At 60.4% G+C, this 224058-nt stretch carries 218 protein-coding genes, 1 tRNA gene and 2 riboswitches (2 of these 221 cut by a window edge); of the genes, 126 read left to right on the top strand and 93 right to left on the bottom strand.

Features of this window, described 5'->3' with window-relative positions:
- Both pyc and DTW90_RS13675 read left to right on the top strand, forming a co-directional pair.
- Positions 1–1458 carry the 3' end of a pyruvate carboxylase gene (pyc, locus tag DTW90_RS13680; protein WP_149338956.1) on the top strand. It extends 2004 nt beyond the left edge of the window, so only the last 1458 of its 3462 coding nucleotides appear in the window; the start codon falls outside the window, past its left edge; the stop codon is at positions 1456–1458.
- Positions 1459–1593: 135 nt separating this feature from the next.
- Positions 1594–2163: an NAD(P)H-dependent oxidoreductase gene (locus DTW90_RS13675; RefSeq protein WP_149338954.1), complete on the top strand. Its 570-nt coding sequence runs from the start codon at positions 1594–1596 to the stop codon at positions 2161–2163.
- Between the two features lie 73 nt (positions 2164–2236).
- Here the strand turns inward: DTW90_RS13675 and DTW90_RS13670 are convergent, their stop codons facing one another.
- The 4 genes from DTW90_RS13670 to DTW90_RS13655 all read right to left on the bottom strand — a co-directional run bounded on the left by DTW90_RS13670 (position 2237) and on the right by DTW90_RS13655 (position 5768).
- Complete coding sequence (locus DTW90_RS13670; protein WP_132522347.1) at positions 2237–2998, bottom strand: amino acid ABC transporter ATP-binding protein; 762 nt, start codon at positions 2996–2998, stop codon at positions 2237–2239.
- The gene (locus tag DTW90_RS13665; protein ID WP_149338952.1) at positions 2995–3675 is read right to left on the bottom strand and encodes an amino acid ABC transporter permease; all 681 of its coding nucleotides are present in this window, start codon (positions 3673–3675) and stop codon (positions 2995–2997) included. Before DTW90_RS13665 ends, DTW90_RS13670 begins: the two co-directional genes overlap by 4 nt.
- Before the next feature lie 215 nt (positions 3676–3890).
- The gene (locus DTW90_RS13660) at positions 3891–4664 is read right to left on the bottom strand and encodes an amino acid ABC transporter substrate-binding protein (RefSeq protein ID WP_132522343.1); all 774 of its coding nucleotides are present in this window, start codon (positions 4662–4664) and stop codon (positions 3891–3893) included.
- A 159-nt stretch (positions 4665–4823) separates the two neighbouring features.
- Positions 4824–5768 carry a DMT family transporter gene (locus DTW90_RS13655; RefSeq protein ID WP_149338950.1) on the bottom strand — a complete coding sequence of 315 codons (945 nt, stop codon included), beginning with the start codon at positions 5766–5768 and terminating at the stop codon, positions 4824–4826.
- Between the two features lie 179 nt (positions 5769–5947).
- On the opposite strand from DTW90_RS13655, the gene DTW90_RS13650 reads away from it, so the two are divergent.
- Complete coding sequence (locus DTW90_RS13650) at positions 5948–7147, top strand: MFS transporter (RefSeq protein ID WP_149338948.1); 1200 nt, start codon at positions 5948–5950, stop codon at positions 7145–7147.
- Positions 7148–7251: 104 nt separating this feature from the next.
- The gene (gene ispG, locus DTW90_RS13645; RefSeq protein WP_132522337.1) at positions 7252–8505 is read left to right on the top strand and encodes a flavodoxin-dependent (E)-4-hydroxy-3-methylbut-2-enyl-diphosphate synthase; all 1254 of its coding nucleotides are present in this window, start codon (positions 7252–7254) and stop codon (positions 8503–8505) included.
- Positions 8506–8648: 143 nt separating this feature from the next.
- Here ispG and DTW90_RS13640 read toward each other — a convergent pair whose 3' ends face one another.
- From DTW90_RS13640 to DTW90_RS13620, 5 genes are all read right to left on the bottom strand, one after another.
- Positions 8649–9287: a LysE family translocator gene (locus DTW90_RS13640; protein WP_149338946.1), complete on the bottom strand. Its 639-nt coding sequence runs from the start codon at positions 9285–9287 to the stop codon at positions 8649–8651.
- Between the two features lie 133 nt (positions 9288–9420).
- Entirely contained in the window at positions 9421–9822 is a 402-nt protein-coding gene (locus DTW90_RS13635; RefSeq protein WP_149338945.1) for a DUF1398 family protein, read from the bottom strand.
- A 25-nt stretch (positions 9823–9847) separates the two neighbouring features.
- Positions 9848–10309, bottom strand: coding sequence for a MarR family transcriptional regulator (locus DTW90_RS13630; RefSeq protein ID WP_149338943.1), 462 nt, complete (start codon positions 10307–10309; stop codon positions 9848–9850).
- A 119-nt stretch (positions 10310–10428) separates the two neighbouring features.
- On the bottom strand, positions 10429–11487 hold the full coding sequence (gene hisC, locus DTW90_RS13625) for a histidinol-phosphate transaminase (RefSeq protein ID WP_149338941.1): 1059 nt from the start codon (positions 11485–11487) through the stop codon (positions 10429–10431).
- 4 nt (positions 11488–11491) lie between these two features.
- Positions 11492–12406, bottom strand: coding sequence for a polyprenyl synthetase family protein (locus tag DTW90_RS13620; protein ID WP_149338939.1), 915 nt, complete (start codon positions 12404–12406; stop codon positions 11492–11494).
- A 137-nt stretch (positions 12407–12543) separates the two neighbouring features.
- Between DTW90_RS13620 and mtgA the strand changes: the two genes are divergently transcribed.
- From mtgA to DTW90_RS13595, 5 genes are all read left to right on the top strand, one after another.
- A complete protein-coding gene (gene mtgA, locus DTW90_RS13615) occupies positions 12544–13290 on the top strand; it encodes a monofunctional biosynthetic peptidoglycan transglycosylase (RefSeq protein WP_149338937.1) in 747 nt (248 codons plus the stop codon).
- A gap of 99 nt (positions 13291–13389) precedes the next feature.
- Positions 13390–14112 (top strand): DUF1868 domain-containing protein, encoded by a 723-nt coding sequence (locus DTW90_RS13610; RefSeq protein WP_149338935.1) that lies wholly within the window; start codon positions 13390–13392, stop codon positions 14110–14112.
- 12 nt (positions 14113–14124) lie between these two features.
- Positions 14125–14772, top strand: a complete 648-nt coding sequence (locus DTW90_RS13605) for a glutathione S-transferase family protein (RefSeq protein ID WP_149338933.1) — start codon at positions 14125–14127, stop codon at positions 14770–14772.
- Positions 14773–14929: 157 nt separating this feature from the next.
- A complete protein-coding gene (rpmF, locus tag DTW90_RS13600; RefSeq protein WP_006724402.1) occupies positions 14930–15115 on the top strand; it encodes a 50S ribosomal protein L32 in 186 nt (61 codons plus the stop codon).
- 139 nt (positions 15116–15254) lie between these two features.
- A complete protein-coding gene (locus DTW90_RS13595) occupies positions 15255–15659 on the top strand; it encodes a hypothetical protein (protein WP_149338931.1) in 405 nt (134 codons plus the stop codon).
- Between the two features lie 45 nt (positions 15660–15704).
- On the opposite strand, the gene phaR is transcribed toward DTW90_RS13595, so the two are convergent.
- Positions 15705–16277, bottom strand: coding sequence for a polyhydroxyalkanoate synthesis repressor PhaR (gene phaR / locus DTW90_RS13590; RefSeq protein WP_132522317.1), 573 nt, complete (start codon positions 16275–16277; stop codon positions 15705–15707).
- A gap of 235 nt (positions 16278–16512) precedes the next feature.
- Here phaR and DTW90_RS13585 point away from each other — a divergent pair, with 235 nt between their 5' ends.
- Both DTW90_RS13585 and DTW90_RS13580 read left to right on the top strand, forming a co-directional pair.
- Positions 16513–17694, top strand: coding sequence for an acetyl-CoA C-acetyltransferase (locus DTW90_RS13585; RefSeq protein ID WP_132522315.1), 1182 nt, complete (start codon positions 16513–16515; stop codon positions 17692–17694).
- A gap of 73 nt (positions 17695–17767) precedes the next feature.
- Complete coding sequence (locus DTW90_RS13580) at positions 17768–18493, top strand: beta-ketoacyl-ACP reductase (protein WP_149338929.1); 726 nt, start codon at positions 17768–17770, stop codon at positions 18491–18493.
- 399 nt (positions 18494–18892) lie between these two features.
- Here the strand turns inward: DTW90_RS13580 and DTW90_RS37120 are convergent, their stop codons facing one another.
- The 3 genes from DTW90_RS37120 to DTW90_RS13570 all read right to left on the bottom strand — a co-directional run bounded on the left by DTW90_RS37120 (position 18893) and on the right by DTW90_RS13570 (position 19727).
- Entirely contained in the window at positions 18893–19054 is a 162-nt protein-coding gene (locus tag DTW90_RS37120) for a hypothetical protein (protein WP_188079941.1), read from the bottom strand.
- Positions 19055–19287: 233 nt separating this feature from the next.
- Entirely contained in the window at positions 19288–19539 is a 252-nt protein-coding gene (locus DTW90_RS13575; protein ID WP_132522311.1) for a YMGG-like glycine zipper-containing protein, read from the bottom strand.
- A gap of 32 nt (positions 19540–19571) precedes the next feature.
- Complete coding sequence (locus DTW90_RS13570) at positions 19572–19727, bottom strand: DUF3309 family protein (protein WP_132522309.1); 156 nt, start codon at positions 19725–19727, stop codon at positions 19572–19574.
- 1211 nt (positions 19728–20938) lie between these two features.
- On the opposite strand from DTW90_RS13570, the gene DTW90_RS13565 reads away from it, so the two are divergent.
- The 5 genes from DTW90_RS13565 (at position 20939) to DTW90_RS13545 (ending at position 27295) form a co-directional block, all read left to right on the top strand.
- Positions 20939–24124 (top strand): helicase-related protein, encoded by a 3186-nt coding sequence (locus DTW90_RS13565; protein WP_149338927.1) that lies wholly within the window; start codon positions 20939–20941, stop codon positions 24122–24124.
- Positions 24125–24126: 2 nt separating this feature from the next.
- Positions 24127–24531, top strand: a complete 405-nt coding sequence (locus tag DTW90_RS13560; protein ID WP_132522305.1) for an RNA-binding S4 domain-containing protein — start codon at positions 24127–24129, stop codon at positions 24529–24531.
- Positions 24532–24739: 208 nt separating this feature from the next.
- Positions 24740–25078 carry a ferredoxin FdxA gene (gene fdxA / locus DTW90_RS13555; protein ID WP_132522303.1) on the top strand — a complete coding sequence of 113 codons (339 nt, stop codon included), beginning with the start codon at positions 24740–24742 and terminating at the stop codon, positions 25076–25078.
- A gap of 405 nt (positions 25079–25483) precedes the next feature.
- A complete protein-coding gene (locus tag DTW90_RS13550; RefSeq protein WP_149338925.1) occupies positions 25484–26056 on the top strand; it encodes a CarD family transcriptional regulator in 573 nt (190 codons plus the stop codon).
- 375 nt (positions 26057–26431) lie between these two features.
- Positions 26432–27295, top strand: coding sequence for an RNA polymerase factor sigma-32 (locus DTW90_RS13545; RefSeq protein WP_149338923.1), 864 nt, complete (start codon positions 26432–26434; stop codon positions 27293–27295).
- Between the two features lie 62 nt (positions 27296–27357).
- On the opposite strand, the gene DTW90_RS13540 is transcribed toward DTW90_RS13545, so the two are convergent.
- Together DTW90_RS13540 and DTW90_RS13535 are read right to left on the bottom strand one after the other, a co-directional pair.
- The gene (locus tag DTW90_RS13540) at positions 27358–28902 is read right to left on the bottom strand and encodes a M48 family metalloprotease (RefSeq protein ID WP_132522297.1); all 1545 of its coding nucleotides are present in this window, start codon (positions 28900–28902) and stop codon (positions 27358–27360) included.
- 430 nt (positions 28903–29332) lie between these two features.
- Positions 29333–30868 (bottom strand): MDR family MFS transporter, encoded by a 1536-nt coding sequence (locus tag DTW90_RS13535; RefSeq protein ID WP_149338921.1) that lies wholly within the window; start codon positions 30866–30868, stop codon positions 29333–29335.
- A gap of 118 nt (positions 30869–30986) precedes the next feature.
- Between DTW90_RS13535 and DTW90_RS13530 the strand changes: the two genes are divergently transcribed.
- From DTW90_RS13530 to DTW90_RS13505, 7 genes are all read left to right on the top strand, one after another.
- Positions 30987–31511, top strand: a complete 525-nt coding sequence (locus DTW90_RS13530) for a MarR family winged helix-turn-helix transcriptional regulator (protein WP_149338919.1) — start codon at positions 30987–30989, stop codon at positions 31509–31511.
- A 62-nt stretch (positions 31512–31573) separates the two neighbouring features.
- Entirely contained in the window at positions 31574–32224 is a 651-nt protein-coding gene (locus DTW90_RS13525; protein ID WP_149338917.1) for a thiamine diphosphokinase, read from the top strand.
- A gap of 3 nt (positions 32225–32227) precedes the next feature.
- Positions 32228–34057 (top strand): ABC-F family ATP-binding cassette domain-containing protein, encoded by a 1830-nt coding sequence (locus DTW90_RS13520; RefSeq protein WP_149338915.1) that lies wholly within the window; start codon positions 32228–32230, stop codon positions 34055–34057.
- Positions 34058–34194: 137 nt separating this feature from the next.
- A complete protein-coding gene (locus DTW90_RS13515) occupies positions 34195–34635 on the top strand; it encodes a response regulator (RefSeq protein ID WP_149338913.1) in 441 nt (146 codons plus the stop codon).
- A gap of 72 nt (positions 34636–34707) precedes the next feature.
- Positions 34708–34863: a hypothetical protein gene (locus tag DTW90_RS37115; RefSeq protein WP_165927799.1), complete on the top strand. Its 156-nt coding sequence runs from the start codon at positions 34708–34710 to the stop codon at positions 34861–34863.
- Between the two features lie 60 nt (positions 34864–34923).
- Positions 34924–36108, top strand: a complete 1185-nt coding sequence (locus tag DTW90_RS13510) for an efflux RND transporter periplasmic adaptor subunit (protein ID WP_132522287.1) — start codon at positions 34924–34926, stop codon at positions 36106–36108.
- A complete protein-coding gene (locus DTW90_RS13505; RefSeq protein ID WP_149338911.1) occupies positions 36105–39275 on the top strand; it encodes a multidrug efflux RND transporter permease subunit in 3171 nt (1056 codons plus the stop codon). Before DTW90_RS13510 ends, DTW90_RS13505 begins: the two co-directional genes overlap by 4 nt.
- Before the next feature lie 91 nt (positions 39276–39366).
- On the opposite strand, the gene DTW90_RS13500 is transcribed toward DTW90_RS13505, so the two are convergent.
- The 5 genes from DTW90_RS13500 to DTW90_RS13480 form a co-directional block, all read right to left on the bottom strand.
- Entirely contained in the window at positions 39367–40095 is a 729-nt protein-coding gene (locus DTW90_RS13500) for an SIS domain-containing protein (protein ID WP_132522283.1), read from the bottom strand.
- 37 nt (positions 40096–40132) lie between these two features.
- Positions 40133–41290, bottom strand: coding sequence for an N-acetylglucosamine-6-phosphate deacetylase (nagA, locus tag DTW90_RS13495; protein WP_149338909.1), 1158 nt, complete (start codon positions 41288–41290; stop codon positions 40133–40135).
- Complete coding sequence (locus DTW90_RS13490) at positions 41290–42315, bottom strand: SIS domain-containing protein (RefSeq protein ID WP_149338907.1); 1026 nt, start codon at positions 42313–42315, stop codon at positions 41290–41292. The genes nagA and DTW90_RS13490 overlap by 1 nt, the downstream gene beginning before the upstream one ends.
- Positions 42312–43085, bottom strand: a complete 774-nt coding sequence (locus DTW90_RS13485) for a GntR family transcriptional regulator (protein WP_149338905.1) — start codon at positions 43083–43085, stop codon at positions 42312–42314. The genes DTW90_RS13490 and DTW90_RS13485 overlap by 4 nt, the downstream gene beginning before the upstream one ends.
- Positions 43086–43200: 115 nt before the next feature.
- Entirely contained in the window at positions 43201–44229 is a 1029-nt protein-coding gene (locus DTW90_RS13480) for an aldose epimerase family protein (RefSeq protein ID WP_149338903.1), read from the bottom strand.
- A 190-nt stretch (positions 44230–44419) separates the two neighbouring features.
- Between DTW90_RS13480 and DTW90_RS13475 the strand changes: the two genes are divergently transcribed.
- Entirely contained in the window at positions 44420–45070 is a 651-nt protein-coding gene (locus tag DTW90_RS13475; RefSeq protein WP_149338901.1) for an HD domain-containing protein, read from the top strand.
- 37 nt (positions 45071–45107) lie between these two features.
- Here the strand turns inward: DTW90_RS13475 and metA are convergent, their stop codons facing one another.
- Positions 45108–46034, bottom strand: coding sequence for a homoserine O-succinyltransferase (gene metA / locus DTW90_RS13470; protein ID WP_149338899.1), 927 nt, complete (start codon positions 46032–46034; stop codon positions 45108–45110).
- 50 nt (positions 46035–46084) lie between these two features.
- Positions 46085–46162, bottom strand: a riboswitch (SAM riboswitch).
- A gap of 456 nt (positions 46163–46618) precedes the next feature.
- On the opposite strand from metA, the gene DTW90_RS13465 reads away from it, so the two are divergent.
- A complete protein-coding gene (locus tag DTW90_RS13465; protein WP_132522269.1) occupies positions 46619–48511 on the top strand; it encodes an ABC transporter ATP-binding protein/permease in 1893 nt (630 codons plus the stop codon).
- Positions 48512–48603: 92 nt separating this feature from the next.
- Here the strand turns inward: DTW90_RS13465 and efp are convergent, their stop codons facing one another.
- The gene (gene efp, locus DTW90_RS13460; RefSeq protein ID WP_132522267.1) at positions 48604–49173 is read right to left on the bottom strand and encodes an elongation factor P; all 570 of its coding nucleotides are present in this window, start codon (positions 49171–49173) and stop codon (positions 48604–48606) included.
- A 151-nt stretch (positions 49174–49324) separates the two neighbouring features.
- Between efp and epmA the strand changes: the two genes are divergently transcribed.
- The 7 genes from epmA (at position 49325) to DTW90_RS13425 (ending at position 57614) form a co-directional block, all read left to right on the top strand.
- Positions 49325–50389 carry an EF-P lysine aminoacylase EpmA gene (epmA, locus tag DTW90_RS13455; RefSeq protein WP_149338897.1) on the top strand — a complete coding sequence of 355 codons (1065 nt, stop codon included), beginning with the start codon at positions 49325–49327 and terminating at the stop codon, positions 50387–50389.
- The gene (locus tag DTW90_RS13450; RefSeq protein WP_149338895.1) at positions 50386–51438 is read left to right on the top strand and encodes a lysine-2,3-aminomutase-like protein; all 1053 of its coding nucleotides are present in this window, start codon (positions 50386–50388) and stop codon (positions 51436–51438) included. Before epmA ends, DTW90_RS13450 begins: the two co-directional genes overlap by 4 nt.
- Positions 51439–51792: 354 nt before the next feature.
- Positions 51793–52044 carry an acyl carrier protein gene (locus DTW90_RS13445; protein ID WP_132522262.1) on the top strand — a complete coding sequence of 84 codons (252 nt, stop codon included), beginning with the start codon at positions 51793–51795 and terminating at the stop codon, positions 52042–52044.
- The gene (locus DTW90_RS13440; protein ID WP_149338893.1) at positions 52044–53243 is read left to right on the top strand and encodes an acyl-CoA dehydrogenase family protein; all 1200 of its coding nucleotides are present in this window, start codon (positions 52044–52046) and stop codon (positions 53241–53243) included. Before DTW90_RS13445 ends, DTW90_RS13440 begins: the two co-directional genes overlap by 1 nt.
- Before the next feature lie 5 nt (positions 53244–53248).
- Positions 53249–54157: an amino acid--[acyl-carrier-protein] ligase gene (locus DTW90_RS13435; protein ID WP_149338892.1), complete on the top strand. Its 909-nt coding sequence runs from the start codon at positions 53249–53251 to the stop codon at positions 54155–54157.
- Between the two features lie 7 nt (positions 54158–54164).
- Positions 54165–55124 (top strand): DUF1839 family protein, encoded by a 960-nt coding sequence (locus DTW90_RS13430; protein ID WP_149338890.1) that lies wholly within the window; start codon positions 54165–54167, stop codon positions 55122–55124.
- Positions 55125–55139: 15 nt separating this feature from the next.
- A complete protein-coding gene (locus tag DTW90_RS13425) occupies positions 55140–57614 on the top strand; it encodes a glycoside hydrolase family 2 protein (protein ID WP_149338888.1) in 2475 nt (824 codons plus the stop codon).
- Here the strand turns inward: DTW90_RS13425 and DTW90_RS13420 are convergent.
- Positions 57577–59469 (bottom strand): alpha/beta fold hydrolase, encoded by a 1893-nt coding sequence (locus tag DTW90_RS13420; RefSeq protein WP_188079940.1) that lies wholly within the window; start codon positions 59467–59469, stop codon positions 57577–57579. The genes DTW90_RS13425 and DTW90_RS13420 overlap by 38 nt on opposite strands.
- Before the next feature lie 10 nt (positions 59470–59479).
- Positions 59480–60994 (bottom strand): polysaccharide biosynthesis C-terminal domain-containing protein, encoded by a 1515-nt coding sequence (locus tag DTW90_RS13415; RefSeq protein WP_149338887.1) that lies wholly within the window; start codon positions 60992–60994, stop codon positions 59480–59482.
- Positions 60995–61178: 184 nt separating this feature from the next.
- Here DTW90_RS13415 and DTW90_RS13410 point away from each other — a divergent pair, with 184 nt between their 5' ends.
- Positions 61179–62033 carry a glycosyltransferase gene (locus tag DTW90_RS13410; protein WP_149338885.1) on the top strand — a complete coding sequence of 285 codons (855 nt, stop codon included), beginning with the start codon at positions 61179–61181 and terminating at the stop codon, positions 62031–62033.
- Here the strand turns inward: DTW90_RS13410 and DTW90_RS13405 are convergent.
- The gene (locus DTW90_RS13405; RefSeq protein ID WP_246664941.1) at positions 62000–63211 is read right to left on the bottom strand and encodes a glycosyltransferase family 4 protein; all 1212 of its coding nucleotides are present in this window, start codon (positions 63209–63211) and stop codon (positions 62000–62002) included. The genes DTW90_RS13410 and DTW90_RS13405 overlap by 34 nt on opposite strands.
- A 207-nt stretch (positions 63212–63418) precedes the next feature.
- On the bottom strand, positions 63419–63655 hold the full coding sequence (locus DTW90_RS13400) for an Lrp/AsnC ligand binding domain-containing protein (protein WP_132522248.1): 237 nt from the start codon (positions 63653–63655) through the stop codon (positions 63419–63421).
- A gap of 184 nt (positions 63656–63839) precedes the next feature.
- Between DTW90_RS13400 and DTW90_RS13395 the strand changes: the two genes are divergently transcribed.
- Together DTW90_RS13395 and DTW90_RS13390 are read left to right on the top strand one after the other, a co-directional pair.
- Complete coding sequence (locus DTW90_RS13395) at positions 63840–65123, top strand: FAD-binding oxidoreductase (RefSeq protein WP_149338883.1); 1284 nt, start codon at positions 63840–63842, stop codon at positions 65121–65123.
- 42 nt (positions 65124–65165) lie between these two features.
- Positions 65166–66698, top strand: coding sequence for an aldehyde dehydrogenase family protein (locus DTW90_RS13390; protein WP_149338881.1), 1533 nt, complete (start codon positions 65166–65168; stop codon positions 66696–66698).
- Positions 66699–66788: 90 nt separating this feature from the next.
- Here the strand turns inward: DTW90_RS13390 and DTW90_RS13385 are convergent, their stop codons facing one another.
- Positions 66789–68108: a glucoamylase family protein gene (locus tag DTW90_RS13385; RefSeq protein WP_149339122.1), complete on the bottom strand. Its 1320-nt coding sequence runs from the start codon at positions 68106–68108 to the stop codon at positions 66789–66791.
- A gap of 1044 nt (positions 68109–69152) precedes the next feature.
- On the opposite strand from DTW90_RS13385, the gene DTW90_RS13380 reads away from it, so the two are divergent.
- The 3 genes from DTW90_RS13380 (at position 69153) to DTW90_RS13370 (ending at position 72191) form a co-directional block, all read left to right on the top strand.
- Positions 69153–70499: a pilus assembly protein TadG-related protein gene (locus DTW90_RS13380; protein WP_149338879.1), complete on the top strand. Its 1347-nt coding sequence runs from the start codon at positions 69153–69155 to the stop codon at positions 70497–70499.
- 136 nt (positions 70500–70635) lie between these two features.
- Complete coding sequence (locus DTW90_RS13375) at positions 70636–71490, top strand: SDR family NAD(P)-dependent oxidoreductase (RefSeq protein ID WP_149338877.1); 855 nt, start codon at positions 70636–70638, stop codon at positions 71488–71490.
- 59 nt (positions 71491–71549) lie between these two features.
- A complete protein-coding gene (locus DTW90_RS13370; protein WP_149338875.1) occupies positions 71550–72191 on the top strand; it encodes a LysE family translocator in 642 nt (213 codons plus the stop codon).
- A gap of 7 nt (positions 72192–72198) precedes the next feature.
- Here DTW90_RS13370 and DTW90_RS13365 read toward each other — a convergent pair whose 3' ends face one another.
- The 3 genes from DTW90_RS13365 to DTW90_RS13355 all read right to left on the bottom strand — a co-directional run bounded on the left by DTW90_RS13365 (position 72199) and on the right by DTW90_RS13355 (position 74684).
- A complete protein-coding gene (locus DTW90_RS13365) occupies positions 72199–72627 on the bottom strand; it encodes a hypothetical protein (RefSeq protein WP_149338873.1) in 429 nt (142 codons plus the stop codon).
- A gap of 2 nt (positions 72628–72629) precedes the next feature.
- A complete protein-coding gene (gene rlmN, locus DTW90_RS13360) occupies positions 72630–73865 on the bottom strand; it encodes a 23S rRNA (adenine(2503)-C(2))-methyltransferase RlmN (protein WP_149339120.1) in 1236 nt (411 codons plus the stop codon).
- Positions 73866–74111: 246 nt separating this feature from the next.
- Positions 74112–74684 carry an invasion associated locus B family protein gene (locus tag DTW90_RS13355; protein ID WP_132522234.1) on the bottom strand — a complete coding sequence of 191 codons (573 nt, stop codon included), beginning with the start codon at positions 74682–74684 and terminating at the stop codon, positions 74112–74114.
- Between the two features lie 349 nt (positions 74685–75033).
- On the opposite strand from DTW90_RS13355, the gene DTW90_RS13350 reads away from it, so the two are divergent.
- On the top strand, positions 75034–75594 hold the full coding sequence (locus DTW90_RS13350; RefSeq protein WP_149338871.1) for a sigma-70 family RNA polymerase sigma factor: 561 nt from the start codon (positions 75034–75036) through the stop codon (positions 75592–75594).
- A gap of 16 nt (positions 75595–75610) precedes the next feature.
- Here DTW90_RS13350 and DTW90_RS13345 read toward each other — a convergent pair whose 3' ends face one another.
- Both DTW90_RS13345 and DTW90_RS13340 read right to left on the bottom strand, forming a co-directional pair.
- Complete coding sequence (locus DTW90_RS13345) at positions 75611–76000, bottom strand: YkvA family protein (protein ID WP_132522230.1); 390 nt, start codon at positions 75998–76000, stop codon at positions 75611–75613.
- 88 nt (positions 76001–76088) lie between these two features.
- Positions 76089–76394, bottom strand: a complete 306-nt coding sequence (locus tag DTW90_RS13340; RefSeq protein ID WP_149338869.1) for a 4a-hydroxytetrahydrobiopterin dehydratase — start codon at positions 76392–76394, stop codon at positions 76089–76091.
- Between the two features lie 35 nt (positions 76395–76429).
- Here DTW90_RS13340 and DTW90_RS13335 point away from each other — a divergent pair, with 35 nt between their 5' ends.
- The gene (locus DTW90_RS13335; RefSeq protein WP_149338867.1) at positions 76430–76909 is read left to right on the top strand and encodes a low molecular weight protein-tyrosine-phosphatase; all 480 of its coding nucleotides are present in this window, start codon (positions 76430–76432) and stop codon (positions 76907–76909) included.
- Here the strand turns inward: DTW90_RS13335 and thpR are convergent.
- Both thpR and DTW90_RS13325 read right to left on the bottom strand, forming a co-directional pair.
- Positions 76843–77436 (bottom strand): RNA 2',3'-cyclic phosphodiesterase, encoded by a 594-nt coding sequence (gene thpR, locus DTW90_RS13330; protein WP_132522224.1) that lies wholly within the window; start codon positions 77434–77436, stop codon positions 76843–76845. The genes DTW90_RS13335 and thpR overlap by 67 nt on opposite strands.
- Positions 77437–77503: 67 nt before the next feature.
- Positions 77504–78157: an arylesterase gene (locus tag DTW90_RS13325; RefSeq protein ID WP_149338866.1), complete on the bottom strand. Its 654-nt coding sequence runs from the start codon at positions 78155–78157 to the stop codon at positions 77504–77506.
- A gap of 73 nt (positions 78158–78230) precedes the next feature.
- Between DTW90_RS13325 and DTW90_RS13320 the strand changes: the two genes are divergently transcribed.
- The 4 genes from DTW90_RS13320 to DTW90_RS13305 all read left to right on the top strand — a co-directional run bounded on the left by DTW90_RS13320 (position 78231) and on the right by DTW90_RS13305 (position 83080).
- Entirely contained in the window at positions 78231–78941 is a 711-nt protein-coding gene (locus DTW90_RS13320; RefSeq protein ID WP_149338865.1) for an ABC transporter ATP-binding protein, read from the top strand.
- A complete protein-coding gene (locus DTW90_RS13315; protein ID WP_149338863.1) occupies positions 78938–81478 on the top strand; it encodes an ABC transporter permease in 2541 nt (846 codons plus the stop codon). The genes DTW90_RS13320 and DTW90_RS13315 overlap by 4 nt, the downstream gene beginning before the upstream one ends.
- A gap of 193 nt (positions 81479–81671) precedes the next feature.
- On the top strand, positions 81672–82412 hold the full coding sequence (locus DTW90_RS13310) for a Bax inhibitor-1/YccA family protein (protein WP_149338861.1): 741 nt from the start codon (positions 81672–81674) through the stop codon (positions 82410–82412).
- Between the two features lie 110 nt (positions 82413–82522).
- Positions 82523–83080, top strand: coding sequence for a GNAT family N-acetyltransferase (locus tag DTW90_RS13305; protein ID WP_149338859.1), 558 nt, complete (start codon positions 82523–82525; stop codon positions 83078–83080).
- An 11-nt stretch (positions 83081–83091) separates the two neighbouring features.
- Here DTW90_RS13305 and DTW90_RS13300 read toward each other — a convergent pair whose 3' ends face one another.
- The 3 genes from DTW90_RS13300 to acnA all read right to left on the bottom strand — a co-directional run bounded on the left by DTW90_RS13300 (position 83092) and on the right by acnA (position 87429).
- Positions 83092–83490 carry a DUF2794 domain-containing protein gene (locus DTW90_RS13300; protein ID WP_132522212.1) on the bottom strand — a complete coding sequence of 133 codons (399 nt, stop codon included), beginning with the start codon at positions 83488–83490 and terminating at the stop codon, positions 83092–83094.
- Between the two features lie 285 nt (positions 83491–83775).
- Positions 83776–84519: a thioredoxin family protein gene (locus DTW90_RS13295; protein ID WP_149338857.1), complete on the bottom strand. Its 744-nt coding sequence runs from the start codon at positions 84517–84519 to the stop codon at positions 83776–83778.
- A gap of 219 nt (positions 84520–84738) precedes the next feature.
- A complete protein-coding gene (gene acnA / locus DTW90_RS13290) occupies positions 84739–87429 on the bottom strand; it encodes an aconitate hydratase AcnA (protein ID WP_149338855.1) in 2691 nt (896 codons plus the stop codon).
- A 263-nt stretch (positions 87430–87692) separates the two neighbouring features.
- Here acnA and ccmA point away from each other — a divergent pair, with 263 nt between their 5' ends.
- The 5 genes from ccmA to DTW90_RS13265 all read left to right on the top strand — a co-directional run bounded on the left by ccmA (position 87693) and on the right by DTW90_RS13265 (position 90818).
- Positions 87693–88340, top strand: a complete 648-nt coding sequence (gene ccmA, locus DTW90_RS13285) for a heme ABC exporter ATP-binding protein CcmA (RefSeq protein WP_149338853.1) — start codon at positions 87693–87695, stop codon at positions 88338–88340.
- 217 nt (positions 88341–88557) lie between these two features.
- Positions 88558–89217 (top strand): heme exporter protein CcmB, encoded by a 660-nt coding sequence (ccmB, locus tag DTW90_RS13280; protein WP_149338851.1) that lies wholly within the window; start codon positions 88558–88560, stop codon positions 89215–89217.
- 57 nt (positions 89218–89274) lie between these two features.
- Positions 89275–90036, top strand: a complete 762-nt coding sequence (locus tag DTW90_RS13275; RefSeq protein WP_132522202.1) for a heme ABC transporter permease — start codon at positions 89275–89277, stop codon at positions 90034–90036.
- Between the two features lie 3 nt (positions 90037–90039).
- On the top strand, positions 90040–90213 hold the full coding sequence (ccmD, locus tag DTW90_RS13270; protein ID WP_132522200.1) for a heme exporter protein CcmD: 174 nt from the start codon (positions 90040–90042) through the stop codon (positions 90211–90213).
- Positions 90210–90818, top strand: a complete 609-nt coding sequence (locus DTW90_RS13265) for a DsbE family thiol:disulfide interchange protein (RefSeq protein WP_149338849.1) — start codon at positions 90210–90212, stop codon at positions 90816–90818. The genes ccmD and DTW90_RS13265 overlap by 4 nt, the downstream gene beginning before the upstream one ends.
- Here the strand turns inward: DTW90_RS13265 and DTW90_RS13260 are convergent.
- From DTW90_RS13260 to DTW90_RS13235, 6 genes are all read right to left on the bottom strand, one after another.
- The gene (locus DTW90_RS13260; RefSeq protein WP_149338847.1) at positions 90815–91402 is read right to left on the bottom strand and encodes a DUF2585 domain-containing protein; all 588 of its coding nucleotides are present in this window, start codon (positions 91400–91402) and stop codon (positions 90815–90817) included. The genes DTW90_RS13265 and DTW90_RS13260 overlap by 4 nt on opposite strands.
- Complete coding sequence (locus tag DTW90_RS13255; RefSeq protein WP_149338845.1) at positions 91399–92046, bottom strand: septation protein A; 648 nt, start codon at positions 92044–92046, stop codon at positions 91399–91401. The genes DTW90_RS13260 and DTW90_RS13255 overlap by 4 nt, the downstream gene beginning before the upstream one ends.
- Before the next feature lie 78 nt (positions 92047–92124).
- Positions 92125–93702 (bottom strand): signal recognition particle-docking protein FtsY, encoded by a 1578-nt coding sequence (gene ftsY / locus DTW90_RS13250; RefSeq protein WP_132522192.1) that lies wholly within the window; start codon positions 93700–93702, stop codon positions 92125–92127.
- 13 nt (positions 93703–93715) lie between these two features.
- Positions 93716–94990: a tRNA (N(6)-L-threonylcarbamoyladenosine(37)-C(2))-methylthiotransferase MtaB gene (gene mtaB / locus DTW90_RS13245; RefSeq protein ID WP_149338843.1), complete on the bottom strand. Its 1275-nt coding sequence runs from the start codon at positions 94988–94990 to the stop codon at positions 93716–93718.
- On the bottom strand, positions 94987–95892 hold the full coding sequence (gene dapF / locus DTW90_RS13240; RefSeq protein ID WP_149338841.1) for a diaminopimelate epimerase: 906 nt from the start codon (positions 95890–95892) through the stop codon (positions 94987–94989). The genes mtaB and dapF overlap by 4 nt, the downstream gene beginning before the upstream one ends.
- 93 nt (positions 95893–95985) lie before the next feature.
- Entirely contained in the window at positions 95986–96192 is a 207-nt protein-coding gene (locus DTW90_RS13235) for a hypothetical protein (protein ID WP_149338839.1), read from the bottom strand.
- Here DTW90_RS13235 and DTW90_RS13230 point away from each other — a divergent pair.
- Entirely contained in the window at positions 96179–97783 is a 1605-nt protein-coding gene (locus tag DTW90_RS13230) for an ABC-F family ATP-binding cassette domain-containing protein (RefSeq protein ID WP_149338837.1), read from the top strand. The two genes, DTW90_RS13235 and DTW90_RS13230, sit on opposite strands and share 14 nt — an antisense overlap.
- Before the next feature lie 18 nt (positions 97784–97801).
- On the opposite strand, the gene DTW90_RS13225 is transcribed toward DTW90_RS13230, so the two are convergent.
- Positions 97802–98032 carry a hypothetical protein gene (locus DTW90_RS13225; RefSeq protein WP_132522184.1) on the bottom strand — a complete coding sequence of 77 codons (231 nt, stop codon included), beginning with the start codon at positions 98030–98032 and terminating at the stop codon, positions 97802–97804.
- A gap of 358 nt (positions 98033–98390) precedes the next feature.
- Between DTW90_RS13225 and DTW90_RS13220 the strand changes: the two genes are divergently transcribed.
- Positions 98391–100349, top strand: a complete 1959-nt coding sequence (locus tag DTW90_RS13220) for an elongation factor G (protein WP_149338835.1) — start codon at positions 98391–98393, stop codon at positions 100347–100349.
- An 8-nt stretch (positions 100350–100357) separates the two neighbouring features.
- Here DTW90_RS13220 and DTW90_RS13215 read toward each other — a convergent pair whose 3' ends face one another.
- Entirely contained in the window at positions 100358–101377 is a 1020-nt protein-coding gene (locus tag DTW90_RS13215; protein ID WP_149338833.1) for an MBL fold metallo-hydrolase, read from the bottom strand.
- 313 nt (positions 101378–101690) lie between these two features.
- Here DTW90_RS13215 and ffh point away from each other — a divergent pair, with 313 nt between their 5' ends.
- The 11 genes from ffh to leuC all read left to right on the top strand — a co-directional run bounded on the left by ffh (position 101691) and on the right by leuC (position 110548).
- Positions 101691–103283 (top strand): signal recognition particle protein, encoded by a 1593-nt coding sequence (gene ffh / locus DTW90_RS13205; protein ID WP_149338829.1) that lies wholly within the window; start codon positions 101691–101693, stop codon positions 103281–103283.
- Positions 103284–103300: 17 nt separating this feature from the next.
- Entirely contained in the window at positions 103301–103609 is a 309-nt protein-coding gene (locus DTW90_RS13200; protein ID WP_132522174.1) for a chorismate mutase, read from the top strand.
- A gap of 49 nt (positions 103610–103658) precedes the next feature.
- Positions 103659–104024, top strand: coding sequence for a 30S ribosomal protein S16 (gene rpsP / locus DTW90_RS13195; protein ID WP_132522172.1), 366 nt, complete (start codon positions 103659–103661; stop codon positions 104022–104024).
- A gap of 121 nt (positions 104025–104145) precedes the next feature.
- The gene (rimM, locus tag DTW90_RS13190; RefSeq protein WP_132522615.1) at positions 104146–104724 is read left to right on the top strand and encodes a ribosome maturation factor RimM; all 579 of its coding nucleotides are present in this window, start codon (positions 104146–104148) and stop codon (positions 104722–104724) included.
- A 3-nt stretch (positions 104725–104727) separates the two neighbouring features.
- Positions 104728–105438, top strand: coding sequence for a tRNA (guanosine(37)-N1)-methyltransferase TrmD (gene trmD / locus DTW90_RS13185; RefSeq protein ID WP_149338827.1), 711 nt, complete (start codon positions 104728–104730; stop codon positions 105436–105438).
- Between the two features lie 247 nt (positions 105439–105685).
- The gene (rplS, locus tag DTW90_RS13180) at positions 105686–106249 is read left to right on the top strand and encodes a 50S ribosomal protein L19 (protein ID WP_149338825.1); all 564 of its coding nucleotides are present in this window, start codon (positions 105686–105688) and stop codon (positions 106247–106249) included.
- A 145-nt stretch (positions 106250–106394) separates the two neighbouring features.
- Complete coding sequence (locus DTW90_RS13175; RefSeq protein ID WP_149338823.1) at positions 106395–107192, top strand: basic amino acid ABC transporter substrate-binding protein; 798 nt, start codon at positions 106395–106397, stop codon at positions 107190–107192.
- Positions 107193–107226: 34 nt separating this feature from the next.
- The gene (locus DTW90_RS13170) at positions 107227–108045 is read left to right on the top strand and encodes an amino acid ABC transporter permease (RefSeq protein WP_149338821.1); all 819 of its coding nucleotides are present in this window, start codon (positions 107227–107229) and stop codon (positions 108043–108045) included.
- 79 nt (positions 108046–108124) lie between these two features.
- Entirely contained in the window at positions 108125–108490 is a 366-nt protein-coding gene (locus DTW90_RS13165; RefSeq protein ID WP_149338819.1) for a hypothetical protein, read from the top strand.
- Entirely contained in the window at positions 108487–108843 is a 357-nt protein-coding gene (locus tag DTW90_RS13160; protein WP_132522161.1) for a hypothetical protein, read from the top strand. The genes DTW90_RS13165 and DTW90_RS13160 overlap by 4 nt, the downstream gene beginning before the upstream one ends.
- Positions 108844–109138: 295 nt before the next feature.
- Entirely contained in the window at positions 109139–110548 is a 1410-nt protein-coding gene (gene leuC / locus DTW90_RS13150) for a 3-isopropylmalate dehydratase large subunit (RefSeq protein ID WP_149338818.1), read from the top strand.
- 195 nt (positions 110549–110743) lie between these two features.
- Here leuC and DTW90_RS13145 read toward each other — a convergent pair whose 3' ends face one another.
- Together DTW90_RS13145 and DTW90_RS13140 are read right to left on the bottom strand one after the other, a co-directional pair.
- On the bottom strand, positions 110744–111574 hold the full coding sequence (locus DTW90_RS13145; RefSeq protein ID WP_149338816.1) for an aldo/keto reductase: 831 nt from the start codon (positions 111572–111574) through the stop codon (positions 110744–110746).
- Between the two features lie 153 nt (positions 111575–111727).
- Entirely contained in the window at positions 111728–112249 is a 522-nt protein-coding gene (locus tag DTW90_RS13140; RefSeq protein ID WP_188079947.1) for a L,D-transpeptidase, read from the bottom strand.
- Between the two features lie 176 nt (positions 112250–112425).
- Between DTW90_RS13140 and DTW90_RS13135 the strand changes: the two genes are divergently transcribed.
- Both DTW90_RS13135 and DTW90_RS13130 read left to right on the top strand, forming a co-directional pair.
- A complete protein-coding gene (locus tag DTW90_RS13135) occupies positions 112426–113109 on the top strand; it encodes a response regulator transcription factor (protein ID WP_132522151.1) in 684 nt (227 codons plus the stop codon).
- 15 nt (positions 113110–113124) lie between these two features.
- Entirely contained in the window at positions 113125–113580 is a 456-nt protein-coding gene (locus tag DTW90_RS13130) for a cyclic nucleotide-binding domain-containing protein (protein ID WP_132522149.1), read from the top strand.
- A 9-nt stretch (positions 113581–113589) separates the two neighbouring features.
- Here DTW90_RS13130 and DTW90_RS13125 read toward each other — a convergent pair whose 3' ends face one another.
- The 3 genes from DTW90_RS13125 to DTW90_RS13115 form a co-directional block, all read right to left on the bottom strand.
- Positions 113590–114393, bottom strand: a complete 804-nt coding sequence (locus tag DTW90_RS13125; RefSeq protein ID WP_149338813.1) for an exodeoxyribonuclease III — start codon at positions 114391–114393, stop codon at positions 113590–113592.
- 108 nt (positions 114394–114501) lie between these two features.
- Positions 114502–115137 (bottom strand): NrsF family protein, encoded by a 636-nt coding sequence (locus DTW90_RS13120; protein ID WP_132522145.1) that lies wholly within the window; start codon positions 115135–115137, stop codon positions 114502–114504.
- Positions 115134–115691 carry a sigma-70 family RNA polymerase sigma factor gene (locus DTW90_RS13115; RefSeq protein WP_149338811.1) on the bottom strand — a complete coding sequence of 186 codons (558 nt, stop codon included), beginning with the start codon at positions 115689–115691 and terminating at the stop codon, positions 115134–115136. Before DTW90_RS13115 ends, DTW90_RS13120 begins: the two co-directional genes overlap by 4 nt.
- A gap of 229 nt (positions 115692–115920) precedes the next feature.
- Between DTW90_RS13115 and DTW90_RS13110 the strand changes: the two genes are divergently transcribed.
- The 5 genes from DTW90_RS13110 (at position 115921) to DTW90_RS13090 (ending at position 118770) form a co-directional block, all read left to right on the top strand.
- A complete protein-coding gene (locus tag DTW90_RS13110) occupies positions 115921–116193 on the top strand; it encodes a DUF2282 domain-containing protein (RefSeq protein ID WP_132522141.1) in 273 nt (90 codons plus the stop codon).
- Between the two features lie 46 nt (positions 116194–116239).
- Positions 116240–116518 carry a DUF2282 domain-containing protein gene (locus DTW90_RS13105; protein WP_132522139.1) on the top strand — a complete coding sequence of 93 codons (279 nt, stop codon included), beginning with the start codon at positions 116240–116242 and terminating at the stop codon, positions 116516–116518.
- Between the two features lie 112 nt (positions 116519–116630).
- The gene (locus DTW90_RS13100) at positions 116631–117485 is read left to right on the top strand and encodes a DUF692 domain-containing protein (RefSeq protein ID WP_132522137.1); all 855 of its coding nucleotides are present in this window, start codon (positions 116631–116633) and stop codon (positions 117483–117485) included.
- Between the two features lie 9 nt (positions 117486–117494).
- Positions 117495–118265 carry a DNA-binding domain-containing protein gene (locus DTW90_RS13095; RefSeq protein ID WP_149338809.1) on the top strand — a complete coding sequence of 257 codons (771 nt, stop codon included), beginning with the start codon at positions 117495–117497 and terminating at the stop codon, positions 118263–118265.
- Between the two features lie 4 nt (positions 118266–118269).
- Positions 118270–118770, top strand: a complete 501-nt coding sequence (locus DTW90_RS13090; RefSeq protein ID WP_188079937.1) for a DoxX family protein — start codon at positions 118270–118272, stop codon at positions 118768–118770.
- A gap of 80 nt (positions 118771–118850) precedes the next feature.
- Here DTW90_RS13090 and DTW90_RS13085 read toward each other — a convergent pair whose 3' ends face one another.
- From DTW90_RS13085 to tesB, 5 genes are all read right to left on the bottom strand, one after another.
- Positions 118851–119525 (bottom strand): outer membrane lipoprotein carrier protein LolA, encoded by a 675-nt coding sequence (locus tag DTW90_RS13085; RefSeq protein ID WP_132522133.1) that lies wholly within the window; start codon positions 119523–119525, stop codon positions 118851–118853.
- Between the two features lie 230 nt (positions 119526–119755).
- Complete coding sequence (locus DTW90_RS13080) at positions 119756–122413, bottom strand: DNA translocase FtsK (RefSeq protein WP_132522131.1); 2658 nt, start codon at positions 122411–122413, stop codon at positions 119756–119758.
- Between the two features lie 273 nt (positions 122414–122686).
- Positions 122687–124129 carry an ammonium transporter gene (locus tag DTW90_RS13075; RefSeq protein WP_132522129.1) on the bottom strand — a complete coding sequence of 481 codons (1443 nt, stop codon included), beginning with the start codon at positions 124127–124129 and terminating at the stop codon, positions 122687–122689.
- Between the two features lie 24 nt (positions 124130–124153).
- Positions 124154–124504: a P-II family nitrogen regulator gene (locus DTW90_RS13070; RefSeq protein WP_165927798.1), complete on the bottom strand. Its 351-nt coding sequence runs from the start codon at positions 124502–124504 to the stop codon at positions 124154–124156.
- Between the two features lie 214 nt (positions 124505–124718).
- Complete coding sequence (tesB, locus tag DTW90_RS13065) at positions 124719–125603, bottom strand: acyl-CoA thioesterase II (protein ID WP_132522125.1); 885 nt, start codon at positions 125601–125603, stop codon at positions 124719–124721.
- A 56-nt stretch (positions 125604–125659) separates the two neighbouring features.
- On the opposite strand from tesB, the gene DTW90_RS13060 reads away from it, so the two are divergent.
- A complete protein-coding gene (locus DTW90_RS13060; protein WP_281025464.1) occupies positions 125660–126901 on the top strand; it encodes a ubiquinone biosynthesis hydroxylase in 1242 nt (413 codons plus the stop codon).
- A 26-nt stretch (positions 126902–126927) separates the two neighbouring features.
- On the opposite strand, the gene DTW90_RS13055 is transcribed toward DTW90_RS13060, so the two are convergent.
- Entirely contained in the window at positions 126928–127797 is an 870-nt protein-coding gene (locus DTW90_RS13055) for a LysR family transcriptional regulator (RefSeq protein WP_132522121.1), read from the bottom strand.
- 121 nt (positions 127798–127918) lie between these two features.
- On the opposite strand from DTW90_RS13055, the gene ampC reads away from it, so the two are divergent.
- Complete coding sequence (ampC, locus tag DTW90_RS13050) at positions 127919–129076, top strand: class C beta-lactamase (protein WP_149338807.1); 1158 nt, start codon at positions 127919–127921, stop codon at positions 129074–129076.
- A gap of 19 nt (positions 129077–129095) precedes the next feature.
- Here ampC and DTW90_RS13045 read toward each other — a convergent pair whose 3' ends face one another.
- From DTW90_RS13045 to DTW90_RS13030, 4 genes are all read right to left on the bottom strand, one after another.
- Complete coding sequence (locus DTW90_RS13045; RefSeq protein WP_132522117.1) at positions 129096–129284, bottom strand: Trm112 family protein; 189 nt, start codon at positions 129282–129284, stop codon at positions 129096–129098.
- Between the two features lie 10 nt (positions 129285–129294).
- A complete protein-coding gene (locus DTW90_RS13040) occupies positions 129295–129957 on the bottom strand; it encodes an LON peptidase substrate-binding domain-containing protein (protein WP_132522115.1) in 663 nt (220 codons plus the stop codon).
- 113 nt (positions 129958–130070) lie between these two features.
- Positions 130071–131042: a thioredoxin gene (trxA, locus tag DTW90_RS13035; RefSeq protein WP_149338805.1), complete on the bottom strand. Its 972-nt coding sequence runs from the start codon at positions 131040–131042 to the stop codon at positions 130071–130073.
- Positions 131043–131097: 55 nt separating this feature from the next.
- The gene (locus DTW90_RS13030; protein WP_149338804.1) at positions 131098–131622 is read right to left on the bottom strand and encodes a prolyl-tRNA synthetase associated domain-containing protein; all 525 of its coding nucleotides are present in this window, start codon (positions 131620–131622) and stop codon (positions 131098–131100) included.
- Positions 131623–131882: 260 nt separating this feature from the next.
- Between DTW90_RS13030 and DTW90_RS13020 the strand changes: the two genes are divergently transcribed.
- Both DTW90_RS13020 and DTW90_RS13015 read left to right on the top strand, forming a co-directional pair.
- Positions 131883–131957: transfer RNA gene (locus tag DTW90_RS13020), tRNA-Gly, on the top strand.
- Positions 131958–132189: 232 nt separating this feature from the next.
- Positions 132190–133413 carry an argininosuccinate synthase gene (locus DTW90_RS13015; RefSeq protein WP_149338802.1) on the top strand — a complete coding sequence of 408 codons (1224 nt, stop codon included), beginning with the start codon at positions 132190–132192 and terminating at the stop codon, positions 133411–133413.
- Positions 133414–133488: 75 nt separating this feature from the next.
- Here DTW90_RS13015 and DTW90_RS13010 read toward each other — a convergent pair whose 3' ends face one another.
- The gene (locus DTW90_RS13010; protein ID WP_281407570.1) at positions 133489–133917 is read right to left on the bottom strand and encodes a MarR family winged helix-turn-helix transcriptional regulator; all 429 of its coding nucleotides are present in this window, start codon (positions 133915–133917) and stop codon (positions 133489–133491) included.
- A 217-nt stretch (positions 133918–134134) separates the two neighbouring features.
- On the opposite strand from DTW90_RS13010, the gene DTW90_RS13005 reads away from it, so the two are divergent.
- Positions 134135–134776, top strand: coding sequence for a LysE family translocator (locus tag DTW90_RS13005; RefSeq protein ID WP_149338798.1), 642 nt, complete (start codon positions 134135–134137; stop codon positions 134774–134776).
- Positions 134777–134783: 7 nt separating this feature from the next.
- On the opposite strand, the gene DTW90_RS13000 is transcribed toward DTW90_RS13005, so the two are convergent.
- Positions 134784–135212: a hypothetical protein gene (locus DTW90_RS13000; protein WP_149338796.1), complete on the bottom strand. Its 429-nt coding sequence runs from the start codon at positions 135210–135212 to the stop codon at positions 134784–134786.
- 222 nt (positions 135213–135434) lie between these two features.
- Between DTW90_RS13000 and DTW90_RS12995 the strand changes: the two genes are divergently transcribed.
- The 3 genes from DTW90_RS12995 (at position 135435) to DTW90_RS12985 (ending at position 140211) form a co-directional block, all read left to right on the top strand.
- A complete protein-coding gene (locus DTW90_RS12995; protein ID WP_149338794.1) occupies positions 135435–137525 on the top strand; it encodes a M3 family metallopeptidase in 2091 nt (696 codons plus the stop codon).
- 158 nt (positions 137526–137683) lie between these two features.
- Entirely contained in the window at positions 137684–139504 is a 1821-nt protein-coding gene (gene typA, locus DTW90_RS12990; RefSeq protein WP_132522099.1) for a translational GTPase TypA, read from the top strand.
- 200 nt (positions 139505–139704) lie between these two features.
- Positions 139705–140211 (top strand): GNAT family N-acetyltransferase, encoded by a 507-nt coding sequence (locus DTW90_RS12985; RefSeq protein ID WP_132522097.1) that lies wholly within the window; start codon positions 139705–139707, stop codon positions 140209–140211.
- Positions 140212–140215: 4 nt separating this feature from the next.
- Here the strand turns inward: DTW90_RS12985 and DTW90_RS12980 are convergent, their stop codons facing one another.
- Positions 140216–140665, bottom strand: a complete 450-nt coding sequence (locus DTW90_RS12980; RefSeq protein ID WP_149338792.1) for an MEKHLA domain-containing protein — start codon at positions 140663–140665, stop codon at positions 140216–140218.
- Positions 140666–140867: 202 nt separating this feature from the next.
- On the opposite strand from DTW90_RS12980, the gene ppa reads away from it, so the two are divergent.
- Positions 140868–141404, top strand: a complete 537-nt coding sequence (gene ppa / locus DTW90_RS12975) for an inorganic diphosphatase (RefSeq protein ID WP_132522093.1) — start codon at positions 140868–140870, stop codon at positions 141402–141404.
- Here ppa and DTW90_RS12970 read toward each other — a convergent pair whose 3' ends face one another.
- Together DTW90_RS12970 and DTW90_RS12965 are read right to left on the bottom strand one after the other, a co-directional pair.
- Positions 141405–141719, bottom strand: coding sequence for a DUF167 domain-containing protein (locus DTW90_RS12970; protein WP_149338790.1), 315 nt, complete (start codon positions 141717–141719; stop codon positions 141405–141407). It abuts the gene before it with no gap.
- Complete coding sequence (locus DTW90_RS12965) at positions 141716–142006, bottom strand: YggT family protein (protein WP_245512658.1); 291 nt, start codon at positions 142004–142006, stop codon at positions 141716–141718. Before DTW90_RS12965 ends, DTW90_RS12970 begins: the two co-directional genes overlap by 4 nt.
- 142 nt (positions 142007–142148) lie before the next feature.
- On the opposite strand from DTW90_RS12965, the gene DTW90_RS12960 reads away from it, so the two are divergent.
- Positions 142149–143405 carry an MFS transporter gene (locus tag DTW90_RS12960; RefSeq protein WP_149338788.1) on the top strand — a complete coding sequence of 419 codons (1257 nt, stop codon included), beginning with the start codon at positions 142149–142151 and terminating at the stop codon, positions 143403–143405.
- An 18-nt stretch (positions 143406–143423) separates the two neighbouring features.
- Here the strand turns inward: DTW90_RS12960 and DTW90_RS12955 are convergent, their stop codons facing one another.
- The 6 genes from DTW90_RS12955 to hemC all read right to left on the bottom strand — a co-directional run bounded on the left by DTW90_RS12955 (position 143424) and on the right by hemC (position 149274).
- A complete protein-coding gene (locus tag DTW90_RS12955) occupies positions 143424–144155 on the bottom strand; it encodes a glutamine amidotransferase (protein ID WP_149338786.1) in 732 nt (243 codons plus the stop codon).
- A complete protein-coding gene (locus tag DTW90_RS12950) occupies positions 144145–144630 on the bottom strand; it encodes a TerB family tellurite resistance protein (RefSeq protein WP_132522083.1) in 486 nt (161 codons plus the stop codon). Before DTW90_RS12950 ends, DTW90_RS12955 begins: the two co-directional genes overlap by 11 nt.
- A gap of 12 nt (positions 144631–144642) precedes the next feature.
- Complete coding sequence (locus DTW90_RS12945) at positions 144643–146229, bottom strand: heme biosynthesis protein HemY (RefSeq protein ID WP_149338784.1); 1587 nt, start codon at positions 146227–146229, stop codon at positions 144643–144645.
- A gap of 14 nt (positions 146230–146243) precedes the next feature.
- On the bottom strand, positions 146244–147530 hold the full coding sequence (locus DTW90_RS12940; RefSeq protein WP_149338782.1) for a mitofilin family membrane protein: 1287 nt from the start codon (positions 147528–147530) through the stop codon (positions 146244–146246).
- An 80-nt stretch (positions 147531–147610) separates the two neighbouring features.
- On the bottom strand, positions 147611–148339 hold the full coding sequence (locus DTW90_RS12935) for a uroporphyrinogen-III synthase (RefSeq protein ID WP_149338780.1): 729 nt from the start codon (positions 148337–148339) through the stop codon (positions 147611–147613).
- 5 nt (positions 148340–148344) lie between these two features.
- Positions 148345–149274 (bottom strand): hydroxymethylbilane synthase, encoded by a 930-nt coding sequence (gene hemC, locus DTW90_RS12930; protein WP_149338779.1) that lies wholly within the window; start codon positions 149272–149274, stop codon positions 148345–148347.
- Positions 149275–149347: 73 nt separating this feature from the next.
- On the opposite strand from hemC, the gene tsaD reads away from it, so the two are divergent.
- The 5 genes from tsaD to DTW90_RS12905 all read left to right on the top strand — a co-directional run bounded on the left by tsaD (position 149348) and on the right by DTW90_RS12905 (position 152910).
- Positions 149348–150445 carry a tRNA (adenosine(37)-N6)-threonylcarbamoyltransferase complex transferase subunit TsaD gene (gene tsaD, locus DTW90_RS12925; RefSeq protein ID WP_149338777.1) on the top strand — a complete coding sequence of 366 codons (1098 nt, stop codon included), beginning with the start codon at positions 149348–149350 and terminating at the stop codon, positions 150443–150445.
- The gene (locus DTW90_RS12920; RefSeq protein ID WP_149338775.1) at positions 150442–151431 is read left to right on the top strand and encodes an NAD(P)H-dependent glycerol-3-phosphate dehydrogenase; all 990 of its coding nucleotides are present in this window, start codon (positions 150442–150444) and stop codon (positions 151429–151431) included. The genes tsaD and DTW90_RS12920 overlap by 4 nt, the downstream gene beginning before the upstream one ends.
- A gap of 29 nt (positions 151432–151460) precedes the next feature.
- Positions 151461–151754, top strand: coding sequence for a YciI-like protein (locus tag DTW90_RS12915; protein ID WP_149338773.1), 294 nt, complete (start codon positions 151461–151463; stop codon positions 151752–151754).
- Between the two features lie 2 nt (positions 151755–151756).
- A complete protein-coding gene (locus tag DTW90_RS12910) occupies positions 151757–152188 on the top strand; it encodes an EVE domain-containing protein (protein ID WP_149338771.1) in 432 nt (143 codons plus the stop codon).
- A gap of 71 nt (positions 152189–152259) precedes the next feature.
- On the top strand, positions 152260–152910 hold the full coding sequence (locus DTW90_RS12905) for a methyltransferase (protein ID WP_149338769.1): 651 nt from the start codon (positions 152260–152262) through the stop codon (positions 152908–152910).
- Here DTW90_RS12905 and DTW90_RS12900 read toward each other — a convergent pair whose 3' ends face one another.
- Positions 152911–153591, bottom strand: coding sequence for a hypothetical protein (locus tag DTW90_RS12900; RefSeq protein WP_149338768.1), 681 nt, complete (start codon positions 153589–153591; stop codon positions 152911–152913). It lies immediately after the preceding gene.
- Between the two features lie 305 nt (positions 153592–153896).
- Here DTW90_RS12900 and sdhC point away from each other — a divergent pair, with 305 nt between their 5' ends.
- From sdhC to DTW90_RS12815, 17 genes are all read left to right on the top strand, one after another.
- Positions 153897–154292, top strand: coding sequence for a succinate dehydrogenase, cytochrome b556 subunit (gene sdhC, locus DTW90_RS12895; RefSeq protein ID WP_132522061.1), 396 nt, complete (start codon positions 153897–153899; stop codon positions 154290–154292).
- A 13-nt stretch (positions 154293–154305) separates the two neighbouring features.
- Positions 154306–154686 (top strand): succinate dehydrogenase, hydrophobic membrane anchor protein, encoded by a 381-nt coding sequence (gene sdhD, locus DTW90_RS12890; protein ID WP_132522059.1) that lies wholly within the window; start codon positions 154306–154308, stop codon positions 154684–154686.
- 7 nt (positions 154687–154693) lie between these two features.
- On the top strand, positions 154694–156550 hold the full coding sequence (sdhA, locus tag DTW90_RS12885) for a succinate dehydrogenase flavoprotein subunit (RefSeq protein WP_149338766.1): 1857 nt from the start codon (positions 154694–154696) through the stop codon (positions 156548–156550).
- Positions 156551–156568: 18 nt separating this feature from the next.
- Entirely contained in the window at positions 156569–157348 is a 780-nt protein-coding gene (locus tag DTW90_RS12880) for a succinate dehydrogenase iron-sulfur subunit (RefSeq protein WP_149338764.1), read from the top strand.
- A 17-nt stretch (positions 157349–157365) separates the two neighbouring features.
- The gene (locus DTW90_RS12875; protein ID WP_132522053.1) at positions 157366–158190 is read left to right on the top strand and encodes a nucleotidyltransferase domain-containing protein; all 825 of its coding nucleotides are present in this window, start codon (positions 157366–157368) and stop codon (positions 158188–158190) included.
- Positions 158191–158375: 185 nt separating this feature from the next.
- Positions 158376–158897: a protease inhibitor Inh/omp19 family protein gene (locus DTW90_RS12870; protein WP_132522051.1), complete on the top strand. Its 522-nt coding sequence runs from the start codon at positions 158376–158378 to the stop codon at positions 158895–158897.
- A 58-nt stretch (positions 158898–158955) separates the two neighbouring features.
- Positions 158956–160119 carry a cell division protein ZapE gene (gene zapE / locus DTW90_RS12865; RefSeq protein WP_149338762.1) on the top strand — a complete coding sequence of 388 codons (1164 nt, stop codon included), beginning with the start codon at positions 158956–158958 and terminating at the stop codon, positions 160117–160119.
- Positions 160120–160294: 175 nt separating this feature from the next.
- Positions 160295–161257: a malate dehydrogenase gene (gene mdh / locus DTW90_RS12860; RefSeq protein ID WP_132522047.1), complete on the top strand. Its 963-nt coding sequence runs from the start codon at positions 160295–160297 to the stop codon at positions 161255–161257.
- A 37-nt stretch (positions 161258–161294) separates the two neighbouring features.
- Complete coding sequence (gene sucC, locus DTW90_RS12855) at positions 161295–162488, top strand: ADP-forming succinate--CoA ligase subunit beta (RefSeq protein ID WP_132522045.1); 1194 nt, start codon at positions 161295–161297, stop codon at positions 162486–162488.
- 18 nt (positions 162489–162506) lie between these two features.
- Positions 162507–163409, top strand: coding sequence for a succinate--CoA ligase subunit alpha (gene sucD, locus DTW90_RS12850; RefSeq protein WP_149338760.1), 903 nt, complete (start codon positions 162507–162509; stop codon positions 163407–163409).
- A gap of 260 nt (positions 163410–163669) precedes the next feature.
- A complete protein-coding gene (locus DTW90_RS12845; RefSeq protein ID WP_149338758.1) occupies positions 163670–166654 on the top strand; it encodes a 2-oxoglutarate dehydrogenase E1 component in 2985 nt (994 codons plus the stop codon).
- 12 nt (positions 166655–166666) lie between these two features.
- A complete protein-coding gene (locus DTW90_RS12840; RefSeq protein WP_132522039.1) occupies positions 166667–166993 on the top strand; it encodes a YciI family protein in 327 nt (108 codons plus the stop codon).
- Positions 166994–167019: 26 nt separating this feature from the next.
- Positions 167020–168279 carry a 2-oxoglutarate dehydrogenase complex dihydrolipoyllysine-residue succinyltransferase gene (gene odhB, locus DTW90_RS12835; protein ID WP_132522037.1) on the top strand — a complete coding sequence of 420 codons (1260 nt, stop codon included), beginning with the start codon at positions 167020–167022 and terminating at the stop codon, positions 168277–168279.
- Positions 168280–168333: 54 nt separating this feature from the next.
- Positions 168334–168723: an MAPEG family protein gene (locus DTW90_RS12830; protein ID WP_132522035.1), complete on the top strand. Its 390-nt coding sequence runs from the start codon at positions 168334–168336 to the stop codon at positions 168721–168723.
- A gap of 9 nt (positions 168724–168732) precedes the next feature.
- The gene (locus tag DTW90_RS12825) at positions 168733–169488 is read left to right on the top strand and encodes an SDR family oxidoreductase (protein WP_149338756.1); all 756 of its coding nucleotides are present in this window, start codon (positions 168733–168735) and stop codon (positions 169486–169488) included.
- A 177-nt stretch (positions 169489–169665) separates the two neighbouring features.
- Positions 169666–171072, top strand: a complete 1407-nt coding sequence (gene lpdA / locus DTW90_RS12820) for a dihydrolipoyl dehydrogenase (RefSeq protein ID WP_149338754.1) — start codon at positions 169666–169668, stop codon at positions 171070–171072.
- A 141-nt stretch (positions 171073–171213) separates the two neighbouring features.
- Positions 171214–171717 carry a DUF2867 domain-containing protein gene (locus DTW90_RS12815; RefSeq protein ID WP_149338753.1) on the top strand — a complete coding sequence of 168 codons (504 nt, stop codon included), beginning with the start codon at positions 171214–171216 and terminating at the stop codon, positions 171715–171717.
- Here the strand turns inward: DTW90_RS12815 and DTW90_RS12810 are convergent.
- From DTW90_RS12810 to DTW90_RS12800, 3 genes are all read right to left on the bottom strand, one after another.
- The gene (locus DTW90_RS12810) at positions 171701–172759 is read right to left on the bottom strand and encodes a TraB/GumN family protein (RefSeq protein ID WP_149338751.1); all 1059 of its coding nucleotides are present in this window, start codon (positions 172757–172759) and stop codon (positions 171701–171703) included. The two genes, DTW90_RS12815 and DTW90_RS12810, sit on opposite strands and share 17 nt — an antisense overlap.
- A gap of 63 nt (positions 172760–172822) precedes the next feature.
- Positions 172823–173908 carry a TraB/GumN family protein gene (locus DTW90_RS12805; RefSeq protein ID WP_149338749.1) on the bottom strand — a complete coding sequence of 362 codons (1086 nt, stop codon included), beginning with the start codon at positions 173906–173908 and terminating at the stop codon, positions 172823–172825.
- Between the two features lie 85 nt (positions 173909–173993).
- Positions 173994–174929 carry a tyrosine recombinase XerC gene (locus DTW90_RS12800; RefSeq protein WP_149339118.1) on the bottom strand — a complete coding sequence of 312 codons (936 nt, stop codon included), beginning with the start codon at positions 174927–174929 and terminating at the stop codon, positions 173994–173996.
- Between the two features lie 152 nt (positions 174930–175081).
- Here DTW90_RS12800 and DTW90_RS12795 point away from each other — a divergent pair, with 152 nt between their 5' ends.
- From DTW90_RS12795 to DTW90_RS12780, 4 genes are all read left to right on the top strand, one after another.
- Positions 175082–176032, top strand: a complete 951-nt coding sequence (locus DTW90_RS12795; RefSeq protein ID WP_149338747.1) for a 1-acyl-sn-glycerol-3-phosphate acyltransferase — start codon at positions 175082–175084, stop codon at positions 176030–176032.
- Positions 176033–176037: 5 nt separating this feature from the next.
- Positions 176038–176475 (top strand): GNAT family N-acetyltransferase, encoded by a 438-nt coding sequence (locus DTW90_RS12790; RefSeq protein ID WP_149338745.1) that lies wholly within the window; start codon positions 176038–176040, stop codon positions 176473–176475.
- 41 nt (positions 176476–176516) lie between these two features.
- Positions 176517–177668 (top strand): AAA family ATPase, encoded by a 1152-nt coding sequence (locus tag DTW90_RS12785; protein ID WP_149338744.1) that lies wholly within the window; start codon positions 176517–176519, stop codon positions 177666–177668.
- Between the two features lie 69 nt (positions 177669–177737).
- A complete protein-coding gene (locus DTW90_RS12780; protein ID WP_149338742.1) occupies positions 177738–179957 on the top strand; it encodes a primosomal protein N' in 2220 nt (739 codons plus the stop codon).
- Between the two features lie 65 nt (positions 179958–180022).
- On the opposite strand, the gene DTW90_RS12775 is transcribed toward DTW90_RS12780, so the two are convergent.
- On the bottom strand, positions 180023–180955 hold the full coding sequence (locus DTW90_RS12775) for a nucleotidyltransferase domain-containing protein (RefSeq protein WP_246664939.1): 933 nt from the start codon (positions 180953–180955) through the stop codon (positions 180023–180025).
- Between the two features lie 349 nt (positions 180956–181304).
- Between DTW90_RS12775 and DTW90_RS12770 the strand changes: the two genes are divergently transcribed.
- The 7 genes from DTW90_RS12770 (at position 181305) to DTW90_RS12740 (ending at position 187074) form a co-directional block, all read left to right on the top strand.
- A complete protein-coding gene (locus DTW90_RS12770; protein ID WP_132522017.1) occupies positions 181305–181691 on the top strand; it encodes a DUF4345 domain-containing protein in 387 nt (128 codons plus the stop codon).
- 261 nt (positions 181692–181952) lie between these two features.
- Entirely contained in the window at positions 181953–182519 is a 567-nt protein-coding gene (locus tag DTW90_RS12765; protein WP_149338740.1) for a F0F1 ATP synthase subunit delta, read from the top strand.
- The gene (atpA, locus tag DTW90_RS12760; protein WP_132522013.1) at positions 182519–184048 is read left to right on the top strand and encodes a F0F1 ATP synthase subunit alpha; all 1530 of its coding nucleotides are present in this window, start codon (positions 182519–182521) and stop codon (positions 184046–184048) included. Before DTW90_RS12765 ends, atpA begins: the two co-directional genes overlap by 1 nt.
- Positions 184049–184077: 29 nt before the next feature.
- Positions 184078–184962, top strand: a complete 885-nt coding sequence (locus DTW90_RS12755; protein ID WP_132522011.1) for a F0F1 ATP synthase subunit gamma — start codon at positions 184078–184080, stop codon at positions 184960–184962.
- Positions 184963–184985: 23 nt separating this feature from the next.
- Positions 184986–186425, top strand: coding sequence for a F0F1 ATP synthase subunit beta (gene atpD / locus DTW90_RS12750; protein WP_132522009.1), 1440 nt, complete (start codon positions 184986–184988; stop codon positions 186423–186425).
- Positions 186425–186667 carry a hypothetical protein gene (locus tag DTW90_RS12745; protein ID WP_132522007.1) on the top strand — a complete coding sequence of 81 codons (243 nt, stop codon included), beginning with the start codon at positions 186425–186427 and terminating at the stop codon, positions 186665–186667. The genes atpD and DTW90_RS12745 overlap by 1 nt, the downstream gene beginning before the upstream one ends.
- Complete coding sequence (locus tag DTW90_RS12740) at positions 186667–187074, top strand: F0F1 ATP synthase subunit epsilon (protein ID WP_132522005.1); 408 nt, start codon at positions 186667–186669, stop codon at positions 187072–187074. Before DTW90_RS12745 ends, DTW90_RS12740 begins: the two co-directional genes overlap by 1 nt.
- A gap of 100 nt (positions 187075–187174) precedes the next feature.
- On the opposite strand, the gene DTW90_RS12735 is transcribed toward DTW90_RS12740, so the two are convergent.
- Together DTW90_RS12735 and DTW90_RS12730 are read right to left on the bottom strand one after the other, a co-directional pair.
- The gene (locus tag DTW90_RS12735) at positions 187175–187915 is read right to left on the bottom strand and encodes a sugar transferase (RefSeq protein WP_132522003.1); all 741 of its coding nucleotides are present in this window, start codon (positions 187913–187915) and stop codon (positions 187175–187177) included.
- A gap of 133 nt (positions 187916–188048) precedes the next feature.
- Positions 188049–188960: a LysR substrate-binding domain-containing protein gene (locus DTW90_RS12730; protein WP_132522001.1), complete on the bottom strand. Its 912-nt coding sequence runs from the start codon at positions 188958–188960 to the stop codon at positions 188049–188051.
- Positions 188961–189076: 116 nt separating this feature from the next.
- Between DTW90_RS12730 and DTW90_RS12725 the strand changes: the two genes are divergently transcribed.
- The 3 genes from DTW90_RS12725 (at position 189077) to DTW90_RS12715 (ending at position 193074) form a co-directional block, all read left to right on the top strand.
- Positions 189077–190222: an iron-containing alcohol dehydrogenase gene (locus tag DTW90_RS12725; protein WP_149338738.1), complete on the top strand. Its 1146-nt coding sequence runs from the start codon at positions 189077–189079 to the stop codon at positions 190220–190222.
- Position 190223: 1 nt separating this feature from the next.
- Complete coding sequence (locus tag DTW90_RS12720; RefSeq protein ID WP_149338737.1) at positions 190224–191723, top strand: aldehyde dehydrogenase family protein; 1500 nt, start codon at positions 190224–190226, stop codon at positions 191721–191723.
- 229 nt (positions 191724–191952) lie between these two features.
- The gene (locus DTW90_RS12715) at positions 191953–193074 is read left to right on the top strand and encodes a mandelate racemase/muconate lactonizing enzyme family protein (RefSeq protein ID WP_149338735.1); all 1122 of its coding nucleotides are present in this window, start codon (positions 191953–191955) and stop codon (positions 193072–193074) included.
- A gap of 87 nt (positions 193075–193161) precedes the next feature.
- On the opposite strand, the gene tet is transcribed toward DTW90_RS12715, so the two are convergent.
- Positions 193162–194358: a Tet(A)/Tet(B)/Tet(C) family tetracycline efflux MFS transporter gene (gene tet, locus DTW90_RS12710; protein ID WP_149338734.1), complete on the bottom strand. Its 1197-nt coding sequence runs from the start codon at positions 194356–194358 to the stop codon at positions 193162–193164.
- Positions 194359–194452: 94 nt separating this feature from the next.
- Between tet and DTW90_RS12705 the strand changes: the two genes are divergently transcribed.
- Entirely contained in the window at positions 194453–195076 is a 624-nt protein-coding gene (locus DTW90_RS12705) for a TetR/AcrR family transcriptional regulator C-terminal domain-containing protein (RefSeq protein WP_149338732.1), read from the top strand.
- 15 nt (positions 195077–195091) lie between these two features.
- Here the strand turns inward: DTW90_RS12705 and DTW90_RS12700 are convergent, their stop codons facing one another.
- The 5 genes from DTW90_RS12700 to DTW90_RS12680 all read right to left on the bottom strand — a co-directional run bounded on the left by DTW90_RS12700 (position 195092) and on the right by DTW90_RS12680 (position 199612).
- Complete coding sequence (locus DTW90_RS12700; protein WP_149338731.1) at positions 195092–196309, bottom strand: acyltransferase; 1218 nt, start codon at positions 196307–196309, stop codon at positions 195092–195094.
- A gap of 86 nt (positions 196310–196395) precedes the next feature.
- Positions 196396–197409: an ABC transporter substrate-binding protein gene (locus DTW90_RS12695; protein WP_149338729.1), complete on the bottom strand. Its 1014-nt coding sequence runs from the start codon at positions 197407–197409 to the stop codon at positions 196396–196398.
- Between the two features lie 12 nt (positions 197410–197421).
- Entirely contained in the window at positions 197422–198180 is a 759-nt protein-coding gene (locus tag DTW90_RS12690; RefSeq protein ID WP_132521987.1) for an ABC transporter ATP-binding protein, read from the bottom strand.
- Positions 198177–198983, bottom strand: coding sequence for an ABC transporter permease (locus DTW90_RS12685; RefSeq protein ID WP_132521985.1), 807 nt, complete (start codon positions 198981–198983; stop codon positions 198177–198179). Before DTW90_RS12685 ends, DTW90_RS12690 begins: the two co-directional genes overlap by 4 nt.
- Before the next feature lie 17 nt (positions 198984–199000).
- Entirely contained in the window at positions 199001–199612 is a 612-nt protein-coding gene (locus tag DTW90_RS12680; RefSeq protein WP_132521983.1) for a YkoF family thiamine/hydroxymethylpyrimidine-binding protein, read from the bottom strand.
- Positions 199603–199717: riboswitch (TPP riboswitch) on the bottom strand. (Overlaps the previous gene by 10 nt.)
- Positions 199718–199981: 264 nt before the next feature.
- Here DTW90_RS12680 and soxR point away from each other — a divergent pair.
- A complete protein-coding gene (soxR, locus tag DTW90_RS12675) occupies positions 199982–200446 on the top strand; it encodes a redox-sensitive transcriptional activator SoxR (RefSeq protein ID WP_149338728.1) in 465 nt (154 codons plus the stop codon).
- Positions 200447–200451: 5 nt separating this feature from the next.
- Here soxR and glpD read toward each other — a convergent pair whose 3' ends face one another.
- Both glpD and DTW90_RS12665 read right to left on the bottom strand, forming a co-directional pair.
- Entirely contained in the window at positions 200452–201972 is a 1521-nt protein-coding gene (glpD, locus tag DTW90_RS12670) for a glycerol-3-phosphate dehydrogenase (protein ID WP_149338726.1), read from the bottom strand.
- Positions 201973–202077: 105 nt separating this feature from the next.
- Complete coding sequence (locus DTW90_RS12665) at positions 202078–202854, bottom strand: DeoR/GlpR family DNA-binding transcription regulator (protein WP_149338725.1); 777 nt, start codon at positions 202852–202854, stop codon at positions 202078–202080.
- Positions 202855–202945: 91 nt separating this feature from the next.
- Between DTW90_RS12665 and DTW90_RS12660 the strand changes: the two genes are divergently transcribed.
- The 7 genes from DTW90_RS12660 to DTW90_RS12625 all read left to right on the top strand — a co-directional run bounded on the left by DTW90_RS12660 (position 202946) and on the right by DTW90_RS12625 (position 210977).
- On the top strand, positions 202946–203716 hold the full coding sequence (locus DTW90_RS12660) for an SDR family oxidoreductase (protein ID WP_132521975.1): 771 nt from the start codon (positions 202946–202948) through the stop codon (positions 203714–203716).
- A 28-nt stretch (positions 203717–203744) separates the two neighbouring features.
- Positions 203745–204641: a LysR family transcriptional regulator gene (locus DTW90_RS12655; protein WP_132521973.1), complete on the top strand. Its 897-nt coding sequence runs from the start codon at positions 203745–203747 to the stop codon at positions 204639–204641.
- Between the two features lie 154 nt (positions 204642–204795).
- Complete coding sequence (locus tag DTW90_RS12650; protein WP_132521971.1) at positions 204796–205275, top strand: formate dehydrogenase subunit gamma; 480 nt, start codon at positions 204796–204798, stop codon at positions 205273–205275.
- A complete protein-coding gene (locus DTW90_RS12645; protein WP_132521969.1) occupies positions 205272–206828 on the top strand; it encodes an NADH-quinone oxidoreductase subunit NuoF in 1557 nt (518 codons plus the stop codon). The genes DTW90_RS12650 and DTW90_RS12645 overlap by 4 nt, the downstream gene beginning before the upstream one ends.
- 4 nt (positions 206829–206832) lie before the next feature.
- On the top strand, positions 206833–209712 hold the full coding sequence (gene fdhF, locus DTW90_RS12640) for a formate dehydrogenase subunit alpha (protein WP_149338724.1): 2880 nt from the start codon (positions 206833–206835) through the stop codon (positions 209710–209712).
- 202 nt (positions 209713–209914) lie between these two features.
- Complete coding sequence (gene fdhD, locus DTW90_RS12630) at positions 209915–210742, top strand: formate dehydrogenase accessory sulfurtransferase FdhD (protein ID WP_149338722.1); 828 nt, start codon at positions 209915–209917, stop codon at positions 210740–210742.
- Entirely contained in the window at positions 210732–210977 is a 246-nt protein-coding gene (locus DTW90_RS12625; protein ID WP_149338721.1) for a formate dehydrogenase subunit delta, read from the top strand. Before fdhD ends, DTW90_RS12625 begins: the two co-directional genes overlap by 11 nt.
- A 71-nt stretch (positions 210978–211048) precedes the next feature.
- Here DTW90_RS12625 and DTW90_RS12620 read toward each other — a convergent pair whose 3' ends face one another.
- The 3 genes from DTW90_RS12620 to DTW90_RS12610 all read right to left on the bottom strand — a co-directional run bounded on the left by DTW90_RS12620 (position 211049) and on the right by DTW90_RS12610 (position 215487).
- Positions 211049–212827 (bottom strand): methyl-accepting chemotaxis protein, encoded by a 1779-nt coding sequence (locus tag DTW90_RS12620; RefSeq protein ID WP_149338720.1) that lies wholly within the window; start codon positions 212825–212827, stop codon positions 211049–211051.
- Between the two features lie 393 nt (positions 212828–213220).
- A complete protein-coding gene (locus tag DTW90_RS12615) occupies positions 213221–213697 on the bottom strand; it encodes a chemotaxis protein CheW (protein WP_132521959.1) in 477 nt (158 codons plus the stop codon).
- Positions 213697–215487: a PAS domain-containing methyl-accepting chemotaxis protein gene (locus DTW90_RS12610; RefSeq protein WP_149338718.1), complete on the bottom strand. Its 1791-nt coding sequence runs from the start codon at positions 215485–215487 to the stop codon at positions 213697–213699. The genes DTW90_RS12615 and DTW90_RS12610 overlap by 1 nt, the downstream gene beginning before the upstream one ends.
- Between DTW90_RS12610 and DTW90_RS12605 the strand changes: the two genes are divergently transcribed.
- Positions 215486–215674, top strand: coding sequence for a hypothetical protein (locus DTW90_RS12605; RefSeq protein WP_132521955.1), 189 nt, complete (start codon positions 215486–215488; stop codon positions 215672–215674). The two genes, DTW90_RS12610 and DTW90_RS12605, sit on opposite strands and share 2 nt — an antisense overlap.
- A 163-nt stretch (positions 215675–215837) precedes the next feature.
- Here the strand turns inward: DTW90_RS12605 and rocD are convergent, their stop codons facing one another.
- Both rocD and rocF read right to left on the bottom strand, forming a co-directional pair.
- Complete coding sequence (gene rocD / locus DTW90_RS12600; RefSeq protein ID WP_149338717.1) at positions 215838–217037, bottom strand: ornithine--oxo-acid transaminase; 1200 nt, start codon at positions 217035–217037, stop codon at positions 215838–215840.
- A 27-nt stretch (positions 217038–217064) separates the two neighbouring features.
- Positions 217065–218000: an arginase gene (rocF, locus tag DTW90_RS12595; protein ID WP_132521951.1), complete on the bottom strand. Its 936-nt coding sequence runs from the start codon at positions 217998–218000 to the stop codon at positions 217065–217067.
- Positions 218001–218134: 134 nt separating this feature from the next.
- On the opposite strand from rocF, the gene DTW90_RS12590 reads away from it, so the two are divergent.
- Positions 218135–218563, top strand: a complete 429-nt coding sequence (locus DTW90_RS12590) for an Lrp/AsnC family transcriptional regulator (RefSeq protein ID WP_132521949.1) — start codon at positions 218135–218137, stop codon at positions 218561–218563.
- Here the strand turns inward: DTW90_RS12590 and DTW90_RS12585 are convergent, their stop codons facing one another.
- Complete coding sequence (locus DTW90_RS12585) at positions 218564–222751, bottom strand: translocation/assembly module TamB domain-containing protein (protein WP_149338716.1); 4188 nt, start codon at positions 222749–222751, stop codon at positions 218564–218566. It abuts the gene before it with no gap.
- Positions 222752–222808: 57 nt separating this feature from the next.
- Positions 222809–224058: the 3' portion of an autotransporter assembly complex family protein gene (locus DTW90_RS12580; RefSeq protein WP_149338714.1), read on the bottom strand. 679 nt of this gene lie beyond the right edge of the window; 1250 of the gene's 1929 nt are visible here — the last part of the coding sequence; its start codon lies beyond the right edge, outside the window; its stop codon occupies positions 222809–222811.

The following is a 224058-nucleotide window of genomic DNA, read 5'->3' as shown; positions in this document are numbered from 1 at the left end:
GTCATCGAGGAGAACAAGCTCTGCGAAGCGGCGATCTGCTACACCGGCGACATCCTGAATTCGGCCCGGCCGAAATATGACCTGAAATATTATACCGATCTCGCCGTCGAGCTGGAAAAGGCCGGCGCACATATCATCGCGCTGAAGGACATGGCCGGGCTGCTGAAGCCGGCTGCCGCCAAGATCCTGTTCAAGGCGCTGCGCGAGGCAACCAGCCTGCCGATCCATTTCCACACGCATGACACATCGGGCATTTCGGCGGCGACCGTGCTTGCGGCCGTGGATGCCGGCGTCGATGCCGTCGATGCGGCGATGGATGCGCTGTCGGGCAACACCTCGCAGCCATGCCTCGGCTCCATCGTCGCAGCCTTGGCTGGCGGCGAGCGCGACCCAGGTCTGAACTCCGAATGGATCAGAAAAATCTCCTTCTATTGGGAAGCCGTGCGCGGCCAGTACGCGGCCTTCGAAAGCGACCTGAAGGGGCCGGCTTCGGAAGTCTACCTGCATGAAATGCCGGGCGGACAGTTCACCAACCTCAAGGAGCAGGCCCGTTCGCTCGGTCTCGAGACCCGCTGGCACCAGGTCGCCCAGGCCTATGCCGATGCCAACCAGATGTTCGGCGATATCGTCAAGGTGACGCCCTCCTCCAAGGTGGTCGGCGACATGGCGCTGATGATGGTCAGCCAGGATTTGTCGGTCGCTGATGTCGTTAGTCCGGACAAGGAAGTGTCCTTCCCGGAATCCGTGGTCTCGATGCTGAAGGGCGACCTGGGTCAGCCTCCGAGCGGCTGGCCGAAGGCGCTGCAGAAAAAGGCGCTGAAGGGCGACAAGCCCTATACGGTTCGGCCGGGCTCCCTGCTTGCCGCAGCCGACCTCGATGCCGAGCGCAAGACCATTGAAAAGAAGCTGGAGCGCAAGGTCAACGATTTCGAGTTTGCCTCCTACCTGATGTATCCGAAGGTGTTCACCGATTTCGCGCTGGCATCGGACACCTATGGTCCGGTCTCCTCGCTGCCGACGCCTGCCTATTTCTACGGTCTGCCTGAGGGCGAAGAGCTCTTTGCGGAGATCGAAAAGGGCAAGACGCTTGTCGTCGTCAACCAAGCGATGACCGGCACCGACGACAAGGGCATGGTCACCGTGTTCTTCGAGCTCAACGGCCAGCCGCGCCGCATCAAGGTGCCGGATCGTGCCCATGGTGCTGCGGGTGGTGCCGCGCGTCGCAAGGCCGAGACCGGAAACGCGGCCCAGGTCGGCGCGCCGATGCCAGGCGTCATCTCACGCGTCTTCGTCTCCGTCGGCCAGGCGATCAAGGCCGGCGATGTTCTCGTTTCCATCGAGGCGATGAAGATGGAAACGGCGCTGCATGCGGAGAAGGACGGCACGATTGCCGAAGTCCTCGTCCATGCCGGCGACCAGATCGATGCCAAGGATCTCCTGGTCGTCTATGCGGCCTGAGATCCGGAATGTTCACCGGATCGTGACCTCATTGGAGGTTGACGCCTGATTTTTCGGCCATTTTAGTGGTTGTCTCCTGACGGAGGCGACCTCTAGATTGAGCCGGGCAAGCGGGCAACTCATAGGATATTTCATATGAACAAGTTGAAAATCGCAGTCATCGTCGGCAGCACGCGCATTGGCCGGTTCGCCGAACATCCAGCAAAATGGATCGCGGACATCGCCGGCAGCCGCTCGGAGTTCGATGTCGAGGTGCTCGATCTTCTCGACTACCCCATGCATTTCTTCGGCGAAGAGCGCACGACGGAAGCGCAGAGCGAAACCGCGGAACGCTGGAAGAAGAAGCTGCGCGAATTCGACGCCTATATCTTCACCGCCGCCGAATACAATCATGGACCGACGGCCGTTCTGAAGAACGCCATCGACCTTGGCGAGTTTATCCAGAAGCCGGTTGCCTTCGTCGGCTACGGCGGCGTTGGTGGCGCACGGGCGGTTGAGCAGCTTCGCCTGATCTTCGTCGAAATGGGCGCTGCCTCTGTCAAGACAGGGGTTCACATCGCCTTCAGCGAATATCTTGCCGTGCTGAAGGAGGGCAAGAGCCTCAGCGACTATCCGCATCTGGTGGAAGCAGCCAAGAACCAGCTCGATCAGCTGGTCTGGTGGGGCAATGCCCTCAAGACGGCGCGGGCGGTCATTACGGCCTGATCCGATTATCGATAACAGAAATGAGAGGCCGCCCGGTAAACTCCGGAGCGGCCTTTGCTTTGTCTGCCTGCCCTCAGATATCGTAGCTGTGGCCGGCGTTCAGGGTCGAAATGAAGCGCTTGGTGCGCTCCTGTGCCGGTGCACCGAAGATGGTGCGGGCAGCACCCGTCTCGACGATGCTGCCAGCTTCGAGAAACACGACATCGTTGGCGATCTTGGAGGCAAGACGCAGGTCATGCGTCGCCATCACCATCGTCGTACCCTCGTTGGCGAGGCGGGCGAGAACGTCAACCACTTCGGAGGCAAGTTCCGGATCGAGCGCCGAGGTCGGCTCGTCGCAGAGCAGCACGCGCGGCGAGGGGGCAAGCGCCCGGGCAATCGCCACGCGCTGCTGCTGGCCGCCCGACAGGGTTGCCGGCCACGCATCAGCCTTATGCGCCATGCCGACCTTGGTCAGCAATTCCATGGCGCGTTCCCGTGCCCTGGAGGCCGGCCACTTCAGGACGGTGGTCAGACCCTCCATGACGTTTTCGATTGCCGTGCGATGCGGGAAAAGCTGGAAATTTTGGAAGACCATGCCGGTCTGGCGGCGGATTTTCTGGATCGCCTGCCAGCTGGGCTTCTGGTTTGGCGAAAAGCTCAGCGTATCCTCGCCGAGCCGGATCGTGCCGGCGCTTGGAACTTCAAGCAGGTTGATGCAGCGCAGTAGGGTGCTCTTGCCGCCGCCGGATGGGCCAACGAGCGCGGTCACGTTGCCCTCGGGGATCCTCAGGCTGATGTCCTTCAGGATGACGGCGTCGCCGAAGCGCTTTTCGATATGGGAAAGTTCGATCATGAGCGGGCCTCCAGCATACCGCCATAGCGGGCGAAGCGCGTTTCGAGCCGGACCTGCAGTTGGGAGAGGACGGAGCTGAGGGCGAGGTAGATCAGGGCGGCTTCGATATAGAGGATCAATGGCTCATAGGTGGTGGCGACGATACGCTGGGCGGCCTGGAAAAGCTCCGGCACGGTGATCGCCGCTGCAAGCGAGGTGTCCTTGACCAGCGAGATAAAGGTGTTCGACAGCGGCGGCACTGCGACGCGCGCCGCCTGCGGCAGGATGGTGCGGCTCATCGCCTGCCGCCAGCTCATGCCGATCGAATATGCGGCTTCCCATTGGCCCTTCGGCACGGACGAAATGACGGCGCGGATGATTTCCGACGTATAGGCGCCGACGCTGAGCGTGAAGCCGATCAATGCCGCCGGAAAGGCGTCCAGCAGGATGCCGATGCTCGGCAGGCCGTAGAAGATCACGAAAAGCTGCACCAGCAGCGGCGTGCCGCGGATGACCCAGACGTAAAAGCGCGCGATCGCTGAGACAGGCGCCGGTCCGAAGAGGCGGGCGATTGCGGTCATCAGGCCGAGCGTCAGGCCGAACACAAAGGAAAGGAGCGTCAGCGGAATGGTGAAGACGAGCCCCGCCCAGAGCAGGGAACTCAAGGAATCCGCCATCAGTTGGAGCCAATGCGGCAAGGGCGTTCTTTCTCGAAAGTTGGTGCGTTTAGAAAGTGCAATACCCCTCCCCAACCCCTCCCCACAAGAGGGAGGGACTTAAAGGAGGCGCCGGCGGCACCAAATATCGACCGTACTGCTGGCTGAAAGGCTGTTTTGAGAAGAAAACAGCGCGGCATAGAAACCCATCCCCCTTGTGGGCAGGGGATGGGGAGGGGGCTTTGTGCAGGCAGGACTTACTTCGAAACGTCCTGGCCGAAATACTTGTCGGAAATCTTGGCGTAGGTGCCATCAGCCTTGATGTCGGCGAGCGCTTTGTTGATCGCTGCCAGCAGTTCCGGCTCGTTCTTGCGGATGATCGCGCCGGAATAGTCGGCATTCGACTGCTGGGCGACGATCTTCACCGGTGCATCCGGCTTGTGCTTCTTGAAATCGAGGAAGGAGAGGCTGTCGTTGATCGTCGCATCGGCGCGGCCGGTGAGCACCAGCTGGATGGACTGATCGAAGCCGTCAGTGCCGACGAGTTCGGCGCCGGACTGTTCGGCAAGCTTGCCGAAGTTGCTGGTCAGCGATTGTGCGGACTTCTTGCCCTTGAGATCGGGGAAATCCTTGATGTCGCTGTTGCTGTCCTTGACGATCAGAACGGCCTTGGAAGCAATGTAGGGCTCGGAGAAGTCGTACTTCTGCTTGCGCGCATCGGTGATGCCGACTTCGTTGATGACGGTGTCATAGCGGTTGGCGTCGAGGCCGGCGATCAGGCCGTCCCACTTGCCTTCGAGGAACTGGGCCTTGACGCCGAGCTTCTGCGCGATCGCTTCGGCGATCTCGATGTCGAAGCCGACCAGCTTGCCGCTGCCGTCATGATAGGTGAATGGCGCATAGGTCCCCTCGGTGCCGACCTTCAGGACGCCAGCGGACTTGATGGCATTCAGGTTTTCGCCGGCATGGGCGGGAAGGATGATTGCGGCCTGGACGAGGGCTGCAGCGGCAATGGCTTTGAACCAGTTCATTGTCTTTTCCGTTTCGAGAGTTCGATGCTGCATAGATCGCAGAAAATCATATCTCGTGTAGCGTAGAAAACTGCAAAAGAAATGGGCAAGTGCGAATATTTTTCTCAAATTGCGGCGAACGGCGGTTTTCGCACGTCGCTACAGGAGTTTGAGAGAATCTCAGGCCGCCGCGCGGCTGCGTTTCCAGCGCTCGCTGAGGATGATGATCCCGCCTGCGCTGAGGATGAGGACGGCGCCGACGAAGACGTTTGTCTTCGGAATGTCGCCCCAGATCGCATAGCCGAGGATAAAGGCCCAGACGAGCGAGGTATATTCGAAGGGCGCGAGCACGGAGACCGGCGCCTGGCGCATGCCTTCGAAAAGCGCGAACTGGCCGACGCCTGCGATGAGGCCGGTCAGGCAGAGCAGGATCATCTCATGCATGGTCGGCGTTTTCCAATGCAGGACCATCATGATGACTGTCATCAGGATGAACATCACGTTGGAAATCGCCATCTGGATCAGGCTCTTCTCGTGCAGCGCGGTCTTGCGCAGCAGCACCATGGCCGAGGCCCAGATGACCGCGGCCTGAAGAGCGAGATAGACCGGCCAGGAAATCGTCAGGCCGATCGGGTTGGAGGCGATGACGACGCCGCAGAAGCCGAGGCCGACTGCCGTCCAGCGCGGCCAGGTCACGCGCTCGTGCAGGATGATTGTCGCAAGGATCGTGCCGACCACGGGGGCCGCGTAATAGAGCGTCGTCACTTCAGCGAGCTGCAGGTAGCTCGCCGCAGAATAATAGGAGATCCAGGCGACCAGCAGCAGGATGCTGCGGACGATCATCGGCTTGATGATCGGCGAGCGGATCGTCTTTGAGACCAGAGACGGGCCTTCGAAGATGAAGCAGCCGGCAAGGATGGTGACGCTTCGGAAAAACAGGATCTGCCAGACAGGAATGGTGACCACCAGCAGCTTGATGGTCGCGTCATGCGCGGTGAACATCGCATAGGCAAAGATGGTGAGCAGTATGCCGTAGCTGACTTGATTTTTCACGGGATGCACCGAGGCGAATGGGAAGAGAATCGAACGGAAAGCCGGGGAATGGCAAAGCGATAGGAGCCTCATATTTCGCCGTCAATACACCTTCTGTAGCCGGCATTCACGATGCGTTTTTATTTCGCGGTTGTGGCTTTGTTGCCTCCAGTTTAACAAGCGGTGACGAAACGTGACTGATGAGAGGCTTCAGCATTGTTGCAAATCTAATCGATTTAAATAATGGTGCGCCGGCATTTGGAGGACAGTTCATGGACGGAATCAGCAAAAATAACGCCGCGGAGACCTCAAGAAGCGGGTTCTTCACGAAATCGCGTGCGGCGGTTTCGTTGCTGTTTCTGGTCAACGGCTTTGCCGTCGGGAGCTGGGCCCCGAAAATTCCAGAGTTTGCCGAGCGGCTACAACTGTCCAAGTTCGAGCTCGGCCTGATGATCCTGGTCTTCGGTCTCGGCTCGCTGCTGATGATGCCGCTGGCCGGTGCCCAGATCACGGGGCGAGGCTCGAAAGTCGTCTGCAAGGTCATGGCCGTCCTGCTGCTGCCGATGCTGCTGATCCTGACGGTTGTCCAGAATGTCTGGACCGCGGCGCCCGCAATCTTCCTCTTCGGCGGGTTCATCGGGGCGATGGATGTGGCGATGAATGCCAATGCCGTTGCGGCCGAAAAGTCCATGCGCCGCGCCATCATGTCGTCCTGCCATGCCTTCTGGAGCCTTGGTGGCCTCATCGGTTCGGCGATCGGTGGCTATCTCATCTCGCATTGGGGCGTGCTTGGCCATGCCGAAGTGGCGACTGTTCTGTCGATCGTCTTCCTGGTGATCGCATGGCCGATGATCCTTAGCGATCAGCCACACCCGGACGAGGAAAAGCCGAAGGCCAAGCTGCCCATGATCCCGCTGCCCTGGCTGCTCGGCATGATGGCGCTCTTCTGCATGATCCCGGAAGGCGCTGTGCTCGATTGGGGCGCGCTCTATCTCCGCCAGGATCTCAGCGCCTCGGTGACGCTCTCCGGCCTCGGCTTTGCGGCTTTCTCGCTGACCATGGCGACCATGCGATTTGCGGGCGACTTCGTGCGCGACAAGCTCGGCGCGGTCATGACGCTCAGGGTCTGTACGGCTTTCGCGATAACGGGCATGGTGCTCGCCAGCCTCGCCCCGAATGCGGAACTGGCCATTCTCGGTTTTGCGTTTTGCGGTATCGGGATTTCCAACATGGTGCCGATCGCCTTCTCGGCTGCCGGCAACGTGCCGGGGCTGCAGCCGGGCATCGGGATTTCGGTCGTGACGACTATGGGTTATTCCGGCATGCTGGTGGCGCCGTCAGCGATCGGCTTTGCCGCCGAGCATGTCGGCTTCTCCGCTGTCTTCCTGGCCTTACCGGTGCTTCTGCTGGTCGTTCTTTGCTTCTCTAGCCTTGCGCGCTATGCCGACGGCATCGGCGGCGGAGGGCACTGAAGTCCTGCCCCGAGCAAAAGTTGATGCTTGGGGCGGTTGACAAGCCTTTCGCCTTGATCCACCTGAAAGGCACCGAATTTCCGAGGCTAGGCCAGAGAGTTTCCATGTCCTCAGCGACCGATTTTGATCCCAAGCCCCGCCGTTCCTCCGTCGCCGTCGATGTCGGCGGCGTCATCGTGGGTGGTGGCGCGCCCGTCGTCGTGCAGTCGATGACCAACACCGATACGGCTGATATCGACGCGACCGTTGCCCAGGTGGCCGCCCTGTTCAAGGCAGGGTCGGAACTGGTGCGCATCACCGTCGATCGCGACGAAAGTGCTGCAGCCGTGCCGAAGATCCGCGAGCGCCTGTTGCGCCTCGGTATGGACGTGCCGCTGGTCGGCGATTTCCACTATATCGGCCACAAGCTGCTTGCGGATCATCCAGCCTGCGCCGAGGCGCTGGCGAAATACCGCATCAATCCCGGCAATGTCGGCTTCAAGGACAAGAAGGACAAGCAGTTCGCCGAGATCGTCGAAATGGCGATCCGATACGACAAGCCTGTCCGCATCGGCGTCAACTGGGGGTCGCTCGACCAGGATCTGCTGACTGCGCTGATGGACCAGAACAAGGCCAATGGTTTCCCGCTCTCGGCCCGGCAGGTGACGCGCGAGGCGATCGTGCAGTCGGCGCTGATCTCGGCCAATCTGGCGGAAGAAATCGGCCTGCCGCGCAATCGGATCATCCTGTCGGCCAAGGTCAGCCAGGTGCAGGACCTGATCGCCGTCTATTCCATGCTGTCGGAGCGTTCCGACCATGCACTGCATCTCGGTCTCACCGAGGCCGGTATGGGCACCAAGGGCATCGTCGCCTCGTCGGCTGCCATGGGCTATGTGCTGCAGCATGGCATCGGCGATACGATCCGCGTCTCACTGACGCCGGAGCCGAATGGCGACCGCACCCGCGAAGTGCAGGTGGCACAGGAGCTGCTGCAGGTCATGGGCTTCCGCCAGTTCATCCCCGTCGTCGCCGCCTGTCCGGGCTGCGGTCGCACCACCTCCACGGTCTTCCAGGAGCTGGCGCAGAACATCCAGAACGACATCCGCAAGAACATGCCGGTCTGGCGTGAGAAATATCCTGGAGTCGAGGCGCTGAACGTCGCGGTCATGGGCTGCATCGTCAACGGTCCGGGCGAAAGCAAGCATGCCGATATCGGTATCTCGCTGCCGGGCACCGGCGAAACGCCGGCGGCCCCCGTCTTCATCGACGGTCAGAAGGCGATGACACTGCGCGGACCGAATATCGCCTCGGATTTCGAGGCGCTGGTCGCGGATTATATCGAGAAGCGTTTCGGCCAGAAGAGCGCGGCTGCCGAATAAACGGCCGCTGCGACTGTCCCGGTTTCACGTGAATCCGGTTCTTAGAGCGTTTCCGCTTTTCTTCGAACCGCAAAAGCGCGCTATCTGTTTGGTTTTTCGCAATTCCAAACGCGAAACCGCTGCGCACTTTTGCTGGAATTGCTCTAGATCTGGCTCGTCAGCAGCTTGACGCCGGCAAAGCCGTAGAAGGCGGCCATGGCGCCTTCGATCCAGCGGCGCATTCCCCTGTAGATATTGACGGCGTGCTGGGTCGAGAACAGCACGGCGTAGCCCATGAAAACGAGGAAGCCCGTCGTCGTGCAGATGCCGATGATGAGCACGGCGACTGAGGCGGGCGCGCCCTGCGGCATGCCGAGCGCGATGATGGCGAGCCAGGCGAAGATCGCTTTCGGGTTGGTGACGTGGATGCCGTAGCCGCGCAGCACGAGCGACTTGAAGGTCGGGGCCTTCACCGTCTTTGCCGTCGGGAGATCATGATCCGAACGGACGGCGCGGAAAGCCTTGTAGGCCAGATAGAGCAGGTAGAAGCCGCCGAAGACTTTCAATATTTCCAGTGCGATGGCGTAGGTGTGGAGCAGCGTCGCCAGGCCAAGCGCGGCGGCGCAGGCCCAGGTGAGCGACCCCGCGAAGATGCCGAGCGAAATCGTCATGCCGGCCTTGCGCCCCTGCACCATCGAGGTCGAGACGATTGCCATGATCGCCGGGCCGGGGCTGACGACGGCGATGATATAGGCGATATAGGCGGGAAGAATTTGCGGCAGATAGGCGAGCGCCTCATGCATGGCATGCTCCGGACGGAATGTCGGTCAAAGGAGCGATCGCCGCGCTGACGACCGCCGAGATGGCGAAATTGTCACAATTTCGCCTCGCCGTCATCTGCCTTGCCCGATATTTCCGCCAAGGCGCGGAAATCAGTCAGTTGGCGCCGGGAAACGGCTCGACATGGGCTTCGCCCGTCCGCCCCAGATAGACTACACGGCGACCGCTGAGAGAGACGATGTAGTTGACACAGCCGGCGGCCATGATCTGCCGGCAGAATTCGTGATAGGTGATCTTTTTCGCCTGGATGGCCCGGATGGCCGCCTCGACACCTGCGGGATCGAATTCATTAGCCGGCTTGATGTCGATAGGGCGTGCTGCGACCGTGATATTGTCGCCGTCGGGCATATAGTAGATTTTCTCCGAGCGGGTGAGGTCGGCATAGTAGCGCTCTACACCCGCCTTCATCAGCGTCCCCACCACTTCCGGAAAGCTCATCCGGCTTTCGTCCGAGGCATGCGTGCATTCGGTTGCGATATCCTGCAACTGGCTGTTCATATCCGTCTTCCCTTGGCTTGGGTGTTCATTCAACCGGGACTGCCGACAGGCCGCGCCGGCGGACGATGTCCTTCATGACGCGGGTGACCAGCTCGCGCTCGTCCGGCGCAAGGTGATCGAAGAATTCAGCGTCGTTTTCATCCGCCAGCCTCGCGATTTCAGGCACCAGCGCGCTGCCGGCTTGTGTCAGAGAGAGGCTCTGGAAGCGGCGGTCTTCGTCGCTGAGGCTCTTTGTGATCAATGACTTGGCGATCAGCCGGTCCGCCAGCTTCGAGATCGCGCCGCGGGTCATGCCGAGTTCGTCGGCAAGCGCGCTGGGGATCGTTCCTTCGCGCCCATAGAGCTGACGGAGCATCACCCATTCCGCGACCGTCACGCCCTTGCCTTCGACCTTGCGGCTGAAGGCGTGCGAGACATGGTTCGAGACGTAACGCAGCCAATAACCAAGATGCGTTTCGAGATCGGAGAGTTCTGCGTGGTTCGCCATGGCATCCTCATCGGTTGACTAGGAAACTAATTCGTTATAGTTTCCTAGTCAACTGATTTGAGCGCAATGGGTTCTTCCAAGGAAAGTTTATAAATTGCTGGCAGATCCGATGCGCGGCGCTAGCCGCAAATCTCATCCAGGGCGGCAATCAGCCGGTCGCATTCCGCCGGCGTTCCGATCGTAATGCGCAGGAAGTCGGAAATGCGCGGCTTGGCGAAGTGCCGCACCAGCACGGCGCGTTCGCGCAGGCCTTTGGCGAGATCGGCGCCATCATGGCGGGGATGGCGGGCGAAGACAAAGTTTGCCTGCGACGGCAGCACGTCGAAACCGCGGCTGCGCAGGGCCTGCGTCAGGTGCTCCCGCGTCTGCATGATTTTTTGCCGTGTCTCGTCGAACCAGACGGCATCCTCGATTGCGGCTGCTGCGCCGGCCTGAGCAACGCGGTCGAGCGGATAAGAATTGAAGCTGTCCTTCACCCGTTCCAGCGCGTCGATGAGAGGCCGCTGGCCGATCGCATAGCCGACCCGCATGCCGGCGAGCGAACGCGATTTCGACAGCGTATGGATGACGAGCAGGTTGTCATAGCGACGCGTCAGCGGGGCCGCGCTCTCGCCGCCAAAGTCGATATAGGCCTCGTCGATGACGACCGGCTGGTCGGGGTGCTCTTGGAGGAGCGTTTCGATCGCCGAAAGCGGCAGGCCGATCCCCGTCGGCGCATTCGGGTTCGGCAGGATGATTGCGCCGCAAGGCCCGTTGTAATCGGCAATGTCGATCGAGAAATCCTGCGTCAACGGCACCTGTGTCGCCTCGATGCCGAATAGGGCGCAATAGGTCGGATAGAAGCTGTAGGTAATGTCAGGGAAGAGCAGCGGCAGGTCGTGCTTCAGGAGTGCCACGAACGTATGCGCCAGCACCTCATCGGAACCGTTGCCGACAAAGACTTCGTCTGCGTCCACCCCATAGGTCCGGGCGATCATCTGCCTGAGAGTAAGCGCGCTCGGATCAGGATAGAGCCTCAGGCTGTCTGCCGTGGCGGCCTGTATTGCCAGGATCGCCTTCGGCGAGGGGCCGTAGGGGTTTTCGTTGGTGTTGAGCTTGACTAGGTTCTCGATCCGCGGCTGTTCGCCGGCGACATAGGGCTTCAGGGTCGAGACGACGGGCGACCAGAACCGGCTCATGCGATCAATTCCTGCGGTTTGCGACGAAGCGCGCGGTGTCGATCAGAACGGCCGCCTTTTCGCCGTAGGGTGCCAGCAGCGCGCCGGCCTCGTCGATCAGTTGGGCGAGCCTGGATTCGGCCCATTCCTGGCCATGCAGCGCGACCAGCGTGCCCTTGCCATGGGCGGCATCCTTGCCTGTCGCCTTGCCCATCGTCGCCGCATCGGCGGTGATATCCAGGAGGTCGTCGGCGATCTGGAAGGCGAGGCCGATCTTCTCGCCGAACTGGCGGAGCCGCAAACGGTCTTCTGCCGTGGCGCCGGCAATGATCGCACCGGCTTCGCAGGCAAAGCGGATGAGGGCGCCCGTCTTCATCGACTGGAGGGTGAGGATGCCCTGCTCGTCAGGCGTCTTCTTTTCCGCAGCGAGGTCGAGCGCCTGGCCGCCGGCCATGCCGCCGATGCCGGCGGCGCGCGACAGCGCCAGCACGAGATCGACCTTGCGGTCCGCCGCAATATCGGTTTCGGGCGCAGCAATGATGTCGAAGGCGTAGGTCAGCAGGCTGTCGCCGGCGAGAATGGCCGAAGCTTCGTCGAAGGCAATGTGGACGGTGGGCTGGCCGCGCCTGAGGTCATCGTCGTCCATGGCGGGCAGGTCGTCATGGACCAGCGAATAACAGTGGACGCATTCCAGCGCGCCACCAATGCGCAGGGCCGCTTCGTGGTTGCCGCCGAGGAGGGCGGCGCTTTCGATCACGAGAAAGGGTCTCAGGCGCTTTCCGCCGTTCAGGACGCCGTGCCGCATCGCAGCAAGGAGATTTGCGGGTCGGACAACCTCGCTCTCCTGGCAGGAATCGGCAAGGAGACGGCCGAGCAAAGCCTCGACCTCTGTGGCATTCTCTTTGAGACGGTTTTCGAACGAAATGGTCTTGCTATCCATGGGGCGCTGTTTGGCATGGGCACCGGCGGCTGGCAATGGGATTGTCAGGCAGCGGTACGGGAATCTTGCCGCACTCTGGTCATCCCCCGATGTAGACGGTATGACAGCCCTGGTGGACAAAGCGCGGGCTTGGGGACTTGGACATATCGACGGAGAATGAAGAGGAAGTCGAGGTGCCGTCTCGCCGCAGCAGGCTGGGCTGGTTCCGGCGTCGAGCGATCCTCCGGCGCATTGCTTTTGCGATCGCAGCACTTCTTGTCCTGCCCTATCTGCTCATTCCCTTCTATGCCCTGCCTTTCATTCACCCCATCTCGACATTGATGCTTCGCGACCTCGTGACCTTTCGCGGCTACGACCGCCATTGGGTGTCGCTCGACCAGATTGCGCCGGTCTTGGTGAAATCGGTCATGGTGTCGGAAGACGGCCAGTTCTGCTTCCATGGGGGCGTTGACTGGGGCGAGATGGGCATGCTCGTCAAGGAGACCCTCGGCGGGGAATCGACGCGCGGCGGCAGCACGATCCCGATGCAGACGTCGAAGAACCTGTTCCTGTGGAACGGCCGCTCCTTCGTGCGCAAGGCGCTGGAACTGCCGCTTGCCGTCACGTCCTCCTTCGTCTGGTCGAAGCGGCGGATGATGGAGCTCTATCTCAACATTGCCGAATGGGGGCCGGGGATCTACGGGATCGAGGCGGCGGCGCGCTATCATTTCAAGATACCGGCGTCGAAGCTTTCGGCGCGGCAGGCAGCCCTTCTGGCGGTCTCGCTGCCCAACCCGATCGATCGCAACGCCAGCAAGCCCGGACCGGGGCTGCGGCAGCTCGCCTCGCTGATCCAGCGGCGGGCGGCCAATTCCGGCGACTACATCAAGTGCCTTTATAACTGATATCAGAACTTCTCGTTCGATATGCCTGGTGTCATCTGGCATTCTTGCTTGTGACGTAAGGGCGGATGATCTGCCAACCAACCATTGGAATCATCCGCGATGAGCCTCGCTTCCTTTTCTCCGGAATTGTTGACCTGTTCCAAGACCCATAATCCAGCGCCGCCGCAACATCTGGGAACGCGCTACCGTAAGGTCGGGGGCTTCCTGCCGGAGCCCGGCAACACCATCATCTGCCATGTCACGAAGGAATCTGAGACGCAGGAGGTGCTGATCCAGGCGCGCGAGAAATTCCTCTCCATGCCGGAAGCGCCGCAATTCCTGTTCACGCCGATCACCAGCCTGCACATGACGCTTTTCCAGGGTATCATCGAATATCGCCGCAAGCCCGGTTTTTGGCCAGCCGATCTTGCGCTCGACACGCCGATCGAGGACATAACCGAGATCATGGCCGAGCGTCTTGAAGGCTTTTCGGTATTCGAACCCTTCAATGTGGCAGTCACCAAGGCGCGGCCCGCCGGCCTCCTGGTCGAAGGCGCGACGGTGCATGACCGGAAGGTGATGCGTGACTGGCGCAATGCGTTTGCGGAACTGCTCGGCTATCGCCATCCCGACCATGAGGAATATCCGTTCCACATCACGTTCTCCTATGTGATCGATCGGCTGGAAGACGAGGCTCTGCCGCGCTGGCAGGCAATGCTTGACGAGGTGGCTGCCGATATCCGCGAGCAGATGCCGGTCCTCGAGCTCGACCCGCCGGCCTTCTGCTACTTCGAGGACATGAACCATTTCAGCGAATTGCTTATCTTCGACTTCGAGGCCTGACAGGACAATGCAATGGACAAACTGACCCTCTACATCGGCAACAAGAACTATTCGTCATGGTCGTTTCGGCCATGGCTGGCGATGGAGGGGTGCGGTGTTCCCTTCGACGACGTGGTCATCCCCTTCGACTTTCCGGCCGGCAATCCGCGTTTTCGCGATATTTCGCCGACCGGGCGGGTGCCGGTCTTGCATCACGGCGACTTCCGCGTCTGGGAGTCGCTGGCGATCATAGAATATATCGCCGAGCTTTTCCCTGATGCGGGGATATGGCCGGAAGATCCCAGGGCGCGGGCGCAGGCGCGCGCCATCTCATGCGAAATGGTGTCCGGCTTCCGGGCGCTTCGCAATGCATGCCCGATGAATATCCGCCGGGCGAAGGGAAAAATCGATCTGCCCGATGGAGTGATGGCTGACGTCGTCCGGATCGAGACGATCTGGCGCGAGACGCGGGAACGTTCCGGCGGGCCATTCCTTTTAGGCGCCTTCAGTGCGGCCGACGCCATGTATGCGCCTGTAGTCAACCGGTTCGAAATCTACGATCTGGTGAGCTCCGCCGATACGCTGAGCTACATGGCTGCGATGAAGGCGCATCCCGCCTGGCAGAAGTGGCAGACGGCGGCGCTGGCCGAAACCTGGATCGTGCCCGAGGACGAAGCCTGAGCCTAGGAATCATCCCCGTCACAAAAAATATAGATGGGGACTGGTCAAGGGGCTGATTGGCATGTATAAGCGCGCCAAATTTCCGATATCGATGCATGTCGTTTCGGCCGCCTAGCTGGCCGATAGCATGCCTTGTCCGCAAAGTGGAGTAACGAAAATGGCTGTACCGAAGAGAAAAACGAGCCCGTCCAAGCGCGGTATGCGCCGTTCGGCTGACGCCCTGAAGGCATCGACCTACGTCGAAGACAAGAATTCCGGCGAACTGCGCCGCCCGCACCACATCGACCTGAAGACGGGCATGTATCGCGGTCGCCAGGTTCTGACGCCGAAGGAAAGCGCATAATTCTTGGCGCTTCCAAGAGTTTGAGCATATAGGCCGGCTCACTGCCGGCCTTTTGCGTTTGGAGGCATGCGTTCAAAGTACGTTGAATTATTTCGGCTATGACTTACCTAGGTCATTCCTACCAGGAGACATGCCGACGATGCTTGCTGCCTTTCCGCTGCTGATCATTCCCTTCATTCTTTATAACATCGCAATGGTCGGTCCGATGGCCGGGGGCGTTGATGCGCTCAACGACACCGTCATCTCGCTTTCGATGCTGTCGGGCGCAACATGGACGCTGTCGCTCGGCGACCTCTTCATCGTCATTGCGCTGGCGTTGCTGTTTTTCGAGATATTGAAGGCGACCCGCAACGGTTCGGGTTCGCTGATCAATCACATGCTTTCGATGCTGGTCTTCATCGCCTTCCTGGTGGAATTTCTTCTCATCCAGAAAGCCGCGACGCAGACTTTCTTCATCCTCATGACCGTGGCATTTCTCGACGTCATCGGCGGCTTCACGATCTCGATCCGCACGGCAGGGCGGGATGTCTCGATCGGGCTTTAGGCGGTAACCGCGACTGATGTCGCGGTTACTGGTCGGCCGAGAATTTCAGAGGCTGTCGAGCTTGGTCTGGAGCGCGCGAAGCTGCTCCTTCAGTTCGTCTATGTCTTTGGCTTCGGCCTTGCGGCTCTCCTTGACCGGAGGCTTCATGAAGGGCGAAAACATCTGCATGGCCTGCTGGAACATCTCGGTGTTGCGGCGGACCTGCTCTTCGACCATCTGTATCGGTAGTTGCAAATTCTTGCCGAGCGGCGTCTCTCCAAAAGCGCGATTGATTTGCTCGCGCATCTGAACCTGCTGCTCGGTGAAAGCCTTCATGGAGTGTTCCAAGAAGCTCGGCACGACCATTTGCATCTGGTCGCCATAGTAGCCGATCAACTGCCGAAGGAACGAGATCGGCAGCAATGTATTTCCGGTCTTCGATTCCTGCTCGAAAATGATCTGCGTCAGGACCGAATGGGTTATATCCTCGCCACTCTTTGCGTCCTGGACGGTAAATTCCTCCCCCTTCTTCACCATTTCTGCAAGGTCATCCAGCGTTACATAAGTGCTGGTGCCGGTATTGTAGAGGCGGCGATTGGCATACTTCTTGATTACAATCTGGCCCTCATTTTTCGCCATTATCAGTCTCCTAACCCCGTCTGATTATATGGATTCTCCTCCACTCGTGAGTGTAGACGCAAAGGAAGGCTGGTGACAATCGCTTTGTGCGATGCGGCAAACCCTTTTGAAGAATTGGGTTTTTGCCGGTTATGACGACAGGATGAAATCGACGCGACTGGAATTCTTGTCGTTTGACTTGCGCGGCAAGCTTTGTCAGTTTCGTCTCATATGACCAGCAAATGAGGAGGCTTCCATGAGCAATCCATCCATCGTCGTTGCAAGCGCTGCGCGCACCGCCGTCGGTTCCTTTAACGGCGCATTCGCAGCCGTCCCGGCCCATGAACTCGGGGCTGCGGCGATCAAAGGGGCGCTGGAGCGCGCCGGCGTGGACGCCAAGGAAGTTGACGAGGTCATTCTCGGCCAGGTCCTGCAGGCGGGCGAAGGCCAGAACCCCGCTCGCCAGGCGGCGATGAAGGCCGGACTGCCGCAAGAGGCGACCGCATGGAGCGTCAACCAGCTCTGCGGTTCGGGCCTGCGCGCCGTTGCACTCGGCATGCAGCAGATCGCAACCGGCGATGCCAAGATCATCGTTGCCGGCGGCCAGGAATCCATGTCCATGGCGCCCCACGCCGCCCATCTGCGGGCCGGCACCAAGATGGGCGACATGAAGATGATCGACACCATGATCAAGGATGGCCTGACGGATGCCTTCTACGGCTACCATATGGGCATCACCGCGGAAAATGTTGCCCGTCAGTGGCAGCTTACCCGCGAGGATCAGGACCGGTTCGCGGTTGCATCGCAAAACAAGGCTGAAGCCGCCCAGACCGCGGGCCGTTTCAAGGATGAGATCGTGCCTTTCGTGATCACCGGCCGCAAGGGCGACATCACGGTGGATGCCGACGAATATATCCGCCATGGCGCGACGCTCGACGCCATGACGAAGCTGCGTCCGGCCTTCGACAAGGACGGCACGGTGACTGCAGCCAATGCGTCCGGCATCAACGATGGTGCTGCCGCCGCACTTCTCATGACCGAGGCGGAAGCCTCGCGCCGGGGCATCCAGCCGTTGGCCCGCATCGTCTCCTGGGCAACTGCCGGCGTCGATCCGCAGATCATGGGAACAGGCCCCATCCCTGCATCGCGCAAGGCCCTGGAAAAGGCTGGCTGGTCGGCCGGCGATCTGGATCTGGTCGAGGCCAACGAGGCTTTTGCCGCGCAGGCATGTGCCGTCAACAAGGATCTCGGCTGGGATCCCTCAATCGTCAACGTCAATGGCGGCGCGATTGCCATCGGCCATCCGATCGGTGCGTCCGGGGCCCGCATCCTCAACACGCTGCTCTTCGAGATGAAGCGCCGCGGTGCCAAAAAAGGCCTCGCAACCCTCTGCATCGGTGGTGGTATGGGAGTCGCCATGTGTTTTGAAGCGCTTTAAATAGCCGGCAACCTATGCTTCAATAAGCATCATCAAATGCGCGCATGTGTTACAAAAGGCAAGGGGACGATACATGAGCAGAGTGGCTTTGGTTACGGGTGGCACCCGCGGTATCGGTGCCGCAATCTCGATGGCGCTGAAGAATGCGGGTTACAGGGTTGCGGCGACCTATGCCGGCAACGAGGAAAAGGCGCGTGCGTTCCACGAAGAGACCGGTATCGCCGTCTACAGATGGGACGTGACCGACTACGACGCCTGCGGCGCCGGCATCTCGAAGGTCGAGAATGACATCGGTCCGGTCGAAATCCTCGTCAACAATGCCGGCATCACGCGCGACGCCATGTTTCACAAGATGACGGCGCAGCAATGGCATGAGGTGGTGAGCACCAACCTGACCGGCCTTTTCAACATGACGCATCAGGTCTGGTCAGGCATGCGCGACCGGAACTTCGGCCGCGTGATCAACATCTCCTCGATCAACGGTCAGAAGGGACAGATGGGTCAGGCCAACTATTCCGCGGCCAAGGCCGGCGATATCGGCTTCACCAAGGCGCTTGCACAGGAAGGCGCGATAAGGAACATTACCGTCAACGCCATCTGCCCAGGCTATATCGGCACCGAAATGGTTCTGGCGGTTCCGGAAAAGGTCCTGAACGAGAAGATCATTCCGCAGATCCCCGTCGGGCGGCTTGGTCAGCCGGATGAAGTTGCGCGTTGCGTCGTGTTTCTTGCGGCCGATGATGCAGGTTTCATTACCGGCTCGACGATTACGGCCAATGGCGGACAGTTTTTCGTCTAGGGCGCAGTGGCGGCCGGATTTCTATTGTTGTTCTGCCGCCACCGGCCTTTGATTGGCTTCGCAGGGATTTCCTGTGTGTGCCCTGCACCGCGCGGCGTCTGTGCTTGGGATGCTTTTGGTTATGGTATCCCGGTCAACGCGGCAGTGTTTGGCGGCGTCGCGCTGCAAGTCGAAATCCGGTAGCCACGGAATTTCGAAACCAGTCGCAAAGCTGCTGGTGGCGAAGAGGCAAACGAAAACTGCACCCAGAACTATCCTGCTCATGGGCTGTCCTTAAACGGATCGCTGTTCGGCATCCCCTCTTCCAGGGGATGCGCGATCATAAGCCGATAGCAATATTCGGAAAAGAATTAGTGGGAAGTAGCCCGCGATGGGGCTATTGCCGGCTGGCGTCTTGGCTCAATACTCGCGGCGAGGGCGGCGCGATCTTGCTTCCACGGGTATCGGACGCAGGACCATGCTGCGCTCCCGCGCGTTGGCAACGACTGCCGCGAGGGCCGTTGCGGTGAATGCGGCGGCGATAAGAGCGACCACTGCGATGTTTGCGACTGTCTCGGCCATGATGCCGGTCCTTTCAACAAATTGACCCGATCTCTTGGAAATCGGCGCGGGCTTAATTGCTCGTGTTGCAACAAAGATGGTCATGGCAATGGTGGATGTGAAGACTTTACTGAATGACCAATTGTCAACGCAGTGTTGACGAGCGAGCATATCCGATCGCCAGAGACTGAAACGGGCGCACCGGTGCGCCCGCTCCACATTTCCATATTGGCGATAGCATGGCTGCTATGCGTTTAGCGGCAACGCGCTTCGTAGCGACGGCCATTGCGATCTCGGTAGATGCAATAGCCCTGACGCGAAGAATGTCCGATCAAATAGCCAACGGCGCCGCCTGCGACCGCGCCGATAGCAGCGCCGCCCCAGCTGTTGCTCACAGCACCGCCGATAATAGCGCCGGTACCGGCACCAATGGTCGTTCCGCGCTCTTCGGGCGTGCAGGACGCCAAGGTTCCAATCAACGCAACTGCAACAATAATTTTCTTCACGGTGCTTTACTCCCCATGTTGGATTTAACCAGTCAGATTCGACCCATTAGAACAAGAATGAGAATGATGACGACAACAAGCCCCAGTCCTCCGGAAGGACCATAGCCCCAACCGCTGCTATAACCCCAGTTCGGCAGCGCGCCGATCAGGAGAAGTATTAGAATCACAAGCAGTATCGTACCGAGCATGGTCCTGCTTCCTCTACTTTTCAATCGTCTATTCGTACGAGGACATAAACGGCCTTCGCGAAAAATTGTTCCGGCTAATGTTCGAGGAAATGTTGAAGACTCATGCCTTTTGCCGTTTCGACCTGCTGATCCTGCGGTTTTCTCCCTCTTTTTGAGAGTGTGCCGTCGCCCGGGCGGCAACGGCGACCCTGCGAAGTTGTTTCTATGGTTAAAAAATTCTTTAAATACAATAGCTTGCGCTGAACGAAACGGGAAAATTTCGATGTCAGCGATTCGTCGCCGATTCGTTCCTTGTTTGACCCGGCTCGCCGATATCGCCAACAAGGATGACCTCTTTAGGATTACTCCCTGGAGTGAGAGGGCTGGTCAATCACCGCAAAGTGGTAGGCAGCGGCTATAATTGGTTAAAGAGCACGCTATCTAGGAGTATTAGACCCGCCCAGCCCTCCCCCATATGGGTAGTTACCATCGCCGATAGGCCATATCTTGTGGTGAACGCAAAGGGAACATGCATGAATCAGCGATTCGTCGTCGATTCGTTCCGGTTTTGGTCAGAAAGTTAACGATCTCAATTTATGCGGGAAATCACAGCCGTGTTTGGATCGGTATCTGGCAAAGGTTAATCGCAATCACCGATTCAGCCCGATTCGCCGGCACAATTACGCCGAGTCATGTGGCCCGAAGCAGAAAACACACCAAATGTTGTGGTGAACAAACGGGGAATTGCCCGACGTCAGCGATTCGTCGCCGATTCGTTCAGGCTTTGGCCTGAGTGTTAATGCCGCGTCCCCTGGAGCTGATTTCCGAGAGATTTCATCGCGTTTACAAATGATTAAGGTGATTTGACCGGCACACGTCAGGATTTTGGCGAATCGCCGCTTGACTCATCGCGGGCATGCTCAGCCGGATTCAGGATTTTGTGCGAATCCGAATATTCCGATCCATATATTGTGGTGAACAAATCGGGAATGTTGAGGAGTCAGCGATTCGTCTCCGATTCGTTCCTAAGCTGTTCCCGCGTTTGATGGATTCCTTAGCGGCATAGGACGGGTGCACTTTAAAATTGTTGGTATTCCGTGGAAAATGCGATGTTTTCGCCAGGCTTTTTTCATTCAGGTCTTGCCTTTGTCACGTTGGATCGTCATCTGTTCTCCGCTTCACGGAGGAGCTTGTTGACCCGAGGGCAGCCGCGCCTCATCCTTGCAGGACACATGACCCTGACTTCGCAGCCCATGATCTTGAGTGGTCGCGGCGTGACCGCGGTGCTCGGACCGACCAACACCGGCAAAACCCATTATGCGATCGAGCGTATGGTGGCGCACGGCACGGGTGTTATCGGCCTGCCGCTGAGGCTTCTTGCCCGTGAAGTCTATACGCGTGTGGTCGAAAAGGTCGGCGCCCACAATGTCGCCCTTGTCACGGGCGAGGAAAAGATTTCTCCGCCGAACGCCCGCTTTTCCGTCTGCACCGTCGAGGCCATGCCTCGTGAGAGCAAGGCCTCCTTCGTCGCGATCGACGAGGTGCAGCTTGCCGGCGATCTCGAGCGCGGCCATATTTTTACCGACCGTATTCTGCATCTGCGCGGCCGGGACGAGACCCTGCTTCTCGGGGCGGCAACCATGCGGCCCATCCTCGAACATCTCCTGCCGGGCATCACCGTTGTCGAGCGACCCCGTCTCTCGCATCTCTTCTATGCCGGGCAGAAAAAGATCACGCGCCTGCCGCAACGATCGGCAATCGTCGCGTTCTCCGCCGATGAGGTATACGCGATCGCCGAACTTATCCGCAGACAGCGTGGCGGCGCGGCGGTTGTTCTGGGCGCTCTCAGCCCGCGGACCCGCAATGCGCAGGTGGCGCTCTATCAGGAGGGCGACGTCGAATATCTTGTCGCAACCGATGCTATCGGCATGGGTCTCAATCTCGACGTCGACCATGTAGCCTTTGCGCAGGATCGCAAGTTCGACGGTTATCAGTTCCGCAATCTCAATCCCGGCGAGCTTGGCCAAATCGCCGGCCGCGCCGGCCGACACCTGAAGGATGGCACCTTCGGGGTCACCGGCCATGTTGATCCGTTTGACGACGAGCTCGTTCGGCGGATAGAGGCGCATGAATTCGACAATGTCAAGGTGCTGCAGTGGCGTACCAAGGAGCTGGATTTCTCGACGATCGCCGCCTTGCGCCATAGCCTCGACGCTGCCCCGAAGGTTTCCGGCCTGACCCGCGCGCTTCCTGCCGTCGATCAGCAGGCGCTCGAGCATCTGTCGAGGTATCCGGAAATTATCGATCGCGCGAGCAGCCCTGCCCGCGTCGAAAAGTTGTGGGAGGCTTGCGCGCTGCCGGATTATCGCCGCATTGCGCCTGCTCAGCATGCCGATCTTATCGCAACCCTCTTTTCCGATCTCGTGCGCTATGGCACGGTGAAAGAGGATTTTCTTGCCGAACAAGTGCATCGCGCCGACCGAACGGATGGCGAGATTGACACTCTTTCGGCACGAATCGCGCAGATAAGGACATGGACCTATGTGTCGAATCGGCCCGGTTGGCTTGCCGATCCGACACACTGGCAAGAAAAGACACGGGAAATCGAAGATCGATTGTCCGATGCGTTACATGAACGGTTGACGAAACGCTTTGTTGATCGCAGGACATCTGTGCTCATGAAGCGCCTGAGAGAGAATGCAATGCTGGAAGCTGAAATCAGTGTGAATGGGGATGTCTTCGTAGAGGGGCATCATGTGGGACAGTTGGCTGGATTCCGGTTCACGCCGGTCTCAGGCGCCGAGGGGCCGGACGCCAAGGCTGTCCAGGCTGCTTCGCAGAAGGCGCTCGCGCTGGAGTTCGAGGCGCGCGCCGCGCGTCTTCATGCTGCCGGCAACAGCGATCTGGCGATCAGCGCCGATGGCCTCGTGCGCTGGCTTGGCGATCCCGTGGCGCGGCTTTCGGGCAGCGATCACATCATGCGTCCGCGCGTCCTGCTTCTGGCCGACGAACAGTTGACCGGCAATGCGCGTGATCACGTGGCTGCTCGTATCGAGCGCTTCGTCAACCATCATGTCAGCACTATCCTGAAGCCGCTCGACGATCTGTCGCGCGCCGAAGACCTGCAGGGCCTCGCAAAGGGGCTGGCTTTCCAACTGGTCGAGAACCTCGGCGTGCTGTTCCGCCGCGATGTGACCGAAGAGGTCAAGTCGCTCGATCAGGACGCGCGCGCCTCCATGCGCCGCTACGGCGTCCGTTTCGGCGCCTACCATATCTTCGTTCCGGCTCTGCTGAAGCCGGCTCCGGCCGAGCTCATCACGCTGCTCTGGGCGCTGAAGAACGACGGGCTCGACAAGCCGGGCTATGGCGACCTCATTCCGGTTCTCGCCGCTGGCCGCACGTCCGTCGTGACGGACCCGACCTATGAGCGTATGTTCTACAAGCTGGCCGGCTTCCGTTTCCTCGGCAAGCGCGCCGTGCGCATCGATATCCTGGAGCGGCTTGCGGATATCATCCGTCCGCTCCTGCAGTGGAAGCCGGGCCAGGCCTCGCGTCCTGACGGCGCCTATGACGGCCGCCGCTTCACCACGACCACGGCGATGCTTTCGATCCTTGGCGCGACGCTGGAGGACATGGAAGAAATTCTGAAGGGCCTCGGCTACCGCGCCGATGCCGTCAAGCCGGAAGAGGCTGCCGCGCATCTTTCTGCCCAGGACGCGTCCGCAGCCCCTGTGACGCCGGCTGTCGCCTCGACCGAGGAGCCAGCCGAAAAATCGGATGACGACGATGCCGACGCTGCTGGCGAAGAGCCGGCGCAGGAACAGGCAGCAGAAACCGTTTCTGCAGTACCGGCCGTCGAAGAGCCTGCCGCGGAGGAAGTTGCCGCGCCCATGGCTGTTGAAGCTTCAGCGGATCTGCCGGGCGCTGACGCGGTTTCCGCAGAGCCCGTCGAGCCGAAGCCGGTCTTGCTCTGGCGTCTCGGCGGTCGTGGCGATAACAACCAGCGCCAGGCTCGTGGACACGGCGACCGCCGTGGCCATCAGGGCCAAGGCCAGGGACAGGGTCAGCAGGAGCAGCGCCAGGGGCATAACGGCAACCGCCGCGGCGGCGAACGGAACGAGGCGGGCGGCCGCGAAAACCGGGAAGGCCGCGACAATCGCGGACCGCGCAGCAACGACAATCGCGAAGGCGGACGTCCTCAGCCGCATGGCAATCGCTCGGAGAGAAACGACCGCAACGAGCGCCAGGATCGCGGCGACCGCAAGGATCGCAATGACCGGAACGATCGCAACAACAATCGCAACGGTTCTTCGCAGCCCCTGCGCTTCGAAGCCAAGCCGCCGCGCAAGGAAAAGCCGATCGATCCGGATTCACCCTTCGCCAAGCTCGCTGCCCTGAAGGAGCAGATGAAGAAATAGCCATGACGGACGAAAGGCAGCCATCTTCCGGTTCGCGCCAGCGCATCGACAAGTGGCTGTTCTTTGCCCGAATGGTGAAGTCCCGCTCGCTTGCACAAGCCTGCGTCCAGGGCGGCCATGTGCGCATCAATGGCGAGCGGATCGTCCAGTCGAGCTACGGTGTCAAGGTTGGCGATCGCATCGAGCTTTCGCTCGAGCGTCGCGACATTGTCCTTATCGTGCGCCAGCCCGGCACGCGGCGCGGGCCCTTCGAGGAAGCCAAGCTGCTCTACGAGGACCTGACGCCGCCGCCCGATGAGGCAAAACGCCTCACGCCTTTCGAGCAGGCCTTGCGCGCGCCGGGCGCCGGACGCCCCACCAAACGGGAGCGGCGTGCCATCGATCGGCTGATGTCCGACGACGATTAGAAAAGTCTGTCGTGCCCGATCGGATTTCGGGATTGTTTGTCCTTGAAATTCGCCGACAAAGCCGATACCTCACGGGCAACCTGCTGACAATCTGCCGGCTGGCATTGACCATGCATCCCAGCATCGCCATGCCCGCTTCGGCTCCCGGGAAAAAGGCGTGACGTTCCAGGTTGCCCGTTCCCGGAAAACCACGATCCTGGAGTGCCTCATGACATATGTCGTGACTGACAATTGCGTTCGCTGCAAATATACCGACTGCGTCGAAGTCTGCCCGGTCGACTGCTTCTACGAAGGCGAGAATTTCCTCGTCATCCATCCCGATGAATGCATCGATTGCGGCGTTTGCGAGCCGGAATGTCCTGCCGAGGCGATCAAGCCGGATACGGAGCCGGGTCTCGACAAGTGGCTCAAGGTCAATGCCGAATATGCCTCCATCTGGCCGAACATCACCGTCAAGCGCGAGCCGCTGCCGGAAGCCAAAGAACTAGATGGCGAAGAGGGTAAGTTCGAGAAGTACTTCTCTGCAAAGCCCGGTACCGGCGACTGATTAGCCCGCTAAGGCGAGGCTCTGAGCCTTGTTGGAGCGGCTTCAGATCAATATATAAAGCTCCATGATCGGGAAACGCGGCAGCGTGGCCGCGGTGGCTCATTGGGCATGGGGAAAGCAAATTATTGATTTCCTCAGTTTTTTGTGATAGCCTCCTCATACTGATCCAAATGCGGCAACGAATGCCCCAAGTCATCACGAAAGCAAATAACCAATCCGCACGCGGTTTCCTTGACATATCAGCCCTTTGAGTTGTCGGGTCTCTGATCACGATGGATAGTTTTCTTTTTGCGTGCGTCTGGCTGGACCAGAATGAAGTTACCCGACGGTATTACCGTCTCATCCGGGCCTGACTGACCCGGCCCCGGATTTTTCCGGGTGCGTAACAGGGAGTTTTTGAAAAGAATGACGACCCAGCAGAAAAAACCAGCAGCAGTACGCCATGGCTTCAAGATGGGCGAAGCGATCGTATATCCGGCCCATGGTGTCGGCACGATCACCGCTATCGAAGAGCAGGAAGTCGCGGGCATGAAGCTTGAACTCTTCGTGATCGACTTCGAAAAGGACAAGATGCGGTTGAAGGTCCCGGTTGCCAAGGCCATGAGCATTGGCATGCGCAAGCTTTCCGAGACCGATTTCGTTGAGCGTGCGTTGAAGGTTGTACAGGGCAAGGCTCGCGTGAAGCGGACCATGTGGTCCCGCCGTGCGCAGGAATATGATGCAAAGATCAATTCCGGCGATCTGATCTCGATCGCTGAAGTCGTTCGCGACCTCTATCGTGCCGAGAACCAGCCGGAGCAGTCCTATTCCGAACGCCAGCTCTATGAAGCTGCGCTTGATCGCATGGCGCGTGAAATCGCTGCTGTGAACAAGATGTCGGAAACCGAAGCTGTCCGTATCGTCGAGACCAACCTCAACAAGGGTCCGAAGCGCGGCAAGACGATCGAGGAAGACGATTCCCAGGAAGAAGCTGCATAAGCTTCACTCGCATTTCTTTCTTCAAAAAACCCGGCCTTGAGCCGGGTTTTTTATTGGAACTTTTTTCTGGGAGCCGCGTTAACACATCGTAACTGCGACTGGTTGCAGGGTTTCGCTGCGATCAGAAGAATTCAGTCGATATGCGAGAGGACGGTTCATGCGTTTTCACCTGAAGCCTCCCAGCGGTCTGGAGATACATGGTTCGAAAGATCGCTTCGGCAAGGCCGATTTGAAAACATAGTCGATCCGGGGTCTCGAAAGAGGCCCCCGTAGCATTCCAACTCAGAGCTTTTTCACCCGGCCAGCGATGTTCGGGACGGGTTTTTGTTGCCTTACCGCCGGAAGGGCGGAAGCCGAATTTCAGGGAGATGCATTATGAAGGCCATGTCTGCAGATCGGCGCATGATCAAGATTGCAATGGCTGCCCCTTACCTTGGCCGCGACGAGGAACATGATCTCGCGATCCGCTGGAAGGATCATGAAGACCGGAGCGCCCGCAACAAGATCGCCACGGCGCATATGCGCCTTGTCATTTCGATGGCGGGCAAGTTCCGCAATTTCGGCCTGCCCATGAGCGATCTCGTTCAGGAAGGCTATGTCGGGCTCCTCGAGGCTGCCGCACGCTTCGAGCCGGAGCGGGAGGTCCGCTTCTCCACTTACGCGAGCTGGTGGATCCGCGCGTCGATACAGGACTATATCCTCCGGAACTGGTCGATCGTGCGCGGTGGCACGAGTTCGGCGCAGAAGGCACTGTTCTTCAATCTGCGTCGGCTGAGGGCCAAGCTCGCCAGGGGCGACACACATCTCACCGTTCAATCCATCCATCAGGAAATCGCGGCAGCACTCGGCGTCAGCCTTGCCGACGTTCAGGTGATGGATGCGCGGCTTTCTAGCAACGACGCTTCCCTGCAGGCGCCGTCGATATCAAGTGATGCTGAGAGCGCGGAGCGCATGGATTTCCTCGTCAGCGATGAGCCGCTTCCCGATGAGCAGGTTTCCAACATGATCGATGGAGAGCGTCGCCGCGTATGGCTTGCATCGGCGCTCAAGCATCTCAACGAACGCGAGATGCGCATCATCAGCGCCCGACGCCTGGCCGAAGACGGCGCAACGCTCGAGGAACTGGGCGCCGACCTCGGCATTTCCAAGGAACGTGTCCGCCAGATCGAGAGCCGGGCCATGGAAAAGCTGCGCAGCGCGCTGGTCAACGCCGACCCGCGCATGGCCGCATACGCCTGAGCATCCAATTTACTTAAAATGTCAGCACGATGCCTTGAGGTCCGGTTCTGCCGGACCTCTTTTTATTCCGAAATGATCTTTACACGGTCGCCCGGCGCGACGTTCGCACCTGTCGGCAAGGCGTTGATCAGCTTGAAGAGATCGAGCTTGCGATCGGTACCCATCATGCGGGCGGCGAGCGTGGTGATGGAATCGCCGGGACGCACTGTCACAACCCTTATGCGCAGCGGCTTCAGGGAGGCCGCTTCATCGGGCGTCATATGGCGGAAGCTCGCGCGCAAGACATCGGCCGTCTGCTCCAGCGCCGGGCTTCCCTTCGGCACGGCCGTCAGGAAACGGAAGATCTGTGCCTTGTCACGGATAACGGTGACGTCGAAATCCCAGCGGTCGGCGGAAGCATGTGCGGTCACCGCCTCCATGCCGTTGACCGTCAAAGGCTTGATCGTCGAAGGGTCGAGGCCGGTGACCCAGCCGCTCGAGATATAATTGGTGAGGGTCTGGTTGTCGGTGTCTGCGACGCCGTCGAAACGGATCGCTATGTCGCCGGGGCCGGTCGCCAGGACAGCCTCGACCTTGTTGTCGATGCGGAAGTCAGGCGGGACGTCGAAACGGATGCCGAGGCCGCCATGCAGGAAGGTCTGGCCGCGGACATAGCCTTCTTCCGGGCTGTCGCCATAGAGAAGGCCGTCGATGCCGTCGAGGAAGTAGTTGCGGCCGGTATCGCCGACCTTGCCCTGTTCGCCGAATTCATGGGCATGCTGGCGCGCGAGATCGATGCGTTGCGGCGTGCTCGGATGGCTCGAAAGGAAGTCGAGGCTCTGGTCGGCATCCGAATTGGCAGACATGAAACGGCTGTAGGCTTCCATCGAATCCAGGAAGCGCGCCGCCGCATAGGGATCGTAGCCGGCTTCGCCGAGCGTGCGGATGCCTATCTCATCGGCCTGCAGTTCCTGCTGGCGGGAGAATGCGGCAAGCCGCAGCTTGCCGCGCGCGAGCGCCTCCTTGCCGGCGAGATCGCTCGAGAGGACCTCGGCAACGACGCGGCTCGCAATGACTTCGGCTTCTTCGCGCTTCTGCCGCTCGATACCGTGGTTCGCGGTCACGTGCGCCATTTCATGCGAAAGGACAGCGGCGACTTCGGACGCATCGTTTGCCAGTGCCAGCAGGCCGCGGGTCACATAGAGATAGCCGCCAGGCAGCGCGAATGCGTTGATCGCGGGGGAATTGAGGATCGTGATGCGGTAGGATTGCTGCGGATTTTCAGAGACGCTGGTCAATGCACCGGCAATACGGGCAACGAGCCGTTCGGTCTTGGTATCCTTATATTCGCCACCGTAGCTGGCGAGAATGCGGGGGTGCTCGCGGGCTCCCATCTGGGCGCGCGGGTCGTTCTTCTGGACTTCGGATACGATCTGCGGCGTCGAGGAGGGTGAAACGTTCGGCTGGTAGGACTGGTCCACCAGCGACTGGCAGCTGTTGAGAATGCCGCCTGCGACAAGCACGATGGCAAGACGTCGCGCGAATACCGTGCGTAAGCGTTGCCGCGCGAAGCCGGATGATCGCGATAGGGTAGGCTTCGTCTGCGTCAGTGCCTGTTTGCCACTCATCTCGTATTCACACCGACAGAGCGCCGGGTCGTGCCGATCGTCGCCGCGCTTCGTCAAAGATTCAATCCACCTCGGCTATCGTTCCGCCCTCCGGGTGGTATCGGTCCTCTTGCTCTAGCTGATTTCAGCATCGGTTGCATAGCGAGACTCTGTTTAAATGTGGCGCCGTTGTATTTTGGCAAGCATGTCGTTCTGGATCCCGCTCCCTCGCAACAATGAAATTATGGCGAAAATCGAGGCAGCTTGCCGCATTGGCTTCAATCTGGACAAAAACGATAGGCCAGTGATGTGGATGGGTGCTGAGGAGGCGGAGCGATGGGGATCATGCCGCTGGCTTAGTAATCGAGCCGCAACGGCGTTTCTGTCTCCCGACTGGCATGGGCAAACAGCAAGGGGCGCAAGTGCGCCCCTCCGGCAGGAATCGCAGCCTTTATTCTGCCGCGTGTGCGGCCGCGGCCGGGTCCAGCTTCTTCGAAGCGCCCGGGAGCTGTACATTCTTGAGCGAGATTGCGGTCACCAGGCCGATCAGGCAGGTGGCGGCAGCCGTCATGAACAGCGGGCTGAAGGCTGCGGCATAGGCGTTGGCAACCGCCTCGCGTGTCGCATCCGGCAGAGCGGCCATCATCTTCGGCGTCAGTTCCTCGATATTGCTGACGCCAGGGATCGACAGGCCGATATCGCCGAGCTTTGCGGCGATGATCGCGCCATAGATCGAGATGGCGATGGAGGCACCGCCCATGCGCGACAGTGTCACGGCGCCTGTTGCGGCCCCCACGTCGCGGTTGGCCGCAGCATTCTGCACGCCGATAACCGGAACCTGCTGGGCAAGGCCGATGCCGATGCCATGAAGCAGCATGAGAGCGCCGATCAGGAAAATCGGCGTGCCGGCATGCACCTGGGACATGAAGGCAAAGGCAATCATGCTGCAGCTGGCGCTGGCGATGGCGAAGGGCTTGTAGCGGCCGGCTGCCGCAATCATGCGCCCGGCGGAAAGCGAGCCGCAGACGATGCCGCCGGTCAACAGGATGAAGAGCAGGCCGGCCATGGAGGGCGAGAGGCCCGTCGTCGTCTGCAGGAAGAGGGCGAAATAGTTGACCATGCCGATTGCGACCGCACCGCTGGTGACAGAAATGATCAGCAGCAGGCTGAAGGTCGGGTTGCGGAAGAGCGACATCGGGACGATCGGCTCCGGAGCCCGCCTTTCGACGAGGACCCAGGCGATGGCACAGATGACGCCGCCGGCGATGATGGCAAGTGTGGGGGCAGAGAAGAGGGAGCCGAAGAGTTCGCTGCCGTCGGCGGCAAGCACGATGCTTGTCGTGGTCAGGGCAAGCAGGATAGCGCCGGCATAGTCGATCTTCGGCTTGCGGGCCGGCTTGCGGAAGGGAAGCATGGTGATCAGGCCGGCGAGGCAGATGAAGCCGATCGGCACGTTGACGAGGAAGATCGAACGCCAGCCGAAGAGGTCGCTCATGGTGCCGCCGAGAACGGGGCCGATTGCGCCAGAGGCCATAAGAACAAGGCTGGAATAGCTCTGGTAGCGAGCGCGCTCGCGCGGCTCGAAGAGATCGGCATTGATCGAGAAGATCGAGACGAGAATGCCGCCGCCGCCGAGGCCCTGCAGGACGCGCGACGCGATCAGCGTGTTCATGGAGACGGAAAGACCGCAGACCGCGGAGCCGACCGTGAAGATGGTGATCGCCGTGATCATCACATATTTGCGGCCGAAGAGATCGCCGAGCTTACCATAGACCGGCATGACGGCGCTCAGCGAAAGCAGATAGGCCGATCCGATCCAGCCGAAGCGCTCGAGGTGCCCGAACTCGCCGACGATCGTCGGCAACGCGGTGGAGACGATCTGGTTGTCCAGCGTCGCCATGAACATCGCGGTCATCAGGAAGAAAAAGAGAATGAGCCGCCGACGGGGATCCGCCACGAGCGGCGCGGGCGCAGTCTGCATATCCATGGGAGCAATTATCCGATCTGAAGTCGCTTATATATGTGCTAATAGCATATAAGTGTCAATGACACTTTAATGCGAATTGCATGTTTTCATCCTCGCACAGCTCTGGTATGGTCGAATTATGACAGCAGCGGCGAGCACACGAGAAATTGATGAAAACCAGCCGGTCGAGGAGGATATCCTTCGGATCGGCGAGGTGATGACGCGGATGCGCCTGATGACGGGACGCCGCATGATCGGCCGTCTTGCCATCCAGAATGTCGCGCCGGGCCTGGAGCTTTCCAATCTGGACGTACTTGACGCCGTCCGGCGGGCCGAGACAAATGGCGAGGTCACGGTCGGCACCATCGCCGAGGTGTTGCGCATCGATCCGTCGCGCGCCAGCCGCATAGTCGCCGACATGGTGAGCCGTGGCGTTTTGCGCCGCAAGGCATCCCAGGCCGATGCCCGGCGCATCGTGGTCGTCATGACGGCGCTTGGGCAGCGATTGCTCTCAGAAATCCAGGCGCAGAAAATGTCGGTCATCGAAGGCGTCGTCGCTGATTGGCCGGCAGAGGACATTGAGGCGTTCTCAAAGCTCTTCAACCGGTTCGTCGGCGGCTATGAGGAAGCTTTTCGTGGTCGGATCAAGGAAAGTGACGACTGATCCCGTCCTTTGCGCGGCTGGCTCTTCCCTGAGGGGCTGACTTTGAGCTATGGGCTTGGCGCATGAGCCAATCCACCTTCACAATCCTGCTCGGCGGCGAATTGCGGTTGACCGACCGCTTGCGCGCAGCCATTTCGGGCAGCCGCTTCATCGCTGCCGACGGCGGCATGAGGCATGCGGCGGCGCTCGGCATTACGCCGGAACTGTGGGTCGGCGATTTCGACTCGACCTCGCCTGATCTCGATAGTGCTTTTCCCGAGGTTCTAAAGCAGCCCTATCCTGCGGCGAAGGCGGCTACGGATGGCGAGATCGCCGTTTCGGAGGCGATCGATCGCGGTGCGAAGCGGCTCATCCTTGCCGGCGCGCTTGGCGGCCCGCGCTCCGATCATGCGCTGCAGCACCTGCTTTATGCTGTCAGCCTCGCCGAGCTGGGTTTCGACATGCTGCTGACGTCGGGCGAAGAGGAGGCGGTGCCGCTACTTGCGGGCGAAATCGAGCTCGACCTGCCGGCCGGGAGCCTGTTTTCCGTTCCGGGTTTCAGCGAGCTCAAAGGCCTCTTCATTCACAATGCGCGCTATCCGCTCATGGATTTCCATTTGCCCTTCGGCTCGTCGCGCACCATTTCCAATGTGGCGGAGGGCCCCGTGCGCTTTTCGCTGGCAAGCGGCAGGGCAATCATCCTTGCGCGCCCCTATGATCTTTCCGGAGTCTGATTTTTGGCCCCCCCCATTCTGAAACTCGATGATGTTTTCCTGAGCTTCGGCGGTGCGCCGCTGCTGGCCGGCGCCAACCTGCAGGTGGAACCGGGCGACAGGATCTGCCTCGTCGGCCGCAACGGTTCCGGCAAATCGACGCTTCTCAAAATCGCCGCAGGCCTTGTCGAAGCCCAGTCGGGCGAAGTCTTCCGCCATCCTTCCTCGACGGTGCGCTATCTTGAGCAGGCACCCGATTTTTCCGGTCACAAGACGGTCGCCGCCTATGCCGAGGCCGGGCTCGGCCCGAGTGACGATCCCTATCGCGTCACCTACCTTCTGTCTCATCTCGGCCTGACGGGCGAGGAAGACCCGACGATGCTATCGGGCGGCGAGGCGCGCCGGGCGGCCCTGGCACGCGTCATGGCGCCGGAGCCGGATATCCTTTTGCTGGACGAGCCGACCAACCATCTCGACCTGCCGACTATCGAATGGCTGGAAGGCGAGCTACAGAAGACGCGTAGCGCTCTCGTGCTCATCTCACACGACCGCCGTTTTCTGGAAAAGGTTTCGACCGCGACCGTCTGGCTGGATCGCGGCACGTCACGGCGGCTCGACCGGGGATTTGCTTTCTTCGAGGCCTGGCGCGACGAAGTGCTGGAGGCCGAGGAGCTGGAACAGCACAAGCTCGGCAAGGCGATAGAGCGCGAGGAACATTGGCTGCGCTACGGCGTGACGGCCCGGCGCAAACGCAACATGCGCCGCCTCGGTGAGCTGCAGGGCATGCGGGCGCAGTATCGCGGGCACAAGGGGCCGCAAGGCTCGGTGCAGGCCTCGGCCTCGGATGCGCAGGAATCCGGCAAGCTGGTCATCGAGGCGGAGAAGATCGTCAAGAGCTATGGCGACCGGACGATCGTCGCGCCCTTCTCGATCCGCGTCCACCGAGGGGATTGCATCGGTCTGGTGGGGCCGAACGGTGCGGGAAAGACGACGCTTCTCAAGATGCTGACCGGCCAGCTCACGCCTGACAGCGGGACGGTCAAGCTCGGCACCAATCTTGAAATCGCGACGCTCGATCAGAAGCGCGAGGATCTGAATCCGAACGATACGCTTGCCAATTACCTGACGGACGGGCGCGGCGAAAACCTGCTGGTCAATGGCGAACAGCGCCATGTGACCGGCTACATGAAGGAATTTCTCTTCCAGCCAGAACAGGCACGCACGCCGATCAAGAACCTTTCCGGCGGCGAGCGGGCGCGTCTCATGCTGGCACGCATCCTGTCGCGGCCGACGAACCTTCTGATCCTCGACGAGCCGACCAACGATCTCGATATCGAGACGCTGGATCTGCTGCAGGAAATCGTTGCCGGTTTCAGCGGCACTGTCATCCTCGTCAGCCACGATCGCGATTTTCTCGATCGCACCGTGACCTCGACCATTGCGCCGGCCAATCCCGACGCGCCCGATGGACGCTGGATCGAATATGCCGGCGGCTATACCGACATGCTGGCGCAGCGCAAGGGTGCCGCCGACGAGCGAAGGAAGGCCGAGAAGGCCGCCGAAAAGCCCAAGGCATCCGACACGACGGCGCCGGTAGCCGACGCTTCCAAGGGTAAGGGAAAGCTCTCGTTCAAGCAGAAATTCGCGCTCGAAAACCTGCCGAAGGAGATGGCCAAGGCGGAGGCGGAGATTGCCGCGCGCGAGAAAAAGATGGCCGATCCTGCCCTTTTCACCAAGGATCCCACGACCTTCAACAGGCTTGCAGCCGAGATGGAGAAGTTTCGCGACAGCCTGATCAAAATGGAGGAAGAATGGCTGGAGCTGGAGATGCTCAGGGAAGAGCTCGAAGGCTGAAATCCCGATTCTTCATAGTTAACAGGCGGTTAATCAACGAAAATATGTTTCCCGATGGAACATTTTCCGCTATATCAGATTACGCTGCATAGCCATATGGACCTCTAGGCAGGTCATTTCCGAAGCGAATTTGCCTCATGTCGGCAGAGGTCGTGCGTCGCCGGCGGAAGGATGTAGTTGTGAATCAGAAAGTACTAATCGTCGAAGACGAATTTTTGATCGCGCTCGATCTTGAAGATGTTGTCACGAGCTGCGGCCTCGATGTCGTCGGGATCGCCAACAGCGCGGACCGGGCGCTGGCAGCGGCACCGCTGGCCGATATAGCCCTCGTAGATATCAATCTGTCCGATGGCGCTACCGGTCCCGAAATCGGCCGAAAGCTCGCGGAAAAAGGCATCGCCGTCATCTTCATGACCGCCAATCCCGAAGCCGTGTCAGGGGGCGTGGAGGGGACCCTCGGCGTCGTGCATAAGCCCATCACGCCGCGCGTTGTCCGCGAAACACTGAAATATGCCGCCAGCCGCAGGACCGGACAGCTTGCCGCCGTGCCCTCGGAATTGCGGGTTTTTCAGGCTTAGACACCAGCGGATCACCGAGGCCGGTGCCGGCAATCGGCTCGCTTTCCTATTTACTTCGGTCAAAGAATGCGCATGATCGCAGATGCGATCGAGGCGTTTGCTTCTTGGGGGTCAGGAAGCAAAATACATAATTTTCAAGAATTTGATTTTCAGCCGCTAACACCATTGACGTTTGAACTGGTGCTGACGCTGGCCTTACGTGCGTTGATTGTCCTCGGATCGAAATAGACTGCATGTCGTCGATGGTGCCGGGAATTATGCTCCCGGCTGCTTGCAAAGGGGATACGCATGAAGCCTGATGTCTTGAGATCTACGCTGCTTGGTTTTTCTACCGCCCTTATCCTGAATTCGGCCGTTCTTGCCCAGAATGCCCCACCTCCTCCCGTCACCGTTGCCAAGCCTGTCGTTCGCGACGTGGTCGACAATGACGAGTTCATTGGTCGCTTCCAGGCACGGGAAGAGGTCTCGGTCCGCTCGCGGGTGGGGGGCTATCTACAGGAGATTCACTTCAGCGATGGTGCGCTGGTCAAGCAGGGCGACCTACTCTTCGTCATCGACCAGCGGCCCTTTTTAACGGCGCTCAATCAAGCAAAGGCGACGCTGGAAATAGCCAATACGGCACTGACCTACGCCCAGGCGCAGTTTTCCCGTACAGAGTCCCTGTCGCAGACCGGTAGCCAATCGGCTTCCACCCTTGATGACCGCCGGCGTGACCTGCTCTCAAGCCAGGCGAATGTTCGTGGATCGCAAGCGGCTTTGGAGCGTGCCCAGCTCGATCTCGACTACAGCAAGATCACCGCGCCGCTCAGCGGGCGCATCGATCGTCATCTGATTTCGACCGGCAATCTCGTCGAGGCCGATCAAACGGTGCTGACGACCATTGTCGCGCTCGACCCGATCGACTTCTACTTCGATGTCGATGAACGTCGCATGCTGAACTATGCGGCAACCGCGCGCTCTCGCGGCAGCGACCTTCAACAGGGTGGCGGCGGCCTCGATGTTACCGTGCGCATCGGCGATGCAGCTGGAACGACCTTCAAGGGGAAGCTGGACTTTGCCGAAAACCGCGTCGATTCGGAGTCCGGCACGATGCGTGTCCGCGCCAGCTTCGCCAATCCGGATTTCGTATTGCAGCCGGGTCTTTTCGGTCGCGTGGATATTTCCGGGTCAAATACCTACCGCGCGGTCCTCGTTCCTGATGAGTCGATCGGTTCGGACCAGAATGAACGTGTGGTCTTCGTCGTCGGTCAGGACGGCACTGTTAGCACGAAGTCCGTCCGTCTCGGGCCGAGGCTTTATGGATATCGTGTCATCCGTTCCGGTCTGACCGGCGATGAGACCATTATCGTCAACGGCATTCTTCGCGCCCGTCCGGGTGGCAAGGTAACGCCGACAATGACCGATCTGCCGAAGGAACGCACCAACGCGCCGCCGGAATCGGCTGCAGCGGAAGATACGGGAGCGGCGCAATGAGATTCGCTCACTTCTTTGTCGACCGACCGATCTTCGCGTCGGTCATCGCCATTATTTTGCTGGTGGTTGGCACGATTGCCTACACGCAGCTTCCGGTCTCGCAATATCCCGAGATCGCGCCGCCGACCATCGTCGTGCGCACGTCCTATCCGGGCGCGGACTCCCAGACCATCGCCGATACGGTCGCAACGCCGCTGGAGCAGCAGATCAACGGCGTGGAAGACATGCTCTACATGTCCTCCTACTCGACGTCAGACGGGTCCATGTCGCTGACGCTGACCTTCAAGCTCGGAACCGATCTCGACAAGGCGCAGGTGCTTGTCCAGAACCGCGTCTCGATCGCGTTGCCACGCTTGCCCGAAGAGGTCCAGCGCCTCGGCGTGACGACGGACAAGAGTTCGCCCGACCTGATGATGGTCATCCATCTCCTGTCGCCGAATGACCGTTACGACCAGCTCTACGTCTCCAATTATGCGCGTAACCGCATCCGCGACCAGCTCGTGCGCCTCGAAGGCGTCGGTGACGTGCAGATCTTCGGCGAGCGGCAATATTCGATGCGTATCTGGCTCGATCCGGAAAAGCTTTCCGCCTATCAGATGACGTCGTCTGACGTCGTGCAATCGCTGCGGGACCAGAACGTGCAGGTCTCCGGCGGCTCGATCGGCGCTCCGCCGGCAACCGAGGCCAATGCCTTCGAATATACGGTGCGAACGGAAGGGCGTTTTTCCGACGCGCGGCAATTCCGCTATGTCATTGTGAAGTCGACGGCATCGGGGCGGCTGGTGCAACTGCAGGATATTGCTCGCATCGAACTCGGCGCGCAGGATTACGTCACCAACAGCTATCTCGACAATAAACCGGCCGTCGCGCTCGGCATTTTCGCTCGCCCGGGCACAAACGCGCTCGATACCGCCAAACAGATCAAGGGGATGATTGGCGATTTGTCGAAAGATTTTCCGCCAGGGCTGGAATATCGCATCGTCTACGATACGACAGAGTTCATCTCCGACTCGATCTTCGAAGTCTATCGGACCATTGGTGAAGCGGCCATTCTCGTCGCCATCGTGGTGCTGGTCTTCCTGCAATCCTGGCGTACCGCCCTCATTCCGATCATCGCGATCCCCGTATCCCTGATCGGCACCTTCGCATTCCTGCTCGCCTTCGGCTTTTCGCTCAACATGTTGACGCTGTTCGGCCTAGTGCTTGCGATTGGTATCGTGGTGGACGACGCAATCGTCGTGGTGGAAAACGTCGAGCGAAATCTGGAAAAGGGGATGACGCCGAAGGAAGCGGCGCATGTGACCATGAACGAGGTGGGAACGGCCGTCATCGCCATTTCGCTCGTGCTCATCGCCGTCTTCGTTCCGACAGCTTTTATCCCTGGCATCACTGGGCAGTTCTACAGGCAGTTCGCGGTGACGATCTCGATCGCGACCGCGATTTCGGCGCTGAATTCGCTGACGCTCTCGCCGGCACTGGCATCGATCCTGCTGCGAGCGCATGATCATCACCGGCTGCGTCAGGATCCGTTCTCCCGCTTCGGCCGGGCGCTCGCCAACGGTTTCAACAGCGGTTTCGATCGGATGAGCCGGGGTTATTCCTGGATCGTGCGTCGCATGGTGAGCAGCTTCCTCGGCCTCGCCTGCTCGTTCCTCGTCTTCCTGTGCCTGCTTGGCGCGACATGGTTCATGGGCACGAAGGTGCCTTCGGGCTTCATTCCGACCATGGACCAGGGCTATGCGATCGTCGTCGTGCAATTGCCCGACGGTGCATCGCTGGAACGCACGGATGCCGTGGTCAAACGCGTCGCCGATATCGTCAAGGCAACGCCTGGCGTCGGCAATGCCGTCGAATTCGCAGGGTTCAGCGGCGCGACCTTCACCAATGCTTCGAATGCCGGTGTCGTCTTCGCTCCGTTCAAGCCCTTCTCGGAACGCCTAAAGGACGGCGATACGGCGACGAAGATCATCGGCGAACTCTATGGAAAGCTGCAGAGTATCCAGGAAGCCTTCATCATCGCCATTCCACCGCCCTCGGTGCGTGGCGTCGGCAATTCCGGCGGCTTCAAGATGCAGATCGAGGATCTCGATAATTCCAACATGACGCGCGCGCTCGGCTTAGCGCGGCAGCTGATGGTGACGGCGAACCAGACGCCGGGTCTAACGGGCGTCTTCACCACCTTCTCCGATTCGAGCCCGCAATATTACCTGGCGATCGATCGCGACAAGGCGCGGCTGCTCAACGTGCCGATCCCGAACATCTTCGATACGCTCTCGATCAACCTCGGCGTTTCCTATGTCAACGACTTCAACGCCTTTGGCCGTGTCTATCAGGTGCGCGCCCAGGCGGACAAACAGTTCCGCATGGATCCCAACGATGTGCTGACGCTGAAAGTACGCTCGGCGACCGGTGCGCTGGTTCCGCTCGGCACGCTTGTCGACATCCAGGATTCCAGCGGTCCGGCCTTGGTGCAGCGCTACAACATGTATGTCTCGGTCCCGTTGCAGGGCAATCCGGCGCCCGGTGTCGCGACCGGCACGGCGATTGCCAAGATGGAGGAACTGGCGCGCAACATCTTGCCGCCGGGAACGACCTTCGAATGGACGGAGCTTGCCTATCAGGAAACCCATACCGGCAACACGGCGATCTATATCTTTGCGCTGTCGGTCATCTTCGTCTTCCTGGCGCTGGCGGCGCAGTATGAAAGCTGGGTCTTGCCGCTGGCGATCATCCTGATCGTGCCGCTTGCCGTCTTGGCGGCGCTGATCGGCGTCTACCTGCGCGGGATGGACAATAACGTGCTGACGCAGATCGGCCTGATCGTGCTGATCGGCCTTGCGGCGAAGAACGCGATCCTGATCGTGGAATTCGCGCGTCAGGCGCAGGAAGAGGGCAAGGATGCGGTGGAGGCCGCCGTCGAAGCCAGCCATCTGCGCTTGCGGCCGATCCTGATGACGGCGTTCGCCTTCATTTTCGGCGTCTTGCCGCTGGCGATCGCGACTGGCCCCGGCGCGGAAATGCGTCAGTCACTAGGCACGGCGGTGTTCTCCGGCATGCTGGGCGTAACCCTGTTCGGCCTGTTCTTGACCCCGGTCTTCTACGTGATCCTGAGAAGGGGGCGAAAGCCGGTCGAGAAGAAGGCCGAAGCCGAAGAGGCTGCGGCCTGACCTGGGCACTGACCTGGGCGCGGTGGAACGTCGCAAGCTTGATTTGGACGAGGCCGGCCTTGCGCCGGCCTTTTCAATATCAGAGCAACTCTCAAAGATGCGGGTTGCGCGGTCGGTACTTCTTGACCAGTGCCTGATTGATTTCCTTGGCGCCGGGCATGTTGGCGCTAAGGTAGATCGGCGGGTTTCCGTCGCTGGAAAGCTGGGCTGCAACTTCGGCGAAGACGGCGTTGAGCACGGTCACGCCGATTGCGGTCGAGACCGGCCCGACCTTCAGATCGCTTCCCGGCAAATCGATCACGGCATCGCCGGGTGGAAGCCCGTTGTCGAAGACTATGTCGGCAATGTCGGCGAGCCTGCGCCGGCCGTTGGCGATTGCGCTCGAATAGGCAACCGAGGTGATGCCGATGACCTTGGCGCCGATTTCGCGACCATAGTCCGCAGCCTCGATCGGCGCGGCGTTGACGCCGGAATTGGAGGCGATGATCAGCACATCGCCCGGCTGCATGCCGTATCGCTCCAGAACCGGGCGCACCAATCCCTCCGTCCGCTCGTAGACGGAGCTTATGACGGCGCCCTCGTGCAGCATTGCCGACCCCACCAGAACGGGGATGGTGAAGGCAAGGCCGCCCGCCCGGTAGTGTACTTCCTCGGCCAGCATATGCGAATGGCCGGTGCCGAAGACGTAAACGCGCCGGTCGGCACGGGCAGCGTCGCAGATCGCGGCAGCCGCCTTTGCCATCGGCTCGGCCAATGTCTCGCGAAGTACACCCAGCCGGTCTACGAGATTGGCGAAATAGGCATCGGTGATTGCGGTCATTCCGTCATCTCCTGGTTTCGAACGGCTCGGGCTGGGATCAGGCGGAGGCTTCGCCGGCCATCCATGTCGCCGTTACCTCGATCGCATCGTTCAGATGGGCAAGGTCGGCCCTTGCGCCTGGGGACAGATGGCCGCGATCCTTCAATTGCAGGAAGCGGGCAGGGTAGGACGTCGCCATGCGCAGCGCTTCGGCGAGCGGCAATTCAAGGATGCTGACGCCGTAGCGAATGGTGGACGCCATGTCGACATCGGAGCCGGCAAGCGTGCCATCGGCGAGCACGACCTTGGAGCAGAATCCTCCGGCCTTGCGATAGACGGTTCGACCGTTCAGCGTGAAGCTGTCCTTGTCTGAGCCGACCAGTGACATGGCGTCGGTGACGAAGAACAGCCGGCCTTCGCCGCGCTTGCCGCGCAGGGCGGTGCGCAATGCGCGCGGATCGACGTGATGGCCGTCGGCGATGATGCCGCACCAAGTTGACGGATGGTCGATCGCCGCGCCGACGAGCCCGGGGGTGCGATGCCCGAGCTGGCTCATGGCGTTGAAGAGATGCGTGACGCCGCGGGCGCCGGCATCGAAGCGGGCATCGGCCTCGTCGGCTGTGCAATCCGAATGGCCGATGCTGATGATGACGCCGGCTTCGCTCAATGCCTGCACCTGGCGGGGTGTTACCTGCTCTGCGGCCATGGTGACCATCAGCGTGCCGATCGCCTCCCGGACGCGAATGAAGGCCTTGACGTCGCTGTCTTCTACCGGGCGCATCAGTTCGGCAAGATGGGCGCCCTTGCGCGCTGGCGACAGATGCGGTCCCTCGAGATGCAGGCCGACCACGCCGCGATCGGCCTTGACGGCTTCGATGGCACCCTCGATTGCCGCCGTCGTTGCGGCTGCGACATCGGTGATCAGCGTCGGCAGCAGGGCGGTCGTGCCGTAGCGCCGATGGCCGTCGGCGATGATATACATGGATTCGGCTGATGGTTCGTCGTTCAGCATGCGGCCGCCGCCGCCGTTGACCTGGGCGTCGATGAAGCCCGGCGAGAGCACGCCGCCTTCGAGCGCTACGATCTCAGCGCCTTCCGGCGCATTGCCGGGTGCGGTGATCGCCTGCACCCGTCCGTTTGCCGTCACAAGGACGCTGTCCTCATGGAAGCGCTCGCCGTCGAAAATGCGAGCGCCGCTAAAGACCTTGTATTGCATCACATGGTCTCCGTGACTTTCAGAAGATTAGCCGGCTTATCCGGATCGAAGCCCTTGCGGCGCGTGACCTGTTCGATGAGGCGATAGTAGCAGAGCAGGGATACCAGCGGATCGATAAGGCCGTTGCCGGTCGACGGCATCGAAAGATTGATGCCAGGAAGCGGGGTGCTGGAGAAGGAGACAGTCGTGGCGCCAAGGCTCTTCAGTCGCTCCAGCGCCTGGGCATTGTGCGCGAAGGCGGCGTCGTCGGGCGCAAAGGCGATGATGGGGAAGCCCGGCTGCACGAGGCGCATCGGGCCATGCATCAGTTCCGCCAACGAGAAGGCTTCGGCGTGCAGCCCGGAGGTCTCCTTGGCCTTGAGAGCGGATTCGAGCGCGATTGCGAACGCAGGTCCGCGGCCACCGGTGTAGAGCGAGCTTGCGTTGAAGAGCACCTCTTCGACGGCCGCGCCATCGATGCTGGCCGTGCCGGCGAGCGCCTGGGGCAGTCGTACAAGACCGTCGCTCAATTCCTTCGAGCCCGAAATCGCAGCCGTCACGCCGGAAAGAGCGGCGACCGAAGCGATGAAGGATTTCGTGGCGGCAACGCTCTTTTCAGGCCCGGCATTCATGTCGAGCACGATGTCGGCTTCCCTTGCGAGCGGGCTGTCGGTCACGTTGACGACCGCGATGGTCGTTGCGCCGCCGCGCTTGGCAGCGGCCTGCAGCGCGATGATGTCAGGGCTGCCGCCGGACTGCGAGACGGTGAAGTGGATACCGCCCTTCAGGTGCAATTGCGAACCATAAACCGAGGCGATCGACGGCCCGACGGATGCGACGGGAACGCCGCAGGAGATTTCGAAGAGATATTTGAAAAAGGTGGCGGCATGGTCGGAGGAACCGCGGGCCGCGGTCGTGACGACCGACGGTCTGGCGGAGGAAAACAGTCTGGCAATCTCGGCGAAAGCCGGCCTTTCCTTCTCCAGGAGGGTTGCGACCACTTCGGGCGATTGGCCGGCTTCCTTCAGCATCAGGGACTGGGTCATAGGTCTTCTCCAATTCTCAATTCTGCAACGAAATCATAAGCATCGCCGCGATAATGCGAGCGGGTGTATTCAACGACGCGCTGGTCTTCCAGGCGGGATACGCGTTCGATGAGCAGCGCCGGCGCGCCCGGCTGAACATCCAGAATGGCGGCGGACGACGGATCGAGCGTCACCGCGGTCAGCCTCTGCTGGGCGCGAACGGGGCGAAAACCCTTCTCGCTCAGCGTATCATAGAGCGAACCTTCGCCTGCCGCATCCTCACCCAGAAACTTGACCGGAATGACGGCTCTTTCAATGGCGAGCGGCAGGCCGTCGGCCAGGCGCAAACGGTCGAGACGCAGAACCGGTTCGTCGATGCCGATGCCGAGAAGGAAGATTTCCTCCGGCGCCGGCTTGCCGATTACGCGCGACAGGATCTTTGCGGCCGGCGAGCGTCCGCGGGAGCGCATGTCGGCCGAAAAGGACGAAAGCCGCCAGAGTGGTTGTTCGAAGCGTTCGACCTTCTGCGACACGAAGGTGCCGCTGCCGTGGCGGCTTTCCAGCGCGCCCGACGACATCAGATCGCGATAGGCGGTCCGAACGGTGACGCGGCCGAGCTGCAGCGCTTCCGCCATATCCCGTTCGCCCGGCAGGGAGGCGCCCGGCTTCAGGAGACCTTCCTGGATGAGACCCGTCAGCGCCATAGCCAACCGCTTGTAGAGCGGACCGGTCATGGTCTCGTCCCGCAAGCCACGGCTGTTCAACTCCGCTATCAAACTGGTTCTATCCATGGGTTAATAATGGAACCTATTTAGAACCAATTCGCAAGCGAATTTTTGATGACAGCGGAAAACGAAACGGCCGGACGCTGGGCATCCGGCCGGAGTATTTCGTGACTTTTGGGGATCAGTTCTTGCTGAAGATGTAGTCCGTCTCCTGCCGCAGCACTTCGCCGGGGCGCAGGACGGCATTGGGGAAGCCTTCGTGATTGATGGCGTCGGGCCAGATCTGGGTTTCCAGGCAGAAGCCGGCAAAAGGCCCGATCCTGCGGCCGCCATGGCCCGGTACCGGAACGTTCAGCTTGAAGCCGGCATAGAATTGCACGCCCGGCTCCGTCGTACGCACTTCCAGCGAAACGCCGGAATTGTTGCTGCGCGCCAGAATAACCGAACGCTTGGCAGTGCGCTTTTCGGAGAAGCAGAAATTGTGGTCGTAAAGGACCTGTTCGCCGTCCTGGAAGCGCTGCTTCATCGGCGACATTTCGCGGAAGTCGAAGGGCGTGCCTGCGACTGAGGGGATGTCGCCGGTCGGGATCTGCCTTTCGTCGGTCGGCAGATAGTGATCCGCGGCAATCATGATGTCATGGTCCAGCGCATCGTCGCGGCCGTCGAGGTTGAAGTAGGCGTGCTGGCAGAGATTGGCGAGCGTTGGCTTATCCGTCGTGCTTTCGTAGGTGATGGAGAATTCGCCGTTGCCGTGAACCCAATAGGTTGCCTGGATCGTGCAATTGCCGGGATAGCCGCCGCGGCCGTCGGCATCGACGATCTTGAGGACGACGCGGTCGGCGGCGTGTTCGACGATGGTCCAGTTCCGCTTGGCGGTGTTGTCGTGCCCGCCGTGCAGGTGGGTAACGCCGTTTTCGTTGAGGTCCAGCTGATAGGTGTGTCCATCAAGCGTGAAGCGACCTTCGGCAATACGGTTGGCGCAACGGCCCGGCGTCGCGCTGAAATAGGCCGAGTGGGCCGGATAGTCGTCGAAATTGTCGAAGCCGAGGAGAAGTGGCGCGTCGTGACCGTCCAGGCGCAGGTCCTGAATGACGGCGCCCCAGGTGATGATATGCGCCGTCAGGCCGCCGCCTGATATCTTGACGCGATAGACGGTTTCTCCCTGCGCAGCTTTCCCGAAGACTTCTCGTTCCAAAGTGTTTTCCGTCATGGTCGTGTTCCATTCCTGGCTGAATTCGTGTTCGGACCCTGCCTCTATTTGCCGTTTTTCGCAATTGTCTCGTCGTCAAGAATACGGCCTTGCCCGGAACGAGCAAACTGCGCCGGTAATGTGCAATCGGAGTGACGCTGTCGGCGATTATTCTTAAGTCCAACAGCAAGCGTGCCTTGGAGGGATTGCGATGAATACCGTGCCGACAAAAGTCCTCGCCGGAGTTGTCGTGCCCGACACGCCGCTGGTTGCGCAGTCCATGGATTATGCCCGGACGATTTCCGCGCCCTATCTCTTCAATCACGCGGTCCGCTCGTGGCTGTTTGCGGCACAACTCGGACAATTGCGGGATGTCGACCATGATGCGGAGGTGGTTGCCGTCGGGACATTGCTGCATGATATCGGCCTGACCGACAGCGTGACCGGGCCGAGGCGTTTCGAGATCGAGGGTGCCGACGTCGCCAGGACCTTCGTTCGCGAACGCGGCTTCGACGAGAGGCGAGCCCAACTGATCTGGGACAGCGTGGCGCTCAATTCGACTCCGTCGATCGGTCTGTTCAAGGAGGCGGAAGTCGCGCTCTGCACGGCGGGAATAGGGCTGGATTTCGGTGGGCGGGCGTTCGATGAAATCCCGACATCTACGATGAAGGCAATCCTCGACGCATTTCCGAGACTGCAAATGAAGAAGCGGATCACAGACTGCTTCTGCTGCATTATCGAGACGAAGCCGGAAACGACATATGACAATTTCGCCCGCGATTTCGGCGAAAAATTCGTGGCCGATTACCGCAGGCCGTCATCGGTTGTCGATTTCCTGATGAATTCGCCTTTCGAGGAGTAGCGGCTGTTTGCGCTACCCCTGGGGTCGCCTGATAGCATCAGGACCGGTCGTTGCCGATTTTCTCGAGATCATACGAGGTCGTCTGGTAGATCTCGTTGATCCAGTTGCCGAAGAGCAGGTGGGCATGGCTGCGCCAACGGTTCTGCGGTGCGATCTCCGGATCGTTGTGCGGAAAATAGTTGTGCGGCATCTTGATCGGCACGCCGGCGTTGACGTCGCGGAAATATTCGTCGGCCAGCGAGGTCGAGTCATATTCGACATGGTTGAACATGTAGAGCCGGTTGCAGGCCTGCTCCTGAACGAGACAGACGCCCATTTCGGGCGACTCCATCAGGATCTGAAGGCCAGGCACCTTCTCGATATCGGCGCGGCGAACCTCCGTCCAGCGCGAGACCGGAACGGCGAAATCATCGGAAAAGCCGTTGAGATAGACGGAGGACGGCTTCAGGTTCTGGTGGCGATAGACCCCGAAGGCCTTTTCCTTCAGCGTATATTTCGGCACCTTGTGGAAGTGGTAGATCGCGGCCATCGCGCCCCAGCAGACGTTCATGGTCGAATGGACGTTTGTCTCGGTCCATTCGAAAATCTGCTGCATCTCGTTCCAATAGGTCACGTCTTCATAGTCCAACAGCTCGATCGGTGCGCCGGTTATGATGAAGCCGTCGAATTTGCGGTGCTTCACCTCTTCCCAGGTCTGGTAAAAGGCGAGCAGGTGTTCTTCCGAGGTATTCTTTGCCTTGTGGGCGCCGACGCGGATCAGCGACAGCTCGACCTGCAGCGGCGAGGCGCCGACGAGGCGCGCCATCTGAACCTCGGTCTTGATCTTGTTCGGCATGAGATTGAGCAGCCCGATCTGCAACGGGCGAATGTCCTGACGGAACGCCACCGTTTCAGTCATTACCCTGACGCCCTCGTTCTGGAGCGTTTCGAAAGCGGGCAGCGTATCGGGGATCTTTATGGGCATTGTGCAACACTCGACAAAATAAAAAACCGGCGGCGATCAAGAATCGCTACCGGTCCGCACGCGCGGCCCTTTAGCGAATTTTTTAACGTGGCTGCAAGCCGGCCGGCCAAATCACCACGGAAAACAATAGATAACGCCGACTGGGCCACGAATCAACAGGGGATTCGCTGGCTCATGTAACCTGTTTCCCGGTCGGCTGGAGAAAGAGGCTAGTGCTTTCCCTTACGGGAGTAAGCATTTTTGAGGGGAGAGAAAGTCTCCCATCGCCAAGCTTTTCGGTTATAGTAGCAGGTGTTGTTGGTTCGCGATCGGTAAAATACCCTTCGCGTATTCGAGGAAGGCTTTGGGCCAAAGTCGGGGGGCGACCTTGACCTGGAACGGATGAAGCCAAAGACCGGCGAAAGTGCCGGCCTGTGTCCTGAACCGGTTTGGAAGACTTCCTAAAGGTTTGAGGCGCACATTTGATGAAGGAGGAGGCGGTCAAGGGCTGGATCGCTGGCGCTACGAGCGTTCCTGTGTCGCATGGATGGACATGCGTGACGGCCATGACTATCTGAGGGGATGAGTATTGCAGGGAAGTGTTGATGGCCGTTGATACCCAAGCCAAGCCAAGTATCCAGGGGGATGATCGCGTCGGATATGAGTTGAGCACCCTCGATCGACTGAGGATGATGTTTTCCGCCTTCTGGAGTTCCAGTGTGCGGGTCAAGCTTATACTGATCGTCGTTGCCCTGTTTGCCGTCATTTTCATCACTGCCTACGTTCAGGTCATGCTGAACGAGTGGAATGCCCCGTTCTACGATTCCCTTGCCCGGCGCGACCTGCCGGCATTCTTCCACCAGCTCGGTGTTTTCGGCATAATTGCCGGCTCGCTGCTGGTTCTCAACGTTATTCAAGCCTGGTTCAACTTGATGGCCGCGCTCTACATGCGCGAGGGCCTTGCCCGCGACCTCGTCGACCAGTGGCTCCAGAAGAAGCGCGCGCTGCGTTTGAGTTCGTCCGGGCTGATCGGTGTCAACCCCGACCAGCGGCTGCATGAAGATGCGCGCAATCTCGCCGAAAGCTCGACGAGCCTGGCGATCGGGCTGGTGCAGTCCACCATTCTCCTCATCAGCTTCATCGGCGTCCTCTGGCAGCTCTCTTCCGGTTTCATCTTCCATTTCGGCAAGAGCAGCTTCTCCATCCCGGGCTACATGGTCTGGGCGGCAATCCTCTACGCCGCTTCGGCCTCCTTCCTGAGCCAGGTCGTCGGCCGCAAGTTGGTGAGGCTCAATGCCGAACGCTATTCCAAAGAGGCCGAGCTTCGTTTTTCGCTGATGCATGCCAGCGAGCACATGTCGGCGATCACGATCGCAGGCGGTGAGGAAAACGAGCGCCGGCGCATCAATGTCGATATTTCCGCGGTCCTAGCGATCATCCGCCAGTTGGCGATTGCCAACACGAACCTGACCTGGGTTTCGGCGAGCTATGGCTGGATGGTTCTCGTCATCCCGATCCTGGTGGCTGCACCCGCCTATTTCTCCGGCGGCCTTACGCTCGGCCAGCTGATGGTTGCTGTCGGCGCCTTCAACCAGGTCAATACGGCATTGCGCTGGTATGTCGCAAACTTCGGTCCGATCGCAGAATGGCGGGCGACGCTGATGCGTGTCACGGATTTCCGGCAGGCCGTGCTCGATATGGATCAGGGCAATGCCAATATGCCGAACACGATCGCCATCCAGCAGTCGTCGGACAATTCGCTGACGCTCAAGGATCTGGAGATTTCCACGAAGACAACAGACGATCTCGTGGAAAACGGCTTCCGCATCCGGGAAGGCACAGTCACCATTGCGGCGGGCGAGCGCGTCATGGTCAACGGTGATCACGGCGTGAACCGCAAGCTGCTGTTCCAGTCGCTTGCAGGGGAATGGCATTGCGGCAAGGGCGAGATCGACCTGCCGCCCATGGAGAAGATGCTGTTCATTCCGCATACAGCCTATGTGGCGGGCAGCACCTTGAGAGAAGCCCTGTCCTTCCCCGAAGATGCCACCCTCTATAAGGATGAGGAGCTCGAAGCAGCACTTGATAAGGTGGGCCTCGGACGATTGAAGGGAAAGCTCGATACCAAGGCGCGCTGGGATCGGATGCTAGATACCGACGAGCAGAAAGCCGTTGGCTTCGCCCATGCCATGCTTGCAAAACCGAGCTGGATCGTGCTGGACGAAACGCTGGAAGGGCTTGAGCCCGATATCCAGGAAAGGCTGGTTAAGGGACTGGCTGACCTGAAGGATACGACCATGGTCTATATCGGCCGGTCCGAAGCCTATCTGGAAGTGCTGTCCCCGCGGGTCCTGCATCTGCAGGCGCTGGTGCCACCGGTTGTGGGCGCTGCCGCTCGTAGCAGGCCCTCGGCCGCGATCACGCCCACTGCGGCGGCGAGGAGAAGAAGTTTCCACGAGCCCGTCGCCATTGGCGGTGCGAAGATGCCGCGGCGATAGCGATCGACAGAAACGCCTGTCAGAGATTGCAAAAGAAAACGCCCCGGGTGGCAACATCCGAGGCGTTTTGATTTTATCGGCTGGGACCGCACTCAGTCCTTGGCGCGCTCGACGTAGGAATTGTCTTCCGTTGCGATGACGACGCGCACACCGGCGCTAACATGCGGCGGAACCATGGTGCGGACGCCGTTCGACAGGATCGCCGGCTTGTACGAAGACGATGCCGTCTGACCCTTCACGACCGGCTCGGTCTCCATGATCTCGAGAGTCACATGGCGCGGCAGTTCGAGCGCCAGCGGGATGCCTTCGTGGATCGAAAGGATGCAGGACATGCCTTCCTGCAGGTAGGCCTTCTGGTCGCCCATGGTTTCCACGTCGACGACGACCTGATCGTAGGTGGCAGGGTTCATGAAGTGGAAGCCTTCGCCGTCTTCATAGAGGTACTGGAAGCTGACGTCTTCGACGAAGGCGCGCTCGACCTGCTCTGTCGTGCGCCAGCGCTCGGAAACCTTCACGCCATCGACGATGCGGCGCATGTCGACCTGTGTCACCGGGGTGCCCTTGCCGGGATGGAAGTTTGCGGCGGTAAGAACGACGTAGAGCTTGCCGTCCACGTCGAGAACGTTGCCCTTGCGGACGGAAGAGGCGATGACCTTGACCATAAGACTTCCTTGTAACTCTGCTTCTTGCGTCGTAGAGGACTGTCGAAAATATTCCTCAAGACGTCTGTGATGTTTTCTTGGGGGCGCAACTAACCTAAAATCGGGGAAATAGCCACCCCCATCCCGGCCGATCCCTCGAAGAAAGGTTGCAATGAAGGCAACGAGCGCAGGCGCCTCACCCTGGTGGACCCCATCTGTCCATGCGGATCGGCGCCCCTTCCTCATCGGGCGCAATGCGATCCAGGCGGCGCTGCGCGGTTATTTCGCGCGCGAGGACTTCATCGAGGTGGATACGGCGACGCTGCAGGTCTCTCCCGGCAACGAGGCGCATTTGCATGCTTTTGCGACCGAGGCGCTGACGACGGATGGACAGGCCGCACCCTTCTATCTGCACACATCGCCGGAATTCGCCTGCAAGAAGCTGCTGGCCGCCGGCGAGCAGCGCATCGCCTGCTTTGCCCATGTCTATCGTAATCGCGAGCGCGGGCCGCTGCACCATCCGGAGTTCACCATGCTCGAATGGTATCGCGCCGGCGAGAGCTACGAGAGCCTGATGATGGATTGCATGCGCATCCTGGCCCTGGCTGTGGAAACGATGAAGGCGAAGGTGCTGACCTATCGCGGCCACCTCGTCGATCCGTTTTCAGGTATCGACCGGATCAGTGTCGCCGAGGCTTTCGATCGCTATGCCAGTATCGACCTGCTTGCATCGGTCGCCGCGGATGGCTCGACGGATCGCGCGCATCTCGCCTTGGAAATGAAACGCGCGGGCCTGCGCGTTGCGGAGGACGATCATTGGGCCGATCTCTTCAGCCGTGTGCTGGTGGAAAAGATCGAGCCCAATCTCGGCTTCGGGAAGGCGACGATCCTCGATGAATATCCGGTATCGGAGGCGGCGCTTGCCCGTCCCTCGGCGCGCGATCCGCGCGTGGCCGAGCGCTTCGAGCTCTATGCCTGCGGGGTCGAGCTTGCCAATGGTTTCGGCGAACTCACCAATCCCGCCGAACAGCGTCGTCGCTTCGAGATCGAGATGGCGGAGAAAGCCCGAATCTACGGCGAGACCTATCCGATCGACGAGGATTTCCTGAAGGCGCTTGAGATCATGCCCGAGGCCAGCGGTATCGCGCTCGGCTTCGACCGGCTTGTCATGCTGGCGACAGGCGCCTCCCGGATCGACCAGGTGCTGTGGGCGCCCGTTACGGAGTATGGTTCGTGAACGTCATCCGTCCGATCAAATCCGTCGACGATCTTGACAAGGCCGGCCTGCTCGAGGGGCGCGACGTTGCCGCACTGGAGGCCGTCGCATCGCGCTACGCGGTTGCGCTGACGCCCACGGTTTCAAAACTGATCGATCGGGCCGATCCGGAAGACCCGATCGCCCGGCAATTCGTGCCCGACGCGGCCGAACTCGTTTTGACGCCGGAAGAGCGGGCCGATCCGATCGGCGATCATGCGCATAGCCCGGTCGAGGGGATTGTGCATCGCTACCCCGATCGCGTCTTGCTCAAGGCCGTCCATGTCTGCCCGGTCTATTGTCGGTTTTGCTTTCGCCGCGAGATGGTCGGGCCGCAGGGGCTGGGCACGCTCGATGCGGATTCATTGGACGGCGCGCTCGACTATATCCGCGCTCACACCGAAATATGGGAAGTCATCCTCACAGGCGGCGATCCGCTGATCCTGTCGCCGCGGCGGCTCGAAGAGATCATGCTAAGGCTGGCTGCGATCGATCATGTGAAGATCGTCCGTTTCCACACGCGCGTGCCGGTCGTTGATCCGCAGAAGATCGATACCGCGCTGATCGCGGCTTTGAAGGCGAGCGGCAAGTCGGTCTATGTGGCGCTGCATGCCAATCATCCGCGCGAGCTGACCGACGAGGCACGCTCCGCCTGCGGCAGATTGGTGGATGCCGGCATCGTCATGCTCAGCCAGTCGGTATTGCTCAAGGGCGTCAATGACGATGTCGATGTGCTGGCAGCACTGATGCGGGCCTTCGTCGAGGCGCGGATCAAGCCCTATTACCTGCATCATCCAGATCTCGCACCGGGAACCAGCCATTTCCGCCTGACGATTGCGGAGGGCCAGGCACTCGTCGCAAGCTTGCGCGGCCGCATCTCAGGCCTGTGCCAGCCCGCCTATATCCTCGATATCCCTGGCGGCCACGGCAAGGCCGTCATCGGCGAGAGCGCCGTCCGCGAGGTTGCCGAAGGCTGCTATTCCGTTTCCGATTATCGCGGCGCTGAGCATATCTATCCCCCGCACGAATAATCGACGAGCGCTTTCCTTAGACAACCTATGGCTTTAGGTCGCTCCGGAATAAAACTAAGCTCTGCTTATATTTTTTCGACCGGGCCGCGAATGGGGTGGTCTCCCCTTCTGCCGCGCAGCTTGCAAAAGCCTCGGCGCATATTCTAAAAACAAAGCTCTTTCAGTATATTATTGAAAGTTCTAATGCTTCCTCATGGTACGCATTGCTAAAATTAGCCCTGAATCTCTTATCCATATTTAACTAAGACATTTAGCGGAATTTTCTGTTTTCGTCGCTAAAAGACAACTCAGAATATGGCGGGCTGTTACGCCCTTTGTGAGATTTCCTGCCTTGGATTGTCGGAGGATGACGGGATGAATGAGACCATTCGCGAACTGTTGGTAAAGTTTGGCGGCCTGCCTGTCGCGGTCGACCAGATCGCTGACGATGCGGATCTTTATGCAACCGGACTTTCCTCCTTTGCGTCCGTCCAGCTGATGCTCGGCATCGAGGAAGCCTTCGACATCGAGTTTCCGGACAATCTGCTGAACCGCAAATCCTTTGCCAGCATCGCTGCCATCGAAAAAACGGTGGACCTGATCCTGAATTCCAGAAAGGTCGCCTGATGAGCGTCGCGATGACGATGGCCGAGGACAACGGGTCGTCCAGGGACGACTTGTCGACCCGTGCCGCGCGCGTCGCAGCGATCGCGGCCAAACATGCTGACGCCGTCGATGCCGACGGTCGGTTTCCGCGCGAGGCGGTCGACGCCATGCGCGCGGAAAGGCTCCTGTCGATCCAGATCGCATCGGAATTGGGCGGCGAGGGAACCTCGATCACCGAGATCGCCGAGCTCTGCTCGATCCTCGGCCAGGCCTGCGCAGCAAGCGCCATGGTCTTTGCCATGCATCACATCAAGCTGACGAGCCTTGTCGAACATGGCGCGGCGAGCGACTGGCATCGCGAATTCATGCGCCGCGTTGCCCGCGACCAGCTGCTGCTTGCCTCCTCCACGACGGAAGGCGGCATCGGCGGCAATCTGCGCAACAGCATCTGCGCCATCCGCGTCGAGGACAGCCGCTGCTTCCTGGAAAAGGACGCGACCGTCATCTCCTACGGCGCACACGCCGATGCCATCCTGATCACTTCGCGCGCCCATGCTGACGCGGCATCGTCCGACCAGGTTCTGACCGTTTTCCTGAAGGACCAGTACACGATCGATCGCACCGTCGAGTGGAACACTCTCGGCATGCGCGGCACCTGTTCCGACGGCTTCCTGTTCAAAGGCGAAGCGCCGGCCGAACAGATCCTACCAAAACCCTTTGCCGAGATCGCGGCACAGTCGATGCTGGCCAGCTCGCACCTGCTTTGGAGCGGCGTATGGTACGGGATCGCGGCCGACGCCGTTGCCCGCGCCCAGGCTTTCGTTCGGGCCGCGGCCCGCAAGTCGCCCGGCCAGCAGCCGCCCGGCGCGTTGCGCCTGGCTGAGGTCTCCAGCCTGCTGCAGATGGTCAAGTCGAATGTCGTGGCCGGCCTGAAGGTCTATGAGGAAGCCAAGGCGGATGCCGACCGGCTGTCTTCGATGGCCTTTGCCGTCGCCATGAACAACGTCAAGATCGCATCGTCGGAGATGATCCTGCCGATCATCAACCACGCCATGCTGATCTGCGGCATTATGGGCTACAAGAACGGTACACCCTACAGCCTCGGTCGCCACCTGCGCGACGCACATTCCGCTCAACTGATGATCTCGAACGACCGCATTCTCGGCAACACGTCGACCATGCTGCTCGTCCATAAGCAAGACACTAGCCTTCTGGGATAATCGCCATGGATATGCAGAATTCGTTTCTCGACCGCCTCTTCGAATCCGGTCTTCTCATCGAGACGGGCGTTGACGGTCTCTATGGCCGCAGCGGCCAGTTCGAAGATGTCATCGTTGCCTTCGAGCGGCTGATCGACAAGTTCGGCGGCGCCGACGGCGCGGAAGCCATTCGCTTTCCCCCGGGTATGAACCGCGAGATCTTCGAGAAGAGCGGCTACATGAAGAGCTTTCCGCAGCTCGCCGGCACGGTGCACAGCTTCTGCGGCAGTGAAATGGATCATATGAGCCTGCTGAAATGCATGGAAGTCGGCGACGACTGGACGAAGGGCCAGGAAGCGACCGAAATCGTGCTGACGCCGGCCGCCTGCTATCCGCTCTATCCGACGGTTGCCAAGCGCGGCAAGCTGCCGGCGGGCGGTGGTCTCTACGACCTGCAGTCCTATTGCTTCCGCCATGAGCCGTCCAAGGATCCGGCTCGCCAGCAGCTGTTCCGCATGCGCGAATATGTCTGCATGGGTACCGAGCAGCATGTCACCGAATTCCGCCAAAGCTGGATGGATCGCGGCGTCGAGATGATGAAGTCGGTCGGCCTTGAAGTCGAAATCGATGTCGCGAACGACCCGTTCTTCGGTCGCGCCGGCAAAATGCTGGTCAACAACCAGCGCGACCAGAACCTGAAGTTCGAGCTGCTGATCCCGATCACCTCGACCGCCAAGCCGACCGCCTGCATGAGCTTCAACTACCATCAGGACAGTTTCGGCCTGAAGTGGGGCCTGAACCTCGAAGACGGCAGCGTCGCCCATACGGCCTGCGTCGGCTTCGGCCTCGAGCGCATTGCCTTGGCGCTGTTCCATCATCACGGCCTCGACGTGAAGGCATGGCCGAAGAGCGTCCGCAAGGCGCTCTGGGGCTGATCTGCCGATGGCTTCCGTCTTTGCAGGGCTTGCGCCCGACGCCTATTCGCCACATGCGCTGCACGACAGCGAGCGCATGTGGCCGGAAACCAATTGCTATATCGATCTTTGGATCGAGGTGCTGAACAGCTTGAGACTGCCGCCGGAAGCCATGCTCGGCTTCACGATGGGGCAGGATTTCGAAGGCGATCAGTTCACCTTCTTCAAGGTGTCCCTGGACGATCTCGAAGCGCTTTACGGTATCCGCTGCACCGAGCTTGCCATTTACGATCGCATCGAGCGGCATGTCGCCGAACAGATCCGTCGCGGCCGGCTCTGCCTCATCGAGATGGATTCCTATTTCATGCCCGATACGCAGGGCGTCGGCTATCGCCGCGAGCACGGCAAGACGACGGTCGCCATCAACCGGCTGGACATGGAGAAGCGCGAGCTCGACTATTTCCACAATGGCGGTTTCTTCCATCTCTCGGGCGAGGATTTCGACGGTCTTTTCCAGCTGCACTTGACCGCGGAAGACCTGCCGTTCCTGCCCTATACGGAATTTGCGAAGTTCCCGGATGCAAGCCCAAGCGAAGACGATATCCGCCAGACCGCGCGCCGGCTGCTTCCCTTCCATTTTGCTCGCCGTCCTGCCGCCAATCCGATCCGCGCCTTCGCTGCCGTCTTTCCGGGCCAGGTCGAGGCAGTTGCGGAACGGCCTTTCGGCTTCTTCCATAAATATGCCTTCAACACGCTTCGCCAGCTCGGCGCCAATTTCGAGCTTGCCGGCACCCATCTCGACTGGCTGTCGCGCGAGTTCGGCGATGCGGCGGAGCAGGCACGGCGGATTTCCGAAGTGGCGAAATCCGTCCAATTCCAGCTGGCGCGCGCCGTGACCCGCAAGAAGTTCGATCCGCTGCAGACGGCTCTTGATCCGGCGGCCGATGCGTGGGATGCGATAATGGGGTTACTCGAAAAGCGAGTCTGAGCCGGGGACATCGAGATGCAGGGGCGTTTGGCTGGGATTGGCGCTGACGAAAGGCCGCTCAGCGAGGGATGGAATCTGGTGCTGACGGAGGAGGGCGTTTGCGCGCTGCCCTCAGATGTGCCGATGTCTTCGCAGTTCATCCCCGCACCCGTTCCCGGAACCGTCGCCCAGGCGCTGGAAGTGGCCGGTCGGTTCGACCGGGAACATCCCTATCCGCTTAATACCAGGGATGCCTGGTATCTGTGTCGGCTGTTCGACGAGCAGCCGGGAGATGTCGTGCTGCGGTTCAAGGGATTGGCGACGCTCTGCGACGTCTTTCTCAACGGCGACAAGATCCTGTCATCCGAGAGCATGTTCGAGACCTATGATGTCCCTGTAACCCTGCAGGGTGGCGACGAGCTGGCACTCTGCTTCCGCGCGCTGGAGCCGCGATTGGCAGAGCCCGGACCGCGGGCGCGCTGGCGACCGCAAATGATCGCGCCGCAGGGCCTGCGGAACGTCCGCACGACATTGCTCGGCTATATGCCCGGCTGGTGTCCGGAAATTCACCCTGCCGGCCCCTGGCGGCCGGTCTCGATCCTGCGCCCGGGACCCGTCATCATTCGCGATCTTTCCCTAAGGCCGCATCTCTCGGAGGATGGCGAAGGGCGGCTCTATGCCTCGATGTTCGTCGAGGGTGAAATTGCGGAAGCTGTGCTTCGCTGCGGCGATTTCGAGCAGGCTTTTGTTCAGAACGGCGGCGGCCACTATGTCGCGACGCTGAGGATTGCCGACGTCGAGGCGTGGTGGCCGCATACGCATGGCACGCCGCGCCTCCATGACGTGTCCATCGCGATCGATGGCGTGAGCCACGATCTCGGTCGAACCGGCTTCCGCCGCATCGAAGTGGATCGTGGTACCGACGGCAGCGATTTTGCATTGATCGTCAACGGTATCAGGATTTTCTGCCGCGGCGCCGTCTGGACGACGGAGGACATTGTCAGGCTCGGCGGAAGCCGCGAAATCTACGCGCCCTGGATCGCTTCGGCGGCGGCGGCCGACATGAACATGATCCGCATCGGCGGAACCATGGCCTATGAGACTCCGGACTTTTTCCGCCTTTGCGATGAGCTCGGCATTCTGGTCTGGCAGGACTGCATGCTTGCCAATTTCGACTATCCGAAGAACGACAAGACGCTCCTCGGGCATGTCGAGGCCGAAGTCAGGCAGCTGCTTCTCGACACGCGCCTGTCGCCCTCGTTGGCGGTTCTATGCGGTGGCAGCGAAATGTACCAGCAGGCAGCCATGTTCGGATTGCCCGAGCGCTACTGGGCAAGCCCGATCACCGAGGAGGTCATTCCCGCAGTCGTCGCCGAGGTGCGTCCGGATGTGCCCTATGTGGTGAATTCCCCGTCCGGGGGGGCGATGCCCTTTTCGCCTGACGCCGGCGTGACGCATTATTATGGGGTCGGCGCCTATATGCGGCCGCTCGACGACGCCCGCCGCGCCGATGTCCGCTTTGCCGCCGAGAGCCTCGCCTTCGCGCATGTGCCGCAGACGCGTGTGCTGGAGCGCTATCTCGCTGTTCCCGCAGTGCATAGCCCGCAATGGAAATCTCGCGTTCCCCGGGATCGAAGCGCGTCCTGGGATTTCGAGGACGTTCGCGATCACTATCTGAATGCGCTTTACGGATTTGAGCCCGGCATGCTTCGCCGGGAGGACCCTGAGCTTTATCTCGACCTCTCACGCGCCGTCACGGGGGAGGTTGCCGAGGCGGCCTATGCGGAATGGCGGCGAGCCGGCTCGGGCTGCAATGGCGCACTCGTCTGGACGTTGCAGGATCTGCTGCCCGGTCCCGGTTGGGGCGTGATTGATTCTACCGGCGAGCCCAAGCCCGTCTGGTACGGGTTGCGACGTGCCTTCCGGCCGGTGCAGGTGCTGTTGACGGATGAGGGCACCAATGGCCTCGACCTTCACGTCATCAACGAATTGGGCAGCGCGCTGGATCTCGATCTGAGCGTCGCCTGCCTGCGCGACGGTCAGCAAACCGTGGTCAGTGGACGTCGTGAATTGTCGATCGATGCCAGAGCCAAGGAGAATATCGCTTGCACCGATCTCTTTGGCGCCTTCTTCGACACCACCTATGCCTTCCGCTTCGGTCCGCCCTCGCATGACGTCACGGTCGCAAGGCTGCATTCCCGCGCAACCGGCGCCCTCGTCGCCGAGGCATTTCACTTTCCGCTCGGCAGGGTGAAGGCATTCCATGTTGCCGAGATCGCGGCAAAGGCCGCTCAAATCGAGAATGACTGGTTTCTGGATCTGCAGACCGACCGGTTTGCCCAGTCGGTGCATATCGACCTGCCGGGTTATCGCGCGGAGGATGACTGGTTTCATCTTGCACCCGGCGCCCTTCGCCGGGTGAGGCTCTTTGCCAGGATAGACACGCCGCTCGATGCGGAGCCGACCGGTCAGGTCAGGGCGCTTGGTAGCCGACGTATTTTTGAGATTTGACCTGAGCCGCCGTGCCGGTTGCCGCCTGCGCGGATCCCCGGCGTGCGCCGAGCCGTAGCGCCATAGTCTGGATTTCCCTGACATAAATGGCGCGTGCCGGAGCAGGCGTCAGATTGTGATCCGCGTCCGGAATGACCGTCAGCCGGGCATTGCCGAATTTCTGAAGGCCCTGGCCGGAGCGGCCGAAATGAAGGCTGAAATGCTCGAGCCCGATGTCCTGCGCGCTATAGATCAGCGATATCTCGACACCCCGATTTTTCAGGACGTTGAAGCCCTTCAGGACGGTGGCGTGCTCGCGCGACAGGAAGGAAAACTTATCGAGCAAAGGCTGCCGCAGCTGCGCAACACGGCGCAATAGCGATGTCAGGATATTGCGCACCGCGCTGCCGGTATCGACCGAGCCGTTGAGGAGGCGCTTCAGAGTCTCGACCTGCAGGAACTTTTGGCCATAGGTTTCGAGTGATCGCGGCACGAAGCGCAGCGCTTCATCCACCGAGTTGTTCTGATCCCAATGGAAGGCGTAGGGGTTGACGGTAATGAGCCCGCTGCAGCGCTGGTCATGGACCGCCGCCTGGAAGCCCAGATAGCCGCCGCTGCATCGCCCCACCACGAATGCGGGCAAGAGCTTGCGCGCCTCGATGAGGTTAAAGGCATCGGCCACGTCGCGATACTGCGCCTCGGAGTAGAGAACCTGCTCCGGCGCGCCTGGCTGAGGCGGGCTGTCCGCCACGTTCGCCGTATCGAAGCGCAGCGAGGGAATGCCGCTGCGGGCAAGGTTGCGTGCCATGGCAACCGTCGTCCGGCCCCAGCCGGCGTGACGGTCATAGGCTGTCGTCAGGAGTATCGCGGTCGCGCCGGTGCGCACGCCCGTCGGTTCGCAAAGGATGCCGAACATGCGGTCGCCGTCGCCGAGGCGAAGCGGTGTCTCACGGAAATCGTCGCCGACCAATGGCTCGGCGCGGGCGGGGCGGGTCGCCTTGCGGGAGGTCTTTGCCGGAAGGGTTGCCGCGACCGAGCGCACCCAATTCACCACCCGCCGACCGGCGCCGAGCGGCATGGTGGCGATGGTCGGATTGGAAACGAGTTCGTCGTAGCCTTCATAAGCTGCCTGTTCGATGCGGCCGCCAAGCTCCTTCAGATGGTTGGCAAATTCGGCATCGCTGGGCCGGCCGGGGCGGGTGAGAACCAGGCCTGCCGGTGCCGGAAATTTTGATAGGCTTGCCAGGTTGAGCTTGCGGATATCGGCAGCGATCTGCTCCGGCATCTTCAGGCCGGCAACCCATATGCCGTCGCTCTGCTCCCTCTGGCCTTCGCTGAGGCCCATGCTCTCGTCGATCATCTTCGACCAGACGGAGAGTTCGCGCAGATAGAAACGGCCGGAGATGGTCGGTGCAAGGAAGGCGATGCCTTCGACCGCATGCAGGCGCTCGGCAATATCGAGTGCGATGGCGCTGCCGAGCCCTTGGCTGACAAGGATCACACGTTCGCAACCGGAGAGGGACTTCAGCGTTGCTGCCGCAGCCAAGGCCGTTTCGCTCCAGATGGAGAGGCCTTTGTCATCGGAAACATCCAACGCATCGCCAGTTCCGGCATAGTCGAAGCGAAGGCTTGCAATTCCCGCCGCTGACAGGTCTTCCGCCAGGATGCGCCAGAATTTGCGCGTGCACATTTCTTCAAAGCCCCAAGGGCTGAGGAAGAGGACGGCCACAGGGGCGGTCGGTTTTACGGCCGGCGTGAAAAGGCCGACAGTGCCGGAAAAGGTGACCGGCATCGCTGCGCCGGAGAAAGAGAGTGTTTCCACAGGGCCTTCCTCCACGGTTTCGTAGTGATTCTTGATGGCTTCCCGAGCAGCCATGACTTTCTCCTCAAGCTCTCCTCGGCGCAAGAAGCGCCAGCGCATGATTGGCAAAGGGATGTGCGCGACGGGGCAGACGCGCGGCGATTTGCTGCAGGATCTCGATATCTTCCTGGGGAACGGCGTTCAGCAGCCGAAGTACCAGGAAGTAGATCAGAGCGCCTGCAGCGATAGCGATGACCAGACCGGGCATGGTCGGCATCGCATGGATGAAGCCGTAGGCGACCACGGCGCATAGAACAGAGGCAGCAGTTACCTTGACGATCGTCATGAACATCGCCTGCATGGACCCTTCGAATTCCATGCGGCGAACCATGAGCACGCACATGACGGTGAAGGCGACGAGACGCACCAGTGCCGCGCCGTCCCCACCCCACGAAGGAACGGCAGCCAGGCAACCCAGCACCATGACGACGCTGGCGACGATGCCGATGATCGTGCGCTCCCTCATGCGATCCATGGAATAGAAATATTGCGTGCAGATCTGCATGAAGACGTAAGGCGTCGCTGTGAGCGCCAGCAGGGCGACCATGTCGCCGCTCGGCTCGAAGGGCTTGCCGAAGACGGCAACAACCAGGGCCGGCGCGATGGCGGCAAGGCCGAAGCTCATCGGCAGGGTGATATAGGAGATGCTGCGCACCACGCCGTCGAAGACGCTGATCGGGAGCTTGGCCGATCCCTGAGAATGGATTTTTTCCGAATAATAGGGCAGCAGGCTGCCGCTGAGCTGTACGGGAAGCTGGAGCGCCAGATTGGCAACCGACAGGCCGACCGCATAAAAGCCGACGGCCTCGATGCCCCAGTATTTCTGGAGAAAGACCAGTTCGATGCGGTTGAGGAAGACCGAGCTGTTGATGAACTCGACGGACAGGATCAGCGAGGAATTTACGAGATAGCCAAGGCCGATGCCGCAGGCATTCTTGCGGGCGGCGGCGACCCTCAGCGTGTAGAAGAACATCGGAAGCGCGCCCGCCACATAGCCCGCCAGAGCACCGCCGATGCCGAAGAATATCGCGCCGATCAGGACAGTTGCCAGCTGCAGCACCGAGCTCCATATCGTCAGGCGGAAGAAGCCGGTGAGCTGCTGCTCGCCGATCAGGTAGTTCTTGGTATAGGCGCCGAGCGACTGCGTCAGGAACAGCACGCCGGTCACGACGATGACGGACGGTTCGTCGGTTGCCCAATGCTGATCTTCGGCAGCCAGTTGGAAAAGCGTATAGCCGACCAGCAGGATCAGGGTCGAGACGATCGTCGGCTGCATGAGATAGGCGGCAAAGCCGCGCCGTTCTTCTGCCGAGTATCCCTGCACTTTCAGCTGCGGCAGCAATCGCAGCAGCGTGATGCCGGTACCGAGCTCGGCAACCAGCGCACCTGTCGTGACCAGCCACAGGGAGAAGGCGATGACGCCATTGGCTTGCGGGCCAAGCAGGCGGGCTGCAATGATCGAGCAGGCAAAGCCGGTGGCAAGCAGGGTCAGGCCCGCCGCCGCGTTCAATGCCGAATTTGCCATGATGCTCTTCGTCATGAAGGCGATCGTCTCCGCACTCTTCAATCGTTTTTAAACGAGATGATCTTTGAATAGCGCGGCCGCTATTTCAGATACCTTAATGTTTACCTCCTACTCTTTAGCGAATTGTTGTTTTACTGCCCCAGAGCCCCATGTTTCGCCTGACATTATCTGCCGGAACCTTTGCCGCGGAGAGTATCCGTTGTTCAGCCTGATCGTTTGTACGGTTGATCGGTCTGATCAGCTCGAGAGGCTGTTCGCGTCGCTGAAGGTCCAGCGATACACCGATTTCGAAGTGATCCTTGTCGACCAGAACCTGGACGACCGTCTCGTCGGTCTGGTGGAGGGCTATTCGCCCTTCTTCACCATTCGCCATATCCGGTCCGAACGGGGTATTTCGCGCGCGCGCAACAACGGGATGGCGATTGCGACCGGCACCTATATCTGCTTTCCCGACGACGATTGCTGGTACGAGCCCGATACGCTCGAAGTCGCGAACCGGCTTTTTGCGGCAAATTCCGCGTTGTCTATCATCACCGGCCGGACGCTCGATGCGGTCGGTCAGTCCTCCGTCAGCCCCACCGGTGACGAGAAGCTCGCGATCACGCGCCGGAACTATCTGAAGTGCGGCAATTCCAACAGTATCTTCGTGCGCCATGCGGCGCTTGGCGTGATCGGCGGTTTCGACGAGGATCTGGGCGTCGGCGCGTCATCGCCGTTTCAGAGCGGCGAGGAGGCCGATTTTCTGCTGAGAGCGATCGCAGGTGGATTGTCGCTGATGTATTTTCCCACTCTCATCGTCCACCACGATCAGGTGACGAGTGAGATGGGGCCGAAGCAGATCGAGCGAGCCCGCAAGTATGGCCGCGGCTTCGGGGCGCTGATGCGCAAGCAGCGCTTTCCCTTCCCCTATTTCCTCTATCGGCTGACGCGGCCCTTCGGCAGCTGGCTGATCGCGGCACTGCGCAGCGACAGGGCGGCCGCGCAATACAAGCGCGCCTGGCTGACCGGCATCATAGAGGGTTATGCGACCTGGCCGCGTTGGCGCAAGAGCTGAGGCTTCGCCTTGGTGGAGCTGAGCGCTTCTTCATAGAGGTCGATATAGCGTTGCGCGACACGGTCCCAGGCATATTCCGCAGCGCCTCTGGTCAATTGCTCGCGAACCGCGAGACCATCGATCTGCAGGCGCTCGAACGCGATCTCCAATGCCTGAGCCGCCGTCTGAGGCTCTGAAAAATCCGCCAGCATGAGATGGGGATGCCGCTCGGAGAGCGCCTTGAAAGCTTCGTTCGGATTGAGGACCGGCAGCAGGCCGGCGCTCATGGCCTCGATCGCAACAAGGCCGAAGCCTTCATAGTCTGAAGCGGAGGCAAAGAGCGAGGCGCGTGCGATCGTGTTGCGGATGGCGCAATTGTCGATCGCCACATGCAGCGAGACATGGCGGCCGAGATTGCGTTCGGCGATCTCCCGTTCCAGCGTCGGCTGATCCAGATCGGAGACAGCGCCTATCATGTCGAGGTGCCAGTCCGGATGGCGGTCGGCCAGCACCCGCATGACGTCGAGCAGGCGTTCAAGCCGCTTGTTCACCGAGAAACGGCCGATCGTGACGATGCGCCGGCGGGCTTCGAGTGCTGCGCAGTTGGCGAATTTGGACACATCCGCGCCGTTTTCGATCAGCCTCGTGCGGCTTGCGGCAATGCCGGAAAACAGTCGCTCGTCGGATTGGCTGCAGCAGATCAGCCGCTCATAGGCCGAAGCGGACATTCTTGTCAGTGTCCTGAACCACACCTTCTTGATTGCCGCGTATTTCGGCGTGTGGAAGAAGCCGCCGTGGGTGGTCGCGACCATCGGTCGGCCGTGGAGCAGCTTGCCCCAGGCGAGCGCGTCGAAGAAGAAATCGACGGCATGGACATGGACGAGGTCCGCGTCGGCCAGATGCTTGAACACCTGCGGCGCAAGGGGATAGCGGCTGCTGCCGGACCAGGGAATCCGAACGACCTCGATGCCGTCGATGGTTTCGCTGGCGGGAAGCTCCAGTTCCGGATTGGAAAAGAGCGAGTTGCAGGTCACCACGCGCACGCGATAGCCGCGGGTCAGCAATTGGCGGCAAAGATTGGCAACGACGTCTTCCAGGCCGCCCTTGTTGGGCAGGAATTGCCGGACGACGTGGACGATCAGCGGATGAGCGTGATCCTCGATCGTCACGTCGGATGTGTGCATCTCAGCCAAAGCCATCGAATCCTCGCAACGCCGGATTCACGTGAAATAAAGGCGGGCAGCCAAAATCGCTGCCCATCATGCCAGCGTTGCAGGAGGAAATCATCGCGTCGGTTAAGAAAGTCTAAAAATGACCATTTCTGGGACCATCCTTGATGCAGGAAGGTTAACGCAGGTGCTCAGTATCAGAGCAGACCGTCATTTTAGTCTTGGTCGGGGGCCCGTTTAGAATGCGCGGAAGGTCAGTGTCGTCAGCGAGCGGATAATACCCGGAATATTGGCGATATGGTCGTTGATGAACTTACCGATATCCTGTTCTTCCTTGATGTAGACCTTGAGCAGCAGGTCGTACTCGCCGCTCGTCGAATAGAGCTCCGAGACCAGTTCCGTCTGGTAGATGGCGTCGGCGACATCGTAGGTCTTGCCGGGGGCGCATTGGAGCTGGACGAAAATGGGCTTCATGGAATTGTCCTGGATTGTTGCCGGCGTTCGGGCCGTTGGTTTGGGTGCATAATGGTCGAAAGCGGCCCTTCCATGCAAGTTATTCCGTTGACGCGTCAAGCCTGTGGCGTGTCGGTATTGCCGCTTTCGTGACGGCATCGGGAGCGCTAAAGTACCCGGATTATCAGACCAACTGGACCGATCCATGCTTAATGATCCGCGTTCCCACGGCCTATGGGAAAAGACTGCTCCGCCACCGCCGAAGACCGGCCCGCTCGCAGGCGCCGTTACTGCCGACGTGGTGATCGTCGGCGGCGGCTATACAGGGCTGTCCTCGGCGCTGCATCTGGCGGAAGCCGGGACCAAGGTGGTTCTGCTCGAGGCCAACGAGATCGGTTTTGGCGGGGCCGGCCGAAATGTCGGGCTGATCAATGCCGGCATGTGGGTGATGCCGGATGATCTGCCGGGCGTGCTAGGCCCCGTCTACGGCGAGCGATTGCTCGATATGCTCGGCAATGCGCCTGTTCTCGTGAAGATGCTGATCGAAAAGCACGGGATTGCCTGCGAACTGGAGAAGAACGGCACGCTGCATTGTGCCGTCGGCCCTGACGGGCTGAAGGAAATCGAGGCGCGGGCGGAACAATGGGGGCGCCGCGGCGCACCTGTCAGCATCCTTGACGCTGTGGAAACCGCTCGCCGGGTTGGCAGCTCAGCCTATGCGGGCGCCTTGCTCGATATGCGGGCGGGTACGCTGCAGCCGCTTGCCTATGCGCGCGGACTTGCCGATGCGGCCATCAAGGCCGGCGTCACGATCCATACGGGCAGCCGCGTTGCCGTGACCGAGCGCAATGGCGACCGCTGGATGGTGAAGACCGCAACGGGGAGCGTTACGGCGGACTGGATCATCGTATCGACGGATGCCTATAGCACCGGGCCTTGGGAGCAGGTTCGATCCGAGCAAGTGCATCTGCCCTATTTCAATTTCGCCACCGTGCCGCTCGGCGACAACCTGCGCAAATCCGTCCTGCCCAATCGAGAAGGCGTATGGGACACGAAGGAGATCCTCTCCTCCTTCCGCATGGACCAGGCGGGTCGCCTCGTCTTCGGCAGCGTCGGCGCCCTGCGCAATACCGGGCTTTCGGTTCACAAGAGCTGGGCGAAGCGCTCGCTGAAGAAGCTGTTTCCGCAAATAGGCGATATCGAGTTCGAATGCGAATGGTACGGCAAGATCGGCATGACCGAGGATGCGCTGCCGCGCTTTCACAAGTTTGCGCCGAATGTCATCGGCTTTTCCGGCTATAATGGCCGCGGGATCGCGCCTGGCACGGTCTTCGGCAAGACGCTCGCCAGCCTTATTCTGGGGGAGCTTGCCGAAGCGGATCTACCGCTGCCGTTGACCGACCCACGCGAGCCCAGCTTCCGTGCCGTCAAGGAAATGTGGTACGAAGCCGGCGCCCAGGTGGCGCACTTTGCAGATGCCCGCTTTTGAGAGCGGCGATACGATCGATCAAAACAAGAAATGGATAAAGACATGGCACTCGATCTCGCTCAGGAAACCAAATCCGTCCTCGCCGAACTCGGCGTAGCTTCCGACCGCTATATCGGCGGTACGCTTTCGGTCACGTCGCCGATCACGGGCGCCGAGATCGGCCGGCTGAAGGAACATAGCGCTGCCGACGCGAAGGCTGCGATCGACAAGGCGCATGAGGCGTTCCTGGCGTGGCGAGCCGTTCCGGCACCGAAGCGCGGCGAGTTGGTCCGCTTGCTTGGCGAAGAACTGCGCGCTGCAAAGTCTGCACTCGGCCGGCTCGTGTCGATCGAGGTCGGCAAGATCACGTCGGAAGGCCTCGGTGAAGTGCAGGAGATGATCGATATCTGCGATTTCGCCGTCGGTCTTTCTCGCCAGCTTTATGGTTTGACGATCGCGACCGAGCGTTCCGAGCATCGCATGATGGAAAGCTGGCATCCGCTCGGCGCCATCGGCATTATTTCTGCTTTCAACTTCCCCGTTGCCGTCTGGTCATGGAATGCGGCTCTCGCCCTCGTCTGCGGCAATTCCACGGTCTGGAAGCCGTCGGAGAAGACGCCGCTGACGGCGCTTGCCGTGCAGGCGCTGTTCGAGAAAGCCCTCAAGCGCTATGTCGCGGAAGGCGGCTCGGCACCGGCCAATCTTTCTACGCTTCTGATCGGTGGCCGCGATGTCGGCGAAGTGCTGGTCGATCATCCCAAGATCCCGCTCGTATCCGCCACCGGTTCGACCGCCATGGGCCGCGCCGTCGGTCCGCGGCTTGCCAATCGCTTTGCCCGCGCCGTTCTGGAGCTCGGCGGCAACAATGCGGCGATCGTCTGCCCGACAGCCGACCTGGACCTGACGCTGCGCGGCGTCGCCTTCTCGGCCATGGGCACGGCGGGCCAGCGCTGCACGACGCTGCGCCGTCTCTTTGTCCATGAAAGCGTTTATGACAAGCTCGTGCCGCGGCTCCAGAAGGCCTATGGTTCCGTGACGATCGGCAACCCGCTGGAGAACGGCACGCTCGTCGGCCCGCTGATCGACAAGCCCGCTTTCGACAAGATGCAGCATGCGCTTTCCTCGGCAAAATCCGAGGGCGGAAGCGTGACGGGCGGCGATCGCGTCGAGGTTGGAAATGCGGCCGGTGCCTATTATGTGCGCCCGGCGCTGGTCGAGATGCCTGCTCAGACCGGCCCTGTTGTCGACGAGACCTTTGCGCCGATCCTCTACGTGATCAAGTACAGCGATTTCGACAAGGTTCTCGAACTGCACAATGCCGTGCCGCAAGGCCTGTCGTCGTCGATCTTCACCAACGACATGCGCGAAGCAGAAACCTTCGTTTCCTCGCGTGGCTCGGATTGCGGCATTGCCAACGTCAATATCGGCCCGTCCGGTGCCGAAATCGGCGGCGCCTTCGGCGGCGAGAAGGAGACCGGCGGCGGCCGTGAATCCGGCTCGGATGCCTGGAAGGCCTATATGCGCCGGGCGACCAACACCGTGAACTACGGCAAGACCTTGCCGCTTGCCCAGGGTGTCAAGTTCGACGTCGAATGATTGCCGGATTGCAGAAAGGGGTGAGGGCGTAAAACGCTCTCACCCCTTTTCATATCTGCTTCAAGCTTTGTTTGCGCCGGGCGATCCGGATCACGCGATTGTCGGCTCGTCGTCGAGCCAGCCGCCGGTGAAGCCGGCCTTTTTAAGGCCGGTGCGAAGGATCGGCGATTTGCGCATGAGGTTCCACAGGAGGCCCGTCCGCTCGTTTTCGATCATCATCACGAGCAGGCCTTGGTCGATGGCGACGGAGCGATCGTCGACCCAGCCTTCGGGTCCCTTGCCTGCGATGGTCGGGTTGAAGCCGCCCGGGAAACGGCCGTCCAGCAGCAGGTTCGGATAGGCGTCGAGAATGGCGCGGGTGCCTTCGATTGCGGCCTGCTTGTCGAAAGGCAGGCAGGCGAGCGGCGCCCAGGGCGCAATCGTGCCGTCATCCGGACCCAGCGGGGCGCCACGGGCAGCGTAACCCAGGACCTTCGGCCGGCTGTTGCTGCTGTGGCGACGATGGACGGTCGGGATAGGGCCGTCGCAAGCCGTCAGGCCCCATACATTGCGGCCGTAGCCGACGAAATGCCCGGGGTTGCGATCGGCATAATCGCGCTGAACGTCGATGGCGACCTGCGTATTGCGGAAATAATCCGTACCCTTGTCGGCCATATGCTTGTCGTTAATACCGCGGAAGTCGATCCAGGCATGCGAGAAGAGGTGGATGAAGAGCGGGCCGGCATAGAGATAGGGGTCGTCCTTGGCCATCATCCAGGTGTAGGTCGACGCGAACGCGTCGAAGCTTTCCGCCGGTGCCGGATGTGTCGGCGAGGCGATCGCCAGCAGATAGAGGAAGACGGCCTCGTCATAGCCCTGATAGCGCCAGCGCAGGAAACCGCTGGAGGGCTTCCAGCCCATGCTCATCGTCAGGCCCTTGTTCATCGCCCAGCGCCAGTCGCAGCGCTCATAGAGCAACTTCGTCAGGTCGCGAATTTCCGTTTCGGTTTCGCTCTCGCCGGTGAAATAGGCGGCCGCGCCGAGGGCGCCGATGATGAACAGGCCACTGTCGATCGTCGAAAGCTCGCTGTTCCAGGCGCGATGCCCGGTCTTCATGTCGAGGAAGTGATAGTAGAAACCGCGATAGCCGGTGGCGCGGCGTTCTTCGCCCTGCCGGCTCTCCGCAAAGAAACGCAGCGACGTGGCCACACGCTCGGCTGCCTCTGATCGCTCGATCCAGCCGCGCTCGACGGCGACAGGATAGCTCGACAGCGCAAAGCCGACGGCGGCAATGCTGCAGTGGCTGGTCTTGATCGACGTATCGGCGACGAGACCGTTTTCGGGATTGGTGTGACGGAGAAAATATTCGAACGCCGCCTTCTGCAGGCGGTCGATCAGCACAGTATCCGTTTCCTGAGCGCGTTGAAGCATTGCGAATCCATCCATGCGGCGTCCCCTTGTTTTTGCTTCAACATGCCACTGCGTCAACAGCAAATCGAACACGATTTATGCTGACATGTTTTGATGGATGATTGCTTAATATAGCGGCACGCGCCGAATTCTCAGGCAATTTATACTTTCGCGCACGAAGCCGCTTTCAAATTAATCCGATGATATCCGGCAATATCAACGAGTTAGGTGTCATCTCATGAGCCGGCTCGCGCATTTTGTCTTGCGACGGCGCGATTCAATATCGGCTGGCAAGCTTGTGCTCACCGATCGCGCCTTGGTGAGAAAGTGAGATGGGAAAAGGGACGCCGCAGCTCGTACGCTTAACAAACCGAGCCCGGCGTCTTGCACAGCCCCAGCCGCGCACCATGAACGGTACAGCAGCATTCCGTTACGTCAATTAGCCCGTAGGGCTTACGCCGGATCGCACTTGATCCTGTATTCGGGGCGTTTCTAACGGGAACGGGTTATTGTTTCGATTGTTCCCAAAGTATATCAGTTTTCTGGGTGAGGTTTTTCTGTCGTTATTCTAGGAATTTTGCGATGAACTTGAAAATAAGCTGCCATAACGTAAATATTATTATATTTCTTCTTGTTACATTTCTTGACTATCCGGCCCGTGCTGACTGTATCGACCCGTTCCATCTTCACGTAAGGGGAAGCATAGAAGCGGGATCTTATAAATTGAACACGCATGCCGAAGGATCGGTACTTTGCATCATGACGACGGCTCCTTACTGCAGGGACTGCAAAGTAGGCTCCGCCTACGAATGTCGAGAAGATCGGTGGCGGTTGAATCCCGAAAATGAATGCGGCCTCAAGAAGACATCGCGAATTGCCCGTATGATACAGTAATCTTCCAAATACGGGAATGATTTGCGCCGGAAATAAACTTCAGGCTGCACCCTCCAAGCTTTTTCACGGAAATGTCAGAACTTCCGAAAAACTTCGGCAGATTTTACTACGCAAAATTAATTCCCGTCGGCGATTGTCTGGGAAATTTATATTATAGCCCTTGGAAATAGTATGTTTGTCCTAAAGAGATTGCTAAAAAGCCGCGGTGGCAACTTTGGTGTGATAACGGCTTTGCTTATAGTGCCGATTGCCGTTTGCGCAGGATTGGCGGTCGATTTCACCGACGCTTATGAGGTCAAAACGCAATTGATGGACGCCGCCGATGCAGCTGCCCTTGGTGCGATCTCAGACTCGTCTCCTGCATTGGCGCAGGCACAGCAGATGACGCAGGACGGCGAGATCACGGTCGGCAATCAGGACGGACTTGCTCTGTTCCTTTCCCAGCGCAATTTCGAACTCAAGCAATTGCCCCTGAATGTGTCGGTGAAGGTTACCAAGACAGGTGGCAGCATCGCGTCGTCAGTTACCTTCTCGGCGCAGGTCCCGACGGCGTTCATGCAAATTCTGGGCAACAACTCCGTGCCGGTATCCGGCACGGCAACGGCGGTCTACAAGAGCGAAAGCTATAGCGACTTCTATATGCTGCTCGATAATTCGCCTTCGATGGGGATCGGCGCGACGCAGCAGGATATCAATATATTGAAGGCTGCCACCGCCAATTCCGGCGATGCAGCCGGAAGGAACTGCGCCTTCGCCTGCCACATGGGCAGCATCGACAATAACGGCAAATTCCAGGAGGACGCGAACAGCGACTATCTGATTGCGCGCGCCAACAATGTTACGCTGCGTATCGACGAGGTCACGAACGCGGTAAATACGCTGCTGAGCACGCTCAGTACATCGAGCTCGCCCGGGCAGTTCCGGGTGGCGGCCTATACACTGGGCAGCATGGCCTCGGAGTCTGGTTATTCCGTGCAGAAAGTCGTTGGGCTGACATCGGACCTTGGAGCTGCCAGTTCCGCCGCCGGTCAGATCCAGCTGATGGTCACGCCGCATCACAGCTATAATGACGATGCGCTGACGAGCTTCGATACTGCCATGACCGATGTAGGCAAGGATATGCCGTTGACCGGGGGAACCGGCACTAGCGCCGGCAGCCGACAACAGGTTCTGTTTTTCGTGACCGACGGCGTCAGCGACGCCCTGCAAACGACGGCCTGCGGCGGAGGCTGGGCCGATTCAAACCGTTGCATCGAGCCGATCAACCTTGCGCAATGCAGCGCGCTGAAGGCCCGCAACATCAAGATCGCAATTCTCTATACGACCTATGTGCCGCTGACCGGCGACCATCTCTGGGACACTTATATCAAGCCCTTCGCGCCTCAGATCGGCACGCAGCTCAAGCAATGCGCATCCGACAATCTCTATTTCGAAGTGTCGCCTTCGGGTGATTTGCAAAGTGCGCTGAAGGCGCTCTTCATCAAGGCGGCCAATACCAATCTGCGTCTGTCGAGCTAGCGTAGTCGAGCCGATGCCGGGCTCACTCGGCGCGCGCATCTGCGATGCCTGGAGTCGCCTTCTCTCAATTTGACTTGAGAGTCGATTTTCCCATATTCGACCATGTTCGAGCAACGCCGCAGCAGGAGTGAATTCCGTGGCCGCTATTCAAGATATTTTCAAGACATCCAATGTTGCCGTCATCACCGGGGGCGCCTCCGGCATCGGGCTGGCCGCCGCGAAACATTTTGCCAAGGCAGGCATGAACGTCGTCATCGCCGATCTCGGCGGCGAGAAGCTGGCTGCCGCCCGTGCCGCACTGGAAGAGATTTCCGGCGAGGAACATGTGCTTGCAGTTGAAACCGACGTCAGCAAGAAGGAGGAGCTGGAGGCTCTGGAGCGCACCGTGATCCAGCGTTTCGGCCGCGTCCACGTGCTGATGAACAATGCCGGTATCGGACCGGAGACCTCGATCTTCGGCCCTCAGTCGAGTTGGGACAACATTCTCGGCGTGAACCTTCTGGGCGTGATCAACGGCACCGAGACCTTCGGGCCGCAGATGGTCGCTCACGGCGAGCCCGGCCTGATCATCAATACCGGCTCGAAGCAAGGCATTACCACCCCGCCCGGTAATCCGGCCTACAACGTCTCGAAAGCCGGCGTGAAGGTGTTTACCGAGGCGCTTCAACACGAGCTGCGCAATACTGTCGGCAATGGGATCTCCGCCCACCTGCTGATCCCGGGATTCGTCTTCACCGGTCTGACCAAGGGCGACCGCCGCGAAAAGCCGGCCGCCGCCTGGACCGCGGAACAGACGATCGATTTCATGATCGAGAGCCTGGAACGCGACGACTTCTACATCCTCTGCCCGGACAATGATGTCGCCCGGCCAACCGATGAACGCCGCATGCTCTGGTCCATCGGCGACATCGTCGAAAATCGTCCGCCGCTGTCGCGCTGGCATCCTGACTATGCCGACAAGTTCAAGGCGTTTCTGGAAAAGAAGGACTGATTGGCATTTCCTCGAAAGCCGGATAGAAAGCTTTTTTCCTCCGGCTTTCAGAGTGTGCCATGGATTTTCTTCCCAGCCTTCCGACCCTTCTTGCCTTCAGTGCGGCGAGCCTGCTTCTTGCGATGACGCCGGGGCCGGACATGACACTTTCGATCAGCCGCGCGCTGGCGCAGGGCAAGGGTCCGGCGCTCTATGTCGTCCTCGGCACGAGCGTCGGCATCGTGGTTCATACGATGCTGGTCGCCTTCGGCATATCGGCGCTGATCACCGCCTCGCCATTTGCCTTCACGATCCTGAAGACCGGTGGTGCGGCCTATCTGCTCTGGCTTGCCATCCAGGCGATCCGTTTCGGCTCGAGCCTGTCGGTCAAGCGTGTCGATGACGTAAAGGGCACGCCGCTCGCCAATATCTCGACCGGCTTCTGGGTCAATCTCTTGAACCCGAAGGTCATCATTTTCTTTATGACGTTCCTGCCGCAGTTCGTCTCCGCCGGGGATCCCGCCGTCACGCACAAGCTGCTGTTTCTCGGCTTCTTCTTCATCCTGATCGGGATGCCGGTGAATGCGCTCGTGGTGCTCGCCTCGGATTGGCTTGCATCCTGGCTGCAGAAGAACCGCAACGTCATGCGCGGCCTCGACTACACTTTTGCCGGCGTCTTCTCGGTCTTCGCGGTCAAGATTTTCCTGACGCAGAGCCGCTGACGCTCGCCTAGTCGGATCGATCTGCGCCCGCCAGACGTCCGCCGATCCACCAATAGGCGGTAGCGCTTACGAGGCCGAGCAAGAGCGAGCCACCGATCGTGACGAGCAGGTTTGCGGTCCGTGGCTCAATCAGCGCATCCGAGATAATGAGCGCCGCGACAACCGCGAGGATGGCGCCGAAGGCTCCATAGATCACCCAGCGCCGCTCGGCGCGCCATTCCAGTATGGCGATCATGATCGCCGAGGGAACAAGCGCGACGATGCCTGAAATCCTCGCCATGGCAATCGTGGCGCCGAAGAGATCGGGCAGGACCTCGCGGGCGCTCGCATCCGGCAGTTTCGTGACGATGACAGTAGCTAGCATCACTCCCGAGACCAGGCACGCGCCAACATAGGCAGTGACGATCCGCAGCGGTCTGCGCAAGCGCAGAAGCATGATCAGTCCTCGCCGTGATTGGCGATCATCATGGCCTCGAACGCGAGGCGTTCGGTCTTGCGCATGCGCTCGGATTCCGACTTCAGCTGGCCGCAGGCAGCCAGGATATCGCGGCCGCGCGGCGTGCGGATCGGTGAGGCATAGCCGGCCGCGTTGATGAAATCGGCAAACTTCTCGATCTGCTCCCAGTCGGAACACTGATAATTTGTGCCCGGCCAGGGATTGAACGGAATGAGGTTGATCTTGGCGGGAACGCCCTTCAGCAGCTGGATCAGGCCCTTGGCATCTTCCAGGCTGTCGTTGACGCCCTTCAGCATCACATATTCGAAGGTGATGCGGCGTGCGTTGGAGAGGCCGGGATAGGCGCGGCAGGCGTCCATCAGTTCCTTCAGCGGATATTTCTTGTTGATCGGAACCAGCATGTCGCGCAGATCGTCGCGGACGGCATGCAGCGAGATTGCCAGCATGACGCCGATCTCGTCGCCAGTTCGATAGATTTCCGGGACTACGCCCGAGGTCGAGAGCGTGACACGACGCTTCGACAGCGACAGGCCGTCGCCGTCGGTTGCGATCAGCAGCGCCTGCTTAACGCTGTCAAAATTGTAGAGCGGCTCGCCCATGCCCATCATGACGATGTTGCTAACCTTGCGGCCTTCCGCCGGCATGATGGTCCCCTGCGGTGCCTCGCGATCCGGGAAATCACCCAGCCGGTCGCGCGCCAGCAGCAGCTGCGAGAGGATTTCCTCGGCCGTTAGGTTGCGTACGAGGCGCTGCGTGCCGGTGTGGCAGAAGGAACAGGTGAGCGAACAGCCGACCTGGCTCGAGATGCAGAGCGTGCCGCGGCCTTCTTCGGGGATATAGACGGTCTCGACCTCCACCGGCCGGCCGGCGCCGCGGGGTGGAAAGCGCAGCAGCCACTTGCGGGTGCCGTCATTGGACACCTGTTCCTCGACGATCTCGGGACGGGCAATGGTGAAATGCTGCTTCAGCATTTCGCGCATGTCCTTCGAGACATTGACCATGAAGTCGAAATCGGAGACGCCGCGGACATAGAGCCAGTTCCACAGCTGGCTCACGCGCATCTTGAGCTGCTTTTCCGGAACGCCCTTTTCCTTCAGCGCAGCCGCCATTTCCTCGCGCGTCAGCCCGATCAGCGAGGGCTTGGGGGACAGCTCGATCGCGGAAGGGACGGGACCCGGCTTCGGCTTGGCAATGGTCGTGGCATCGATCGTGGACATCAGCTCATCCAAACGGTTCATGCCTACTTCTCCCGAAGTCCGGACGACGAGCGGGCGAGGCAGGCGCGTAAGCGGAGAATTGGCACGCGGAGAGACGAAGGTTCGCAGGGCTCATCCGCAATCTGCGCGGCCTTTAGCATTAATTTTGCCGCGCGTCATCCCTCTTTGAAAAGCCAAAGGCCGGCGTCGCCGCCGGCCTTTCGATATAATTGCAGTTCGCCACGCAGATCAAATCTGCGTGATGGCTTACTTGCAGCTTTCGATCTGCTTCAGTGCGGCAGAAATGCCTGCGAGCGAATATGTATAGGACGTGCCGGTGCCGCGCTTGGAGGTCGCAGCGATGCCCAGCGAATGACCGGTCTTCATGGCAGCGACCAGTGCCGGCTCCTGCGCGGCGTTCTCGACCCAGGCGGCCTTGTCCTTGGTGAACATGACGAAGGTCTTGTTGTCGATCGTGACGTTGACCTTCGAATTTTCCTTGAGCGGATAGCCCATCATCGCCTGCGGCTCATAGGAGATATTCTGTCCCGGGCGCTGGGTGACGATGAAGAAGTTGTCGCCATGGTCGATGCCGGTTGGCGGCGCCTTGGTCTTTGCGACAGACAGGACGTAGCAGACCTTGCCGCCCGCCGCCTGGTAGGAATACGCACCCCAATCACCGAACTGCTTGATCAGTTCCGGCTTCGGAGCAGCCGGTGCCGCAGCCGCCGCCTGGCCCTTTGCTGCCGTGGGCTTTGTTTTAGCCTGCGACTGGGCGGATGCAATGCCGGCGCTGGCCAGAATGACGGTCAGAGCGATTGCGAAACTTTTAACAAACATGATTTCCTGCCGGTTTCTTGCGATCGAAAACCCGATGCGATCACGAACTACCTCGGGTCTTGCGTGTTCACGAGTTGCTTTATTTTGACTTAATTCCGGTTACCAAACCGTCAACGTGGCGATACTTGCGCTCCCGGTTGCACCATTTCAAGGCAAGAACGGTCATTCGGGAGCGAAAGGTACCTCGGACAAACTGAAGAGCCGGAATGGCAAAGAGGCCACTCGGTCAAAGAAAGTTAAGACATAAAGATTCGGGCAAGAGTTTGACCTATCGCGAATCCGCTGTACCTCAGTAAGGTATAGGAATTAACGGCGGAATTGGCGATGGCGGGAGGCCTCAGGCGCGCAAATGGATGCTGAGGAAAGGCAGCACTTCGCTGCCCTTGCAAAAGCCGTCGCCGAGCGTCGCGACCATTCGGCTTTTTCAGAACTCTACGACTATTTCGCCCCGCGGCTGAAATCATGGCTTGTGCGGCAAAGAATGCCGAGTAGCGAGGCCGAGGAACTGGTGCAGGAGGTCATGATCATCCTCTGGCACAAGGCCGACCTTTATGATCCTGCCCGCTCGTCATTGTCGACCTGGATCTTTCGCATCGCGCGCAATCGCCGGATTGATGCACGGCGGCGCCTCACGACCCGGATTTTCGACGATACCGATCCAACCCTGCAGCCGGAGGCGGAGAAGGGTGCAGACATCATCGTCGAAAGCGAGAATCGCGACGCCTTGGTGCGGGCCGCGCTGGCAGAGTTACCGGCAGACCAGCAGGCGCTGCTTAGGTTTTCATTCTTCCTTGGCCAGTCTCATTCCGAAATTGCAGCGGAGACCGGCTTGCCGCTCGGGACGGTCAAATCCCGGATCAGGCTTGCATTCGGCAGGCTGCGGAAATCCTTGGAATCCGAGAGACAATAGGCGGTCTCACGATCCGTCAGATCGTCTTCATCCCGTCCGGCTCGTCGGCAAGGGCTCTGTCCGCCGCTTCGTAGTGCTGGACCCGGATATGGCCGTTGATAAGGGTGAAGGCGGCGGCAAGCACCGCAACGTCATCCGTAAAGCCGATGACTGCGAAGAAATCGGGGATGATATCGATAGGCATCACGAAATAGGCAAGGGCCGCAAGCAATATGCCGCGGACCCGCATCGGGGTCTGCGGGTCGAGCGCGCAGTAAAAGGCGGCGACGACATCGCGTGAAAACGGGATATAGCGCACGGCTTTACGAAAAGTGGGCCAAAATTTCTTGCGAACGGATTTCTCTCGCCTGCTCTGGGTGTCTTCGTCACCGGGCAGCAATATCTCGCCGAACTTGATGTCTTCCATGCCGGGCGGTTCCTTTCGCCGCTCGGCACGACCGCCGAGCGCATCAACATATGGTGATCGCGATTTCCGATTCAATCGGCCGCTTTGTTCAACCGGTCCTTCTTGCCGCGGCCTTTTCCATTGCCTTGGCAAGACGGATGTCATGGTCCGTTAGCCCCCCGGCATCATGGGTCGTCAATGTCACATCGACGCGGGAATAGACGTTGAACCATTCCGGATGGTGATTGAGCTTTTCGGCCGCCAGCGCGCTTTCCGCCATGAAACCGAAGGCCTCGACGAAATTTCCGAACTTGAAAGTCTTCGATATGGAGATGCCATTCTCGTTCAAATGCCAGTCGGGCAATCCGGCGAGATTTTCATCGATGGCGGCTCTTTCCAGCTTCTCGTATTTCATGCGATGGTCACTCCTCTCAACAGGCAAGACATAGCATGGACCGCTTCAGCATTCTCTTCGTTTGTGCGGGCAATATCTGCCGCTCGCCCCTTGCCGAAGGCATTTTCAGACATCTCGTAGAGAACGCCGGACGAGCCGATCGGTTCGAAATCGATTCGGCTGGAACCGGCGGATGGCACCAGGGAGATGCGCCGGACCGTCGCTCCATCGCGGTCGCAGCCGCAAACGGGATCGATATTTCGCGCCAGCGTGCCCGGCGCATCTCGGCGGAGGATTTCGATCGCTTCGATCTCATCCTCGCAATGGATCACGACAATTTGAAAAACCTTCGGAAGTTCGCGCCGACGGCCGCTTCAGACAAAATCCATCTGTTTGCGAGCTTTACGCTCGGGACGACGGAGGACGTGCCTGATCCCTATTATGGCCGGCGCGAAGATTTCGAGGCGGTTTACACCATGCTCTTTTCAGGCTGCAGCATGCTGCCGGAAAAGGCGGGGGCCGTGTGGACCTCGTGAAGCGGGAAGATCTCTTCCGTTAGGTAGGGACCGCCGCCGACGGACTCACGCGACGACAAAAGCACGAAGCGCGAGACGGTGAACGGCGACGTCTGGAAATTGCCGCGGCCTGAGAGGTAGTGGACCACGTCGTCGACGCGGGACGCCTTGAGGCGGGCAAGCGTTACATGCGGGGTAAATTTCCGCGGATCCGGCGGAAGGCCGATGCGCTGGCAGATGCGCTCGATCTCTCCCTGGAGGGCGAACATATCGGGTGTCGGGGTCACGCCTGCCCAGACCGAATGCGGCTTCTTCGATCCGAAGGAGCCGATGCTGTCCAGCCGTATCTGAAACTCGGGGCGATCGATCCGGTCCAACCGATCAACCACTTCGTCGGCCGTCCTGTTATCGACGTCGCCGATGAAGCGCAGTGTGATGTGGTAATTCTCTACGTCGATCCACCGGGCTCCGGGAAGACCACCGCGCAACAATGACAGGCTCATTGCCGCATTGCGCGGAATTTCGAGGGCGGTAAACAGTCTCGGCATACGAGCTCTCCCCGAATCTTTTGCAGATGCTAACAGCGAATCACGCAATTGACCTCGGCGCAAGCCCCTATTTTAGCTTTGAAGAAATCGTGCCGATGAAATCCTGCGCAGCCGGCTCAAAACGCTGCACCATGATATTCACGCCCTCTGGATTGGGATGCATTCCATCCTGAAGTTGCAGATTCTCCTGAGCTGCCACCCCATCGAGAAAAAATGGATAGAGTTTTACCTGATACTTGTCGGCGAGACGCTTGTAGATCGGGTTGAAGCGGGCGGCATAATCGCCGCCCATGTTCGGCGGCGCCAGCATGCCAGCGAGCAATACGGCAATTCCACGATCTTTAAGCCGGCTAATTATCGCGTCGAGATTTTTCTCCGTATCCTCGGGCGGAATGCCGCGCAGCGCATCATTGGCCCCGAGTTCGAGGATCACGCCGTCGGTTCCATCGGGCACCGACCAATCGACCCGGGAAAGCCCGCCCGAGCTCGTATCGCCGGAAACGCCGGCATCGGTGACGACGACATCCAGCCCCTTTGCCTTCAGCGCCGCTTCGAGTTTTGCCGGAAATCCGTCGCCGGGCGGAAGCTGGTATCCGGCCATCAGGCTGTCGCCAAGGCCCACCAGCTGGATCGTTCTTGCGTTTGCCGGACCGGCCATGAGGCCGAAAATCAGGCCGCCGGCGATGACAGCGAATTGAAGCGCGGCAACTTTAAATCTCATGTTCCATTCCCTAAATTGCCTCAAAGGCTGTCCACGCCAATGACTTTCATGAACTTATATAGGCGGTTTCCCATTGGCAAAAACCATCATCGAATTGAAGAAGGCGGATTTGACGCTGGGAAATGCCGCCGCTTCCGTCCATGTGCTCAAGGGGATCGACCTTGAGATCGAGGAGGGTGAGTCGGTCGGTATCGTGGGCCCTTCCGGCTCCGGCAAGTCGACGCTGCTGATGGTTCTGGCCGGTCTGGAAACGCTCGACAGCGGCGAGATCATCATCAAGGACACGCCGCTTCATCGCCTCAGCGAGGATCGCATCGCCGATTTCCGTGGCCGAAACATCGGCATCGTCTTCCAGTCATTCCATCTCATCGCCAACATGACGGCGCTCGAAAATGTCGCGGTGCCGCTGGAATTGGCCAATGTGAAGGACGCCTTTGCGATTGCCCGCCGCGAGCTTGAGGCTGTCGGCCTCGGCGAGCGCCTCAACCATTATCCAGGCCAGCTATCCGGCGGCGAGCAGCAGCGCGTGGCCATTGCCCGAGCCCTGGCGCCCTCGCCGGCGCTGCTCATCGCCGACGAGCCGACCGGCAACCTCGATACCGATACCGGCCGCCAGATCGCCGATCTTCTTTTCGCCCAGCGGGTCGAGCGCGGCACGACGCTGCTGCTGGTCACCCACGATCCGGCGCTCGCCGCCCGCTGCTCCCGCCAGATCCGCGTCCGTTCCGGCCAGATCGAGGGCGACAGCGCGCATGAGCGGCAAAGCCGGGCGGCCATCGCATGATGGCGGCGCGTCTGTCTCTCGCCTTTCGCCTGGCCCTTCGCGAACTGCGCGGTGGCCTCAGGGGCTTTTATATTTTTCTCGCCTGCATTGCGCTCGGCACGGGTGCGATTGCCGCCGTCAACTCCGTTTCCCGCTCGATCACCGACGCGATCTCGACGCAGGGGCAGTCGCTGCTTGCCGGCGACGTTCGTTTCGAGCTGACCAATCGCCAGGCGACGCCCGAGGAGCTTGCCTATCTGAGCGGTCTCGGCAAGGTGTCCGCCGCGACTGATTTGCGCTCGATGGCGCGCCTGCCAGATGGCTCCGATCAGTCGCTGGTCGAGGTCAAGGCCGTCGACGGTGCCTATCCGCTCTACGGCACTTTCGAAGCCGATCCCGATCAACCGCTGAGCACGCTTCTGGAGCAGAAGGATGGAAGCTATGGCGCTGTCGTTGCGCCGCTGCTTCTCGATCGGCTCAATCTACATGTCGGTAGCGAGCTGTTGCTCGGCAACGCGAAGCTCCGGATTACCGGCACGATCAAGACGGAGCCGGATGCCGTCTCGGAAGGGTTCGGGTTCGCGCCCCGCCTTTTGACGAGCCGTGACGGCCTTATCGCTTCCGGGCTGATTACGACCGGCAGCCTCGTTGCCAATGTCTACAAGATCCGCATGGACAGTCCGACGGTTGGGCTGAAGAACATCGCCGACCGTTCCAACAAGGCTTTCCCGCAAGCCGGCTGGTCCATCCGCACAAGCGACAGGGCCGCACCCTCGCTTGCCGACAACATCACCCGCTTCTCGCAATTTCTGACGCTGGTCGGGCTGACGGCACTGATCGTCGGCGGCGTCGGCGTTGCCAATGCGGTGCGTGCGTTTCTGGATTCCAAGCGCACGACGATTGCGACCTTCAAGTGCCTAGGTGCCCCCGCCTTCGTCGTTGTCATGATCTATCTGATCCAGATCGCGATCCTGGCGCTCATCGGCATTGCGATCGGGCTCGTCATCGGCGCCGTGGCGCCGCTCTTTGCCGCGCAATTCATGGCGCAGTTCCTGCCGATTTCGACGGCGCCGACGCTCTATCCGGGCGCGTTGTTGCTTGCGACCCTCTTCGGTCTCCTGACCACGCTCGGCTTTGCCATCCTGCCGCTTGGCCATGCCCGCGAAGTGCCTGCGACAGCACTTTTCCGCGAGCAGGGCTTCGAGGCGCGACGCCTGCCGTCCTGGCCCTATCTGCTTGCGGCCGCCATCCTGATTGCGGCTCTTGCCGCACTCGCCATCGTCACCGCCTATGATCGCTTCATCGCTGTCGTCTTCGTCGTTGCAATCGTCGTCTCCTTCATCGTGCTGCGCGCGGTGGCCTCGGGTGTCGCGTGGCTGGCGCGGCGCAGCCCGCATGTCAATTCGCCAGCGCTGAGGCTGGCGATCGGGAATATTCATCGGCCGGGGGCGCTGACCGCGTCGGTCGTCCTGTCGCTCGGGCTCGGTCTTGCGCTTCTGGTGACGCTGACGCTGATCGACGGCAATATGCGCCGCGAATTGACCGGCCGCATGACCGAGCAGGCGCCGAACTTCTTCTTCGTCGATATCCAGGGTTCGGAGCTCGATGGTTTTCGCAAACTGGTCGAGGGTCAGGCGCCCGCTGGCAAGCTGATCGAAGTGCCGATGATGCGCGGCCGCATCGTCGCCTTCAACGGACAGGACGTGACCAAGATGAAGGTGCCGGCTGCCGGGCGATGGGTGCTGCGCGGCGACCGTGGCATCACCTATTCGGAAACGCTGCCGGAAAACGCGTCGATGACCGACGGCAAGTGGTGGGACAAGGATTATTCCGGAGAGCCATTGGTCTCCTTCTCGAACGACGAGGGCAAGGCGCTTGGCCTCAAGATAGGCGACAAGGTCACGGTCAACGTGCTCGGGCGCAACGTGACGGCGAAGATCGCCAATTTCCGGAAAATCGACTGGCAATCCCTGTCGATCAATTTCGTCATGGTCTTTTCGCCCAATACGTTCAAGGGCGCACCGCATGCCTGGCTCGCGACACTGACCGATGCTTCAGCGTCTCCCCAGCAGGAGGCGGCTATCCTGAAGACCGTCACCAATGCCTATCCGACGATTACCAGCGTGCGGGTGAAGGATGCGCTCGACGTCATCAACACGCTGGTCGGTCAGCTTGCAACGGCGATCAGGGCTGCAGCCTCGGTGGCGCTGATTGCCTCGGTACTGGTGCTATCAGGCGCGCTTGCGGCCGGAAACCGCGCGAGAACGCATGATGCGGTCGTCCTCAAGACGCTCGGCGCCACGCGCGCCATGCTGATCCGCGCTTTCAGCTACGAATATCTGATTCTCGGGGCGGCAACCGCGATCTTCGCCCTTCTCGCAGGTTCGGTCGCCGCCTGGTATATTGTCAGCCGGATCATGCACCTGCCATCGGCTTTCTTGCCGGATGTTGCGTTCTCGACGCTGGCGATAGCGCTGGTGCTGACTGTTGGCATCGGTCTTATCGGCACCTGGCGGGTGCTGGGCCAGAAGGCAGCACCCGTCCTGCGGGAGCTCTGAGGTCTCCTCCGTTAACCGAAGCCGGTGAAATCACTCCATATTACGCCGATTTAACCCAATCGGGGATCGCAAGGCTCTTGTTTGCAACGGACGAAAGCCTCATATTCTTGTCAGGCATGCTGGAGCTCCGCAGCGGCGCCCGGGACGAACGCGCCCGACACCGTAATCACATCGGAGCTTAAAAGAGGAAAACATGGCTGACTTTCGCAATTACCAAAACCGGACGGGTGCAGGCGCACAGTCCGGTGCGATGATAGATGAGGGCCTTCGCGCGTATATGCTGAAGGTTTACAACCTGATGGCGCTGGGTCTGGCGATCACGGGTGTGGCTGCCTATCTCGGTTTCAATCTCGCCGTCCAGGACGGTCATCTGACGCAGTTCGGCGTAGCTCTGTTCCAGACGCCTCTGCGCTGGGTCGTTATCTTCGCTCCGGTCGCGGCTGTCTTCTTCCTGAGCTTCCGCATCAACCGAATGAGCGTGGGTGCTGCGCAGCTGACCTTCTGGATCTATGCCGCGCTGGTGGGTCTGTCGCTGTCTTCGCTGTTCCTGGTGTACACGCAGACCAGCATCGTGCAGACCTTCTTCGTGACGGCAGCCGCTTTTGGTGCCCTGTCGCTCTATGGCTACACCACGCGTCGTGACCTTTCGGGCTTCGGCTCGTTCCTGATCATGGGCGTTTTCGGCCTGATCATCGCGTCAGTGGTCAACATCTTCCTGCAGTCCTCTGCCCTGCAGTTTGCGATCTCCGTCATCGGCGTCCTCGCCTTTGCCGGCCTGACCGCCTACGACACGCAGCGGATCAAGGAAATGTACTACGCTGCCGACGATGCCGTGATGGCTGGCCGCAAGGCAATCATGGGCGCCCTGACGCTCTACCTCGACTTCATCAACCTGTTCATGTTCCTCCTGCAGTTCATGGGCGACCGCAAGTAACAGGAATGACAGGATATCTTTGGGAAAGGCGGCTTCGGCCGCCTTTTTTATTGTCTTCCGCGTCGGCTGATGTTTGATATCGCGATCTCCTTTCAGCTTGGCGGTCATCCATGTCCATCCGTCTTCGCGACGCCACACCGGCGGATATGCCGCTCATTACCGAAATTTATCGCGATTCCGTGCTGAACGGCACGGCGAGCTACGAGATCGTCCCGCCTGACGAGGCCGAGATGGCCAGCCGTTTCCTCGGTATCGCGGAAAAGGGCTATCCCTATATCGTGGCCGAAGACGAGAATGGTGTCTTTCTCGGGTATGCCTATGCTTCCGCCTTCCGCACCCGGCCAGCCTACCGCTGGATGGTCGAGGATTCGATTTACCTGGCGCCTGACGCGCGCGGGCGTGGCGTCGGCAAACTGCTCCTGGATGAACTGCTGCGGCGATGCGAGAGCCTTGGCTTCCGCCAGATGATCGCCGTCATCGGCGGCGCGCATCCGGCCTCGATCGCCTTGCATCGGGCAACTGGATTTTCAGAAACGGGATTGCTGAAAGGCACCGGCTACAAGCATGGCCGCTGGCTGGACACGATGCTGATGCAAAAGGTGTTGGGGGAGGGAGCCGAAACCGCCCCGGATCTAGCCGTCTATCCTGGCACGCTTTTCAGGGGATAGGCCCGGGACGCTTATTTCTCAACGAGCTTCAGCGTCTTGTCGAAGACCTTCAGGACCTGGCTGATCTCGTGGCCACGCTTCAGGATCATGCCATTCACGTTGATCACAGAGAACGCGCCCTGCTTGGCGGCGAGCTTGGGGTTTTTCTCGATCCGGAAGAGCGGCATTTCGCCCGAGCGCTTGAACACAGAAAAGACCGCCTTGTCCTTCAGGTGGTCGATGGCGTAGTCCCGCCATTCGCCTTCGCCGACCATGCGTCCGTAAATCCACAGAATCGCATCAAGCTCCCTGCGGTGGAAGGTGACCGGCAGCGGATCCTTGCTTTGCTTGTATTCCCTGAGATCAACGACACTAGGGGTGTTTTCGGCAGAACGGCTTTCGCCGTGCCGCAAATCCGGCTGATCAGTCATTAAACTCCCAAGGCCTCCGCTCATGACAGCAGGGTGACAGTTTGCCTTAGCCACGCCAAATTGCAAGACCAGCCGCTATTCCGATTTGCCCGAGGACATATGCATTCTCTGCAGTGCCGTATTTCAGTCAAAACAGCGCCTCATTTAAAGGCGACCAATATAGAAGTGAAGTTTGGCGTCAGCACGCCAAAGGGCCCGGCGAAGTGCATCGACCTAACCCCAGCCCCGAATGCGCCTAGCCGGGCCGCCTTCTTGAAACGTCCCGCAAGCAAATAGGTTCGATATTCACTCGCCGCTGCCGACAGTCATGACTGCCGCTCCGACGATTGCCGCGGGATCACCGGCAGGCGTGGCCGATTGCAGCAGGACCGCCAGGCCCTTGCGCCCCGCCTTGTCCATCACGCTCGATGGCAGAACGACGCTCATCGGCTTGCCGTCCCACATGCCGACTGTCTCGACGTCGGAGACGCTGTGCATGTAGGCGATCTTGTGGCCGGTGTTCTCGCCCTTGTCGACCGAGACGACCTGTTCCCTGTCGAAATAGGCGACGACCACATTGGCCTTGCCATTGCCCGCGCCGATCTTGATTTCCAGCTCATCGCCGTTCAGGGCGGCGCTAACAGGCACGGTCAGGCCCTTGCCGTTGTGGTCGAACTGGTCAAGCTTCACGTTGATGGCGTTGAGATCGGCGCCGTTCAGATGGTCGCGCCCGTTGACGATCGCCTGCGGCGTATAGACGTTGCTGCGGCCGAGCGTACGCGCATAGGCGTATTGCCGCGCGGTATTGTCCTTGGAGCTCATCGTGTCGTCCCAGCCCATGTAGTTCCAGTAGTCCACATGGTAGGCGAGTGCCACGACATCGCCCTGGGCAATCAGTTTCTGCAGTGCTGCGTCGGCAGGCGGGCAGGAAGAGCAGCCCTGGGATGTGAAGAGTTCGACCACACCCTTGAGCTTTTTCAGCTCTTGCGCATGCGCCGACACCGCAAGGGCGACACCTGCCAGAAGTGGAATGACGAACCGGAGTGACATGCGACAATACCTCTTACCCAGGTCTTGATAGCCATATTCCCTGGCGCCTATCAAGCCTGACAAATCTGAAACAAGAGATAATGGTTCGCGGCGGTCCCTGGAAGTCACGAAGGGGTGAGACCCCTGTCGGTGCCGATCACCCGCATACACTTCAGCGTGAAAAACAAGACGCCGCCGGGAAGCTTTCCCGGCGGCGTCCAAAACGATCAGTCTGTCAGATCAGGCGGCGAGGTCGCGCAGAACCGTCTGCAGGATGCCGCCGTTGTTGAGGTAGGTCACTTCGTCGAGCGTATCGACGCGCGACAGAAGCGGAACTTCCTTCACCGTGCCGTCGCCGTAGGTGATCTTGGCGATCTTCTTCTCGCGCGGCTTGATGTTTTCCAGGCCCTCGATGGTGACGAGTTCGTCGCCCTTGAGGTTCAAGCTTGCCCAGGTCGTACCATCTTCGAAGACGAAGGGGATGACGCCCATGCCGACCAGGTTCGAGCGATGGATGCGCTCGAAGGACTGGGCGACGACGGCCTTGACGCCGAGGAGGTTGGTGCCCTTGGCAGCCCAGTCGCGCGAGGAGCCGTTACCGTATTCAACACCGGCGAAGATGACGAGCGGAACGCCCTCGGCCTTGTACTGCATGGCCGCGTCGTAGATCGATTCCTCTTCCTTCGACGGATAGTGGATGGTGAAGCCACCTTCCTTGCCGTTCGGGCCGAGCATGTGGTTGCGAAGGCGGATGTTGGCAAAGGTGCCGCGCATCATGACTTCGTGGTTACCACGGCGCGTACCGTACTGGTTGAAGTCGGCAACGCCGACGCCATGGCCAGTGAGGTAAGCGCCTGCCGGGGAAGCAGCCTTGATCGAACCGGCCGGGGAAATGTGGTCGGTGGTGATCTTGTCGCCGAAGAGACCGAGAACGCGGGCGTTCTTGATGTCCGACGTGCCAGATCCCGTCTTGCCCATGCCGACGAAGTAGGGCGGGTTTTGGACGTAGGTCGAGTTGTCATCCCAGGTATAGGTCTGGCCCGGAGGAACCTGAACGGCCTGCCAGTTGGCGTCGCCCTTGAAGACGTCGGCGTACTTGGATTCGTAGAGTTCGCGGGTGACGTATTTCTGGATGAATTCCTGCACTTCGTGCGAGGTCGGCCAGATGTCCTTGAGGAAGACCGGCTTGCCATCCTTGTCTTCGCCGATCGGCTCTGACGTCAGGTCCTTCTGGACCGTGCCGGCAAGGGCGTAGGCGACGACGAGCGGCGGCGAGGCGAGGTAGTTCGCCTGGACGTCCGGCGAGATACGGCCTTCGAAGTTACGGTTGCCGGACAGAACGCCCGATACGATCAGGCCCTTGTCGTTGATCGTCTTCGAGATCGGCGCCGGCAGCGGGCCGGAGTTGCCGATGCAGGTCGTGCAGCCGAAGCCGACGAGGTTGAAGCCGAGCGCGTCGAGGTCCTTCTGCAGGCCCGACTTGGCGAGATATTCGCCGACGACCTGGGATCCCGGTGCAAGCGAGGTCTTGACCCACGGCTTGGTCTTCAGGCCCTTGGCAACGGCGTTGCGGGCGAGGAGGCCGGCTGCAATCAGCACCGACGGGTTGGACGTGTTGGTGCACGACGTGATGGCGGCAATGGCGACATCGCCGTGGCCGAGATCGAAGTCGGTGCCTTCAACCGCATAGCGGTTTGAAAGCTGGCCGGGCTTCTTGTATTCGGTGTCAAGCGAGCCGGCGAAGCCAGATGCGATGTTTTCCAGCGCGATGCGGCCTTCCGGGCGCTTCGGGCCGGCCATCGACGGCACGACGTCGCCGAGATCGAGTTCCAGCGTATCGGTGAAGACGATATCGGAGCCGTCACCCTCGCGCCACATGCCCTGAGCCTTCGAATAGGCTTCGACCAGTGCGATGCGGTCCTTGGTACGGCCAGAGGTGTTCAGGTAGTTCAGCGTTTCGCTGTCGACCGGGAAGAAGCCGCAGGTCGCGCCGTATTCCGGGCCCATGTTGCCGATGGTCGCACGGTCTGCGAGCGGCATGTTGTCGAGGCCGGGGCCGAAGAATTCGACGAACTTCGAAACGACGCCCTTCTTGCGCAGCATCTGCACAACGGTCAGTACGAGGTCGGTCGCGGTTACGCCTTCCTTCAGCTTGCCGGTCAGCTTGAAGCCGATGACTTCAGGCAGGAGCATGGAAACCGGCTGGCCGAGCATGGCGGCTTCGGCTTCGATACCGCCCACACCCCAGCCGAGAACGCCGAGACCGTTGATCATCGTCGTGTGGCTGTCCGTGCCGACGCAGGTGTCGGGATAAGCGATCGTTTCGCCATCCTCTTCCTTCGTCCAGACGGTCTGGCCGAGATATTCGAGGTTGACCTGGTGACAGATGCCGGTGCCGGGAGGAACAACGCGGAAGTTCTGGAAGGCCTGCTGGCCCCACTTCAGGAAGCGGTAACGCTCGCCGTTGCGCTGATATTCCAGCTCGACGTTCTTGGCGAAAGCCGTCGGCGTGCCGAATTCGTCGACGATGACGGAGTGGTCGATGACGAGGTCGACGGGAACAAGCGGGTTGATCTTCTCAGGGTCGCCACCGAGGGAGACCATGGCGTCGCGCATGGCGGCGAGGTCAACGACAGCAGGAACGCCGGTGAAGTCCTGCATCAGGACGCGGGCCGGGCGATAGGCGATTTCGTTTTCGACGGTGCCCTTGTTCACGAGCCACTCAGCGATGCCCTGGATATGTTCCTTGGTCACCGACTGGCCGTCTTCGAAGCGCAGCAGGTTTTCCAGCAGCACCTTCATCGAGTAGGGGAGCTTGGAAACGCCGGCAAGGCCGTTTGCCTCAGCCTTGGGCAGGCTGTAATAGACATAGTCCTTACCATTCACACTGAGCGTGGAACGACAATTGAAACTGTCAAGAGATTTAGACACGAGATACCCCGTTTCTGATAGCCAACACAGTCGTGCGAACGCCTATGCACTTGATGCACATCAGGATGCGGGTACGGCCATTTCCGCTGTCCGCACGTAAGGCAGAAAACCTTATGTTCGGCGCAAGGATGATATTCACGCCGACCGCTGGCGTGGTTGCAGGTCTTATAGATAATTTCTAAACGGGTGGCCAGAGCAACAAAGCTCAAAATTGGACATTTTTTTATGCCTGCGACAATGGGGAATGGGAGTGTCGGCAATAGATGTATTTGGGCGCTGAAAACCTTGCCGCGCGACGCGGCGAAGATCTGATTTTCGTTAACATTTCCTTTAACTTGGCAGGTGGCGACGCCCTTATTTTGACCGGGCGAAACGGGTCTGGAAAATCGACGCTTCTAAGGGTTGTGGCGGGTCTCCTGAGACCGGAAAAAGGGCATGTCATATTCACCGATTCGCGCGGCAAAACCGAGCGTCCGGCATGTGAAGCAAGCCACTATCTCGGGCATCGCAACGCAATGAAGAATGAACTCACGGTTGTAGAAAACCTTTCTTTCTGGCGCGATTTTCTCAGCGACGCGGATGGCGGCGCCGGCGTTTCGATCGAGGAGGCGGCCGAAGCCGTCGGTCTGGCCGGCATCACGCATCTGCCCTTCGGCTATCTCTCCGCCGGCCAGCAGCGGCGGCTGGCCTTCGCGAAGCTCCTTGTCGCCTACCGGCCGATCTGGATTCTGGACGAGCCGACCGCAGCACTTGATTCGGCGGCCGACCAGCTCTTTGCGAAGCTGATCGGCGATCATCAGAAGAGCGGCGGGATCGTGCTTGCGGCGACGCACCAGCCGCTCGGTCTGGAGCGGGCGCAGGAATTGCGGATGACGGGATTTGCCGGAGTGGATCAGGGGGTGTGGGGGTGATGGTGGTGTTGTCGATCTACAAAGAAACCCCTTTCCAACCCCTTCCCACAAGAAGGAGGGGCTCCTCTCGGCGTCTCGTTTCCCCCTCAATCGAGAATGAGGTGGCAAGCGGCCGGGTTAGCCCCTCCCCCTCGTGGGGAGGGGTTGGGGAGGGGACTTATTCCACTCGCAAAGTTGGAGAGGGGCTTTATCCCTCCGAATCGGAAGAGCTCATCGCATGACCGCCCTCTTCCTCCGAGACCTCAAGCTCTCGGTACGCGCCGGCGGCGGCGCGCTGATCGGCATCCTCTTCTTCCTGACGGTGGTCGCCATCATTCCCTTCGGTGTCGGCCCGGACCTGAAGCTGCTGTCGCGCATCGGGCCGGCCATCGTCTGGATCGGCGCTCTCCTTTCAGCGCTTCTCGGCCTCGATCGCCTTTTTCAAGCGGAGCGGGACGACGGATCGCTCGACCTTCTCGTCATGCAGGAAACGCCGCTCGTCGTGACGGTGCTCGTCAAATGCGCCGCTCATTGGGTCGCGACGGGCCTGCCGCTGATGATCGCCTCACCACTGCTCGGGCTTTTCATGAACATGAACGAGACGGCGATCGGAACGACCGCGTTGACACTCCTTGTCGGCTCTCCGGCAATCACCTTCATCGGCGCGGTTGGGGCCGCCGTTGCCGTTGCCCTGCCGCGCGGCGGGTTGCTCGTCTCCATTCTCGTTCTGCCCTTGACGATCCCGGTGCTCATTTTTGGCGTCAGCGCCACCTATGCCGCCGTCGAGGGACCGCAGCCCTTCCTGCCGCCATTCCTGATCCTGATCGCGCTCACGCTGTTCTTCGCCGTCCTCGGCCCGGCAGCAGCGGCACTCGCGCTGCGCAACACAACGGATTGATCATATGACCGGCAAGGGCGAATTGCGGCTGTTGCAATATCGGGTTAAACAAGCGGCATGAGCGATATCAGTCCGGCGATCACCCGATTTTCAGACCTTGCCAATCCGACACGGTTTCTGGCCTTCGCGGCGCGTCTGATCCCTTGGCTTGCCGGCATCACGGCCATTCTCTTTGCCGTCGGGCTTTATCTGAGCTTCTCGACCGAAGGCGACTACCAGCAGGGCGAGACCGTGCGCATCATGTATATCCATGTGCCAGCGGCCTGGCTGTCGATGATGTGCTATACGATCATGAGCATATCGGCGATCGGCACGCTGGTCTGGCGTCACCCGCTAGCCGATGTCGCCGCCAAGTCCGCGGCACCGCTGGGTGCAGCCTTTACCCTTCTTGCGCTCGTCACCGGCTCCCTCTGGGGCAAGCCGATGTGGGGCACCTATTGGGTCTGGGATGCGCGGCTGACCTCCGTCTTCATTCTCTTCCTGATGTATCTCGGCCTGATCGCGCTTGGCCGCGCCATGGACGATCCATCCAAGGCGGCGAGGGTAACGGCGGTGCTGATCCTCGTCGGCTTCGTCAATATTCCGATCATCAAGTTCTCGGTCGACTGGTGGAACACGCTGCATCAGCAGGAAAGCATCCTGCGTCTCGATGGCCCGACCATCGATCCCGAATTCCTTTGGCCGCTCTTCACCATGGCGCTCGCTTTCACGCTACTGTTCTTCACGCTGCATCTGATGGCGATCCGCAATGAAATCTGGCGGCGCCGCATCGCCGCCCAGCGCCGTCTCGCCGCCCGCATGGCAAGCCGGGAGGAATAGGCGATGTCGCATGCCTTCTACGTCTATACGTCCTACGGTTTCGCCGGCCTGCTGACATCAGGCGTCATCGCCTGGACGTGGATCGACGGCCGGCTGCGGCAGAAGGAGCTGGCGGCGCTCGAGGCATCGGGCATCCGCCGGCGTTCACAGCGCAAGCCGGAAGGCGAGGCGAAATGAGCACCGATACCTCGCCGAAGGGGCAGCCCAAGTCACGCGGATACGGCCGCTATGTGCTGGCGCTGCTGCCGCTTATCGTTTTTGCCGGTATAGCCGCGACCGCCGCGAAAATGCTCTACGAGCAGGATCACGGCAAGGACATCTCGGCAATACCCTCTGCGCTGATCGGCACCAAGGCGCCTTCGCTCACGCTGGCGCCTCTCGATGGCGCCAATCTTCCGGCGCTGACCGATGCCGCCGTCAAGGGCAAGCTGACACTGGTGAACGTCTTTGCCTCCTGGTGCCTTCCCTGCCGGGAGGAGCATCCTGTGCTCAGGGAGCTCGCCAAAGATGATAGGCTGAACATTGTCGCCATCAACTACAAGGATCAGCCGGAAAACGCCCTGCGCTTCCTTGGCGAGCTCGGCAATCCCTATAAGGCAATCGGCGTCGATCCCAAGGGTTCTGCCGCCATAGACTGGGGCGTCTACGGCATCCCGGAATCCTATCTCGTGAGCCCCGACGGCACGATCCTCTATAAGCGCGTTGGTCCTTTCGATGCGGCAAGTATCAAGGGCGAGCTCGATCCGGCGATCGAGAAGGCTTTGGGGAAGGCGGGGTCCTAAAGCGCACCCTGCCACTGCTTGATCGCGTCCACCGGCCAGATCAGCATCAGCACATTCAGCGTCAGATTGTCCCGGATCATCCAGCCGGTGAAGATCTCGAAGAAGATGGCGATAACGATCGTCAGCGCCACGGGCGCTCGCCAGGCGAAGAGGAAGCCGACCACCATGAAGACGGCGTCCATCGCCGAATTCAGGATGCTGTCGCCGACATAGTCGAGCGAGATGGTCGCCGCGCGGTAGCGATTGATGATGATGGGCGAATTTTCCAGAAGCTCCCAGCCGGACTCGATCAACATGGCCACGAACAGCCGCATGGAAAGCGGCTTTCGGCGCATGATCAGATGGGTGAGTCCGAAGAACAGGAAGCCGTGGATGATATGCGAAGGGGTGTACCAGTCGGCGATATGCTGCGAATTGCCGCTGGAATTGACCGCGCCTTCCCAGAGCTTGACGTAGCCGCATGTGCAGATCGGCACGCGTCCCATCATATATTCGCCCACGATCTGCACGATCAGAACGGCGGCGCAGGCGATCAGCCAGAAGCTCTGGCTGCCATTGTCCTTAGCGGCTTCGCCCGCTGTCAATTTTCGCCTTCCGCCTTCGGCGTCACGGTATGCTTCATGATCAGCGGCATCTGCGACAGCGTGAAGAGGATGGTGATGGGCATGGTGCCCCAGACCTTGAAGGCGACCCAGAAGTCGTCGGAAAAATTGCGCCAGACCACTTCGTTGAGGACAGCGAGGAAGAGGAAGAAGACGCCCCAGCGGACGGTCAGCTTGCGCCAGCCCTCTTCGTCAAGCTGAAAGGCGGCGTTGAAGACATAGCCGAGCAGCGACTTGCCGAACAGCAATCCGCCGAGCAGGGCAACGCCGAACATGGTGTTGATGATGGTCGGCTTCATCTTGATGAAGGTCTCGTCCTGCAGCCAGATCGACAGCGAGCCGAAGATGACGACGACGATGCCCGAGATGAAGGGCATGACCGGCAGGTGGCCGAGAATGATTTTGGAGGCGACGAGAGAGGCGACGGTCGCCGCCATGAACAGCGCGGTTGCGACAAAGAGCGGGCCGCCGAGCGTTGCAAGGGCTGGAAAATGCGCTACCAGCCAGGCGCCGCGCAGATTACCGAAGAAGAAGACCAGGAGCGGCCCGAGTTCGAGCGCCATCTTCAGCATCGGATGATGCCGGTCCGCAGCACTCGGGGTGATATCGCTTTCGCTCGTCGTCATCTTTCGTCCTGACCTTCGAGAACTCTTGTACATGTCGCCCATGATGGGCTTCGATGGCTTATATAAGGCTTTTCTTGCTTATGACGGTGTAATTCCTGCAATCGCCTGGGCAAATTCCTCCGCCTCGAACGGTTCCAGGTCATCCACGCCTTCGCCGACGCCGATGAAATAGACCGGCAGTTTGTGCTTGGCTGATATGGCGACAAGAATGCCGCCGCGGGCCGTGCCGTCAAGCTTCGTCATGATGAGACCGTTAACGCCGGCGACATTGCGGAAGATTTCCACCTGGCTGAGCGCATTCTGCCCTGTGGTCGCATCAAGGGTCTGCAGGACCGTGTGCGGGGCATCCGGGTCCAGCTTGCCGAGAACGCGGACGATCTTTTCGAGTTCCGCCATCAGCTCGGCCTTGTTCTGCAGCCGGCCGGCGGTGTCGATGATCAGCACATCGCTCTTCTTCGCCTTGGCCTGCTGGAAGGCATCGAAGGCAAGGCCGGCGGCGTCAGCGCCAAGCTTGGTGCCGATGAATTCGGATTTCGTGCGGTCGGCCCAGATCTTCAGCTGCTCGATTGCGGCGGCACGGAAGGTGTCGCCGGCCGCGACCATGACCTTCAGGCCGGCGCCGGAGAGCTTTGCGGCCAGCTTGCCGATCGTCGTCGTCTTGCCGGTGCCGTTGACGCCGACGACCAGGATGACATGCGGCTTGTGGCTGAGATCGAGCTGCAGCGGCTTTGCGACCGGCTTCAGCACCTTGGCGATTTCAGTCGCCATGATGCGGCTGACGTCTTCGCCCGACACATCCTTGCCATAGCGCTCGGAGGCGAGCGTATCGGTGACGCGCATGGCGGTCTCGACGCCAAGATCGGCCTGGATCAGGAGGTCTTCGAGATCCTGCAGCGTCTGGTCGTCGAGCTTGCGCTTGGTGAAGAGAGCGGCGATCTGGCCGGTGAGCTGCGACGAGGTACGGGCCAGGCCGGCGCGCAGGCGCTGGAACCAGGTGCGCTTGGGTTGGGCAATGACTTCTACCGGCTCCGGGGCGGCGGGGCCTGTCGCGAAGCCCTTGGGAAGGGTGGGGGTGGCGGGCACCTCGGTGGGGCTGTCACCCCCCTCTGTCCTGCCGGACATCTCCCCCACAAGGGGGGAGATCGGCTCGGGGTTGGCCCCTTGGCCCCCATCGTCGGTTTCGGGTGGATTCAGTGCTGCTTCAGCCGCCTCGGTGAGGGTGGCGTCATCCTCCAGATGATCTCCCCCCTTGTGGGGGAGATATCCCGAAGGGACAGAGGGGGGTATTTCCGCAGTTTCTGGGATGTCCGCTTCAGCTTCTGCCTCCAGCAGCGACAGCGGCACGACCCCCATGTCACCGATCTGGTCGACAAGAGGCAGAAGCGGTGGTTCCTCTTCCTCGGTCGGGGCAACAACCTCGGCATCGTCCTCGCCAATATCCGCAGCCGGCCCGCCAGCCGTGTCGATCTCCTCGGCGAGGACAGGATCGGCCGTCGCAACCGGCAGATCCTCATCGCGCGATTTCGGCTCAAGCTCGGCCTCGACGGCTTCAGGCACTTTCGTCTTCAGCGCTTCGTCGGCGATTTCAGGCGCCGGCTCTTCCGCCGGCTTGTCCCTGCCGAAGGTGAAGACTTTTTTGATGAAACCGAGGGCCATGAAAATTCCGGGATCAGGCCGCGTCGGCGGCCGCAAGTTGCATTTCTAGATGTTTGCCATTGTGGCCGGTGATCGTCACCGGCACAAGGTCGCGGGGCCGCAAACCGGGCGTGGCGACGAGGGTAAAGTTTTCCGTATGCGCCAGGCCGTTGTTTTCGACCAGCAGCCACTGCCGTGTTCCGACCATGCCGTCAAGATGGGCCAGATGCAGCGTCTGTCCAGTGGCGCGCAGGCGGGCGGCACGCTCCTTGACCAGCGCGCGGTCAAGCTGCGGCATCCGGGCTGCCGACGTGCCCGGACGCGGGCTATAGGGGAAGACGTGGAGATGTGCGATGCCAGCCTTTTCGGCGAGCCCAACGGCGTTTGCAAACATCTCCTCGGTTTCCGTTGGAAAGCCGGCGATCATGTCGGCGCCGAAGCTCGTCTGCGGCCGCAAGCGGCGCACATCCTTGACGAAGCGTAGCGCATCGGCGCGCGAATGCCGCCGCTTCATCCGCTTCAGGATCATGTCGTCGCCATGCTGCAGCGACAGATGCAGATGCGGCATAAAACGTGGCTCGTCGGCGATCAGGTCCATCAGATGCCGGTCCGCTTCGATGCTGTCGATCGAGGAGAGCCGCAGCCGGCGGATATCGGGCACCTGCTTCAGCAGGGCTTTTGCGAGCAAGCCGAGCGTCGGCTCGCCCGGCAGATCGGCACCGTAGCTCGTGGCGTCGACGCCTGTCAGCACGATCTCTGAGTAGCCGCTCTCGGTGAGCCGCCGGGCCTGATCGACCACCGCGCCCATCGGCACGGAGCGGGAATTGCCCCGGCCATAGGGGATGATGCAGAAGGTGCAGCGATGGTCGCAGCCGTTCTGAACCTGGATGAAGGCGCGCACGTGCCCGTCAATGTGCTTGATCATTTGCGGCGCGGTGCCGCGGACGCTCATGATGTCGTTGACGCGCAGCTTCTCTTCGGCCGACACGCCGAAATCGGGAAGGGCGCGGTAGGAATGGCTCGAAAGCTTCTCTTCGTTGCCAAGCACGGCATCGACCTCAGCCATCTCGGCAAAGGTTGCCTTCTCGGTCTGGGCGGCGCAGCCGGTCACGATGATGCGGGCATGCGGATTTTCGCGCCGTGCGCGACGGATCGCCTGCCGCGCCTGGCGCACGGCTTCGCCGGTCACGGCGCAGGTGTTGACGAGGATGGCGTTGTTGAGCCCGGCCTTTTCCGCCTGGGCTCTCATCACTTCGGATTCGTAGGTATTTAGCCGGCAGCCGAAGGTGATGACTTCGACGCCGCTCACCGCGCCTGAACCTCCTGCTCGGCGTCTCGCGTCCATTTGCCCGTTGAGGGATCGACCACGCCTGACCATTCCCATTCAGCCGGGCCTGTCATGACGACATGGTCGTCGCGCTCGCGCCATTCGATGGAAAGCGATCCCCGGTTGGGGCTGCTCGCCACTGTTATCGTGACCTTGCGGTCCGTACGGCCGGTGCGTGCGGCGCTGACGGCGGTTGCACAGGCGGCTGAACCGCAGGCAAGCGTAAGGCCTGCGCCGCGCTCCCAGGTTCGCGTTCTGACCGATGTCGGAGACGTGACCTGCGCCAGCGTGATGTTGGCGCGTTCTGGAAACATCGGATGGTTTTCGAGCAGCGGGCCGAAGCGGCCGAGATCGTAGGACATTACATCCTTGTCGACCCAGAAGATCGCATGCGGATTGCCCATCGACATGACCGACGGCGAATGCAGGATCGGATCGTCGATCGGCCCGATCTGCAACTCGATACGGCTGGTATCGTAAAATTCCTCGGCGAGCGGAATCCTGTTCCATTCGAAGACCGGCTTGCCCATGTCGACCGAAATCGTGCCGTCTTCATGCTCGACGGCGTTGAGGATACCGGCGACAGTCTGGAAGGTGAAGACCTTCTTGCCGGTCTCGGCGGCGAGCGCCTGGACGACGCAGCGCGTGCCATTGCCGCAGGATTGCGCCTTCGAGCCGTCGGAATTGAGGATGTCGATCCAGGCGTCCGTGCCATTCGCCTTCGGGTCATGGATCGCCATGATCTGGTCGAACTGCGTATCGGGATCGGCATTGAGCGCAATCGCGGCTGCTGGCGTCACCACATCCTTGCGGCCGCGCATGTCGACTACCAGGATCTTGTTTCCAAGCCCGTTCATCCGTGCGAATTCGACCGTATTGCTCATGGCATCATTCCGTTGCGTTTGCGCTGTATATGGCGGAAATGCGGGAGAATTACCAGTGGCGCGCCCGGTTTCGTGCGGAAGAAGTCCGCGCATTTATAATTCAAAAGGTGCAGGCAGGATGCCGGCCAATTCCTGCAAAGCCGATTGATCTACGGCCTCGCCTTGAAGGATCTGCCGTTTTCCCATAAATAACCGTCCATCCGCAATTTCAACAGGATGTGTGCAGCAATGGATTTCCGCCCGATCGCAACGCCGAAAAGCCTTGTCACCGGGAAAGTCTGTATCCATGCCTGCATCCATTGCGCTCTCCAATCTTTCATGGTCCACGCCTGACGGCCGGACGCTTTTTTCAAACCTCGATCTGAGTTTCGGGTCTGACCGCACCGGCCTTGTCGGCCGGAACGGTGTCGGCAAGTCGACGCTGCTGAAACTTGTGGCCGGCGATTTGCCCGCTGCGTCGGGCACCGTCTCCGTCAACGGCAGCGTCGGTATGCTTCGCCAGATCGTCCAGGTGCAGCCGGAGGAGACGGTCGCCGATCTCTTCGGCGCATCCGGTGCGCTGGAAATACTTCGCCATGCCGAGGCCGGCGAGGCGACGGCGGAGGAAGTTGCGTCAGCGGACTGGACGCTTGAGGCCCGCATTGCCTCCGCTCTTGCCCGGGCAGGGCTCGAGGCGCTGCCAGACACGCGTCTTGCCGCGTTATCCGGTGGGCAGCGGACGCGCGCGGCGCTGGCGGCGCTGATTTTCCGCGAGCCAGATTTCCTGTTGCTGGACGAGCCGACCAACAATCTCGATCGCGACGGCCGCATGGCTGTCATCGATTTTCTGGCGGATTGGCGGGCGGGGGCAATCGTGGTCAGCCATGACCGGGAATTGCTCGAAACCATGGATGTGATCGTCGAACTGACCTCGCTTGGCGCCGTCAGCTACGGTGGCAACTGGAGCCATTATCGCCAACGCAAGGCGCTGGAGCTTGCCGCGGCCGAACATGATCTTGCCGATGCGGAGCGGCGGGTCGCCGAGGTTGCCCGCAACGCGCAGGTGACAGTGGAGCGAAAGGCGCGTCGGGATCACGCGGGAAGGAAAAAAGCAGCCAAGGGAGACATGCCGCGCATCGTGGCCGGCGGATTGAAGCAACGGAGCGAAATGACCAGCGGTGAGAACGCTCGGTTGGCCGAAAGCCGACACGTCCAGGCGCTGGCAGATGCTGCCGCTGCGCGTGACAGGATCGAAATCCTGCAATCGCTCTCGGTCATGCTGCCGCCCACGGGGCTTCCGGCAAACAAGACGGTTTTGCGGATGGATGCGGTCGCGGCCGGCTATCAGCAGATGAAGCCGGTCATAAGGGATTTGTCTTTTGCGATCATCGGCCCTGAACGCATTGCTGTGACGGGGCCGAACGGTTCGGGCAAGACGACGCTTCTGGCGTTGATCGCTGGTCTCGTCGAACCATGGGCCGGCAAAGTCTCCGTCATGACGACGATGTCGATGCTCGACCAGAGGGTCAACCTTCTTGATCCGTCGCTGTCGATTAGAGACAATTTCAGAAGCATCAATCCGAGTTCGGACGAGAATACGTGCCGGGCAGCGCTTGCCCGCTTCATGTTCAGGGCCGATGCCGCGCTTCAGTCCGTCTCGACGCTCAGCGGAGGACAGCTGCTGCGCGCCGGGCTCGCCTGCGTCCTCGGGGCCACGCCACCTGCGCTACTCATCCTCGACGAACCGACGAACCATCTGGATATCGATTCCATCGCTGCCGTCGAGGCGGGGTTACGGGCCTATGACGGCGCGCTTCTCGTCGTCAGCCACGACGAGACGTTTCTCGGGAATATCGGCATATCGCGACGGTTGGAGCTGAGCCCTCCGCTGCCGGATGCGCCGCCAACCTGAGTAACTCCCAGCTCGCTATCAGTTTTCGGATTGAATATTGCCGGGATCGAAGGAACCGGCATGAGCCTCAAGAATAGCCGCGGTTATGACTTTGCGCAGTTCATAGACCAAAGATCTCGATTTCTTTCGATCGAGGTCCTGGGCGGCTTTTGCAAGGCTTAGTCCTTCGTTTAGAACTATCTGGTGCGCCCGCGCCAGTGCCCATGTTTCCACATCAGCTTGTAACATTTGAAATCTCCGCCGAATCATTCAGCATCACAGATATTCGCGAATCATTTTTCAGAATCATCTTATGAAGCAAGTAGAATCATAAGCGGATTCTTTTGCAAATGGTGTTTTGCAATTGCCTCGGCTCGGAACAGAAATTTTTCTAACATCAAGTCTCAGAAGATACAGTTGGCGGACAAGGCCAACATGTATTGCCGAAGAATAAGTTGGTTCTGGTTGCAGATGAGGCGCCGCGGAAGGTAGTGGCTGATAAAACCCCTTCTTGCCGACCGGGATGCACCTTCATATTTAAGAGATAATGCAAATATCTGGTGTTTTTCGCCGGGTGCAGGCATTCTTTGCTTTCGGATGCGTGCTTTTGGCTATGGGAGGATTGCCGATGCGATGCTTCACGGTACTTGGACCTTCGCAAACCGGAAAATCAACGCTTGTTGCGAAGCTGGCCTCACTTGACGGCCCACCCCGAAAATCCGTCTCTCCATATGGATCGAGCACAACGGAATTCGAATTCGCAGGCGAAACGTGGTGCGCGCTTGATACGCCAGGCACCAACGAGTCGCTGGCGCTGGCGCAGGACGCGCTCCTGGCAAGCGATGCCTGTATCCTTTGCGTGTCGCCGGCGCCGGACGAGGCCGTTCTGGCCGCTCCCTATCTCAGGGTCGTCGAGGCCTCGGGAATCCCCTGCATCCTGTTCGTTAATCGTATCGACGAGCCGCGAGGACGTATTCGCGACGTCATCGCTTCGCTGCAGGCCTATTCCGGCCATTCGCTCGTTCTCAGGCAGGTGCCGATCCGCGAGGGAGAGAAGATCGTCGGCAGCTGCGACCTGATCTCGGAGCGTGCCTGGCGTTACCGCGAGGGACAGCCATCCGCGCTGATCCAGCTTCCGGAAAGCGTCGCCGAGCGCGAACACGAAGCGCGGTCGGAGTTGCTGGAACAGTTGTCTGAATTCGACGACTGGCTTCTGGAGGAAATCGTCGAGGATCGGGAGCCGGCAAGCGATGCGCTCTTTTCGATCGCCTCGCGTGTCTTAAGGGAAAACCGGATCATTCCCGTGCTCTTCGGCGCGGCGTCCCACGCCAATGGCGTCAAGCGCCTGATGAAGGCGCTGCGCCACGAGGCGCCGCCGGTAGCAGCGCTCCGCGGGCGTCTCGCCGCGGCCGGTGGTGTCGAAGAAAGCGCACTGACCGCCGTCAGCTTTCATGCATATTATCGCGCCAATATCGGCAAGACGGTCCTGGTCCGTGCGCTCGCCGATGGGCTGAAACAGGGTGCTGCCCTGGGAGGCGCAGGTCTGGGCGCCGTGCAGGAAGCGGGAGCCGCCCGCCCGATCGCCGGAAGCATGTCCCCCGGTCATGTCTTTGCCGCTATCAAATCGGATCACCTGCCGGCACCGGCGCTGCTGACGGCGACTGCCGCCAAGGCTCCGCCCGAATGGACCGAACCGCCGACGCCGATGCTTGAGCGCATTCTCATGCCGGGCAGTGAACGCGACGAGACCAAGCTCTCGGCGACGCTTGCAAAGCTCGCCGAAACCGATCGCGGCTTGCGGGTGATGCAGGAGGAGGGCACCGGCGCAGCACTGATCTGTGCCCAGGGCCCGATGCATCTACGCGACCTCCGCAAGACCTTGTCGGAGGTTTTTCGTGTCGAGGTGACGGATCGATCGCCGAACCCCGTCTATCGGGAAACGATATCGAAGTCCTCGAACATCCATTACCGCCATCGCAAGCAGACCGGCGGTGCGGGGCAATTCGCCGACGTGCAGCTCAGCGTGCGTCCCAACGAACGCGGCCAGGGCTTTACCTTCGCCGAGACAGTGAAGGGCGGCACGGTTCCGCGAAACTACATACCCGCTGTCGAGGCCGGTGCTCGCGAGGCCATGGAGAAAGGGCCGCTCGGCTTTCGGGTGATCGATGTCGACGTGACCCTGACCGACGGCCAGTACCATGCGGTCGACAGCTCCGAATTCGCGTTCCGTGCAGCGGCGAAAATGGGCGTCAAGCAGGCCTTGTCACAGGCGTCAGCCGTTTTGATGCAGCCTGTCGCCCGGGTCGAAATCCATATCCCGTCGGTCTTTTCCGGCGGCGTGGTGGCGATCGTGTCGTCCCTGCGGGGGCAGGTGCTCGGCTTCGACCGCGATGAGAGCGCAAAGGGATGGGACATTTTCCGCGCGCTCGTTCCGGCCGGCGCGCTCGAGGAGTTGACGCGTGCGCTGCGCTCAGCAACGCAAGGCATCGGTTACTTCTCCAAAACCTTCGACCATTTCGAGGAGCTCTACGGCAAGGAAGCGGAGGCTATCGTCAACGCCCACGGCGCGGGGTCGCATCCAGGCTGACCCAAGCGTTACGGCTTTGGTACGTCGAACACTTCGCCTGCCCGCAGCGGACGAAAGCGCTCCGGCGCGATTTTCTGTTCTTGAAGCGCGACCTTAAGGGCCGTGACCGGCGCATCGATTGCCTCGTCGGTCAGCTGGAAGGTCGCGAAGTGATGCCCGGCCACATAGGCCGCATCGCAGAGCTGCATGCCGGTCACCGCCTCTTCCGGATTCTGGTGTTGCCCCTTCATGAACCAGCGCGGCTCATAGGCACCGAAAGGCAGGATCGCGAGGCGAAAGCCGCCATGCTTTTCCTTTGCCGCACCGTAGTTGATACCATCATGAAAGCCGGTATCGCCGACATGATAGATCTTGCCCGCCGGCGTGGAGATGACGAAAGCCGCCCAGAGCGCCATGCGGCGATCGCCAGTACCGCGTGCCGACCAATGGTGCGCAGGCTCGGCATCGATCAGGATATCGTTAGAAATTGCGATGCGGTCGCCCCAATCCATCACATCGATGCGCGCATCCGGCGTTGCGCGGCGAATGATCGTGTCGTTGCCGAGCGGCGTGACGATATGGGGCTCGTGTACTTTCTGCAGGCGCTTCAGTGTCGCCAGATCGAGATGGTCGTAATGATTGTGGGAGACCAGCACGAGATCGATCGGCGGCAGGTCCTCGAAACGGATGCCCGGTGGTACGACGCGCCTCGGGCCGATGAAGGAGAGAGGGCTGACGCGCTCGGACCAGACCGGATCCGTCAATATGTTAAGGCCCGCGACCTGGATCAGCATCGAGGCATGGCCGATCATGGTGATGCGCAGTCCGTCGCCATCGATTTTGCGCTCGGGCCTTGCGGGCGAAAAGGGGCTGGCAACGCTTTTCGGCCAGCGTGACCTGTTGCCGCTGAACTGCCATTTGAGCAGCGACCGGGTCGTGCCCGGTCCAACGCCATCGGGATTGAAGAAACGCGTGCCGTCGAAATGGTCTGATATCGGTCCCTGGTAATAGGGATTGCGCTTTTGTCCGCGAGCGGATTTGTCGGTCATGCCTTGCCGTTTCTTCAGTTCAAGTCGATGTGATCTGGGGTGAGGTCGACCGTTTTGAAAGCCCGGCAGGCGGCAAATCCCGCATTTTCGCCGCATTGGGTTGACTTTGGGGTCACTTTCCTGTTTATCGCGCCAATCTGCGACGAGCTTCAAGACTCCGAGCCGCCGACCGGGACTGCGATCCCGGAGGTCAACATCCGACAGCGCGATGCGCCCTCGGGTGGTTTTTGGCTTTGCGTCTTGTTTTCGTCAAGGAAAAGCACGACGTTTCGGGAACTCCAAAAACCTCCCCGAACGTATCAAGGAAGAGCCGATGTTTGAAAACCTCCAGGACCGTCTTGGATCCATTCTCAATGGACTGACAGGCCGTGGCGCGCTTTCGGAAGCCGATGTTTCCGCAGCGCTGCGTGAGGTTCGCCGCGCGTTGCTGGAAGCCGACGTCGCGCTCGATGTCGTGCGCTCCTTTACGGACAAGGTTCGCGAAAAAGCCGTCGGCGCCGAAATCCTGAAATCGATCAAGCCCGGCCAGATGGTCGTCAAGATCGTCCATGACGAGTTGATCGAGATGCTCGGTGGCGAGGGCGTGGGCGTTGATCTGCATGCGGTCGCCCCCGTCGTCATCATGATGGTCGGTCTGCAGGGCTCGGGCAAGACGACGACCTCGGCAAAGATCGCAAAGCGGCTCACCGACCGCGAAAAGAAAAAGGTGCTGATGGCGTCGCTCGATACGCGCCGTCCGGCCGCGCAGGAGCAGCTTCGCCAGCTCGGCGTCCAGGTAAATGTCGATACGCTTCCCGTCATCGCCGGCCAGTCGCCGACCGATATCGCCGCGCGCGCCGTTCAGGCAGCCAAGCTCGGCGGCCATGACGTCGTCATCCTCGACACCGCCGGCCGTACGCATATCGACGAGCCCTTGATGGTCGAAATGGCCGACATCAAGAAGAAGTCGAACCCGCATGAAATCCTGCTGGTCGCCGATAGCTTGACCGGTCAGGACGCCGTCAATCTCGCCCGCAATTTCGACGAGCGCGTCGGCATCACCGGCCTCGTGCTCACCCGCATGGACGGCGATGGCCGCGGCGGTGCTGCCCTTTCGATGCGCGCAGTGACCGGCAAGCCGATCAAGCTGATCGGCGTCGGCGAGCGCATGGGCGAGCTGGAAGAATTCCATCCCCGCCGTATCGCCGACCGCATCCTCGGCATGGGCGACATCGTCTCGCTCGTCGAGAGGGCGGCCGAAAACATCGATGCCGAGAAGGCGGCCGCCATGGCCGCCAAGATGGCCAAGGGCAAGTTCGATCTGAACGACCTCGCCGACCAGCTGCGCCAGATGCAGAAGATGGGTGGCATGGGCGGCATCATGGGCCTGATGCCAGGCATGGCCGGCATGAAGGACAAGATGGCTGCCGCCGGCCTCGACGACAAGCTGTTTGGCCGCCAGATCGCCATCATCCAGTCGATGACCAAGGCTGAGCGCGCCAATCCCGATATTCTCAAGCATTCCCGCAAGAAGCGCATCGCCGCCGGCTCCGGCACCGACGCTGCCGCCATCAACAAGCTTCTGAAGATGCACCGCCAGATGGCGGACATGATGAAGATGATGGGCGGCAAGGGTAAGGGCGGCCTGATGAAGCAGATGATGGGCGGCCTTGCCGGCAAGATGGGTCTTGGTGGCATGGGTGGCCTTGGGGGCGGAATGGGCGGCATGCCCGATCTGTCCAGCCTCGACCCGAAGCAGCTTGAAGCGCTGCAGAAGCAGGCGGAAGCCGCGGGGCTTGGAAAGCCCGGTGGCGGTCTGCCCGGTCTCGGCGGCGGCATGGGTGGATTGCCGGGTCTGGGCGGCGCCAAGCTGCCGGGCCTCGGTGGTGGTTTCCCGGGACTTCCCGGTTTGCCGAAGAAGAAGTGAAGAGGATCTACTGCCCCATGATTGATCCAGACATAAAAGCGCAGCTGGTGAACTATCGCCAGTCGATCGACAATATCGATGCTGCTCTCTTGCATATCCTGGCTGAACGGTTTCGCTGCACCAAAGCGGTCGGCGTTCTCAAGGCCAAGTACGACCTGCCGCCCGCCGATCCGGCGCGCGAGGAATACCAGATCGAACGCCTGCGCCGCCTGGCAAAGGACGCCGATATGGACCCGGATTTCGCCGAGAAGTTCCTGAACTTCATCATCAAGGAAGTCATCCGGCATCATGAACAGATCGCAGCGGACCACGCCGCGGCAAAGTGAACCATACCGCCTCACGAAGCGGTCAAAAAAAGCCTAAGGAGTAAAGAACATGGCACTGAAAATTCGTCTCGCCCGCGGTGGCTCCAAGAAGCGTCCGTACTACCACGTTGTTCTCGCCGATGCGCGCAGCCCGCGCGACGGCCGTTTCCTGGAGAACCTCGGTTCCTGGAACCCGATGCTCGCCAAGGACAGCGAAGGCCGCGTTCAGCTGAATGCCGACCGCATCAAGCACTGGCTCGAGCAGGGCGCCCAGCCGACCGACCGCGTTCTGCGCTTCCTCAACGAGGCAGGCCTTGCAAAGCGCGAAGCCAAGAACAACCCGGAAAAGGCAAAGCCGGGCAAGCGCGCTCAGGAGCGTGCTGCTGAAAAGGCACAGAAGGCCGCCGACGCAGCTGCTGCAGCTTCGGCCGAATAATATACGCCAGCAATGGCAAGGGGACGGGTGGCATGGCGACATGCCGCCCGTTTTTTGTTTGCCATTGGCACATGTCTATGAGACAGACGTCATTCACGACAACCAGTCCTCGGCCAAGACCATGACGAAGCTTGAAAATCCGGTATTGATGGCGACCATTGGCGCAGCCCAGGGCCTCAGGGGCGAAGTGCGCGCCCGTGCCTATACGTCCGATCCGACGGCGCTCGGCGATTACGGCAATCTTCATACGCTCGACGGTCGCACCTTCGAAGTTCTCGAAATCCGTGAAGCCAAGAACATGGTGGTCGTCCGTTTTCGCGGCATCAACGACCGCAATGCCGCCGAAGCGCTGAACGGGCTGGAGCTTTACGTCGACCGCGACAACCTGCCGGACGAAGAGCTTGATGACGACGAGTTCTTCTATGCCGATCTGGAAGGGTTAGAGGCCGTCGATGAGAAGGGCACGAGCTACGGGACGATCAGCGGCGTCTATGATTTCGGCGCCGGCGACCTGCTGGAGCTCAAGGGGCCGGGCAAGCGTCCGGTGCTCATTCCTTTTTCCGAAGCGGCTGTACTGGAAATCGATCTCGAAGGCGGCACGATTCTGATCGATCCGCTTGCCGCCGGCCTGGTTGACGCCCCCGAGGATATTGCCGGCATGAAGCCCAAGACGCCGAAGCCGGGCAAGTCGAAGAAGTAGGCCATGGCTTTCCGGGCAACCATCCTGACACTTTATCCGGAAATGTTTCCGGGGCATCTCGGCTTTTCGCTCGCTGGTCGCGCGATGGAGCGCGGGCAATGGTCGCTCGACACGCTGCAGATCCGCGATTTTACCACCGACAAGCATCGCACCGTCGACGACACGCCGGCAGGCGGCGGCGCCGGAATGGTGCTGAAACCGGATGTGCTTGCCCGCGCCATCGACCATGCGTCGGAGGGTGACAACCGCCCCCGGCTGCTGATGAGCCCGCGCGGCAAGCCGCTGACCCAGAAACGGGTGCGGGAACTGGCTGACGGAGAGGGCGTCATTATCGTCTGTGGCCGCTTCGAAGGCGTCGACCAACGGGTGATCGATGCGCGCGGGCTCGAGGAAGTGTCGATCGGCGACTACATTCTCTCCGGCGGCGAGCCGGCGGCGCTGACACTGCTCGACGCGATCGTTCGCATCCTGCCCGGCGTCATGGGTAATGATCTTTCCGGCCTGCACGAGAGTTTTGAAGGCGGGCTCTTGGAGCATCCGCACTATACTAGGCCGCAGGAATGGGAAGGCCGAGAAATCCCGGCTATTCTGACGTCAGGCAATCACGGCGCCATCGCCAAGTGGCAGCGTGAGGAGGCATTGAAACTGACGGCGGAGCGCCGGCCGGATTTGCTCGACAAGCCGGTGGCGCCTACCAAGTCCCCGAAGGATTGAAGCCGGACCCGATCGGCGTCTCTTCTCGAAGAATCCGGCCTGCCGCGTCACAAAAATGTCAGGCAAGGGATGACAAGCCCGGGGCTTTCGTGTAGTAGCGCACGCGGAAATGGGTAATAGCCCGTCTGCCAGCAAACAAAGAATGGCGAATTCGCTCCCGGCTGCAAGGCCAAATCCAGAGGCATGGACCAAAGGATGATCGTTGAGCGCTCTGGCTGTTTCAGAAGAACTTGAAAAGGTTAGACCGATGAACATCATTCAGCAGCTTGAGGCCGAACAGGTCGCCAAGATCGAAGCCAAGCGCACGCTTCCCGAATTCTCCCCGGGCGACACCGTCCGCGTCAACGTGAAGGTTACGGAAGGTTCCCGTACCCGCGTTCAGGCCTATGAAGGCGTCTGCATCGCTCGCTCCGGCGGCGGCCTGCAGGAAAACTTCACCGTCCGCAAGATCTCCTACGGCGAAGGCGTCGAGCGCGTATTCCCGGTTTACTCGCCGATGATCGAAAGCGTCGAAGTCGTTCGTCGCGGTAAGGTCCGTCGCGCCAAGCTCTACTACCTGCGCGACCGTCGCGGTAAGTCTGCCCGTATCGTTGAAGACACCGGCGTTCGCGCCCGCAAGCTCAACGACGCCGAGCGCGCCGCAGTTGCTGAAGAAAAGGCACGTATCGAAGCCGAGAAGGTTGCAGCAGCCCAGGCTCTCGCAGCCGAGAAGGCAGCAGCCGAAGCCGCAGAAGCGAAGGCAGCAGCTGAAGCTGCCGCTGCCAAGGCTGCCGAAGAGGCTGCTGCAGCAGCCGAGCCGGCCGCTGAATAAGCTTCGAAGCCAGCAAAAATCTTTGCTTGGGAAGGCGGCCGATGGGCCGCCTTTTCTGTTTTTGGCGCTTGCGCGGCGGCATTGATCTTGCCATTGCAATCGCAACTGTGACAGGTTTCTGACGCGCTCATTAGGGGAGATTTTCATGCTGTTCCGCCGCTTTGTTCTCGTAGGGCTTGCAGCCCTTGCTCTTACGCCAATCGCCACCTTTGCCGCCGATCTGCCAAATCTCAACGGCAAGACCGTCGTCGTCGTCACGGAAAATGCCTATCCGCCGCTGCAGTTCATCGACCCCAAGTCCGGCAAGCAGATCGGCTGGGAATATGATGCGATGAACGAGATCGCCAAGCGGCTGAATTTCAATGTCCAGTACCAGAACACCAGCTGGGATGCGATGATCCAGGCGGTTTCGGACGGCCAGTACAACATCGGCATGACCTGCATCACCATCAAGGACGACCGCAAGCAGAAGGTCGATTTCTCCGATCCCTACATGCGCTCCGAGCAGTTCATGCTGGTGCGCGGCGACGAGAAGCGTTTCACCGACGCCAAAACCTTCAGCGCTTTCAAGGATGGCCTGATCGGCGCGCAGCCGGGCACCACGCCTTTCTATACCGCCGTCTACGAAGTGCTTGACGGTAACGAGCAGAACCCGCGCATCAAGCTCTTCGAAACTTTCGGCGCGACCGTGCAGGCGTTGAAGACCGGCGACGTCGACGTGGTCCTGACGGATGGCACTGCCGGCAAAGGCTATGTCGACGCATCCAACGGCGGCCTGAAGCTGATCGGCGGCCCGCTCGGCTCCGAGGATTTCGGCTTCATCTTCCCGAAGGGTTCGGATCTCGTGGCGCCCGTCAATGCGGCTATCGCCTCGCTGAAGGCCGACGGCACATTCGACGCGCTGAACAAGAAGTGGTTCCTCGACTACAAGATGGGTCAGTGAGATCGATGTCGGTGCATGAAGCAGGTCCGCTCTGATGGCGCAACCATCGCAAGGCGGGCACCATATCAAGGGCGACTATCCCTGGTGGCTGGTCGCCCTTATTCTGTCGGCGCTCGGCATTGCCACCGTCATCGTGACCAGCGATCTCTACGCGCAGGTCTTCCGGACGGTCGTACAGGGCGCCTGGATCACGATCTTCGTGACGCTCGTCGCTTTTGCGCTGGCAACGGCGCTCGGTCTCGGGATCGCGCTTCTGGGTCTCTCTGACAACGTCGTGCTTCGCCAGATCGCGCGCTTCTATATCGAGGTGATCCGCGGCATCCCGATGCTCGTGCTGCTGTTCTACGTCGCCTTCGTCGGCGCACCGGCGATCGTGGCGCTATACAACTGGGTGACGGCGCCTCTTGCCGCGAAGGGCTGGACGCAGCCTATGCTGGTGCGGGACCTGTCCCTGATGTGGCGGGCGATCATCGCGCTGATGATCGGCTATGCCTCCTTCATCGCCGAAATCTTCCGCGCCGGCTTCCAATCGGTTGACCAGGGGCAGATCGAGGCTTCCAAGGCACTCGGCCTATCCCGTTTCAACCGCTTTCGCTTCGTCGTCTTTCCGCAAGCGATCCGGGTCATCTTCCCACCGCTCTCCAACGATTTCGTCTCCATGGTGAAGGACAGCTCGCTGGTCTCAGTGCTCGGCGTCGCCGACATCACGCAGATGGGCAAGGTCTATGCGTCAGGCTCATTTCGCTTTTTTGAAACCTATTCGATCGTTACCTACATCTATCTTCTCCTGACGATCGGGCTGTCGCTTCTGTTGCGGCAGTTTGAGCGGCGGACGAAACTGCCGCGAAAATGAAGACATCAAGCGAAAATGTCCTATTGCTTTCGGCCTCTGCGCCTTTTTAAGTTGAATAAAATGCGCATGGAGTTGTGGAATGGGATCGGGCGCAGGTCGAATTTTGGCTGCCGCGGGTATTTTGATCAGTTTATGGCCGGCTGCCGCCAGGCCGGCTGAGCTTCCCGTTTTCCAGGGCTATTGCGAAGAGATGTCGCAGCGAGCGCTAAATCCTGCTCAGGGCTTCCTCGCTTACATCCAATGCACGACTCAAGAAAATCGCGCGAAAGCGCAACTGGCGCGGCACTGGTCATTGGCGACGGACAGCGACATGAAGATCTGCTCGAAATATAAAGGTACGAAGAATGAAATTCGCTCTTACCTTGATCTGATGGGTTGCGTAGCCAGATTGGTCGGGCAGCGATGCTATTCCGGCGAAGTGAGCTGCGGCGGAATACCTCTATGATGACCCCGCTGGCGAGAATCCTGACTTCTGCGGTGGCGATCACCGTATTTTCGGTTTCGGTTTCCAACGCAGGGTATGGCGCGACCTTGCCGAACTATACCGACGCTTTCTGCCGTCGCCTCACGTCGAAGATGCTTGATCCCGACGAGAAGAGGATCGAGACCAACGGTTGCCTGCAAGATGAGGCAAAGGCGCAGAAGCGGCTGACGGATCATTGGTCGATTACGACCGATGCGGCTCTTGCTCGTTGCCAGATCACAAGCAGCAACTCTTACAGAGTACTCGAGGGTTGCCTCTCTCAAGATGCCGGATGGAGATGCTTTCGCGGTGAGCTCGATTGCCAGTGGAATTGAGTAGAAGGATTCCTATTTATTTCGGAGAGACTGGCGATTACGGCACGCCAAGCAGAGCACAAGGTCGTTGTTGCCGTTCTTTCGAAAAATTGGTAAGAGCACCGATCATGGAATCGAAGTTCAGATGCATCGGCGGGGGAACTTTCGTGCTGCAGGACCATAAGCGCCTGCCGGCCCGTTTCTTTGCGATGATTTCGGGTGCGCTCAACAGCCGACTTAGCTGATCACTCCCGAGGCCGGCGGGCCTATCCGCCATTTTTCCCATTTTTCAGACAGCCAATATGGATGATTAGCCATGAGCGCACCGCGTACCCTCTATGACAAGATCTGGGACGACCATCTGGTCGATCAACAGGATGACGGCACCTGTCTTCTCTATATCGACCGTCACCTCGTTCACGAAGTGACGTCGCCGCAGGCCTTCGAAGGCCTGCGCATGTCGGGCCGCAAGGTCCATGCGCCGCAGAAGACGCTTGCCGTCGTCGACCATAACGTTCCGACCTCGGCCGACCGCCATCTCGGCATCAAGAACGAGGAAAGCCGGATCCAGGTCGAGACGCTGGCGCACAATGCCGCCGAATTCGGCGTCGAATATTACTCGGAGAGCGACAAGCGCCAGGGCATCGTCCACATCATCGGGCCGGAGCAGGGCTTTACCCTGCCGGGCATGACGATCGTCTGCGGCGACAGCCACACTTCGACGCATGGCGCCTTCGGCTCGCTGGCACACGGCATCGGCACGTCTGAAGTGGAGCACGTCCTGGCGACCCAGACGCTGATCCAGAAGAAGGCGAAGAACATGCTGGTGCAGGTCGACGGCCAGCTGCCGCCCGGCGTCACCGCCAAGGACATCGTACTCGCCATCATCGGCGAAATCGGCACGGCCGGCGGCACCGGCTACGTCATCGAATATGCCGGCGAAGCCATTCGCTCGCTTTCGATGGAAGGCCGCATGACGATCTGCAACATGTCGATCGAAGGCGGCGCCCGCGCCGGCCTGATCGCCCCTGATGAGACGACCTTCGAATATATCAAGGGCAAGCCGCGTTCGCCCAAGGGCGAAGCGCTGGAGCAGGCGATTTCCTACTGGAAGACGCTGAAGACCGACGAAGGCGCTCATTATGATCGCGTCGTCACGCTCAACGCTGCCGAACTGCCGCCGATCGTATCCTGGGGCTCCTCGCCGGAAGACGTCATCTCGGTTCAGGGCATCGTTCCGAATCCGGACGAGATCCAGGACGAAACCAAGCGCACCTCCAAGTGGCGTGCGCTCGACTATATGGGCCTGAAGCCGGGCACGAAGATCACCGACATCGCCGTCGATCGCGTCTTCATCGGCTCATGCACCAACGGTCGTATCGAAGACCTGCGGGCTGCCGCCAAGGTCGTCGAGGGCAAGACGGTTGCCTCGACCGTCGACGCCATGATCGTTCCGGGCTCCGGCCTAGTCAAGGAGCAGGCGGAAGCCGAAGGCCTCGACAAGATCTTCAAGGCAGCCGGTTTCGACTGGCGCGAGCCGGGCTGTTCCATGTGCCTTGCCATGAACGACGACCGCCTGAAGCCGGGCGAGCGCTGCGCCTCGACCTCGAACCGCAATTTCGAGGGCCGCCAAGGCTTCAAGGGCCGCACCCATCTGGTCTCGCCGGCCATGGCTGCAGCAGCGGCGATTGCGGGTCACTTTGTTGACATTCGTGAGTGGAAGTGAGTGATTGAAACGGTGTCCCCTTCTCCCCTTGGGGAGAAGGTGGCCCGAAGGGCCGGATGAGGGGTTCTCGAACGCTGCATCCGGCGTTTAAATTCGCGCGGCCAAAATCCCATTCGCCGCTTGCGCTCTGGGAACCCCTCATCTGCCTGCCGGCATCTTCTCCCCAAGGGGAGAAGACACGCGCGGCTCCGCTCCTCAAAAAGTTGCCGTATACGGATCCGGCCCCATGCGAGCGCCGGCCGAATCTAGCTTGGCAATCGCAGCCATGTCGTCGGCGTCGAGCTTGAAATCGAAGACCTGGAAATTCTCCTCGATGCGCGAGGGTGTGATCGACTTGGGGATGACGACGAGGCCGGTGTCGATGTGCCAGCGGATGATGACCTGGGCCGGTGTCTTGCCGTGCTTTTTGGCAATATCGCCGATAACGGCGTTCGAGATGAATTTGCCCTGGCCGAGCGGGCTCCAGGATTCCGTGACGATCTTGAGCTTCTTGTGGGCTTCTTGTGCCGTCTTCTGCTGGAAGTCGGGGTGAAGCTCGATCTGGTTGATGACGGGTACGACGCCGGTGTCGCCGATGATGTGGTCGAGATGATCCGGATAGAAGTTGGAGACGCCGATCGACTTCGCCCTTCCTTCTTCCTTGATGCGCACGAAGGCTTTCCAGGTCTCGCGGTAGAGACCACGATGCGGCGACGGCCAGTGGATGAGATAGAGGTCGACATAATCCATGCCGAGCTTCTTCAGGCTGCCGTCGAAAGCGCGCAGCGTGCTGTCGTAGCCCTGGTCGGGATTGCGCAGCTTCGTCGTGATGAAAATATCGCCGCGAGCGATGCCGGATGCGCGCACGCCTTCGCCCACGCCCTGCTCGTTGTCGTAGCCGGAGGCGGTGTCGATATGGCGATAGCCTGATGCAATCGCCGCCTTAACGGTGGGGGCGGCGATATCTTGCGGGGTCTGCCAGACACCCAGGCCAACCTGCGGGATCGTGTTGCCGTCGTGGAACGTGATGGAAGATTGCTCGGTCACAATATTTCTCCGAATGACTGATATGCAATGAAATGCTGGTGGTCCGAAGGTTTGAGGCTCCGGCACGTGCCTGCGGGCGAGGGCTGCCCGCCTTGTTATATAGGCGCCGTACCGGATTTATTACCTTAGTCGATCAAGAGGCGCGATCCATTCTCAAATTACCCTGACGAGATCTCCCTTGCGCATGTGGCGGATCAGCCGCTTCATGTCGGGGAGGCTGACCGCGATGCAGCCCGCCGTCGGCTCAAAACAGGGGCGGATGAGATGGAAGAAGATCGCGGAGCCGCGGTTGCGGCAGCGCGAGCTGACGTTCCAGTCGAGCACGAGGCAGATGTCGTAAAGGCCGTCGCTGCGCATCATCTCCTCATGGCTGGGGTTGAAGGGCGCCTTGACTGGTCTGTTGTAATTTGCGTCATCAGGCTGATCGCACCAGAGCATGTTTTCGGCGGTCCGTTTCATCGGCAGCGGCGTCTCAAGGAAGCGGATCCGGTCGCCACGGGTGAAGCCGTACAGCAGCTTCATCGCGGCAATCGGGGTTGCTCCGTCGCCCTCGCGCTTGATCACTGTCCGACCCGAGCGGCCGATCGCTGCCGGCACGGTCAGTTGACCGAATTGCACGATTGCGCGGTTGCCGTGGCCGGGTGCCTTGCGCACCATGATCGTCCGCGGCCCTATCTTTAAGCCCCGCCTTGTTTTTTCCATTTTTCTCACATGTTTTTGCTTTGCCTGTGATTTGTTTTGAAATCATAGCAGTTTCAATCGGGTGCCAAAGGCACAACCTTGGCCCGGCTTGTCAAAAGCGCAATTTGGCGTAGGACTGAGTAGATAGAACCCACGAGGATCAGAACCGCATGACCGCACGCACCATTCTGCTGGTGGATGATGATAACGACCTGCGCGAGATGCTGGTCGAGCAATTGTCGCTTTATGAAGAGTTCTCCGTCCTGCAGGAAGCAACCGCCGGCAAGGGTGTCCAGGCAGCACGCGCGACCCCCGTCGACCTGCTGATCATGGATGTCGGCTTGCCCGATATGGATGGCCGCGAAGCAGTGAAACTGCTGCGCAAGAACGGTTTCAAGGCACCCATCATCATGCTGACCGGCCACGACACCGATTCCGACACGATTCTCGGCCTGGAGGCCGGAGCGAACGATTACGTCACCAAGCCCTTCCGTTTCGCCGTGCTTCTGGCGCGTATTCGCGCGCAGCTGCGCCAGCATGAGCAGAGCGAGGATGCGACCTTCACCGTCGGTCCCTATCTCTTCAAGCCCAGCCAGAAGCTGCTGACGACGGATGACGGCCAGAAGATCAGGCTCACCGAGAAGGAAGCGGCGATCATCCGCTATCTCTATCGCGCCGATCAGAAGGTGGTTACCCGCGACGTGCTTCTGGAGGAAGTCTGGGGCTATAATTCCGGCGTCACCACGCACACGCTGGAAACCCATGTTTACCGTCTGCGCCAGAAGATCGAGCGCGATCCGTCGAATGCCGAAATCCTCGTCACTGAGAATGGCGGCTACAAGATCATTCCGTAAGCAGAAGCATTTACAATGGCGTTGATCGATGACATCCGGCTGCTGGAGCGCGTGCCCCTGTTTCAAGGCATGGGCGAGGAGCCGCTGCGCCTGATCGCCTTCGGCGCCGACCGGCGGCAGATCGGGGCCGGGCATGCGCTGTTTCGCGAGAAATCACCGGCCGAATGCGCCTATGTGGTGACGCGCGGCAGTTTCGAGCTTTCGACGGTGGCAAAGGACGGCACGTCCAAGGTGGAGGCAGTCGCCGGTGCCGGCACGCTGCTGTCGGAACTTGCCCTGGTGACGCTTGTGGAGCGCAAGTTCACGGCGGTGGCTGCGGAGGATTCGGATGTCATCCGCATCACCCGGTCGCTGTTTCATCGCCTGATCGAAGAGTATCCCGAAGCGGCGCAGCTGATCGAGAACCGCATTCGCGAAAATATCGCCAACATGGCGCGCCAGGCGGCCGCCATGCTGCATCGGTTCTCTTAGGTCCGGATATCAGAGATTGAAGTGCGCGATCACGGGCACGTGGTCGGAGGGGCGATCCCAGCCGCGCGCTGCCTTCAGGATATCGATCCGCTGCAAGAGCGGCCCGAGATCGGATGACGACCAGATATGATCCAGGCGGCGGCCCTTGTCGGCGGCTTCCCAATCCTTGGCGCGGTAGCTCCACCAGGTATAGAGCTTTTCGCTCGCAGGAACGTGCTGGCGCATCAGGTCCAGCCATGAACCGCGCTTCATGACGTCGATCAGTCCGTCGGTTTCAACAGGCGTGTGGCTGACGATCTTCAGAAGCTGCTTGTGCGACCAGACATCGTGTTCCAGCGGCGCGATGTTGAGATCGCCGACGAGAATGGCTGAGGTGTTCGGCTCGGCATTGGCGTGCAGCCGCTTCATCTCTTCGATGAAATCAAGCTTGTGGCCGAATTTCGGATTGATCGCGCGATCCGGCTCGTCACCGCCTGCCGGCACATAGAAATTGTGCAGCCGGATGCGCCGTCCGCCGCGCTCGAAGATTGCTGAGATATGCCGAGCATCGCCGACGCCGCAGTAGTCCTGCCGGTGATCCTCGGTCAGCGGGATGCGCGAGGCGATCGCGACGCCGTGGTAGCCTTTCTGGCCATGGATGATGATATGTTCGTAGCCCATGGCCCGAAGCGGCGACAGCGGAAACAGATCGTTCGGAACCTTGGTTTCCTGCAGGCAGAGGATATCCGGCCGATGCTGCATGACAAGCTGCTGGACGATCGGCATTCTCAGCCGGACCGAGTTGATATTCCACGTCGCTATCGAAAAGCTCATATGCCGAGGCCCCTTATCCCAACCCGACAAGGGGTTTAGACCGGGACGCCGGCAAAGAAAATGGAGATGTTGAAATTATCCTTTGGTCCGGCGGCTATTCCACTGCCGTCACCAGCGAAGAAGGCGGCGGCCGAGGAAATAGCCCACTGTCGTGACGATCGTTATCGCCAGCGTGTACCAGGTACCGAGGAAAAGCGGGCTGTCATCCGGGCAGTGCCAAGCGTAAATCGCGGCCGCAATGCCGCCCGCTGCAAGGCCGGCGACGGCGCCCGCAAGGCCGGGCTTCTCGGGCGCTCCTTCTCTCAGGGCCAATAGAAAGCCGGCTAAAGGTGCGATCGAGAGAATGGGGATAAACATGACGCAGAAGGCGGCATATCTGCCTACTAGGCGGGTTTGCCAGCTTCCCGACGGAATGACGGTGATTTCGGCGATGACGGCGGCCAACAGCAAAACAAGGGGAAGCAGCAGCGACCAGCTTCTGAGCTTCAGCGGCGCGGCCGGCCGGCCGATCTGGAAGACGAGGCGTCCGGCGACAACGGCGAGGATGAAGGTTTCGCTGACCTTGAACAGAACGCGTACCGTCTCGATCGCGCTTCCCATGTCGCGGCGGATGCCGATCGTCGAGAGTAGGATGACCACCGACAGGACGACACCGATCAGCAGCGCATAGCTCAGCGCGCGGCCGAGGCGCATGCGCACCGGCGCATCTTCCGTCAAAAGGCTGATCAGATCATCGGTCTTCACTCGTTTTCACTCCGGTACAAGGTGGCCAGCGACTTCAACGCGCGATGAAGTGCGACACGAACCGCACCCTCCGTCATCTTAAGCCTCTCGGCCGTTTCGCGCACGCCCGCTCCCTGGATGGAAATGGAGCGGACGATATCGCGCTGCGGGTCTCCCAGTCTCTGCAACAGGTTTTCGGCATCGAGCCGATCCAGATTGTCGGTCTGCTCTTCCGCCTCCAATATATTCACCACATCCTCGATCGGCACATTCACATGCCGGCCGCGGCGTCGCAGGCTGTCGATGAGCTTGTTGCGCACGATCGTCGACAGCCATGGTCCGATCGGGCGTCCGGGATCCCAGGTCCCGCGCTTCAGATGAACGGCAAGCAGCACTTCCTGGACGACGTCCTCGGCCTCGCTCATCGGTGCGCCGAATTGATCGCATCGTCGGCGGGCCATGGAACGCAGGTGCGGCGTCACGGCGGACAGAAAACGGCTATAGGCCTGGGTGTCGCCCGCCATTGCGGCACGCATCCAGTCCGCCCATTCCTTTTCACGCGCCGAATAATTCACCCGACATTATCCTCTACGAACGGGCACACGCTTTTGTTACCGATAGTCCCAAATTAATTTCCGGAACGTTGAAAACCCTTGGCCGCCAAGCCTTTTCTCCTGTGATTGCGAGAACGACAAGGCAATTTGCAGAAAAAAATGCGTGAGCCGCTGTAACACCGTCTCCGATGCCTCCGTAGACCCCAATGCAAGCCGATGACGGCTCGCCTTTGTAAACGGAGACAGATCCATGAAAAACAGCATCATTACCCTCGCAATCGCCGGTTCGCTGGCCTCTGCGCTTGCTTCCGTCGCTGTTCCCGCTTCGGCAGCCGACAGCTCCGCCAAGGAAAAGTGCTACGGCGTTGCCATGAAGGGCCAGAACGACTGCGCCGCCGGCAAGCATGATTGCGCCGGCAAGTCGACCATGAGCTACGACAAGATGTCCTTCAAGCTCGTTCCGACCGGCACCTGCATGTCGATCAAGACCCCGAAGGGTCACGGCTCGCTGACCCCGGCCTGATCTGCAGCCCCATCGCCCCCGAACCATTTATTATCCGGAGTTTGTCATGACAAAAGTTCCCGCAGTTGCCCTCGCAGCCTCCGTTGCTGCTGCACTCACGCTGCTCGGCAGCGTTCCGGCTTCCGCCGCGCCGAAGGAAAAGTGCTACGGCGTCGCCCTCAAGGGCGATAACGATTGCGCCGCCGGACCGGGCACCACCTGCGCCGGTACCGCGAAGGTCGACTACCAGCAGAATTCCTGGAAGCTCGTACCGGGCGGAACCTGCGAAACGACGAAGACGCCGAACGGCCACGGAACCCTTACCCAAGGACCGGCTCCCGTCTGATCCGCTTTCCTCCGATTACGGCCTCTGCTCAAGGCCAGATCTGAAATCCGCAAAGACGGGCGGCGCCGTTTCGGCCGCGCCGCCGTCCCTCGAGCACCGAAGGAGATTGGTCATGAAATCATCCCAGCTTCCCCGCCGCGCCGGGGTGGGCTTCAAGCCCGAACATTTCCCCAACATCAATGCCGCGCCGCAGCCGGTCGGCTTTTTCGAGGTGCATGCCGAGAACTACATGGGTGCCGGCGGTCCGCCGCACGCCCGGCTCGGCAAGCTGCGCGAAGACTATGCGCTGTCGATCCACGGCGTCGGTCTCTCGATCGGCTCGATGCAGCCACTCGACAAGGACCATCTCGCTCGCCTGAAGGTCGTTTGCGACCGCTACGAGCCTGAAAGCTTTTCCGAGCATCTCGCCTGGTCGACACATGACACTCTATTCCTGAACGATCTGCTACCGCTTCCATATACCGAGGCGACGCTTGCCCGTGTCTGCGAGCATATCGACGAGGTCCAGACGCTGCTGTGCCGTCAGATGCTGCTCGAAAATCCGGCCACGTATCTTCTCTTCGAGGAGAGCACCATCGACGAAACGGATTTCCTGGCGGAAGCTGTTCGGCGCACCGGCTGCGGCCTGCTGCTCGACGTCAACAATGTCTTCGTCGCTTCGACCAATCACCGGATGGATCCGCGAGACTATCTCTCTCGCTTCCCGGTGCAGTCGGTCCGCGAGATACATCTGAGCGGCCATTCGGAAACGGTCGACGACGCAGGCGCAACGCTTTTGATCGACAGCCACGACACGCCGGTCAAGGATCCGGTCTGGGCGCTCTATGAAGAGCTGATTGCCCGAACTGGCCCGATCGCAAGCCTCGTCGAATGGGACAATGACGTTCCCGAGTGGCCGATACTACGCGCAGAAACGGAAGCGGCCAACGCCATCCTCGAACGCGCTGCCAAGCGCCACGCCGCGTGAGGATCAGCGATGTCCGTTGCTACCCAGACAAATTTTGCGGCTGCCCTGATGGATGTGGGCAGCTCTGTTCCTGACGGGCTGACTGCCTGGAACGGACCGCGCCCCGAGCGCCGGTTCGGCGTTTATCGCAACAATGTCGCCGTCGGGCTGATGGGCGCCATCGCGTCGCGTTTCCCGATGGCCGAGAAGATCGTCGGCAAGGAGTTCTTTGCTGGAATGGCGCATGAATTCATTCGCCTGCACCCGCCGCGCTCGCCGCTGCTTCTTGCCTATGGCAACGATTTCGCCGATTTCGTCGAGACTTTCGAGCCGGCGCGCGAAGTCGCCTATCTGCCCGATGTGATCCGGCTCGAGGCTGCGCGCAGTCGTGCCTATCATGCCGTCGACGCCACGCCTCTCGACATGGCACTCCTTGCCGCGGTCGAGCCCGAGCGGCTGGCAGGCCTGCGGTTCGACATGCATCCGTCCATCACCATTTTTCGCTCGATGTACCCGGCTTTGACCATCTGGGCGATGAATGCCGGTGAGACGGAGCTGGCCCCCGTCGAAGATTGGATGGGCGAAGATGCGCTTGTCGTCCGGCCCTTCATGATCGTGGAGGTGCTTCGCCTGCCGCCCGGCGGAGCCGCTTTCCTTCAGTCGCTCGAATCAGGATCGGACCTTGCTGCCGCCGTTGAAGCCGCGACCACTGAGGCTGCCGATTTCGACCTTTCCGCCAACCTTGCCGGCGCCCTTCAAGCCGGCGCCTTCGCTTCCATTCGCCAGGAACCACTGGAGTAGCCCCATGAAGAACGAGATTATGATGTCGCCTACAGCGCCGATGGCTGGGCAGAGCATGCCGCAGAAGCTCTACGGCATGCTCAGATTGCTCGACCGGATTCCGCATGATCTGATCGCGCTGATTTCGCGCCTGTCGATCAGCGCCGTCTTCTGGCAGTCAGGCCAGACCAAAGTCGACGGCTGGCATGTCACGGACAATGCGGTCTATCTGTTCGAGACCGAATACAAGCTTCCCTTCATCGATCCCTGGATCGCTGCGCATATTTCCGCTTTCGCGGAGCATTTCTTTCCGCTGCTTTTGGTGCTTGGTTTTGCCAGCCGGCTTTCGGCGCTCGCGCTGCTCGGCATGACCCTCGTCATCGAGATCTTCGTTTATCCCGACGCCTGGCCGACGCATGGCACCTGGGCCGTATGCTTCCTGGTCATCATCGCAGGCGGCCCGGGCCGGGTGTCGATCGATCATTTCATCGCAAGGCATTTTGGACGGATAGCGGGCGGTCGCTGATCGAAACAGGGACCGATAATGATTGAAGCCCGCTTCGGATGAGGCGGGCTTCAATCTATAAAGATCTATTGGAACGGCGCTTATCGGCTGCGCGAATTCAGGTCGCCATAGGGAATGCGAAAGACGCTTTCGTCGAACGAGACGTTGGACTTGACGTTGTTGATGACAACTGACGTGTCCTTGCCCTGATTGTCCGTCACCGTCCACTGGCGCAGATCGTAGCTCTTGGAATCGAACATCATCGTGATCGTCGAATCGCCGAAGATGGTGCGGCTGCCGAGTACGATCGTTGTAAGCGCCGGCTCCGCCTTGACGCTCCGAACCATGTCCGCCGAAAGATCGATCTTGCTTGCGAGCAGGAGGCTGAGCGGCGTTTTCGACAGCGGATAGGTATCCCAGGTCTTCAGCTGGACATTGCCGACAACGACGTTGCTGCCGTCGGCTATCACACGCATCGGCGAGGGGCTATCATAGTTGAAACGCAGCTTGCCGGGACGCTCGATGAAGAACTTGCCGCTCGTCTGGTCTCCGCGCGGTCCGAACTGGACGAACTCGCCCTGCATCGTTTTCACGGCGGAAAAGTGATCGGCGATCGCCTGCGCCAGCCCGGGGCTGACGGCGGCGGCTGCGGACGCCTGGGCAAATGCATGAAGGGGAAGGGTCGCCACGACAATGGATGCGCCCAGCAAATGGCGGCGCGTCATCGTTAGGCTCTTCGAGAAGCCTGCTGCGTGGCGGGCATCGGTCTTTTTCATTAGAGTCTCCTTTATGCACTTCCCATGGCGCCGAATCCCGGCGTCTTCATGGCGCGCCATTACCCCAGATATAGGGCGTCTTGTGACGATGCCGAGATATGCGGGGGTCCATGACGCGCAATTTCGGTTTCTAGAGCGTTTTCGCTTTTCTTCGAATCGCAAAACCGCTCCATCTTTTGGTTTCACGCAATTCCGAACGCAAAACCGCAAGCACTTTTGCTGGAATTGCTCTAGCGGTCGAGAATGTCCGATTCCGTCGGCACGAGGATTTCGCGTTTTCCGGCATGGTTGGCCGGGCCGATCAGACCTTCCTGCTCCATGCGCTCGATCAGCGATGCGGCCCTGTTATAGCCGATGCCGAGACGGCGCTGGATGTAGGAGGTCGAGGCCTTTCCATCGCGCAGTACGATCGCCACGGCCTGGTCGTAAGGGTCTTCCGAATCCGACAGGGTGGCGGTGCCGGCGGGTCCGCCGCCTTCGTCGTCATCGTCGTCATCCGCCGTGATGGCATCGAGATATTGCGGCGAGCCCTGCGTCTTCAGATAGGAGACGATGTCCTCGACCTCGCCATCGGCGACGAAGGGGCCATGGACGCGCTGGATGCGTCCGCCGCCGGCCATATAGAGCATGTCGCCCATGCCGAGTAGCTGCTCGGCGCCCTGTTCGCCAAGGATGGTGCGGCTGTCGATCTTCGACGTCACCTGGAAGGAGATGCGGGTCGGGAAGTTGGCCTTGATCGTGCCTGTTATAACGTCGACCGAGGGGCGCTGGGTTGCCATGATGACGTGGATGCCGGCCGCACGGGCCATCTGTGCCAGGCGCTGAACCGCACCTTCGATATCCTTGCCGGCGACCATCATCAGGTCGGCCATTTCGTCGATAATGACGACGATATAGGGCATGGGCTTCAGGTCAAACTCTTCCGTCTCGTAGAGCGCCTCGCCGGTATTGCGGTCGAAGCCGACCTGCACTGTGCGGGAAATCGCCTCGCCCCTGGCAAGGGCCTGTTCGACGCGGGTGTTGAAGCCGTCGATGTTGCGCACACCGATCTTCGACATCTTCTTGTAGCGCTCTTCCATCTCGCGCACGGTCCATTTCAGCGCGACGACGGCCTTCTTCGGATCGGTGACGACGGGCGAGAGCAGGTGCGGGATGCCGTCATAGACGGAAAGCTCCAGCATCTTTGGGTCGATCATGATCAGGCGGCACTGCTCCGGCGTCATCCGGTAGAGCAGCGACAGGATCATCGTGTTGATCGCGACCGACTTACCGGAACCGGTCGTACCGGCGACCAGCAAATGCGGCATCTTGGCGAGATCGGCAACAACAGGCTCACCGCCGATAGTCTTGCCGAGCGCCATGGCGAGCTTCGCTTTGGAATTCTCGAAATCGCGGGAAGCAATCATTTCGCGCAGATAGACGGTCTCGCGAGTGGCATTCGGCAGCTCGATGCCGATCGCGTTGCGGCCTGGGACCACGGCGACGCGGGCGGCGATCGCGCTCATGGAGCGGGCGATATCGTCGGCAAGACCGATGACGCGGGAGGACTTGATGCCGGGCGCCGGTTCCAGCTCGTAGAGCGTCACGACCGGGCCGGGGCGGACGTGGATGATTTCGCCGCGAACGCCGAAATCTTCCAGCACGCCTTCCAGCATGCGGGCATTCTGCTCGAGCGCGTCCGCCGAAAGCGTCGAATCGCGGACGATCGTCTTCGGCTCGGCCAACAGATGGACCGCCGGCAGCTGGAACCCCTGGGGACGGATAAAGGATGTCTGCGCTTCGCGTTCGGCCCGGATTCCCGGCTTCGGTCGTGGCGCTGCCGGGATAACTCGATGGCCGGCATGGGGATCCGGAGGGCCCTTGCCGGGCGCCGGGCTGATTGCCCACTCGTCATCGTCATCGGGCAAAATATCTGCCGGGCGGGGCGGATCCCGATCGAAAGGCGGATCGTCATCCTCGTCTTCGTCGTCGAGGCTGATCGAAGGGGCCGAAACGACGCGGCGAGACGGGCCATCCATCGACGGCTCCATGCGTTCGCCGCGGGAAATCGGCGCCTTGGCGCGTACCGGCTCGTTCAGGGTGCCGAATTCGTCGTCGTTGAAGTCGTAAGGGGCATCGAAGGCATGGTCACGACGCTTGCGCGGGCCCATGCCGAAGACGCGACGCATCCGTGCCTGCATATTGTACCAGGAATGCATGAGCGCGCCGAAGGCGAGGAAGCCGCCGCCATCTTCCTCATCATCCTCGTCGCCGACTGTGCGGGCACGGCTGGGCAGATCGTCGAAATCCTCGTCCTCATCCTCTTCCGGCTCTGTCCGGCCGACGATGCCGGCGGCAAACAACATGAGCCAGGCGGTCGGCACGGCAAAGATGCAGCCGAGGATGGTTGCGAAAATACCGCTCGGATAGGCGCCGACGAAGAGCGCGGGAAACCGGAGGATCATGTCGCCGATCACGCCGCCGATACCGTTCGGGATCGGCCATGTCAGCGGCGCAGGGAAGCAACCGACGCAGGCAGCCGAGACGACCGTACCCAATCCCCAGGCGCCTAGGCGCGCCGGAATGCGATAGATTCTGCGGCCGGAGATGAGAGCAAGCGCCCAGGCAACGATGGGCAGCATGGCGATCACGCTTGCAAGGCCCAGTGCTTGCATCACGATATCTGCGAAGGCGGCGCCGCTGCGGCCGAGGATATTCGTCGGCGCGTTGCTGGTTGCGTAGGAGTAGCTCGGGTCCATCACGTTCCACGTTGCCAGCGCGGCTACCGCCAGCGCCAGCAGGAAGAACATGGCAAAACCGGCAAGGCCGGTAACCTGCCGCCAAACGAATGCCGAGAGCGAGAAGCGGTCGGGACGACCGCCCATCGCTACCGAATTTCCTCTGCTCATATTGTCCAGCCCGCCTAAAGTCGAAGGAACGCGAATCGGCGAATGCCGATCGCCTGATACGTCAGCTCTACCTAATCAGAGGAGGGTTAATGGCATGTTAACCATCCAATCCCGCTTGCTGCGGCGTGGAAAAAATGGCGTTTGCTGAAGGTGTGGACAATAAAAAAGGCCCGAACCTTTGGGAGTTCGGGCCAAAAGCGGCTTATCTTCATAAGACCGCGACGGGAGGTTCAGCGAGGCCGGGGTCGTTGCCCCGGCATCGCAAGCTCTCAATTAGGAAGCGTGGTAAGCGGCTTCGCCATGCGAGGCGAGGTCGAGGCCTTCGCGCTCGGCTTCGACAGGCACGCGCAGGCCGACGATGACGTCGACGACCTTGTAGAGGATCGCCGAACCAATACCCGACCACAGAAGCGTGGTCAGAACACCCTTGGCTTGGGCGAGGAGCTGGGTCGCGGTGCCCGGGTAGCTGGCTGCGAAGTCAGCCGTCGAATAGTCGACGATGCCGGTGCCGTTAAGGGCAGGATTGACCAGGATGCCGGTTGCCAGAGCGCCGAAGATACCACCGATGCAGTGTACGCCGAAGACGTCGAGGCTGTCGTCGTAGTTGAACTTGTTCTTCACGACATCGACGAAGAAGTAGCAGATCGGCGAGACGAGCAGACCGAGGACGATGGAGCCCATCGGACCGGCGAAGCCGGCAGCCGGGGTAACGGCGACGAGACCAGCGACGGCGCCCGAAGCAGCACCCAGCATCGAAGCCTTGCCGCGGGTGAAGGTTTCGACGATGCACCAGGAAACGGCTGCTGCTGCCGTGGCAACGAAGGTGTTGATCATTGCGAGCGAAGCGTAGCTGTTGGCTTCCAGGTTGGAACCAGCGTTGAAGCCGAACCAGCCGACCCAGAGCAGCGATGCGCCGACCATGGTGAGCGTCATCGAGTGAGGAGCCATGATCTCCTTCTTATAGCCGGTGCGCTTGCCGAGCATGATCGCGCCAACCAGACCGGCAATGCCGGCGTTGATGTGAACGACCGTGCCGCCTGCGAAGTCGATCGCGCCGAAGCCGAAGACCATGCCCGACGGAGCCGTATAGGCGCTCGGACCACCCCAGAACCAGACCATGTGAGCGATCGGGAAGTAGATGAAGGTGACCCACAGGATAACGAACAGCATGACTGCCGAGAACTTCATGCGCTCGGCGAAAGCGCCGACGATCAGGCCGGGCGTGATGGCGGCAAAGGTCATCTGGAAGCAGACATAGGTCAGTTCCGGAATGCCGACGCCCTTGGTGAAGGTCTCGACGAGATCCTTCGGATCGGTGCCGACGCCTGCCAGGAAGGCCTTTGAGAAGCCGCCGACGAACATGTTCATCGAGCCGCCGTCCGTGAAGGCGAGCGAGTAGCCATAGACGCACCAGATGATCATCACGACAGCCGTGATCATGAAGACCTGCATGAGAACGGACAGCATGTTCTTGGCGCGAACAAGGCCGCCGTAGAACAGGGCAAGGCCGGGAACGGTCATGAGGAGAACGAGGACGGTGGAGACCAACATCCAGGTGTTGTCACCCTTGTCCATGGTAATGGCCGGTGCTGCTGCCGCGGCGGCCGGTGCAGCGGCTGGAGCCGCCTGCTGCGCGAGCGCGATCGCCGGCGCAAGGAGAGCTGCGGAAACCGCGCTCACCCGAGCAAGAGTGGAAGAAAGCTTAGGAAATGACATGCAAATAACTCCCTGATGGCCGTATTACAGCGCTTCTGAATCGGTTTCGCCCGTACGGATGCGCACGGCATGGTCAATCGAGTAGACGAAAATCTTCCCGTCGCCGATCTGCCCGGTCTTGGCAGAGGACGCGATGGCTTCGACCGCCTTGTCGACAGTTTCGGAGGCGACTGCGACTTCGATCTTGAGCTTCGGCAGGAAGCTGACCGCATATTCGGTGCCGCGATAGATTTCGGTATGCCCCTTCTGGCGTCCGTAGCCCTTCACTTCGGTCACGGTCAGGCCCTGAATGCCGACAGCGGTGAGGGCTTCGCGGACCTCATCCAGCTTGAACGGCTTGATAATGGCCATCACAATTTTCATCTGGTTTCCCATCCTTTGTTTATCCTCGGCGCGGAGCCGACTCTCCTTGACGCTGGTGATCAATTGAACAGCGACCGGCGATAGACATTCAAAGGGCGTGCCAGATTCGAAGTGGCATTATAAGTTATTGAAAAGTAAAGAAATTAAAGTATGGATCCATTTTACATGCAATTGATCGGTCAATAAGCGCACAAATAATGCGCAAATTTATAAACAAGCATTTTATTTAGGCATTTGCCTTTTTCCGGATCAGGCCCTCCTGGGCCACGGACGCAATCAGGACACCGGATCGCGTAAAAAGGCTACCTCTCGTCATTCCGCGTGCGCCCGAGGCGCTTGGACTATCTTGCGTATAGAGCAGCCAGTCGTCGAGCTTGCAGGGACGATGGAACCACATGGCGTGATCCAAGCTTGCGACTTGAAGGCTTTGGTCGAAGATCGATGTTCCGTGGGCAAAGAGGGCCGCATCCAGAAGCGTCATGTCGGAGAGATAGGCAAGAATTGCGGCCTGATACGTCCTGTCCTCCGGGACCGGACCTGTTGCCCGCACCCAGACATCCTGTCTGGGATCAAGCTTGGTGTTGGAAAAATAATGGGTAAGCGAAACCGGTCGGATCTCGATCGGGCGCTCCCGCTCCCAATAACGGCGGATCGGTTCCGGCGCGTGCGCAAGATAGCGCTCCTTGATCTCCTTTTCGCCGAGCAGCGTCTCGGGTGGCGGGACATCCGGCATAGAGATCTGATGGTCGAAACCCTCCTCCTCGATCTGAAAGGAGACAGACATGGCGAAGATCCCCTTGCCGTGCTGAATGGCAAGCACTCGCCGTGTGTTGAAGCCCGATCCGTCGCGCAGACGCTCGACCTGATAGACGATCGGCACGGAGGGATCACCGGGTCGCATGAAATAGGCATGCAGCGAATGCACGAAGCGATCAGCCTCCACGGTCCGCTGCGCCGCGATCAACGCCTGGCCGATGACCTGGCCGCCGAAGACGCGTTGCCAGCCGACCTGCGGGCTGTTGCCGCGAAACAGATTGACCTCGATAGGCTCCAGATCGAGCGTCGCAATCAATTGCTCCATGGCGGTCGATTTTGCAGGTTCGCGCGGCATTTTGGACCCACTCCGATGGTAGGAAGGAATGAACTGATGCTCTATATAGGCCATTGATCGATCACAAGGAACGGGAGCGCGCGATGTTGGACATGCTGGTGGTTGGCGGAGGCTACGTGGGTCTTGCGGCTGCGGTTGCGGTCAAGCAGGCGGCGCCGCACCTTGATGTCCAGGTCGTGGAAAGCGCGCCGGAAGAGGCCTGGAAAAAGGATGCCCGGGCCTCCGCGATCATCGTCGCCGCCTCGAAGATGCTCGACGTCTTCGGCGTCTGGGACGAGATCAGGCCGGAAGCCGAGCCGATAACGCGGATGATCGTGACCGATTCGCGCGCTTCCGATCCCGTCCGTCCGGTTTTCCTTACCTTTGACGGCGATATCGAGGAAGGGCAGCCCTTCGCCCATATGGTCCCCAATGTCGCCATGGTCGGCGCATTGCGCGGCGCCTGCGAACGCCTGGGTATCACCATCCGTCACGGATTGTCCGCCACGGATTTCAAGACCGGCGACGCTTCCGTCGCGCTGTCGCTCTCGGATGGCAGCGTGCTGGAAACGCGTCTTCTGGTCGCTTGCGACGGCGTTCGCTCGAAGCTTCGCGATATGGCAGGCATCAAGACGGTCAGCTGGGATTACGGACAGTCGGGCATTGTGACCACCGTCGAACATGAGCGGCCCCATAATGGCTGCGCCGAAGAGCACTTCCTGCCCGCCGGCCCCTTCGCCATTCTGCCGCTCAAAAACAACCGCTCCTCGCTGGTCTGGACGGAGCGGACGCCCGATGCCGATAGATTGGTCGCCTCCGACGATCTCATATTCGAGGAGGAACTGGAGCGTCGCTTCGGCCACAAGCTCGGCGCGCTGCGCGCCGTCGGCAACCGCCGCGCCTTCCCGCTTGGGCTTACGCTCGCGCGCTCCTTCGTTGCCCCCCGGTTCGCGCTCGCCGGCGATGCCGCCCATGGCATCCATCCGATTTCCGGTCAGGGCCTGAACCTCGGCTTCAAGGATGTTGCAGCGCTGGCGGAAACCGTCGTCGAGGCTGATCGCCTGGGGCTGGATATCGGTTCGATCAATATTCTCGAGCGCTACCAGACGTGGCGGCGGTTCGACACGTTCCGCATGGGCGTGACCACCGATGTGCTGAACCGGCTTTTTTCCAACGACGTTGGGCCTGTTCGCATCGCCCGCGATTTCGGCCTCGGCATCGTCGACCGCCTGCCCGGCCTCAAGTCCTATTTCATAGGCCAGGCCGCCGGCACCACAGCCAAGGGAAATCCGCGGCTTCTGGCGGGGCAGACGATCTGAGGGTTTTCGGTCGATTCAATCCGCCGTCAGATCTTCGAGAATATCCAATCCGAGAAAGCGGTCATGGCTGCCGTCGGCTGCTTTGATTCGAGTCGCGTCAGCCAGTAGCTTCCGAGCGATATACTGGTGGGAAAGGGTTGTCTGATCCTGCCAGAGGACAGATGTTCCTCGAACATCAACGGCGGCGCGAGAGCAACACCAATGCCCTGCTGGGCGGCTTCCATCATGGCGAGGGACGAGTCGAAAATGACACCCGCGTTCGGCTGGGCCGTTGTGGCAATACCGGCCGCCTTGAACCAGGTCGTCCACTCGTCGGCCCGATAGCTGCGGAGCAACGTCGCGTCTGCGAGATCAGCCGGTGATCTAAGGCGTTCGGCGAGCCTGGGGATGCACAAAGGGGAGAGCGGTGCCTCGAACAGGCGAACCGCTTCGGTGCCGTGCCATAGGCCGCTGCCGAAGCGAATGGCGAAGTCCAGTCCTTCGGCCGCCAGATCCACCCGGTTATTGTTGGTGGAAAGCCGCACGTCGATGAAGGGATGCCGCTCCCGGAAGTCCGCCAGCCTCGGCAGCAGCCACCCGACGGCAAAGGTTCCGACCGCACCGAGGAAGAGCAGTTCCCGCACCTGCCCGGCCTCGACCCGATCCAGCGCGGTTGCCATCTGATCGAAGGAATGGGTAACCGTCGGCAGGAGCGCCTCGCCCTCCGCAGTGATTTTCAGGCCCCGTGGCAGCCGCTGGAAGAGGGCGACGCCAAGCCGCTGCTCGAGGCTCTTGACCTGCTGGCTGACGGCGGCCTGCGTGACGCAGAGCTCGATTGCGGCGCGCGTGAAGCTCAGGTGTCTGGCGGAGGCTTCGAAGGCCCTGAGGTTGTTCAGGGGAAGGAAGGGGCGAACCATGGATGGCCTAGAATTTCTTATGCTTGCTCCGAGATATCATCGTTTGTAACGGCAAAACAGTCCGCCTAAACCCTGTTTCAGCGTCCCAAGGCGCTGAACCTGTTGAATTTGGGTGGAAACAATGAAGTCTCACTGGATAAAAATTCTATCGGCTGCTCTCGTTTCGATGTCGGCATCGACAAACGCATTTTCCGCGGACGAGACCAAGCTGCAGGCGATTTCCGATGCGGCGATCAAGCCGATCATGGAGAAATACGGCATTCCCGGCATTGCTGTCGGCATTTCGGTCGATGGCAAGGACCACGTCTTCAACTATGGCGTCGAGTCCAAGGATACGGGCAAGCCGATCAAATCCTCTACCCTTTTCGAGCTGGGATCCATCAGCAAGACTTTCACCGGCACGCTCGCCTCCTATGCCGAGGTAAACGGGCAGCTTTCGCTAACCGACAAGGTTAGCAAATATCTGCCGTCGATGAAGAGCAAGCCGTTCGGCGAGGTTCAGCTGATGAATTTGGGGACGCACACGGCGGGCGGATTTCCGCTGCAGGTGCCCGACGATGTGAAGACCGACAAGCAGCTCATCAACTATCTCCAGGGATGGAAGCCGTCCTATGAGATGGGAACGCACAGGACCTACGCCAATCCGAGCATCGGCATGCTCGGCTATGTGACAGCGAAGGCCATGCATGAGGATTTTACGGCCCTGATGCAGGGTAAGCTGTTCCCCGGCCTCGGATTGAAGAACACCTATATCACGGTGCCAAAATCGAGGGCGGCGGACTATGCTCAGGGCTATAAGCGAAGCGGCGAGCCGGCACGATTGACGCCAGCCATCCTCTCGTCCGAGGCTTATGGCGTAAAATCAACCGCGAGCGATATGATCCGCTTCGTCGACGCGAATATGGGTCTTGCGAAAGTCGACGGAAAATTGGCGCAGTCTATCTCCAAGACTCATACCGGCTATTTCAACGTCGGCGACATGACCCAGGACTTCATCTGGGAGCAATATGCCTATCCGACCGCACAAGACGTATTGCTGAAAGGGAATTCGAACGCGATGCTGGATACGATCCCGGTCTCGGCGCTGACGCCGCCCATGTCGCCGCACGAGGATGCCTGGATCAACAAGACCGGTTCCACCAACGGATTCGGGGCCTATATCGCCTTCATCCCGAAGAAACATCTGGGCATCGTGATCCTGGCCAACAAGAACTATCCCAATGAGGACCGCGTCTTGGCCGCCTATCAGATCCTAACGGCACTGGATGCCGCCGACTGACCCAAATTCGAGGCGCCGCCTAATCGTCCAGCCGTCGCGCCTCTGACACCAGCATGATCGGGATGCCATCGCGGATGGGATAGGCAAGTCGCGCCTTTTCGGAAACGAGCTCGTTCCTCTCCCGATCATAGCTGAGCCTGCCCTTGGTCAGCGGGCAGACGAGCAGGTCGAGGAGCTTGGTGTCGACTTTGCTGACGGTATCGTCCATCTCGCCTCGATTATTGCATCAGTGAATCGGAATCGCCGAAGGTGCGTGCCAGCACGATTGCGGTGATGGCGACGAAGGTTTCCGCCCGGGTCTTGAGGTCAGGTGCTTCCAGAAGCGCCTGTTTTTCGGCCGGTTCGAAGGGCGCCATCATCGCCAGGGAATTGACCAGTGTCATGTTGCTGGCGCGCTCGACGCTGTCCCAATCCGCCTCCAGCTTGTTGGCCTCGAGATAGGCCTTGAACGCCGTCAGCAGAGCTGGGCGATCGACGGTATCCTCTTCGTCCCGGGACTTTAGATCAGCGACGAATGGTGCAATTCGGAAGCTGCGATAGGGCTGGTGGCCGGTCGTTTCGTTGATCAGGCGGAAGCGGCAGATGCCGGTGAGGGAGACGATATAGCGGCCGTCGCCGGTCTCCGTGAAGGAGGTGATCCGGCCAAGGCAGCCGACCTGCGCAAGATGGGTCGTGTCGGCCGGTTCATTCAATGCCGGCTGTGCCATGCCGATCAATCGGTTGCCTGATATCGCGGCATCGAACATCGTCAAATAGCGCGGTTCGAAAATATTCAGCGGCAATTGCCCGCCCGGCAGCAAAAGCGCCCCCGTAAGCGGGAATACGGCTACGGAATCCGGCAGGTCGCCGGGCTTAAGATATCTGGCATTGCCAACTTGCATGTGAGGATTCCCGCCTTGGCCGCATTTACTGCGGCCATTCCTGTCATACGCGCCATCCCTGACCGAAATGTGGTGGACTCAAGCGAAAACGCAAGGGCACTCGTTACGATAGGTCAGGAAAACAGGATCGAGGACAGCCGCCGGCGTGCCGCGATTGTTGCCGGATCCTTCGGTCCCCAGACCTCGAAGAATTGAAGAAGCTGCCGACGGGCGCCATCGTCGTCGAAGGTACGGTCGCGGCGCATGATCGTCAGCAGATGCTCGGCCGCCTCGTCATGCTTGCCCTGTACGTTCAGGATCTTGGCGAGGTTCATGCGGGCTTCGTGATCGTCGGGGTTCCGCGCCAGCTCGTGCTCCAGAGCGGTGGGATCGCCGAGCTTGCGGGCTTCGTCGATCTGGTCGAGCTTTTTCAGCACGCCCTGGATGCCTGCATCTTTCGACAGCGTTTCCGGCAACTCCGACAGAGCCTGGCGCGCCCGGTCATTCTGACCTGCGGCGATCATGCATTCGGCCATACCGGCGAGTGCCTTTGCATTTTCCGGATCAGCCTGAAGAACCGCGCCGAACAGCTCGGCTGCACCATTGATATCGCCCTCGGCAAGCAGCGTTGCCGCCTCTTCGAGGATACCGGCAATCTGCGCGGCCTCATCGTCCGCACCGCCGCCTGCGCCGCCGAGACGATCGATGAATTGGCGGACCTGGCTTTCAGGAACGGCGCCCATGAAACCGTCGGCCGGGCGTCCATTGACGAAGGCGATGACGGCGGGAATCGACTGGATGCCGAGCTGGCCGGCGATCGAGGGATGGTCGTCGATGTTCATCTTGACCAGCTTGACCTTGCCGCGGCCCTCATTGACGACCTTTTCAAGGACAGGCGTCAACTGCTTGCACGGGCCGCACCAGGGCGCCCAGAAATCGACCAGCACCGGCTGATTGCGCGATTCCTCGATGACGTCCTTGGCGAAGTTCGCCGTGGTCGTATCCTTGATATGCGAACCGCCGTCGGCGGGCGCTGCGCCATAGTGCGCCTGCGCCGACATCTGGCCGCCGAAAGAAGCGTTGTAGGGATTGTCTGAGCCGCTCATTGATGTCTCCCGCCTGCGAGGCTTACCCGACTTATTGTAGCGCTAAAATCGTATGTCAGGACGTAACTTTCAAGACAAGCGGTGTGTGGCCTGTTGCTTCCATAAATCGGATGAGATCGCCATTGGCGATCGATGTCGTGGCGTCGTTCGATAGCGGATGGCAATTGACGATGTCATGGGTCATAAGCTCTGCGTCGAGCACGAAGGTCACGTTCTTTCCAGTGTCATTGATCGCGCCGAAGGCGGTGACGGAGCCCGGAACGACGCCCAGATATTCCATCAGTTTTTCCGGCTTGCCGAAGGAGACCTTGCTGGCGGCGCCGATCAGCGTGTGCACGGTCTTCAGGTCGACCGCGGCGTTTTCCTCGACGGTCAGAAGGAAGAAATTATCCTTCTTGTCCTTCACGAACAGGTTCTTGGTGTGACCGCCCGGGATCTCGTCCCGCAGCGAGACCGATTCGGCCACCGTGAAGACGGGCGGATGGTCTTTCGTCGAATGTTTGATGCCGAGCCAGTCAAGGAAGCTGAAAAGATCCTCTCTGGTCTTGGGTGCGTCGTGATTAGGAGCGGCATCGGTCATATCTGGTCTCTCGATGAATGCGGAGAAGGCTCTGCCATTCCTCTACGACCGGCGGTTGGCTTTGGCAATCGCAGCGGCGCCACCTGGCTGCCTCATAGCGAAGCCCCGCCTTTCCAGGGCTTTGCGCGATGCCCGAAATTTTTTCTCGCGCTTCCGTCATTTCCCTGTTGCATTTGAAAATCGCTTGGGCCATATAGCGCCCGTCGCCGCAAGACGGTTGACCCGCCGCCCAGCGATCTACCCCGGGCAGCGTGATTTGAGCGGGTGTAGCTCAGGGGTAGAGCACAACCTTGCCAAGGTTGGGGTCGAGGGTTCGAATCCCTTCGCCCGCTCCAATTCTCCTTCTGATATCATTTGATGCGATATTTCTAGCTCTCGGGCTGGCTCGGGCGCTTGTTGTCGCTTCCGGCGAGGTAATGTCGGTGATGAAGCCGATGGTGTCGGAATGAAGCCGAGTGCCGTCCTTCTCATGCGCTTGCCCTTGCACGTCGCATTAATCTCGCTAAAAGTGCCGCGATACCGGATTTGCGGCTGAAGCCGCGCACTGATCTAACGGACCTCATCATCATGGCATCTTACAAAGACGTAAAGAAAGTCGTCCTCGCCTATTCCGGCGGTCTCGACACCTCGATCATCCTCAAGTGGCTGCAGACGGAGCTTGGCGCCGAAGTGGTCACCTTCACCGCCGATCTCGGCCAGGGCGAAGAGCTCGAGCCGGCGCGCAAGAAGGCCGAGATGCTTGGCATCAAGGAGATCTATATCGAGGACGTGCGCGAAGAATTCGTGCGCGATTTCGTCTTCCCGATGTTCCGTGCCAATGCCGTCTACGAAGGCGTCTACCTCCTCGGCACCTCGATCGCCCGCCCGCTGATCTCCAAGCACCTGATCGACATTGCGCGGAAGACCGGCGCAGATGCAATCGCTCACGGCGCGACCGGCAAGGGCAACGATCAGGTTCGCTTCGAGCTTTCGGCCTATGCGCTGAACCCTGACATCAAGATCATCGCTCCCTGGCGCGATTGGGCGTTCAAGAGCCGCACCGACTTGCTGGCTTTTGCCGAGCAGCATCAGATTCCAGTCGCCAAGGACAAGAAGGGCGAGGCGCCGTTCTCCGTCGATGCCAATCTTCTGCATTCCTCTTCCGAGGGCAAGGTTCTGGAAGACCCGGCGCAGGAAGCGCCTGAATATGTGCATATGCGCACCATCTCGCCGGAAGCAGCACCCGATAAGGCGACCGTGATCAAGGTCGGTTTCGAAAAGGGCGATGCCGTCTCGATCAACGGCGTTCGCATGAGCCCGGCGACGCTGCTTGCCACGCTCAACACCTACGGCCGCGACAACGGCATCGGCCGTCTCGATCTGGTCGAGAACCGCTATGTCGGCATGAAGTCGCGCGGTGTCTACGAGACCCCCGGCGGCACCATCCTCCTTGCGGCGCATCGCGCCGTCGAATCGATCACGCTCGACCGGGGTGCGGCGCATCTCAAGGACGAGCTGATGCCGAAATATGCCGAGCTCATCTATTACGGCTTCTGGTTCTCGCCGGAGCGCGAGATGCTGCAGGCGCTGATCGACAAGAGCCAGGAACATGTCGAAGGCGAAGTGACGCTGAAGCTCTACAAGGGCAATGTCATGGTGACGGGCCGCGAAAGCAACAAGTCGCTTTATTCCGACAAGCTGGTTACCTTCGAGGACGACCAGGGTGCCTACGACCAGAAGGATGCGGCAGGCTTCATCAAGCTCAACGCCCTGCGCCTGCGCACGCTCGGAAAGCGCAACCTGACGAAGTGAATTGGCCGAGAGGTCGAAATCAAGCCCGTTGCCAGCAATGGCGGCGGGCTTTTATCTTGGCAGCCTGGCAGTCGTCTAATCGTTGTTGGCGGAAGCCAGTTCTGATGCCTTGGACTCTGCCGGGTCTGCCTTTTGCAGGTTCCGTCGAAAGCATTTCAGCGCCTGGCGGACACTGTCCTGGATTTCCGGATCGAGGCCTTGCGTGGCTTCCCGCTGGACGGCGGCGATTTCCGCGCTGATTGCCTTCAGCATCTCGTCGGCAGCGTCCGAAAGAACGATGCGCTTGGCGCGACGGTCCACCGGATCAGGCTGCCGCTCTATCAGCCCGCGAGCCTGCAGCTTGTCAAGGAAGACGCTGACCGTCATCGGCTCGAGGCCCATGCGGTTGGCAATGTCCAATTGACGGCTCTTGTGGACGGCTGCAACCTGAATGAGAGTGCGCGCCTCTCCCGTGGTCAATTCTAGCCCGGCAGATAAAATTCGACGTTCAAAGGCAGCGCGCATAAGCCTGGCGCAGTCGGAGACTAAAAAGTTGAGTGAATCCGTATCAATCTGAAAACTCATAGGCGTTTAACGATCCGGGCTGGAGGGTTCGACGTCAATTTTTTCATATTGATTTTACGGCCCGAACACAATTGAAACTTTAAGTTTCTGCTCTTGTGAGGCTTGACCGGCCGTCAGGTGCCCATAATCTGCTCCAAGCTCTTTCGGGGAAGGCATCATGACCCATTCGGTAGTTCTCGGCGCGTTTCTGGCCGCACTTTTCTACGTGCTCATTCCAGGCCCCGCCTTTCTTGCGCTTCTCGGCATCGGCGCCGGGCAGGGGCGCAAAGCCGGCGCTTTCTTCATCAGCGGACATCTTGTCGGAGATCTTGTCTGGTCTTCGCTGGCGCTGGTAGCGATCGTCGGCGCGCGAACGATCGGGACGTTCGTTTTCGATCTTCTCGGGCTGCTCTGCGGCCTCTATCTGGCATGGATCGGCTGGAGCGCATGGACCGCGAAGCCGAAGGCGGATGGCAAGGCCTTGATGGTCGTCGAGCGGCCGTTTCGTCGTGGCCTCGTTTTCGGCGTCACCAATCCCAAGGGATATCCGGTGGCGCTTGCGACCTTCACGGCGCTGGTGGCGGGTTCCGCGGGCTCATTGCAGTTCAGCGCGCTGCCGTTGCTGCTCAGCGTTTCCTTTGTCGGTTTCGTGACGGCCGATATCATCCTCATCAGCATCATTGGGGCAGGGGCCGTCCGGCGCTTCTACCGCGCTCATGAGCGGATGATCGTTCGCTGCTCGGGTGTGCTGTTCATGGGATTTGCTGCGCAGGCGCTCTGGCATGCAACGCCCGGCCTGCTTGGATGGCGGAAAGCCTGATGAGATCTCAGGCTTTCAGATAGTCCACGACCGATTTCATCGTCTCGGCCGTCTGCGGATCTCCGATCGATGCCGCAACATCAAGCTGATGCTGATAGTAGTCGACGAAATTGAAACTGGTGTTCTCGCCGACGTCGCTGAGATCAAGGACGTTACCCATCGCATCTATGGCATGGGTGGGCAGCGGGGACGCCAGCTCCGAATAGGTATCGCCATCGATTACGCCGGCCTGATAGCTCTGCAGCGCGTGGCTACGCAGTTCGCTCGGTGTAATGGACGTGAAATCCGGTCCGGAACCCACGTCAGCGACCTTGAAGACAGGCAAGCTACCCGTGGGCTTATCAATTGAAAAATCAGTGGCCTTCGTAGTCTTTGCGTGTTCTGAACTATTCTTATAATGCAAATTCTGAGAAGACCGCACAGAATAAATTTCCATACGCATGTCTCCCGTGAAGAGATGGGGAGAATTAGCCTTTACTGGCGCTTTAGGTCAATCATAAATAAATCGTTAATTCTTGCCCGCAAGAAATTACCCACAATTTCTGTGACACTCGTATGTCGCCCGCGTTTTTCCTTTGATCCCCCATTTTCATACCATTCGCCGCAATGAGGCCTTATATAGTCTTCTCAATATGTTGCTGCCGAAAGGATATTGCGAATGTCTTCCCAATCCTCTGTCAATCCTGCCTTGACCGAATGGACCGGACACCAGGGTTTGCCGCGGTTCGATGCCGTGGCAGATTCCGATTTCGGCCCCGCCTTCGATGCGGCGCTCGATCTGCATGATGCCGAGATAGACGCGATTGCCAAAAATCCAGATGAGCCGACATTTGCCAACACGATCGTTGCACTGGAGCTTGCGGGCGATGAGCTGTCGCGGGTTTCCGCCCTCTTCTGGAACCGGGCCGGGGCGCACACGAATGAGGTGATCCAGGCATTGGAGCGCGAGATCGCGCCGAAGATGTCGCGGCATTATTCCAAGATCGGGATGAACGCGGCCCTGTTTGCCCGCATCGATGCCCTGTGGGAGGCAAGGGAGAAACTCGGTCTGACGGTCGAGGAGACCCGCGTGCTCGAGCGGCATTGGAAGGGTTTTGTGAAATCCGGTGCCAAGCTTGATAAGCCGGAGCAGGAGCAGCTGGCCGGCATCAACGAGAAACTCGCCGGTCTCGGCGCCCATTTCGGCCAGAACGTTCTTGCCGACGAAAAAAGCTGGGCGCTGATCCTGTCTGCAGATGATGAGCTTGCAGGCGTTCCCGCCTTTCTGCGGGACGCAATGGCGGCGGCTGCGCGCGAACGGGGCGAAGACGGCAGGTATGCGGTTACGCTGTCGCGCTCGATCATCGAACCCTTCCTCACCTTCTCCGAACGGCGCGACCTCAGGGAACAGGCTTTCAAGGCCTGGGTGGCGCGCGGTGAAAATGGCGGCGAGACCGACAATCGCGCGCTTATCCGTGAAACCTTGGGGCTCAGGGCCGAGAAGGCCTCGCTGCTCGGCTACCGCAATTACGCCGAGCTGAAACTCGACAACACCATGGCCAAGACTCCCGAGGCCGTGAATGGGCTGCTGAAATCCGTCTGGGTGAAGGCTGCTGCCCGCGCGAAGGAAGAGGAAGACGATATCGCAGCCCTGATCGCCGAGGAGGGCCGAAACCACGAGGTCATGCCCTGGGACTGGCGTCATTACGCCGAAAAGATCCGCGCACGGCGGTTTGATTTTTCCGAAGCGGAACTGAAGCCCTATCTGCAGATCGAAAAGATCATCGCGGCCTGCTTCGATGTTGCCGGGCGTCTGTTCGGCATTCATGCGGTCGAGAAGAAGGGTATTCCGGCCTATCATCCCGATGTCCGCGTCTTCGAGATCCGCGACCGGTCCGACAAGCTCGTTGCACTCTTCCTCGGCGATTATTTTGCTCGCGGTTCGAAGCGATCAGGTGCGTGGATGAGTTCCTTCCAGTCGCAGCACAAGCTGGCCCTGAAGAACGGACAGGTTGGCGAATTGCCGATCATCTACAATGTCTGCAATTTCGCGAAGCCTGCGGAAGGCAAGCCGGCGCTGCTCTCGCTCGACGATGCCCGCACGCTGTTCCATGAATTCGGCCATGCGCTGCACGGCATGCTGTCCAACGTCACCTATCCCTCGGTCTCGGGTACCGGCGTCTCGCGCGATTTCGTCGAGCTGCCGTCGCAGCTCTACGAGCACTGGCTGACCGTTCCTGAAATCCTCAAGGAATATGCCGTGCATTATGAAACCGGCGAGCCGATGCCGCAGGCGCTGCTCGACAAGGTGCTGGCTGCGCGGACATTCAATTCCGGCTTCAATACCGTCGAGTTCACCTCCTCGGCGCTTGTCGACATGGCGTTCCATACCCGCGGCGCAGTCGATGATCCGATGGCCGTTCAGGCCGAAGTCCTGGCTGAAATCGATATGCCGAAATCCATCGTCATGCGGCATGCAACCCCACACTTCCAGCATGTGTTTGCGGGCGACGGCTATTCGGCGGGCTATTATTCCTACATGTGGTCCGAAGTGCTGGATGCCGATGCGTTCGACGCTTTCGAGGAGACGGGTGACGCCTTTAATTCCAATATGGCGGCCAAGCTGAAGGCGAATATCTATTCCGTCGGCGGCTCGATCGATCCCGAGGAAACCTACAAGGCGTTCCGCGGGAAGCTGCCGAGCCCCCGCGCGATGCTTGTCAAAAAGGGATTGTTGACCTTCGAGGAATTGACAGGCAGCGACGCATAAGACAGTTTGATGACGAGCCACGACGCGGCCTGGCAGCAGCCAAGCCGCGCCTTTTCCGCTTCCCCCCTTTCGCAAAAGCGAAAAACACTGTAAGAGCCCGCCAAATGCAATTGGCGCGCCCTCTCAGTATCGCGCCCCAGCCTCAGAGATTTGACACAATGGCACTCCGCAACATCGCGATCATCGCGCACGTTGACCATGGCAAGACCACCCTGGTGGACGAGCTCCTGAAGCAGTCCGGTTCGTTCCGCGAAAATCAGCGCGTTGCTGAACGCGTCATGGACAGCAACGATCTCGAAAAAGAACGCGGCATCACCATTCTCGCCAAGGCGACCTCGGTCGAGTGGAAGGGTGTTCGCGTCAACATCGTCGATACCCCCGGCCACGCCGACTTCGGCGGTGAAGTCGAACGCATTCTCTCGATGGTGGATGGCGCGATTGTTCTCGTCGACAGCTCTGAAGGACCGATGCCGCAGACCAAGTTCGTCGTCGGCAAGGCTCTCAAGGTCGGCCTTCGCCCGATCGTTGCGATCAACAAGATCGACCGTCCGGACGGCCGCCACGAAGAAGTCATCAACGAAGTCTTCGACCTCTTCGCGAACCTTGACGCAACCGACGAGCAGCTCGACTTCCCGATCCTCTACGGTTCGGGCCGCGAAGGCTGGATGAACGTCAATCCGGAAGGTCCGAAGGATCAGGGCCTCGCTCCGCTGCTCGATCTCGTGCTGAAGCATGTTCCCGAGCCGACCGTCCATGAAGGTCCGTTCACGATGATCGGCACCATCCTGGAGGCCAACCCTTTCCTTGGCCGTATCATCACCGGCCGCATCAATTCCGGTTCCATCAAGCCGAACCAGGCCGTGAAGGTTCTTCACGCCGACGGCAAGACGATCGAAACCGGCCGTATCTCCAAGATCCTCGCTTTCCGTGGCATCGAGCGTCAGCCGATCGAGGAAGCGCATGCGGGCGACATCGTCGCAATCGCCGGCCTCTCCAAGGGCACCGTCGCCGATACCTTCTGCGATCCCGCAATCACTGAGCCACTGCAGGCGCAGCCGATCGATCCGCCGACCGTCACCATGTCCTTCATCGTCAACGACAGCCCCTATGCGGGCACCGAAGGCGACAAGGTCACCTCGCGCGTCATCCGCGATCGCCTGTTCAAGGAAGCCGAAGGCAACGTCGCGCTGAAGATCGAAGAATCCTCCGAGAAGGACTCCTTCTTCGTGTCCGGCCGCGGCGAATTGCAGCTCGCGGTTCTGATCGAAACGATGCGTCGCGAAGGTTTCGAACTGGCCGTCTCGCGCCCCCGCGTCGTCATGCACAAGGACGAAGCGACCGGCGAGATGATGGAGCCGATCGAAGAAGTTGTCATCGACGTCGATGAGGAGCATTCGGGTATCGTCGTTCAGAAGATGTCGGAACGTAAGGCCGAAATGGTCGAGCTGCGTCCCTCGGGCGGCGCTCGCGTTCGCCTGAAGTTCTTCGCTCCGACCCGCGGCCTGATCGGCTACCAGTCGGAACTGCTGACGGATACGCGCGGCACGGCCGTGATGAACCGTCTGTTCCACGACTACCAGCCGTACAAGGGTGAAATCGGTGGTCGCGTCAACGGCGTGCTGCTGTCGAACGACAATGGTGAAGCCGTTGCTTACGCTCTGTTCAACCTTGAAGACCGCGGCCCGATGATCATCGACGCCGGCGAAAAGGTCTATGCCGGTATGATCATCGGCATCCACTCCCGCGACAACGACCTCGAAGTCAACGTGCTCAAGGGCAAGAAGCTCACCAACATCCGCGCCGCCGGCAAGGATGAAGCCGTGAAGCTGACGCCACCGATCCGCATGACGCTCGACCGCGCTCTGTCCTGGATCCAGGACGACGAGCTGGTCGAAGTCACGCCGAAGTCGATCCGTCTTCGCAAGATGTATCTCGATCCGAACGAGCGCAAGCGCTTCGAAAAGGCCAAGTACGCCTGATCCGATCATAGATCGAAAATGCAAAAACCCCGGCCCCGTGCCGGGGTTTTATTTTGTGCGTTCGATTTTTGAGCCCTTGTGACAAAGGTTAAAAAAGCGTTAACGTGGCGACATCGTCCACATATAAAGCCTGTGGGCAAAGCGGTCGCCGCGATTTTTGCGGATGGTTAATTTGCCCTTGCAAAGCCAGAGTACGCGTTATGAAGACGTTGTCGATCGATGTTCGGCGGGCTGAACCGCAAGATGCTCCGGCCATTTCGGAGGTCCACCGCGTTGCCTGGCGGCATGCCTATACGGGCATTATTCCGCACCGCGCGCTGACGAAGATGATCGAGCGGCGCGACGAGGCCTGGTGGCGTCGGGCGACCCGCGGTCCGGCAACGCTGCTGGTTCTCGATGTTGCGGGAACTGTGGCGGGCTATGCGACGCTCGGGCTCAACCGTGCACGCGCCCTTCCACAGGAAGGCGAAATCTACGAGCTCTACCTGCGCCCGGAATATCAGGGCGTCGGCCTTGGCCGGATGCTGTTCGGCGAGGCTCGCCGCCTGCTGAAATCGCTCGGCTGCAAGGGAATGGTCGTCTGGTGCCTTGAAGAAAACGAGAATGCCGACCGCTTCTATCGCGGTCACGGCGGCATCGATTTCTGCGAAGGGATCGAAACCTTCGACGACAAGCAGATCAAGAAAATCGGCTTCGTCTGGGGCTGAGGCTTCAGCCGAGCGGAAGCAGGGCTGCCTGACCGTGGCGATTGCCATTGTCGTCGAGCAACTGCCACACCGTAACGCCTTCGATCCAGAAGCGCTCACCTGACTTCGTCACCCGCATTCCACGATAGCCCTCGACAAAGCCGTCACGGGAAACACGCTCGAGAAAATCCGCGCGTTCCTGCCGGTCAGGCGCTTCCGCCGATAGCCGCGAGGGAAGTGCGGTCAGCTCTTCCCAGCTATATCCGAAACGTTTCTGCGCTGCCCGGTTGCCGTAGACGAAGATCGGATCGGCCTGCGTATCATGCGCGAGGATGCCGAAGGGTGCCGCCTCATAAAGCCAGCGCGGCCCTTCGCCGGATGTAAGATCGGTGCCGACCAAGGGGCGGCCGAGCAGCTTCTGGTAGCTGCGGCTCAGGAGATCGAAGAAACTCTGGCTTTCATAAAGGGGCGTCATATCGGTGCTTTCGCGAAAGATAGGGACAGGATGCGGTGTTCCGTTCGGCTGGAAATCCCAATTTCGCCCAGAACATAACCATAGTGAGGCGTCGTAAATTTGGCCGTTAATCAAAAATCCCGAATCGCTTCAAAGGCTTGTTGCGTTGCGGGATGATTATGATTATCTGGCTGCCGGAAAACCATCCTTTTTGGGGGCACTCATGCGTATCGACGCAGTTTCAATTGGCAAAAATCCGCCGGAAGACGTCAACGTCATCGTCGAAGTTCCGGTCGGCGGCCATCCGATCAAGTACGAAATGGACAAGGAAGCCGGCACGCTCGTCGTCGACCGTTTCCTCTACACGCCGATGACCTATCCGGGCAATTACGGTTTCGTGCCGCATACGCTTTCGGAAGACGGCGACCCGATCGACGTTCTGATCGCAAGCACCCGCCCGCTGGTGCCTGGCTGCGTCATCAACGTTCGCCCGATCGGCGTGCTGATGATGGAAGACAATTCCGGCAAGGACGAGAAGATCATCGCCGTTCCGTCGCCGAAGCTGACGATGCGATACGACAAGGTGAAGGAATATACCGATCTTCCTGAGATCACCGTCAAGCAGATCGAGCATTTCTTCGAACACTACAAGGATCTGGAGCCCGGCAAGTGGGTGAAGATCTTCGGTTGGAAGGGTTCCAAGGAAGCCGGCGAACTCATCATCGAAGCGATTGCCCGCGCCAAGGCCGAGAAGGCCTGATCAGGCTTTCAGAAGCGCTTCCAGCTTGTTTGACAAATCCTCCGGGTCGCCATCGATCCGGAGGATTTTTTTACGTGCTGTATCCCCGGATAGCAGGCTCACCGAGGATTTCGGGATGCCGAGCGCCTTGGCGATCAGGACGATCAGCGCCTTGTTCGCCTTGCCTTTTTCAGGAACGGCGCTGACGCGAGCCTTCAGGTAGGCGTCGCTGTCCGCGCCGGTCTCTATCCCATCGATGGTGTCGCGTCCGCCATTGGGCGTCAGGCGCACCGAAAGGCGGATATGGTCCGGAAATATCTGCCAGGCTTGGTTCAAGCGACCAGCGGATAAAGCGTGTTCCACATCAGCGAACGCAGGAAGAAGATGATGAGCAACAGGATGATCGGCGAGATATCGATGCCGCCGAGATCCGGCAGGACGCGACGGATCGGGCGCAACACCGGTTCTGTCACGTTATAGAGGAAGCGACCGACCGAATTGACAAACTGGTTGCTCGAATTGATGACGTTGAAAGCATAAAGCCATGAAAAGATGGCGCTGGCGATCAGCACCCAGGTATAAAGATTCAAAGCCAGATCAATGGTTTGAAATAAGGCGAGCATGTTTGTCTCCATTTCGCGATTGACAGACATGTAGACATTGGCGACTTAACGGGCAAGTACTATGCCCAAGCGTACGATGAATCATGTTTAACAGGCGTTCTGCGGTTGCCGCCGACACCTGATTTTCACCGGAAAGTCTATTATGTCCTTGTCCGCTACGGGAGACCGTTTCGCCGCGTTCCGGCACGTGGCCTATATCCGCTTCTTCTTCGCCCGATTTCTGGTCGCCTTTGCAACACAGATCATCAGCGTTTCTGTCGGCTGGCAGATGTATGACCATACCGGCAGCGCCATTTATCTCGGCCTGATCGGCCTCGTGCAGTTCCTGCCCTCCCTGCTGCTCATTCTTGTGACCGGAAGCGTTGCCGACCGCTACAACAGGCGCGTCGTCTCGGCGATCTGTATTTTTGTCGGCACGCTTTGTGCGGCGGCACTGCTGTTCCTGACGGTGACTGGGCTGTTCTCGCCATTGCCGGTTTTCCTCATCCTTGCCGTCTTCGGCATCGAGCGCGCCTTCATGACGCCAGCGACCCAGTCGCTTGCGCCGAACCTGATCCCGCCTGAGGATTTGTCGAATGCGATTGCCTGGAATTCGATGTCCTGGGATGCGGCGGCAATCCTCGGGCCTGTTGCCGGCGGCCTCCTTTACGGTGTCGGTGCGGGCACGGCCTATTCGGTTGCCGTGGTCTTTTCCGCAGCTGGCGCATTGCTTGTCTATCTGATCCCTAAGCCGCCGCAGCGCGCGTCCGCGGAGGCGAAGAGCTGGAATACGCTTCTTGCCGGCTTTCATTTCATCTGGTCGGAGAAAGTGGTGCTCGGCGCGGTATCGCTCGATCTGTTCGCCGTCCTCCTTGGAGGTGCGGTGGCGCTGATGCCGATCTATGCCCGCGACATCCTGATGCTCGGCCCCTGGGGACTGGGCATGCTGCGCGGTGCGCCGGGCGTTGGAGCCATCCTGATGGCCCTGTTCCTGACGACCTATCCAATCAAGCATCGTGCAGGTCTCTGCATGTTCATCGGGGTCGCCATGTTCGGTGTCGGCACGCTGATCTTCGGCGTGTCGCATACCGCCTGGCTATCGATCCTGGCATTGGTTCTGATGGGCGCTTCGGACCTGATCTCGGTCTATGTTCGCGAAACGCTGATCGTGCTCTGGACGCCGGATCACCTGCGCGGCCGCGTCAACGCCGTCAACATGGTCTTCGTCGGTGCCTCGAACGAGCTTGGAGAGTTCCGCGCCGGCACGATGGCATCGATCTTCGGCGCGGTGCCGGCCGTTGTCATCGGCGGCATCGGTACGCTTGCGGTTGCGATCATCTGGGCCACCGGCTTCTCGAAACTGCGCAAGATCGACACCTTGGACGCGCCCACGACTGAAGGCGAAGCGCAGCCGGCGTGACGGCAGCCCACGACGTCTTCAGGCGGCGAGCGCCTGTTTGCCTTCGAAGACGATATCGAGGAATTGCGACAGCCAGGCCTTGAGCGCGGCGTCGAAGAGCATCCGCCCTTCGAGGTGCTCGCGTCCCTTCTGGGCATTCGGCATGATGAAGCGGTGTTCGCCGTGGACCACCCAGCGCTGCATCATCGCGCGGGTCAGCTCGGCGTGGAACTGCAGCCCCCAGGCGTTCTCGCCATAGCGGAAAGCTTGGTTGGGATAGGTATCCCCTTTAGCGAGCAGATCGGCTCCGTGCGGTAGATCGAAGCCCTCGCGGTGAAAATGATAGACCATTTGCGGCCAGTGCATCAGCAGCCGGCCCTTTTCGGTCGGTCGGAGAGGATACCAGCCGATCTCCGTCTGCCCATCCTTGCGTGCCTGCACCTTGCCGCCGAGCTGGCGGACCAGCATCTGCGCTCCGAGGCAAATGCCGAGATAGGGGCGATTCTCTTTAAGCGGTACGTTTAGCCAGTCGATCTCGGTCTTGACGAAATCATCCGGATCGTTGGCGCTCATCGGCCCGCCGAAGACAACGGCGCCGGCATGTCCGGCAAGCGTTTCCGGCAGTTTTTCCCCAAGGGCTGGACGACGAATGTCGAGCGCGTGGCCTTTGTTGATCAGCATCTGGCCGACGCGGCCGGCGCTGGAGCGCTCCTGATGCAAGACGACGAGAACGGGACGTTTCCCGCCGCGGCTCTCACCCTCAATCGGCATCCTTGCTCTCCAGCTTGGGTCCCGGAACGCGGGCCGCCGCTTCCTGCCGTTTCATGATCCGCTCGCGGCCGGAAACGCCGAGGAGATCGGCGATGCGCCATATGGCATGGTCTTCCATCTCGCTGCGTTCGCCGTCGGCATAGACGATATCCCAGAGGATGCCGATCAGTTCGACTCGCTGGTCGTTGTTGAGATGCCGCTTCAGGTCGGATGTGAAGCGGAAATAATCGACCGCCTCGTTTTCGGCCTCTTCGCCTGCGGCGATCAGCGCTTCGAGCTGTTTGCCGTCGAGACCGTACTGGTCATGCAGGAGTTTGCGCAGCTTCTTCTGCTCGGTCGCCTCAACCTTTCCGTCTGCTTCCATGACCTGGATGCAGAGAGCAGCAACCGCGATGCGAGGATCGTCGGGTGCGAACTCGGATTTGGGATGCTCAGCAGTCAGATTTTGGAAGAATTCCTGAAAGCGTTCAAACATTCGGGTCCGTTCTTAGAATAGTCGAAGCCGCGTCTTGGGTTCGGGCTCGATCTTGGTGTCACGTACGCCCGGATCGTCAGGCAGGCCGCCGAAGAAGGGCCTGGGCTCCGGTTTCTTCGAGGCTTCTGTGGCCGAAGCTGCCGCTGTCGCGGCTGCCTGCTTTGCCACGACGGGCTTGATTTCTATAACAGATGTATCGGCAGCCGGCGAAGCAACTGTCGGTGAAGCTGGTCTCGCCTCGCGCACCGGCGGGAGGGTCCTCAGCGCCGTGTCGACCGTGGCGGTCGAACCTTCCTCGACAGGGCCTTCCAATTGGCCGAAGGGCGATTTCCATTCGAACGCGTCGAGCTTGCCGGTAACAGGAGATATAGGCAGCCACTTATCGGAAACAAAGCCGTCGGCAACCCAGGCCGGGTCGCGCGGCGCACGAAGCGCCTGCGCCATCCAGTGGCGAATGCGTCCCTGGTCGCCGGTCTCTGCTTCCTCGATGTCCGCCATCAGCAGGAACGCGCCTTCGCGAGGATCCGCGCGGGCGGCCGCCTCCGCCTTGGTCCGCGCCTTGCCGTAGTCGCCAGCGTCCAGCGAGGCCTGGGCGCTGATCAGCAGCGCTTCGACATTGTTGGGGCGCATGGCCTCCAGCCGCTCGGCACGCTTCAGCCGATCGAGGACCGTGTCGCCGCTGCGGGCGCGAACATAGGCCTTGCCGACTTCCGGGTGCGGGATGGCTTTCCAGCTCTGCTCGAGAGTGGAGGCCGCCTTGCGGACCTTGTCTTCGCGGAAGAGGGCCTTGGCGGCGATCAGCGCGGCCGGCACGAAATCGTCGGAAAGCTTCAGCGCGTTCAGGGCGTCGTCACGCGCGCCTGCCGGATCGCTTTCCAGCTTGTCGCCGGCGCGGGCTGTGAGCAGCACGGCGCGGAGCCGATTGGCCTCGTCCTTTTCGATGACGCGTGCGGCCTTCTGCTGGTCGAGAAGCCGGATCGCGTCGTCCCACCGGCCTTCCCGGCTGCGGTTTTCCAGCGTCGCCTGCGCCGCCCAGGGAAGATAGGGCGCCTTGTCGGCGGCCTTTTCGGCATATTGCTGTGCCGCTTCGGTTGCGCCGAGACGCTTGGCTTCGAGATAGAGGCCGCGCAGGCCGAGTTCGCGGGTCTCGGGATCGTTCGCCATCTCTTCGAATTTGGCGCGGGCCTCGTCATGCTTGCCTTCGATCAGGGCTGCCTGTGCTTCCAGCAGATTGATCAGCGGCTCCTGGTCGCCGCGGATGAGACCGCGCGTGCGCGCCGCCATCTTGCGGGCGAGCAAGGCGTTGCCGGCGCCGGCCGCGATCAGGCCGGTCGAAAGGGCCTGGTAGCCCCGATCCCGCTTGCGGGCGCGGAAATACCGGGTGACGGAGTGGGGTGAGGTCCAGATCAGGCGGATCAGCCCCCAGGCGAGCATGACGGCGACCACGATCGCGATCAGGATGCTCGCGGCAACAATCAGCTTGGTCTGGTAGAGTTCACCCTCCCACACCAGCGACAGGTCGCCGGGGCGATCGGCCAGCCAGGAGAATCCGTAGCCGAGAGCCAGGACGACAAGGGCGAAAATGATAAGCCTGACCATGTTCGCTCCCGTCCTCAGCTCTGTTTTCCGGCGCCGGCGATCGCCTTGGACAGCGCTTCGCCAACGAGATCCTCGACACGGATGCGCGCATCCAGCGACTGCTTGAATGCGGCAGAGGCGGATTTTGCCGCATCCGGCAGGGTGTTCCATTCGTTGACCGCACCGGGCAGGTCGCCGTTCTTTACCTTGTTTTCAAAGCGTGCGGCGATCGCATCGACGCCATCACCCTGTACGTCACCGACGGGGCGCACCGTTACCAGCGATTTTGCGCTCGACATCAACCGGTTGCTCCAGCTCTCGTCCGGCTCGGCCTGTTCCGAGGTGGCGACGATCGCGGTTGCAACGTCAGGCACCTGGCGAATGAGATCCGCGCGCGATGGAATGCCGGTTTCGGCGAAATTGCGCAAATCGGCGATTGCGGGATCATCGGGTGCGACGCTCGCAAAGGTATCGAGTTCCGGGCGGAACGGACCGCCGCGATCGATCGCTGCCTTCAGTCCGGCAGCTGCGATCGCGCGTGCAACGGCCGCACCTTCGCCCGGCTCGTTCAATTTCTTCTCGGCGTCATCCAGTCGCTTGGTGATGTCGGCTCCGGTCGACGCCTGGTCCTGCGTCGCCTGCGCCATGCTGGACTTCAGTTGATCTAGCTGGGAGCCGAGATCGGCAATCTTCTGATTGGCGGCATTAAGTGCTGACGCGTCCGTCGTGCCGCTTCCGTCGGCCGCGGGTGCAGCCGGGGCATTCTTGACGACGGTCTCCAATGCGGCGACGCGATCGGTCAAGCCTGTGTCCGGCTTCGCCGTGGGGGCGGCAGCAAGATTGGCGACGGTTTGCTTCAGCCCGTCAATCTCGGCATTGAGCGCATTTATCTCCGCAGAGTTGCTTTTCGCCGCAGAGCCACCGCCGGGCAGCAGGCCAGCGTATTGGATGGCGCCCACTCCGATCAGCGCAATCAGTCCGCCGACAATGCCGGCTGCAACGAGGCTGGCGATTGCCGCTTCCCTCTGCTTTGGCGACGCGGCATTTTCGGTCGGTTCGGAATAGGCCGCAGCCCGTTCAGCTGCGGTGGGGCTTGTGAATGCGCCTTCGTCGGCGCGGGCACGCTCCTGCTCGGGCGACGCCTCGGTTTCGGATTTGAGCAGGGCTTCCGCCTCCTCGACCGATAAACCTCCCGGCGTGCTGCTGTCGCGCTCTGTCATCTTCTCGGAATCCGCTGCATGAGCTGCGGCCTCGGCCTCCAAGTCAATCGTGACCGGCTCATCGGTGGCTTTCGAATGGCGCGGCGGGTTTCCCGAAACCATGGACATCCTCATTTTATGCACTGCAACGAAGTTAGACAGTGAAGCCCATTATGGAAAGAGGTTAGATGAAAATTGGGCAATCAGCGGCGGCGGAGTAGTTCCAAAAGGCTGTCCTCATCGGGATTTGCGGCAATTTTCGTGTTTCCGCGCAAGAGATCGGGAACGGCGTCTGCAATCGCGGCACTCAGGCAGAGGAACCTTGTCCCGGTCAGTGAGTTTCCCTGTGCCTGGAGGAAGGGAAGAGCGAAGAAGCGCTCGGCGCTGTGGCGGGAATAAAGAAGGATCGCGTCTGCGCCGTCATCGAGAAAGATGCTGCGGAGCTTGGCGTCTTCGGGCTCCTCGTCCTCCATCACGTAGCATTCGGCCGTGTGGAACGGGATGGCAAGTTCCATCAGCCTTGTCTCGAAGCCCGGTGCACGGGGAGATCCGGCCATGTAGAGAAGAGGTCTGTTCGACAGAACGGAGCGATGCGCTGAAATCAGTTCGGCAAGTTCAGCGCCGCTCGCTTCCGAATGATAGACATCGGTGAAGCCTGCGTTTCGCGCTTCCTCAGCCGTCGCCTTGCCGACCGCAAAAAGCGGGCGCGAAAGATGGAGCGAGATAGCCGGGCCTAGCTTTTCCATCGCTCGGATCGCTTCGGCGCTGGTGACAGCAATCGCACCTTGCGATCTCGTCAGCGCATCGGCAATGGCCGCGACCTGATGGACCGGCCGGGTCAGCGGCAGAAGAACGGGCTCATGTCCGAGCTCTTTTAGTCGTGCTGCCGTGCGCTCGGCGGAATGCGCGGGACGGATGACGACCACGCGCATGCCGCTCAGCTCCAGTCTGAGAAGAAGGTGCTGCCCGCCTGTTCGCGGATCGCCTGGCCGGCATTGGTGCCGAGCGCTTCGGCATCGCGGCAGTGGCCCTCGATCGTGATCGTGTGCACCTTGCTGCCATCGGGCGTCAGGATCATGCCGAAGAAGCGGATATGGTCACCCTCGCAGACGGCATAACCGGCAATCGGGGTGCGGCAGGAACCGTCCAGTGCGGCAAGGAAGCCGCGTTCGCAGGAAACGGTGTGATGGGTCGGCACGTCATTGATGGCAGACAGAAGCGCGTCGGTGCGCTCGTCGCCGGCACGGCTTTCGATGGCGATTGCGCCCTGCGCCGGAGCCGGCGGGAACTCGTCAGGATCGAGGATATCTGTCAGCACTTCGACCTTGCCGAGCCGCTTCAGACCGGCGAGAGCCAGCAGTGTCGCATCGACCTGGCCTTCGTTCAGCTTGCGCAGCCGCGTCTCGACGGCGCCGCGGAAAGTGACGACCTTGATATCGGGTCGCAGGCGGCGGATCAGCGCCTGCCGGCGCAAGGAGGCGGAACCGACGGTGGCTCGATGCGGCAGTTCGAGCAGCTTTGGCGCCGTGCGTCCGATGACCACGTCGCGAATATCCTCGCGGGGCAGAAAGGCGGAGAGATAGAGGCCTTCCGGCAGTTTTGTCGCCATGTCCTTGGCGGAGTGGACGGCAAGGTCGAGATCTCCAGAGAGAAGCTTCAACTCCAGCTCTTGTGTGAAGAGACCCTTGCCCCCAATTTCTGCGAGCGAGCGATCGGTGATCCGGTCGCCCGTCGTTGTCATGACGACGATTTCGAACATTTCTTCCGGCAGGTCGTGGGCCGCCATCAGCCGATCGCGGGCCTCGTGCGCCTGCGCCAGCGCCAGGGGGCTGCCGCGCGTACCGATCCGGAAAGGTTTTGTTTGCATCCGCTTTGATCCGTTGTTACCGACAGTTCTCGTAAACAGGTTTCCATATCACCGCAATCAACGAACAGGCTCCATGGCTCCCTTTCTTCGCATACTCGGCATCGAAACAAGCTGCGACGAGACCGCCGCTGCCGTGGTCGAGCGTGGGCAGGATGGAAGCTCCATCGTACTCTCCGACGTTGTTCTGAGCCAGCTTGACGAACATAGTGCGTATGGCGGCGTCGTGCCCGAGATTGCGGCGCGGGCCCATGTCGAGGCGCTTGATACGCTGATCGAAGAAGCACTGAAACGTGCCAATGTGTCGCTTGCCGATGTGGATGCGATCGCCGCAACATCAGGCCCCGGCCTGATCGGCGGGCTGCTCGTCGGCTTGATGACCGGGAAGGCGATCGCGCGGGCGGCCGGCAAGCCGCTCTACGCCGTCAATCATCTGGAAGGTCATGCGCTGACCGCGCGGCTGACGGACGGTCTCTCTTTTCCCTACCTGATGTTGCTCGTGTCAGGCGGCCATACACAGCTCATCCTCGTGCGCGGCGTCGGCGATTATGAGCGCTGGGGCACGACCATCGACGATGCGTTGGGCGAAGCCTTCGACAAGACGGCGAAGCTGCTTGGGCTGCCCTATCCCGGCGGGCCTGCCGTCGAGGAGGCCGCAAAGACCGGCAACCCTGACCGCTTCGATTTTCCGCGGCCGCTGGTGGGCGAGGCGCGGCTTGATTTTTCCTTTTCCGGCCTGAAGACAGCTGTGCGACAGGCGGCGACCGAGATTGCACCTTTGACGCAGCAGGATATCGCCGACATCTGCGCCTCCTTCCAGAAAGCAGTGTCGCGCACGCTGAAGGACCGGATCGGCCGCGGGCTTCAGCGCTTCAAACGAGAATTCCCGCATCTGGACGAGATGCCGGCGCTGGTCGTCGCCGGCGGCGTTGCGGCCAATCTCGAATTGCGGGCGACGCTGCAGGATCTCTGCAGCGTCAACGGTTTCCGCTTCATCGCCCCGCCGCTTCGCCTTTGCACGGACAATGCGGTGATGATCGCCTGGGCCGGGCTCGAGCGCATGGCCAAGGGCGCTGCCGCCGACGATCTCGACGTACAGCCACGGTCGCGCTGGCCGCTCGATTCCAAGGCCGAGACGCTGCTGGGCCACGGCAAACGAGGTGCGAAGGCATGAGCGAAGGTGAACGCATTGCCGTCATCGGCGCCGGTGCCTTCGGTACGGCGCTTGCGGCCGTTATTGCGCTGACCGGCCGCCATTCCGTGACGCTGATCGGCCGCGATCCCGAACTGATCGCCGATCTTAGGGCGGAAGGCCTGCACGAGGCGGCGCTACCGGGCATTCAATTGCCGGATTCGCTCAATTATTCGGCCGAGCCGGATGTGCTCCAGGATGCCAGCATCGTGCTTTTCGTCATGCCTTCCCAGGCTCAGGCGGACGCTGCACGGCATTATGGTCCTTATCTTCACAAGGACGCGATCGTCGTCACCTGCGCCAAGGGGATCGACCGCGTCTCCGGCGATATATTGACCGATATGCTGGAACGGGAATTGCCCGACCATGACATCGCCGTCCTTTCCGGTCCCGGCTTTGCGACCGATATCGCCAGGGGATTGCCGACGGCGATGGCGATCGCTGCGGCGGATATGGCGGTCGCTGAGCGTCTCGCGCAGGCGATCTCGGGTCGCACCTTCCGTCTTTATGCCTCGTCCGACCGGATCGGGGTGCAGCTCGGCGGAGCGCTCAAGAATGTGCTGGCGATTGCCTGCGGCATCGTCGAGGGCGGCGGCATCGGCGATTCGGCCCGCGCGGCGCTGATCAGTCGGGGGCTTGCGGAAATGTCCCGCTTCATCGTTGCCAAGGGCGGCAAGGCCGAAACTGCGCGCGGCCTCTCGGGGCTTGGCGATCTGGTGCTCACGGCAACCAGCCACCAGTCGCGCAATCTGCGTTTCGGCATGGCGCTTGGTCGCGGCGAGACGGTCGACCCCGCGCATGGGACGCTTGTCGAGGGTGCGCTTGCGGCTTCCGTGGCCTCGCGGCTTGCGGAAAAGCTTGATGTCAGCATGCCGATAACAGATGCGGTCACTGCGATTATCGAAGGCTCGCTCGCCATTCCTGACGCCATCGAGCAGCTGATGACACGGCCGATCACCACGGAATGAATTTTTGATTTCGGAAGGAGAATGACGAAATGCTTTTTGCCTTTGTCTGCAAGGATAAGCCCGGCCACCTTCAAGTGCGCATGGACACACGCCCCGCGCATGTCGAGCACCTGAACAAGCTCAACGCCGAGGGTACGCTCAAGATGGCGGGTCCGTTCCTGGATGCAGAGGGCAAACCGAACGGCAGCCTCGTCATCGTCAATGCCCATTCGATCGAGGCCGCCAAGGCGCTCGCCGATGCCGACCCCTATACCAAGGCCGGGCTTTTCGAGAGCGTGGAGATCAAGCCATTCAACTGGGTCTTCAACAATCCGGAGGCGTGACCATGGCGCATTGGCTCTATAAATCCGAGCCCTCTTCGTGGTCCTGGCAGCAGCAGAAGGACGCTGGCGAGAAGGGGACCGAGTGGACCGGTGTTCGCAACTATCTCGCCCGCAACAACATGCGAGCGATGAAGATCGGCGACAAGGGTTTCTTCTATCATTCCAACGATGGGCTAGAGATCGTCGGCATTGTCGAGGTCTGCGCGCTGTCGCATCCCGATTCGAGTGCCAAGGGCGATCCCAAGTGGGACTGCGTCGATATCCGCGCCGTGCGCGACATGCCGCAGCCGGTGACGCTCAAGGACGTTAAGGCAAATCCGAAGCTTGAGAAAATGGCGCTGGTCACCTCCATGCGCCTTTCGGTGCAGCCTGTGACAGACGAGGAATGGGCCGAGGTCTGCCGCATGGGCGGACTGGATAATCCACCGCTTTAGCCTTTTGATTGAACGCAATTCGGGACGGAGAGCGGCTTTGCACTGTTCCCGGATTTGCAATCGAGGATGATTTGAAAACCGATCCGGAGAGCTTCATCCGCGCAAATACCAGCCTGATGGCTCCGCCACATGTGCCGGAGATCAGGCTCTATCTGGCGAGCGAAGCGCATGATCTCTGGCTGAAGACGGAAGACGAGCTTCAGGAAATCGGTCTGCCGCCGCCGTTCTGGGCTTTCGCCTGGGCCGGCGGGCAGGGGCTTGCCCGCTATATCCTCGATCACCCTGATATGGTGAGGGGCAGGCGGGTTCTCGATTTTGCCAGCGGTTCCGGTCTGGTCGCGATCGCCGCCCGGCTTTCGGGCGCGGCTGAGGTCATCGCCGCTGATATCGACCCCTGGGCCGAAACCGCCGTGCGCCTGAATGCCGCCGCAAATGGCGTGGCGATCGAATTTACCTCGGACGATCTCCTCGGCGGGCGCGTCGATGCCGATATCGTGCTGGCCGGCGACGTCTTCTACGACCGAGATTTCGCGGATCGAATCATTCCGTGGTTCAGGACGCTTGCGCAACAGGGCAAGCCTGTTCTGGTTGGCGATCCCGGAAGGGCCTATCTTCCGAAAGATCGCCTGGAAGCCTGCGCAACCTACGCGGTGCCTGTCACCCGCGCGCTCGAAGACAGCGAGGTCAAGAAGACCACGGTCTGGCGTTTTTTAGCCGAGTAATTACCTCGCCCTGATCACGCAGACGCCGTTTTCATGCGAGCAGGGATCGCCGGCTCTCGCCGTATCGATGATCTTTGCTCCCGGATGCGGGTCGGTCACCTGGTCCGGCCCGCCGCCGGCATAGCCGTAGCCGGTGACGTAAGTGCCGCCATCAGCGCGGTAGACATCGGTCGAGCCTGCGTAGTTGTTGCTGATCAGATCGGTGTCGGCGCGGTCGCTCAATATGACGGTCACGCCGCTGCCGCGGTTGGTGATGACGCCTGACGACGACGAAAGCGTCAGCAGGCGATTGGGACCGAAGCGGCGGTTGCCCCAAGAGCCGCGATTGTTCCAGCCAAAGCCTTTGTTCCAGCCACGGTTATTCCAGCCAAAGCCGTTGTTCCAGGCAAAACCGTTATTGCGGAAAACACCGCGATTGCGGAAACCGTCGCGCCGGTCATGAAAGCCGCCGCGCCCGAAGCGGCCGCGGTCGGCAAACTGGAACCGGCGGCCCGGATCGAAGTTGCGATGAAATCCATTGCGATTGCCCGCAAAGGGACCATGGAAGGAACCGGGGAAGACGCGCGAGTGGAAACCGCGACCACCTCCGCGCCAATCGGCGGCTGAAACCGGCAGAGCGAACGAAAATGCAGCGACCATCGCAAGCACGAGCAGGCCTGCCTTCAAAATACGCGCAAACATCGCCTCACACTCCTTACTCTTAACAAATCATTAAGAGAGTGCCGCAAAGGGGGCGCCAAGTCCATGTGAAGATGGTGGAAATCGGCGGAATAGTTAACGCGTTTAACCTTACCCGAACTGATCGCGGATAAGCTCCTGTAAACTCGAATCGATTAAATTCCGAGCAGGCATCAATTGTGCTTGTAGATGGGCGCTTGGGTCATTAAACGTCGCAATTGATGCAACGCACACAGAAATTTGTCATTCGTGTGTTGCCCCCGGGTTCGCCCGAGATTGAAATCGCATCGTAACGCCGCGAGGTTCTGATGGCGAACGTCACACAAAACCGGCCCCTGTCGCCGCACCTACAAATCTACAAACCCATTCCCACCATGGTTATGTCGATCGTTCACCGAATCACCGGTGGCGCTCTTTATTTCGGCACTGTGCTGGTTGCCTGGTGGCTGATTGCCGCCGCCACGGGGCAGGCCTATTTCGACCTGGTCAACTGGATCATGGGCTCGATCATCGGCCGCCTGGTCCTGCTCGGCTATACCTGGGCGCTGCTGCACCACATGCTCGGCGGCTTCCGCCACTTCATGTGGGATCTCGGCTATGGCTTCGAGAAGGAATTCTCCACGAAAATGGCCAAGGCTACGATCATCGGTTCGCTCTGTCTTACCGTCCTCGTCTGGGCTATCGGCCTCGCTGTCCGCTTCTGAAGGTTAGATTTCCATGGATATGCGCACCCCTTTGGGTAAAGTCCGCGGCCTTGGCTCCGCCAAGGAAGGCACGGACCATTTCTGGCGCCAGCGGCTGACTGCAGTCGCCAACGTGCCGCTCATCATTTTCTTCGTCATTTTCCTCATGATCTACGCCGGCGCACCCTATGCCGACGTGGTCCACGCGCTGTCGAACCCGTTCGTGTCGGTCATCATGGGTCTGATGGTCATTTCCGGCGTCATTCACATGAAGCTCGGCATGCAGGTCATCATCGAAGACTATGTGCATGGCGAATTCGGCAAGATCGCTCTCCTGATGCTCAACACGTTCTTTGCGATCATCGTCGCTGGGCTCTGTCTCTTCGCCATTCTGAAGATCGCATTCGTAGGATAACAGCATCATGGCTCCGAATTCATCCGCTCAGAATGGGCCCGCTCAAAACGGGAAAGCCTATCAGTACGTCGATCACTCCTATGACGTGATCGTCGTCGGCGCCGGCGGCGCCGGGCTTCGCGCCACGCTCGGCATGGCCGAACAGGGCTTCCGCACCGCCTGCATCACCAAGGTTTTCCCGACCCGCTCGCACACGGTTGCGGCACAGGGCGGTATCGCCGCCTCGCTGCGCAACATGACGCCCGACAGCTGGCAGTGGCACCTCTACGACACCGTCAAGGGTTCCGACTGGCTCGGCGACGTCGATGCCATGCAGTACCTGACCATGGAAGCGCCGAAGGCCGTTTACGAGCTGGAACATTACGGCGTTCCCTTCTCTCGTAACGAGGAAGGCAAGATCTACCAGCGCCCGTTCGGCGGCCATATGCAGAACTATGGCGAAGGCCCGCCGGTACAGCGCACCTGCGCCGTTGCCGACCGTACCGGCCATGCCATCCTGCACACGCTCTATGGCCAGTCGCTGCGCAACAATGCCGAATTCTTCATTGAGTATTTCGCGCTCGACCTGATCATGTCGGAAGACGGCAGCCGCTGCACCGGCGTTGTTGCCTGGTGCCTCGATGACGGCACGATCCATCGCTTCGCCGCCAAGATGGTGGTGTTGGCGACCGGCGGTTACGGCCGCGCCTATTTCTCCGCCACCTCGGCCCATACCTGCACCGGCGACGGCGGCGGCATGGTTGCCCGCGCAGGCCTGCCGCTCCAGGACATGGAATTCGTGCAGTTCCATCCGACCGGCATCTACGGCTCCGGCTGTCTGATCACGGAAGGCGCGCGCGGCGAAGGCGGCTATCTCGTCAACTCCGAGGGCGAGCGCTTCATGGAGCGTTATGCGCCGTCGGCCAAGGACCTTGCTTCGCGCGACGTCGTCTCGCGCTGCATGACGCTGGAAATCCGCGAGGGCCGCGGCGTCGGCAAGAACAAGGACCACATCTTCCTGCATCTCGACCATCTCGATCCTGCTGTTCTGCATGAGCGTCTGCCGGGCATTTCCGAGAGCGCCAAGATCTTCGCCGGCGTCGACGTGACCCGCGAGCCGATCCCGGTTCTGCCGACCGTCCACTACAATATGGGTGGCATTCCGACGAACTATTGGGGCGAAGTGCTGAACGCCGACAGCTCCAATCCGGAGCGGATCATTCCGGGCCTGATGGCCGTCGGCGAAGCCGGCTGTGCCTCGGTGCACGGCGCAAACCGCCTCGGCTCAAACTCGCTGATCGATCTCGTGGTCTTCGGCCGCGCCGCCGCCATCCGCGCCGGCGAAGTCATCGATCGCGCCGCTCCTGTGCCGCATCTCAACGTTGCCGCCTGCGACAAGATCATGGACCGCTTCGATGGCCTGCGTCACGCCAGTGGCGGTACGCCGACGGCTGTGCTGCGCGAGAAGATGCAGCGGGCGATGCAGGAAGACGCAGCCGTCTTCCGCACCCAGGAATCGCTGGAATCGGGTTGCCGTCGCCTGTCGGAAATCTGGGGCGAGATGAAGGACATCAAGGTCACCGACCGCTCGATGATCTGGAACTCCGACCTCGTTGAGACGCTCGAGCTTCAGAACCTGATGGCGAACGCGATCACGACGATCTACGGCGCCGAAGCCCGCAAGGAAAGCCGCGGCTCGCACGCTCGCGAGGACTATACCGAAGGCAAGTTCGCCGGACGCGACGACGAAAACTGGCGCAAGCACACGCTTGCCTGGGTCAACGACGCCGGCGACGTGAAGCTCGACTATCGCCCGGTTCATACCGAACTGATCGCCGAAGGCATCGATCCGCACAAGATCGAGCCCAAGGCTCGCGTCTATTGATCGCTAGAGGAACCGGACATGGTTGAACTCGCTCTTCCCAAGAACTCTCAGATCCGCCCGGGCAAGGTCTGGCCGAAGCCGCAGGGTGCCAAGAACACCCGCGAATTTCGCGTCTATCGCTGGAGCCCGGATGACGGCCAGAACCCGTCGATCGACACTTTCTACATCGATGTCGACGATTGCGGCCCGATGGTGCTCGACGGTCTGCTCTACATCAAGAACAAGATCGATCCGACGCTGACGCTGCGCCGCTCCTGCCGCGAAGGCATTTGCGGCTCCTGCGCGATGAATATCGACGGCACCAACACGCTCGCCTGCACCAAAGGTTTGGACGAGATCAAGGGTGCCGTGAAGATCTATCCGCTGCCGCATATGCCTGTCGTCAAGGACCTCGTGCCTGACCTCACCAACTTCTACGCCCAGCATCGCTCGATCGAGCCCTGGCTGAAGACGGTATCGCCGACGCCGGCCAAGGAATGGAAGCAGAGCCATGATGACCGTGCGAAGCTCGACGGTCTCTACGAGTGCATCCTATGCGCCTGCTGCTCGACCTCCTGTCCGAGCTACTGGTGGAACGGCGACCGCTACCTCGGCCCGGCCGTTCTGCTGCAGGCCTATCGCTGGCTGATCGACAGCCGCGACGAAGCAACGGGCGAGCGCCTCGACAATCTCGAGGATCCCTTCCGCCTCTATCGCTGCCACACGATCATGAACTGCGCGCAGACCTGCCCCAAGGGCCTCAACCCGGCAAAGGCGATCGCGGAGATCAAGAAGATGATGGTCGAGCGCCGCGTTTAAGCAAGATGTACCAAGAGATGAATGGGATTTCGGCGACGGGGCTTGACAGTTTCGATCCGCAAGCCGTCGCCGAGATCCGAACCCGGCTCGATTCCGTTCGCGCCGAAGGCGTTCGTATCGGCTTTGCCATTGAAAGTGGCAGCCGGGCATGGGGTTTTCCCTCGCCCGACAGCGACTATGACTGCCGGTTCGTTTACATCCGCCCGACGCGGGATCACCTGCATCTTGTTTCGTACCGTGATGTCATCGAATTTCCGATCGTCGGCGATATCGATACGGGCGGCTGGGATCTACGCAAGGCGTTGCTTCTGGCGTTGAAGGGCAATGCAGTTTTGGTCGAATGGATTAAATCTCCCATCGTCTACGAGGAGGAGCCGGGATTTCGGGCGCGTCTTTCTGTATTGCTGGGTGAGATCATGCTGCCGAGCAAGGTTGCGGAGCACTATATCGGCCTGCTGCGCCAGCAATGGCAGCCGGTGGATCCCGCAGGCGCTAAGCTGAAGAAGCTTCTCTATGCGGTAAGACCGGCTGTCGCGCTGGAGTGGATGCGTCAAACCGGGTTTTCGCGACTGCCGCCGATGAACCTCATCGAGTGTCTGGCAGAGACCGATATCGAGCCCTCGCTTAAGACCGCCATTCTCGATCTCATCGAAGTCAAGAAGCTTACCCGGGAGATGGGTGAAGGCGCCGTGCCTGATGGAATTGCACTTTTCGTCGGACGGACGATGGAGCGTTTCGCGAAGCATCCCATGAAAGCCGAGAGGGATGTGGCGAGGGAGGAAACCGCTCATCAGCTTGCCGATGCGTTCTATCAGGAGGAAATCCTGCAGGTGAAACAGTAATGTTCGGATCGAAAAGTCTTGATTTGTGCAAAAATGCGCCAAATTTGTCCCATGCTTTTCCGATTATCCTGCCTTGGTACAAATTCTCCTAGCGTCGACTTGATTCAATTGGGCCTTTCACGATAATTCGGCCGTGATTGCGCGCCAGCTTCAGCTCAAGGCCAGGAAATCTCAGGAGTGTGATGATGCAATTGAAATATGCTGCGGTGGCTGCGGTCGTCGGTCTCTCGCTCGCTGGGTGCCAACGCACCGAATATAGTTCTTCCAATTATTCGCCACCTCCTCTCCAGGCTGCACCCGTTCCTTCCGTTCAAGCCGGTCAGCTCCCGGATCCCAGCGCCTCGCAGTTCCCGGCAGCGCCGACGACGACTGCGCCAGCGCCCGGCGGCGTGCAGCAGCAGAACACGCAGCTTGCCTCGGCAGCGCAGGATGTCACGAAGGAATCCATGGTCGGCAGCTGGAAGGTCAGCAACGGCGGTTCCAGCTGTGACATGTTCCTGACCCTCACCAATCTCGGCAGCGGTTCGCGCGGCGGCACGCGTGGCTGTGTCGGTCCGCTGACGGCTATGGGCTCCTGGGAAGTCTCCGGCAAGCAGGTCCTGCTGAAGGACCGCGACGGCAACACGCTCGGCACGCTCTATAAGACTGCGGATTCCCGCTTCGACGGCTCGACGTCCGCCGGCCAGACGATAAGCCTCAGCCGATAAACGGGCAGGCGGCCGAACGGCCGCCCCTTACTTACGACAGACAGGCGGATGTTTCCCCATGCAGCCCATGCCTGATTATTCCATCAGCGTCAGCGAACAATTGAAGTCGCTGACGGCGTCCGGCTCGCTCCAGGTCGACTCGGCGCAGATGGATGTGGCGAAATCCCTGGATCGCGTTCTCTCCCATCTCAAGCAGAAGCGACCGGCGGCGAAATCCAGCGCTCTCGGCTGGCTTTTCGCGGCAAAGAAGAAGCCGGCGGAGGTGGCGAAGGGCCTCTACATCCATGGCAGCGTCGGGCGCGGCAAGACCATGTTGATGGACATGTTCTTTTCAATGGCGCCCTGCGCCAAGAAACGCCGGGCTCATTTCCATGAGTTCATGGCCGATGTGCACAACCGTATCGCGGGGCACCGCCTGAAGTTCAAGAACGGCGAGACGAAGCAGGCCGACCCCGTGCCGCCCGTCGCCGCCGATCTGTTCGCCCAGGCGGAATTGCTGTGCTTCGATGAATTCTCGGTCACCGACATCGCCGATGCGATGATCCTGTCGCGGCTGTTTTCGGAGCTCTTTTCGCTGGGCTGCGTCCTTGTCGCGACCTCGAACGTCGAGCCTGACAATCTCTACAAGGATGGCCTGAACCGTGGCCTCTTCCTGCCGTTCATCGACCTCCTGAAGCGGTATGTCGACATCGTTTCCCTGGATTCTCCGACGGATTACCGGATGGAGAAGCTCAACAGCCAGCCGGTCTATCTGGTGCCGCTCAACCGGCGCAACGACATGGCGATGGATGCGACCTGGGCGCATGCGCTTGCCGGCCGCAAGGCTTCGCCAACAGAGATACCGATGAAGGGCCGCTCGATCCACGTGCCTCTTGCCGTCGATCGGATGGCGCGGTTCTCGTTTGAGGACCTATGCGACAAGCCGCTCGGCGCTGCCGACTTCCTGGCGATCTCCGACCGTTTCGACACGATCTTTGTCGATCGCGTGCCGAAGATGGGGGCGGATAAGCGTAATCAGATCAAGCGCTTCATCATTCTTGTCGACACGCTCTACGATCATTCCGTTCGCCTCTATATATCGGCGGAGGCAATGCCGGAGGAGCTTCTGATCGAGCGGCGCGGCACCGAAGGCTTTGAATTCGATCGCACCGCTTCACGGCTTTTTGAAATGCGCAGCGCCGAATATTTGTCACAGACTCATGCTAGACGAGCAGCTGAGTAACGATTTGTTGAGACTTTGTCTTACGTTTACGTAAGAATTTTGATATCTAACCGATTGAATTTGCTCGCTCAAAAATAATCAATTGCCATTTTTTGACTTTGGGTCTATGCGATTGGCGGCAGTGATCGAGGCTAAAACTGTCGATCATGGATTTGACCGCAAAGGATTTACCGAAATGGCGCGCAATAAGATCGCTCTCATTGGTTCTGGCATGATTGGTGGCACGCTGGCGCATCTCGCCGGCCTGAAGGAGCTCGGCGACATCGTCCTGTTCGACATCGCTGACGGCATTCCCCAGGGCAAGGGCCTCGATATCGCTCAGTCTTCGCCGGTCGAAGGTTTCGACGCGAACCTCACCGGTGCCAGCGACTATTCCGCCATCGAAGGCGCTGACGTCTGCATCGTCACTGCAGGTGTTGCCCGCAAGCCCGGCATGAGCCGCGACGACCTTCTCGGTATCAACCTCAAAGTCATGGAGCAGGTCGGCGCCGGCATCAAGAAGTATGCCCCGAACGCTTTCGTCATCTGCATCACCAACCCGCTCGACGCCATGGTCTGGGCGCTGCAGAAGTTCTCGGGCCTCCCGGCCAACAAGGTCGTCGGCATGGCTGGCGTTCTCGACAGCTCGCGCTTCCGCCTCTTCCTCTCGCAAGAATTCAACGTTTCCGTCCAGGACGTCACGGCATTCGTTCTCGGCGGCCACGGCGACACGATGGTTCCGCTTGCGCGCTACTCGACCGTTGGCGGCATTCCGCTGACCGACCTCGTCACCATGGGCTGGGTCACCAAGGAACGCCTCGAAGAAATCATCCAGCGCACCCGTGATGGCGGCGCCGAAATCGTCGGCCTGCTGAAGACCGGCTCGGCCTACTACGCACCGGCTGCTTCCGCGATCGAAATGGCCGAATCCTACCTCAAGGACAAGAAGCGCGTTCTGCCCTGCGCCGCTCACCTCGACGGCCAGTACGGCGTCAAGGATATGTATGTCGGTGTTCCGACCGTCATCGGTGCCGGCGGTATCGAGCGCATCATCGAGATCGACCTGAACAAGACCGAGAAGGAAGCCTTCGACAAGTCCGTCGCTGCTGTCGCCGGTCTTTGCGAAGCCTGCATCAACATCGCGCCGTCCCTCAAGTAATCTGGCGCTCAAGTAATCGAAACAGGGATCTTCCCAAATGAACATTCACGAATATCAGGCCAAGGCCCTGCTCAAGGGTTACGGCGCACCGGTCGCTGAAGGCGTGGCTATCCTCAAGGTCGAGGAAGCCGAAGCTGCAGCCAAGTCGCTCCCAGGTCCGCTTTACGTGGTCAAGAGCCAGATCCATGCCGGTGGTCGCGGCAAGGGCAAGTTCAAGGAACTCGGCCCTGATGCCAAGGGCGGCGTTCGTCTCGCCAAGTCGATCGACGAAGTCGTGGCCCATGCCAAGGAGATGCTCGGCAACACGCTGGTAACTGCCCAGACCGGCCCTGCCGGCAAGCAGGTCAACCGCCTCTACATCGAAGACGGTGCTGACATCGAGCGTGAGCTTTACTGCTCGCTCCTGGTCGACCGTTCGGTTGGCAAGGTTGCCTTCGTCGTTTCGACCGAAGGCGGCATGGACATCGAAGCTGTCGCTCACGACACGCCGGAGAAGATCCACACGATCGCCATCAACCCGGAAGCCGGTGTAACCGCTGACGACGTTGCCAAGATCGCCAAGGCTCTGGAACTAACCGGTGCAGCAGCCGAAGATGCGAAGTCGCTCTTCCCGGCGCTTTACAAGGCGTTCGGCGAAAAGGACATGGCTCTCCTCGAAGTCAACCCGCTGATCGTCATGAAGAACGGCCATCTGCGTGTCCTCGACGCCAAGATGTCCTTCGACGGCAACGCGCTCTTCCGCCACGACGACGTCAAGACGCTGCGTGACGAGACCGAAGAAGACGCCAAGGAAATCGAAGCCTCCAAGTGGGACCTCGCTTACGTTGCCCTCGACGGCAACATCGGCTGCATGGTCAACGGCGCAGGTCTTGCCATGGCGACGATGGACATCATCAAGCTTTACGGCAAGGAGCCGGCGAACTTCTGTGACGTCGGCGGCGGCGCCGGCAAGGAGAAGGTTGCTGCAGCCTTCAAGATCATCACCGCGGACCCGAAGGTCGAGGGCATCCTCGTTAACATCTTCGGTGGCATCATGAAGTGCGACGTCATCGCTGAAGGCGTCATCGCCGCGGTGAAGGAAGTCGGCCTCAAGGTTCCGCTCGTCGTGCGCCTCGAAGGCACCAATGTCGAGCTCGGCAAGAAGATCCTGAACGAATCGGGTCTCGCGATCACGGCAGCTGACGACTTGGACGATGCGGCCAAGAAGATCGTCGCGGCGATCAACGGCTAATTTGAAGGATCTGAAAGAATGTCCATTCTCGTCAATAAGAATACCAAGGTCCTCGTTCAGGGCCTGACCGGCAAGACCGGCACGTTCCACACGGAACAGGCCCTTGCTTATTACGGCACCCAGATGGTCGGCGGTATCCACCCGAAGAAGGGTGGCGAAACCTGGACCGGCTCGAAGGGCGAAATCCTGCCGATCTTCGCGACCGTTGCCGAAGCCAAGGAAAAGACCGGCGCCGACGCGTCTGTCATCTATGTTCCGCCGGCTGGTGCAGCAGACGCGATCATCGAAGCGATCGACGCCGAGATCCCGTTCATCACCTGCATCACCGAAGGCATCCCGGTCATGGACATGGTCCGCGTCAAGGCTCGCCTCGATCGCTCCAAGTCGCGCCTGCTCGGCCCGAACTGCCCAGGCATCCTGACGCCGGAAGAATGCAAGATCGGCATCATGCCGGGCTCGATCTTCCGCAAGGGTTCGGTCGGTATCGTTTCCCGTTCGGGCACGCTGACCTACGAAGCTGTCTTCCAGACTTCGAACGAAGGTCTCGGCCAGACGACGGCTGTCGGCATCGGCGGCGACCCGGTCAAGGGCACCGAGTTCATCGACGTGCTCGAAATGTTCCTCGCTGACGAAGCCACGACCTCGATCATCATGATCGGCGAAATCGGCGGCTCGGCTGAAGAAGATGCAGCCCAGTTCCTCAAGGACGAAGCCAAGAAGGGCCGCAAGAAGCCGATGGCCGGCTTCATCGCTGGCCGTACCGCTCCGAAGGGCCGCACCATGGGCCACGCCGGCGCTGTCGTTTCCGGCGGCAAGGGCGATGCGGAATCCAAGATCGCTGCCATGGAATCGGCAGGCATCAAGGTGTCTCCTTCCCCGGCACGCCTCGGCAAGACGCTGGTTGAAGTCCTCAAGGGCTGATCCGACTTATTAAACCGGGCGAGGAGCGGCATCTGCACCTCGCCCGGTCCATTCGTTCAAGAGCAGATGCGCCGCGGACAGGCGGCAATGAAGCAATTCCAGCAAAGCTGCGCAGCGGTTTTGTCCGGAATTGCGAAAAATCGGGAAGATAGGAGCGTTTCGCGAGAAAAGCGCAAACGGTCCAGAGAATGCGGTAGCCGGCAATGCGACCGGCGGATTCATCGAAGTCAGGAGGCGGACGGAAGCGTCCGCATATCGCCATGGCACGGCAAGAAGCCAACGAACAGTTTCAGATCACTTCGTTTCTGGATGGCGCCAACGCTGCCTATATCGAGCAGCTCTACGCGCGCTACGAGGAAGATCCCACATCGGTAGACGATCAGTGGCGGACCTTCTTCAAGGCTCTGGAAGATAATCCCGACGATGTGAAGAAGGCGGCCAAGGGCGCGTCCTGGCAGCGCAAGAACTGGCCGATCCCGGCACGGGGCGATCTCGTATCGGCCCTCGACGGCGATTGGGGCATTGTCGAGAAGGTTGTCGAAACCAAGCTGAAGGCGAAGGCCGAGGCTGCAGGCACCCCCGCCAGCGCGACCGACGTGCTGCAGGCGACCCGCGATTCGGTTCGCGCCATCATGATGATCCGCGCCTATCGCATGCGTGGTCACCTGCATGCCAAGCTCGATCCGCTCGGCATCGCGGCCCCGGTCGAAGATTATCACGAGCTGTCGCCGGAAAATTACGGCTTCACGTCCGCCGATTACGATCGCAAGATCTTCATCGACAACGTGCTCGGTCTTGAATACGCGACCATCCGGGAGATGATCGAGATTCTCGAGCGCACCTATTGCTCGACGCTCGGCGTCGAGTTCATGCACATGTCCAACCCGGAAGAGAAGTCCTGGATCCAGGAGCGCATCGAAGGGCCGGACAAGGGTGTTGCCTTCAGCCCCGAGGGCAAGAAGGCCATCCTGCAGAAGCTGGTCGAAGCCGAAGGCTACGAGCAGTTCCTCGACGTTCGCTTCAAGGGCACCAAGCGCTTCGGTCTCGACGGCGGTGAATCGCTGATCCCGGCGCTGGAGCAGATCCTCAAGCGCGGCGGTTCGCTCGGCCTGCGTGAAGCCGTATTCGGCATGGCCCATCGCGGCCGCCTGAACGTGCTCTCCCAGGTCATGGGCAAGCCGCACCGCGCCATCTTCCACGAGTTCAAGGGCGGCTCCTACGCACCTGACGAAGTCGAAGGTTCTGGTGACGTCAAGTATCACCTGGGCGCCTCGTCCGATCGCGAATTCGACGGCAACAAGATCCACGTGTCGCTGACGGCAAACCCGTCGCACCTGGAAATCGTCGATCCTGTCGTCATGGGCAAGGCTCGCGCCAAGCAGGACATGGGCGCAACCGTCTGGGACGGCGACACCATTCCGCTGTCCGAGCGCTCCAAGGTTCTGCCGCTGCTGATCCATGGCGATGCGGCCTTTGCCGGCCAGGGCGTTATCGCTGAAATTCTCGGCCTGTCGGGCCTGCGCGGCCATCGCGTCGCCGGCACGATGCATGTGATCATCAACAACCAGATCGGTTTCACCACCAATCCGGCCTTCTCGCGTTCGTCGCCTTATCCGTCCGACGTCGCGAAGATGATCGAAGCGCCGATCCTGCATGTCAACGGCGACGATCCGGAAGCGGTCGTCTACGCTGCCAAGATCGCCATGGAATTTCGTATGAAGTTCCACAAGCCTGTCGTCCTCGACATGTTTTGCTACCGTCGATACGGCCACAATGAAGGCGATGAGCCGTCTTTCACGCAGCCGAAGATGTACAAGGTCATTCGTGGTCACAAGACGGTGCTGCAGATCTATGCCGATCGTCTGGTGGGCGAAGGCCATATCAGCGAAGGCGAAGTCGAAAAGCTGAAGGCTGACTGGCGCGCGCATCTCGAACAGGAGTTCGAGGCTGGCCAGCACTACAAGCCGAACAAGGCCGACTGGCTTGATGGCGAGTGGTCCGGCTTGCGCGCTGCCGACAATGCGGACGAACAGCGTCGCGGCAAGACCGCCGTCCCGATGAAGCAGCTGAAGGAGATCGGCCGGAAGCTTTCGGAAATCCCGGCAGGCTTTAACGCCCACCGCACGATCCAGCGCTTCATGGAAAACCGTGCCGGCATGATCGCGACCGGCGAAGGTCTCGACTGGGCCATGGCAGAGGCGCTTGCTTTTGGCGCGCTTGTCACGGAAGGCCACAAGATTCGTCTCTCGGGCCAGGATTGTGAACGCGGTACGTTCTCGCAACGTCATTCGGTTCTCTACGATCAGGAAACTGAAGAGCGCTATATCCCGCTCGCAAACCTGTCGCCGACGCAGGCCCGCTACGAAGTCATCAACTCGATGCTGTCTGAAGAAGCCGTACTCGGCTTCGAATACGGCTATTCGCTGGCCCGTCCGAACGCGCTGACCCTCTGGGAAGCTCAGTTCGGCGACTTTGCCAACGGTGCGCAGGTCGTGTTCGACCAGTTCATCTCCTCGGGCGAACGCAAGTGGTTGCGCATGTCCGGTCTCGTCTGCCTTCTGCCGCATGGCTATGAAGGCCAGGGCCCGGAACACTCTTCGGCCCGTCTGGAGCGCTACCTCCAGCTCTGCGCGGAAGACAACATGCAGGTCGCCAACGTCACGACGCCGGCGAACTACTTCCACATCCTGCGCCGTCAGTTGAAGCGTGATTTCCGCAAACCGCTGATCCTGATGACGCCGAAGTCGCTGCTGCGCCACAAGCGCGCCGTATCGAGCCTTGCCGAACTCGCCGGCGAATCCTCGTTCCACCGCCTGCTGTGGGACGACGCCGAGGTGATCAAGGACGGCCCGATCAAGCTGCAGAAGGATGCCAAGATCCGCCGCGTCGTCATGTGCACCGGCAAGGTCTATTACGACCTTCTGGAAGAGCGCGAAAAGCGCGGCATCGACGATGTTTACCTGCTGCGCATCGAGCAGCTCTATCCGTTCCCGGCCAAGGCGCTCATCAACGAGCTCAGCCGCTTCCGCAACGCGGAAATGGTCTGGTGCCAGGAAGAGCCGAAGAACATGGGCGCATGGTCCTTCATCGATCCTTATCTGGAATGGGTGCTTGCCCATATCGATGCCAAGTACCAGCGGGTTCGCTACACCGGCCGTCCGGCCGCCGCCTCTCCGGCGACGGGCCTGATGTCCAAGCATCTGGCGCAGCTCGCCGCATTCCTCGAGGATGCGCTCGGCGGTTAAGGAGTTGGCGCGATGGCTTATTTTCATCTGAAATTGACGCCACCGCGCCCCAGCTTCCCGCATGATGCGACCGCTGAAGAGATGGCCGCCATGCAACGTCACGCCGCCTACTGGCGGCAGAATGCAGAGACCGGGATGGCGATCGCCGTCGGCCCGGTCTTCGAAAGAGAAGGCGCATGGGGGATGGCAATCATCGAAGTCGCTGATGCCGACGCTGCCAAGGCGGTCGGCGATGCCGATCCCGTGATCCTTGCAGGTATCGGTTTCCGCTTCGACGTTTCGCCCATTCCTTCGATCATTCTCCGGCAAGCTTCTGCCGGAGCGCCGTCCAACTCATAACGATCAAAAAATTCAGGATTTGAACAATGGCCACAGAAATCCGCGTTCCAACCCTCGGCGAGTCCGTCAGTGAAGCGACCGTTGGTACCTGGTTCAAGAAGGTCGGCGATGTCGTCAAGGCCGACGAGCCGCTCCTCGAGCTTGAAACCGACAAGGTGACGATCGAAGTGCCGGCTCCTTCTGCCGGAACGCTTTCGGAAATCGTTGCGCAGGCTGGCGAAACGGTCGGTCTCGGCGCACTGCTCGGCCAGATCGCCGAAGGTGCCGGCGCTACCGCCGCACCCGCCGCTGCAAAGGTTGCCGAAACTGTCGGCGCTGCTGCTCCGGCCGCTGCCGCAGCTCCTGCTGCGCCCGTCGTTTCTGCTCCAGCTCCGGCTGCTTCCTCCATGCCGCCGGCTCCGGCTGCTGCCAAGCTGCTTGCTGAAAGCAACCTCTCGGTCGATCAGGTCGACGGCAGCGGCAAGCGTGGCCAGGTCCTGAAGGGTGACGTGATCGCTGCCGTTGCCAAGGGCATTGCGGCTCCTGTCGCAGCCGCACCGGCTGCAGCTCCGGTCGCCGCCCGCGGCCCGTCGACGGTCGAAGACGCAGGGCGCGAAGAGCGCGTCAAGATGACCCGCCTGCGCCAGACGATCGCCAAGCGCCTGAAGGACGCCCAGAACACCGCCGCCATGCTCACCACCTACAACGAGGTGGACATGAAGGCCGTCATGGACCTGCGCGCCAAGTACAAGGACGTCTTCGAAAAGAAGCATGGCGTCAAGCTCGGCTTCATGGGCTTCTTCACCAAGGCCGTGACCCATGCGCTGAAGGAACTGCCGGCCGTCAACGCCGAGATCGACGGCACCGACCTGATCTACAAGAACTACTGCCATATCGGCATGGCCGTCGGCACCGACAAGGGCCTCGTCGTTCCGATCATCCGCGATGCAGACCAGATGTCGATCGCCGAGATCGAAAAGGACCTCGGCCGTCTCGCCAAGGCTGCCCGTGATGGCACGCTGTCGATGGCCGACATGCAGGGCGGCACCTTCACCATCACCAATGGCGGTGTCTACGGTTCGCTGATGTCCTCGCCGATCCTGAATGCGCCGCAGTCGGGCATTCTCGGCATGCACAAGATCCAGGACCGTCCTGTTGTCGTCGGCGGCCAGATCGTCATCCGCCCGATGATGTATCTCGCGCTCTCCTACGACCACCGTATCGTCGACGGCAAGGAAGCGGTTACCTTCCTCGTCCGCGTCAAGGAAAGCCTGGAAGATCCGGAACGTCTGGTTCTCGATCTCTAAGAACGGTGCAGGGCCGCCACGAGCGGCCCTTTCTGCCATTCCGGGGCATTCTCCATGTCGTTCGAACTGACCTATCTCCTGTGGAGCACGGCGCTGGCCTTCATCTACATGATGGTCCAGGCGAGCGTCTATCGCCTCCAGTCGGGCGTGGCGGAGGCCAATTCGACGCGTGATGACGAGCCGGAACCCAATCTCCTGACGGGGCGCGCGACCCGCGCATTTCGCAATTTTCAGGAAACATATCCTGTTTTCATTGCGCTTACGGTTGTCGCTGTCGCCGCGGGACGGGCTGATGCCTTGACCCATTGGGGCATCCTGTTGTGGTTCTGGGCGCGGCTTGCCTATTTGCCCGCCTATCTCCTCGGTCTCAGCCCCTGGCGTTCGTTGATCTGGGCGGTTTCGTTGACAGGTCTCGTCCTGATGTTCGTTGGCGTTTTGCGGTGAGGATGGAAGATGAGCGATAATTCTCCGGTACTTCTGGTCACGGGCGGCAGCCGCGGCATCGGGGCCGCGATCTGCATCGGCGCGGCGCGCCAGGGCTGGCGTGTGGTTGTCAATTACGCCTCGAACAAGCAAGCCGCCGATCAGGTGGTCGACGCGGTCCGTGCGGCCGGTAGCGATGCCATCGCGATTGCGGGCGATGTCGGTGATGTTGCCGGGATCGCTTCGATATTCGAGGCCGCCGACCGCCATTTCGGCCGGCTTGACGGGCTCGTCAACAATGCCGGGATCGTCGATATGGTGCAGCGCGTCGACCAGATGTCGCCGGAGCGGCTCGACCGGATGTTCCGCATCAACATCACCGGCTCGATCCTCTGCGCCAAGGAAGCCGTGCTTCGCATGTCGACGCGCCACGGCGGCAAGGGCGGCTCGATCGTCAATATCTCTTCCATGGCCGCGATCTTCGGTGGCCCCGGCCAATATGTCGATTACGCGGCCTCCAAGGGTGCGATCGATACGTTCACGATCGGCCTTGCGCGTGAGGTGGTCGCGGAGGGAATTCGGGTCAACTGCATTCGCCCCGGTATTATCGACACTGACATCCATGCGTCCGGTGGGCTGCCGGATCGCGTCCGGGACCTCGGTCCGACGCTGCCGATGGGCCGGGTCGGTACGTCGGAAGAAGTCGCCGACGCCGTCCTCTACCTATTGTCTCCATCCGCGTCCTATGTAACCGGCTCGATCCTCAATGTGAGCGGCGGCCGATAGGGGTAGACATGCAGTCGTTTCGATCCTCTTCATCGTCAGGCCGTTGCGCGAGCGTTTTAGCGCCGGACGATAGTTCACCCGTATTTCCCGGTGCGGTTTCGGCCTGCTCCGGTTTCCGTTTGGCGCTTGAGCGCGCCGCCGATTAATTGGACGCCTTCAAAAAAAGGAAATTAAACAATGTCCTATGATGTGATTGTTATCGGAACCGGCCCCGGCGGCTATGTCTGCGCCATCAAGGCGGCACAGCTCGGCCTCAAGGTCGCGGTCGTGGAAAAGCGCACGACCTTCGGCGGCACCTGCCTGAACATCGGCTGCATTCCGTCGAAGGCACTGCTGCATGCTTCCGAGATGTTCCATCAGGCCGGTCACGGCATGGATGCGCTCGGCATCGAAGTCGGCGCACCGACGCTCAATCTTTCCAAGATGATGGCGCACAAGGATGCGACGGTGAAGTCCAACGTCGATGGCGTCGCCTTCCTGTTCAAGAAGAACAAGATCGACAGCTTCATCGGCACGGGCAAGATCGTCGCGACCGGCAAGGTTTCCGTAACCGCCGAAGACGGCAAGGTTCAGGAGATCGAGGGCAAGAATATCGTCATCGCCACCGGCTCCGACGTTGCAGGCATTCCCGGCGTTCCGGTCGAAATCGATGAGAAGGTCATCATCTCGTCGACCGGCGGTATCGCGCTCGACAAGGTTCCCGGCAGCATGATCGTGGTCGGCGGCGGCGTCATCGGCCTCGAGCTCGGCTCGGTCTGGTCGCGCCTCGGCGCCAAGGTCACCGTTGTCGAATATCTCGACACCATCCTCGGCGGCATGGACGGCGAAGTGTCGAAGCAGACCCAGCGCCTGCTCGCCAAGCAGGGCCTCGAATTCCATCTCGGCGCCAAGGTGACCGGTGTTGAAAAGTCCGGCGCCGGCGCGAAGGTGACGTTCGAGCCGGTCAAGGGCGGCGACAAGGTCGTGCTTGATGCCGATGTCGTGCTGATCTCCACCGGCCGCAAGCCCTACACGTCAGGCCTCGGCCTTGAAGAAGCCGGCGTGAAGCTGGACAACCGCGGTCGCGTGGAAATAGACGGCCATTTCAAGACCAATGTCGCCGGCATCTATGCGATCGGCGACGTGGTCAAGGGCCCGATGCTGGCGCACAAGGCTGAAGATGAAGGTGTGGCGCTTGCCGAAATCTTGGCCGGCCAGGCTGGCCATGTGAACTACGATGTCATTCCTGCCGTCGTCTACACGCAGCCGGAAGTGGCTTCCGTCGGCAAGACCGAGGAAGAGCTGAAGGCCACAGGCATTGCCTACAAGGTCGGCAAGTTCCCCTTCACCGCCAACGGCCGCGCCCGCGCGATGCTTGCGACGGATGGCTTCGTGAAGATCCTGGCCGACAAGGAAACCGACAAGGTTCTCGGCGGCCATATCGTCGGCTTCGGCGCCGGCGAGATGATCCACGAGATCACCGTCCTGATGGAATTCAGCGGTTCGTCGGAAGATCTCGGCCGCACCTGCCACGCGCACCCGACCATGTCGGAAGCGGTGAAGGAAGCTGCGATGGCAGCTACGTTCAAGCCGATCCATATGTGATTCGTCTCGGGAGCTGCAGCACCGGCTGCGGCTCCCCACCAGATAGTGCCAATGCGCATTGTCGCAGCCTCACAATAGGCCAGGCAGGGGACGTCACGCAGTGGTATGCTGCGCCGTAGACGCAAGCGGAACGGCCTCGCGATGCAGAACGATTTTGCCAAACCGACGAAAATTGTACCACGCCTGCCACATCCTGCGTTGCCCGGTGCCGATTGGGCGGATTGCTACCGGATCGCTGTCGGCCGGAGCATGAGAGCTGACGAGGCAGCCCGATTGGTCCTGGGCCGTTTTCCCTATTGGGTGAAGGTGCTGATAACGATCCGCGACGCCTTGGTCGCGCCTTTCGGGATCAAACCGTCGACGGCGCATAAGCCCGGCGATATCGACATGATCGGCATCTTTCCTGTCGTAAGCCGGTCCGCCCGTCAGGTGGTGCTCGGCTTCGACGACCGCCACCTCGATTTCCGCGCTGTTATCGATGTCAACGAACGCGATGGGCGAACATTCGTCAGCTCGACAACGCTTGTTCGGCGCAAAGTATTGTTTGGAAAACTCTATCTGATGGCAATCACGCCGTTTCACAATCTCATCGTCGAAACGGCGCTCATCAATCTCAATCGTGCCGCCCTCAATCCGCAGCCGTGACCGTAAAACCCTGCTTGCGCAGGAGTTCGACCAATCCCTCATCGCCAGCAAGATGCGCACTACCGACAGCGATCATGGCGCGACCCTTATCCAGATAGGGTTTGGCGCGTTCAGCCATAATCTTGTTACGATCAGTAAGAACGTACTGCGTGTAGGACTGGGCGACTGATTCACCCGCACCAAAAACATTGCTCAGTGCGATGATTTTCCCGATATCATGCACTTTGTAGAGATCTATTACGGTCTCCAATTGGTCGTCATTGCTGTAGGGTATTGCAAAAGATCGTCGAACAGCCTCGAGCATCAAGGCGTCGGGAACGCGGGCGATTGCCTGAAACTGCTCCAGCGGAGTTTCGAGACCGACAAGTGCGATCTTCTTGTCGAGTGCTTTCTTTGCGATCGCTTGATCGAGAACGTCCCTCCCGGCTTTCATCAGACGGGTTTCGCATGTCGGCATTTCCAGGTTGAGCATCAGAAACCAGGGTCGCATCCGCGCGACGAGATCAAGCGGCACTCCGTGCTGCTTCAAGGAAGTCGCAAGCTCGACTGTCTCCTCCGGCGGGAGTAGATGGTCGAGCCTGTCGTCCTGAAGCATCGTCAACTCAGGATGTTTCAACACTTCCAGGCCAATGGTTACCGGTTGGACAACCTCCTTCAACTCCACAAGTACAGTATCAACCTTGTCAAAGGCGCTGAATGCCTTCGAGGGGAGAGTGAAAATGCGTGGATCCCTTGAATGAATGGTGCCGAAAAGCCAAGATGGCTTCAGTCCTTTCCTTTCGACCTTCCAAAGAATGTGTCTGCCGTTTCGGACCGACCGAGCCTCTTTGAGAAAAGTCCGGTAACGCTCCGGCTGACTTGCCTTCAGCCGCGGCAATAGGCTTTGGGCGGGACATTGCACGCCGTCTGGTGCAGAGGTCGGCGACGCGTTTGCCGGGGCAAGCAGCAAAAGAAATACAACGAGATGGAGTGTGAAGGTCCCTAGAACCTTCGCCGTATCACGTAAAATCGGACCGAAAATCATGTGCTTTAAATTGACCACAACTGTAATTTTGCGGAAAATTTCTTCGGCTGAACAATAAAAGTCAAGTGACGGTTGTGTATTTTACTGTACAGCCGTGACCGTAAAGCCCCGCTTGCGCAGGAGCTCCACCAGCCCTTGGTCGCCCGGCAGATGCAGGGCACCCACGGCCATGAAGACATTGCCGTTTGCGAGGATCGGGGCGGCGTGCTCGGCCATGACCTTGTTGCGGTCGAGGATGATGCGCTGTTCGAAGGCGGCATAGTCGCTATCGCCGTCGTCGCCGTCAGGGGCGGCAATCTTCAGCATCGGCATAGTGGCGCCGATGTCGCCGGAAAGATAGAGATCGGTCATTGTCTCGACGACGTCGTTCATCTTGTCGCCGAGCTGAAGCGTCTCGATCAGCGACTTCAGATGAAATTCGGTCGGAAGGTCCGCCATGGCCTGTAGCTGGTCTGCGAGCGTCTCGAGGCCCTTTACCTGCTTGCCTGCGGCGGCGGCATCGACGGCGAGCTTCTGATCCAGGAATTCGGCGCCCTTGGCCTTGCGGGCGATTTCGCAGGGCGGCAATGCCACGACGCTGGAGATCATCCATGGCCGCATGCGGGAAACCGCGGTGAGCGGAATGCCCCGCTCCTTGAGGCCTGCCTCCAGCTTGGCATTGTCATCGGCGGACAAATATTTGCTGATCGTCGAGCCGTCGGTGAACATCGTCAGCTCAGGCTTGGCAAGCAGGGCAAGGGCTGCCTTCTTCTCGTCGAGAATTTCGTCGGATTCGACGATGATCGTATCGGCGGCCCTGTCCGCCTCGGCGGCACCCTTGGGCATCGACAGGACGCGCGGGTCGGTGACATGCATGGTGCCGAGCAGCCAGGAAGGCCTCATGCCCGGCTTCTCGATCTTCCAGAAGATGCTCTTGCCATTGGCGACCTTGTCGCCTTCCGCCATGATCGAAGCGTATTTCGCCGGATCCGTCTGCTGAAGGTCCGTCAGGAGGTTCTTGCCGGTGCAGGCTGCGGCATCGTCGGCAGCGTTGGCCGTCCGCAGCGAGATCGTGGTCAGGACCAGCGCAGCCAGCAGGGCTGCCGGTACGGCGGCGGCCACCCACAGAAGGACAGTTGATGCCTTGGGCATGATCGAACGGGAACTGTTGTCGACAGCAGAAATCATTTCGGCCTTCTGAGGTGCGGATATTTGCTTCCAGTTCTACTCCGGTCGCACGCATTTTCCCTTAAAGTAACAGGTTAACGCTTTCTTACGCCCTGGGATGCGCCCGGTCATAGACTTCCAGCAGTCTCGCGGCATCGACGCCGGTATAGACCTGCGTCGTCGACAGGCTGGCGTGGCCAAGCAACTCCTGGATTGTACGCAGATCGCCACCGCCGGCAAGCAGGTGGGTGGCGAAGGAATGGCGCAGCGCGTGCGGTGTCGCAGTATCCGGCAGGCCGAAGGCGCTGCGCAGCTTCTGCATGCCGCGCTGGATGATGGCAGGCTGCAGCGGGCCGCCGCGGGCGCCGCGGAAGAGCGGCCTACCCTCTTCCAGATGATAAGGGCAAATCTTGCGGTATTTCTCGACCGCTTCGCCGACGATGGGAAGCAGCGGGACGATGCGCGTCTTGTTGCCCTTGCCGGTGATCCTGAGCGCCGTCGTTCCGGGGCCAATATCCGAGGGCATCAGGCCAAGTGCTTCCGAAATGCGCAGGCCGCAGCCATAGAGCAGGGTCAGGACGGCGGCGTCGCGGGCAGCGATCCAGGGTTCGTCATGCATCTGCGCATTGTCGCCAGTGACCGTAATCGCCTGCGAATCGGAGAGCGGCTTCGGCAGAGACTTGGGCTGTTTCGGCGAGCGGACGGCGCCGGCGCCGGCGGCGTTCACCAGGCCCTTCTTTTCCAGATAGCGCAGGAAGGAGCGAAGGCCTGCAAGATTGCGGCCGAGCGAGCGCGCGCCGGCTCCATCCTTGCGGCGCGTAGCGAGGAAGCCGCGAAAATCGGCCGGACGAAGCGCGTGTATGTCCTTGATGGTCGCTGGACCGCCGAGATGGCCTGTCAGGAAGGCGAGAAATTGCCGTGTATCGCGCTCATAGGCGTCCAGCGTGTGGTCCGAAAGCCGTCGTTCGCTCTCAAGCACGGCGAGCCAATGCTGGCGTTCGGCCATCAGGGCCGGATCGGCGATGATCAACAATTCGCTCAGCAAAACACCTCTTGAATTTGCAATTCAGTCTGCCACTTTGCTAGATGGAAGGTTATGGAATCGCTAACTTTCCCTGATCCCTGTCATGCAATCTTGTCATGCTTCGATCACAATCGATTGCGATAGGGTAAGCCAAATATTCAGGATTTTTCATGGCACGCCGCGCTTCAACGACTGCACTGGGACAGCTTGCGGATCATATCGCACTCGTTTCCCAAGGACAGCCGGGTCATGTCGTCGACACATTGATCGCCGAGCGCGGAGAGAAGATCGTCAAGAATCCGCTCTGGCCGCTGATGCGCCCGTTTCTCCACATCGTGTTGCGCTATCACAAGGCCATCGCCTTTGCCGATGATGTCGCAAACATGCCGGGCTTCCAGTGCTTCGAATATATGAGTGATCTTCTACGCCTTGATATCAGGGTGTCGGATGCCGAGCGCATTCCCGCCAAGGGCGGTTTCATCCTCGTCAGCAATCATCCGACCGGCATTGCCGACGGCGTCGCAGTCTTCGACCTCCTGAAGGAGCGGCGGCCGGACATGATGGTGTTTGCCAACCGCGACGCAGTCCGGGTCAATCCGCGCTTTGCCGAGATGATCATCCCGGTCGAGTGGCGCGAGGAATACAAGAGCAAGCTCAAGACGCGCGAGACGCTGCAGCTGACCAATGCCGCAGTGAAGGAAGGCAAGGCCACGGTGCTTTTTCCCTCCGGCCGCATCGCTTATTGGGCGAATGGCAAGTTGAACGAACGCCCGTGGAAGACCTCGGCCGTCGGACTGGCGCGGAAATATAATCTGCCGATCCTGCCGGTTCACTTGACGGCGCGCAATTCCGGCCTGTTCTACTGGCTCGCCAAGTGGTCGACGGAACTACGCGACATGACCGTCTTCCACGAGCTTCTGAACAAGCGCGGTGACCGTTTCGAATTCCAGATCGGTCATCTGATCCAGCCGGAAGCGCTGGACGGCGATGTCAACGAGGTGACCAAGGCGCTGGAACAGCACACGGTCTTCGATCTTGCTGCAGACGGCAACGCGCGGTTTTCAATGCCGAGCAACGCGGAAAGCGTCATGCCCGCTGATGAGACCGAAAAGGTCGCCTGATTGAGATGACGGTCACTCTTCGTGTCGTCGTTGATACTTTGCCGGATGATGTCACGCTGCTTGCCTCCGCGGCCGAGCGGGAAGGCTATGAGCACATCCGCCGCCTTGTTGATGAATGGGCAGACGGGCTTAACCGCTTCTCAAGGCGCGGAGAGCGGCTGCTTGTGGCTTTCGAAGAGAATGACGTCGTGGCGATCGGCGGGCTAACGGTCGAATTTTCGCGCGTCGATTGGCTCCGGATGCGGCGCTTCTACGTGCTGCCGCAGTATCGTGGCCGGGGTATAGGCCGGATGATTGCACGCGAGCTTCTCAATCACGCCAAGGCGTTTACAGATAGGGTGACAGTGCATGCCGGTGACCCCGATGCCGCGCTGTTCTGGCACGCGATGGGATTTCAGCCGATGCAATGCGAAAGCTATACGCACCTCTATCGGTTCGGTTGAGCGCCCTTCTTTTCCGGCCGCAATCGTATAGAGATTCCGCCATGCGCCTTCGTTCCATGTTCGCCCAGAACTATCGCTCGCTCCGATCGATTCGTATGGATCTCGGGGATACAACGGTCTTTATTGGCGAGAACGGCACAGGCAAATCCAATCTCTATCGCGCATTGCAACTGGTGCAGGCTGCCGTCAACGGCAGGCTGGCGCATGAGCTTGCGATCGAGGGCGGCATGCTGTCGGTTCTTTGGTCGGGGCCGAGAAGCAAACCGAAAGACCCGGCGCGCATCTGTTTCGAGGTGGAAATCCTGGACGAGGAGCGGGCGGTCGCCTTCCGTTATCGGGTCGAGACGGGACTTCGCCCTCCCTGCGCTGCCGCCGGCTTTGCACTGGAGCCGCAGGTGAAGGCCGAGCAGCTCTCGATCCAGACCGGCCACCGCTCTGTAACCATGATGAAGCGTGCCGGACCGTCGATCTCCGTGCGCAACGGCGCCGGGCGGATGGAGGACTATCCCGATCAGGCTCTGACCTCAGAAACCGCGATTGCCGTTCTCGGCGATGCGGGGCATTTTCCAGAGATTGCCGCGTTCCGACGCATGGTTGCCAACTGGCGCTTCTTCCATGGGTTTCGCACGGATCGCGCTTCGCCGCTACGTCATCCGTGTCTTGCCGTGACTGCTCCAATCCTGGACGAGGACGGCGCCAATCTGGCGGCGGTCTTTGCGACGCTGACCCATACGCGGCAGGACACCGTCGATCTCGACCGCATCATCGACTCTGCGCTCGGCGGCGCCCGCATCGTCGTGCCTGATCCGGGGGAAACGGCCGAATTTGCGCTGACGCTGCCCGATTTCCCCTATCGCACCTTCCACCCCCGCGAGCTTTCGGATGGGCAGATTCGCTTTCTTGGTCTTGCGGCCGCTCTCCTGTCCTATCGGCTACCGCCCTTTATCGCGCTCAACGAACCGGAAGCGAGCCTGCATCCGGACATGCTAGGCCCGCTCGCCGACATGATCGCGGAGGCGTCGAAGCGCAGCCAGATCTGGGTCGTTACCCATTCGATGCAGCTTGCCGAGGCGCTGCAGTCGCGCTGCGGTGTCCGCCCGAGGCGAGTGATCAAGGAAGACGGCGCGACCTGGATCGAGGGAATGCGGCTGACCGGCGTCATCGCCGGCGAAGATGAGGACGAGGAGGACTAGCCGGAATGAAAGGGCCGGAATGAAAGGGCGGGTTTTCTTTTCGTGCCTTTGGGGGCATGGTCCGGCGCGATGACTACGGATTCGACCGATCTTTTTGGAGAGCTGTTCAAGGCGCCTGTTGCAACGCGGACGGTGCCCGTTCTGGTGCCCCTGCCGGTGGCGACACCCTATTCCTATGCAGTGCCCGACGGCGTGCATGTTGAGCCCGGGTCCGTCGTTCAGGTGCCTGTCGGGCCGCGGCAGGTGATCGGCGTCGTCTGGGACGGAGGCGAGGACGACAAGCTCGACCCGAAGAAGCTGAGACCCATCAGCCATGTCTTCGATTGCCCGCCGCTCACCAAGGAGATGCGCGATTTCATCGACTGGGTCGCCTCCTATACGCTTTCACCGCCCGGGCTCGTGGCGCGCATGGCGCTGCGTGCGCCGAACGCTTTCGAGCCGGAGCCGATGGTGGAGGGCTTGCGCTTCGTCGGCGGCCAGCCCGAGCGCATGACGCCGGCGCGGACGCGAGTGATGGAGCTTGCCAATGACGGGGTTTCCTGGACACGCAGCGGCCTTGCGCATGCGGCAGGCGTCTCGCTCAGCGTCGTCGACGGATTGATTGCGCAGGGCATCTTTGAGACGATCTTTTTGGCCCCGCCGCCCGTCGTCGCAAAGCCGGACCCGGATTTTACCGCCGCGCGCCTGGAAGGGCCGCAGCGGGAGGCGGCGGAGGAAATTCTCGGCGATATCGACGCTCAGGAGTTCTCCGTATCGCTGATCGATGGCGTGACGGGCTCGGGCAAGACGGAGGTTTATTTCGAAGCGATCGCCGAGACGCTGAGGCGGTGCAAGCAGGTGCTCATCCTTCTTCCCGAGATTGCGCTGACAGCCGCCTTCCTGGAACGTTTCGAGCGCCGGTTCGGCGCGAAGCCCGCCGAATGGCATTCCGATCTGCCGCCGCGCATGCGGGAAAAGGTCTGGCGGCAGGCTGTTACAGGCGAGGTCCGGGTCGTGGCGGGGGCTCGGTCGGCGCTGTTCCTGCCTTTCGAAGATCTCGGCCTCATCATCGTCGACGAGGAGCACGATCCCGCCTACAAGCAGGAAGACCGGGTCTTCTACAATGCCCGCGACATGGCGGTCGTGCGCGGCCGGATCGGCGATTTTCCTGTTGTCCTGGTCTCGGCAACGCCGTCGGTCGAAAGCCAGGTGAACGGGCAGGCAGGACGGTACAACACCGTTCATATGCCGACGCGATTCGGGGATGCGGCGCTGCCGGACCTGCATCTGATCGATATGCGCAGGCATGCGCCTGAACGCGGCGGCTTTCTCTCGCCGGTACTGCTGCGAGGGATCGGCAAGACGGTGGAGCGGGGAGAGCAGGCGCTGCTTTTCCTCAATCGCCGCGGTTATGCGCCGCTGACGCTCTGCCGTGTCTGCGGCCATCGTTTCCAGTGCCCGCAATGTTCGAGCTGGCTCGTCGAGCATCGTTTTCGCAACCAGCTGCAGTGCCATCAATGCGGCTATTCCGAGCGGACGCCGGACGCCTGTCCTGAATGCGGAACGCTCGATCACCTGGTTGCCTGCGGGCCGGGCGTCGAGCGCATCGCCGAGGAGGTGGAGAAGCATTTCCCGCAGGCGCGCACCATCGTGCTCTCCTCCGACATCATGGGCGGCGTGAAGCGGCTTCGGCTGGAGCTGGAGGCTATCGCCAAGGGGGAGGCGGATATCGTCATCGGCACGCAGCTGGTCGCCAAGGGGCATAATTTTCCGCTGATGACGCTGGTCGGCATCGTCGACGCGGATCTTGGCCTTGCAAACGGCGATCCGCGCGCCGCCGAGCGGACCTTCCAACTGCTCTCGCAGGTGACGGGCCGCGCCGGGCGCACAGGTCTCAAAAGCCACGGTCTGCTCCAGACCTATCAGCCGCAGCATCCCGTCATGCAGGCGATTGTGTCAGGCGATGCAGGCGCGTTCTACGAGCGGGAGATTTCCGAGCGGGAAAGGGCGGTGCTTCCGCCCTTCGGCCGGCTGGCGTCGATCATCGTTTCGGCCGATACGCGTCAGGATGCGGAAGGCCATGCGCGTGGCATCCGCAATGCCGCGCCGCAGGTGCAGGGCATCGCGGTTCTCGGGCCTGCGGAGGCGCCGCTCGCGCTCGTTCGCGGCCGTCACCGCTTTCGCCTGCTGGTCCACGGCCGAAGGAATTCCGACATGCAGGGCTTCCTGCGCGCCATGCTGTCGCAGGGGCCGAAGGAGCGCGGCTCGGTCCAGGTCCAGCTCGACATCGATCCGCAGAGTTTCCTTTAGAGCAATTCCAGCAAAAGTGTCACACGGTTTTGCGTCCAGAATTGCGTCAAATCAAAGCTCTAGATCTACCAATTCGGTTCGATCTGATCGCCTGTCGGTGCCGGTTTCAGCAATTCCTCGGATAGTTGCCGCAACCTCTTTGGAATTGCGCCCAACGCCGGATCATCAAAACGCAGATGAGGGATATTGCGGCTCAGCATCTCGACCACGAGGCGAGACTGCGCTTCATCGCGCGATTTCTTCAGTGGGTCACGATCTTCGCGGCGTGAAACCCAGAGCTTATGAAGTGCGAAGCTTCTAGGGTCGGGGCAGGTGCAGGATAATGGATAGCCGCGCTCATCAAGGACGATAGCGCTTACTTTGGGGCTGTTCACCAACCATTGCAGACCGTCTATCTCGACCGCCGATAAATCCTCTTCGTTTTCGACGAGTGCGGTTACGCTCGTTTCGAGCATCGGGTTGGCCGAAGTCGGTCCGATGAGGTCGACCAGATAGCCTTCACGGTTCGATGCGCGAAAGCTGCCGCGGGCGAGTGGTTGAAAGGACTTGTCGGTCGCGCGGAGAACGCCCATGAGTCCTTCGGATCCGATGTTTCTTCTCAGCAGATTGAGATTGGTCCGCGCATCGAAGAGCAAATCTATATCGCCGGTGGCTAGCAGGCCGCTGTCTATGCTGACTCCGGCCAGCCTCTCGTAGACGAAGAGCGCATTTGTGCCGACGATATCCAGAGCCGTGCCGATAAGGCTCGCCTTGTTCAGCGCGCGAAGAATTCGCGCCGTTGTCAGCGGCATTCTTCCCAGACGCATGGCTCGATTAATGGCGGCCATCTCGTCGAGCCGAGCAGACAGCGTGGATAGGCGCCGTTTGCATTCATCCCTGCCCTTGTGAAATTGTAGATGGGCATGCTCAGTCTCGGGCGAGCGGGGGCCGAGCGATTTCCAGGCGGCGGCTTTTTTTCGATAGAGATAATCCCGACCGGCTACGACTTTCCAAGCCATGGAGCCTGAAAATCTGTGGCTCAGTTCAGCGTTCGTTGCTGACCAAGCTTCGAAAACCTGCTCGGTATCGATAATCTGGCGAATATGCTCACTTCTGATCTCTTTGAAATAAAACATATTATCCCGAACTTTTTGAAGTTTTGTCTAAAAGGGATAAATTTGGCCCTCGGGTTCGAAGTTTGCCGCCAAAGCCATTATCCCTTTTTGAGAGATTTATCATAAAAAAGGGATAATAAAAACATTTTCATGTATTTATGTGTATTTCCGTGCCGCCTGTATTGGACATTTCTTCCGTTTTCGCTTTGTGCCATAAGTCGGCTTACATAATCCGCTGATTTGGGGACGATCGATGGAGCTTTATTTTCCGACGGAGCTGGGTGAACAGCTCGCCTTTTGTGCTGCGGCTTTTACCGCGCTCGTCGGTCTTTTGATGATGTTTGCGCCGGGCCTTGCCTATAAGTTCTATGGGCTGCAGGTGCGCGAGGGGCGGCAAGGGGCTTATGCGGAATCGCGCTCGGTCGGCGGGTTCTATCTCGGTTTCGGGCTTGCGGCGATCCTGCTCGCCCAGCCGACGATCTACATAGCGCTCGGTGCTTCCTTCGCGCTCGCGGCTTTCGGCCGCATCCTGTCGCTGATGTCGGATCGCGGTGGCGGGGTCATCGTCAACTTGCTGCTTCTGGTTGTGCAAGTCGTCCTGGCGGCACTGCCTCTACTTTACGCTTTCAGTTTCATTTAATCAAAAACGCGATCCGCAACGCAATCATTGTGCACCGCATCAGGGCATTTTGGCGTTTTTGCCATCAGAAATTCACGCGAAAGGCTTATTCGGTGATTACGCGTGTTGCGAGTCTCAACATCCTATGTTAGACGGACCCCGAATTTCGGATGAAGTGAGAGGAAGCTCTTGCTGATTTCTGGGGGAAATCAAAACGAATTCAAGACCATAAGGCTTCCGCCCGCCGGATGCTGAGTTCTTGGGTTGAAATCAGGGAAAATTGTGCCCGTGCCAGACACATCCCAGCATATTTCTGGTGTCGCAGAACGATATGCCTCATCGCTGTTCGAGTTGGCTCTTGAGGAAGGCGCCGTCGACACGGTTTCCAGCGACCTCGACGCTTTCCAGAAAATGCTCGACGAGAGCGCTGATCTGAAGCGTTTCGTCGGAAGCCCGGTTTTCTCATCGGACGAGCAGCTGAAGGCAATCGAGGCGATCGCTGCAAAGGCCGGCATCAGCGGCTTCTTTGCCAATTTCTTGAAGGTCGTGGCGCGTAACCGCCGCCTTTTTGCCCTTCCCGGCATGATCAAGTCCTTCCGCCAGATTGCTGCAGAGCATCGCGGCGAAATTTCCGCCGAAGTTACTTCGGCCCATGCGCTGACCCCGGCGCAGGAAGACGAACTCAAGGCGGCGCTTCATGGCGTTACCGGCAAGAACGTTGCAATCGCTGTTACGGTTGATCCGTCGATCCTGGGTGGCCTGATCGTCAAGGTCGGCTCCCGCCAGATCGATACGTCTCTTCGTACCAAACTCTCTACCCTTAAGCTTGCATTGAAAGAGGTTGGCTGATGGATATCCGCGCCGCGGAAATTTCCGCAATTCTGAAAGATCAGATCAAAAACTTCGGCCAAGAAGCTGAAGTCTCCGAAGTCGGCCAGGTTCTTTCCGTCGGTGACGGTATTGCCCGCGTCTACGGCCTCGACAACGTCCAGGCGGGCGAAATGGTCGAGTTCCCGGGCGGCGTTCGCGGCATGGCCCTGAACCTTGAATCCGACAACGTCGGTGTCGTTATTTTCGGCTCCGACCGCGACATCAAGGAAGGCGACACCGTCAAGCGCACCGGCGCGATCGTTGACGTTCCGGTTGGTCCGGAACTGCTCGGCCGCGTCGTCGACGCGCTCGGCAATCCGATCGACGGCAAGGGCCCGATCAATGCGACCCGCCGTTCGCGCGTCGAAGTCAAGGCTCCCGGCATCATTCCGCGCAAGTCGGTTCATGAGCCGATGTCGACCGGCCTCAAGGCCATCGACGCCCTCATCCCGGTCGGTCGCGGCCAGCGCGAGCTCGTCATCGGCGACCGCCAGACCGGTAAGACCGCCATCCTGCTCGACGCCTTCCTGAACCAGAAGCCGATCCACGACAACGGCCCGGAACAGGAAAAGCTCTACTGCGTCTACGTCGCCGTCGGTCAGAAGCGTTCGACCGTTGCCCAGTTCGTCAAGGTGCTCGAAGAGCGCGGCGCGCTGAAGTACTCGATCATCATCGCTGCCACGGCTTCCGATCCGGCCCCGATGCAGTTCCTGGCACCGTTTGCCGGTTGCGCCATGGGCGAATATTTCCGTGACAACGGCATGCACGCGCTGATCGGCTACGACGACCTGTCCAAGCAGGCCGTTTCCTACCGTCAGATGTCGCTGCTGCTGCGCCGCCCGCCGGGCCGCGAAGCCTATCCGGGCGACGTTTTCTACCTGCACTCGCGTCTGCTTGAGCGCGCTGCAAAGATGAACGACGACAAGGGCGCCGGCTCGCTGACCGCTCTGCCTGTTATCGAAACGCAGGGCAACGACGTTTCTGCCTTCATTCCGACCAACGTGATCTCGATCACCGACGGCCAGATCTTCCTTGAAACCGACCTGTTCTACCAGGGCATCCGTCCGGCCGTTAACGTCGGTCTCTCGGTTTCCCGTGTTGGTTCTGCGGCCCAGATCAAGGCGATGAAGCAGGTTGCCGGCTCGATCAAGGGCGAACTCGCCCAGTATCGCGAAATGGCCGCCTTCGCCCAGTTCGGCTCGGACCTCGATGCCGCCACGCAGCGCCTGCTGAACCGTGGTGCGCGCCTGACCGAGCTCCTGAAGCAGCCGCAGTTCTCGCCGCTGAAGACGGAAGAGCAGGTTGCTGTGATCTTTTCGGGTGTTAACGGTTACCTCGACAAGCTGCCGGTCGCATCCGTCAGCAAGTTCGAGCAGGGACTGCTTTCCTACCTGCGGTCGGAAGGCAAGGATATCCTCGACGCGATCCGCAACGAGAAGGCCATCAGCGACGCGACCCGGGACAAGCTCAAGGCTGCCCTCGATAGCTTCGCCAAGTCTTTCGCCTGATCGGGCCTCACTTCTAGGACGGATAACGGATGCCTTCACTTAAGGATCTGAAAAACCGGATCGCCTCCGTCAAGGCGACGCAGAAGATCACCAAGGCGATGAAAATGGTCGCCGCGGCGAAGCTTCGGCGTGCGCAGGAGGCGGCCGAAGCCGCCCGGCCTTATTCCGAGCGGATGGCCGTCGTGCTTTCCAACATCACCGCAGCCGTCACCGAAGCCGATGACGCGCCGCTGCTGATGACCGGTAACGGCAAGAGCGACGTGCATCTGCTCGTCGTCTGCACGGCTGAGCGCGGCCTTTGCGGCGGTTTCAACTCGCAGATCGCCCGTTTCGCCCGCGATCACATCCGCAAGCTCCTTGCAGAAGGCAAGACGGTGAAGATCTTCACCGTCGGCAAAAAGGGCTACGACATCCTGCGCCGCGAATTCGCATCGCTGATCGTCGAGCGCAAGGAACTGCGCGAAGTCAAGAAGATCGGCTTCGAGAATGCTGACGCTATCGGCAAGCGCATCATCGAGATGTTCGAAGAAGGCGAGTTCGACGTCTGCACGCTGTTCTATTCCGAGTTCAAATCGGTGATCAGCCAGGTCCCGACGGCACTGCAGCTCGTCCCGACTTCGGCCGAGGCTCCTGCTGTCCAGGATAGCGAGCACTCGAGCGCTATCTACGAATATGAGCCGGATCCGGCATCGATCCTCGAAGATCTGATCCCGCGCAATATCTCCGTCCAGGTCTTCCGCGCGCTTCTTGAGAATGTCGCGGGCGAAATGGGCGCGAAGATGAGCGCCATGGACAACGCGACGCGCAATGCCGGTGAGATGATCAACAAGTTGACGCTCAGCTACAACCGCCAGCGTCAGGCTCAGATCACCAAGGAACTCATTGAAATCATTTCGGGCGCGGAAGCGCTCTGAGGTTAGGGAAAGAGGGTAAGAATATGGCTCAGGCAGCTACCCCCGCCGCAAAGGCAACAGGCAAGGTTACTCAGGTCATCGGCGCCGTCGTCGACGTGGCTTTCGAAGGTGACCTGCCGTCCATTCTGAACGCGCTCGAAACCAGCAACAACGGCAATCGCCTGGTTCTGGAAGTCGCGCAGCACCTCGGTGAGAACGAAGTTCGCACGATCGCCATGGACGCTACCGAAGGTCTCGTTCGTGGCCAGGAAGTCAGCGACACCGGCGCTCCGATCTCGGTTCCGGTCGGTCCGGAAACACTCGGCCGTATCATGAACGTCATCGGCGAGCCGGTTGACGAAGCAGGTCCGCTGATCACCGAACACAAGCGCGCGATCCACCAGGATGCTCCTGCCTATGTCGAGCAGTCGACGGAAGCACAGATCCTCGTGACCGGCATCAAGGTCGTCGACCTTCTCGCTCCCTACGCAAAGGGCGGCAAGATCGGCCTATTCGGCGGCGCTGGCGTCGGTAAGACCGTTCTCATCATGGAACTGATCAACAACGTCGCCAAGGCGCACGGTGGTTACTCGGTTTTCGCCGGCGTCGGTGAACGTACCCGCGAAGGCAACGACCTCTACCACGAAATGATCGAATCCGGCGTCAACAAGCTTGGCGGTGGCGAAGGCTCCAAGGCTGCGCTGGTTTACGGCCAGATGAACGAGCCGCCGGGCGCCCGCGCTCGCGTCGCTCTGACGGGTCTGACGGTTGCTGAAAACTTCCGTAACCAGGGCCAGGACGTTCTGTTCTTCGTCGACAACATCTTCCGCTTCACGCAGGCTGGCTCGGAAGTGTCGGCTCTGCTTGGCCGTATTCCTTCGGCCGTTGGCTATCAGCCGACGCTCGCAACCGATATGGGCCAGATGCAGGAACGCATCACCACGACGACGACCGGCTCGATCACCTCGGTTCAGGCTATTTACGTTCCGGCCGACGACTTGACCGACCCGGCTCCGGCCACTTCGTTCGCCCACCTGGACGCAACGACGGTTCTGTCGCGCTCGATCGCTGAAAAGGGTATTTACCCGGCTGTTGACCCGCTCGACTCCACCTCGCGCATGCTCGACCCGCTGGTTGTCGGCGAAGAGCACTACGAAATTGCCCGTAAGGTTCAGTCGACGCTGCAGCGCTACAAGTCCCTGCAGGACATCATCGCCATCCTGGGCATGGACGAACTGTCGGAAGAAGACAAGCTGGCCGTTGCCCGCGCCCGCAAGATCGAGCGCTTCCTGTCGCAGCCGTTCTTCGTTGCTGAAGTCTTCACCGGTTCGCCGGGCAAGCTCGTTGCTCTCGAAGACACGCTCAAGGGCTTCAAGGGCTTGGTCAACGGCGAATACGATCACCTGCCGGAAGCTGCCTTCTACATGGTCGGCTCCATTGACGAAGCGATCGAAAAGGCCAAGAAGCTGGCTGCTGCCGCTTAATGAGCGACAGCGTGTCCGACGAGATTTTCTGCTGCGACTCCCTCAGGGAAGTCGTGGCGGAGCTTCCGGAGCCCGCTGCTCCAATTATCTATCGCGCCGATAACGGCGTGCTGATGATGGTGGTGGGCCTGGTCCAGACCGAGGAAGGTCTCGGTTATCTCGATCACGCAATAATGCACTGCCCGTTCTGCGGGACTAAACTGCAAGATCTAAAAGCGATATCCGAGAAAGTGAGTCACTGATGGCTGACAATTTCCATTTCGAACTGGTTTCTCCGGAGCGCTTGCTTCTGTCGGAAATGGTAGCCGAGGTTGTCATTCCGGCAACCGAAGGTGAAATGACCGTCATGGCCAACCACGCGCCCACGATGACGACCATTAAGCCAGGCCTCATCAAGGTTCGTTCCGCCTCCGGCGCCAAGCAGAACTATGTTGTGTTCGGCGGCTTTGCCGACATTCTTCCGACCGGCTGCACGCTGCTGGCTGAATCGGCCATCCCGGTTGAGGAGCTCAATCGTGACGAGCTGACGCGCCGTATCGACGCTGCGCGCCGCGAACTCGAGGAAACAGAGTTCCACGAGCACAAGTCGCGCCTCGAACACTTCATCATGGAAATGACCCATCTGAGCGGCTCGGTCCTGCCGGACTGATACTCTGCAAAACGATAGCAGCAAAAAAGGCGGCACCTTATCGGGCCGCCTTTTTTGTTGCACTCTATATGCTTGCTTGTTGCCTATATGGGCGAAGCTTTCAGAAGCCTGTGCCGCCGGCCAATTCGGAGACGATGGTGCCGATCACGATCTTGAAATCGAGCCAGAGATTGAAATTGGCAACGTAATAGATATCGCAGGCGATGCGGGCGCGGGCCTTGTCGGCGCGATCCGTGGGGCCGCGAAGGCCGCGCATCTGCGCAAGCCCCGTGATGCCGGGGCGCATTTGATGACGCTGATGGTAGTTCGGCACCAGGTCTTCATAGAGGCGGCCGGCGGCCAACATGTTGACCGCGTGGCAGCGAGGTCCGACCAGGGACATGTCGCCTTTCAGCACGTTGATCAGCTGGGGAAGCTCATCGAGATTGGTCCGCCGCAACGTGGCGCCGATATTGGTGATACGTGGGTCATTTCTGACCGTCTGCGCAACGCCGGTGGGATCACCGAGATCGTTCCGCATCGAGCGAAATTTGTAAACCTGGATTTTCTTGCCATTCTGACCCCAGCGAACCTGACGGAAGAAGACAGGCCCTGGGCTGTCGATACGAATGAGCACTGCCAGAGTAAGGAAGAGTGGCAGCAGCACGAGAAGTGCCGTGGCCGAAGCGAGGATATCGATCACTCTCTTGGCGGCGAGCTGGGCGCGAAAGCCGAAACCGCGTCTTGGAGCGTGTCCGACACGCAATTCGTTGGAATTGGCATTGATGTATTTGTGTGACAGATCGCCCACAGCCAGCGGGCGGCTCACAAAATTACTCTTGCGGTCGGATAGGTTCGCCATGGATTTCAATCTTAAATTGATATGACAATTTCGAAGGCGCGTCACAGATATACTTTGCAATAGCGCTTGTCATCTATCGCTTTAATAACTGGTTAACCCTGAAGGGGTCAAAATTGGGTGCTTTCCAAAAGAATTATTGCTCTTCTCGGTCATTCGACAGCAAATGCCGATGTAATTGTACCGCTTCGGGAGAAAGCGAGCGGAAGCGTGGCGTCCCGAGATAGTAGCCGAAGCCGGTTTCGACATGGTCTTTGCCAACCGTTACCAGGGTTCCGGCGCGAAGTTGTTCCTCGATCAGGCCAAGGCTGCCAAGGGCAATGCCTTCGCCACGCAAGGCGGCCTCAACGGCCATGATATAGGTCGAGAAGGATAGCCGCGGTCGCGGAAGCCTTATCTTCGGCGGACGCGGAACCCGGCCAAACCATTGCCGAAACGAGATCCAGTGGGCGTTGAAGCGCTCATAGTCGATCAGGTCCAATGCGGCGATATCCTCGACCGTCAGCTCTTCGGCGATCAGCCCTCGTCTGGCTAGGTAGTCCGGGGATGCTACCGGCATCAGCACCTCTTTCATCAGCAGCGTCAGGTTCCAGCGCGGATGCTCGCCGGTCGCGTAAAGAATAACGAGATCGTTGGCCTCGGACGCTAGTTCGGTCGGGGCGTCTGTCGTCAGCAGGCGGACGGAGATATTCGGGCTCTCCTTGCCGAAATCCTTCAGGTGCTGGCCAAGCCAGAGGTGGGAGACGGAGCCGCTGGCCGCGATCGAGATGATCTGGCCGCCGCCGCTCCGGAAGGGTTCCAGGCTTTCCTCCAGATATTCCAGGGTCGCCCGCACGCGCTGAAACAGCCTTTCTCCATCCGGTGTCAGGGCAAGGTTGCGGCCGCGGCGGGTGAACAGGGTCGCGCCAAGATGATCCTCCAGCCCCTTGATCCGGCGACTGACCGCAGCCTGGGTGATGTTGAGTTCGCGTCCAGCCCGCGAAAAGTTCATCAGACGGCAGGCAGCATCGAAAACGCGGAAGGCTTCAAGCGGGATTTTTTCGAGCAAGCGGCTCTCCATAACTTCAGATCATCAATATTCCTGAGAAATCGCCCGATTTGAAGAGCTGAAATTGTGATGCATGAATATCGGCATCGTTCCATCGACTCAATTGCGGTGCTCTCGTGACATTTTCGATCTCTTCCATTCCCGAAATCCGCTTCGGAGACGGCGTCTTCTCCGGTCTCGCCTCTGCCGCAGCCTCTTTTGATGGCGTAAAGCGTGCTGTTCTCGTCATTGACGGCTTTCTGGCCCAGTCCGGCTTTGCCGAGAAGGTGCGCCGGGAGCTTGAAGGCGCAGGCATCGAAACGGCGGTGTTTTCCGATTTTTCCGGCGAGCCGAAGCTTGCGCATCTGCACGCGGCCCTTGAGATCGCCAAGGGCGCGCAGCTGGTCATCGGCATCGGCGGTGGTTCTGCTCTGGATATCGCCAAGATCGTTGCCTGCTCGGCAGCCTCGGGCGAAGACCCGATGCATTATGCTCTGGCGGCCAATCCGCTACCGAAGAACCCGCTGAAGAAGATCATGATCCCGACCACCGCCGGCACTGGGTCGGAGACCTCGGCGACCAATATCTTTGCCGGCCCGGAAGGCAAAAAACTCTGGATCTGGGGCGCCGAGACTAAGGCCGATCTCGTCCTGCTCGATCCGGCGCTGACGACGACGCTCCCGGCCAATCTGACGGCATGGTGCGGCATGGATGCCTTCATCCACGCTTTCGAGGCGGCAACGAACCGCAATGCCCATCGCGGCGCGCAGTTTTATGCCCATGAGGCGCTTCGTCTGATCACGCGATCGCTGGAAACGGCCGTCAAGGAGCCGTCCAATCTCGATGCGCGCGGAGACGTCCTGCTCGGCTCCTGCTTTGCCGGCATCGCGATCGACAATTGCGGCACGGCGATTGCCCACAATGTTAGTCATGCCCTGGCGGGGCTTGCGCCGGTGCATCATGGTCTTGCGACCGCGCTCGGTTTTGAGGCGACGCTTGCCTGGCTGGTCGAAGAGGATACGGCCGATCTCAATGCCGCTGCCAAGGCTTGCGGCCTTGAAAACGCCGCTGCCCTGCCGGCCTTCGTTTCGGACCTGATGGACCGCTGCGGCATCGTCCGTGCTCTGCCGGCCGCCTTTGCGCCCTTCACTGCTGCCGATCTCGCCAATGAGATGCGCGCACCCGAAAACCATCCGATGCGCCGCTCCACCATTCGCGAGATCAGCGACGCCGATATCGATCAGTTCGCCGCCATCGTGATGGCGCTTCCGAAAGGGCTTTGAGATGACAAAAGAATTCACGCGCGATTATTGGGAAAATGTCCTCTCGAGCATCAAGCCCGAGGGTCGCCACTTTATCAATGGCGAACTCGTCGCCTCTTCTTCGGGCGCAACCTTTACCCGCATCCGTCCGATGGACGGCCAGCCGGGCGCCGAGCTGGCGCGTGGTAATTCCGCCGATGTCGATGCTGCCGTTTCTGCGGCGCGCGCCGCTTTCGCAAGCGGTGTCTGGCGGAAGAAGGAGCCGCTCGAAAAGAAGAAGATCATGCTGAAATGGGCCGAACTGATCCGCGCCCATGGCGAAGAGCTGGCCATGCTCGAAACCATCGATGTCGGCAAGCCGATCATGGCGTCTCTCAATGTCGACGTGCGCCTCTGCGCCGACGGCATCCAGTATTACGGCGAAATGATTGACAAGATGTATGACGAGATCGCGCCGACTGGGCCGAATGCCCGTGCGCTGGTGCGCAAGGTGCCGATCGGCGTCGTAGGCGCGATTACGCCCTGGAATTATCCGATGATCATCGATGCCTGGAAGCTCGGTCCCTCGATTGCGGCCGGCAATTCCGTCGTGCTGAAGCCGGCAGAACAGTCGTCGCTTTCGGCGATCCGCCTGGCACAGCTGGGCTTCGAAGCCGGTCTTCCTGCCGGCGTCCTCAACGTTGTGACAGGTTACGGCGAAGAGACCGGCAAGCCGCTCGCGCTGCACATGGATGTCGACATGATCGCGTTTACCGGCTCGACCGAGGTCGGCAAGCTGATCATGGGGTATGCGGCGCAATCCAACGTCAAGCGCGTCGCGCTGGAGCTCGGCGGCAAGTCGCCGCTCGTCGTCTTCGAAGATGCGGACCTGGATGCCGCTGCCGTCGCTGCTGCCTGGGGCTGCTTCTACAATTCCGGCGAGACGTGCCACGCCTCGACGCGCCTCATTGTCCAGCGTTCGGTGCAGGACCAGCTGATCCGCAAGATCGAAGCCGTGACGAAGAGCGATATCGCGCTCAAGCATCCGCTCGATCCCTCGGCGCAGATCGGCGCGCTGATCGAGGAAGAGCACATGAAAAAGGTGCTCGGCATGATCGCTGCCGGCGAGAAGGAAGGCGCGCGTCGTGCCTTCGGCGCCGAGCAGGTCATGAGCGAGAGCGGCGGCTACTACATTTCGCCCGGCGTCTTCGTCGATATGACCAACGACATGAGCCTGGCGCGGCAGGAAGTTTTCGGCCCGGTGCTCGCCGCCATTCCCTTCGACACGGAGGAAGAGGCGCTTGGTATCGCCAACGACACGATCTACGGTCTTGCCGGTGCCGTCTTCACCAAAAATATGGATCGCGCTCACCGCTTCTCCGAAGAGCTTCATGCCGGTACGGTCTGGGTCAACACCTACGACATGTCGAATTTCGCAACGCCGTTTGGCGGTTTCAAGCAATCCGGCTTCGGTCGTGATCGCTCGGTGCATGCGATCGACAAGTATTGTGATTACAAGACCATCTGGCAGCAGTTCGGGTAATTCGGCTGTCGCTGTTTTCGGGCCTTGCCCCTCACTCTTCTCGGAGTGAGTCAGCCCCTCACCCTAACCCTCTCCCCGCTTGCGGGGAGAGGGGACGTGCCTTGCAATAGGTGGAGAGGGATGGAGAGGTTGCCATGAATTCCCTTCTCCCCGCAAGCGGGGAGAAGGTGCCGGCAGGCGGATGAGGGGCATGCCGCAGGCGCCAGAAGATAAAAGAGGGAAGAGCCAAATGAGCAAGATCGTATCTGTCGAAATCACCCACCATCGCCTGCCGCTCGATCCGCCCTTCAAAGCGAGCTGGGATGGCCGGCCTCGTCGGCATTTCGACGCGACGATCGTGCGCGTGACCGATGACGAGGGTCGCCAGGGCATAGGCTCCGGCGACCTGATGAAGGGGTTCGAAGGCCACGAAGATCTCTTCGTCGGCCAGGACCCGCGGCATCTGGAGCGGCACTATGAGGTGCTCTCGCACATCAACTTCCACTATGGCCGTTGCTGGCCGATGGATCTGGCGCTGTGGGACCTTTCGGGCAAGATCACCGGCGAGCCCGTCTGGCGGATGCTCGGCGGCCGCTCGGATCGCGTCAGGCTTTATGCTTCGTCCGGTGTTCTGCGTGAGCCGGCGCAGATGGCTGACCAAGCCGAGCGCTATCTCGAAGAGGGCTTTCCGGCGATGAAGGTGCGCTTTTCGTCCTCATCAGGAGGCCGTGGCAGCTGGCGCGACGACGTCAAGGCGCTGGAAGCGATCCGCGCCCGCGTCGGCATGAAGCTGGAGCTGATGGTGGACTGCAACCAGGGTTGGCGCATGCCCTGGGACACTACGCTTCCCTGGACCTTCAAGGACGCACTGGCTGTCGCCAAGGAGCTGGAACGGCTCAATATTTACTGGATGGAAGAGCCGCTGTTCCGTTCCGACCGCAAGGGCATGAAGGAGCTGAAGCAGGCAACCAGCGTCCGCATCGTCGGCGGCGAGATGACACGCGAACTCTATGAGTTCCGCGATATCATCGAGGAACGCGCGTTCGACGTGATCCAGCCCGATGTCGCGCTTGTCGGCGGCATCACCGGCTGCCGCCGCCTTGCCTATCAGGCGCGGGAAGCCGGGGTGCAGTTCACGCCGCATTCCTGGACGAACGGCATCGGCGTGTTGGCAAATGCGCACCTGACCGCAGGCGTTGCCGATGCAGCCTGGCTCGAATATCCCTATGACAATCCGGAATGGAGCGAGAGCCGCCGCGACTATCCGCTGGTGACGCCGCTCAAGCACAGCAGGGGCTGGCTGGAGCTGGGAGAGGCGCCGGGCCTCGGCATCGCCCTTGATGAAGATCGGCTGAAGTCCACCCGCCTCTAGGCTACGCCGATATCCGGTTCGGTTTTCGGGCTGGATGTCGCTTCCCATTGATTGGCCGTCCGACAATGACGTTGGGCGGCCTTTTCGTTAAGGCTGGCTCCGCGATACCTCTTCCGCCTTTGAGCGGCTGAGAAAGACGGGCAGGCAGAGCCAGTAGAGTGCTGCGCCCGCAATCCATACCAGGCCCGGAAAGCTCGATCGGCTCATGAAATAGGCGGTGCTGATCAATAGCGGACCGACGATAGAGGCAAGGCTGGTCATGCTGGATAGCACGCCTTGCAGCCTGCCTTGCTGGTCTGAGCGCACGCCTGATGTCAGCAGCGATTGCAGCGCCGGCGCGCCGATGCCGCCCAGGCAGAATAGCGGCAGCAATGCGAAGACCATCCAGCCTTCGGTCGCAATCGCGATGAGGATATAGGCGATGCTGTCGGTGGTGATGCTGATCAGCAGGGCGCGACGTTCACCCCAGCGCTCGGAGATAGGGCCTGCGACAAAGGCCTGGATGCCGGCATGGAAGAGGCCGAAGCCGGCGAGCGATATGCCGATCGTGATCGGCGACCAGGCGAACTTGTCCTGCCCATACAGAACCCAGATCGTGCCCCCGACTTCGCCGACAAAGGCAAGCACGATGTAGGCTCCGATCAGAGGAAGCAGTCCGCCAAGTCCTGAAACCCAGCGCAGCGTGCCGAGAGGAGAAAAAGAGTTCTTCGATTCCGATGCCTCTGTATCCCTTCGGCGTGTTTCCCGAAGCGTGAAGAAGGCAAGCGCCAGGTTGACGGCATTGAGGAATGCGGCCGCAACAAAGGGTGCGCGGATCGATACCTCACCCAGGAGGCCGCCGATTGCCGGGCCGGCAATGAAGCCGATGCCGAAGCAGGCGCTCAATTGCCCGAACCGTCGCGCCCGCTGATCCTCGGGCGTCAGGTCGGTGATAACAGCTGATGCAACCGCCATGTTCGCACCGGTTATGCCGGCAATGGCGCGGCCGATGAAGAGCAGCCAGAGCGATGGCGTGAAAGCCATGAAGAGATAATCCACCGCAGCGCCGCCGAGCGACACCAGCAACACGGGTTTGCGGCCGAAGCGATCCGACAGGCCGCCCAGCACGGGCGAAAAGAGAAACTGCATCAGCGCGTAGAGGCTGAGAAACGCGCCGAAGAGCCAGCCGAGTTCGCTGGTATGGCCGACCTCCTGCAGGAGGCGCGGCAATATGGGCAAGGTCAGGCCGATGCCGGCGGCATCAAGGACGATGGTCGCCAGGATGACGGGGAGCATGTTTTGCATTGGAAAACTCAAAATTTATCACTGATAAATTCCTTATCAATGATAAATTTAAAAATCAACGGGAGCGTGGGCCAAATATGAAAGTGGGCCAAATATGAAGGTCGATAGGGCGGCGATCGTCGAGGCGGCGTTGACGCTGCTCAATGAGGTGGGGATCGACGGGCTTTCGACGCGTCTCCTGGCCGAGCGACTGAATGTGCGCCAGCCGGCGCTCTATTGGCATTTCAGGAACAAGCGGGCGCTTCTCGACGCCATGAACGATGAAATTCTGGCGCGCGGGCATCGGCATGACTGGGCATTCGATAGCGCAGATTGGAAGCGCTTCCTGCTGGAAGATGCCCGCAGCTTCCGCAAGGCGCTCCTTGCCTATAGGGATGGAGCGCGGGTCCATGCGGGCACCGAGGCCAATCCGGACAATCTCAATTTGATCGAGGCGCATATGCGGGTTCTGGTCGGGGCCGGCATGACCGAGGAATTCGCCATGGACATCCTCGTGGCGATCGGCCGTTACGTCGTCGGCTGCGTGCTGGAGGAGCAGGCGGATTTTCCGGACGCGCCAAATCGTGGAAACAGGCTCGATGCTGCGGCCAAGGATCATCCGCTGACGGCGAAGGCTTTGGCGCATTACCGGCATGAGGGGCATGCGGCACTGTTCGAGGCAGGCCTGGCGCTAATTGTGGAGGGGGCTGCGTTGGGGATGCAGAGCCGTAAGGCTTAAGCTATCGGTCGAAGCTTACGGATTGGCGGATCGAAGCTGTGTGCGCCCTTCGAGGTTTCGCGCCCAGAGGATAATCGGCCGCTCGAGGAAGAAATAGCTCACCGTGGCGATCAGGAGGAGAAGGACGACTGCGAGGATGCTTGAGGCGATCCATCCTGATAGGACGTCACGCGCGCCGCCGAAGCTTCCGGGAAAGATCTGCTTGATCAGCGAGATGACGATATCCTGCCAGATGTAGATGCCGAAGGAGATGGTAGCGATATAGCGGACGATGGGATTATCCAGCATCTTTCCGAGATAGACCGATCGCGGCAGCGTGCAGAGGGCGGCTGCTACCGCCAGCGGCAGGAAGGGAAAGCGATAGGGTATGCCGAGCCAGCCGTAACCTTCCCAAGGCCCGCCAATAGATATTGGAAATTGCGCTGCGCCCGCGATGAGGGCCAGAAATCCGAGAATGTCGTAGAGCACCGACCGCTTCGCCGGCAGCCAGGTGTGGATGCCTGATGCCAGTGCGCCCGTTGCAAAGATCGCGAAGAAGCCGATCGGATTGTATCGCGGCATCCATTCCTTGGCGCCGCCCTGGAAGCCGAAATCCCAGCCTCTCCTGACATCGTCTATGGGGGCGTAAGTGGCGGTCAGCCAGTGGCAAAGGAGAACAAGCCCGATAATTCCCAGCCACGCCAAGCATTGCGAAGTCTGTCGGGAAAGCCGGGCGCTGTTGTGAAACAAAACGGCAAAGCAGAGCGGCAGCAGCACGTAGCATGTCGTCTCGAAGGGGATCGACCAGAGAGGTCCGTCGCCCTGGACGGGAAAGAAGGTCCGCCAATGCCATTGGCTCATGAGAAGGAAGCCGGCGACGTAACGTCCGGCGAGTTCCGCATCCAGCGGAAAATCGTAGACGGTGAAACTCAGCACGAAGCCGACAGTAAGCGCGATCCAGAAGCCCGGCAGGATGCGGGCGGCGCGGCGAAGGGCATAGGCCTTCAGCGAAGGCATCTCGGTGCCCCGATCCAGCGCGGTCCAGAACGGGCGGGCGAGGAGGAAGCCGCTCAGCACAAAGAACAGGGCGACGCCGTAGTTGCCGAAGCGTGTCAGTTCGAATGCGGGCCGCAACGCACCGTCAACCTTGCTGACATCCAGCCGGAGGACGAGATGGTGGGCCAGCACCAGCAGGCATGCCAAGGTGCGGATGAAATCCGCACCCGCCAGCCTTGTCTCCCGCTCAGTTTTCATTTTGCCGATCCTCCACCCGCTCTCTGGTTAGGGGATGGAAGCCCGCGCGACAAGGTGTGTCGCGCGGCGGCCGCAATGTCAGCCGATCAGGAGAAGAACTGGTTGGTGTAATAGCGCGACACGTCCGGCTTGTCCTTCAGCTTGGCGCCCTGGGCATCGAGGAGGATGCCGTTCGTAAAGAGGAAATCGCCGATCGCGCTGGCTTCGGCGGGATCGAAGATGCCGCTTTTGCCATCCGCGGTTCTCAGATAATGCCCATCGATCAGCGCCTTGAGCGACGCCTTGACGAGATCGGCATTGGTGAGCGCTCCGCCGGTCGTGGACACCAGGAGGTCGGCTGCCTCGTCGGCATGATCCACGGCGTAGTCATAGCCACGCTTGGTCGCCTGGATGAAGCCTCGGGCAGCCTCGGGATTGCTGTCGAGGAACGCATTGCCGGCGACAATCGCTGTCGTCTGCTCGTCCGGGACGCCGTAGTCGGTGTAGCGGAAGCGGCGGAGCGCCTTCTTTTCGAGCTGCGCCTCGATCCCTTCCCAGGTGTAGACTTCGAGTGTGAAATCGACTGAGCCGTTGGCAAGCGCTTCGTAGGCCGAGGTGCCGAGGGTCACTGTGTTTACCTCGCCCTTACCGCCGTCATTGCGGATCATTGCCGAGATCAGAGCGGTTTCCCAGGCGCTGCCGAAGCCACCATAGGTCTTACCATCCAGATCCCGCGGGCGCTGGATGTCCTTGCGCTCGTCGTTGAAGACGACGCGGCCGGTTTCTGTCTGGACAATGGCGTAGACGCCCTTGATCTCAGCGCCGGCAGCACATTGGGTGAAGAGGCCGATCGCGCCGGAAACGCCGAAATCGGCAACGCCGTTGGCAACCAGTGTTCCCGCATCGGTGTCCGTATAAGGCAGGATCGCAACATCCAGCCCGGCATCGCTGTAGAAGCCTTTCGCCTGGGCGATATAGAGGCCGATATGGTTGGTGTTCGGCGTCCAGTCGAGCGCGACGGAAACCTTGGTCAGCGCCGATGCGGCCAGCGCGGAACGGGAGATGGGCAGGGCTGCGGCAAGGGTGAATGCGAGGGCTTGGCGGCGTGTAATAAGCGGCATGGTGGTCTCTTTTCAGCTCAGGCTGTGATGAAGGAGGCTTTCGAGGATTTCGGTTTCAATCTGCCGGGCGGCTGACGAGCCGAGGTCGGCGAGCGTTCGCGGGCGCGGCAGCGGCACCTTGAATTCGCGCAATACCCGCGCGGGGCGCGGGGAGAGGACATAGATGCGGTCGGAGAGGAACACGGCTTCGCGCACATCATGGGTGATGAGCAGCGCGGTCCAGCGATGATCCGTCCACATCGTCTGCAGCCATTCCTGCATCTGTGTGCGGGTCAGGGCATCCAACGCGCCGAAGGGCTCATCCAGCAGCAGCATGTCGCTGTCCTGAACCACGGTGCGCAGCAGCGCGGCGCGCTGGCGCATGCCGCCGGAAAGCTGAGCCGGATAATGATGTTCGAAGCCTGCTAGACCGAAGGGCTCGAACAGCGGAGCGACCTTGGCGCGCGCCTGGCTGCGGCTCATCCCCTGAACTTCGAGGCCGAGCGTTGTGTTATCGATGATCCGGCGCCAGGGCATAAGCGCATCGCGCTGGGGCATGAAGGCAAAACTCGCGCTGCTTTCCTTCAGATGCCGGCCGTCGAACAGGATATCGCCTGACTCGGGCTTGTCGGTTCCAGTCAGCATCCGCAGGATCGTCGATTTGCCGGCGCCCGAGGGGCCGACAATGGTCACGAATTCGCCTTCGCTGACTGTCAGCGAGACATCGCCAAGAACCGCAAGCGGACCGAATTTTTTCGCGACATTGCGGAGTTCCAGCCGGTGTTCGTTCATGATGACGACCCCTCATCCGTTCGCCGCCATGGCATCGCCAGATGGCCGAGAAGCACGCAGACGGCAAAGAGGATCAGCGTCAGGACGGCACTGACGAGGACAGCGGCAAGGACGAGATCCGGGCGGAAATTGTTCTTGGCGGTGAGAATATAGATGCCTAGCCCTTTGGCGGCGCCAGCATATTCCGCAAAGATCGCGCCGACGACGGCATAGGTGACGGATATTCTCAAACCCGCGAAAAAATAGGGAAGGGCAGATGGCAGGCGCGCTGCGCAGAAAATCCGCCAGCGGGAGGCCTTCATCGAGACCAGCAGTTCGGCGATGTCCCTGTCCGTCGCCTCATAGCCCTGAAGCAGCGCGACCAGCATCGGGAAGAAGGTCACGAGCGCGACAAGCAGAATCTTCGGCAGCAGCCCGAAGCCGAACCATAAGACGATGAGCGGGGCGATCGCGACCAGCGGCAGCGTCTGGCTGATGACGAACAGCGGAAACAGGGCACGGCGGATCGGCCGCGCGAAATCCATCAGCACCGAAAAGACGAAGGCGACGGCGAGCGCGCAGGCAAAGCCCGACAGCGTGGCGCCGATCGTCGGCCAGGTGTTGGCGGCAAGCGCTTCGCGGTTCATCCAGGCCTGGACAAGAACGCGGGAGGGCGCCGGCAGGGTTGAGGGGCGTATGCCTGACAGGTCGGCATAGAGCTCCCACAGGACGACGAAGGCGGCTGCCGCTGTTATGGCGGGCAGCGCGGAGAGGCATGCACGGGCGAATCCCGTGCCGGGCGATGAGGACGAATGCAAACTCATGATCGGATTTTCCGAGATCAGGCCTTGGTCGGGCTGTTTGCCGATACCGTGATATCCAGCGTCACGTGGCCTTCTGCCGGCCCGAAGCGAAAGAGCGCTTCCTGCAGCGTTGCAAAGACAGGGCCAGCGTCGCCGCGCAGTTTGGTGACGAAATTTTTGGCCCGGTCGAATGTTCCCGACTGTTTCAGGAAGTCGATGCAGCCGACGATCTCGTCCATGTGATTGTCGGAGCCCATGACATAAAGAGCGAATTGCGCCGCGGCCGGTTGGCCTGTGTCCTCGGTTGCGCTTACGGCGGCAAGCGCCTCGTCGATGCGAACGGCAAGCGGCGTGTCTTGCCCGAGACGCTTATCGATGCCGCAGATCGGATCGCTGTCCGGCCCTCCCGGGCAGCCGCGCGAGACGGCGGCCGACAGGACACAATGTGCGCCGGATCGGGCGGCAAAGACGAAGAGGTCGCGCATGGCCGAAAAGAGCACGTCCGGCGGGCCGATCATCAGCGTCGAGATGTCGTCGGTTTCGATACGCAGGCGGTCTCGATAGGGATCGAGTGCCCTAATGGCATCAAGGATGATCGCGGCGAAATCGCCGGACATGGGATACAGGGATACTTGTGCGCCGGAATACATTTTTACCTCGCTCCGCTGGCATTACCCAGATCAGCTTTGAAGGGTCCAGAGGCATGGCGCCTCACATCTCAGCCCCGGCAATACGGAGCTCCCCTGTGAATGGCGCGGAAGCTAGCATCGGCCTTTCGAGGGCGCAATAAGAAAATTCGGCCAGTCGCATCCGTGTTTTATCTGATTTTTCCAGCGGACGCCCGGGTCGCGGGGGGACGCGATCCGTGCATCCGACCGGCCTTCCGCACCTGCCTGAAACGGAATGCCGGTATCGGTGCCTCCCATTGGGAGGTCCGATTTCAGTTGTTCCTGCTTTACGCCGTTCGGTGTGGTGGTTATAAAACCTCAAGTAACATTGAGGTCAAGAGGCGTATTCCGATGGAATCACATGATGCGGGACCGGGCCGTTTTGGCCGCTTGCTGACGGTCGGCGAGGTCGCGACGCGCAGCGGGGTCGCGGTTTCGACGCTGCATTTCTACGAGACGAAGGGTTTGATCGAGAGCATTCGCAGCAGCGGCAATCAGCGTCGTTATGCGCGTGAGGTGCTGCGTCGGGTCGCGATTATCAAGGTGGCCCAACGCGTCGGAATTCCGCTTTCCGAAATCCAGGCTGCGCTCAGCACATTGCCGCAGGGGCGCACGCCAACGGCGACCGACTGGAAGGCGTTGTCGGAGAAATGGAAGGACGATCTGGACGCCCGAATCCGCCATTTGCAGGATCTGCGCGACCATCTCGACGGCTGCATCGGCTGCGGCTGCCTGTCGATCGAAACCTGCCCGCTTCGCAATCCCTGGGACATGCTGTCGAAACAGGGACCCGGCCCGCGTTTGCTCGACCCATGAAAGTGTTAAGCGTTCATGGTCTGCGCGGTTGCCTGTTTCACATAATCTTCCAGCGCGCTTGCTTCATCCTTTGAGAGATACAGGCCTTTCTTCGACCGGCGCCAGAGAATGTCGGCTGATGTCCGCGCCCATTCCTGCGCAATGAGATAGCGCACTTCTGCCTCATAGAGATCGCTGCCGAAGTTTCTTCCAAGATCCTCGGTTGCGCGTGCATCGCCCAATATCATCGCTGCCCGCGTTCCGTAGCGCCGCACCAGCCGGCGGGCGTGGGCGTCGGCGAGGAAGGCGTAGCGGGACTTGAGCTTGCCGACCTCGGTCTCATAGCTCTGGGCCGGGAAGTCGCCGCCGGGAAGATGGCTTTTGGCAGTCCAGGGCGGACCCTTGGTGCCGATGGCCTCGCCGATCTTTTCGAGCGCATGCTCTCCGAGCCGGCGATAGGTGGTCAGCTTGCCGCCGAAGACGTTGAGAAGCGGCGCTTCCCCCGCATTGCCCTCGATCTTCAGCACGTAGTCGCGGGTGGCTTCCTGAGCCTTGGATGCGCCGTCGTCATAAAGCGGGCGCACAGCCGAATAGGTCCAGACGATATCCTGCGGCCTTACCGGTTCCTTGAAATATTCGCTCGCGGCATTGCAAAGATAAGTGGTCTCCTCCTCGGAGATCTTCACATCCTTGGGGTCGCCGTCATAGTCGCGATCGGTCGTGCCGATGAGCGTGAAATCCTGCTCGTAGGGAATGGCGAAGATGATGCGGTTGTCGGGGTTCTGGAAGAAATAGGCGCGCGGATCGTCGAATTTCTTCCGCACGATGATATGGCTGCCCTGGACGAGGCGAACATGGCGCGCCTCGTTGCGGCCGATCGCGCCCCTGATGACATGATCCACCCAGGGACCGGCGGCGTTGACGAGCATTCGCGCTCGGAATGAATTCCGCTCCCCCGTCTCCGTATTCTCCGTGTCGATGGCCCAGAGACTGCCTTCCCGGCGGGCGGAGACGACCTTGGTGCGCGGCATGATGGTTGCGCCGCGATCGGCGGCATCGCGGGCGTTGAGAACGACCATGCGCGCATCATCGACCCAACCGTCGGAATATTCGAAAGCCTTGGTGAACAGCGCCTTCAGGGGCTTTCCGGCCGGATCGCGACGCATGTCCAGCACTGCTGTCGGCGGCAGCAGCTTGCGGCCGCCCAGATGGTCATACAGGAAAAGACCGAGGCGGATCAGCCAGGCTGGTCGGATGCCGCCCGTGTGGTAAGGCAGCACGAAGCGCATCGGCCAGATGATGTGCGGCGCCATCGCCCAGAGCACCTCGCGTTCCATCAGGGATTCGCGCACGAGACGGAATTCGTAATGTTCGAGATAGCGCAGGCCACCATGGATCAGCTTGGTGGCGCCTGATGACGTGCCCGAGGCAAAATCGTTCATTTCCGCCAGCGCCACGGAGTAACCGCGACCGATCGCATCGCGCGCGATGCCGCAGCCGTTGATGCCGCCTCCGATCACGAAGAGGTCATAGGCTTGGCCGCTCATTGCGTTCTCCGGCATGGCTTAGGTAAGAGGATTTGAAAATAAATCCAGCTAAAACGAAAGTAATACGAATGTCAAACGAATGTTTTATGAAGTGGGCCGATGTTGTCAGCCGTTAGCCAGCAATGAGGTTTCGATCAGGCGGACATCGTTCTCTTCTGCGATGGTTCTGAGGGAGGGCAGCGGACATTGATCCGTTATGAATGTGTGGATCTGCGACAGGTGGCCGATGCGTACGGGGGCGGCGCGTTCGAACTTCGTGGAGTCCGCGACCAGGATGACATGCCGGGCATTGGCAATGATCGCCTGTGCCACCTTGACTTCACGCAGGTCGAAATCCAGCAGCGCGCCGTCTTCATCGATGGCCGAAACGCCGATCACGGCGTAGTCGACCTTGAACTGGCGGATGAAATCGACCGCTGCTTCGCCGACGATGCCGCCGTCCGAACCGCGCACCACGCCGCCGGCAATGACCACCTCGATCGATGGGAAGAGGCGCAACTTATTGGCAACGTTGATGTTGTTGGTGATGACCATCAGCTCGTGATGGTCCAGGAGCGCCTCGCCAACGGCTTCCGTCGTCGTCCCGATATTGATGAAGAGAGAGGCGTTGTTGGGAATGATACCGGCTGCTGCGCGGCCGATCGCCTGCTTTTCGACCGCTGCAATCGAGCGGCGCGCCTCGTATTTGACGTTTTCAGTGCCGCCGGGAAAGATCGCGCCGCCATGGATCCGCGAAAGGATATGACCGTCACAGAGATCGTTCAGATCCTTGCGGATGGTTTGCGGAGTGACCGAGAAACGCTGCGCGAGATCCTCGACAAGAACCCTGCCTTCGGCTTTGGCGATTTCAAGAATCTCGGCCTGTCGTCCGGACAGAAACATGGACGTTGCCTTCCTTTCGTTTTCGCCGATCATATGGTAAAGCGAAAATTCCGCAATTGCCGCTGTCCGGTTTGTGCGGCGGGAGGTTGTCGTGTTTCATCCGAAGCTGTTTGAGAATCGCAGTGTCGTCGTCACAGGCGCCGGGCGCGGGATCGGGCTGGAAGTCGCGCGCCAGTTCCTGGACTGCAATGCGCGCGTGCTGGTTCACACCGGTCGAGATCGCGATCGGGACCTGCCGGAATTTCTGTTGGACGCGGAAAGCGAGCGCCGCGCCTTCCTGGTGCCGGCAGATTTCATGCGGGAGAACGGCACGAGGGATTTTGCAGCCGCTGCCGCAAAGGTCTTCGATCGGGTCGATGTTCTCGTCAACAATGCCGGGACCATGGTCGGACGCTTTCCCGCCGGCGAACTGACCGACGAGCAGTATGGACATGTCGTGCGACTCAACCAGACGTCAGTCGTCGAGGTGACGCGAGCCTTGCTTCCCTTGCTTCGAGCGTCAGGCCAGGCGGCGATCATCAATACCGTTTCAATCTCGGCGCTGACCGGCGGCAGCCCGGGTTCGGCGATCTATTCGGCATCGAAGGCCTTCGTTGCCACCTATTCCAAGGCCCTTGCCCGCGAATTGGCCCCTGACGGCATAAGGGTGAATTGCGTTTCTCCGGGAACCATCACCACCGACTTCCACGAGCGCTATTCCTCGAAGGAAAAGCTCGAACAGACGCGTCGCACCATTCCGCTGCAGCGTCTCGGAACCGCGGAGGATTGTGCGCCTACCTATCTGTTCCTGGCGGCGCCGACCCTGTCGGGCTATATCACCGGGCAGGTGATCGAGGTGAATGGTGGCCAGCTGATCTGCTAGAAGCCGATTAGCTCCGCCGGAGGCCGGAATGATCGACAAGCTTGAATTCTTCATCGCACTTGCTAATGAAAAGCACTTCGGCCGTGCCGCCGAAGAGTGCGGCGTTACACAGCCGACCTTGTCGGCGGCCATTCGGCAGCTCGAGGAGCAGCTCGGAGTGATGCTGGTCAGCCGCGGATCGCGCTTCCAGGGGCTGACGCCGGAAGGTCAGCGTGTCCTGGAGTGGGCGCGGCGCATCGTCGGCGATGCCCGCACGATGCGCGAGGAGATGCGGGCGGCGCGCAAGGGGCTTGCGGGCCATATCCGAATCGCGGCCATCCCGACGGCGCTTGCCATGCTGCAGAGGCTCACGACGCCCTTCCAGGAACGGCATCCCGACGTTACCTTTTCGATCATGTCGCGAAACTCGCTGCAGGTTCTAAGCATGCTCGAGAATCTGGAGATCGATGCCGGCATCACCTATCTCGAAGACGAACCGCTCGGCCGGGTTACCAGCGTGCCGCTTTACGAGGAGCGCTATCACCTCGTCACCGCCTCAGGCAGCCCGCTTTCGGAGCGAAAAAGCGTGACCTGGAAAGAGGTCGGCAGTCTTCGGCTTTGTCTATTGACCGCGGACATGCAAAACCGCCGGATCATCAATCGTCATCTGGCCGATGCTGGATCGGCGGCCAATCCGACGCTCGAATCGAATTCGATGATTCTGTTGTTTTCGCATGTGCTGACCGGCCGCTGGGCGAGCATCATGCCGAAAAATGTCGCGGAATCCTTCGGTTTTCGCGCCGATATTCAGGTTATTCCGATCACGGAGCCGGCAGCGCACCATCTCGTTGGGCTGGTTGCGACACATCGTGAGCCTTTTACGCCACTCGTATCGGCCTTGTTGCATGAGGCAAGACTTCTCGCAGAAGCTGATATTGAACGATAGGAATTTCCTATCGTTCAACGAGACTGGCTTATTGATCAAAACTGCCTTCCTTGCGATCTTTAGGATGTAAGCGAGAGATAATGACTCCGGCTGTTTTAGCACCTGATCGTCCAACGATATCTCCTTGCGAAGCATGCCGTTGGGAGGGCTGCTCATGAATTTGCATACTGCCGCGGGCGATGTCGCCGCGCGCGCCAGCGCCATCATCGACAGCATGAAGTCGATGGAGGGTCCTCTTTTGCCCATTCTCCACGGCATACAGGAAGAGTTCGGTTATGTGCCGCAGGACGTCCTGCCGCTGATTGCCAGCGGGCTGAACCTTTCCCGCGCCGAAGTCCATGGCGTCATGACCTTCTATCATGACTATCGCGACCGTCCTGCGGGCCGGCATGTGCTGAAGCTCTGTCGTGCAGAGGCCTGTCAGTCGATGGGTGGGGATGCACTTGCGGAACGCGTAAAGAAGCTCCTTGGCATCGATTTTCATCAGACGACGCTTGATGGCGGTGTGACCTTGGAGCCTGTCTATTGCCTCGGGCTCTGCGCCTGCGCGCCGGCAGCGATGCTGGATGGCGAGGTTTATGGCCGCGTCGACGATGAGACCGTTGACGAAATGGTTGCGGAGGCGCGCCGATGACCGTCCGGATTTACGTCCCGCGTGATGCGGCCGCCCTGGCGCTCGGCGCCGAGAAGGTGGCGGATGCGATTGCCAAGGAAATTGCAACCCGCGGCGTGGATGCAAAGATCGTGCGCAATGGCTCGCGCGGCATGTTCTGGCTGGAGCCTCTGGTCGAGGTCGACGTGGATGGAAAGCGCATCGGCTACGGGCCGGTCAAGGCACGGGATATCGCCTCCCTTTTCGATGCCGGCCTTGCCGAAGGCGCTTCGCATCCGCTCTGTCTCGGGGAGGTCGAGGACCTCCCGTTCCTGAAAAGCCAGACCCGCCTGACCTTTGCCCGCTGCGGCATCACCGATCCGCTTTCGCTTGGGGATTATGAGGCGCATGGCGGTCTTGCCGGGCTCAAGCGGGCGATCTCGATGGCGCCTGCCGAGGTCGTTAAGGAAGTCACTGATTCAGGGCTTCGCGGTCGCGGTGGCGCGGGCTTCCCGACCGGCATCAAATGGAAGACCGTCGCGGATGCCGCTGGTGATCGCAAATATATCGTCTGCAATGCCGACGAGGGCGATAGCGGCACCTTTGCCGACCGGATGATCATGGAGGGCGATCCCTTCGTGCTGATCGAAGGAATGGCGATTGCCGGGCTCGCAACCGGGGCCACCAAGGGCTTCATCTATACGCGCTCGGAATATCCGCATGCGATTGCTGCCATGACCGCGGCAGTCGAGATCGCGCGCAAGGCCGGTGTTCTGGGCAGCTCGGTCCTCGGCTCCGGCCGTGCCTTCGACATGGAGATTCGCACCGGCGCCGGCGCCTATGTCTGTGGCGAGGAAACCGCACTGCTCAACAGCCTTGAGGGCAAGCGCGGCATCGTGCGAGCCAAGCCGCCGCTACCGGCACACAAAGGCTTGTTCGGCTGTCCGACCGTCATCAACAACGTCATTTCGCTCGCCTCCGTGCCCGTGATCATGGAGAAGGGGGCCGCCTTCTATCGCGATTTCGGCATGGGCCGTTCGCGCGGCACCATTCCGCTGCAGATTGCCGGCAATGTGAGATATGGCGGTCTTTTCGAGACGGCGTTCGGTCTTTCGCTGGGCGAGATCGTCGATACGATCGGCGGCGGAACGGCGACCGGCCGCCCGGTCAAGGCTGTGCAGGTCGGCGGGCCCCTGGGTGCCTATTTCCCGCGGGCGCTGTTCGACACGCCCTTTGATTATGAAGCCTTTGCGGCCAAGGATGGCCTGATCGGCCATGCTGGTCTCGTCGTCTTCGACGATACCGCCGACATGCTGAAGCAGGCGCGTTTTGCGATGGAATTCTGCGCCATCGAAAGCTGCGGCAAGTGCACGCCCTGCCGCATCGGCTCGACGCGCGGCGTCGAGACGGCGGACAAGATTGCTCAAGGCATCGAACCGGAGAAGAACCGGGCGTTGCTCGCCGATCTATGCAACACGATGAAATTCGGTTCCCTTTGCGCGCTTGGCGGTTTCACTCCCTATCCCGTGGTGAGCGCCATGACGCATTTTCCGGAGGATTTCTCTCCGGCACCTCTCATTGAAGCGGCGGAATAAGACCATGTCTCTCGTCCCTGAAATCGACTACGGAACGCCGGCCTCGACATCCGAGGCCATGGTGACGCTCACCATCGACGGTCGTCAGATCACCGTGCCGGAAGGCACCTCGATCATGCGCGCGTCGATGGAAGCCGGTATCCAGGTGCCGAAACTCTGCGCGACCGATATGGTGGATGCCTTCGGCTCCTGCCGGCTCTGTCTCGTCGAGATCGAAGGCCGGAATGGTACGCCTGCGTCCTGCACCACACCGGTTGCTCCCGGCCTCGTCGTACACACCCAGACCGGCCGGCTGAAGGATATCCGCCGCGGCGTGATGGAGCTTTACATCTCCGACCATCCGCTCGACTGCCTGACCTGTGCCGCCAACGGCGATTGCGAGCTTCAGGACATGGCGGGTGCCGTCGGTCTGCGTAACGTGCGCTACGGTTATGAGGGCGACAACCATGTCAAGGCGCGCAACAGCGGCGACATTAATCTGAAATGGATGCCGAAGGACGAGTCGAACCCGTACTTCACTTATGATCCGTCAAAGTGCATCGTCTGTTCGCGCTGCGTCCGTGCTTGCGAGGAAGTGCAGGGCACGTTTGCGCTGACGATCGAGGGGCGTGGCTTCGGTTCGCGCGTCTCGCCCGGCATGCACGAGCATTTCATCGATTCCGAATGCGTCTCCTGTGGCGCCTGCGTACAGGCCTGCCCGACCGCGACGCTGACGGAAAAATCTGTGATCGAGATCGGCCAGCCCGAACATTCCGTCGTCACCACCTGCGCCTATTGCGGCGTCGGCTGTTCCTTCAAGGCGGAGATGCGCGGCGAGGAACTGGTGCGCATGGTGCCCTGGAAAGATGGACAAGCGAACCGCGGGCATTCCTGCGTCAAGGGCCGCTTCGCCTATGGCTATTCGACGCATAAGGACCGCATCCTCAATCCGATGATCCGCGAGAAGATCACCGATCCCTGGCGCGAAGTGACCTGGGAAGAGGCCTATGCGCATGTGGCAAACGAGTTCCGTCGCATCCAGTATCAGTATGGCCGCGAATCCGTCGGCGGCATTACATCGTCGCGCTGCACGAATGAAGAGACTTACCTCGTGCAGAAGCTGGTGCGCGCCGGTTTCGGCAACAACAACGTCGATACCTGCGCCCGCGTCTGCCATTCGCCAACCGGCTACGGTCTTGGCCAGACATTCGGAACCTCGGCCGGCACACAGAATTTCGACAGTGTCGAGCAGTCCGATGTCGTTATCGTCATCGGCGCGAACCCGACCGATGGGCATCCGGTCTTCGGCTCGCGGCTGAAGAAGCGGCTGCGCCAGGGCGCCAAGCTGATCGTTATCGATCCGCGCCGCATCGATCTCGTCAAGACGCCGCATGTGGAGGCAGCGTATCATCTGCCGCTGAAGCCTGGCACCAACGTCGCCATGATGACGGCGCTGGCTCATGTCATCGTCACCGAAGGCCTCTTCGACGAAAAGTTCATTCGCGAGCGTTGCGACTGGTCGGAATTCGAGGATTGGGCGGCCTTCGTCGCCGAGCCTCAGCACAGCCCGGAGGCGGTCGAGCAATATACAGGCGTCTCGCCCGAACTCGTGCGCGGGGCTGCACGGCTCTATGCCAAGGGCGGCAATGGCGCGATCTATTACGGCCTCGGCGTGACCGAACACAGCCAGGGTTCGACGACGGTCATGGCGATTGCCAACCTTGCCATGGTGACCGGCAATATCGGCCGTCCTGGCGTCGGCGTGAACCCGCTGCGTGGCCAGAACAATGTGCAGGGCTCCTGCGACATGGGCTCTTTCCCGCACGAACTGCCCGGTTATCGTCACATCTCGGACGATGCGACACGCGACATCTTCGAGAAGCTCTGGGGCGTCAAGCTTAATAACGAGCCGGGTCTGCGCATCCCGAACATGCTGGATGCGGCCGTCGAGGGCACTTTCAAGGCGCTCTATATCCAGGGCGAGGACATTCTCCAGTCCGATCCTGATACCAAGCACGTTGCAGCCGGTCTTGCCGCGATGGAATGCGTCGTCGTCCACGACCTCTTCCTGAACGAGACGGCCAACTATGCGCATGTCTTCCTGCCTGGCTCTACCTTCCTCGAAAAAGACGGGACCTTCACCAATGCCGAGCGGCGCATCAACCGGGTGCGGAAGGTGATGACGCCGCGCAACGGCTATGCCGACTGGGAAGTCACGCAGAATATGGCGAAGGCCATGGGCCTTGGCTGGAACTACCAGCATCCGTCCAAAATCATGGACGAGATTGCCGCAACGACGCCGAGTTTCGCCATGGTCTCCTACGACTATCTGGATAAGATTGGCTCGGTTCAGTGGCCCTGCAACGAGGCCCATCCGCTGGGCTCGCCGATCATGCACACCGACGGTTTCGTGCGCGGCAAGGGCAAGTTCATCCGCACCGAATATGTGCCGACAGACGAACGGACCGGCCCGCGCTTCCCGCTGCTTCTGACCACCGGCCGCATTCTCAGCCAGTACAATGTCGGCGCGCAGACGAGGCGCACGGAAAATGTCGTCTGGCACGCGGAAGATCGGCTAGAAATCCATCCGCACGATGCCGAACAGCGCGGCATCCGCGACGGCGACTGGGTCAGGCTTGCCAGCCGCTCCGGCGATACGACGCTGAGGGCCCTGATCACCGATCGCGTCGCGCCCGGTGTCGTCTACACCACCTTCCATCATCCCAATACGCAGGCTAATGTCATCACCACTGACTTTTCCGACTGGGCGACGAATTGCCCGGAATATAAGGTGACGGCAGTGCAGATCTCGCCGTCGAACGGGCCGTCTGAATGGCAGCTCGAATATGACGAACAGGCGCGGCAGTCGCGCCGGATTGCGGGCAAGCTGGAGGCAGCTGAATAATTGTGCCGAGTGCAGGTTACACCCCCCTCTGCCCTGCCGGGCATCTCCCCCACACGGGGGGAGATTACAAGTTGCTTTGGCTTCCCGCCTCGTTGATGTCGCGGCAATTTGGAAAGTCTATTGTTTGGGGAAGCCGTCGCTTCCAGCCGATCTCCCTCCTTGTGGGGGAGATGCCCGGCAGGGCAGAGGGGGGTATCCCCGCATGAGCACCTTCAAAACCACCAACTCCGCCCCCGAAATAGTCCGCCGCAATGGTGTCGTGCAGACCGGCTCACGCATCGTGCCGGAAGAGGTGCCGATCGCTTTTTCCTATGGCGGTTCCTCCCATGCGGTTATGATGGCAACGCCGGATGATCTTGAGGACTTTGCCGTCGGTTTCAGCCTGACCGAAGGGATTATTAGCAATCGGGCGCAGATTGCGGGAATAGAGATCGTCGAAGACGAGAAGGGCATCGACGTTCAGGTGACGCTCGTAGAAGATGTCGAGGATGCGTTGCGCAAGCGCCGCCGCAGCATGGCCGGGCCTGTCGGTTGCGGGCTCTGCGGGATCGAGTCGATCGAACAGGCGGTGCGCCAGGTGCCCGACGTTTCTGCCGCTGCGCTGAAATTCTCGCATGACGACATTGTCCGCGCCATCAAGCTGCTCAATGACGCGCAACCGCTGCATCGCGAGACGCGGGCGGTGCACGGCGCCGGGTTTTATGTGCCGGCTAAGGGATTGATCGCGGTGCGCGAGGATGTCGGCCGGCACAATGCGCTGGACAAGCTTTGCGGCGCCGTCATCCGCTCTGGCACGAAGGGAAGCGAAGGGGCGGTTGCCGTCACCAGCCGTCTGTCGGTTGAGATGGTGCAGAAGGCGGCCATTCTCGGAAGCTCCACCCTGATTGCCATTTCAGCGCCGACGGCGCTTGCCATCCGCACGGCCGAGGATGCCGGCATGACGCTTGTCGCGCTGGTGCGCGGCGAGGATTTCGAGATTTTCACCCATTCCCATCGTATCGTTCCTGGAAGCATTGCCGATGTCGCATGATAAGATTCAGGCCAAGCTCGTCTACATGGCCAACCAGATTGCGACCTTCTTCAAGTCCCAGCCGGCGGAGGAGGCCGCGCCCGGCGTCGCCACGCATATCAACAAATTCTGGGAGCCGCGGATGCGGCGCCAGTTGTTCGAGATCATCGATCAGGGAGGCGAAGGATTGAGCCCGCTGGTCCTAGAGGCCGCACCGCTCATTCATCGCCCTTCGGAGGCGGCGAAGTCAGCCTGAAAAACAAAGCGGCCGCAAGGGCCGCTTTGTCGTTTAGGGATAACGCAGGACTTTCGATCCCTTCAACCTCTTCAGAATTCTTCCCAACTATCGCCCGCCGGGGCTGCGGAGCCATGCGCCTTGGTGACGCGGGATATCAGGTGCAGGGCAGGGGAGCTGGCGGGCCTTTGGTGCGCACTGACCGGCACGGGACGCGAGACCATGGTCTGACCACCGACGTGGAACTGGGATAGCAGGGCGCGCAGCTCCTCGGCCTCTGCCGTCAGCTTATGGCTTGCGGCGGTGCTTTCCTCGACCATGGCAGCGTTTTGTTGCGTCGCCTGATCCATCGAATTGACGGCGTGGTTGATCTCCTTGAGCCCGGTCGCCTGCTCCTTCGAAGCATCGACGATCGCTGAGACATTCAAATTGATATCGCCGACTTGAACGACGATTTCTTCCAGCGCCTTGCCTGTTTGCCCGACCAGATCCACGCCGTTCTTGACCAATTGGCTTGAAGTTGTGATCAGCGCCTTGATCTCCTTGGCAGCGCTTGCAGAGCGCTGTGCCAACTCGCGAACCTCCTGGGCGACGACCGCAAAGCCCTTGCCCGCCTCGCCAGCACGAGCGGCCTCGACGCCGGCATTCAGCGCCAAAAGGTTCGTCTGGAAGGCGATATCATCGATGACGCCGATGATGCTGCTGATCTCCCGGGAAGATTGCTCGATCTGATCCATGGCGGCGACGGCATTGCGCACGACGCTGCCCGATTGTTCGGCGCCCTGCTTGGTTTTGGCGACCAGCCGTCCGGCCTCGTCGGCGCGCAGGCTGGAATCGTTGACTGTTGTCGTTATCTCCTCGAGCGCTGCAGCGGTTTCCTCGACCGATGCAGCCTGCTGTTCGGTGCGCTTGGAGAAGGCGTCGGCCGCTGCGCCGACTTCCTTCGCGCCGGCTGCAATCGCGTTTGAATTGCCGGCAATGGTGCGCATGGCGGAGGACAGCCTCTCGATGGCTCCGTTGAAGTCATGCCGCAGCTGCTCCATGGAGGGGACGAAGGGCCTGTCGAGCGATTGCGTCAGGTCGCCGTCGGCCAGCGCCTTCATACTGGTCCCGAGCAAGGCGATGGCGCTCATGCGCTCGGTCACGTCGGTCGCAAATTTGACGACCTTGAAGACCTTGCCGTTGGCATCGACGATGGGATTATAGGCGGCCTGGATCCAAATTTCGCGACCGCCCTTGCCGTATCGGACGAATTCATTGGCGATAAACTCCCCGGCAACAAGACGCCGCCAGAAGTTCGCGTAGTCATCGGTACGTGTGTAGGCCTGGTCGCAGAAGATACTGTGGTGCTTGCCGACGATCTCGGCGAGGCTATAGCCCATAGCCTTGCAGAAATTCTCGTTGGCGGTCAGGATTTCGCCGTTCGGCTTGAATTCGATGACGGCCTGCGAGCGGGACAGGGCGTCCAGCTTGCCGGAATCCTCGATCGCCTTTGTCTTTACGGCGGTAATGTCGGACGCAAATTTTACGACCTTGAACGGCCTGCCGCCACGACAGACCGGATTGTAGGACGCCTGGATCCAGATCTCCCGGCCACCTTTCGCAAGGCGCTTATAGTTGGTGGCTTCGTATTCGCCACGTCCGAGCCTTGCCCAGAAGTCCCGGTACTCCTGACTTGCCGTATATGCGGGATCGCAGAACATGCTGTGATGCTTGCCGACGATTTCGCCCAACTGATATCCCATGGCGTTGCAGAAGTTTTCGTTTGCCGTGAGGATATTACCCTTCAGGTCGAATTCGATGATCGCCTGGGATTTCGATATGGCATCCAGAATGTATTTCGCGTTCGATGTTCTTCCGAAGGCAAGCATGATTCCCCTCCAATGCTCGACCAAAGACGTTGCAGAAGATCAGGTGGCCCACATCATCGGGACTGCTACGCGAAGCGAAGAGAATTCATTTCCCTGGGTGATCGGCCCTGGATATCGCGGAATCCGTATCGACCGTTTTCCTGACCGGTCCGCGGGTTTCCTTCGATACCAAGTGCAGATCTTTTCTCGTGTAGGGTTGTCGCTGCACGACCACATTGAGACGACATCGTTAATTATTGGTTTATTATAAATAACTAATGAAATAAAAAGTTGCAGGTAGATTACGGAATGAACTCATGCGTCGCATGGCAAATTCCTATACGGCGATAAAATAAAACGCCCCGAATTACCGGAGCGTTTCAAATCCATCCGCAGATAATTTCGATCTTACGATCAGGCAGCCAGTTCTTCGGCTTCGCTTTCCTTGAACATCTTTGCAAGGTTCAGGAAGCAAATCATGCCGTTTTCAGTTGCGATGATGCCTTCGCAATAGGCGCGGTCGAAGGAAGCGGTGACTTCCGGAACCGGCTGAACCTGGCTCGACGAAATGGTGAGAATGTCGGACACGCGATCGACCAGCATGCCGATGACCATATTGTGCACTTCGGCGACGACGATGGCGCTGCGCTCGTTGGCGAGCGTGCTCTTCATGCCGAGCTTGTAGGCGAGGTCGATGATCGGAATGACCGAGCCGCGCAAGTTCATAACGCCGATGACATCGGTCGGAGCGTGCGGGATCGGCGTGGACGGAGCCCAGCCGCGGATTTCGCGGATGGTCGTCGTCTTCACACAGAATTCCTGATCATGCAGCCGGAAGGCAATGATCTCGAGTGTGTCGCCGCTGAAGCTTGTGGAATTGATCGTCGCCATTAAAATTCTTCCCAACTATCCGGAGCCTGGGCGACAGCTGCGGCGCCACCATTGGCGCGGACGGCCTTGACCCTCGGGCGAGGTGCCGACGATGCCGAAATACGAGCATCTGGCCGCCTCATTTCAACTGTAGCCGAAGAGTGTTGCCCAAATCTAAATTGCGCCAGCAGATTTCGCAGGTTCTCCGCTTCCTGCGCGAGACTGTGGCTTGCAGTTGTCGTCTGCTGGACCATGGCCGCATTCTGCTGTGTGCCTTGGTCCATCGCGTTGACGGCATTGTTGATTTCCTTGAGCCCTGTTGCCTGTTCGCGGGCAGCGATGACGATGGCGGAGACATTGGTATCGATCTCGCCAACCTGCTTTACGATCTCCTCAAGCGCACGACCGGTTTCGCCGACCAGCGAGACACCCTGCCTGACCTGTTCCGAGGAAGCGTTGATGAGGGTCTTGATTTCCCTTGCCGCCTTGGCGGAACGCTGCGCCAGTTCCCGGACTTCCTGCGCCACGACGGCAAAACCCTTGCCGGCCTCACCCGCACGGGCCGCCTCGACGCCCGCGTTCAGTGCAAGAAGGTTCGTCTGAAAGGCGATATCGTCGATGACGCTGATGATATTGCTGATCTCGCTCGACGACTTGTCGATCTCTCCCATAGCGCCAACCGCATTCTTGACCACATTGCCGGAATGTTCGGCGCCGCGTCTGGTCGCCGTGACGAGCGAAGCCGCTTCTTCGGCCCGCCGCGCGCTATCGGCAACGGTTTGCGTGATCTGTTCGAGTGCCGCTGCGGTTTCCTCGACGGCGGCCGCCTGCTGTTCGGTGCGTCTTGCCAGATCGTCCGAGGCTGAGCGGACTTCGCTGGAGCTGGAAGCGATGGCCGCTGCGTTCTGCGCGACGACACGCATCGCCATCTCGAGCTTCTCGATCGAGTTGTTGAAGTCGACACGAACCTTCTCGAGCGCTTGCGTGAAGGGCTTCTCGATCCGCGAGACGAGGTCGCCTTGCGCAAGGGCGGTGAGACCCGCCGCGAGGCTATCGACAGCGTTGACGCGCTCGGTAATGTCGGTTGCGAATTTCACGACCTTGAAGACGCGACCGTTCATATCGAAGATCGGATTGTAGGACGCCTGAATCCAGACGATCCTGCCACCCTTGCCGATCCGCTTGAATTCCTGTGCGACGAACTCGCCGGCGGCGAGCTTGCGCCAGAACGCCTTGTATTCTTCCGAGCGGGCATAGTCTGCTTCGCAAAACAGCGAGTGATGGCGCCCGACGATCTCGCCGAGTTCATAGCCCAAAACGGTCAGGAAGTTTTTGTTGGCGGTGAGAATTTCGCCGGCTGGGGTGAATTCGATGACGGCCTGCGCTCTCGAAAGAGCGTGGATCTTGCCTTCCGCATCGGCGGCGCGAAGCTTGGCGTCGGTGATAACGCTGGCGAACTTGACGACCTTATAGGGCTTTCCGCCGGAAAAGAGTGGATTGTAGGTTGCCTGGATCCAGGTATCGCGGCCGCCCTTGGCGATGCGCTTGAACTCGCCGGAGGCAAATTTTCCCTTGCCGAGGTCAGCCCAGAATTGGCGGTATTCAGCGGAGGCGGCATATTCTGGTTCGCAAAACATGCGATGGTGCTTGCCGACTATTTCGGTGAGCGAATAGCCGAGCGCATTGCAGAAATTCTCGTTCGCATGGAGCACAATGCCGTTCAGATCGAACTCGATCATGGCCTGCGACTTCATCAATGCGGCGCTGATCGCCTTTGCGTCAGACATTAGACCCAATGAGATAATGGACATGCCGATCCTCAATTTCCGCGGCAGCCTGATGATCCATTGTGCGGACGAGCTCTTCCTGCAACGGAGTATCGCAGAAGAGAGTATTCCAACCGATCTCTTCCGACGGCTGGATGACAATCAGAATCGTAAGTCTGGGGCGGCGGTTGATAATTTATTAGCAATGCCGCGTCATGCGACGGGAAGCTGAAGCACAGCGATATACATCTACTATGCTTCAAGCTTCTAATTTATTGTCGAAGATATTAAAAAGTCATACCATTTCATTGAATGGTATGACTTTTTTAGAAGTAATTTTTGCTAATATGCATGAGAACCTTCCGCAAAAATTGCGGTCGGCGGCGTGCGTCGCGTCATGCGAGAACTTTTTCCATCTGTCCCATGGCCCAGTCAACCTGATCGCGGGTTATGACGAGCGGAGGCGCGAGCCGAATTGTGTGGTCGTGGGTGTCCTTGGCTAAAAGGCCGAGATCCTTCAGCGCATGGCAATATTGCCGTGCACCGCCGGCTTCCGGCTCCAGCTCAACTGCCATCATCAACCCGCGGCCGCGCACATCCTTGACGATGTTGGAGCGGATCGACCGAAGGCCCTCGAGAAAGTAGTCGCCCATCTCGGCTGCATTCTCGATCATGCCTTCCTCGGTCAAGACCTTGAGTGCTGCACGCGCGACGGCGCAGGCGAGCGGATTGCCGCCGAAGGTCGATCCATGCTGGCCTGGCTTCAGAACGCCCAGGACTTCAGAATTGGAAAGGACCGCCGAGACCGGATAGAAGCCGCCCGAGAGCGCCTTGCCGATCAGCGTCACATCGGCCTCTATCCCCTCATGCTCTTCGGCGAGCAGCTTGCCCGTGCGGCCAAGGCCGGTCTGGATCTCGTCGAGGATCAGCGTCACGTTGTTGACGGTGCAGAGCTCGCGAACGCGGGTGAAATAGCCTGGCGGCGGGATGATGACGCCGGCTTCGCCCTGGATCGGCTCGATCAGCACCGCAACCGTGTTGGCGTTGATCGCTGCCGCAAGGGCATCGGAATCGCCAAAGGGCACGGTCTTGAAGCCCGGCGTGTAGGGGCCGAAGCCCGCGCGTGCATCGGGATCGGTCGAGAAGCTGATGATGCTGAGCGTTCGGCCATGGAAATTATCGGAGCAGACGATGATTTCCGCCTGGTTCTCGGGGACACCCTTGACCTCGTAACCCCATTTGCGGACGGCCTTGATGGCTGTTTCAACTGCTTCGGCGCCTGAATTCATCGGCAGGATCTTGTGGGAGCCCGTGAGCGCCGCCAGTTCCTCGTAGAGATGGGCCAGCTGGTCATTACGGAAAGCGCGGGAGGTCAGCGTCAGCCGACCGGCCTGCTCGACCATGGCCGCCAGGATCTTCGGATGGCAATGGCCCTGGTTGACCGCGGAATAGGCCGAGAGGCAATCGAGATAGCGCTTGCCATCGGTATCCCAGACATAGACGCCTTCGCCTCGGGTCAGGACGACGTCGAGCGGCTTGTAGTTGTGCGCGCCGAGGCGCTGTTCGGTGGCGATCAGATCGGTTAATGCGTTCATTTTGTTTTCCTCCCAGAATTCAAGCGGTCAAGCGGCGCGGGTCGGCCTGTCGAAGATGCGCCGGCCGAAGAGGCTGGCGGTCAGTTCGACGAGCACACGCGCGCTCTTGCCGCGATCATCGAGGAAGGGATTGAGCTCGACGACATCAAGCGAGGATACGAGACCGCTGTCCGACAGCATCTCCATGACGAGATGCGCCTCACGGAAGGTCGCGCCGCCGGGAACCGTGGTGCCGACGCCGGGCGCGACGTCAGGGTCGAGGAAATCGACGTCGAGGCTGACATGCAGCAGGCCATCGGCATTGGTGATGGTCGTCAGGATATTGCGCATGATGGCGGCAACGCCCTGTTCGTCGATCGAGCGCATGTCGAAGACATTGACGCCGTGTTCGCGGATTTCCACGCGCTCATGCGGATCGACGGAGCGAATGCCGACCTGGTAGACGTTGCGCGGATCGACCAGCGGGCGATCTCTCGGCAGGATATCGGCGATCTCCGACTCTCCGCAGAAGAAGGCAACCGGCATGCCGTGAATATTGCCCGATGGCGTCGTCTCGGGCGAATTGAAATCGGCATGGGCGTCGAGCCACAGCACGAAGAGCGGGCGGCCGATGCTTGCGGCATAGCGCGCCATGCCGGAAACGCTGCCCATAGAAAGCGCATGATCGCCTCCGAGGATCAGCGGAAAGTCGCCGGCTGTGGCGACATCGTGGACCTTTGCTTCCAGGGCGCGGGTGAAAGCGCCGACAATCTTCAGATTGTGGGCTCGCGGATGGTCCGGCAGGTCTGCGGCCGGCTCCGGGTGAAGATCGCCGCTGTCGACGACCCGATGGCCGAGCTCGGTTAGTGTCGTTTCGATGCCCGCGATCCGGAGCGCGGTGGGTCCCATTGCGGCGCCGCGCTGACCGGAACCCTCCTCCAGGGGGACGCCGATGAGAGTGACTGAAGTTGGTTGTGTATTCATCGATTGCGGTCCCCTGATTGCGATGCGTCGACGCATTATCTGTCACGCGCGTGACAGCAAAAAGATGGAAAAATGCCGAAAATCGAGTAGAAGCTGACATATCGTAATATGCTTTTTGTCAAAATGAGAAGTCCATGGACGATCTGGATCGCGATCTCCTCAGCGCGTTGCGGCACAATGCGCGCACCTCAGTCTCCTCGCTCGCGGCGATGACCGGCGCCTCGCGTGCCACCATTTCGGCGCGCATCGAACGGCTGGTGGAAAGCGGCACCATTACCGGCTTCACGATCCGCACCGGGCATGAAGGGCGCGCGGCGGGCGTGCGGGCCATCGTGATGATCGAGGTGCTCGGCAGGATGGCGGATCGGGTTGCCGATCAGCTTCGCGGCCTGCCACAGGTCCGGGCGCTGCACAGCACCAATGGCAGATGGGATTTCATCGCCGAACTCGAGGACCGCGATCTTGCCGCCTTCGACGAAACGCTGCGTCGCATCCGTCTGATCGACGGCATCAACACGACGGAAACCAATATCCTGCTGAAGACGAGCAAGACCGGCTTCTGATCAGTACTCGTGCTCGTAGACGATGCCGGCTTCGCCGGCGCCGTTCGAGCCGGCCGCACCGCGCAGTTTCACTCCACGGCCGACATCGAGATTGATGATCGCCTTGCTGGAGTTGGATGCACCCTGCTGCAGCTCGATATAGGTGCGCTTGTTGAGATATTTGCCGGCGCTGACCTGCGCCTGCCCCTTTGCATCGGTCGTGATATCGAGGTCATCGACGCCGAGATGGCTGCGCAGGCCTTCGAAGAGCGAGGTCGAGCGTCCGCCGGCAAGCTGGCTTGCCGCATCGGCGAGCTGGGCGATCTGCAGGGCGGAAAGCTTCGACATGGACTGGCCAAAGATCAGCTGCGCCAGAACTTCGTCCTGCGGCAGTGCCGGCGAGGAAGAGAACGTGATCGACGGGTCGGTTGCAACACCTGCGACGCTGATGGTGACGGTCGTCGAGCCGGCAGGCGATGTTGCCGTCATGTCCAGCGTCGGCGTCAGATCGCCGGCAAAGCTGATCTTGCTGGTATTGGCGAAATCGAGCCGGCGGCTGAGAATGGTGAGCCTGCCGCGGCGCATTGTGAAGCCGCCGGAAACGATCGGCGCTGCGGCGGTTCCCTTGATGACGATGCTGCCGCCAAGCTCTGCATCGATGCCGCGGCCGCGCACGAAAATCTGCGAGGGCGCATCCAGTTTCAGATCAAGACCAAGCGTGGTCGACTTGTCGCTCGGCCCCTGCGGCTTCTCGTCCTTGAATTGAGCCCGAACGGCAGCGGGGGCATTCCGGTGCTGAATGTTGATTTCGGACAGCGAGGCGGGCAGTTTTTCCGGAACGATGATCGAGGCCTTGTTCAGTTTCAGGGCACCGCTCAGCACCGGCGCCGTCAGGATCGGCCCCTTCAGCCCCAAAGTGCCGTCGACGCTGGCATTGACCAGGGTGCCGTCGACATAGGTGGCGTTATTAAGCCTGACGGTGATATCGGCAGGAAATCCGCTCTGGGGCACAATGCCGATGGTGCCGCTCACCGATATGCTGCCGCCGCTCGCAAGCGTGCCGCTGAAGCGCGAGATCGTCGCCTGCCTGCCGTCGAGGCTGACGGTGACGGCAAGACCGTTAAGGGCAAGATTGCGGCGAACGTCGACCAGTCTTGCGCCATCCGTCGTGACCGTGCCTGTTATCGCAGGCGTATCGGTCGTGCCGCCGATCTGCAGGCTGATCCGTGCGGCGCCACTCATATCGAAGCCCTGGGCGCCAAGCTGGCCGGAAAGGGCGCTGAACGGCACGCTGCCGTCGAACTTCATCGCAAGTGCCTTGTTGCCCGCCACGGCGACGCTGCCGCCGCCGTTAAGGGTCAATCCGTCCTGGCCGCTGAGATCGATGGTGATCGTCACCCTGTTGTCGGCAAACTGGCCGTTCGCCTTGATGCCGAGCGGAGCAAGGCCAGCCTGCTTCGTCTGGCTCGTCACGGCACCGCTCCAGTCCGTCTGGAAGCCGATCACGGGTGCTGCCGCCTTGCCGGTCACGGTGATCGTGCCCGAGATGGTGCCTGCGGCATCCAGTGTCGGGACGAAGGTGTTGGCGAGGCTCGCAGGGAGATTGGCGACCTTGGCGTTGATCTTCAGCACGTCGGCCGCAGTGCCGTCGACAGTGACGGAGCCATTGCCGGTCTGAATGGTCAGCCCGGCGAGCGTCGTCACGCCATCCTTGATGGCGATCCTGGTCGGGGAAGCGAGCCTGACCGGAATGCTGCGCGGAGCGGCAGCAAAATTGTCCAGGCTGACGATCGTCTGGCCGCCGCCGGTCTGGACATTGCCGGCTGCCGTTACCGGAGCATTGTCGTAACTGGCCTTCAGGTTGAAATCGGTGCGGTTGCCCTGCTGGGTGAAAGTCAGGCTCAGCCCGGACACGCGGTTGGTGCCGGAGGCGATCTCATCGGCCCGGACGGTGCCATTGGCGGAGAAAGCCTTCAGATCGTCGATGGTCAGTGCGATATTCGGCTTGGTGATCGACAGCGTATCGCGCTTGATGCTGGCGCCTGCTGCGTTGACCTTTACGCCCATCTTGCCGTTGGCGCTGGAAAGATCGACCGAGCCCTTGAGGTCGCCGGCAGCAGTCTGACCGGCGAGTGCCGCGAGCAAGCCGAGATCGGGAAAGTCGAAGGTGAAGCTGCCGTTCGGCTCGAAAGCGGGCGAGAGGTCCAGTTTCCCCTGCAGCTTGTTGGCGCCGACCTCGGCTGAAAGCGCCGGAATGCTGGTGCGTCCATCCTTCGAGATCGCGTTGGCGGAAATGCTGATCGGCTTGTTGTCGATCGAGCCGGTCGCCTTGACCGTTGCCTGGGGTGCTTTGGGATCGGCGGTGCCGGTCAAAGCGACATCAAGCGTGTCGAGGAGCCGACCGGCCAGCTTGACGTTGATCGCCTTTAGCGTCGCATCGATGCCGAGCGCCGTCAGCGGCCCCTTGGCCTTGGCAGTGAAATCAGCCTCGCCATCGGCATTGTCGAGCAGCTTGGAAAGCTTGAGCAGCTTGCCGGACAGGTCGGCGGTCAGCGTCTGGTCGTCCAGCGTGGCATTGCCGCTGACTTCGGCCGTGCCAGATTTCAGGCTGAGATTCGAGAGATTGAATTTCGATGGGATCGTTCCCGCGACCTGGCCTTCGAGCGAGATCGTGGTATCGAATTTCCCGGCAACCGCATCCGGCAGAACGGTGGGAAGCACAAAGATCTTGAAATTGCCGTTCAGCGATTTGGAGGTCAGCGTATAGCGGCCGTTCACCGTGCCGCCGATGCTGGCGCTTTCAAGCGTGGTGCCGTTGAAGCCGATATTGTTTGGAGACAACTGAAGCGGCGCCGTCAGGTTCAGCGGCGCACGGATCATGCGGTTGAGGTCGGGATCGAGGAATGCCGCCTGTCCGACTGCGAGGCGAACCTGCAGCGGCCCCGATGCGGTGGCAAGATTGAATGCATCGCTCTTGGCGGTCAGATCGATTTTGCCGATCTGACCTTGTGGGGTGTCGGCGCTGTCGACCTGGGCCCTGGCATCGATCTTGACGGCCTGAGCAGCCCCGGTCATCGCCACATCCACCCGCGTGATCAGGGCGCGAACCTGCCCGTCCTCGAGAGGCCAGCGGAAGTCGACCGGACCGGATGTGCCGATAAGATTGGCGTTGAGGCTGTTGTTGCCGGCGGGGTCGAGCGTGCCTGACGCGGCCAGAACCACGGCGCCGGTCGCCATATTCCCCGTCTGTATATCGATCTTGCCTTTGTCGTTGAAGGTTGCGGCAACATCGATGGTCGTCTTGCCGGCAAAGAGCGGCCGGAAGTTGGGAGGCAGCAGCGAATCGACATTGCCGCCGCCCTTGACCTCGATATGGTGCAGACCATCGTCAGTAAGCGCGTGGTGGCCGTCGATTGCCACGGTCGGCTGGCCGTCCAAGGCGGCTTGCAGTTTGCCTTTCCAGTCGGAGAGCGGGCCTTCGCCGCTGACATCGATGTTCATTGCCGGATTGCCAGGCAGGCGCAACATGCCGGCGAGCATGCCGCCCTTGGGTTCGGCAAGCTGTGCCTTCAGATTGAGCCGATTTTCCGCGGGAGCAAAGGCAACGTCGGCGGAAAGCTTGGCTTCGGGTGCGTCCAGGCGGGAGGCATTGAGAATGAGGTCGATGCTGGCTCTGTCGGCGCGTACGCTGCCGGCCGCGGCGAGCGTGAAATCCTGCCCGGCGATATCGTGACCAAGGCGGAGATCAGGAAGATCAACCTTGCCGATATCGATGGCAATAGGCAAAGAAAAGCCTGAGCTTTCTGTCTCCGGCGGTTGAGGCGGGCTGGGTTGCGTGGTCGCGACAGGTGCTCTCTGGACCAGAACGGAATCGGCAGCGACGCGGTCGGCGTGGAAGGTTCCGGTCAACAGGGCCAAGGGCGACCAATCGACGGCGAGATTGTGGACTTCGGCCACGACACCCTTGCTGTCCGAGACGATAATGGCGGCGGCGCGCAATTTGCCGGTCAACAATCCCGAGGGTTCGCTGACGGTGATGATCCGGTCGGGTGTCGATGCAAGCCTTGTAACTTCGTCCACTGCAAAGCGCGTCGCGAAAGGTGCAAAGCCGACGACGAGGACGAGCGCGATCGCAAGGGCAACGGCCGCCAGCGCCACGTAGACGATCAGACGGATCAGCCCCTCCAGGATTCGAATCAAGATGCTCATGAGAGCGATATTATCCTCACCTTCACGACTGCTTGTAGACCGGTCTCCGAAAAACGCTCAGAAAGATTGGCCTATGCCGGCATAGATGCCATAGGACGTGCCGTTGTCATATTTCTTGAGCGGCACTGCGAAGTCGAGCCTGATCGGGCCGAACGGCGTTGCATATCGTATTCCCGCACCGGCGCCTATGCGCAGGTCGGAAGCATCTGGAAAGGCGCTGTCGGTCACGCTCCCGGCATCCACGAAAGGCACGAAGCCGATCGAATCTGTAATCTTGATGCGCGCTTCGACGGATGCCGTTACGTAGGATCGTCCGCCTGTCGCGTCTCCGTGGGAATTATAGGGCGTGATTTCCTGATAGCCATAGCCGCGCACCGATCCGCCGCCGCCCGCAAAGAAACGCCGGGTGGTGGGGATGCTTTCCAGGCCATTTCCGCCGACCAGGGAGCCGGCGGCGAGCTTGCCGGCGAAGATGACGTTATCGTTGGGGCCGACACCCTGGTAGCCAGAAATCGATCCTTCCAGCGACGTGAAGATTGCACCGCCGAGCGCTTCATAGCTGGGCTGGGCATCGACGGTGGCCCGATAGCCCGTCGTTGGATCGAGCTTGTTGTCACGCGTGTCGCGGACGAATTCCAGCGGGATCGAGAAGGTCAGATATTGCTGGTCGCCGAAGGCATCCGTGCTGCTGTTTTCATAAGAGATGCGGCCGCCCCAGGAGAAGGTGTCATAGTCGTTCAGCTCGTGCGAGAGCCCGGCGTCGGCGGTTATCGTGTCGGCATCGTAAGTATCGGGATGCTCGCTCTTTGCCTTCAGGCTGGCATTGAAGGTTGCCGAGGGGTAGAAGGCGCCCGGCTTGGAATAGACGATACCGGCGGCATAATCGAGATTGCCGACATCGGTCGTTTCGCCAAGCCGCGAAACCGATCCTTCGATGCGAAGCGATTCCGCCTGCCCGAAGAGATTGCGATGCCCCCAGTATCCCTGCAGGCCGAAGCCGTCGATGGTCGAATATTGCGCGCCGACGCCGAAATAGCGTTGCTTGCCTTCAGACACCTCGATTGTCATCGGTATAGTGCCGTTTGGCGCAAGCTTGTCGGCCTCGCGGATCGTTACACTTGAAAAAACACCGAGCTTGCGCAGGCGGTCGGAGGCTTTCTTGAGTTCATCCGGGGAATAGGGCTTGCCTTCGTTGATACGGGAGTAACGGCGGATGAAATCCGGATCGACGCTTTTCTGGCCGGTCACTCCGACATTGCCGATTGGCGCAATGGGACCGCTATCGACCTGAAGCGTCACGTCGACGG

Origin of the sequence: Neorhizobium sp. P12A, assembly GCF_008365395.1 — a bacterium.
Lineage (GTDB): Bacteria > Pseudomonadota > Alphaproteobacteria > Rhizobiales > Rhizobiaceae > Rhizobium.
Note: the sequence above shows the minus strand (reverse complement) of the source record. Positions and strands in the feature narration are given on the sequence as shown.

Excerpts from the sequence above, each read along its gene's own strand:
- DTW90_RS13675 (WP_149338954.1), top strand. The coding sequence starts at position 1,594 with ATGAACAAGTTGAAAATCGCAGTCATCGTCGGCAGCACGCGCATTGGC.
- DTW90_RS13670 (WP_132522347.1), bottom strand. The coding sequence starts at position 2,998 with ATGATCGAACTTTCCCATATCGAAAAGCGCTTCGGCGACGCCGTCATC.
- DTW90_RS13660 (WP_132522343.1), bottom strand. The coding sequence starts at position 4,664 with ATGAACTGGTTCAAAGCCATTGCCGCTGCAGCCCTCGTCCAGGCCGCA.
- DTW90_RS13655 (WP_149338950.1), bottom strand. The coding sequence starts at position 5,768 with ATGAGGCTCCTATCGCTTTGCCATTCCCCGGCTTTCCGTTCGATTCTC.
- DTW90_RS13650 (WP_149338948.1), top strand. The coding sequence starts at position 5,948 with ATGGACGGAATCAGCAAAAATAACGCCGCGGAGACCTCAAGAAGCGGG.
- ispG (WP_132522337.1), top strand. The coding sequence starts at position 7,252 with ATGTCCTCAGCGACCGATTTTGATCCCAAGCCCCGCCGTTCCTCCGTC.
- DTW90_RS13640 (WP_149338946.1), bottom strand. The coding sequence starts at position 9,287 with ATGCATGAGGCGCTCGCCTATCTGCCGCAAATTCTTCCCGCCTATATC.
- DTW90_RS13635 (WP_149338945.1), bottom strand. The coding sequence starts at position 9,822 with ATGAACAGCCAGTTGCAGGATATCGCAACCGAATGCACGCATGCCTCG.
- DTW90_RS13630 (WP_149338943.1), bottom strand. The coding sequence starts at position 10,309 with ATGGCGAACCACGCAGAACTCTCCGATCTCGAAACGCATCTTGGTTAT.
- hisC (WP_149338941.1), bottom strand. The coding sequence starts at position 11,487 with ATGAGCCGGTTCTGGTCGCCCGTCGTCTCGACCCTGAAGCCCTATGTC.
- DTW90_RS13620 (WP_149338939.1), bottom strand. The coding sequence starts at position 12,406 with ATGGATAGCAAGACCATTTCGTTCGAAAACCGTCTCAAAGAGAATGCC.
- DTW90_RS13610 (WP_149338935.1), top strand. The coding sequence starts at position 13,390 with ATGAGCCTCGCTTCCTTTTCTCCGGAATTGTTGACCTGTTCCAAGACC.
- DTW90_RS13605 (WP_149338933.1), top strand. The coding sequence starts at position 14,125 with ATGGACAAACTGACCCTCTACATCGGCAACAAGAACTATTCGTCATGG.
- rpmF (WP_006724402.1), top strand. The coding sequence starts at position 14,930 with ATGGCTGTACCGAAGAGAAAAACGAGCCCGTCCAAGCGCGGTATGCGC.
- DTW90_RS13595 (WP_149338931.1), top strand. The coding sequence starts at position 15,255 with ATGCTTGCTGCCTTTCCGCTGCTGATCATTCCCTTCATTCTTTATAAC.
- phaR (WP_132522317.1), bottom strand. The coding sequence starts at position 16,277 with ATGGCGAAAAATGAGGGCCAGATTGTAATCAAGAAGTATGCCAATCGC.
- DTW90_RS13585 (WP_132522315.1), top strand. The coding sequence starts at position 16,513 with ATGAGCAATCCATCCATCGTCGTTGCAAGCGCTGCGCGCACCGCCGTC.
- DTW90_RS13580 (WP_149338929.1), top strand. The coding sequence starts at position 17,768 with ATGAGCAGAGTGGCTTTGGTTACGGGTGGCACCCGCGGTATCGGTGCC.
- DTW90_RS37120 (WP_188079941.1), bottom strand. The coding sequence starts at position 19,054 with ATGGCCGAGACAGTCGCAAACATCGCAGTGGTCGCTCTTATCGCCGCC.
- DTW90_RS13570 (WP_132522309.1), bottom strand. The coding sequence starts at position 19,727 with ATGCTCGGTACGATACTGCTTGTGATTCTAATACTTCTCCTGATCGGC.
- DTW90_RS13565 (WP_149338927.1), top strand. The coding sequence starts at position 20,939 with ATGACCCTGACTTCGCAGCCCATGATCTTGAGTGGTCGCGGCGTGACC.
- DTW90_RS13560 (WP_132522305.1), top strand. The coding sequence starts at position 24,127 with ATGACGGACGAAAGGCAGCCATCTTCCGGTTCGCGCCAGCGCATCGAC.
- fdxA (WP_132522303.1), top strand. The coding sequence starts at position 24,740 with ATGACATATGTCGTGACTGACAATTGCGTTCGCTGCAAATATACCGAC.
- DTW90_RS13550 (WP_149338925.1), top strand. The coding sequence starts at position 25,484 with ATGACGACCCAGCAGAAAAAACCAGCAGCAGTACGCCATGGCTTCAAG.
- DTW90_RS13545 (WP_149338923.1), top strand. The coding sequence starts at position 26,432 with ATGAAGGCCATGTCTGCAGATCGGCGCATGATCAAGATTGCAATGGCT.
- DTW90_RS13540 (WP_132522297.1), bottom strand. The coding sequence starts at position 28,902 with ATGAGTGGCAAACAGGCACTGACGCAGACGAAGCCTACCCTATCGCGA.
- DTW90_RS13535 (WP_149338921.1), bottom strand. The coding sequence starts at position 30,868 with ATGGATATGCAGACTGCGCCCGCGCCGCTCGTGGCGGATCCCCGTCGG.
- DTW90_RS13530 (WP_149338919.1), top strand. The coding sequence starts at position 30,987 with ATGACAGCAGCGGCGAGCACACGAGAAATTGATGAAAACCAGCCGGTC.
- DTW90_RS13525 (WP_149338917.1), top strand. The coding sequence starts at position 31,574 with ATGAGCCAATCCACCTTCACAATCCTGCTCGGCGGCGAATTGCGGTTG.
- DTW90_RS13515 (WP_149338913.1), top strand. The coding sequence starts at position 34,195 with ATGTCGGCAGAGGTCGTGCGTCGCCGGCGGAAGGATGTAGTTGTGAAT.
- DTW90_RS37115 (WP_165927799.1), top strand. The coding sequence starts at position 34,708 with ATGATCGCAGATGCGATCGAGGCGTTTGCTTCTTGGGGGTCAGGAAGC.
- DTW90_RS13510 (WP_132522287.1), top strand. The coding sequence starts at position 34,924 with ATGAAGCCTGATGTCTTGAGATCTACGCTGCTTGGTTTTTCTACCGCC.
- DTW90_RS13505 (WP_149338911.1), top strand. The coding sequence starts at position 36,105 with ATGAGATTCGCTCACTTCTTTGTCGACCGACCGATCTTCGCGTCGGTC.
- DTW90_RS13500 (WP_132522283.1), bottom strand. The coding sequence starts at position 40,095 with ATGACCGCAATCACCGATGCCTATTTCGCCAATCTCGTAGACCGGCTG.
- nagA (WP_149338909.1), bottom strand. The coding sequence starts at position 41,290 with ATGCAATACAAGGTCTTTAGCGGCGCTCGCATTTTCGACGGCGAGCGC.
- DTW90_RS13490 (WP_149338907.1), bottom strand. The coding sequence starts at position 42,315 with ATGACCCAGTCCCTGATGCTGAAGGAAGCCGGCCAATCGCCCGAAGTG.
- DTW90_RS13485 (WP_149338905.1), bottom strand. The coding sequence starts at position 43,085 with ATGGATAGAACCAGTTTGATAGCGGAGTTGAACAGCCGTGGCTTGCGG.
- DTW90_RS13480 (WP_149338903.1), bottom strand. The coding sequence starts at position 44,229 with ATGACGGAAAACACTTTGGAACGAGAAGTCTTCGGGAAAGCTGCGCAG.
- DTW90_RS13475 (WP_149338901.1), top strand. The coding sequence starts at position 44,420 with ATGAATACCGTGCCGACAAAAGTCCTCGCCGGAGTTGTCGTGCCCGAC.
- metA (WP_149338899.1), bottom strand. The coding sequence starts at position 46,034 with ATGCCCATAAAGATCCCCGATACGCTGCCCGCTTTCGAAACGCTCCAG.
- DTW90_RS13465 (WP_132522269.1), top strand. The coding sequence starts at position 46,619 with ATGGCCGTTGATACCCAAGCCAAGCCAAGTATCCAGGGGGATGATCGC.
- efp (WP_132522267.1), bottom strand. The coding sequence starts at position 49,173 with ATGGTCAAGGTCATCGCCTCTTCCGTCCGCAAGGGCAACGTTCTCGAC.
- epmA (WP_149338897.1), top strand. The coding sequence starts at position 49,325 with ATGAAGGCAACGAGCGCAGGCGCCTCACCCTGGTGGACCCCATCTGTC.
- DTW90_RS13445 (WP_132522262.1), top strand. The coding sequence starts at position 51,793 with ATGAATGAGACCATTCGCGAACTGTTGGTAAAGTTTGGCGGCCTGCCT.
- DTW90_RS13440 (WP_149338893.1), top strand. The coding sequence starts at position 52,044 with ATGAGCGTCGCGATGACGATGGCCGAGGACAACGGGTCGTCCAGGGAC.
- DTW90_RS13435 (WP_149338892.1), top strand. The coding sequence starts at position 53,249 with ATGGATATGCAGAATTCGTTTCTCGACCGCCTCTTCGAATCCGGTCTT.
- DTW90_RS13430 (WP_149338890.1), top strand. The coding sequence starts at position 54,165 with ATGGCTTCCGTCTTTGCAGGGCTTGCGCCCGACGCCTATTCGCCACAT.
- DTW90_RS13425 (WP_149338888.1), top strand. The coding sequence starts at position 55,140 with ATGCAGGGGCGTTTGGCTGGGATTGGCGCTGACGAAAGGCCGCTCAGC.
- DTW90_RS13420 (WP_188079940.1), bottom strand. The coding sequence starts at position 59,469 with ATGGCTGCTCGGGAAGCCATCAAGAATCACTACGAAACCGTGGAGGAA.
- DTW90_RS13415 (WP_149338887.1), bottom strand. The coding sequence starts at position 60,994 with ATGACGAAGAGCATCATGGCAAATTCGGCATTGAACGCGGCGGCGGGC.
- DTW90_RS13405 (WP_246664941.1), bottom strand. The coding sequence starts at position 63,211 with ATGGCTTTGGCTGAGATGCACACATCCGACGTGACGATCGAGGATCAC.
- DTW90_RS13400 (WP_132522248.1), bottom strand. The coding sequence starts at position 63,655 with ATGAAGCCCATTTTCGTCCAGCTCCAATGCGCCCCCGGCAAGACCTAC.
- DTW90_RS13395 (WP_149338883.1), top strand. The coding sequence starts at position 63,840 with ATGCTTAATGATCCGCGTTCCCACGGCCTATGGGAAAAGACTGCTCCG.
- DTW90_RS13390 (WP_149338881.1), top strand. The coding sequence starts at position 65,166 with ATGGCACTCGATCTCGCTCAGGAAACCAAATCCGTCCTCGCCGAACTC.
- DTW90_RS13385 (WP_149339122.1), bottom strand. The coding sequence starts at position 68,108 with ATGCTTCAACGCGCTCAGGAAACGGATACTGTGCTGATCGACCGCCTG.
- DTW90_RS13380 (WP_149338879.1), top strand. The coding sequence starts at position 69,153 with ATGTTTGTCCTAAAGAGATTGCTAAAAAGCCGCGGTGGCAACTTTGGT.
- DTW90_RS13370 (WP_149338875.1), top strand. The coding sequence starts at position 71,550 with ATGGATTTTCTTCCCAGCCTTCCGACCCTTCTTGCCTTCAGTGCGGCG.
- DTW90_RS13365 (WP_149338873.1), bottom strand. The coding sequence starts at position 72,627 with ATGCTTCTGCGCTTGCGCAGACCGCTGCGGATCGTCACTGCCTATGTT.
- rlmN (WP_149339120.1), bottom strand. The coding sequence starts at position 73,865 with ATGTCCACGATCGATGCCACGACCATTGCCAAGCCGAAGCCGGGTCCC.
- DTW90_RS13355 (WP_132522234.1), bottom strand. The coding sequence starts at position 74,684 with ATGTTTGTTAAAAGTTTCGCAATCGCTCTGACCGTCATTCTGGCCAGC.
- DTW90_RS13350 (WP_149338871.1), top strand. The coding sequence starts at position 75,034 with ATGGATGCTGAGGAAAGGCAGCACTTCGCTGCCCTTGCAAAAGCCGTC.
- DTW90_RS13345 (WP_132522230.1), bottom strand. The coding sequence starts at position 76,000 with ATGGAAGACATCAAGTTCGGCGAGATATTGCTGCCCGGTGACGAAGAC.
- DTW90_RS13340 (WP_149338869.1), bottom strand. The coding sequence starts at position 76,394 with ATGAAATACGAGAAGCTGGAAAGAGCCGCCATCGATGAAAATCTCGCC.
- DTW90_RS13335 (WP_149338867.1), top strand. The coding sequence starts at position 76,430 with ATGGACCGCTTCAGCATTCTCTTCGTTTGTGCGGGCAATATCTGCCGC.
- thpR (WP_132522224.1), bottom strand. The coding sequence starts at position 77,436 with ATGCCGAGACTGTTTACCGCCCTCGAAATTCCGCGCAATGCGGCAATG.
- DTW90_RS13325 (WP_149338866.1), bottom strand. The coding sequence starts at position 78,157 with ATGAGATTTAAAGTTGCCGCGCTTCAATTCGCTGTCATCGCCGGCGGC.
- DTW90_RS13315 (WP_149338863.1), top strand. The coding sequence starts at position 78,938 with ATGATGGCGGCGCGTCTGTCTCTCGCCTTTCGCCTGGCCCTTCGCGAA.
- DTW90_RS13310 (WP_149338861.1), top strand. The coding sequence starts at position 81,672 with ATGGCTGACTTTCGCAATTACCAAAACCGGACGGGTGCAGGCGCACAG.
- DTW90_RS13305 (WP_149338859.1), top strand. The coding sequence starts at position 82,523 with ATGTCCATCCGTCTTCGCGACGCCACACCGGCGGATATGCCGCTCATT.
- DTW90_RS13300 (WP_132522212.1), bottom strand. The coding sequence starts at position 83,490 with ATGACTGATCAGCCGGATTTGCGGCACGGCGAAAGCCGTTCTGCCGAA.
- DTW90_RS13295 (WP_149338857.1), bottom strand. The coding sequence starts at position 84,519 with ATGTCACTCCGGTTCGTCATTCCACTTCTGGCAGGTGTCGCCCTTGCG.
- ccmA (WP_149338853.1), top strand. The coding sequence starts at position 87,693 with ATGTATTTGGGCGCTGAAAACCTTGCCGCGCGACGCGGCGAAGATCTG.
- ccmB (WP_149338851.1), top strand. The coding sequence starts at position 88,558 with ATGACCGCCCTCTTCCTCCGAGACCTCAAGCTCTCGGTACGCGCCGGC.
- DTW90_RS13275 (WP_132522202.1), top strand. The coding sequence starts at position 89,275 with ATGAGCGATATCAGTCCGGCGATCACCCGATTTTCAGACCTTGCCAAT.
- ccmD (WP_132522200.1), top strand. The coding sequence starts at position 90,040 with ATGTCGCATGCCTTCTACGTCTATACGTCCTACGGTTTCGCCGGCCTG.
- DTW90_RS13265 (WP_149338849.1), top strand. The coding sequence starts at position 90,210 with ATGAGCACCGATACCTCGCCGAAGGGGCAGCCCAAGTCACGCGGATAC.
- DTW90_RS13255 (WP_149338845.1), bottom strand. The coding sequence starts at position 92,046 with ATGACGACGAGCGAAAGCGATATCACCCCGAGTGCTGCGGACCGGCAT.
- ftsY (WP_132522192.1), bottom strand. The coding sequence starts at position 93,702 with ATGGCCCTCGGTTTCATCAAAAAAGTCTTCACCTTCGGCAGGGACAAG.
- dapF (WP_149338841.1), bottom strand. The coding sequence starts at position 95,892 with ATGAGCAATACGGTCGAATTCGCACGGATGAACGGGCTTGGAAACAAG.
- DTW90_RS13230 (WP_149338837.1), top strand. The coding sequence starts at position 96,179 with ATGCCTGCATCCATTGCGCTCTCCAATCTTTCATGGTCCACGCCTGAC.
- DTW90_RS13235 (WP_149338839.1), bottom strand. The coding sequence starts at position 96,192 with ATGGATGCAGGCATGGATACAGACTTTCCCGGTGACAAGGCTTTTCGG.
- DTW90_RS13225 (WP_132522184.1), bottom strand. The coding sequence starts at position 98,032 with ATGATTCGGCGGAGATTTCAAATGTTACAAGCTGATGTGGAAACATGG.
- DTW90_RS13220 (WP_149338835.1), top strand. The coding sequence starts at position 98,391 with ATGCGATGCTTCACGGTACTTGGACCTTCGCAAACCGGAAAATCAACG.
- DTW90_RS13215 (WP_149338833.1), bottom strand. The coding sequence starts at position 101,377 with ATGACCGACAAATCCGCTCGCGGACAAAAGCGCAATCCCTATTACCAG.
- ffh (WP_149338829.1), top strand. The coding sequence starts at position 101,691 with ATGTTTGAAAACCTCCAGGACCGTCTTGGATCCATTCTCAATGGACTG.
- DTW90_RS13200 (WP_132522174.1), top strand. The coding sequence starts at position 103,301 with ATGATTGATCCAGACATAAAAGCGCAGCTGGTGAACTATCGCCAGTCG.
- rpsP (WP_132522172.1), top strand. The coding sequence starts at position 103,659 with ATGGCACTGAAAATTCGTCTCGCCCGCGGTGGCTCCAAGAAGCGTCCG.
- rimM (WP_132522615.1), top strand. The coding sequence starts at position 104,146 with ATGACGAAGCTTGAAAATCCGGTATTGATGGCGACCATTGGCGCAGCC.
- trmD (WP_149338827.1), top strand. The coding sequence starts at position 104,728 with ATGGCTTTCCGGGCAACCATCCTGACACTTTATCCGGAAATGTTTCCG.
- rplS (WP_149338825.1), top strand. The coding sequence starts at position 105,686 with ATGAACATCATTCAGCAGCTTGAGGCCGAACAGGTCGCCAAGATCGAA.
- DTW90_RS13175 (WP_149338823.1), top strand. The coding sequence starts at position 106,395 with ATGCTGTTCCGCCGCTTTGTTCTCGTAGGGCTTGCAGCCCTTGCTCTT.
- DTW90_RS13170 (WP_149338821.1), top strand. The coding sequence starts at position 107,227 with ATGGCGCAACCATCGCAAGGCGGGCACCATATCAAGGGCGACTATCCC.
- DTW90_RS13165 (WP_149338819.1), top strand. The coding sequence starts at position 108,125 with ATGGGATCGGGCGCAGGTCGAATTTTGGCTGCCGCGGGTATTTTGATC.
- DTW90_RS13160 (WP_132522161.1), top strand. The coding sequence starts at position 108,487 with ATGATGACCCCGCTGGCGAGAATCCTGACTTCTGCGGTGGCGATCACC.
- leuC (WP_149338818.1), top strand. The coding sequence starts at position 109,139 with ATGAGCGCACCGCGTACCCTCTATGACAAGATCTGGGACGACCATCTG.
- DTW90_RS13135 (WP_132522151.1), top strand. The coding sequence starts at position 112,426 with ATGACCGCACGCACCATTCTGCTGGTGGATGATGATAACGACCTGCGC.
- DTW90_RS13130 (WP_132522149.1), top strand. The coding sequence starts at position 113,125 with ATGGCGTTGATCGATGACATCCGGCTGCTGGAGCGCGTGCCCCTGTTT.
- DTW90_RS13125 (WP_149338813.1), bottom strand. The coding sequence starts at position 114,393 with ATGAGCTTTTCGATAGCGACGTGGAATATCAACTCGGTCCGGCTGAGA.
- DTW90_RS13110 (WP_132522141.1), top strand. The coding sequence starts at position 115,921 with ATGAAAAACAGCATCATTACCCTCGCAATCGCCGGTTCGCTGGCCTCT.
- DTW90_RS13105 (WP_132522139.1), top strand. The coding sequence starts at position 116,240 with ATGACAAAAGTTCCCGCAGTTGCCCTCGCAGCCTCCGTTGCTGCTGCA.
- DTW90_RS13100 (WP_132522137.1), top strand. The coding sequence starts at position 116,631 with ATGAAATCATCCCAGCTTCCCCGCCGCGCCGGGGTGGGCTTCAAGCCC.
- DTW90_RS13095 (WP_149338809.1), top strand. The coding sequence starts at position 117,495 with ATGTCCGTTGCTACCCAGACAAATTTTGCGGCTGCCCTGATGGATGTG.
- DTW90_RS13090 (WP_188079937.1), top strand. The coding sequence starts at position 118,270 with ATGAAGAACGAGATTATGATGTCGCCTACAGCGCCGATGGCTGGGCAG.
- DTW90_RS13085 (WP_132522133.1), bottom strand. The coding sequence starts at position 119,525 with ATGAAAAAGACCGATGCCCGCCACGCAGCAGGCTTCTCGAAGAGCCTA.
- DTW90_RS13080 (WP_132522131.1), bottom strand. The coding sequence starts at position 122,413 with ATGAGCAGAGGAAATTCGGTAGCGATGGGCGGTCGTCCCGACCGCTTC.
- DTW90_RS13075 (WP_132522129.1), bottom strand. The coding sequence starts at position 124,129 with ATGTCATTTCCTAAGCTTTCTTCCACTCTTGCTCGGGTGAGCGCGGTT.
- DTW90_RS13070 (WP_165927798.1), bottom strand. The coding sequence starts at position 124,504 with ATGGGAAACCAGATGAAAATTGTGATGGCCATTATCAAGCCGTTCAAG.
- tesB (WP_132522125.1), bottom strand. The coding sequence starts at position 125,603 with ATGCCGCGCGAACCTGCAAAATCGACCGCCATGGAGCAATTGATTGCG.
- DTW90_RS13055 (WP_132522121.1), bottom strand. The coding sequence starts at position 127,797 with ATGGTTCGCCCCTTCCTTCCCCTGAACAACCTCAGGGCCTTCGAAGCC.
- ampC (WP_149338807.1), top strand. The coding sequence starts at position 127,919 with ATGAAGTCTCACTGGATAAAAATTCTATCGGCTGCTCTCGTTTCGATG.
- DTW90_RS13045 (WP_132522117.1), bottom strand. The coding sequence starts at position 129,284 with ATGGACGATACCGTCAGCAAAGTCGACACCAAGCTCCTCGACCTGCTC.
- DTW90_RS13040 (WP_132522115.1), bottom strand. The coding sequence starts at position 129,957 with ATGCAAGTTGGCAATGCCAGATATCTTAAGCCCGGCGACCTGCCGGAT.
- trxA (WP_149338805.1), bottom strand. The coding sequence starts at position 131,042 with ATGAGCGGCTCAGACAATCCCTACAACGCTTCTTTCGGCGGCCAGATG.
- DTW90_RS13030 (WP_149338804.1), bottom strand. The coding sequence starts at position 131,622 with ATGACCGATGCCGCTCCTAATCACGACGCACCCAAGACCAGAGAGGAT.
- DTW90_RS13015 (WP_149338802.1), top strand. The coding sequence starts at position 132,190 with ATGGCATCTTACAAAGACGTAAAGAAAGTCGTCCTCGCCTATTCCGGC.
- DTW90_RS13010 (WP_281407570.1), bottom strand. The coding sequence starts at position 133,917 with ATGCGCGCTGCCTTTGAACGTCGAATTTTATCTGCCGGGCTAGAATTG.
- DTW90_RS13005 (WP_149338798.1), top strand. The coding sequence starts at position 134,135 with ATGACCCATTCGGTAGTTCTCGGCGCGTTTCTGGCCGCACTTTTCTAC.
- DTW90_RS13000 (WP_149338796.1), bottom strand. The coding sequence starts at position 135,212 with ATGGAAATTTATTCTGTGCGGTCTTCTCAGAATTTGCATTATAAGAAT.
- DTW90_RS12995 (WP_149338794.1), top strand. The coding sequence starts at position 135,435 with ATGTCTTCCCAATCCTCTGTCAATCCTGCCTTGACCGAATGGACCGGA.
- typA (WP_132522099.1), top strand. The coding sequence starts at position 137,684 with ATGGCACTCCGCAACATCGCGATCATCGCGCACGTTGACCATGGCAAG.
- DTW90_RS12985 (WP_132522097.1), top strand. The coding sequence starts at position 139,705 with ATGAAGACGTTGTCGATCGATGTTCGGCGGGCTGAACCGCAAGATGCT.
- DTW90_RS12980 (WP_149338792.1), bottom strand. The coding sequence starts at position 140,665 with ATGACGCCCCTTTATGAAAGCCAGAGTTTCTTCGATCTCCTGAGCCGC.
- ppa (WP_132522093.1), top strand. The coding sequence starts at position 140,868 with ATGCGTATCGACGCAGTTTCAATTGGCAAAAATCCGCCGGAAGACGTC.
- DTW90_RS12965 (WP_245512658.1), bottom strand. The coding sequence starts at position 142,006 with ATGCTCGCCTTATTTCAAACCATTGATCTGGCTTTGAATCTTTATACC.
- DTW90_RS12960 (WP_149338788.1), top strand. The coding sequence starts at position 142,149 with ATGTCCTTGTCCGCTACGGGAGACCGTTTCGCCGCGTTCCGGCACGTG.
- DTW90_RS12955 (WP_149338786.1), bottom strand. The coding sequence starts at position 144,155 with ATGCCGATTGAGGGTGAGAGCCGCGGCGGGAAACGTCCCGTTCTCGTC.
- DTW90_RS12950 (WP_132522083.1), bottom strand. The coding sequence starts at position 144,630 with ATGTTTGAACGCTTTCAGGAATTCTTCCAAAATCTGACTGCTGAGCAT.
- DTW90_RS12945 (WP_149338784.1), bottom strand. The coding sequence starts at position 146,229 with ATGGTCAGGCTTATCATTTTCGCCCTTGTCGTCCTGGCTCTCGGCTAC.
- DTW90_RS12940 (WP_149338782.1), bottom strand. The coding sequence starts at position 147,530 with ATGGTTTCGGGAAACCCGCCGCGCCATTCGAAAGCCACCGATGAGCCG.
- DTW90_RS12935 (WP_149338780.1), bottom strand. The coding sequence starts at position 148,339 with ATGCGCGTGGTCGTCATCCGTCCCGCGCATTCCGCCGAGCGCACGGCA.
- hemC (WP_149338779.1), bottom strand. The coding sequence starts at position 149,274 with ATGCAAACAAAACCTTTCCGGATCGGTACGCGCGGCAGCCCCCTGGCG.
- tsaD (WP_149338777.1), top strand. The coding sequence starts at position 149,348 with ATGGCTCCCTTTCTTCGCATACTCGGCATCGAAACAAGCTGCGACGAG.
- DTW90_RS12920 (WP_149338775.1), top strand. The coding sequence starts at position 150,442 with ATGAGCGAAGGTGAACGCATTGCCGTCATCGGCGCCGGTGCCTTCGGT.
- DTW90_RS12915 (WP_149338773.1), top strand. The coding sequence starts at position 151,461 with ATGCTTTTTGCCTTTGTCTGCAAGGATAAGCCCGGCCACCTTCAAGTG.
- DTW90_RS12910 (WP_149338771.1), top strand. The coding sequence starts at position 151,757 with ATGGCGCATTGGCTCTATAAATCCGAGCCCTCTTCGTGGTCCTGGCAG.
- DTW90_RS12900 (WP_149338768.1), bottom strand. The coding sequence starts at position 153,591 with ATGTTTGCGCGTATTTTGAAGGCAGGCCTGCTCGTGCTTGCGATGGTC.
- sdhC (WP_132522061.1), top strand. The coding sequence starts at position 153,897 with ATGGCGAACGTCACACAAAACCGGCCCCTGTCGCCGCACCTACAAATC.
- sdhD (WP_132522059.1), top strand. The coding sequence starts at position 154,306 with ATGGATATGCGCACCCCTTTGGGTAAAGTCCGCGGCCTTGGCTCCGCC.
- sdhA (WP_149338766.1), top strand. The coding sequence starts at position 154,694 with ATGGCTCCGAATTCATCCGCTCAGAATGGGCCCGCTCAAAACGGGAAA.
- DTW90_RS12880 (WP_149338764.1), top strand. The coding sequence starts at position 156,569 with ATGGTTGAACTCGCTCTTCCCAAGAACTCTCAGATCCGCCCGGGCAAG.
- DTW90_RS12875 (WP_132522053.1), top strand. The coding sequence starts at position 157,366 with ATGAATGGGATTTCGGCGACGGGGCTTGACAGTTTCGATCCGCAAGCC.
- DTW90_RS12870 (WP_132522051.1), top strand. The coding sequence starts at position 158,376 with ATGCAATTGAAATATGCTGCGGTGGCTGCGGTCGTCGGTCTCTCGCTC.
- zapE (WP_149338762.1), top strand. The coding sequence starts at position 158,956 with ATGCAGCCCATGCCTGATTATTCCATCAGCGTCAGCGAACAATTGAAG.
- mdh (WP_132522047.1), top strand. The coding sequence starts at position 160,295 with ATGGCGCGCAATAAGATCGCTCTCATTGGTTCTGGCATGATTGGTGGC.
- sucC (WP_132522045.1), top strand. The coding sequence starts at position 161,295 with ATGAACATTCACGAATATCAGGCCAAGGCCCTGCTCAAGGGTTACGGC.
- sucD (WP_149338760.1), top strand. The coding sequence starts at position 162,507 with ATGTCCATTCTCGTCAATAAGAATACCAAGGTCCTCGTTCAGGGCCTG.
- DTW90_RS12845 (WP_149338758.1), top strand. The coding sequence starts at position 163,670 with ATGGCACGGCAAGAAGCCAACGAACAGTTTCAGATCACTTCGTTTCTG.
- DTW90_RS12840 (WP_132522039.1), top strand. The coding sequence starts at position 166,667 with ATGGCTTATTTTCATCTGAAATTGACGCCACCGCGCCCCAGCTTCCCG.
- odhB (WP_132522037.1), top strand. The coding sequence starts at position 167,020 with ATGGCCACAGAAATCCGCGTTCCAACCCTCGGCGAGTCCGTCAGTGAA.
- DTW90_RS12830 (WP_132522035.1), top strand. The coding sequence starts at position 168,334 with ATGTCGTTCGAACTGACCTATCTCCTGTGGAGCACGGCGCTGGCCTTC.
- DTW90_RS12825 (WP_149338756.1), top strand. The coding sequence starts at position 168,733 with ATGAGCGATAATTCTCCGGTACTTCTGGTCACGGGCGGCAGCCGCGGC.
- lpdA (WP_149338754.1), top strand. The coding sequence starts at position 169,666 with ATGTCCTATGATGTGATTGTTATCGGAACCGGCCCCGGCGGCTATGTC.
- DTW90_RS12815 (WP_149338753.1), top strand. The coding sequence starts at position 171,214 with ATGCAGAACGATTTTGCCAAACCGACGAAAATTGTACCACGCCTGCCA.
- DTW90_RS12805 (WP_149338749.1), bottom strand. The coding sequence starts at position 173,908 with ATGATTTCTGCTGTCGACAACAGTTCCCGTTCGATCATGCCCAAGGCA.
- DTW90_RS12795 (WP_149338747.1), top strand. The coding sequence starts at position 175,082 with ATGGCACGCCGCGCTTCAACGACTGCACTGGGACAGCTTGCGGATCAT.
- DTW90_RS12790 (WP_149338745.1), top strand. The coding sequence starts at position 176,038 with ATGACGGTCACTCTTCGTGTCGTCGTTGATACTTTGCCGGATGATGTC.
- DTW90_RS12785 (WP_149338744.1), top strand. The coding sequence starts at position 176,517 with ATGCGCCTTCGTTCCATGTTCGCCCAGAACTATCGCTCGCTCCGATCG.
- DTW90_RS12780 (WP_149338742.1), top strand. The coding sequence starts at position 177,738 with ATGACTACGGATTCGACCGATCTTTTTGGAGAGCTGTTCAAGGCGCCT.
- DTW90_RS12775 (WP_246664939.1), bottom strand. The coding sequence starts at position 180,955 with ATGGCTTGGAAAGTCGTAGCCGGTCGGGATTATCTCTATCGAAAAAAA.
- DTW90_RS12770 (WP_132522017.1), top strand. The coding sequence starts at position 181,305 with ATGGAGCTTTATTTTCCGACGGAGCTGGGTGAACAGCTCGCCTTTTGT.
- atpA (WP_132522013.1), top strand. The coding sequence starts at position 182,519 with ATGGATATCCGCGCCGCGGAAATTTCCGCAATTCTGAAAGATCAGATC.
- DTW90_RS12755 (WP_132522011.1), top strand. The coding sequence starts at position 184,078 with ATGCCTTCACTTAAGGATCTGAAAAACCGGATCGCCTCCGTCAAGGCG.
- atpD (WP_132522009.1), top strand. The coding sequence starts at position 184,986 with ATGGCTCAGGCAGCTACCCCCGCCGCAAAGGCAACAGGCAAGGTTACT.
- DTW90_RS12745 (WP_132522007.1), top strand. The coding sequence starts at position 186,425 with ATGAGCGACAGCGTGTCCGACGAGATTTTCTGCTGCGACTCCCTCAGG.
- DTW90_RS12740 (WP_132522005.1), top strand. The coding sequence starts at position 186,667 with ATGGCTGACAATTTCCATTTCGAACTGGTTTCTCCGGAGCGCTTGCTT.
- DTW90_RS12735 (WP_132522003.1), bottom strand. The coding sequence starts at position 187,915 with ATGGCGAACCTATCCGACCGCAAGAGTAATTTTGTGAGCCGCCCGCTG.
- DTW90_RS12720 (WP_149338737.1), top strand. The coding sequence starts at position 190,224 with ATGACAAAAGAATTCACGCGCGATTATTGGGAAAATGTCCTCTCGAGC.
- DTW90_RS12715 (WP_149338735.1), top strand. The coding sequence starts at position 191,953 with ATGAGCAAGATCGTATCTGTCGAAATCACCCACCATCGCCTGCCGCTC.
- tet (WP_149338734.1), bottom strand. The coding sequence starts at position 194,358 with ATGCAAAACATGCTCCCCGTCATCCTGGCGACCATCGTCCTTGATGCC.
- DTW90_RS12705 (WP_149338732.1), top strand. The coding sequence starts at position 194,453 with ATGAAGGTCGATAGGGCGGCGATCGTCGAGGCGGCGTTGACGCTGCTC.
- DTW90_RS12700 (WP_149338731.1), bottom strand. The coding sequence starts at position 196,309 with ATGAAAACTGAGCGGGAGACAAGGCTGGCGGGTGCGGATTTCATCCGC.
- DTW90_RS12695 (WP_149338729.1), bottom strand. The coding sequence starts at position 197,409 with ATGCCGCTTATTACACGCCGCCAAGCCCTCGCATTCACCCTTGCCGCA.
- DTW90_RS12690 (WP_132521987.1), bottom strand. The coding sequence starts at position 198,180 with ATGAACGAACACCGGCTGGAACTCCGCAATGTCGCGAAAAAATTCGGT.
- DTW90_RS12685 (WP_132521985.1), bottom strand. The coding sequence starts at position 198,983 with ATGAGTTTGCATTCGTCCTCATCGCCCGGCACGGGATTCGCCCGTGCA.
- DTW90_RS12680 (WP_132521983.1), bottom strand. The coding sequence starts at position 199,612 with ATGTATTCCGGCGCACAAGTATCCCTGTATCCCATGTCCGGCGATTTC.
- soxR (WP_149338728.1), top strand. The coding sequence starts at position 199,982 with ATGGAATCACATGATGCGGGACCGGGCCGTTTTGGCCGCTTGCTGACG.
- glpD (WP_149338726.1), bottom strand. The coding sequence starts at position 201,972 with ATGAGCGGCCAAGCCTATGACCTCTTCGTGATCGGAGGCGGCATCAAC.
- DTW90_RS12665 (WP_149338725.1), bottom strand. The coding sequence starts at position 202,854 with ATGTTTCTGTCCGGACGACAGGCCGAGATTCTTGAAATCGCCAAAGCC.
- DTW90_RS12655 (WP_132521973.1), top strand. The coding sequence starts at position 203,745 with ATGATCGACAAGCTTGAATTCTTCATCGCACTTGCTAATGAAAAGCAC.
- DTW90_RS12650 (WP_132521971.1), top strand. The coding sequence starts at position 204,796 with ATGAATTTGCATACTGCCGCGGGCGATGTCGCCGCGCGCGCCAGCGCC.
- DTW90_RS12645 (WP_132521969.1), top strand. The coding sequence starts at position 205,272 with ATGACCGTCCGGATTTACGTCCCGCGTGATGCGGCCGCCCTGGCGCTC.
- fdhF (WP_149338724.1), top strand. The coding sequence starts at position 206,833 with ATGTCTCTCGTCCCTGAAATCGACTACGGAACGCCGGCCTCGACATCC.
- fdhD (WP_149338722.1), top strand. The coding sequence starts at position 209,915 with ATGAGCACCTTCAAAACCACCAACTCCGCCCCCGAAATAGTCCGCCGC.
- DTW90_RS12625 (WP_149338721.1), top strand. The coding sequence starts at position 210,732 with ATGTCGCATGATAAGATTCAGGCCAAGCTCGTCTACATGGCCAACCAG.
- DTW90_RS12620 (WP_149338720.1), bottom strand. The coding sequence starts at position 212,827 with ATGCTTGCCTTCGGAAGAACATCGAACGCGAAATACATTCTGGATGCC.
- DTW90_RS12615 (WP_132521959.1), bottom strand. The coding sequence starts at position 213,697 with ATGGCGACGATCAATTCCACAAGCTTCAGCGGCGACACACTCGAGATC.
- DTW90_RS12605 (WP_132521955.1), top strand. The coding sequence starts at position 215,486 with ATGCCGATCCTCAATTTCCGCGGCAGCCTGATGATCCATTGTGCGGAC.
- DTW90_RS12610 (WP_149338718.1), bottom strand. The coding sequence starts at position 215,487 with ATGTCCATTATCTCATTGGGTCTAATGTCTGACGCAAAGGCGATCAGC.
- rocD (WP_149338717.1), bottom strand. The coding sequence starts at position 217,037 with ATGAACGCATTAACCGATCTGATCGCCACCGAACAGCGCCTCGGCGCG.
- rocF (WP_132521951.1), bottom strand. The coding sequence starts at position 218,000 with ATGAATACACAACCAACTTCAGTCACTCTCATCGGCGTCCCCCTGGAG.
- DTW90_RS12590 (WP_132521949.1), top strand. The coding sequence starts at position 218,135 with ATGGACGATCTGGATCGCGATCTCCTCAGCGCGTTGCGGCACAATGCG.
- DTW90_RS12585 (WP_149338716.1), bottom strand. The coding sequence starts at position 222,751 with ATGAGCATCTTGATTCGAATCCTGGAGGGGCTGATCCGTCTGATCGTC.